The organism is Pseudomonas sp. FP453, from assembly GCF_030687495.1.
Classification (GTDB): Bacteria; Pseudomonadota; Gammaproteobacteria; order Pseudomonadales; family Pseudomonadaceae; genus Aquipseudomonas.
In genome coordinates this window covers 3,088,487-3,316,404 of the sequence record NZ_CP117435.1, presented here as the reverse complement: position 1 = coordinate 3,316,404, position 227,918 = coordinate 3,088,487, and the positions used below count along the sequence as shown (strand labels likewise).

The window sequence follows — 227,918 nt, the reverse complement described above, 5'->3', positions numbered from 1 at the left end:
CAGTTGCTTGAGGTCCAGGTGCAGCATGGCCTGGGTCAGTTGATCGACCGCTTGGGCCACGTCCTTTTCCGCGGGAGCGGCAGCCACATAGCCGCTGAACAGGCACAGAAAACCGATCAACACTTTGACGTTGGGCATGGGTGTTTCCTTGTTGTTGTGGGGTGAATACGACAGCTTTAGTCGTCGTACAACCATGCCGTATTTGTCAGGCTTAAAGAAAGTGAAATTTTGAAATATCTTGAAATTATTAGGCGTGATAGCGGCGACTGGTCATATATGACGTCCTAACACAGTAAATAATCCTGGGAGATTCTTCCTGGCTAGATGGCACATCGCTATGTTATCGCCCAAACAACGCGCCCGAGCGACAAAATGGATTTTGACTGGCACAGCGACACCCTCACCCGCGCCACACCCGTCACCCCTGGCTACAAAAACACCCAGAATGTGCGCCGCTTCATGCTGGAACACTGCGGCCCGGGGTTTAAATTCGATCGTCCTTTCATGGCTTGGATTCGCAACGATATCGCCAAGAACCTGGGCGATGTCGTGGATGAATGGCAGCGCCGCAACCCTGATCCTCAGGAGTTGCGCGTGTGATCACCGAAGGCATGTGGGTGCTGGTCGACTACGCCAGCCACCTGACCCCCGGCCTGCTGCTGTTCGGCCTGTGGTTTGCGCTGACGCCCAAGACGCTGCCGGCCATGCGCATCCTGATCCTGCTGGCCGCGTTCGTGCTGATGCGCGACGTGATGACACCGTTGGGCATGTGGGCATTGGGCAGCGAGGTGCAGATCGCCTTCAGCGCCAATGCCTTTGTGCTGGCGATGCTGGGCTGGCTGTCGGTGCTGCTGATCATGCTGCTGGCCCGCACCGCGCCGGACCTGTGGCGGTTGATCCGCTGGACCCTCGGCCGCCCTGGCATTGGCTTGGCGTGCGGGCTGCTGGTGGGGTGCTTGATCGGCGTGCCGCTGCGGATTTATCAAGGCATCGACGCGTCGGCTATCCATGGTTATTGGGTGTGGTTGCCGGGCATGGTGGTGTTGGCGTTTGGCGCCAACGCACTGGAGGAAGTGTTGTTCCGTGGGTTTTTGCAGGGCTATCTGGAACAACACGTCACGCTGCTGCGCGCGGCGTTGATCAGTGGCGTGGCGTTTGCGGCGTGCCATGCGTTCCTGGCGTTGAGCGTGACGCAACTGGGTTGGCCGGTGTTGCTGTTTACCTTGATCGAAGGCTTGGCGTGCGCGTTGGTGCGCATGCGCTATGGCGTGTTGCCAGCGGCGGTGGCCCATGGCACGGCGATCTTGCTGATTGCGGTGCCCTACATCCCCTGATTTGAAATACGGTCAAATAATGTGGGAGCTGGCTTGCCTGCGATAGCGGTCTTTCAGCAAAAGATCTGCCAACTGACCCACCGCCATCGCGGGCAAGCCCGCTCCCACATTTTTTACCGCGTCTGGCCTGTTACAACGGCGGCGTACGCGGCGGTACCTGGCGTTTGCTGCCCGTCGCCTCAAACGCCGCCGCAAAGCGCAGCAACGCCGAATCGTCATAGGCGCGCCCGGCAAACGTCAGCCCGACCGGCATGCCAATGTCCGCCATCACGCCCATCGGCACGGTGACCGTCGGCACGCCCAGGTGGCGGATCGCCAGGTTGCCGTTGGCCACCCAGATGCCATTGCTCCAGGCAATGTCCGCCGACGCTTCGTTCACATCCGCATCCGCCGGGCCCACGTCGGCCACGGTGGGGAACAGCACGGCGTCGAGGCCAAGCGTGTCCATCCAGTCTTCCAGGTCCAGCCGGCGGGTTTGCTCCAGGCCGCGCAGGCCATCGGGCACGGTACTGATTTCGTTCCACGGGGTGATGCCGCGCTCGGCCATGCGCACGTATTCGTCCATGCCGGCGGCGAGGTCGTCTTCACGGTTAGGCAAGGTGCCGGGGTCGTGGGGGAAGATGTTCGGCCCGTCCACATCCGCCAGGCGGTTGAGGCTCGGGTCGCCGTTGGCACGCAGGAAATCGTCGAAGGCCCACGCGGACAATTCCCACAACTCGTCGTGGAGGAATTCCTTGGACACCAGGCCACGGGTAAACACCGTCGGTGCGCCGGGGCGGTCGCCTTCGCAGTTGGACACCAGCGGGAAATCCACCTCGATGACTTCGGCACCGGCCGCTTCCAACGCTTGGCGCGCGGCCTGCCACAGGTCGATCACCGTGGCGCGGGTGTTGATCTTTTGCCCGGTGGGGCCGCCGATGCCGGGTTTCTCGCTGGTGCCAGCGTCGGCATCGGCGTTGATGTACATGCGCGGCACGCCGAAGCGCTTGCCGGTCAGGGCGGCGGCATCCACCGCCAGTTCCGCGTAGGACGACGGGCGTACCGACGCGACGCTGGGGATCGGCACCCAGGGTTGCAGGCGCCACAGGTCGCCTCGGGTGTCGGGGTCTTCGGCGACCACCACGTCGAGCACTTCCAACAGGTCAGCCATGGTGCGCGCGTAGGGCACGACCACGTCCATGGTTGGCGTCAGCGGCCAGTTGCCACGTACCGAAATCACCCCACGGGACGGGGTGTAGGCACACAGGCCATTGTTGGACGCCGGGCCGCGCCCGCTGGACCAGGTTTCTTCCGCCAAACCGAACGCCGCAAAGCTTGCGGCGGTGGCGGTGCCGGCACCGTTGGACGAGCCAGAGGCAAACGGTGCGGTCAGGTAGTTGGCGTTGTAGGGGCTTTCGGCGCGGCCATACACGCCCGCGCTGCATGCCGCCGTTGGCCATCGGCGGCATATTGGTCTTGCCCAGGCAGATCGCCCCACCGGCACGCAGGCGCTCGATGGTGAAGGCATCGCGGTGCGCGACCAGCTTGGCAAAGGCCGGGCTGCCGGATGCTGCCGTCAGGCCCTTGACCAGGTAGCTGTCTTTGGCGGTGTACGGAATGCCATCCAATGGCCCCAAGGTTGCGCCCCTGGCCCGGCGCGCATCGGACGCCTGGGCTTCTTCAAGGGCTTGCGGGTTGCGCACGACCACGGTGTTCAACGCGGTGGCGGTCTGCGGGCCGTCATAGGCTTCGATCCGCGCGAGGTACGCCTGGACCAGTTCAACGGCCGTGGTCTGGCCGGATTCCAGCGCAGCGCGCAATTGGGCAATGGAGACTTCGGTTACTTGCATCACGTTTTTTTCGCCGCCTTCAAGTGGGGGTATGGCGGCAGTCTACGTACAGATATTTCACAAAACCAGCGCCGAATAGTCCGCATAGGCGGTGCGCATTATCTGCCAGGTGTGTGGGTCGGCTGGAATCAGATGTTCGATACGCAAGGAGGTGAGGGTGATGTCCTGGGGCATGCCAAAGGTGGTGAAGGTGGACAGGAAGTTCAGCTCGCCCTGGCTTGAGCGGATGCGGGTCAGCACCAGGGGCGGCATTTCCCGTGGCAGCTCGCTGCCCGTTGGCGCGGGTAAATCTGCGAGTAAGGCCGCCAGCCCGGGATTGCTCAATGCTTCGCGGGTAGCCCGTTGCCAGGCGAGGGTGCGGATCTCTTCGCTATTGATCAGGTGATCGCCGAGGCCGCCGGGTTGCAGCAGGGTGCCCAGCAGGTTCAAGCCAGCGGCCGCATCAGGCGGGATGCCCACCAAGCCAAACAACACGCTGGTACTCGCGTTGGCGGCCAACACCTCCCACTGGCTGCCCAGCAGGATCGCCGGCGCGGGATTGTTGGCGTGCAGCACATGGCTGACGGCTTCGCGAATCGCCGTCATGGACGGCGCGTCAAGCGGCGTGGCGCCGTAGCGCGGGGCGAAACCGGCGGCGAGGAAGACGCGGTTGCACTGCTCCAGCGGCGTTTCCAACGCTGTCAGCAGATTGTGCAACGTGGCCGGGCTGGGTTTGGCGCGGCCGGTTTCAAGGCAACTGAGATGGCGCTGGGAAACCCCGGTGATCAGGGCCAGGTCGAGTTGGCTGAGCTTGGCCTGGCGGCGCAATTGGCGCAGCTGTTCGCCGGCGGTAGCAGGGTTGTCCATGAGCGGTTCATGACCTCCGAGGTCATTGCGAGGGGCGCAACCTTATCACTAACGTGGGCCTTGATCATTCCAAGGACGAGACCATGAAAAGACCCTACATAGCCCTGGCCGGTTTGCTGGGATTTACCCTGTATACCCTGTTCACGATGCTGACGGCCGAGCAGTCGCTGCTGGCGTTTGGGCGGGAATTGATGGCACGGCCGGACACGGCGCAGGTGGTGATTGACCTGTATTTGATGGCGGCGCTGGCGTGTGTGTGGATGTATCGGGATGCGCGTGGGCGAGGGCGCTCGGCGCTACCTTATATCTTGCTGACGGCGGTGTTTGTGTCGGTGGGGCCGATGCTTTACATCGTGGTGAAGGGGTTCAGGGATGAATGATCTTTTACCGGCCTATGCGGTATGCGTGTTGGTGCTGTGTCTGAAGATGTTCGCGATTTCCTGTTATCAGGGATATTTCCGTCTACGGGGGCGGGCGTTTACCAATCGTGAGGATGCGGCGTTTTTCAAGCGCAGCGCGCAGCGCGAGGAGCTGCCGCAAGTCGGCAGGGCGACGAAGGCGTGGGCGAATGACCTGGAAAATATCCCGCTGTTTTTTGTACTGGGCGGGTTGTGTGTCGCGCAGCAGATTGACAGCGCTGCGACCCTGTGGCTGTTCGGTGTGTTCACCTTGGCGCGGGTGGTGCATACCTTGGCGTATCTGATGGGATGGCAACCCTGGCGCACCCTGGCCTATGGCGTGGGTGTGGCATGCCTGTTCGGCCTCGGAGCCAGGATTGTGGAGAACACCACCGATCAAGTGTGGGAGTTGTCGAGCCTTGGCGAGGCTACGATGGCGGCGGAGCTGCTGGTAGAGATGTTGCCAGTGCTGCCGTCATCGCAGGCAAGCCAGCTCCCACATTTGAGCGGGTTCACAAGTCAAGATGTGGGAGCGTTCGAGCTTAGGGGTTGAGGAACGCCTGGTAGTTGTCCTTGGTGATCTGCTGATACGGAATCGTCAGTTCAGCCGTGTACGGTTCCTTCTTCACCATCTTCACCGCCAGATCAATCGAGCCCACCGCCTGGCCCTTGTTGTCCTGGTACACCGTCACCAGCAGTTGGCCCTTTTTCACCGCGTCCAACCCGGCTGGGCCGCCGTCGCTGCCGGCCACGAGGATGTCCTTGCCCGGTTGCATGCCGGCCTGGCTGATGGCCATGGCGGCGCCAATCGCCATTTCATCGGCGTTCGCCGCCACTGCGTCGATCTTGCGCCCGGAGACGATCCAGTTGTTCATCAGGTCGATTGCCTTGTTGCGCTGCCATTCCGCAGTTTGTTCTTCGACGATCTTGATATCCGGGTACTCCTTGAGCACGGTCTTCACCCCCAGTGTGCGGTTGTGGGTGGCGTTGTTGGACAGCAGCCCGAGCATGATCGCCAGGTTGCCCTTGCCACCCATTTTCTCGGCCAGGTAGCGCATCTGGATCTCCCCGGCCTTGACCTCATCCGAGCCCACATAACCGACACCCGGCGGCAGTTGCTGGGCATCCGGGCGGCGGTTGACGTAGACCAGCGGGGTCTTGGCCTGCTGGGCGTTGCTGCTCATCTTCGCCGTGGCGGCAGTGTCCACCGGGTTGACGATGATCGCATCCATGCCCTGGGCGGTGAAGTTCTGCACCTGGTTGAGCTGGCGCACCACATCGCCCTGGGCATCTTCGAATTGCAGGGTCACGCCGGGCAACTCCTTGGCGTGGGCGGCCATGTAGTCGCGCATCTGCGCGAGGAATACATCATCGACTTGGGCGATGCTCACGCCGATACGGATATCGGCCAGCGCCCACGGTGTGACGGCGAGGGTAAACAGTGCCGCAAGGAGGTGCTTCTTCATGGTTTTGCTCCGCTGTTATTGTTGTTGTTAAAGCAGGGGTGATTCAGGCCTGGCGCTTGGCGCGCATCTGCGCCACCGCCGCGGCAAAGTCCGAGGGCGGCCAGCCTTCGCTGAGTGCCTGTTGCATCAGTTGTTGCCCGGTTTGCGGGGCCAGGCCTTTGAGCGGTGGGTCGGTGTCGAGGTTGGTGGGGAAGGCATAACCGTCCGCCGTACAAGCGATCACGGCCTCGACATCCAGGGACGGATTGGCCAGCAACGCTGGGTACACCGCGAGCATCATGCGGTCGCGGTCGAGGGCTTCCATGGGTTTGCCGAACGCCGAGGAAATTTGCAGCAGGTTGGCCATGCGCTGGCGGTCGGCGGTGCGGTTGGTGCCGGCGGCATGGAACAGCGCCGGGTTGAAGAACAGCAGGTCGCCCTTGTTCAGCGGCAACTGCACGGCGTGTTGCTGGAAGTAGTCGATAAACTCTTCGCGGCGCCACGCCAGGTAACCCAGGGCGTATTGCTGGGAGAACGGCAGCAGTTGGGTCGGCCCGGTTTCCAGTGGCATATCCGTGTGGGCTACCGCGCCTTGCAGCGTCAGATACTGGGACAGCACGTGCAACGGCAGGGGAAAGCGTTCCACCACGTCATTGGTCTGGAAACCCAGGTGGTAATCCCGGTGCGGCTGCTGCGCCTGGCCGCCGGGATGCACCACGTTGACCTGCGCCGTGACCTGAAAACTCGGCCCCAGCCACGCTTCGGCAATCAGCCCCAGCAGCGGGTTGGCGTAGTACTCGACAAACGACTCGGGCGACTGCAACGCGGCCTTCTGCAACGAGTTCCAGATGCGCCCGTTGCTGCCCGCCTTGGCAAAGTGGTCGGCGGCCACGCCTTGAGCGGCCTCATTGGCAAAGATCGCCTCGAACACCTGGCTGTGCCGGTCCACCACTTCCAAATCTTCATAGGCCCGGCGCACCACCATCACCCCCGGCCCGTCACGGAACAGCCGGTGCAGTTCGTTCATCACGCTGCGGCGGTCGCTGTTGCGCAGGGTTTGGGCCTGATAGATCGGCACATTGCTCAGCACCTCCTGGCACAGCGGGTAATCCTCGGCCCGCGCCTGTTGCGCACAAAGCTGGCTGAAGTCCGCCAGGCACACGGCCTCAGCGCTGACAAACGCCGACATCACACACCCCCTGGCAGGCTCAAGGCCTGGTGCGGTTGTGGGCTGCCGCCGTCGGTGCAGCCGACCACGCCTTGTTCCAGGTCGATCACCGAGCCGGTCATCATCCCCGATTCGCTGGACAGCAAAAACGCCACGCTGCGCGCCACTTCCTCGGGCTTGAGCAGGCGTCCGAACGGCTGTGCGCTTTCGGCCTCTGCCAGCCAGCCGTCCTGGGCGCCGTGGTACTGGCGCTGGATGTCGTCTTCGTGGGGCGTGTCCATCCATCCGATGTTCAAACCGTTGACGCGGATACGGTTGCGCAGCGCACTGAACGCGACGTTCTTGGTGAGGATCGCCAGCGCGCCCTTCGACGCCGCATACGCGCTCAAGAAGGATTGCCCGCCATGCCCGGTGACGCTCTGGATATTCACCACAGCGCCTTCCACACCTTTACTGATCATCAACTTCAGCGCTTCCTGCATAAGGAAAAATGGCGCCCGCACATTCACCGCAAACAGCTTGTCGAACAGCTCCGGCGAGGTGTCGAGGATGGTGCCGCGATCCGACATGCCGGCGCAGTTCACCAAGCCGTGCAAGGTGCCGAAGTGGGTGCGCGCCGCGTCGATGATCGCCCGGCAATCCTCGACCTTCTCCAGGTCCGCCTCGACGAAAAACGCCTGGCAATCCAGCTGGGCCAACTGCCGCACCTGCTCCTCGCCCTGGGCGCGGCGCCGCCCGCAGATGATCAGGCCGGCGGCGCCGCGCTGCGCCAGGGTATGCGCGACAGCGGCGCCGAGGCCTTGGGTGCTGCCGGTGACGACAAAGTATTGGCCGCTGAACGTGGTGGCGAGATCGGTGTTAGGCATGCAGTTCTCCTGATTTTTGTTGTTGTGCATCGCCCGGCTCGACGCCGGGCAAAACTGAGACTAGCATTGCGAAACCTCAGTAACGCCCAAATAAGACCTCAAAAACACCTCAGGCCAACCGCATGCTCGAACGCGCAAAACACTTCTCCATCAAGCAACTCGCGACCCAGGCGGGCGTCAGCAAAGCCACGGTCGATCGTGTGCTGCATCAGCGCGGCAGCGTGCATGCGCAGACCCGGCGGCGCATCGAGCAGGCGTTGGAGATGAGCTGGAGTCCCAGGAAAAAAACGGCCTGGCGGTTGGCCGTACCTTTCATGTTGACGTGATCATGCACACGCCCAAGCGCTTCAGTGCAGCGGTGCAGGCGGCCATCGTCGCGCAACTGGCCAGTCTGGCGCCGTTTCGGATTGCTCCGCGTTTTCACCTGTTCGAAGAGATCGAACCTCAGGCCATGCACGACCAACTGCTGCGCTGTCTCGACACCGGCAGCCAGGGCGTGGTGCTCAAGGCCGCCGATGAACCGGCGGTGAACCAGGCGGTCAAGCAGCTGATTGCGGCGGGCATTCCGGTGGTGACGCTGGTGACAGACCTGCCGCAAAGCGAGCGCATCGGCTACGTCGGCATGGACAACCGCACGGCTGGGCAGACCGCTGCGTACCTGATGTCGCGTTGGTTGCCGGCAGTTGCCCAGGACGTCGCTGTGGTGATTGGCAGCGAGCTGTTCCGTGGCGAAGAAGAGCGTGAAATGGGTTTTCGCGCCTGGTTGCGTGGGCGTGCGGCGCACTTGCGGGTACTGGACATCTGCGGCGGATATGGCGTTTACGACCGCACCTTCGCACGCGTGACCCAGGCGCTGAAACAGCATCCCGAGTTGAAGGCGGTGTACAGCGTCGGCGGCGGCAACCGTGCGATTGTCGATGCCTTCGCCGCCCTCGGACGCCCACTGGACGTGTTTATCGGCCACGACCTCGACGAAGAAAACCGCCAGCTGCTGCGTGAAGAAAAAGTCGCCGCAATCATCGACCACAACCTGCAGATCGACGCGCGCAGCGTGTTCCTGCACATCCTGCAATTTCATCGGCTGTGGAAGGCCGGGCCGATTGCGCCGTCACAGGTGCAGATCGTCACGCCGTTCAACCTGCCGGACTGAATCTCTGCCCAACAACAAAACCAGGAGTGTTCATCATGCTACGAATCGCCGTTCTAGGTGCCGGGCGCATCGCCAAGATCCACGCCGCCAATGTCGCCGCTCACCCGAACGCCACGTTGGTGCTGGTGGCCGATCCCTGGCGCGAGGGGGTCGATGCGCTGAGCACGCAACTGGGCTGCGAGGCGGCTTACGATTGCGCCGCCGTGCTCAGCCGTGACGATATCGACGCCGTGGTCATCGGCACACCCACCGACACCCATATCGACCTGCTGCTGGCGGCGGTGGCTTCGGGCAAGGCGGTGCTTTGTGAAAAGCCCATCGACCTCGATATCGCCAAGGCGCGCAGCGCGGCCAAGGCCGTGGAGCGCCAGGGAGGCCAGGTGATGCTCGGCTTCAACCGGCGTTTCGACCCCGACATGCTGCGCCTGCGCCAAGCCCTGGATGCCGGGCAGATCGGCGCCGTGCGCCAGGTGATCATCACCAGCCGCGACCCCGGCCTGGCCCCGCGTGACTACCTGGCGCACTCCGGCGGCATCCTGCGCGACATGACCATCCACGACTTCGACACCGCGCGCCATCTGCTCGGCGAAGAACCGGTGGAAGTCAGCGCCATCGCCAGCCGCCTGGTGGACCCCAGCCTGGCCGAGATCGACGATTACGACAGCGTGATGGTGCTGCTGCGCACCGCCTCGGGCAAGCAATGCCATATCAACTGCTGCCGCCAGGCGGTGTATGGCTACGACCAGCGCGTCGAAGTTTCGGGCGCCAGCGGCGTGCTGCTCACCGATAACCATCGGCCCAGTACCTTGCGCCACTGGAGCGCAGAGCACACCGAAGCGCTGGAACCGTTGCAGCATTTTTTCCTGGAGCGGTATGCGGATGCTTATCGCAATGAGCTGACGCAGTTCATTGATGCGCTGAACAGCGGCCAGCCGCTGCCCACCAACATGCGCGACGGTTTGTATGCGTTGCACCTGGCGGATTGCGCGCTGGAGTCGGTGAAGAGTGGGCGCAGTGTGGCGGTGAGTTACGATCTTTAGTGGTAGGTGGCAGTGGGGAAATGGGGAAGGGCCCCATTTCCCTTGATGCTACGAGTCGCGGTTAAAGCAATCCGAGCTTAATGGCTATGCCAAAGGTCATCATGACCGCTATCAGCCCGAACGCGCTCCATTGCAGCCGCATGAATTTAAGTTTGAGCGCGACTGGAAAACCTGCGAGATCTGCGGTACTCAGCGTTCCTCTTTTGATGTGGATCCTTGGAAAGGTGACGACTCCAGAGATGCCGCCGATCAACAGCAATTTCCCCAAGGGCCCCCCATGCCGCAACGGCGCCCTGACTGTGATTGCCGAACTGTTTTTCAGGTGTTCCAGAATGAAGTCCATTTTTGTATAGGCAAGGTGCAGACAAATACCAATCCATAGAAAAATACCGGCAAAGTCTGCCAAGGCAATAACCAAAAACACCTTGTCGCCTACGCCCAGGCTCATTTAACGGCCTCATAAATCTTTTCCCCTATCCGCTCACCCGTTGCCCCGCCTACAACTCCAGCGGTGACGGAGGCAGCTCCAACGACGACGACAGCACATGCCAAGCTCGCAACACCAGCAGTGGGCACGCCGAGGGCAATACATATTGCGGTGACGGTCGAACCCGATAAAAGCGCCCCCGTGATCGCGCCCCCACCAACGCTGCCAACAAAACTACCCGTTTCCGTAAACTTGATCTTCTCGCAGGCTTCTTGGTTACCCGCAGAACACACGTTTTTCACCTTCATATAAGAAGCCCCACCGCCAATGGCTGTACCGACCCAGCCTCCATGTTTGATCACCGTCGAAGCTTTCGCCAACTGTTGGATGTGGCTCGCATAGCCAGGTATCTGGCCCGGTGCCCCGGCCTGTGTCCACCGATGAACAAGGCTACGGCTTGATATCCCCAGCGCGGTTTTCAGGTTGGGATGGTCGGGGATGCCGGCGCTTCTGCGGGTTAGGGAAGTGAGGTGGGTATCAAGCCGGGCCAGCAGGTTTTTGCGTTCGGCGAAGAATTCGGGTGATCGTAAGTGGCCGTCCTTGAGGAATGCTTTTTGGTGCAGGGCTTCGATCTCTTGCAAGATTGTTTTCAAGCTATCCAGATTCCTCGCGAGCATGGTTTCACCCGCTCCGATAGCGGTTGAACTGTGGGCCAGGAAACTTTGGATCTGCTCGCGATGGCGCATCATGAAGTCCGCATCGGCTGCACTCAGAGGGTCTATGGCGTCATGGGTGAGTGCCGCTGCTTCCTGTAACTGGTTTTCTTCTTTGTTGCATTGAAAATTGTTTGGATCGCTAAGCACGATCATTGAGCCGGCTTTAACGTTGTCTGTTCGCGGGTTGAGTGTTCGGAACCTGGCCATTACCGCTGGGTCTGGCGTTGGAAATAACGTGGCTTCCAGCGCTTCTCGGGTCGTGCTTTGGGGCACGATATAGAAGCCGGGTTCTACACCTTGTGGGCTGTTAAGCGCAGAGGGCGTCCAATGACTCGAAGGACGGTACGTCGACTGATTCTGTGCCGCCGAGCTGCGGGCCTGAGCCACTGGCGCCGGTTCAGCGGCGCGTCTCATGGCCGGCCGTTCGTAGCTTTCGTTGCGGTAGATCGCCGTGTAGACCGAGGGAACGAATCGGGCTCGACAGGGGCAGCTGCTGAAGCTGTCCAGCGTGCCGGCCATCAGCCTGCCATGGCTGTTCATGTGTGAAATACCGCCGAGTATTTTATATATGCCCGGGTGCTTTCCACAGGTCACGCGGTCGCCCTCACAGGCGTGGAGGAGGCCATAGATGTTTATGCTGGGGTCGCCATCCAGGACTTTCCCGCCGCAGGTGGTTTTGTCACCCAAGCCAATGAAGTGTCCGTCACTCATTCAAAATGTCCTTTTTATGCAGTCAGTAAACGTGCGTTTATTGCGCAGTTACCCTGATAATTTGGATATTCGAAGTACAGTCGGACGCTTCCGGCCATCACTTAGGAAAAGTCAGTTGGATAGGTAGGGATGGTGCAGAGGTGGTCGCTGTAGGGTGAAAATCACCCTCAGCGACGATTAGCCAAACGAACTCGCTCCGGTGCGATCCACCAACCGAATGCTGTCACGCCCACCGCGCTTGGTTTCATACAGCGCGGTGTCCCCGTGTTCGATCAATTCCGTCAGGCTCGCCGGCGGCTGGTCGAACAGGTTGGCACCGATGCTCAGGGTCACCGCTGTCGGGGTCGCAAAGGTTTGCGAGGTGAATTGAAAAAATTGCCCGCGCAGGCGGCTGCCGAGGTCGACGATCTGTTCCGTGGAGGCCGGGTGCAGCAGGATCACAAATTCATCGCCACCCAAGCGCGCTACCAGTGCGCCACGGGGCACGACCGCGCGGATCATCTCGCTCAAGGCGATCAGCAGACGGTCGCCGGCGATGTGGCCGTAAAGGTCATTCACCGGCTTGAAGTTGTCGATGTCGATCAGCAGCAGCGCGCCCGGACGGGCCGGGGACACCTGGGCCAGCAAGCGCGGCGCGCGCAGATCCAGGGCGCGGCGGTTGTAGAGGGCGGTCAGCGGGTCGCGGGCGGCGAGGCGGGCGATCTGTTGTTCGCGGCGATAGCGCTCCGAGCCGGTCATCGACAACGCGATCAGCATGATCGCCATCGCGCCTTCCACCAGGGACACCTGGATGATCTCGCCCTTGAACGCCGCCAGGTCGATCAAGGTGCCGGGGATCAACACCGACAGCGCCTTGGCCACATAGAACGAGCCGTGGATCAGCAGCACATAGCGCAGTTGCACCGCGCCGATGCTCAATGACTTGCCGTGGGGCCGCAGCAGGCTGCTGGCACACAAGGTCGGCGCCGCCACCAGCAGGGACTGCACCGCCAGCATGGCTTTGGACCACGGCAAGTCAGCCGGCAACAGCAACATGCCCAGCCACACGACGGGCATCAGCAGCCACCAGCGTGACAGCCGCGCCTGGGTGAACCGTGCCACGCCGAGCAAGAACAGGAAGTGGGCGATCACCAGCAAGCCATTGGCGAACCAGATGCCGATCATCAGAAAGCCGCTGCTGCGCAGCAAGGCGAGGGTGGAGCCGATGCTGATGGTCGCGAAACCGGCGCTCCAGCACAGCAGCGACGGTTCGCGCACGCTGCGCCATTCAACGGCCAGGTACAGGGCAGCAGCGGCGGCCAGGGCCACGGTGAGGGCCAAAATCGTAGGAGGGTCGAGCGTCATGTCTAGCCGGGTCTGCCTGGTGTGCGTTTAAACCGGGATTGTAAGCGCACACGCAGGTTTTCAGAACACTCATCGTCATGGCATTCAGCCATGCCGATGATCGGTGGTTCACACGCCTTTGGTCGAGGGCAGCAATATCGTCAGGATGCCCACCAGCGGTAGGAACGAACACAGCGTGTAGACATACTCGATGCCGTGGTTATCCGCGAGCAGACCGAGCAGCGCCGCGCCAATCCCGCTGAAGCCGAACATCAGGCCGAAGAAGATCCCGGCGATCATGCCGACGTTGCCGGGCACCAGTTCCTGGGCGAACACCACGATGGCGGAGAAGGCCGAGGCGAGGATAAAGCCGATCACCACGCTGAGCACGGCGGTCCAGAACAGGTCGACGTAGGGGAGGGCGAGGGTGAACGGCGCGGCGCCGAGGATCGAGAACCAGATGACTTTCTTGCGGCCGATCTTGTCGCCAATCGGCCCACCGGCAAAGGTGCCCACGGCCACTGCACCGAGGAACAGGAACAGATACATCTGCGAACTGGCCACCGACAGGTGGAACTTCTCGATCAGGTAGAAGGTGAAGTAGCTGGTGAGGCTGGACATGTAGAAGTACTTGGAGAACACCAGCACGGCCAGTATCACCAAGGCAAAGGTCACGCGGCCCTTGGACAAGCCATGGGTGGCTTTGCCGCCTTGCTTGAGCTTGAACAGGCTGAGGTGGTTGCGATACCAGCGGCTCAAACCGTAAAGCACCAGGATGGCAAACACCGCAAACAGGCCGAACCAGGCCACATGGCCCTGGCCGTAGGGAATGATGATCGCCGCCGCGAGCAGCGGACCGAGGGCGCTGCCGGTGTTGCCGCCGACCTGGAAGGTCGATTGCGCCAGGCCAAAGCGACCGCCCGACGCCAGGCGCGCAACGCGCGAGGTTTCCGGGTGGAAGGTCGAGGAACCCACGCCCACCAGGCCGGCGGCGAGCAGGATCGCCGGGAAGCTGCCGACAAACGCCAGCATCAGGATGCCGATCAAGGTACAGACCATGCCGGCCGGCAGCAGCCACGGTTTGGGATGGCGGTCGGTGTGGTAGCCGATCCACGGTTGCAGCAGGGAAGCGGTCAGCTGGAAGGTCAGTGTGATCAGGCCGACCTGGGCAAAGCTCAGGCCGTAGTTGGCCTTGAGCATCGGGTAGATCGACGGCAGCACGGCCTGGATCAGGTCATTGATCAGGTGCGCCAGGGCGCAGGCGCCGAGAATGCGCATGACCAAGGGGCTGGCTTGGGGCGTAGTGGTGGCAGTAGCGGGTGACGCGGTCAGGGTCGACATGCAGGCATTCCATACAGGGTGGCGAGTACTTGAGCTCGCCATCTATTTCAAAATGATTCGGTGTTCATGCTAGATTTGCCGAAAATGCCTGTCTCGCGAAATTCGGGCAGCAATCATCGCAAAAAGGGCGAAATGATCAAATCACTGGATAAATTTCTACAGGAAATCGACGAAGGTGACTGGGCCGTGATCAGTTCGGCCACCGACTACCCCGAGAACTGGGTGATCCCCGAGCACAGTCATGAGAAGCACCAATTACTCTACGCCATCGAAGGCGTGATGGTCGTGCACTCGGCACAAAGCCAGTGGACGGTGCCGTCCAACCGGGGGTTCTGGATGCCGTGCGGGCAGGTTCACTCGCTGCGGTGCGTAGGGGCATTGAAAATGCGCAGCGTGTTTGTGCGCCCCGACGCGTTCCCCAACTTGCCGAGTGAAACCAAGGCGGTGAGTATCTCGCCGTTGCTGAGTGAGTTGATCAAGGCGTCGGTGAGCCTGAAACCGCCGTATGCCGAAGACTCGCGGGATGCGCGGATCATGCACCTGATCCTTGATGAACTCGCGCTGCTGCCGGCGTTGCCGCTCTCGTTGCCGCAGCCGGCTGACTTGCGCATTCAGCAGATCTGCCAGGCATTACAGGACGACCCGGGCGACGCCTCCACCGTGGCCGATTGGAGTGAACGTCTGGGCCTGGACCAGAAAACCATCCAACGGCTGTTCCGCAAGGAAACCGCCATGACCTTCGGCCAATGGCGCCAGCAGGCGCGCTTGTTGTTGGCGCTGGAGCGCATTGCGGTGGGGGAGAAGATTATCGACGTGGCCCTGGAGCTGGGCTATGAAAGCCCCAGCGCCTTTACCAGCATGTTCAAGAAACAGTTTGGCAAGACGCCGAGTCAGTTTTTCAGGTAGGGCGAACCCAGTTCAGAAGGACCAGTGTACCTGTGGCGAGGGAGCAAGCTCCCTCGCCACAGGTGGGTGTCTGTCCTGGTGGCTTTTGACAGTATCGATCCGCTTAGTTAATCCGCGGATGCTGCTGCACCAGGTTCTCGCGCTTGGCTTCCAGTTCGGCAATCTCGGCATCGATGTCTTCGATCTTCTGCTCGATATTGTCGTGATGCTCCTGCAACAGCTCCTTGGCTTCGGCCATGTCCGACGCCGCCGGTGCTGCGCCGCGCAGGGGTTTGTTGGCGGTTTCCTTCATGGTCAGGCCGGTGATCAGGCCGACCACGGCAAACACCATCAGGTAGTAGGCCGGCATGTACAGGTCGTTGGTGCTTTCCACCAGCCAGGCCACTGCCGTCGGGGTCAGGCCGGCGATCAATACCGAGACGTTGAACGCACTGGCCAGCGCGCTGTAGCGCAGGTGGGTAGGGAACATCGCGGGCAGGGTCGAGGCCATCACGCCGATAAAGAAGTTCAGCACGATGGCGAGGATCAGCAGCCCGGCGAAGATCAGGCCGATCTTGCCGCTGGTGATCAGCATGAAGGCCGGGATCGACAGCACCAACAGGCCAATGCTGCCGGCGATGATGAAGGGCTTGCGGCCGATCTTGTCACTGACAAAACCAATGAACGGTTGCACGAACAGCATGCCGACCATGATGGCGATGATGATCAGCACGCCGCTGTTTTCTTTGTAATGCAGGTTATGGGACAGGTAGCTCGGCATGTAGGTGAGCAGCATGTAGTACGTCACGTTGGTCGCGGCGACGATGCCGATGCAGGTCAACAGGCTGCGCCAGTGCTTGGTCGCGACTTCCTTGAAGGACACTTTGGGGCCGTGGCTGAGGCCTTCGCGGTCGCCTTGTTCGAGCTTGTCCATGTGCTGCTGGAACGCCGGGGTTTCTTCCAGGGCGTGACGCAGGTACAGGCCGATGATGCCCAGGGGCAGGGCGAGGAAGAACGGCATGCGCCAGCCCCACGATTCAAATTGCTCTTCGCCCAGCACGCTGGAGATCAGCACCACCACGCCCGCGCCAAGGACAAAACCGGCGATGGAGCCGAAGTCGAGCCAGCTGCCAAGGAAGCCGCGCTTGCGGTCGGGTGCGTACTCGGCCACGAAGATCGACGCACCGGTGTACTCACCGCCCACCGAGAAACCCTGGGCCATTTTGCACAGCAACAGCAGGATCGGTGCCCAGATGCCAATCGTGGCGTATCCGGGGATCAGGCCGATGGCAAAGGTGCTCAGGGACATGATGACGATGGTGGCGGCGAGGACTTTTTGCCGCCCGTATTTATCGCCGAGCGCACCAAAGAACAGGCCACCCAGCGGGCGGATCAGGAACGGTACGGAGAAGGTGCCCAGCGCGGCAATCATCTGCACGCTAGGGGAGGCGTCGGGAAAGAACACCTTGCCGAGCACATAGGCGACGAACCCGTAGACGCCAAAGTCGAACCATTCCATGGCATTGCCCAATGCGGCAGCGGTGATCGCCTTGCGCATCTTGGTGTCATCGACAATGGTGATGTCTTTTCAATCCGATGGGGTTGACGCGTTTCTTGCGAGCTTTCATGGGGACCACTCTAAATCTGAACAGGGGAGGTGCCATCGCCGCGATGGCACCGCTCTGAAAGGTCAGATACAAGCGGACACGAAATAATTCACCCGATTGCGTGTTTTTTATTGAAAAGGCGCAATAACAACGCCGATCGAATGTGGGAGCTGGCTTGCCTGCGATGGCATCGCTGCGGTTTAGCTGACAGACCGAGGCGCCTGCATCGCAGGCAAGCCAGCTCCCACAGTCAAAGCGGTGTCGAGTGAATTGGGATTGTCATCCTACAACTGCTTTTGCCCAGGGCATCACATACCTCAACAAACCGCAATCTTTCAGATTGACAGCCCATAAGCGGCCCGCTATAAAAGTCGTAGTTGTACGACGACATATGACGTTACGTATGTCCTATCTAACAAAAATAAAAAAGTGATGCCATGAACTTGAACGAGCCCATCAACGCCCAGCGCGTTGGCCAGGCGGTAGGCAACTATCGCTGGACCATCTGCGCGATGCTGTTCTTTGCCACCACCGTCAACTACCTCGACCGCCAGGTGCTCAGCCTCCTGGCGCCACAGCTGTCCACGCAATTTGGCTGGAGCAACACCGACTACGCGAACATCGCGGCGGTGTTCCAGTTTGTCTACGCCATCTCCATGCTGTTTGCCGGGCGCCTGGTCGACAAGATCGGCACCAAGACCGCCTATGTGGTGGCGATTGGCATCTGGTCCACGGGCGCCATCATGCATGCGTTCTCGGTGCCGATGGGCGAGGGCATCGCCGCTGTCAGCGGGGCGATTGGCTTGGCGGTGATTCCGGTGTCCATTGCCGGTTTCATGCTGTCCCGTGCGGTATTGGCGATTGGCGAGGCGGGTAACTTTCCGATTGCGATCAAGGCCACGGCCGAATACTTCCCGAAGAAAGAACGCTCATTCGCCACCGGCATCTTCAACTCCGGCGCCAACGTTGGCGCGATCCTGGCACCGATTTGTGTACCGTTGATCGCCGGTCTTTGGGGCTGGGAAGCGGCGTTTATCGTGATTGGTGCGCTGGGTTTTGTGTGGGTGGCGGTGTGGATCGCGCTCTACGAGAAACCCGAGCGGCAAAAGCGCCTGTCGGCGGCGGAACTGGCCTACATCCGCAGTGACGAGACCGTACAGGCATTCAGCCCGGCGCCTACTGGTGCGGTGGGGAAAAAAGTTTCGTGGTTCAAGCTGCTGACCTACCGCCAGACGTGGGCGTTCGCCTTCGGCAAGTTCATGACAGACGGCGTGTGGTGGTTCTTCCTGTTCTGGCTGCCCACGTACCTGTCGGCGCAATACGGCATGAAAGGCGCCGATATCGTGATGCCGCTGGCGGTGCTGTACAGCATGACCATGGTCGGCAGCATCGGTGGCGGCTGGTTCCCCAGCTACTTCATGGCCCGGGGCGACGCGCCATATGACGGGCGCATGAAAGCGATGTTGATCATCGCCCTGTTCCCGCTGGTGGTGCTGCTGGCGCAGCCGTTCGGCTATATCAGCTTCTGGGTGCCGGTGTTGCTGATCGGTGTGGGTGCTTCGGCGCACCAGGCGTGGTCGTGCAATATCTTCACCACCGTGTCCGACATGTTCCCGCAGAAAACCGTGGCCTCGGTGGTCGGCATTGGCGGCATGGCCGGCGGCCTGGGCGGCGTGGTGATGACCAAGATCGGCGGTTGGGTGTTCGACTACTACAAGTCGATCAACGATATCCATACGGGCTACATGATCATGTTCGCGATCTGTGCGCTGGCGTACCTGGTGGCCTGGAGCGTGATGAAGACGCTGGTGCCGCGCCACAAGGAAATCACTGACCTTTAATGCGTCACCTCCCGCGCTGCCTGCAGCGCGGGAGTGCTTCAGAGGTCCCGCGCCCACGTTTGGCTGATCAGTTCCTTGCCAAAGCTTTGGGTGGGCTCCTCTTCAACCAATTCAAACCCCGCCTTCTGGTACAGCTTGCGTGCATCCACCAGCGCGCTCATCGTCCACAACACCATGCGTTTATAGCCGGCATGCCGGGCGAACCGCAGGCACTCATCCACCAGGCGCTGGCCGATGCCCATGCCCCGTGCGCTGGCGTCGACGTAGAGCATACGCAGCTTGGCGGTGCTGTCGTCATGGCGCACCACGAACACCGAACCCACCACCTCGCCGTCCTTTTCCGCGATCCAGCAGCGCTCGCCGCTGGGATCAAATTCGCGCAAGTACTTGGCAACAATCTCCGCCACCAACGCTTCGAACTCCCAATTCCAGTGGTACTCACGCGCATACAGGGCGGACTGGCGCTGCACGACCAGGCCCATGTCGCCGGGCTGCGGATCGCGCAGCAGGAAGCTCGGCGGCGTGCCTTGCAACAGGGTCTGGATGCGCTGCATGGCGGCGGTCAGTTGCTGCTGTTGCGGTTCGGGCAGGGCCTGCAGCAAGGCGATCACTTCGTCCTGGGTCTTTTGCTCCAGGGGCGCCAACACCGAGCGGCCGAGGTCGCTGAGGTGCAATTGCACGGCGCGGGCGTCGGTGACCGAGCGGACTTTCTGGATCAGGCCTTGCTTTTCCAGGCCGCTGATCAGTCGGCTCAGGTAGCCCGCATCCAGGCCGAGCATCTGGCACAGGTCGGCACTGGTCAGGTCGCCACGGGAAGACAGCTCGTACATGACGCGGATTTCGGTGAGCGAGAAGGCACTTTGCAGCAGGTGCTCCTGCAACACACCGATCTGGTGCGTGTAGAAACGGTTGAAACCACGGATGATGCCGGCGCGTTCGACAAGGAGGGTGGAAGACATGATGGAGTCCAGATGGTTGCCTTGGGCAATTATATTGTTGCCTTGGGCAATCATGTCAATGTGCAAAATGCACTGAACCTCCTGGGTCGACTAACACCTAACCCCGTATCATCCCGCCCTTATCTCCGCCAGGCACTCCCATGACTCATCCACGCATCGGCTTTGCATGCCAATACAAGCATCCCGAACGCCTGCTCTCGGCCAGTGCCCTGAAGTTGATCGAAGGCCCGTACAACCCGCGCACCACCACCCTGCGCTGGATGGACGGGGTCACGCCCCAAGTGGCCCGCGCCAAGCTGGTGGAAGTTGTCACCCATAACCTTGCCGCGCAACTGCACCTGCTGCGCTACGTTGCCGGGTTGCCGCCGACCTTGCGCATGCTGCGCCTGAGCAGCGATTTGTTGCCGTTCTACAGCCACCCGAAGGTCGCCGCGGTGTACCAGGACCCGGCCATCGCGCAGCAGTTGATCGAGGGGTTTGCCGCCATCGGCGAACTGGCGCGGGCGTCGGATATCCGCCTGTCCTTTCACCCCGGCCAATATTGCGTGCTCGGCTCGGAAAACCCCGGCGTGGTGGAAAACAGCCTGGCCGAATTCGAATACCACGCCGACATGATCCGCATGATGGGTTACGGCCAGCGGTTCCAGGACCTCAAGTGCAACGTGCACATCGCCGGCCGCCTGGGCGTCGAGGGCACGCGTGCGGTGTGGGCGCGCCTGTCGCACGTGGCGCGCAACTGCATCACCTTCGAGAACGACGAGAAGACCTACGGCCTCGACCACTGCCTGCAAGTCGCCGACCTGGCGCCGGTGGTGCTGGATATCCACCACTGCTGGATCAACGAAAACGACTACATCGACCCCCACTCGGAACGGGTCGCGCGGGTCATCGACAGCTGGCGTGGTGTGCGCCCGACCATGCATTACTCCCAGCCGCAGGAGAGCCTGCAAGAATTGGGCTTTGACGCGGACCACAAACTGGAAATGGACGCGCTGATGCAGGTGGTGTCCAAGCGCGACCTGTACGGCCACAGCGCGCAGATGTGGAACCGCTGGACCAATGACTACGCGCTGCAGTTTCTCGACCGGTTCGACATCATGCTGGAGGCCAAGGACAAGAACGTCGCGTCGCTGGCGTTCTATGAGCATTGGCAGCGGCGCACGGCGTGAGGACGGTCATTTCTTGCCATTCAGGGGAATGACCAGCGACACCCACATGTTCCAGCCATCGGGGCGGTTCTTGGCGTCGAACTCGTAATAACCCTTGATATTGGCGTACCACAACTCATCGCTCACCTTGAAGAAATGCCCGGCCTGCGGGCCGATCCCGGCGACCCGTGACTTGAAATCCCCCAGGGTCGCGCCGCTGCCACTGTCGCCGGTGACTTGTTCGAAGTAGTAGCCGACCAGGCCGACCAGGGTTTGCGAGGTGAAGAAGTGCGAGGCGCTGAGGTCGAGGTGGGCGTCGATGCCGTTCTGATAGCGGGTGTCGCGGTTTTCCCAGTTGTAGGTCATGCCGGCCACGGCGGAGAATTCGTTGGTCTTGTCGAAGTAGGTGTAGCCACCGCCGGCGTCCAGGGCGGCGTGGCCCAGGCCGATATTCACCAGGCGGTTGGGGTCATAGGCGCCGATGGGAATATTGCCCATGGTGTAGGCCATGAAGTTGTGCACGCCATGGTTCCACTTCAAGGTGCCGAGCAGGTAGAGATCGCTGCCGCCCTTGAGGCTGTCGTGGGTCCCGCCGGAAAACGAACGGCCGCGCGGGCCGGTCACCGTCGCATCGATACTGGCTTCGGACCGCGCCACCGCACCCACCGCCGAAATCGCCGCCTGGGCACCGCCCAGCACCGGGGTTTCAAAGGTGTAGGTGGGGCTGGCGAAGAGCAGGTCGGCCTCCGCATCCAGCCCGACCACGGTACGCCCGCCGCGTGGGAAGGCCTTGTTTTTGTCATCGCTGGCTTTGACGTGGTAGTAGATCAGCGGCAGGCTCCAGCCAGGCGTGACCGGGGCAGCGGCGAGTGCGCCGAACTGGCCGGGCAGCCAGAAGCTGATGCCACCATCGTCGGCGTGGGCCAGGGCCAGGGGGAGCAGGGCGAGCAGGCCCAATACGCTTGTCTGTCTGGTCATAGGACTTCCTATCCAAAAGGCCATGGATGGCGGGCATCAACCGCCGCGCCCAGTGCCTTCGGACGCGCTGGGCTCCCAATGGCTGCTAGAGCATAGTTCAGGGATTGAAGAGCGTTGCCCTGCCATGCAGCGGCGGGCATTCTCTTTGACCCGACACAAGGAAACGTCCCCATGCCAATCCTGCATCTGCTGTGCGGCAAGATCGCCTCCGGCAAATCCACGCTCGCCAACCGCCTCGCTGCCGAACACGCCGCCATTGTGCTCAGCGAAGACCACTGGTTGGCACAGCTCTATCCGGGGGAGATCCTCACCATCGCAGACTACCTGCGCAGCGCCCAACGTATCCGCGGCGTGCTCGAGCCGCTGGTGATCCGTTTGCTGCAATCGGGGGTCAATGTGATGCTGGATTTTCCGGCCAACACCCTGGCCAACCGCGAGTGGCTGCGTGGCCTGGCGCAGACGGCCCAGGTGCCGCACTGCCTGCATTACCTGGAACTGGACGACGCCACGTGCCGCGCCCGGCTGCACGCCAGGAATGCCCGGGGCGAGCATGATTTTGCGGCGACGGATGCGGAGTTTGATCTGATTACCCGTCACTTCTGTGTGCCGAGTGAGGAGGAGGGGTTGGTGATTGAGGTGCATCGTCTGACGATGTGATTGCGCTGTGCTAGGTGACGACTCCCGGATGTTGAAGTGTGAACCCAATCAAGTGTGGGAGCTGGCTTGCCTGCGATAGCGGCGGCACAGGTGAAACCTGTATTGGCTGACCCACCGCCATCGCAGCCTCGCTAAAGCTCGACAGCTCCACAGGGGATTGGGTGTGCAGGTTGGCGCAGGTGTATACAGCTCCCACAAGGGATTGGGTTTGCAGATTGGTTCAGATGTACACCGTTCAAACTGTGGGAGCTGGCTTGCCTGCGAAAGCGGCGGCACAGGCGACATCCCAGCTGCCTGACCCACCGCCATCGCAGCCTCGCTAAAGCTCGACAGCTTGTGTCTTTCGCCGGGATTAGACTGTGGATGAGAGCGGTGGATGGCAAGCTGACTGACAGCGGTGCTTGAAGCACGTGTGGGAGCCTAAGCTGCCATCCACCTCTCCACTCTGGTTATTGAGCCCGAACAGTTGAACGAGCCGACCTCGAACAGTTACAAGCGTGGGCCCCGCCAGAGCGCTCTCACTTTTGAGTGTAAGAGGGTTTGGCCATGTTTGCAGGCATCGATGTTTCAAAAGACGATCTTGAAGCGCAGCTCGATTCCCAAGCTGAGATGAGCTGCTCCAACACAGCGGCCGGTTTTTCACGGCTGATTCGTTGGCTGAAGAGTCACCCGTTAGTCGTGTGGTGCTGGAGGCGACGGGCGGTTACGAGCGCCAGGTCATGAAAGCACTTCAGGCGGCAGATTTGGAAGTTGTGAGGATTAACCCCAGCCGGGCCAGGAGCTTTGCCCGAGCGTTGGGGTTGCAAGCTAAAACCGACCCAATAGACGCAAAGCTTCTTGCCCATTTCGCGGCCACTATCAAGCCCCCAAAAAGCCAGCCTACTAGCCCTGAACAACGACTTACGAGCCTTGGTGCACCAGCGCGAGAACTTTGTTCAGCAGCGAAGCGACGATGAGCGTCGTGTCAAAACGGCCTCTTCTGATGCTGTTAAAAACCTGCTGAAAAGCCATATCGATTACCTGGCCAAAGTCATAGCGTCAGTTGATATACAGATTCGCCAAAGCGTTGAAAACCTTAATAAAAAAGGGTTTCACAATTGTGCTCGGTCAAAGGAATAGGGCTTATTACCGCTGCTAGCTTGATGGCCTACCTGCCTGAGTTGGGCAGCGTTGGGCGTCGTGAGATCGCCGCACTCTCGGGCCTTGCTCCGTATAACAACGACAGTGGCAAGCACAAAGGTAAGCGCTATATCTGCGGTGGGAGGTTCTCGGTCCGACGCTCGCTCTACATGGCGTGCTGGTCCGTCATTCGCTTTCAGCCTGAATTCAACGCGCGATATAAAGCTCTGCGTGATAAAGGAAAATGCGCAAAAGTAGCGCTTATCGCCTGCATGCGAGTGTTGTTGATACGCCTGAATGCAATGATCCGAGACGGCTCGGAGTGGAGCGATTGCGTAGCGTAATCAACTACGCGATCACTAGTGGAGTAGTACACGGCATAGGCTGTGGGCGGCTGTGTGGCTGCCGTAATGATGTTTTTTAATAAACTGCCAAGACAGTTGCTCCCACAGCGGATTGGGTGTGCAGGTTGGCGCACGTGTACACCGTTCAAACTGTGGGAGCTGGCTTGCCTGCGATAGCGGCGGCACAGGCGAAACCTCTGTCACCTGACCCACCGCCATCGCAGCCTCGCTAAAGCTCGACAGCTCCCACAAGTGACCGGTGTGCAAGGCTTAGGACTTGAACCGCCCCACCAACCCATTCAATTCATCCGACAGGTTCGACAACCGCCCCGAGTCGTCCTGTGCCGAGTTGGCCAGGCTTTCCACCAGTCGCGCTTCGTCGTAGATCTGCTGGATATGCCGGTTGATCTCTTCCGCCACGCTGTGTTGTTCCTCGGCGGCGGCCGAGATCTGCAGGTTCTGGTCGCGAATTTCGTTGACCGACAATTGGATGCCCTCGAAGCTGTCCCGCGCGCTTTCGATGGACGACACGCTGGCCCGCGACAGGTCCAGGCAACTGCCCATTTTCTGGGTGACTTCCTGGGTCTTGGTTTCCAGGGTGCCGAGCAGGTTTTCGATCTCGCCGGTGGAGTCCGAGGTGCGTTTGGCCAAGGCCCGTACTTCGTCGGCCACCACCGCAAAACCGCGACCTTGATCGCCGGCCCGGGCGGCTTCGATGGCGGCGTTGAGGGCCAGCAGGTTGGTCTGCTCGGCAATGGCGCGGATGGTGCCGAGGATCTGGTTGATGCTGCGGCTGCCCGCTTCCAGTTCGACCATGGCCTGGGACGACTCAGTCAGGCGGCGGCCCAGGCGGTTGACGTTGTCGGTGGTCACTTCGATCTGCTGTTTGCCTTCAGCGACGCGGCGGTGGCCGTTCTCCGCCGACTCGGCGGCACCGCTGCACGAGCGGGCGACTTCGTTGGCCGTGGCGACCATCTCGTTGAACGCCGTAGAGACCAATTCCACCGCCTCGCGCTGGCGCCCCGCAGCGTCGTTCATATTGTTCGCCACTTCACGGTTGACCCGTGAAGCATCCTGCAAATTGGCCGAAGCCGCGCCGATGTGCTGGATCAACTGGCGGATCGCCGCGAGAAACTTGTTGAACCAGCCGGCCAGCTCGGCGGTTTCGTCCTTGCCCTGCACGTGCAGTTCGTGGCGCAAATCGCCTTCGCCCTGGGCGATGGACTGCAGGCCGGTGCTGACCTGGCCGATGGGTTTGACGATGACTTTGGAGAACGCCGCCGCCACCAGCCCGAAGATCAGCACCAGCACCGCAACGATCGCGCTGGTGAGGTAGGTCATGCGCGTGGCCTCGGCCATCACTTCGCTGTATTCGATCAGGCCGACATATCGCCAGCCCAGGCCGGGCGAGGTCCAGATATTGGCCATGTATCGCACGCCATTGATCACCACCTCGGTGGAACCCTGGGCGGTGTTGGCCAACTGTGCGTAGGGTTCGCCAAGGTCTTTGAGGGGCTTGAAGTTGTGTCCGTTGTCGCGCGGGTCCACCAGCACCACGCCGTCTTCGATCAGCATCACGTAGCCGCTTTCGCCGAGCTTGATGCTCTTGACCAGCTCGGTGAGGTTCTTCAGCGAGACGCTGACCACAAACACGCCCTTGGCCTTGCCGGTGTTATCCAGCAATGCGCGCGCGGTGCCCACCAGTGCCACGTCGTCTTTGTCGTAGTAATACGCCGGGGTGCGCACGGTCTTGCCGGGGCTGGCCATTGCCGCCTTGTACCAGGGGCGCGTGCGCGGATCGTATTTGGCCAGTTGTGGGTCATCGGGCCATTTGGCGTAAGTGCCGTCTTCGAGGCCGATGGACAGAATCGCAGCGGCGGGGTGGGTCGCACCGTAGCGCGCAAAGTGATCGATCACCTGCTGCGCCTCGGCCGGCATCGGTTGGCTGGCGGCGTTGGCGGGTTGGTAATCCTTGAGAGTGTTCACTGAAGTGTATACAGGATCGGCGGACAATTGATCGACGTTCTGCGTCGTGCCGTCGAAAAACTGGCGGATATTGCCATCGATCTGGCGTATTTCCCGGGTGCTGCCATCGATGAATTGATCGACCGCCTGGGTCCGCGTGTTCATGACAGAGATCACCGCGACCAGGCTGGCCGGGATAAAAGCGACGGAAACGAAAGCAAGGACCAGCTTATTTTTTATTTTCATCGAGACGACCATCAACGGGGAGGGCGGCCAAATCGTCGCTTCTGGGTGGAATGCGGCGATTTGCTATCACTGCTATGTCGGCGCGGGTGTCGAGAATCTTTAGGGTTTTTTTGTGTACAACAGAAAAGCTGGATTGTCTGGTATGCATTGTTTGTCCTCGATGTGAGCGTGGGGGTGTTGAGCTGGTAGAGGTGTTGCCTGTGCCGCCGCCTTCGCAGGCAAGCCAGCTCCCACCTTTGACCGGGTTCACAAATCAAAAATGTGGGAGTTGTCGAGCTTTGGCGAGGCTACGAAGGCGGCGGCACTGCTGGTAGAGATGTCGCCTGTGCCGCCGCTATCGCAGGCAAGCCGAGCCCCACATTGATCAAGGCGGCATCTCGGTTAATATGCCGCCTGCTCTTCCCCCCTGCTCAAGGAGATCCCATGGCGCTTATCACCGAACGCGTAGAACTGGCCCGCAAGGGGGTCAATGACAAGGTTATCTGCCGGATGGCTTCCGGCTGGGCGGTGATGGGCGATGTGCAGTTTCTGCCGGGATACTGCCTGTTGTTGTCCGACCCGGTGGTTGCCAGCCTCAATGACCTGGATGCTGAAGCCCGTGCCACTTACCTGCTGGACATGGCCCGCATCGGCGACGCCGTGTTGCAAGCCACCGATGCCTTGCGCATGAACTACGAGATCCTCGGCAACTCCGAGCCGGAGTTGCATTGCCATATCTTCCCGCGCTATGCCGTGGAGCCGGATGACAAACGGCGGATGCCAGCCTGGTTCTACGACTGGAAAAATGCGCCGCCGTACGCCGAAGCAGTACACGGCCCGCTGCGCAAGGCGCTGGCGCAGTGGTTGGAGGCACCGACCAATGCGTGAACGCAAAGCCTCGCGCCTGCTGGTGATCAGCCCCGCCCACGAGGTGCTGCTGTTTCGCTTTGTGCACAAGGACGGCGCATTGGCCGGGCAAAACTATTGGGCCACACCCGGTGGCGGTGTTGAAGAGGGCGAGACCTTCGAAGCCGCCGCAATACGCGAATTGCGCGAAGAGACGGGCCTTTTATGCGACAGCGTTGGCGCCTGCGTGGCCGACCGGCGCGTTGCCTTGATGCTGCCCAGTGGCGAAACGGTGCTGGCCATCGAGCACTATTTTGTCGTGCATGCGCCCAGCACGGCGCTGTCAAAAGCCGAGTGGACGCTGTCAGAAACCCAGGTCATGGCCGATCACCATTGGTGGTCCGTCAGCGAGCTCAGAACCACTCGCGACACGGTCTGGCCTGAAGCGCTGCTCCAGATGCTGCAAGACGCAGGCATCTGACCCCACTCAGCGCGTGTAGCCCGGCACTAGTCGAAACGCTTCGGCGACACGCGTTGGATTCGGCAACGCGAGCACTCGGCGGTACAGCTCTTGATGGGCTTTGCACACCTCAGCGGGGGCGTGTTGGGTCGGGTTTCGATAGGCGTCGTAGGTGCCGGGCGCGGCGTGGGTGAACACACGGTTCAGATCGGCCCGGGCCTGGGCGGTTGGGGTAACCTCACCCGTGACCTCGGCGGCCGCCTTGACCAGTTCACGTTGGCTGTTCCGCCTGTCCGTGAACAGCGCCAGCAAGGTTGCTGGCAGCGCGCTGTAGCCCCCAGGGTAAACGCCACTGAGGTAGAACGCGCAGATCTTCTCGTCGCCTTGCCCCACCGCGTTCACGAACGCCGCCTGGGCTTGCCAGAACCGCAACAGTTGTGGGGCAGGAGCCTTGCGCAGTGCGTCCTGGATCAGCCAGGTGTCGTGATCCCGCGTGAGCTTATCGAATGCGGTAAAGGTTGAGGCCTTGTCCAGGGCGTTTTGTGCCTTGGCCTTTTCCACCTCGTACTGCGCAGGCGCGTCTTCGGCCAGGGTCTTGAGCTGGAAATACTTGCGCAGGTGGGCGTCCAGTTGCCCCGGTTCCCGCAGCTTTGCCAGGCGCGCATCGGTGAAGTCACGGGCATCTGCGGTGGCGGTAATGATGTGTTCGCGCTTGAGTTCAGTGATGTCGGGGAACCACATGTCTTCACGGCCGGTCGCCAGCACTTTGTCGACGAACTGCCGGGACGCACCGTGTTTGAGTAGCGCGTCACGATACTGCTCGACGACGGCCGCCGATGCCTCGCCCGATTCGAACAGCGTCGCGGCATGAAAGCCCAGCTTGCCCTCAGCGCCGAGCAAACGCTGCTTGCCGGACATGAACACCAACGCGCAGGCACTCACGCACTCACGGTTGGTATAGGTGCTCAGGCCCTTGTCTTCGATGAGCCGCGCGATGGCCCGGGCTTCGCCGAACAGGCCGCCCACGCTGTCCAGTTGCACCGTGGTGACGTCGGGGTGATCCGCCACTGCCTGCTCGAAGGCTGAAAAGCTGCCGGGCGCGATGCCGCCGCTGAATTCCAGCTCGCTATCGCCGAGCGCAGTGATGCGGTAGGCGGGCAGCGCATTGGGGTCCATCGCCAGGCGCAACGCCGCCTTGAACGCGGGCACCACATCGAACAACGAATAAGCCGTCTGCACCGCGCCGACGATCACCAGGATGCGCACCACGGTGACCCAGCGGGACTTGCCGCCGCGCTGGCGGTGGTACCGCGCCGAACGCCACACGCCCACCCCTTGCCAGAGCGTGACGGCCAGCGCGCCGGCCATGAACGGCACGCCCATCATCAGCAAGCCGGTGGGGCTTGGCGGGTTGCGCACCAGTATGAAGTACAGCGGCGATGTCGCCAGCAGGCACACCAGGCTGAGCAACACTTCGTTGATCCAGAATGCGTGGGCCAGCGAGAACTCGCCGCGCCAGTGGCGGACCAAGTAGTTGCGCGGTGATGGGGTGACGGCTTCACTCATGACCGGTGCCGAGGGTCACGGTCAGGCCCGCCTGCCGGGCCAATTCGAGGGTGTGCTCAACGCGGTCGGCATCGACGATAAACCCGACGTAATCGTCATCGCCTGAGTCCACGTGCAGGTAGCGCTTGTCGAAAGCGGTCAGCCACTGATCGAAGCTCGCCAGCACTTCCAGCATTGGCCGGGTGCCAGTGTGTTCATAGTGGTAGGGCGTTTGCACGCCGCTGGCGGCCACCAGATAGGGCGCCTGGTATTCAAAGCCATCGAAGCCACGAAAGTCGACGCCGAGCAGGGCAAGGTCGGCGAGCTTCTGGCCTCTGGAGGTGTCGAGCAAACCTTCGGTCAATGCGCTGGCGGGGTCTTGGTCCACGGCATATTTACGCAGGACGCGGCGCACGAGTCGCGCGCTTTCTGCCTCGGGCACACGCGACAGAAGGGTTTCGGTGAACACCTTGAGTGCCTGTTTTTGCGCGACAGATTCGGGCGAGCGCATCTCGCGCATGATCGCCGCATGGCTGGCGTTTGTTTCATCGGGCGGCGGCATAGTGAAGCGGCCACCGAACAACCGATCTAAAAAGCCCATCGCACTCCCTCGCTGTAGACCTGTTGCGAAAGGCGCGACCATAGCGTTTTTTTCGCCGGCTGGCCAACCGGGACCATCGTTTGTCGCTACACTGCGCGCCCAAAATTCAGCAAGGAAGCGTTGGATGTGCCTGCGCGTTCAACGCAGTGACGGTCAATCATGAAGATCAAGCAGTGGTTCGAATCGTGGGAATGGGTTGTTCTTTTTGGCGTGATTGCGGCGATTGTTTTGTACGCGAAAAACGTGTCCATCAGCCAGTGGCCGCTGGCTACGGGCGGCTTTCTGTGTGTGGTCGCCGTCCTGCTGTTCGGCCTGCTCTTGAATATGAAGACCCTGCGCATTCGCAAAGGGATCTTGATGATCGGGCTAGGTGTAATTACGTCGATGGTCTACAAGTTTGGCGTCGCGGAGTACATGAAGTGTGCGCTTGAACTGACTCACGCGCCGGGTACGTGCACGGCCTATGTGCCGGTCCATGTATTTACCGCCGCCAATACCATCGATACCGTGATCCTGCTGATAACCATCGCGTGCGGTGGTGTCGGCGGCAGCATCCTGGCCGCTCACGGCGATGTCACCGCTACGGATGCGAAAGGTGCGCCACCAGCAAATCCCGGCGATATTCAAACCTTGCTTGAATCGATCGAAAGCAAGCTGGACCGCCAGAACCTCAAGCTGAACCTGGTCTGCGGTGGTGCCTTTCTGGTGCTACTGCTGGTGATCGTGCGCGTGTTCTCCTGAGCTCAACGCACTAGCGCCGGCTCAACGCCAACTTCGCCGCAAACAGCACAAAGATCATCCCGGTGGTACGGTCCATCCACTGGATGACCTTTTCCCGGCGCAAGAACCCGGACAGCGGCTGCGTGGCGCCGATCAACACCAGTGACCACGCCAGCCCCAGCACCACATGGATGCTCACCAGGCCAAAGGTCCAGGCGATCAGCGATTGCCCTTGGGGAATGAACTGCGGCAGGAACGACACGTAGAAGATCCCCACCTTGGGGTTCAGCACATTGCCCAGCATGCCTTTGACAAACCAGTTGCCGCCGGCTTTGCCCTCCACATCGGCTGACGCCAGCGAGCGCCGTGGACGCAGCAGCATGTTCAGCCCCAGCCAGGCCAGGTAAGCCGCGCCGCAGTATTTGAGCAGGTTGAAGGCCACTTCCGAGACCGCAATCAGCGCGCCCAACCCGAACGCAACAGCCGCGCCCCACAGCAGGCAGCCCGCATTGATCCCGAGTGTGGCCTGCAACGCCTGGCGCTTGCCCTCCACCGTGGCGGTCCTGAGCACCAATGCAGTGTCGAGGCCGGGTGTAAGCGTCAGCAGCGTGGCGGCGAAGGTAAAGGCGAGGAGGTTATCGGCGATGGACATGGCACTGGCATCCACAAGAGGCGAGGGTGGACGTTAGCGCATGCAAAGGCGCCCTGTAAAAGGGCGCGTGAAGGGAAGGGATCAGCGATTGAAGCGGGCGACCAGCGCGTATTGGGTGGCGGCGGTATTGGTCAGTTCTTTGCTCAAGTCGGTGGATTGATGAGCCTGGATCGAGGTCTGGTCGGCCAGCCCGGCAATGGTGGTGATGTTGCGGCTGATTTCCTCGGCCACCGCGCTCTGTTCCTCAGTGGCGGCGGCGATTTGCGTGGTCATGTCGGTGATATGCGACACCGCTTCGCTGATGCCGACGAGTGCCTGGTCCGCCTCCAGCACCCACGCCACGCCTTCCTGGGCTTGGCGCTGGCCGTTTTCCATGCTGTGTACGGCGTTGTTGGAGGACGCTTGCAATTGGGTAATCAACGCATGGATCTGCGTGGTGGATTGGGAGGTGCGTTGCGCCAGTTGGCGCACTTCGTCGGCCACCACCGCAAACCCACGGCCCATGTCGCCGGCGCGGGCGGCCTCGATGGCAGCGTTGAGCGCCAGCAAATTGGTTTGATCGGCAATGCCTTTGATCACGTCCACCACGCTGCCGATTTCGTCGCTGTCGCGGGCCAGTTGGGCGACGGTCACCCCGGTTTCGCCGACCACGGCGGAGAGGCGCTCGATGGCTTCGCGGGTATCGCGTGCCACCTCGCGGCCGCGTCCGGTCAGGGCGTTGGCTTGCTGGGTGGCATCGGCGGTGCGCTGTACGTGGCTGGCGACTTCCTGGGTAGTGGCAGCCATCTGGTTGACGGCGGCCGAGACTTGTTCGGTTTCCACGCGCTGGCGGTCCAGGCCTCTGGCGCTGGCGCTGGCCAACTGGTCGGATTGGCCGGCGAGGGCGCTGAGTTGTTCGGCGCTGTCCTGCAGGCGGGTGAGGCAGGTTTTCAGACGTGCGGCCTGGCTGAGGAACGCGGTTTCCAGGCGCCCTTGGGGCCCACGGGCGTCGCTGTACATCTGCGCGATTAACGCGTCTGAGGTTGAAGGTTCCACGCCGCGCAGCAAGTGCAAGATGCTGCCCTGACGTATGCGCGCGCAAAGCACGCCGACCGGTATCGCCACAGCAACGGCCACGGCCAGGGCGATAGGCGCACTGAGAAACAGGCCCGCCACGCTCCCGGCCACGCCGGTTGCCATGTAGGGCACGCAGTTCAGCGCCGCTGGCAGCCACGCGTCCTGGCGTGGCACGCCGGGTTTGCCGGCGCTGATGCGCCGGTACAGCGCCTGGGCACGCCGGATCTCATCGGCGCTGGGCTTGACCCGTACCGACTCGAAACCGACCACCGTGCTGCCGTCGAAGATCGGCGTGACGTAGGCGTTGACCCAATAGTGGTCGCCGGTCTTGGAGCGGTTCTTGACGATACCCATCCACGGCAGGCCCTGCTTGAGGGCACTCCACATGTGCGCGAAAACCGCAGGTGGTACATCGGGGTGACGCACGATATTTTGCGGTGCGCCGATCAGATCGGCCCTGTCAAAACCGCTGATTTCAACGAAGGCGTCGTTGCAGTAGGTGATCACACCTCTAACGTCGGTGGCGGAAATAAGTTTTTTGCTGAGGCGCGAGTGAAATCTCGCGCTGTGTGACTGGCTGGTTGTTGCGCATTCCGACTACTCCCTGGTTGCACTCAGCCAATCGGCCTCAGCTGGGAAAAGATTAATCCACATTGGCTATTTCGCCAGCCATTGGTCAAAAGCCTGAAACTTCCCGAGGAAAAACCTCATAATGGCGGCCATTTTTGTTTAGCCGTTATTCTGGTGTGCCCGCATGGAAATCAAGGTCAACTTTCTCGACAACCTTCGACTTGAAGCCAAGTTCGACGACTTCACGGTTATTGCCGACCAACCCATTCGCTATAAAGGCGATGGTTCGGCACCGGGGCCGTTCGATTACTTCCTGGCGTCGTCGGCGTTGTGTGCGGCGTACTTCGTGAAGTTGTATTGCTCCACCCGCGATATCCCCACGGACAATATTCGCCTGTCGCAGAACAACATCGTTGACCCGGAAAACCGCTATAACCAAATCTTCAAGATCCAGGTCGAATTGCCGGCGGATATCTCCGAGAAAGATCGCCAAGGCATCCTGCGTTCTATCGATCGTTGCACCGTAAAGAAAGTGGTCCAGGCCGGTCCTGAGTTCATCATCGAAGAAGTGGAAAACCTCGACGCCGATGCCCAGGCCTTGCTGATGCCCAATTCCACCTCGGAAGCGGGCACTTATATAGCCGGCAAGGACCTGCCGCTGGAGCAGACCATCGCCAACATGTCGGCGATTCTCGCCGGCCTGGGCATGAAGATTGAAATCGCCTCGTGGCGCAATATCGTGCCCAACGTGTGGTCGCTGCATATCCGCGATGCCCATTCGCCGATGTGCTTTACCAACGGCAAGGGCGCGACCAAGGAGGGCGCATTGGCGTCGGCGTTGGGCGAGTTTATCGAGCGGCTCAACTGCAACTTCTTCTATAACGATCAATTCTGGGGTGAAGAACTGGCCAACGCGCCGTTCGTGCATTACCCGGATGAGCGCTGGTTCCAGCCCGGCCCGCAGGATGAACTGCCGACGGAAATCCTCGATGCCTACTGCCTCAAGGTCTACAACCGCGACGGCGAATTGCGCGGCTCGCACCTGTACGACACCAACTCGGGCAACGAAGCGCGCGGTATCGTGTCGCTACCGTTCGTGCGCCAGTCTGACGGTGAAGTGGTGTACTTCCCGTCCAACCTGATCGAAAACCTCTACCTCAGCAACGGCATGAGCGCTGGCAACACCCTGGCCGAAGCCCAGGTGCAATGCCTGTCGGAGATCTTCGAGCGGGCGGTGAAGCGCGAAATCATCGAAGGCGAATTCGCCTTGCCGGATGTACCGGCCGACGTGCTGGCCAAGTACCCGGGGATCCTCGCCGGCATCCAGGGCCTGGAAGCCCAGGGTTTCCCGGTGCTGGTCAAGGATGCGTCCCTGGGCGGTGAATTCCCGGTGATGTGCGTGACCCTGATGAACCCGCGTACTGGCGGCGTGTTTGCCTCGTTTGGTGCCCACCCGAGCCTGGAAGTGGCGCTGGAACGCAGCCTCACCGAGCTGCTGCAAGGCCGCAGCTTCGAAGGCTTGAACGACCTGCCAGCGCCGACCTTCGAAGGCCAGGCGGTGACCGAGCCGAACAACTTCGTCGAGCACTTCATCGACTCCAGCGGTGTGGTGTCGTGGCGCTTCTTCAGCGCGCAGTCGGACTACGAATTTGTCGAATGGGACTTCTCCGGCGAAGGCGCCGACTCCAATGTGCAGGAAGCCGCGACCCTGTTCGGCATTCTTGAAGGCATGGGTAAAGAATCCTATATGGCGGTGTACGAACACCTCGGCGCAACCGCCTGCCGCATCCTGGTGCCCGACTACTCGGAAATCTATCCGGTGGACGACCTGATCTGGGACAACACCAACAAGGCACTGTTTTTCCGCGCCGATATCCTCAACCTGCACAGCCTCGACGATACCGAGCTCAACGCCTTGGCCGAGCGCCTGATCGAAAGCGAGTTGGACGATTACACCGACATCACCACCTTGATCGGCATCGAGTTCGACGACAACACGGCCTGGGGTCAGTTGACCATCCTCGAATTGAAGCTGCTGATCTTCCTCGCCTTGCAGCAACATGAGGAAGCCAAGGAGTGCGTGGAAATGTTCCTGCAATACAACGACAACACCGCTGATCGTGGCCTGTTCTACCAGGCGATGAATGCGGTGCTGGAGATGGAACTGGACGACGACCTGGAGCTGGCGGATTACGAAGCCAACTTCCGCCGGATGTTTGGGGATGAGCGGATGGATGCGGTGATTGGTTCGGTCAATGGCAGTGTGCGCTTCTATGGCCTCACGCCGACCAGCATGAAGCTGGAAGGGCTGGATCGCCATCAGCGCCTGATTGAGAGCTACAAGAAGCTGCATGCGGCGCGGGCCAACGTCACCACTGCCTGACGCAATTCTCCCTGTGGATGCGGGCTAGTGTGGGAGCGGCGGTGCGACGATTCGACTTGCTCGCGAATGCGGTGGATCAGTGAACTTGTCTTTGACTGACACACCGCATTCGCGAGCAAGCCCGCTCCCACACGTTAGATGTGTGTTAGGGCCCGCGCCAGGTCCGCCCGCAAATCCTCCACATCCTCAACCCCCACCGACAACCGCACCAACCCATCGCCAATCCCCAACTGCGCCCGCGTGTCGGCGGGGATGCTGGCATGGGTCATGATCGCCGGGTGCTCGATCAGGCTTTCCACGCCGCCCAGGCTTTCGGCCAGGGCGAACAGCTTCACGTTTTCCAGGAAGCGTGTGGCACCCGCCAGGTCTGTGCGCAAATCCACTGAAATCATCCCGCCAAACCCGCGCATTTGCCGGCGGGCCAGTGCGTGCTGTGGGTGGGAAACCAAGCCGGGGTAGTAAACCCGCGCGACTTGCGGTTGTTGCTCCAGCCAGGTGGCCAGGTCGAGTGCGTTGCTGCAATGGCGTTCTATACGCAGGGCCAGGGTCTTTACGCCGCGCAGGGTGAGGAACGCGTCGAACGGCCCGGCGATGGCGCCCACGGAGTTCTGCAGGAAACCCACACGTTCCGCCAGCTCAGGGTTGTCGCCGACCACGGCGATGCCGCCAATCACATCCGAGTGGCCGTTGAGGTACTTGGTGGTGGAATGCACCACCAGGTCAAACCCCAACTCCAGCGGCCGCTGAATCCAGGGGCTGGCGAAGGTGTTGTCGGCCACGCAGATAATTCCCCGCGCCCGGCAGATATGCGCGATGGCGCTGAGGTCGGTGAGGCTGAGCAATGGGTTGCTGGGCGTCTCGACCCAGACCATGCGCGTATCGTCCTGCAAGGCGGCTTCGAACGCCGACACGTCGCTCAGATCCACAAAGCTGAAGCGGTGCCCGGCGCTGCGTTGGCGCACCTTGTCGAACAGGCGGAAGGTGCCGCCATACAAATCATTGCCGGAGACGATGTGGGCGCCGGCGTCCAGCAACTCCAGCACCGTGGAAATCGCGGCCAGCCCGGATGCGAAGGCAAACGCCTGGGTGCCACCTTCCAGATCCGCCACGCAACGCTCCAGGGCAAACCGCGTGGGGTTGTGGGAGCGCCCGTAATCGAAGCCCTTGTGCACGCCGGGGCTGTCTTGCAGGTAGGTGGAGTTGGCGTAGATCGGTGGCATCAGCGCGCCGGTGGTCGGGTCGGGGCTTTGCCCGGCGTGGATCACACGGGTAGCAAACGCGCTTTTATCGGGCTGGCTCATGCAAGGGATCTCCGTAAGTGGTTGAGTAGATCGACGCGGGTGATCAGGCCATGGAAGCCGGAGGCGTCGGCAATGATTGCGACCAGGCCGCGATCCAGTTCAGCCTGGAGTTCGGCGAGGCTGGCACTGGGGGCGAGAGTTTCAAGGTGATCGGTCATGGCGCTGGCAACCGCCATGGTGAAATCCGCAGCGTCATGGTGCAGGCCCAACAGGATGTCGGATTCGTCGATCACGCCCACCAGTTGCTTGCCGTCCACCAGCACCGGCAGTTGCGAGACATCGGCCAGGCGCATGCGCTGGAAGGCGGTCAGCAGGGTGTCGTCGGGGCTGACGCTGATCACGCGACCGTCTTCGAAGCGACGGGCGATCAGGTCGCGCAGATCGTCGTAATGCTTGTATTGCAGCAGGCCCGCATCGTTCATCCACTGGTCGTTGTAGACCTTCGACAGGTAGCGCGTGCCGGTGTCGCAGACAAAGGTGACCACGCGCTTGGGCGAAGTCTGCTCGCGGCAGTAGCGCAAGGCGGCGGCAAACAGGGTGCCGGTGGACGAGCCACCGAGAATGCCTTCGGCCTTGAGCAGTTGGCGGGCGTGGTCGAAGCTTTCTTCATCGCTGATGGAGTAGGCGTGGCGCACGCTGGACAGGTCGGCAATCGAGGGGATGAAATCTTCGCCAATGCCTTCCACGGCCCACGATCCGGGTGTTGGCAGGGTGCCGCTGCGGCTGTATTCGGCCATCACCGAGCCCGCCGGATCGGCCAGTACCATCGCCAGTTCCGGTTGCACGCGTTTGAAGAAGCGGGTCAGGCCGGTGAGGGTGCCAGCCGAGCCGACGCCCACCACGATCGCGTCGAGGTCGTGCTCCGTTTGCGCCCAGATTTCCGGGGCGGTGCCGGTCTCGTGGGCCAGGGGGTTGGCGGGGTTGTTGAACTGGTCGGCAAAGAAGGAACCGGCAATGCCCTTGGCCAGGCGCGCGGCGACGTCCTGGTAATACTCGGGGTGGCCCTTGCCCACGTCTGAGCGGGTGATATGCACCTCGGCGCCCATGGCCTTGAGGTGCAGCACCTTTTCCGTGGACATCTTGTCGGGCACCACCAGTACCACGCGGTAGCCCTTGGCCCGGCCCACCAGCGCCAGGCCCAGGCCGGTGTTGCCGGCGGTGGCTTCAATGATGGTACCGCCGGGGCGCAGGCGGCCGTCGCGTTCGGCGGCGTCGATCATGGCCAGGCCGATGCGGTCCTTGATCGAGCCGCCGGGGTTCTGGGATTCAAGCTTGAGAAACAGCGTGCAGGGGCCGGTGTCGAAGCGACTGACCCGAACCAGCGGCGTGTTGCCGATCAGTTCGAGCACGGCGGGGCGGGGGAGGCTGGGCATGGTGTCACCTGTTACGGGGCGCGTAGGTGGGACGACAAAGTGCAAGGCATGTCTTGGACCATAGGCCCGGATCGAAGCGCTCGCCAGCGGCAGGGCGGTCGCCTGTCTGTTATTGGCGCATCACCTGCTCCATGACCTCGGCCTGCCACTCGAAGTAGGGGTTGAATGTCAGCCGTGCATGCACCTTGTCCGGCTCGCGATAGCCCCAGGCCGAATACCACACGGGCTTGCCGGCGAGACAGTGTTGCAGGCCTTCATCCGTCTGGCCGTTCCAGCATTCCGGCTGCTGGCCCTGGCGCCCGTATTGCGGGTTACCCGGGGCAAACAACACACCCATATGGGAAAACTGGCTGATGCGCTCGGCCGGCAAGTGGTCACTGCGCACCAGGATGCGCGGTGATCGCTGCGGAACTGGCAGTTCGCCGTACCAGATCAGCCGCGAGGCAGGGTGGGGGAAGCGCTCGGTAAAGGCCTCCCTCACGAACTGCACGTCCACCACGGAGTCGTGGGCGGCACTGACGATCAGCACCGGGCGGTCAAACGTCGCGTCGGCCAACTTGTCGCGCACCGCTGCACTGGTGCGATAGAACTGGGCAAAACCGTTGGTGGGGATGTTCTGGTAGCGCAGTGGCGACTGCAATTGCCGCGGGCCCTCGGGGTCGCGTAGCCAGGGCTTGACGTAGGTCAGCCACGGCAACATCCAGATAAAACGGTTACGCGCCTTGAACGCTGGGGAGAACATCAGCAGGCCGGCGATGCCAGGATCGTCCATGGCGTATTCCAGCACCAGGTTGGCGCCGGTGGAAAAGCCGCCCAAATAGACCTGGTCCACGTCCTGGCGCAACAGTGCCACTTGCTGCGCCACCGTCCTGCGCCAGTCGGCGATATCGACCTCCAGCATGTCGTAGGGCTGCGTGCCATGCCCGGGCAACAGCAGCGTGCGCACCCGATAACCCCGTGACGCCAACTGAGCGCCAATATCGCTGAACGAACCCGGCGAATCCCCCAGGCCATGTACCAGCAACACGCCGTGGCCATTGGGTGTTTGCGCGACCCATTCGCGCGGCGCATTCCAGTCCAGTTCCAGCCCGTGGTCGGGGTTTTGGAAGCGCCGGTCACGCTCAAGGCTCACCAGCGTTTGCTGGCGGTAGTGTTCGAAACTGGTGGGGCCGGGCACCGACAGCGCCGTGGAGCGGTCGGCGCAACCGACCAGGCTGAGCAGCACCAGCAAACGCAGAAAGTTCATCGCATACCCCCAAACGGCGCAGAATGCAGCCGACCTTACGCGGCCGCCCGCCTGCTATCCAACCGGCAAACGCCCCAACGGCAAGGGAAAATATAACGATTGGTAACTGGCGCGGCGGATGCTGAATCGCACTGTAGGTGGCTTCCTACAATTGTTTGAGCTGGGCGATAACCCTGTCACTGGCACGCTGCATCGGCGCCCGCAGCTCACTGCCGATCAAGCCTTCCAAGGCCAGTGCTGCTTTTACCGGCGCAGGATTGGGCTCGATAAACATCGTGTTGATCAGTGGCAGCAGCTGGAAAAACGTCGCCCGAGCCTCGGCCAACTGGTTATCCCGCACCTGATGCCACAGCGCTACGAAGCGTTCTGTCTGCACATGGGCCGACGCCGCAATCGCCCCGCTGGCGCCCAGGCACAGCGCGTTGAAGATCTGCTGGTCTTCGCCGCACAACACGTCCACCTCTCCGCTGGCCAACAGCGCCAGGGTATTGCCCAGGTTGCCGCCGCAATCCTTGATGGCCTGGATGCGCGGATGGCTGACGATATTCAACAAGGTCGCCTGCTCGAAGGTCACGCCGGTGCGGTAGGGAATGTCGTAGAGGATGACAGGCGCGCTGGACGCATCGGCCACCGTGCGGAAAAACGCTTCCAGCCCGGCCTGGGATGGGCGGATATAACTCGGTGCTGGCACCAGCAATCCGGCGACCGGGCGCTTGAGGACTTCCTCCTGGAACTGCAGCAGTTCAATCTGGTTATTGCCCGACAGGCCCATCACCACACGCTGCGCAGGAACCTGCTGCAACACCGCATCCAGCACCGCCAGTTGTTCTGGCCGGCTCAGTGATGCCGCTTCGCCCGTGGTGGTGCACACCATGATCCCGGCCACGTGTCTTTCCAGCAGGTGACCCACCAGCCGTTGCAGGCCGCCAAAATCGATGGCGCCGTCCTGGAATGGCGTGACCACGGGAACCCAGATACCTTGAAACACTGACATGCACTTTCTCCTGATGATTGACCGATCAAGTCACCGTCAGAAGGGCAGAGGGAATTGTGCAAGGGGGGAGACCGTCGCGCTCAATGTCCTGTCAGCTCATCTGACGGGACAGCGCGCCCCGGTCACATGAGCGACTGTTTCTTCGATTTGAGGGCGTGCGCCACGCAACCTTGCGCCTTGGCAATCGAGCCAATGACGGAAAGGTTGACCAGCGACTTAGTAGACATGAATTGTCACACCCTGAATGAGGCGACCATCTTCAGGGGATGTGAGGGAATGTGTCAAGCACCGGCGACGGCGGCCTCTATGGCAGCAATGTCGATCCTGGTCATGGTCATCATCGCATCGAACGCGCGCTTGGCGGTGGCGGGGTCGGGATGGGTCACCGCAGCGGTCAAGGACCGTGGCGTGATCTGCCACGACAGCCCCCACTGGTCCTTGCACCAGCCGCAGGCGCTGGCCTGGCCGCCGTTGTCGATGATGGCGTGCCAATAGCGGTCGGTTTCGGCCTGGTCGTCGGTGGCCACCTGGAACGAAAACGCCTCAGTGTGGGGAAACGCCGGGCCGCCGTTCAAGCCAAGGCAGGGGATGCCCATGACAATGAACTCGACGGTCAACACATCGCCTTGCCGGCCCGATGGGAAGTCACCGGGGGCGAGGTGCGTGGCAACGACGCGGCTGTCCGGGAAGGTCTTGGCGTAAAAGGTGGCGGCGTCCAGGGCGGTGCCGTTGTACCAGAGGCAGAGCGTGGTTTTGCTGGGCATGATGGGTCTCCACGGGAAATGGCTGTGTGAAGTCTAGACAATGCCCAGGGTTCGCCGGCTTAAAAACGTTCGTCCAGGATCGCCGGCAAGGTGATGTCCTTGACGAAGCTGGCGGAGGACAGGCTCAACGCCATGCGCACCACCTGCACCACATCGTGCACGGGAATCGCGTGGCCCTCAGCCCGTTGCGCGGCAAGCTCGCGCGGCGTGCTCAGTGGGTCTTCGGTATTCAGGTAGCCCAGGTTCAGGCACGTCACGCCCAGGCGCTGCTGGCGATAGCCTTCACGCAAGGCGTCGGCGATACCGCGCAAGGCGAACTTGGAAGCACCAAAGGTCACTTCCGGGCGGCCACTTTGCGGCAGGCCGGAGGTCGAGCCGGTAAGGATGATCCTGGGGGTTGCGCTGTTGAGCAGCACCGGCAACAGCCGCTTGATCAGCAGCAGGGTCGAGGTGATGTTGCAGGCCACAATGGCTTCGATCTGGCTGTCGTCGTCTGTCAGGAAGTTATACGCCGGGTCGAAGGCGAATTCTTCCCAGATGCCCAGGTTATAGATCAGCGTATCCAGCCCGTCTTCGGCGACCGCCGCCGCGATGACCTGCGCGGCTGCGGCGGGTTCGGCCAGGTTGGCCTCGACCCAGTGCACGCTGACGCCAGCCTGGTGGTCCAGGTGCTCGGGCTGGCTGCGGGACACGCCGATCAGCGTATCGCCGGGCTCGCCGAGGCCTTCGATGAGGGCTTTGCCCAGGCCTTTGCTGGCGCCGATCACTAGGGTTTTCATGGGGTGTCTCCTTGACTGGGGGGCTGCTCGTCGTGTTCAGCGGCTGATTCTGGCGCAAGGCTGCGGTGTCAGCCAAGCTCCGCGTTGACCTCGTTCGCCCACATCGTCCCAGGCTCTGCCGCAGCAGGATCGATGTGTCGAACGCTTGCATCCCGTCAGAAACTGTACTTAGCCGTGACCGTAAAGTTACGCGGGTCGCCGTACACATCATACGGGCTCCACGTGGAGTTGCTGGCAATCCCCTGATAGTACTTTTTGTCGAACACGTTGTTGATGTTCAGCTGGGTGTCCAGGTGTTTATTGACCTGATACCCGGCCATCAGTCCCACCAAGGCATAGGCCTCTTGCTCGATCTGGAAGTTGCCGAACACATTGCGGCCCTTGTTGTAGGTGCTGCTCTGGCTGTAGAGGTTGGCGCCGATCCGCCAGCGGTTCAGCTCGCCTTGCAGGCGATAGGTGGTGCTGGCCTTGAACATGTGGCGCGGTACGTCAGTGTCGAACAGGGTGCCTTCCTTGGCGGCGTCGGCATCTTTTTCGTACTTGGCCTGGGCGAAGGTGTAGCCGGCGCCCACCTGCCAGTTCGGGGTCAGTGCGCCGTTGATCTCCAGCTCCACGCCCTGGCTGCGCACTTTGCCCGCGGCCTCGTAGCAACCGTAGGCGCCGACCGGGATGAATGTGCAGGTTCTGGCGTCCGCCACTTCTGCCGCCCGGTTGAGCTGGTCGATCTGGAACACCGAGGCACTGGCATTCAGTGCGCCGCCAAAGTATTCGCCCTTGATGCCCACTTCGTAGTTTTCCCCGGTGATGGGCTTGATCCCGCCACCGTCGCCGTTCTTTTCGGTCTGGGGCTGGAAGATGTCGGTGTAGCTGGCGTACACAGAGTGGTTGTCGTCCAGGTCGTAGATGACACCGGCGTAACGGGTGAGGTGACGTACCTCGCGGGTTTTGCCCGAGGTGTAGTACTGGTCGTTGATCTGGTCATAGATCGAGGTCGCGTCGTACCAGTCCAGGCGGGCGCCAAGGATGACTTTGAGCGGGTCGGCGAGGTTCCAGCGGGTGGTGACGTAGAGCCCTTCCTGATCGACCTTCTCGCTGAGGGTGTAGACGTCCGGCACGCTCGGCCGCGCCAGGCCGCTGGGGTTGAAGCGGTTGATGTCGATGTTGTCGACGAACACCGTGCCGCCGACGGCCTCGGTCTTGAGTTGGCGCTTGCTGGCGCCCACCACCAGTTCATGCTGACGGCCTAGGAGGGCGAAGGGTCCGCTGGCGAAGAAGTCGTAGGTGGACTGGTCGAAGTCACGGCCCTGGTTGAACACGCGTTGGCGGTAGGTGGCGTCGTTGTTGCGCTCCAGTACGGCGCCCATCATCTTGAACTCGGACCAGTTTTTCGACGCGCCCAGGTGCAGGCGCCAGTCGTTGTCGAAGCGCTGGTCGAGCTCGGCGAACAGGGTCTTGTTGTCGATGTCCTGGTGCGACCAGCTGTAGCCGAAGGTCTTTGAACGTGAAAAGCCCATGTGGCTGCCATTGGGGTTCACCGGCAAGCCGCCCCAGTTGATGTTGTTATTGTCGTTCTGCTCGGAGGCACCGAGGGTCAGGGTGGTGCTGTCGCTCAGGTCGTACTCGCTGACGCCGTAGAACACGCCGCGTTCGCGGCCGGCGTAATCCTGATAGCTGTCCTTGTCGTGGTAGGCGCCGACAAAACGGCCGCGCAGGGTGCCGCTGTCGTTGACCGGGCCGCTGACGTCCAGTTCGCTGCGGTAGTTGTCCCAGCTGCCGGCGCTGGCGGTGATGCTCGCCTGGAAAACCTGGGTGGGACGCTTGCGCACCATGTTGATGGCGGCCGAGGGGTTGCCGGCGCCTTGCATCATGCCGGTGGCGCCGCGCACCACTTCGACACGGTCGTAGGGGGCGAGGTCGGCGGTGGCGACCCAGTCAGCGTTGTAGGTGGTGGGCAGGCCGTCGAACATCAGGTTGGTGATGGGGAAACCACGGGCAAAGAACTCGCTATTGGCCGGGCGTGCGGCGGCCAGGCGCAGCCCGGGGGTGGCCTGGACCACATCGTCGAGGCTGCGCATGCCTTGGTCGTCCATGCGTTGACGGGTAATCACGGTGACCGACTGCGGCGTTTCCCGCAGGGACAATGGCAGCTTGGTTGCGGTCTGCATGGCGCCGGTGGTGTAGGAGCTGCTGTTTTCGGTCGTAGCCCCGAGGTTCAGGCCGCTGATGTTGGTGGGGCCCAACTCAAGCGCCCCGGAATCGCCGCCGCGCGGCACCAGCAGGTAGTTGCCGCTGGCGCTGCGCATAACGCTCAGGCCGCTGTCGTCCAGCAGGCGGCTGAGACCTTCGTGTACGTCGTAGTCCCCACGCAGTGCCGGCGCGCGCTTGCCTTGCACCAACGCCGGGTCGAAGGGCAGGGTGATCCCTGCCGCCTGGGCAAAGCTGTTGAGCGATTCCTCCAGTGGACCGGCGGCCAATTCGTAATGACGACTCTCAGCCTGCGCGGCCTGCACCGCAACACTGGCCAGTAAAATGCCCTGGAGGGCAAGTGCAAGGGCACTGCGCGACAGCGACCGAGGGGAAATCAAAGCAGAGGACATGAACGACGAGCTCCTTTCGAATAACAGGGGGTATGTCCTGTTTGTCGAAGGACGGGGCAAAACCCGTAAATCTTTTTGCGATTATTTCTCGTCTGGCTCAACGGGCGATCACACGGGTCCAGAGCGGCGTAAAGCGCTCGACACGTACCGGTAGCGAGTCGCTCAGGGCGCTCAACGCGCGGTCAATGTCATCCAGCTGGAAGACCCCCGACACTTCTAGCTGTGCGATGGCGGGATCGCAGCGCAACCAGCCGTGACGGTAACGCGCCAATTCGGCGGTCAGGTCGCCCAGGCGCATGCGTTTGGCTACCAGTTGCCCGCGGGTCCAGGCGCTGGCGTTGAGGGTGCTGGCCTCGACGCGTTGGCTGCCGTCGAGATTGATCAGGTATTCCTCACCGGCGGCAATCAGGATCGGATCGCCCTTGCTGTGAATGGCCACCACGCCGTCCTCGACCCGAACCCGGGTGCCGCGTTCTTCATCACGCACGCCGAAGGCGGTGCCGATGGCCTGCAGCCGCGCGTGCCGGGTGCTGACCCAGAAACTGCGACGCCCATCAGGTGCGGCGCCGTCCTTGCCGGTATCGACAAATATTTCACCGCGCCGCAGGTTGATCAGCCGGCGCTGGGCAGTGAATTCGACGTCGACTGAACTGGCGGTGTTCAGTTGCAGGCGCGTGCCATCCTGCAGCAGGAACTGACGCCGTTCGCCCACCCCGGTGGCATAGTCCGCGCCCCAGGGCAGCTGCGTGCTGTCACGCAGCTGCCAGCCGGTAACCCCGGTGATGAGCAACCCCATCCCCAGCAATTTGAGCGCGTGGCGCCGGCTGTGATGGCCGCTGTGCAAGCGCTCCAACGTATCCAGCGCCACTGTGCCCGGCAGCGCGGCCAGCCCTTGGAAGGCCGCGTCGCTTTTTTGCAGCGCTTGCCAGGCGGTTTCATGCAGCGCATCGGCTTGGCGCCAATCCAGGCAGGCTGCCAGCACTTGAGGGTTTGAACCGGAGGATTCGATCCGCACCAGCCAACCGATGGCTTGGTCCAGTACGTTATCGGGCAGGGGATGTGCGCTCATCACTGAGCCAGATAGCAATGGCGAATGGCACAGGCCATGTACTTCTCCACCGACCCGAGGCTCACGGCCAGGCGCACGGCGATCTCCTTGTAGCTGAGGCCCTCAAGGCGCGACAGCAGAAAGGCCATGCGCACCTTGGGGCGCAGGCCATCGAGCAACGCGTCCACGCGTGCCAGGGTTTCCAGCAGGATCAACTGTGATTCCGGCGACGGCACCTCAGCCTCCGGTAAGTGAGCAATGGCCTCCAGATAAGCCCGCTCGACCCGCTGCCGGCGCACCCGATCAACCAACAAGCCATGGGCCACCGTACTCAACCAGGCCCGTGGCTGGCGCAACTCCTGCAACCGCTCCGGCTTGCCGAGGATGTGTACAAACGTATCCTGGGCCAGGTCGGCGGCGCTGTCACCGTGGTGCAGCCGCCTGCGCAACCAGCCCAGCAACCAGGCGTGATGATCGATGTACAGCGCGCGAATATCGGCGTGCGGGGCTGGGGGCGTGGATGACGACGACACAGAAAGCCTCTGCAAGAACACAGTGCATTTGAGAATTCATCGCATCCTAGTGTTTGTCAGCCGTCGTCAGCAAGTAAAGACTGCGTTTATTCCTGGCTTATGCCCGTCGCGCCATCAACAACACCGTCGCCGCCGCCGACAACAACCCCGCGCAACACCGATTGAATATCCGCTTGCCCCGCGGCTCGGCGAACCAGCGGCGCATGTGCAGGCCCATATAGGCGTAGGCGCTGATGGCGATCCATTCCAGCATCAGGAACATCGCGCCCAGCACGGCGAATTGCGGGGTGATGGGCTGGCCGGGGACGACGAACTGCGGGAGGAAGGCGGTGAAGATGAGGATGGCTTTTGGATTGCCTGCCGCCACCAAAAATTCCTGCCGTGCCAACGCCCACAAGCCTGCCTTGCCTGTCGTCGCTTCCGATTCCCCCTGCGGATTCGCCCGCCACAACTGGAACGCCAGGTAAAACAGGTACGCCGCTCCCAGGATCTTGATCCCGTAGAACAACAACTCCGAAGTTTGCAGCACCACCGCGAGGCCGGCAGAAGCGAGGGCGATCATGCCGGCGAAGGCCAGCAGGCGGCCGATGCCGGCCAGGCAGGAGATGCGGTAGCCGTAGCGGGTCGAGTTGCTCACGGACAATAGGTTGTTGGGGCCGGGCGCCATGTTCAGGGCGAAGCAGGCGGGGAGGAAAAGGGCGAGGGTGGCGAGGTCCATGGCGGCTCCGGGTTCGCGTGGGCGGGGAGGCTGAAGAGTAAAGGGCGCAAGGTGCCTGGGCAATCCGAAATGCCAGTCAGTCAACGGGGAACACTGTAGTTGTGGCGAGGGAGCTTGCTCCCGTTGGACTGCGCAGCAGGCCCAGCCTTTTTACACGAAGTGTAAAAAATACAAGTACGTTTGGATTGGCTCTGTGAGTAAAAAGTACGCAATCGACAAGCTGCGAATATTATTTTTAATAACAGGCAGCAAAACCAAAATGCCTGAGCTATATATATTTTATCTCGCTAACGCATAGCCGTTTTGACGTAGCTAACGTCTGGATTGCTGGCGCAGATCATGATGATCTTTGTGTGTCCAGACGGCGTAGGAGATAGGCATGATGCTTAAAACTAAAGGAATTTTAGTTGTTGTCAGTTGCGCACTCGCGTCATGCGGAATAATGGCGCCAAAAAACTCACTCGAGCGTGTGGCGAAAGATTGGAGCATGACCGTGCGTGCAAGTCAGGTGATGCCGGTCTATCCATTGGATGAAGATCTGCGACCTGGCGATGTATTTATATCGAAAAACGATATAGCCAGCGAAATCGAGACCTGGGAGTCAAAGGGTTTTTTGCCGCTGATCAATCGCTACGACAGGATTGCTATAGCGCAAGCCGAGTACGACAACTTGTATGCCAATGGATTTGCAATAACAGACGCAGCCTCTTTTCATCGGGCGCCGAATACGGCGTTCCCGAGTTATACGTTCTCCGTGGATAAACGCGGGGCACTTGGGTTGGCTATTCCACTTAATTCAGTCCCCGTTGCACTTTCAGTGGCCGGCGCGCAAAGCGCAACGGGGTCTGTTGTGTTCAAGGGCGCCTCCAATCAAGGGCTTACCGATAAAGCGATGAATCGGCTCATAGGGAAATGGGCAACGGATAATAAAAGTGATCTTGGTACGCTCGCGAAAGGCAACCCGGGCCCGACGATTCTTAGGGTAATCAGTCGCGTGTACAGCATTAAAGGCGCCACCGTGTCGTTGACGTTCGCTGATACCTCAGGCACTGACGTGCGGGCTGGGGCAGAGGTCAATGCGCCGGAACTGTTGAGCGCGTCTGAAGAGTCCTACAAGGCATTGATCACCCAGCTCAACAAGCAGATCGAATTGAAGAAAGGCGCGGTAGTGCCTGATACCCCGGCGGTGCCGGCTGCAGGAGAGGCGGAAAGTAGCGATCCTGATATTGCAGCGTTGCAGGCAGATATAGCGACGCTTAATAAGTTAAGAACTCAGCAGCAATTGGGCAATATCAGACGACAGATGGCCAACCTGGAGTCTGAGCAGAAATATGGCGGATATGTGCTGCCCGGTGCTTCGTTCAAGTTGGCATCACGCACTGCGCGTGGTGTGACAATGGATGAGACCTTTCCCAAACCCTTGGCCATCGGCTATCTGGCCCGGGAGTACTTGATACTTCCAAGTGGGGCGATCCAGGAAGTGGGTAGTGTTGAAGAGTTGATTGAAAATCCTGCGTTGTATAAGAGCATGCGTCAGAGAGCCACCGAACTGTCGAGAAGAGTGCCAGTCACGCCTCCATCAGACTCCGGTGCCCAAGCCAGCCCGTTCCCCAAAAAATAAGGAGACAAATCATGATTTTTGGACAAGACAAAGATGTTGTATGCGATCTCATCTCTTTAACAGCAGCGAGTGAGGATTATGCTTTTTTTGAATCGTTGATCGCGGCAGGAGAAGCCCGTCACTGGGAATCGAAAGTGTTCTGGGGTGATCCGGATCAAACGCATAAAGTGCTGGTGCTTTGCAGGACGGTGGGCACGGCTCGAAAGATTAAAGTATTGACTGATATTTCTATGGATTTATTGGACTTGAGAAAAGAGCAGGCGAATAACGCAGGTTATACATTTTTTACGACGGAGGTGGGAGAGCGGAATGTAATGGTTTACTACTGATATGCCGTTTGATCTCTGGGAATACTCGTGAGCCCACAGAGGTTGTGTGTATGTAGAGGGTATGTTTGCGCGGGTGCATAAAGCTTGTCACCACCGCTTGTGAAGAAGGTTTAAGCACCTGCTCGGAGGAAGTTTTTCATTGATGTGCTCAAGGTGCTTGATCAAGGTAGCTAAGGAAGCTAGCTATGTGCTAATTTCGCGCTTCCCCAAACGACCAGAGCCCCACCCATGAAGTCCCCCCAATCCTCAGCCGAGGACCCACGCACCCTGCAGATCGCCAGCGATCCCGTCGGCCAGCAGTTGCAACAGATCGCCATCCTGACGCGCAAATCCGCCGGCCACCTGGGCGCGGCGCTGGGTATCAACCAGACCGACATGGCCGCGCTGGAGCACCTGATCACCGACGGCCCGCTGCCGCCGACCGAGCTGGCCGCGCGCCTCTCGGTGACCACCGCAGGCATCACCCAGGTCATCGACCGGCTGGAGCGTGCGGGGCATGTGGTGCGCGAGCGGCAGCTGGAGGACAAGCGTCGGGTGCTGGTGTGTCCACAGCCCGCATCGGTGGTGCAGGCGTATCGGCATATTGCGCCGATGCTCAGTGGGCTGAGCCGCGTACTTGGCGCGCTGGAAGGCCAGGACCGCGCGGTGGTCGAGGCGTTTCTCGGGCAGGTGATCGAGGTCTACCGCAACACGTTGCCGGGGAGCGGTCATGACCGCTAAAACGATATTGATCAGCGGCGCGAGCATCGCCGGCCCCGCGTTGGCGTATTGGCTGGCCCGGCAGGGCATGGACGTTACGGTGGTCGAGAAGGCGCCGGCGTTTCGCGATGGCGGACAAACCATCGACGTGCGCGGGGCCGGGCGGGTGGTGGTGCAACGTATGGGGTTGGAGGCCCTGATTCGGGCCAATAGCACCCAGGAGCAAGGCATCGCCTTTGTTGACCAGGGCAACCGGACCAAGGCGTTCATTGGTGTAAATGCCTTCGACGGTGACGGCCCGATCGCCGAACTGGAGATCCTGCGCGGTGAACTTGCCAAGCTGTTGATCCAGCAGAGCGAGGATCGGGTCACGTACCGCTTCGGTGACAGCATCAACGCCCTGGAAGACGATGGCGACCATGTCCACGTGCGCTTCGAGCAGGGCGTCGAGCAGGTTTACGACCTGGTCATCATTGCCGAAGGGATTGGTTCCGCGACGCGCAATCAAGTGTTCGGCAACGACGTCGAGCGCCGCTCCCTGGATCTCTACACCGCGTATTTCACCGTGCCGCGCGAGGCCAGCGATGGCCAGGTGATGCGCTGGCACAACCTGCCCGGTGGCCGTTGTATCTGCTTGCGCCCGGACAACCTGGGCACGACACGCGCCTTCTTGTCGTTCCAGCAAGCGCCCAGCGGCTATGAAAAGCTCCCAAGGGACGCCCAAGTCGCGTTGCTCAAGCGCCTGTTCGCCGACGCCGGCTGGGAGGCGCCCCGCGTACTCGCCGCGCTGGAACACGCCAGCGATCTTTATCTGGACGCGGTGGGTCAGGTCAAAATGCCGCGCTGGTCCAAGGGCCGCATTGCGTTGGTCGGGGACGCCGCCTACTGCGCATCGCCCATCAGCGGCATGGGGACCAGCCTGGGGCTGTGCGGCGCCTACGTACTCGCCGGTGAACTCGGGCGTCACGCCGATCACCGCCAAGCGTTTGCGGCCTATGAAAAACTCATGCGCCCTTACGTCAAGCAGGCGCAAAGCGTCCCCAGGTTCGCCCCTCGGCTGGCATCGCCGCACTCGCGCGCGGGCATTGCCCTCGGCCACGCGGTGTTGAGGCTGGCCACCGCGCCGGGGTTCAAAACCCTGTTCGGCAAGCTCCTGTCGCCGAAAGCCGACGCCATTGAGTTGCCGTGTTATGACGAGGCTCGTATTACTAAAATCCCCTAGACCTTAACAAAGGATTACATCGCTAAAGGCGTTCGCCCCGTATGGTCTGTGCCTCCTGGCACAACCTGGCGAACAGCCCATGCAACCCAGCAGCACGCGTGTAAATCCTGACCTCATCAACATCCGCCGGCTCTTCGCCACGCCCTTGGCGAGCCTCCAGCACCCCGACGCAGAATGGCTCAACGCTGAGCTGAAGACGCTCATCACCACGCGCATGGCGCAGGACCTCTGCGGCACCCACCGCAGCAACGATGGCGGTTGGCAATCCGCCCACGATTTCGCGCAGTGGGGCGGGGAAGCCTGCGATGTGTTGGTGGCCTTTGCCAGAGACTTCGCCAACCAACTGACCGCCGTTCACCACGAACCCTACGGTTTCACCGAGCCTGCGTTCGAATGGACGCTCAACGCCTGGGCCAACGTGAATGAGGCCGGCCACAGCAATGCCTTGCATGGCCATCCTGGCGCATTCTGGTCCGGCGTTTACTGGGTCGATGCAGGCGGGCGGGAAGAGGACGCCAGCGTCGGCGGCGACCTGGAGTTCATCGACCCACGGGGGATGGTGGCCTCGACCTACAACCCCGCGCTGCGCATGCGCGTCGAAGATTGCCTGACGGCGGGGTTCAGCAGCACCTGCTCGGCCACCAGCGGCACCTTCGTGATGTTCCCCTCCTGGCTGATGCATGCCGTACGGCGGTTTGAAGGGACGCGGCCACGGATGTCCATCGCGTTCAACTTTGGCGTATGAATGGGTTTATGTGATTTTGGTATCAGTGCTATGTGATTTAGCCGGTTTATCCATCAATGCGTGAACGGTAGTTTGCTCTTCAAGCCAATACGGAGCACTGACCTGATGCGCACCCCACTGAAAAGCACCTTCATGGCCGCGATGATCGGCATGTCCGGCGCCGAACTGCAGGCAGCGGACTACAAGCAAAACCCCTTCACCCTGACGTACGCCGGTGCGCTGACAAAAAACCAGCCCGGCAAGGTCAACATCCACCCGGTGAGCTACAAGCTCAATGGCCTCGACATCGCCGCCAACGTCTACACCCCGGCAAACTATGACGCGACGCACAAATACCCGGTGGTGGTCGTCGCCCACCCCAATGGCGGCGTAAAAGAGCAAGTCGCCGGCCTGTATGCCCAGCGCATGGCCGACCAGGGCTACATCACGATCACCGCCGATGCGGCATATCAAGGTGCCAGTGGGGGCGAACCGCGTAACGTCGACAAGCCGGCCCATCGCATTGAAGACATCCACGGCATGGCCGACTTTATCGCCCACTATCCCGGCGCCGACGCCACGCGCCTGGGCTTGCTGGGGATCTGCGGCGGCGGCGGGTATTCCCTGGCGGCGGCGCGCACCGACAAGCGCTTCGCCGCGATTGCCACGGTGAGCATGTTCAACTCTGGCCTGGTGCGCCGCAATGGCTACCAGGACTCGCAAGTCGCGACGATCCAGGAGCGCCTGCAACAAGCGTCCGCCGCCCGCGCGCAAGAAGCGGCTGGCGGCGCGGTGGTGTACACCGGCGACGTCAAGCTGACCGATGAACAAATCGCCAAGCTGCCGTTCGACCTGTATCGCCAGGGCTTTGAGTATTACGGCAAGACGCACGCGCACCCCAATTCCACCTTCAAATACACCCTGAGCAGTCTGCCGGACCTGATGAGTTTCGATGCCACCGACCAGATCGAACTGATCGACAAGCCGCTGCTGATGATCGCCGGCAGCAAGGCCGACAGCCTCTACATGACCGAGCAGGCGTTTGCCAAGGCCACGGGCACCCAGGACAAGCAGCTGTTCAAGATCGACGGTGCCACGCACATCGAAACCTACTGGGTGCCCGCGTATGTGGACAGCGCCATCGCCCAATTGACGGCGTTCTACGCCCGCACACTTTGAGGGGGTCAGCATGAAAAGCACGCTTTTAGGCATTGCACTGTGCGCCACGGCGCCGTTTGCCGCAGGCGCCGAGAGTGGCGGCGAATCACAGCAGATCCGCCGCGCCCATAGCCAGGCGCCGATGGTGGGGCCTGAGGATTATTTTTCCGGGCAGGTGCGGGTGGATCCGCTGTTTCCCGCGTCTGACGAGGTCAATGCGTCCGGTGCCTACGTCAGCTTTGAAGCGGGTGCGCGGTCGGCCTGGCATACGCATCCAGCGGGCCAGCGCCTGGTGGTGATGTCGGGCGTTGGCTTGACCCAGGAGTGGGGCAAGCCGGTGCAGCGCATCCTGCCGGGGGATGTGATCGTCTGCCCGCCGGGCGTCAAGCACTGGCATGGTGCTGCGCCGAATAGCGCGATGATGCACCTGGCGGTGACAGGATCGGTTGACGGTAAAAACGTCGAGTGGCTGGAAAAAGTCAGCGATGCGGAGTACCTCAAACCGTTGCCCAAACCGGCCATCGGCAGTGCGCTCTCAGCCAGGCAACAGGCCATCCCGCTGATTGCCGCCGCGATGGCAGCCAGCAATCTGCCTGGCTTGAACGTGGCGTTGAACCAGGGCCTGAACGCCGGCCTGACGATCAGCGAAGCCAAGGAGATCCTTGTGCAGCTGTACGCCTACACCGGCTTCCCCCGCAGCCTCAACGCCCTCGGCGAGCTGATGCGCGTGGTGGAAGCGCGCAGGCAAGGCGGTATCAAAGATGAGCAAGGACGAGAGCCCATCGCGCTGATTCCCGTCGGCGAACCGTTGCTGATCCTCGGCAAAGCCAACCAGACCAAAATCGCCGGCGCCCCGGTCCAAGGGCCGCTGTTCGAGTTCGCCCCGGTGATCAATCACTACCTGCAAGCGCACTTGTTCGGCGACATCTTCGCGCGGGACAACCTCGACTGGCAGAGCCGCGAGCTGGCGACCGTCGCCGCGTTGGCCGTCACCCCTGGCGTCGAGCCGCAGCTGCGCTCACATATCGCGGCGAGTTTGCGGGTGGGCCTGAGTGACGCGCAATTGCGTGAAGTGGCGCAGTTATTGGCCGAGCAAGGTGATGTCGCCGCTGCCCAGCGCACCACCGAGGCGCTCGATCAGCACTAACCGTGATAGCGCAGGGTGTCACGCACCAGGGTAAACGCCGGCGAGCTTTGGCGCCGGCTCGGGTAATACAGGTGGTAGCCCGAAAACGGTTCACACCAGTCCTCCAACACCCGCACCAAGCGGCCCTGCGCCACATGCTCCAGCACCAGGTTCTCCGGCATGTACGCCAACCCCAAGCCCTGGAGAACCGCCTCCAGGCGCATGGCGATGGTGTTGAACACCAACTGGCCTTCGACCCGCACGTTCAACGTCTGGCCGGCCTTCTCGAATTCCCACGCATACAGTCCACCGTGAGTCGGCATGCGCAAGGTGATGCAGTTGTGCGCCATCAGCTCGTTAGGGATCAGCGGCACCGGATACCGCGCAAAATACGCCGGCGACCCCACCACCGCCATGCGCATATCCGGGCCGATGCGCATGGCGATCATGTCCTTGGCCACCTGCTCACCCAGCCGTACCCCCGCATCGAACCCTTGCGCGACGATATCGGTGAAACCGTAATCCACGATGATCTCGATTTTCAGGTCAGGATGATCCGGCAGCAGCTTGCCGAGCATCGGATGCAACACCGAAATCGCCGCATGTTCCCCGGCTGTGATCCGCAGCTTTCCGGCGGGTTTGTCACGGTATTTGCTGAGAGAGGCCAGCTCGCTGTCGATCTCCTCGAAGCGCGGCGCGATCACCTGCAACAGATGCTCGCCGGCCTGGGTCGCCGACACACTGCGGGTGGTGCGCGCCAGCAGGCGTACGCCCAGGCGTTCTTCCAACTGGCGCATCGCGCGACTCAACGCGGGTTGCGACATGCCGAGGCGGGCGGCCGCGCGGGTAAAGCTGCGCTCCTGGGCGACGATGGAGAAGATGGCCAGTTGGTCGTAACGATCGGCGGTCATTGATACGGATCTGGTATGAATGGAGCCTGATTATGCCACCGGAGCGTATGTCTGTAGTGAACGGGTTTTGTCACGTAAGGGCGGCAGACTGGCTCCACCTGCATTTCATACCCGAAGAAGGACGACTTCGATGATCCGTACCGCATTGCCCTCCGACGCAAACGCCATTGCCCACGTGCATATCCGCAGCTGGCAAGCCGCCTATCGCGACCTGATGCCGGCCGACTACCTGCACTCGCTGGGCGCGACCCTGGCGCGGCGAGAAGCGTTCTGGAGCCGCTCGATTGAGTCGGGTGAGTCCAACGTAGTGGTCGCGGAGGCGGGCGGGCAGGTGGTTGGCTGGATATGCATCGGCGCCGGTCGTGATGAAGATGCCGTCGTCGGGGAGAGTGGTGAGGTCATGGCTCTCTACGTGCTGGCCGAGCACTGGCACACGGGTGTGGGGCTGGTCTTGTGGCAAGCCGGCGTGCAGCAGTTGAGCGCGCAGGGTTTTCAGCGGTTGACGCTGTGGGTGTTGGCGGGGAATGAACGGGCTATCCGGTTTTATCGCAGGGCGGGGTGTGTTGAGGAGGCGGGGAGTGAGCGCACGCTGGAGAGAGGCGGAGTTACCTTGTTGGAGGTGAGGTACCAGTTGCCGCTATCCCGCTAAATGTCGCTGATACAACACACTCCACCTGTGGGAGCGGGCTGTCAGTTTATACAGATGCAGCTGACCCACCGCCATCGCAGGCAAGCCAGCTCCCACATTTTTGAGCGGTGCAAACCTGATCTGGCCTGCAAACCCCAATCCCCTGTGGGAGCGGGCTTGCCCGCGATAGCGGTGGACCAGTGAAAGAAAAACCAAGGCATGAATTATTTTCGGCCATCGCCAAGCATTCCCACCAACTCAGCCGCCAGGCCAGCCGCTTCTTGTCGATAGTCTTTGTCCCAGGCACCTGACCAATCATCTGGCCTTCCCTCATCGTCCCATTGCGCCAACGCCAGCCCGTTGATGATCTCCAGCTCGAACCAGACACGCTGCCAAGCGACGGCGTCCTGTACCAAAGTAGTGTCCTGCCACAGGAACTCTGTTTGTGCGACAAAAGCCGACCATGCAAACAGATCTTCTGATGCTCGTAAGCCGAGCGTTAGCCAGTAATTCCTGTCACCCACTGCACAACTCCTTATAAAACGTCCACGCCCGGATAAAGCTCCGCAGGTGGATGGTAATCGGGATCCTCGAAGCGGCTATTGCCGTAATGGGTTTTCGCCGTGGGCCCTTCGCCCTTGTACGTCACCTGCGGGTTTGGCGTGAGATGCCAGCCGTCTCCGTCCTTGTCGCGCTCGATCAGCGACGGGTACAGCGTACAGCTGCCTGCCGAACCGGAAGTCAGCCGGAACTGGTAAAAGCGCCCAGCCTGGGGCGTGAACTTCGCCGTGACAGAGCAGGATTGCGTGCGCGCGCCCTCCCAGAACATGCCCACGTGCGTTTCAATGCCGGGTCTTACCCGCGTTTCGTAATAGTCCGACGTGAGCTTCTGCCCGGCCTTGGGCATCCCCTCATCCTGCGTAACGGTGAACGGCAGCGGCCCACTGCGAATGACGCCACCCGAACGTCTGCCGTTTTCGTACTGGTACAGATCGGCATGCTGCGTGAAGTTGACGATGCGTATCCAGGCCGGGTTGGGCTCGTTTGCAGGTGCCGTGAAGTAATCGGTGTGGGGGAAATACTGGCAGCCGGCGAAAAACGGCAGGGCCAGCAGGCAAAGGGCAGGGCGGATCGACATGGAGCGTGTCCTTTTGCGGAGTCGGGGTAGAGACCACAAGAAAGGACGCGCATTGCAAGACCGGTAAAATTTCGCCAGGCCGATCTTGGTCGATTGTATTGAAAAAGTCGGTGTTGATACTCTCACCGGTTCTAATGGATTGGTACCGGGTAAATGCTCATGTTGATTGGCTTGAATCATCTTACGTTGGCGGTTGTGGACCTCTCCCGCAGTATCGAGTTTTACCTGGCTCTTCCCGGCTTTAAATTGGCCGCTCGTTGGGAGGCCGGCGCTTATCTTTCGTTAGGTGATCTCTGGCTTTGTCTGTCCCTCGATGAGAACCGAGTGTCGGAGCAACAGCCTGATTACACCCATTACGCGTTTTCAGTGGCGCAGGACGATTTTGAAGCAGTCACCGCTTGCTTGCGGCGTCTTGACGTTACCGAGTGGAAATCCAATTCGAGCGAAGGCAGCTCGTTTTATTTTGCAGATCCCGACGGGCATCGCCTGGAAGTGCATGTCGGCAACCTGGCTTCCCGACTTGAACAATGCCGACGCCAGCCGTATGCCGGTATGGAGTTCTTCGATTGATCTTGTTGACAGAGTAGGCTGATACACCGCACCCCAACTGTGGGAGCGGGCTTGCCCGCGATGGCGGTGGATCAGTCAAGCCTGTATCAAGACGCGTGTTGTAGGCTTGGCATCATCATGCCCGCTGCCCGAAAGACCTTTGTGAAATGGAAGTCATCTGATGTTCGAACGCAACAAACTGGTTCCAGAGTTAATGGTAACCAACCTGGAGAGCAGCCTGAATTTCTGGGTTTCTTGCCTGGGATTCAAAGTAGTTTATCAACGCCCGGAAGACGGATTTGCCTACCTTGATTCAAGCGGCGCTCAAGTCATGCTTGAGCAGATTGAGCCCAGCGCGGGCCAATGGCTTTCCGCGCCACTCGCCAAGCCGTTTGGCAGAGGTATCAACCTACAGATCGATGTTGAGGCTGTCGCACCGATCATGCAGAAACTAGAAGAGGCTGGATTTGCGCTGTACCTAGAATGCAAAGACACCTGGTATCGGGCGGAACATATTGAAGTCGGCCAGCGCGAATTCATCGTTCAGGATCCTGATGGTTATCTCGTCAGGCTGGTAGAGCGGTTGGGCGAGCGACCGGTTTGCGCAATCTGATTAACACGCACGTCATTCAACAGGAGGGCGGCAATGGATCTGAAGTTCAGTCACGTAGATGTACTGGTGAACAATCTCGAAGAAGCCTGTGCCTACTACGCGCAGATCCTGAATGCCAGGATCTCCAAAACCCTCGTCTGGGAACGAGGTGGCCTGCACGTGCGCTACGCGATTGCGCTGATCGGTCAAGAGCGTTTCATGTTGGTCCAGCCATTGGCGGGAAACCTGAAGGAGCTGTTGGACTCCGCAGGAGAAGGGATGATTTATCGTCACTGTTATTCGACGCCGGATATCGAAAAGGCCTACGACGAACTGATGGCCGCCGGTGTTCAGCCAGAAGACGAAAACGGAAAGCCATTGGCTCGGGCCAACCTGCAATCGCCGTCGGGGGGACGCATTATTTGGTTGCCTAAGCGCTTCGGGCACTTCTCTATCGAAATCCTCGAAGACAAAGCGCTAGAGGCATTTATAGAGACAGCGTTTTCTTGAGTATCTGATACACCGCGATCCAACTGTGGGAGCGGGCTTGCCCGCGATGGCGGTGGATCAGCAACGCATATATCAAGACGCGCGTTACAAGTGCAGCGACCCGAATGCGCGTTGACTGGCTAAGGCTAGATCGCAGTGGGTACAGGCGCTGCTTCCGCACCCGCAACCCCGGCACACAAGCGTTGACCGATACCATCCAGCAGATCACAACCATCGCGTAGCGGAATGGCCAGCAATTGTGCGAAGACGGCATCAGTTTCCAACTCGCTACGAAAGGCGATGTTGAACAGGGTAGTGATGACTGCTTTCGGCCAAAGCAGACATTCAAACCGCTAGCCAAATACACTGTCGAGAAGATCGCATTCAAAAATTTTGGTGCAAGTGTGCAGCCAAGGAAAAGGGAGGATTCATGAGTCTTGATCTGTGCTTGGAAGCTGATAGTACGCTCACAATTTCGACGCTGAGCAAAGCACTTGCGAATGCTGGTGCTTGGGAAATAGAGGTCGCAGGAAATGGGCTATCCGCTGAATTTAACTCGGGACTTAAATTGAGTACCAATGACGTACTCGATGACCCTACGATTTATGCTGAGAATACAATGGGTATCGCCTTCCCTGTCGCGGTGCGTTGCACCATCAGAATTAAAGGGCCCGAACCAGAGGGGGAGTCGGCTATGGAAGATTTGGATAAAATCGCTCAGTCCATATTTCACTCGTGTTCGGCCTTCTTTCTTATTAGCTTTCAGTTCGAACAAACCTTGTACTGGCGGGATGCGACAGGGCTGCATCGTCCTTGAGGTAGGTGCCTGCGCGTCCTCTTTCAGACATTTCTGAATGGTGTTTTTTCGGACGAAAACGCCCCTGAATTGAGGAACTGCTTTTGGCCGGTAGCGGCCCTTTTAAACGCAGCCCCTAGGTCGATGGTACCCGCCGCAATCATCACAGTCAGCTCCTGCCAAGGCATTAATTGATGTAACAACTCTTCGCCATGTAACACGCGTAACACTGGTAGCACGGTTTTATTGGGGTAGCCCCTTAGCCCTTGTGGTATTGCTCCTTCAACGAAGCGGGTGGGTCATGCTCTTGGCTTGGGTTCGATGGTGGGGACCCTGGAGGATGCTGACTTTAGCGTTACACGCAGGGGCAGCGTTACATCGGGGGTACGCTATGTCGTCCAACTGTGTAACAGGCATAAAAGCCAATGAAACCCGGCGTTTGGTGAAGGGCGTTACACGCGTAACACCGGTTGCACCAGTTTTGGACGGGGGCTGGATATGTGCTCTGATGCTGCATTTCCAAATTGGCCCTACACCACATTGTTGGCCTCTAGGGTGGGTAATTGCACTCCATCTGACCGCCCATTTGCATTGCACTTGCCCAATCGTTCGCATCGGATTGGGGCAAAGAACGCATGGCGGTGGCCTTTTCTCTCTCCCGATGTGTCGCGCATACAGTCTGCCCTGTTATGCTGATTCAGCAATCCGGCGTGTAGATAAGATGCTATACGGCATTAAGTGACAGGAATGTCGGCTAATTGATAGTTAGGGAAAATTGAGTATGCGTCGCTTAATAGCCAACGGATTTGTGTTTGTCAGCATTGCGATACTCTGTTCCGGCTGCACATCTTATTCGTCCCAGCCGACAATCAACGAACCCGCTGAACCCGAAACACGAGAAATCATCTCCAGCTTCAGTTACGCAATAAACTCCCCATGGAAAGACAGTCGCTTCGGCAAGGACGCATACGCAGCGACACTCAAAGTCATTTCCGATGCACAGGATACGGGCTCCAGCCTCGCCGCTCCGACCCTGCCGGCATTAGAAATAAAGATCTCGGAGTTCTCATCTGGTGGCGCTTGCGGACAAGATTACTTGACGGGCCTGAGTCTGGGTTTGATCCCCAGTTGGTGTACGCGGACAAACCTTTTCAAGTTCGATTTTATATTGAATAAGGATCAGCGCTTTTGCAGGCAGAAAACCTACTCGATAAACTCCACGTCGTTTTCACATCTCACGATGATTCCGTTTGCACTATTCAATACGGACAATCAGCCATTGACGCTTTATCAGGCGGCGCTTAAAGATTTTCTTCGGATAGGTCAATGTGCGACGCGTTGAGAGGCATGTTGACAGGCTTTGTTTTGCGGTTACGGGGGGGCTCATTTCGGGCGTTGGAACGCTCAGGTAGCGGCAGCTTTTGGCCGATTGCCGCCTTTCGCGAAGAGCATCCTAGGGTCGATTTTAGCCGGTCACAGCATGCAGAAATGGGCTATCAGCGACATCACCGTGTCAATCTTTTAGCTTGCTGAAACGGTTCATCGCGTTTATAAAAATGGCACAACTCCAAGAAAGGCTGCCGCCATGACCCCGCTCAAACTTTTTGTTGCCATCAGCGCACTGTCCGCCGCCTCCCACGCCATGGCCTGGGATTACGTTCTGCTCGACACTGACAAAGCGGCCCAGAGCTGGCAGATCACCAGTCAACAACTCGGAATAAAAACCGACAAACCCTTCAGCGTTACCTTGCGCACCTTGCACGGCGGTCGGCAGGAGGGCGTCAGTATCGTCGACATCGATAACGGCACGATGAAACTCTCGGTAGTGCCGACTCGCGGAATGAACGTCCTGCAGGCCTCGGTTGGCAATGTACGCATGGGCTGGGATTCGCCGGTCAAGGAAGTGGTCAATCCGTCCTTTATCGAACTCAGTGGCCGCGGTGGCCTGGGCTGGTTGGAAGGTTTCAATGAGCTGGTCACCCGCTGCGGATACGAATGGGTCGGCCACCCCGGCGTCGACAACGGCGAACTGCTGACCCTGCACGGTCGTGCCGCCAACATTCCTGCGAATAAAGTCACGCTGCATATCGATGAAAAACCACCGTACGCCATTACCCTGCGCGGCGAGCTGAAAGAGCAGGCGTTCAAGAAGGTCGACTTCTCGGTCGCGACCGAACTGGTGACCGAACCCGGCAGTGTCGTGTTCGCCCTCAACGACACCCTGACCAACAACGGCGACTATCCGAAGGAATACCAGGCGCTGTATCACAGCAACTTCAGCACCCCGTTCCTGGAGCAGGGCGCTCGTTTCGCCGCGCCGGTGAAACAGGTGTCGCCGTTCAACGACAAGGCCAAGGACGATCTGCCCGACTGGCAAACCTACCGCGCACCGACCAGGGACTACGACGAAACGGTGTACAACGTGGTGCCGTATGCCGATGCCAAAGGCGATACGTTGACCGTGTTGCATAACAAGGCCGGTAGCCTGGGCGTTGCGGTCGGCTTCAATACCCAAACACTGCCCGTGTTTTCCCTGTGGAAAAACACCGACACCGAAGGCCAGGGCTATGTCACAGGGCTGGAGCCCGGGACAAGCTTTTCCTACAACCGCCGTTATCAGCGGCCACTGAATCTAGTACCGACAATTGGGCCCAAGGAACACAAGCAGTTCCGCATCATCTATAGCTTGTTGCCGGATAAGGCGGCTGTGGATAGAGCCTTGAAGCAGGTTAGCGAGATTCAGGATGGGCGGGAGACTGAGGTGCGGCAGACGCCGTTGGTTGATCTTACCAAGGGGTGACACAGGCTGGAGCATCGTCTATGCGTTTATGAGGGACAGATTTATTTTTCAGAAATAAATCTGTCCTTTTTTTGATTCAATTTCCTCCATCCACCGCTTCAGCTTTGAACTGGTGAAATTGCGGTCGCGGTTGTTGACTGCCTTGAACCTATCAGGCTCTCTATACTGGCCTTCCAGGATGGTAAATAGAGCACAAAATATGCCCACCGCACCCAATCAAAATTCTCCAGTCATTTTGGTCCTGGCTCAACAAGGCGACTTGGACAATCTTGTAGCTATTCGAATTGAGGCCATGCGCGAAAGTCTGGAGCGTGTTGGGCGATTTGATCCGGTGCGCGCGCTCGAGCGGTTTCTTAGCGGTTTTGAAGCCCGCAACACACACTACATCGAGGTATCTGGAGAGAGGGTTGGTTTTGTCGTGGTCAAGCATCACCCCAATGAACTCTTGCTCGACCACTTGTATGTGAGACCGAACGCGCAAGGATCAGGTGTAGGGTCTGCTGTTCTCACTCAGATTTTCAAAATGGCGGATGCAGCTGCGCTCTCTATTAAAGTGGGTGCTCTCAAAGAAAGCGCTTCGAATCGCTTTTATATCCGCCATGGCTTCCAGTTCGTCGAAAGCAGTGAGTTCGACAATTATTATGTTCGTCAGAGCGTTTCGGCGGTTGGCCCAGATTGCTAGCTGGATGTGATGCATCTCGACGTACTTTTTTTCACACTCTGGGTCGAAAACCGCCGGTCGCGAACGGCAACAGACAGCCAATCGGTCACTCCGCATGCCTACGAAGTCAGGGATGGTTCACGTGACGGCGAAAAATAAAAATTGTACGCCCGAAAGCCACATCCCCCCATGGAACTTTCTCAAAAAATGATGCCAATTTGATGGCTCATTGCAGCAACAAGATCATCTTGGATCAGTCAGCGTCAGGCTATTTCCTGACACCCTAGGGAGAGAGTGATGAGAGCCATCATTGCGATGTTATTGATGTTGAGTACCTACGCCCATGCTGGTTGCGGCAACATCAGTGACAGCGATCAACGCGCTTATTACGAAGCCAAAACCCATGGTCAAAGCTGCGGCAATATCCAGGTCAACGACCTTCGGGCCAGTTGCTCGGCGCAAATGAACGGTCAAAGCTGCGGCAACATCCAAGACAGCAACTTGCATAACGAATGTGAAGCCCTAAAGCGTTGATCTCCGAATCACGCGGAATCAGCCACTCTTTATCGACGCTGACCCCATAGAAAAAGTAAAAATGGACAGATTTATTTCCGAAAAAATAAATCTTTCCCCTCTTCGGTCTATCATCAGGATTTCCACGCGCCAAAGAACCTCTTACAGTTTTATTCGGCGATGAGAAATCTGGCTGATACTGTAGAGCAGTTGTGGCAGAATGCCGTGAGTAGAAGCTTATATGTATCTATTTATCAAGGACGTATACTAATAAAAGGATCACCTAAATGCGGCATATCAATCTTGTCTCTCTCATCCAGTCTAGCGAGACCTTAGGCGCAAAAACCTTCGATGAATTCATGCGGTTTCATGGTATAGCTCTAAGGAAAGGAGAACTTGAAGACCTTTCTAAATTAGTTTATGAACTTGATTGCTCCCCAGGCGAAATGAAGGTTTTTGATAACTTTTACGTGGGTTATAAAATACCGCAAATAGGCAAAGAGTTCGATCTGCTAAGATTTTCTGACAAGGCCATAATAAATATTGAGCTTAAAAGCTCATGTACGAAAGAAAAAGCTAAAAATCAGCTTGTGCGAAACAGATACTACCTTAAGTTTACAGGAAAAAACGTACGCACTTACACCTATATAGCCGACAAGAATGAACTTTATGAGTTAGATGAAAGCTCTGATTTGATTCCCGCAAGGATCAGTACGCTTAAATCTTTATTGGTGCGACAGCCCCTTAATAAAATCGATGCGGTCGACGCACTGTTTGATCCCTCAAACTACTTGGTATCCCCCTTCAATTCCACCGAAAAATTTTTAAATGACGAGTACTTCTTGACTCACCAGCAAGAGGAGCACAAAAGACAGATTGTTAAGTCGATTGAAGGGTTCGCTAAGGCTCATTTTGTGTCGGTCACAGGTAGCGCTGGCACTGGGAAAACGCTTTTGGTCTATGATATCGCCAAGGAACTTCAAAATGCCGAATATAAAATCGCAATCATCCATTGCGGCTATTTCAATGAGGGCCATTTGAAGTTAAAGGCGAAGGGCTGGGACCTTGTTGAGATAAGAAACTATCGTAGCGGTAAGCTAGGCGCTTACGACATAATCATTATCGACGAGGCGCAGCGGATCAAAAAGGAACAGTTTGAATTAATTGTCACCAAGATAAAGAGCGCTGGCAATGTTTGTATTTTTTCATATGACAATGCTCAAACACTTTCCAGGAGAGAAGAAAGAACCGATATTGGCGCCGAGATCAAAAAAATTTCTCACGCCAATTACAGTCTTTCGGAAAAAATAAGAACAAACAGAGAAATTGCGGATTTCATTAAGGCTTTGTTCAATAATACTAGAAATCATTCTTTATCTAATAAGGGAAATGTTGAGCTTTCTTATTTTGACAATGTTGATGATGCTAAATCATATCTTTCCTCGCTAGAGTGTCAAGGGTGGGAGGTTATCAGATTCACGCCATCGATATACAATGCAGAGCATCATAAAAAATACTTCAATCAAACAGGCAGTACTTCTCATCAAGTTATTGGTCAGGAGTTTGAAGGGGTCGCAATACCAATTGACCAATATTTTTCTTATGATGAGAATGGCGAACTTTATTACAAGGGTCGGACGTACTATCATGCCACTAAGATGCTTTTCCAAAACATCACTCGCGCTAGAAAAAAACTTAAACTGGTTTTCATAAAGAATAGCGAGATACTAAGTCGATGCGCCGCCATTCTTCAATGAGGCTTGTGTAGATTGGAGAGAGGGGGTCTCAGAAATCGAACATGCTCATACTCATTAAACGCCGCGAGCCGGGATTTCGACGTGAGAGCCTGATTTTAATTCCTACTGATCGTTAACTATGTCGCAATTGGCACTCCTGTATTTTTGGATGGCGTGATGGCAATTTAATACCCTTCATGGAGCCGTCCACGCCAACCAAAAAAGGGACAGATTTATTTTTGAAAAACAATCTGCCCCTCATAAATGCCGGTATTGGCCGAACACGGCCGTCCACGAATGCGATCACACCACTGGCCTTGTTAAAGTCCCTCCCTGAACACACCCAACGGACGGCTCCATGGACCGACTCCACCCAACTGGCATCGACGCCGACGGTTACATCCTCACCTTACCCAACATCGAAACGCAGCCACAGTTTCAGGCTTTGCTGGTGGACGTCTGCATGACACTCACTCAGTCGAACCCTCCGCTGGACAGCATTTACCTGTATGGCAGCGTAGCAAGAGGCGACGCCGTGCCTGCCGTTTCCGATCTGGACCTGACCCTCGTCCTGCAAAGCCCTCCCGAACCGCAAGATCTGGAAATACTGGAGTCGAAACGGCGCACGCTGGAAAGTCTGCATCCCGAAGTCACCAAGATAGATTTCGATATCGGAAGTCGTGCTGAAGTATTGGCCGCTGACAATCGATTGAGCTGGGGATATTGGCTCAAGCATCACTGTCGTTGCCTATGGGGCAATGATCTGAGCAAACGCTTCGACCGGTTCAAGCCATCGCGTAATATCGCCATTGCGGTAAATGGTGACTTTGAATCCGTACTGACCCGGTATGCCGACCAAATCGATCAGTCGGCGACACCGACGCAATCGTTGCGTTTGCAACGCGAAGCGTCGCGCAAACTCATCCGGTCAACGCAAGTACTTCGTTCCGAACAGGACTTGATGTGGCCGCAAACACTGGATGAACATGTCGAACTGTTTATCCAGCATTTCCCGTGTATGCGTATGCAGATCTGCTTTTTCTTGTCCCAGGCAAAGCGCCCGGACGCCAAGCCGAAAGAATTTACGACTCAGCTGCGTAGTTTTTTGCACTGGATGTCTTCAGAAACCGCTTAAGTCCACATTGAGACAGCCTGCCCAAAGCAGGCCTTGCCAACGCTCAGGCAACCCCTTCCACCATCACCAACGCCCCCACCACCAACGCCTCCATCCCCCGCGCCAACTCCACCTCCATCTCCGCTTCCTCCGTAGCCCGCGCCGTTTCCACCACCGGTTCACGCTGCGTCACCGTATACACCGTATCCGCCACCGCCATGCAGTGAAACGCCACCGTCGCCAGCAACCACCGCGCCTGTTCCTTGCTCACCCCAAACCCCTGCGCAATCAACGTCTGGTGCCCGTCAATCTTGGCCAGCATCGGCGCGGTCGCGGCCGCGCGGCGGATCACGTAGGGGGTCAGCCCCGGGTGGGTTTTGACGAATTCGCGGACCGAGGTGGCAAACACGATCAGGTAGTCCTTCAACCCGCCATCGGCATCGCCGCAGTCCTGGGGGATCTGCCAGCGGGTGAAGATTTCTTCGGCAACCATGGCCTTGAGCGCTTCGAGGTTGGCCACGTGTTTGTACAGCGCCATATGGCTGACGCCCAGCGCCGCCGCGAGGCCGACGAAGGTGATGTTGGGCAGGCCCATCTCGATGCCGGCGTCGACGATGCGTTCGCGGGTGATGCTCGGCGGGCGGCCGCGGGTGGCGGGTTTTTTTGCGGGTTCCATGGGTATTCCTTAATTGCTGAACACAAGGTTGTAGCTGTCTTGTCGGCTTTGCGCAAATTAGTTTATAGTCATGCAACTAAATATGATTCTGATTCTCAAACGGACTTTTTCTGTCAATGGACTCTCCTGAAGCGGCTCCGGCCACCCCTCAAGTCGCAGGCACGCTTAGTCGGATTCTGACGCCCATCCGTGGGCGTCTGTGTATAGCCGCAGGGCTTGCCGCTGTCGGCGCGATGCTGACGCTGGTGCCGCTGGCGGCCATCGCCCATATCGCCGCACGTGTACTCGGCGCTGGTGGTCAGCTGTCGAGCGAAGTGTGGTGGGTTGTTGGCCTTAGCGCTGTCAGCCTTTTCGCGGGGATGGCGTTGATTTTTACCGCGGAGTTGCTCGCCCACCTGGCCGACAATCGCCTGACCCATCATTTGCGCCGCGCGATCACCCAGCGCTTGAGCCGTGTGCCGCTGGGTTGGTTCAGCAGCCGGGCCTCGGGTGAAGTGAAACGGGCGATGCAGGACGATATCAATACGCTGCACAGCCTCACCGCGCACTTCTACACCACCGCTGGCCGCGCGGGCGGGGCGGTGTTGGTGTCGGCGGTCTACCTGTTTGTCATGGACTGGCGCCTGGCGCTGGTGGCACTGCTGCCGTTTGCCGGGTATTTCCTGTTTTTCTCGCGGGCCATGCGCGCCAGCGGCGCGAGTATGCAGGAATTTGTCAGCGGGATGGCGCGCATCGACAACGCGGTGGTGGAGTTCGTCAACGGCATCCCGGTGGTCAAGGCGTTCGGCGCCAGCGGCAAGGCGCACGGGGCTTATCGCAGCGCCATCGACACCTTTGCCACGACCTTTATCGACTTCACCCGCCCGCTGGTGGCATCGATGGCGAATGCCAATGCGATGATCGCGCCGGTCACCGTGCTTGGTGTGATGTTGGCGGCCGGTACGCTGTTTGTTGGCCTGGGCTGGATCGCGCCCGTGGACGTGCTGCCCTTCGTCTTGGTGGCGCCGGGCCTGAGCGCACCGTTGCTGCTGTTGCACTACATTACCCACGATTTGCACAACGCCACTGGCGCCGCGCAGCGCGTGCAGGGGTTGCTGGACACACCGACGCTGACGCAATCGGCCGTGCAGTTGCCCAGCGGCAACACGATCTGTTTTGAGCAGGTCGGCTATGCCTATGAACGCGACCACGCGGTGCTCAGCGATATCAATTTCACCCTGCAACCGGGCACCACCACGGCCATCGTCGGCTTGTCCGGCGCCGGCAAGTCAACGCTGGCGCGCTTGCTGCTGCGGTTTTTCGACCCCAGTAGTGGGCGCATCACTTTGGGCGGCGCGGACCTGCGCCATATCGACACGCCGCTGTTGTACCAGCGCATCGGTTTTGTGCTGCAAGAGGTGCGCCTGATCAACGCCAGTGTGCGCGACAACATCGCCCTCGGCCGACCGTCCGCGACTCAACTGGACATTGAACACGCCGCGCGCACGGCGAACATCCACGACCGCATCCTGCTGCTACCACGTGGTTATGACTCGGTGATCGGCGAAGACGCCCAGCTCTCCGGCGGCGAACAACAGCGCCTCAGCATTGCCCGCGCGGTGCTGCTGGACCCGCCGGTGCTGGTGCTCGACGAGGCCACCGCCGCCGCCGATGCCGACAACGAAGTGGCGATCCAGCAAGCCCTGTCGCGCTTCGCCCAGGGCCGCACGCTGCTGGTCATTGCTCATCGGCTCGACACGGTGATGCACGCCGACCAGATCCTCGTGATCCACGACGGCACCCTGCACGAGCAGGGCCGCCACGCCGACCTGCTGGCCCACGGCGGGCTCTACGCGCGGTTATGGCAACTGGGCGATTACGCCCGCAGCGAATCACAGGCGGTGCAACCATGCTGAAGACTTTTGTGCGCCTGCTCGGTGAAGACGCGCCCACGCTGCGCCGTTATGCCGCGATGGCGGTGTTCTACGGCCTGCTCAGCGGGCTGACCCTGATCACGCTGGTGCCGCTGATCAGCCACCTGTTGGCCGGTGATGCACTGGCGGCCGGGCGTTGGCTGATTGCGCTGTTGGTCGGCGTAACGGCCTGTGCGCTGTGGCGCCGCGCACTCGACAAGGCCGGTGTAGCTGTCGGCGTGGCGGTGCTGCAAGGCGCGCGGCAACGCCTCGGCGATCACGTGGCGCGCCTGCCGGTGGGTTGGTTCAGCGCGCAAAACAGTGCGCGGCTCGGTCATTTGATCACCCAAGGCATGATGGCGGTGGCGCAGTTGCCGGCGCATGTGTTCACCCCGGTGATCAGCGGCGCGGTGACGCCTTTGGTGCTGATTGCCACGCTGTTTGTGTTGCATTGGCCCTTGGGTGTGTTGGCGTTGCTGGCGCTGCCGTTGTTGGTGGGCGTGATGGTGTTCACCGCGCGTTTGGGCCGCAGTGCCGATAGCACTTATCAGCACCACTTCGCCCAGACCAGCCAGCGCATGGTCGAGTTCGCCCAGGCCCAGTCGGTGTTGCGCGCATTCAATGGCAGCGGCGGCGCCACGCGTTTGCTGGACCAGGCCATCGACAGGCAACGCCAGTCCGGCCAGCGTTTGATCTATCGCTCGTCGTTGTCGGCGGTACTCAATGCCTGGGCCGTGCAAGGGATCTTCTGCGCCTTGCTGGTGGCCGTCGCGCTGTGGTGCGACGCGCTGGACGCCCACGAAGCCGGCGCCGCCTGCGTGGCGCTGGTGCTGGTGTGTCGTTACATCGACCCGCTGCTGGAAGTGGCCAGTTATGGCGAGATCCTGCGCAGCGCCAACGCCCAGCTCGATGCGGTGCACAGCATCCTAGCCGAGCAGCCATTGCCGGTCGCCGCACAACCGAAAATGCCAACGGACAGTTCGGTGGAATTGCGCAGCGTCAGCTTTCGTTATGCCTCTGGCGAACCCCAGGTGCTGCGCGGCGTGAGCCTGCGCATCGAATCGGGCAGCATGACCGCGCTGATCGGCGCGTCGGGCTCGGGCAAGACCACGCTGGTGCGGCTGCTGGCGCGCTTCTTCGATGCAAGCCGGGGCCAGGTGTTGATCGGTGGTGTGGATGTGCGCGAGATGTCCGATGCGGCGCTGGCCGCGCAGATCAGCCAGATTTTCCAGGACACCTACCTGTTCCAGGGCAGCATTGCCGACAACATCCGCCTCGGTAAACCGGACGCCAGCCTGGCCGAGATTGCCGCTGTGGCGCAGCAAGCCGGCGTGGCCGAGATCATTGCGCGTTTGCCCCAGGGCCTGCACACGCCGGTGGGCGAGGGCGGGGCGCGGTTGTCGGGGGGCGAGCGCCAACGTATCGCCATTGCCCGTGCGTTGCTCAAGGACGCGCCGATCCTGCTGGTGGACGAAGCCACCGCCGCCCTCGATACCTACAACCAGGCCGCCATCGCCGAGGCGCTGGCCAGGTTGCGCGGGCGCTGCACCTTGATTGTGATCGCGCATCAGCTATCGACGGTGGCCATGGCCGACCAGATTGTGGTGCTGGATGACGGCGAGATCGTCGAGCAGGGTACGCCTGCGACCTTGGCGGCCAGCGGTGGCCGTTACGCGCAGTTCCTCGCCCAGCGCCAGGCGGCCCGTGGTTGGCGGATTGCATGATGCGTCTAGTGGGCTGTGGCGTGTTGCTGGTGCTGTGCGGCGTGTCGCTGCTGGTCGGTGCCCGCGAAATCGACCTGTTGGCACTCGACAGCGATGGCTGGCTGACGCTGACGGCCAGCCGCCTGCCGCGCCTGGCCGCGCTGGTGTTGACCGGCGTCGGCTTGGCGGTGTGCGGGGTGATCTTGCAGCACATCCTGCGCAACAAGTTCGTCGAGCCGGGCACCACCGGCGGCCTGGACGCGGCCAAGCTCGGCATCCTCGTGTCGCTGGGCGTGGCGCCGGCCGCCAGCGCCGGCGTGCGCATGCTGTTTGCGCTGCTGTGTTGCTTCGCCGCGAGCCTGGTGTTCCTGGCGATCATCCGGCGCCTGCGTTTTCACCACACCTTGCTGGTGCCGGTGATCGGCTTGATGTACGGCGGCGTGCTCAGCGCCATCGCCGAGTTCTATGCCTACCGCCACAACATCCTGCAAAGCATGCAGGGCTGGTTGCTGGGGGATTTTTCCAAGGTGGTGCAGGGCAACTACGAGATCATTTACCTGATCCTGCCCAGCGTCGCGCTGGCTTACCTGTATGCGCAGCGCTTCACCGTGATGGGCATGGGCGAGGGCATGGCCAGCAGCCTGGGCCTGAACTACGCGGCCACGGCGGCGCTGGGCCTGTTGCTGGTGGCCGTGACCGTGGCGGCGACGGTGATTACCATCGGTTCGATCCCCTTTGTCGGCCTGGTGATTCCCAACCTGGTGGCCTTGTACTACGGCGAAAACCTCAGCCGCACGCTGCCCATCGTCGCCCTCGGCGGTGCCGCATTGCTGCTGGCCTGCGACATTCTCGGGCGCCTGCTGATCTTCCCGTTCGAAGTGCCGATTGGCCTGACGGCGGGCATCGTCGGCGGCGGCTTGTTCCTGGCATTGATCGTCTGGAGGCAGCGATGAAGCGGCTGTGGGCCTTGGTGCTCGCCCTGGCGTTGGGCTTTGTGCTGTTCCGTTCGGGGCTGGATTTCGATTACGTGATCCCCAAGCGCCTCGTGCGGTTGGCGGCGATGTGTATTGGCGGCGTGTGCGTGGCGTGGTCGTCCATCATCTTCCAGACCCTCACCGGCAACCGCATCCTCACGCCGGCGATCATGGGCTACGAAGCGGTGTACCTGTTGTTCCAGGCGTTGTTGGTGCTGGTACTGGGCACCGCCAGCCTGGTGGTGCTGGGCAGCCAGGGCAACTTTGTGCTGTCGGTGCTGCTGATGCTCGGCTATTCCTGGGCGCTGCAACGCTGGTTGCTGCGCGAGGGCCACAGCAACGTGTATTTCCTGTTGCTGCTGGGGCTGGTGTTGAGCCTGGTGATCGGCACCGTCACGCAGTTCGTGCAGTTGAAGATCAGCCCCGGCGAGTTTTCGATTCTGCAAGGCTTCAGCCAGGCGTCGTTCAACCGCGTGCAGCCGCAGCAATTACTGCTCTCGGGGCTGTTGGTGGCCATGCTGTGCCTGGGTTTTGCCCGCACCTTGCCGACCCTCGACGTGCTCGCCCTCGGCCGCGACCAAGCCGTGTCGCTGGGGGTGGATTACCCAAGCGTGGTGCGCCGGCAACTGGCATTGGTGGCGGCGTTGGTCGCGATTTCCACCGGCCTGCTGGGGCCCACGGCGTTCATGGGCGTGTTCGTGGCCAACACCACCTATGCGCTGGCGCGCACGTTCCGCCACCGCGTCACCTTGCCCATGGGCAGCGCGATTGCCATCGCGATGTTCATTGCGGCGCAACTGCTGGTCGAGCACGTCTTCAACTACAAGACCACCGTCAGCATTCTTGTGAACCTGCTGTGCGGCACGTATTTCCTGGCGCTGATGCTGCGCACCCGAGGCACCCGATGATTACTGTGCACAACCTCCACAAAACCTACGGCAGCAAGACCGTGCTGGCCGGTGTCAACGCGCGCTTTGCCGCTGGGCGCCTGACCTCGCTGATCGGCCCCAATGGCGCCGGCAAGACCACGTTGCTGATGATGATCGCGCGGCTGATGGCGCCGAACGGCGGCGACATCCGCCTGGATGGCCGCGCGGTCAACGACATCCCGCTGCGCGACTACGCCAAGCGCGTGGCCACCTTGCGCCAGGCGCCGGATTTCAACCTGCGCCTGACCGTCGAGGAACTGGTGGCCTTCGGGCGCTTCCCTTACAGCCGTGGCGCGCTGACCGGCGAAGACCACCGCGTGATCGATGACGCCCTGAGCTTTCTCGCGCTGCAACCCCTGCGCCAGGCCTACCTCGACGAGCTCAGCGGCGGCCAGCGGCAAATGGCGTTCCTCGCCATGACCATCGCCCAGCAAACCGACTGCCTGCTGCTCGACGAGCCGCTGAACAACCTCGATATCAAGCACGCCGTGCATATCATGCGTGCGCTGCGCCGCCTGTGTGACGAGCAGGGCCGCACGGTGATCCTGGTGGTGCACGACATCAACTTCGCCGCCCATTACTCCGACCACATCCTCGCCATGAAAGCCGGCGCCGTGCATTGCGCCGGCAGTGTGGCCGAGGTGGTCAACGAAACCCGCCTGGGCGAACTGTACGACCTCGACTTCGAGATCACCCACGGCGCCCGTGGCCGCCTGTGCAACTACTTCAACCCCGCATGAGAACTCCCATGAAGCGCAAACACACCGCTTGGGCATCAGCCCTGTTACTGGTCGCCCTCGGCGCCGGCCCGGCTTCGGCCGCCGCACCGATCAGCGTGACGCACGCGTTGGGCACCACACGGGTTCAGCCGCCCGTACAACGCGTAGTCGCCCTGGACATGAACGAAGTGGACTTCCTCGACCAACTGGGCGTACCGGTGGCCGGCATGCCCAAGGATTTCGTGCCGCCGTTCCTGCAACGCTACAAGGACGACGCGGCGGTGGTGGACACCGGCGCCATCGTCCAGCCGAACCTGGAGCGGGTGCACGCAGCCAAGCCGGACCTGATCCTGATCACTTCGTTGCAGGCCCCGCACTACGGCGAACTCAGCGAGATCGCGCCCACCGTGCATTTCGACGTGGATTACCGCGACAGCCAGAAGCGCCATATCGAGGTGATCAAGCAGCACCTGCTGACCCTCGGGCAACTTTTCGACAAGTCCACCCTGGCGCAACAACAGGTCGCCGCCCTCGACGCCAAGGTCGTAGAAGCGAAACGCATCACCGCCGAGCGCCCCGAGCGCGCCTTGGTGGTGCTGCATAACAACGGCGCGTTCAGCTCGTTTGGCGTGCAGTCGCGCTACGGCTTTGTGTTCACCGAGCTGGGGGTGAAACCGGCGAGCCCGACCGCCGAGGCCGGCTTGCATGGCCAGCCGATTTCCAGTGAATTCATCCAGCAGGCCAACCCGGACATTCTCTACGTGGTCGACCGCACGGCCGTGATGGAGCACCGCCCGTTGCTCAACGCGCACACCCTGGGCAACCCGTTGTTGCGCCAGACCAAGGCCTGGAAAACCGGGCGCGTGGTGTTTGTCGATGCCGATGCCTGGTACGTCATGGCGGCCAGCCCGAGCTCGATCAAGCAAGTGATCGCCGACGTGATCCAGGGCTATCAACCCTGATTCCAGGCGTTAACCCCGCTTCACACTGCCAACACTAAAAAAACATCCCACCTTACGGAGCCTTCCATGACTCACCGTACACGTACCCCTGTGCCCGCTCGTCCGGGTTTTGCCTCCATGGCCTTGCTCGGGCTGGCGATCAGCAGCGCCCCCGCATTCGCCGAAGAACTGGCGCAAGCCGAAGAAAACCGCGTGTCCACCTTGCCCGCCATTCGCGTCGAGGGTGAAGCGCCGGCCACAGAGCTGCCGCTGACCTACGCCGGTGACCAGGTGGCATACGGCAGCCGCCTCGGCCTGCTGGGCAACAAGGACTTTATGGAAACGCCGTTCAGCACCATCAGCTACACGGAAAAATACATCGCCGATCGCCAGGCCCAGACCGTCACCGATGTGATCGCCGCCACCGACCCTGCGGTATTCAGCAATGGCCTGAAGGGCACCTACAGCGAGAACTATTCGATCCGTGGTTTTGCCACCAGCATCAGCGACGTGACCATCGACGGCCTGTTTGGCGTGGCGCCGTACTACCGCATCTCGCCGGAAATGTACGAGCGCATCGAAGTGTTGAAGGGCCCGTCGGCGCTGCTCAACGGCATGCCGCCGGGCGGTTCGGTGGGTGGCATGGTCAACCTGGTGCCCAAGCGTGCCGGTGCGCAGCCGCTGACGCGCTTCACCACCACCTACCTGTCCGACGCGCAGTTCGGCGGCCACCTCGACGCAGGCCGGCGCTTTGGCGATGAGCAGCAATTTGGCGTGCGCTTCAACGGCATGTACCGCGATGGCGACACTGCGACCGAACATCAACAGCAGAAAGCCCAGTTGAATTCGTTGGGCCTGGATTGGCGCGGCGAGCGTGCGCGGCTGTCGGCCGACCTGTACAACAGCGAAGACCGTGTGCGCGGGCAAAACCGTGGGATCAGCCTGGCGGCGAATGTGGCCGTGCCCAAGCCGCCGAAGTCCGACACCTTGCTCAACCCGGACTGGGCGTTTGTCGATACCAAGGACCAGGGCGCGATCGTGCGCGGCGAGTTTGACCTGACCGAGCACCTGCTGGCCTACGCGGCGTTCGGTGCCAGCGAAACCCACTACCGCTACAGCGGCGCGATGTCGGCCCAGGTGATCAACAACGCCGGGGATTTGAAGACCAGCATGGGCCAGCTGAAGATGGACATCGAGAAAACCTCGGGCGAGGCGGGGCTCAAGGGTAAGTGGCAGACCGGGCCGGTCGGGCACCAGTGGGTGGTCAACGCCACGCGGTATGCCGACAAGCAAAAGGACTACGGCCGGCGTTGGGTCCCCGGTGCGGATTGGCTGACCAATATCTATCACCCGACCTGGGGCCCCGAGGCGCCGCGCAGCTTTGCGCCGGTGGCACACACCGAATCGACGCTGACCAGCTACGGCGTGGCGGATACCTTGTCGGTCCTGGACGACAAGGTGCAGTTGACGCTTGGCGTACGCCGCCAGAACGTGGTCACGGACACTTTCAATACCACCACCGGCGCCCGTAACAAGCCCGGCTATGACGAAAGCGCGACAACGCCCGCCGCAGCCGTGGTGGTCAAGCTCACGGAGCAGGTTTCGGTGTACGCCAACTACATCGAGGGCCTGAGCAAAGGCGCGATGGCGCCGATGACAGCGGCCAACTACGGCGATGTGTTTGCCCCGTATAAATCCAAGCAGAAGGAGATCGGCCTCAAGCTCGACCTGGGCACGTTCACCCACACCCTCAGCCTGTATCAGATCGAACGCCCGGGCAGCTCGACCGATCCGGTGACCAATGTGTTTTCCTTTGGTGGTGAGCAGCGCAACCGTGGTATCGAGTGGGGCTTCTTCGGCTCGCCCATCGACGATGTGCGCCTGATGGGCGGCGTGGCCCATGTGGATCCGAAGATCACCAAGTCGCCGGGGGGCGATGATGAAGGCAAGACGGCCACCGGTTTGCCCAAGCTGCAAGGCAAGCTCGGGGTGGAATGGGACACGCCGGTGGTGTCCGGCCTGACCTTGACGGCCAACGCGACGGCGGTTTCCCAGCAATACATCAGCGATGACAACGCGCAGTCGATCCCCGGCTACACGATTTTCGACCTGGGCTCGCGGTATGCGATGCAGGTCGCCGGGCGGCCGGTGACCTTGCGTGGCACGGTGACCAACGTCACCGACAAGGCGTACTGGGGCATGCCGTTGACGTCGAGCCTTGGGTTGGGCGCGCCGCGTACGTTCGAGTTGTCGGCAACGGTGGATTTCTAAGGGTAAAACAGCAACCTGTGGCGAGGGCGTCAAAATGACATTCTTAGGCCCAGCGTGCCTTGGCGGCCATTGAAGGCATTGCTGTCCAGGTTCCGATTGAAACCCACTTCGCTGTAAAGGCTGACACCCGGCGCCACCCTGAGGTTGGCGCCGAGGCTGACGCCCAGGGTGGTGGATTTCTGTTCGGTATCGATGTCGGTGACGTCGGCAAAGGTGACGGTGTTTTTTCCGCCTGCGGTGTGCCAGACGTTGGCGCGCGCATAGGGTTGCAACGGCATGCCGCTGACGTGGTAATCACCGCGCAGGCGTACGCCCAGGCGGGTGGTGACGGTGGTGTCGGCTTTGTACGCAACGTCGGAGATACCGTCGTTCTGGCTGTCCAGTCGGGTCTTGCCAACGATCAACTGGGCCTGGGGCTCTACAACCCAGTGGGGCGTTACCTGGAACGGCCGGCCGACTTCCGCCGAGGCCGAGACGTTGTGCCCACGGGTCTTCATCTTCACGCCACGGTCAGACGCGTTGTGGCCGTCCAGTCGCGTGCCCACCAACACCACATCCAGATAAGCCTGGTGGGTGCCAATCAGCGTCAGATAAGCGCCCAGGCTGTCACCGCGCAGGGTGGTGCTGCCTGCGTCGTTGTCCTGCCAGCCGCCATTGAAACCTTTGATATCGCCCCGCAAGCGGCTGTGGCCGACGAAAAACCCGGCCTGCAGCACCTGGCCGTCGTCCGTGCTGTGGGTAAAGAGGTCGCTGCCCACTTGAAAGCCGCTGATCGAGCTGTTGAGCGTGGGGCTGACCGTGCCGGCGAAGCGTTGCCGGCTGCTGCTGCCGTAGACGCGGCCCCAACCTGCGCGAAGAGGGTCGCTCTGTGGTTGGCTCTGCTCGCCCATGCGTTCGTGGTAGGTGCCCAGCATGCCCTGGACGATTTGCTGGGCGGCTGGAAACAGCGCAGCGTAGATCGGCACTTCGGGGCGGTAGATCGGAATCGGCGTGATCCCCGGGTTGGGCGGCAGGGGCGGCTCGTCGGGCCCGGGACTGGGAAGCGGCACGACAATTACCGGATCAGGCGGGGTGACCGGCACGGTGGAGCGCAGGTAGTAGTTCTCTGCGGTGCCGGGCGTGACGCCCCCCTTGAACAAGCGATACTGAAACGCCCCGGCAGACACCGGACCGGCCAAGGTAAACGCGCTGGCGCCGCCGCTGGCACCGTTGCTGGCCAGCACCACTTGAATGCCGTCCTGCAAGGTGGCGGCACCCGCGCCGCCAACGTTGGTGATGCTGATGGCGGTGCTGCCCTAGATCGTGCCTTGGCTGACCACCAGTTTGTCGCTGGCGGAACCGTCGCCGCCCAACACGCTTTGCAGCGCGATCCCGCCACCCATGCCGATGTAATTGCCGTTGACCGTCAGGGTGTCAGTGGTGGAGGCGTTGGTGCTGTTCATCTCGATCATGCCGCGGTTGTTCAGGGTCACCAACTGCCCGGCAGTGAAGGCGCTGATGGCACCGGTGTTGACCAACAGCTTGCTGCTGCCATTGATCGTCATCGTGCCGGTACCGGTACCGGTGTCGCCCAGCACAAAATGTACCGCCGAGGTTGAAGCTGGCGTTGTTGTCCAGCGGTCACCTGCTCCCAGCTGGAGTAGCGCCCGGGCGTCGCAGCCTGGGTGTTGTCGAAGGTAAGCGTGTCGGTGCCGGTGCCACCGTCGATCACTGATGTGGCAGACAGCAGGGTTTCATTGAGGTTCTGCAACAGCGCCGTGTCGTTGTCGGGGCCCAGCAGGATGAACCCGTTGACTCGGCCACCGCCGATCCAGCTGAAGTGGTCCTCGCCGGTGCTGGCGAGGACTTGCCCGTTGAGGGTGCCGCCCGTGACGGTGATGGTGTCCGAGCCGCCGCTGGTGCTGACTTTGCCGCCGATATAGGCGGTGCCCGAGATCAAGATGGTGTCGCTGTCAAAGCCGGTCACCAGGTTGTTGATGATGGTCCCGCCACTCATGTCGAAGAGGTTTTTGTCGAGTTTCATATCCACCCGGCCAATCGTGCCGCCGGTCATCTTGGCATCATCGCCGTCTTCGAACGCACCGGTGATCGTGCCGCCACTCATGAAGAATTTGTCGTGCCCATCGCCCTGGGCCAGCGAGGCGATGGTGCCGCCACTCAGGGAGAAATTGTCAACGCCGGCCCCCTGGCTGATCGCTCCCGCCTGGCCACCGCTGATTTGTGCGATATCGGCGCCCGAACCCTGGCTGACCGCGCCGCTGATCGTGCCCTTGTTCAGGCGAAAGATGTTCGCGCCATCGCCCATGCTCACCGCACCGTTGATCCGCGTGTCCGGTGCGTCCAACTGGACCAGATCGTTGCCCGGGCCCAGTGTCACATTGCCGTTGATCGTGCTGTTGCCGCTGGGGAACAGCACCTGGTTGTCACCCGTCAGGGCGCTGATACCGGGGTCGGTGCCGCTGACACAGGTAAACACCTGACCGCTCGCAGGGCTGCCGCTGACGGTGCAGGCGGCCTGTGCCGGCAGCGGCCAGGTGAACAGCGCAGAGGCGGCGAGACTCAGGTAGAGCAGGGGAGGTGTGCATACGCGCATGATCCGTCCTCGAGCAGAGGGGCGTTATTCCGGCACCCGCGTCGGCAGGTGGAGTTCTGACCATGACAACGTTGTGCGCGATACGAACCAGGGACGACGGGTTACCTGCTCAAAAACACCGGCCAATGCAAAGGGTTGGCATGGGTTTCTCGACTGCACCTCAACCTGTGCAGCGCTTTTTTACCTTAGTCGGGGATGGCCTGGGTCGCTACTGTAAAAAATAACAGGTCCAGACGAGTGGGGACCTAGGCAAAAATGATTTCAAACGGCTCGCGCATACGCTCCAGCAGCACCTGGGCAAGCATGGGCGCCAGACCGATCTCGGGGTCGCCGGCCAGTTGGCTGGCGTAGGCATGGGTGGCGTGCAGTTTGCGCGCCACGTTCCAGCTATCCAGGCGCACCTTGCGGGCTCGTTGCCAGGGGATGACCGAGGCTTCGCGCGCGGGCCAGTGCCAGGCCCAGATCGGCAGTTCGATATGCCGTGCCCCCGTCAAGCTGCACGCCTTCGCGCTGGCGCGGCCCACGGCATCATGGTCGTCATTGCCGTCGTTGCGCCAGGTGCTGAAGACCACATCGCCCGGTTGCAGGTAGCGCGCGATAAATTGGCTCAAGGGTTGCTCGCGCGCGGCCAGGGCGTTGTCGCAAAAACCGCCGCGAATCCACTTCAAACTGTGCAATGGCATGCCCAGGCGGCGTAGCGCCTCGACGCTTTCCTGGGGGCGCACCACGCTCAAGCGACTCGCCGGCCAGACGTTGGAACCCGGGTGGCTGGCGCTACCGTCGGTGAGCGAAATCAGTTGCAGCGGGTGATCGAGGGTGCTGAGCAGTTGCAGCAAGCCACCGCAGGCCAGCACTTCATCGCCAGGGTGCGGGGCAATCACCACCACGCGGGCGCCCGGCGGTACCAGCGTGCTCGGGTTGATCACGGGGATTTGCGCCAGCTGTGGCGCACTGTTCCAGATTTGCGCCGGGCCACGGCGGCCTTCGCTTAACGAGGCAAGCTTCATGGGTGTCACGTCCTTGTCGGTGAATGCGGGTCGTACCCCGTTGACGGGACGACGCTCTTTTATTCACCACAGGCTCCGCTGTGGTGATTGCGCGGCACTCCAACCCTGGATTGCCAGCAAGGCGTCCTCAGCATAGTCAAGGACTGGTCGCTTTTACATCTTGCAATGTCGTTTTTTTCACGGGGCGTGCATCAGGCTCTTCAAGTAATCGCCGAAGCCGCCCTCGGCGCGGCAATCGAGGCGGGCACTGGTGATCACCTGCGGGGTGTGGCTCCAGGCAATGGAGGCCCCGCAGCGCTCCAGATTGCGCACCAACTGCACATCTTCATGGCACGCCAGGGGCTCGAAACCGCCGGCTCGCACGTAAGCGCCGGCACTCATGCCCAGGTTGGCGCCGTGCACGTGCCGGTGCCCGTCCCGGGCTTGATAGGCCTGGTGATAGCGGATCTGCGCGGCCGGATCGAAGCCTTCACTCCAGGCGTCCACGGTGACCGTTCCACACACGGCCTCGACCCCCAGCGCCAATTGCGCCACCAACCAGTCTGGCGCCACGCGGCTGTCGGCATCCGTGCAGGCAATCCACCGCGCGCCCTGGTTCAACAAGTGCCGGGCGCCTATGCCGCGCACCCGTCCCACGTTGCGCGCCTGCACCGACAGGCTGTGCACCGGGTAGGCCTGGGCGATCTGCGCACTGCTGTCACTGCAACTGTCGAGCAGCACCAGGACCTGGACCCGTTCGCCCAACAGCCCAGGGTGGTTGGCGGCGATCACAGCGGCCTTCAAGCATTCCGCCAGCAAGGCTTCTTCGTTATGCACGGGAATCAGCACGCCGATCATTGCAGGCCCTCGAGTGTCGCCACCGAGCGGCCGTCGCGGCTCCAGAGATCGAGCAGGAAATCGGGTTCGTGATGGCTCACCACCTGTGCCATTCCCAAACGTTGCGCCAGCACGGCATGCACCTGGTCCGCCGTTTGCGGGCAACCCTCGATGGGCGGGCGCCAGTGGCAGGCGAGCAGTTGCCCGTCGTCGCTCAGCGAGCCAAGGGCGTGTTCGATTACCCGGTGCAGGTCCGCCACATCGAGGTAGTAACACCACTCGCTCAACACGATCAGGTCGAACCGTTCGCTCGGCCATTGCTCGGGCAGGCGCGCTTGCTCCACCCGCGCGTGGGCGAACCCGAGCAAGCGGCTGCGCGCCAGTGCGACGGCGGCACTTGCCGTGTCGCAGCACAGCAGGCGATCACAGCGGGGTGCCAGCTCGGCGCTCAGCTCGCCGTTGGCGCAGCCGGGTTCGAACACCGAGGCGTACCGTGGGCGCGTGAGCACTGCCAGGGTCAGTGCGCGTTTGCGGCGCTCATACCAGCGTTGGCGAAAGGCCCAGGGGTCATCGTTGCCGGCAAACAACTGGTCAAAATACGGCGTGGCCACACTCATACAAACACCACTTCGAACGGTTGCAGCAGACGTTCCACCACATGCGGCGGCAAGACCGCCGGCAAGCCGATCTGCGGGTCACCCTCCAGCTGGCTGGCAAACGCATGGATCGCATGGCGTTTGCGCGCCACGGCGGCGCGGGTCAACGGGATTTTGCGCGCGCGGTGCCAGGGCAACTGGCTGTCTTCGGCGGACGCCCAATGCCAGGCCCACACCGGCAGCTCATACAACCGCGCGCCAACGGCCTGCGCCGCCACGGCGCTGGCGCGGCCCACGGCTTCATGGTCGCAATGGCCGTCCTCGCGCCATGTGGCGAACACCACGTCCGTGGGCGTGAGATGGCGGCCGATAAACGCGGCGAGTTCCCCCTCGCGGGCGGCCACCTGGCTGTCGGCAAACCCGGCGCGCAACCATGTCAGGCCTTGCAGTGGCAGGCCTAGGCGCTGCAGGGCCTGGGCCGATTCTTGCGGGCGCACCACATTCAGCCGCGCCACCGGCCAACGGCGTGAACCTGGGTGGCTGGCGCTGCCATCCGTGACGGAGATCAACTGCACGGGCCGCCCCAACGCCGCCAACCCTTGCAACAGCCCGCCACAACTGAGTACTTCATCATCCGGGTGCGGCGCGATAATCACCGCGCGACACCCCTCGGGCACCAATTGCGCGACGCTGATGTGGGCCACTTGCGCCAATTGCGTGGATGCCTGCCAACGGTGCAACGGCGTGCCCTGGCCGACGATCGGATTGGGTTTCATAACTGCCACCTTCCTGTGGGTGCACCGACGACATTTTCACCCAGCGCAGCCAGGTCGCGTTCGGCATGACTCTGGCGGACATACACCGGCAGGTCCGCCATCAACTGCGCAAAGTGCGCATCCTTGCAGTACGGGCCCGCCCCGACGGCGCGACCGACGTGGCGGATCACCTGCTCCACGCTGTCCTCGACACAGGCGCGGGCCTGTTGCGCCCATGGCTGGGCATTGGCCAACGGTTGCTGATCCACTTGCCGGGCACACGCGCGCAAAACGCAGGCCGCGCTGTTCAATGCACTGTCCACCGCGCCCAGGTGGGCGAGGGCATGGGGCTCCGGGCGTTGCGTGCAGAGCGCACGCAGCGTTTCAGCCAGGCGCTGCGCGGCGCCGTACCAGCAGGCGGCGATGCCGATCCCTCCCTGCCAGAAACCGGGGCGCGCGAGGTAATCCCCCGGCCCGCCGACTGCCACGCCTGTGGCGCCACTGAACACAACTTCCACACTGCCTGTGGCCGCCATGCCCACAGCGTGCCAGCCGGCGTCCGTCACTGTGACCCCCGGTTGATCCATGGGGACGGCGACCAACTGCTGCTCATCCGCCTCATTCCCGGCGGTCAACAACCCATGGCTGACCACGGCCGCGCCGGAGCACCAGGCCTTGCGCCCGTCGACGACCCAGTGCTGGCCGTCCCGACGCACGCGGACTTTTGCCGTCGGCGGCTCGGCGGCCCACATGCCCCAGGTGCTGCCCGACGGCGGCAGCGGGCCGTGCAGTTCGGCGATGATCGCCAAGGCGTCGGTGTGCCCCTCAAACAGCTTGCACAGGCCCAGATCATGGCCTGCGACCTGCGCCAAGCGGCGGAAGCGCTCCAGGGTTTCGCCGCTGCCCGGCAGCGGCAGGCAGTCCAGCTCTGCGCGTTGAAGCGCCTTCAGTGCCTCGCCCAGTGCCTGCGTGTTGCCATAATTCCGGCTGTCCTGAAGGAACCCGTGGAGCGTCATCTCACACCTCTTCCGAATGTTGCAGTTCAAACAGCAGCAGTGAGCGGCCGGTCACGGCGTACTCGTGATCGAACTCGAAGCGTTCCTGGCCACGTACCGAGGGTTGATTGGTATCGACCATGCAGGTCCAGAACTCGCCTTCCGGCACTGGCGGCAGGCGGAAATTGACCATGTCGTGGTGGGCGTTCACCACCAGCAACAGGGTGGCGTCGGCACCGGGGCGACGGATCCCGGTCTCTTGCGCCCGGCCATCCATCAGCATGCCGAGGCAACGGCCTTGGCTGTCATGCCATTGCTCGGTGGTCATTTCGTTGCCGTCCGGGGCGAGCCAGGTGACATCCTTGACGCCGATGTCTTCGTTGTAGTCGCCCACCAGGAAGCGCCCACGCCGCAGGATCGGGTAGGCCAGGCGCAGCTTGATCAAGCGCTTGACGAACTTGAGCAGCGCCTTGCCGTCCTCATCCAGGTCCCAGTTGACCCAGCCGATTTCGCTGTCCTGGCAATAGGCGTTGTTGTTGCCGTGCTGGGTGCGCGCGAACTCGTCACCCGCCACCAGCATCGGCGTGCCCTGGGCCAGCAGCAGGGTGGCGAAGAAGTTGCGCATCTGGCGCAAGCGCAGCGCATTGATTTCCGGGTCGTCGGTGGGGCCTTCGACGCCGTGGTTCCAGGACAGGTTGTTGTTGCTGCCGTCCTGGTTGTTCTCGTCGTTGGCCTCGTTGTGCTTGTCGTTGTACGACACCAGGTCGTGCAGGGTGAAGCCGTCGTGGGCGGTGATGAAATTCACCGAGCTGTAGGGGCGACGCCCGCGATGGTTGAACATCTCGCCGGAGGCAGTCATGCGCGCGGCAAAATCGGCCAGCTGGCCGTCATCGCCTTTCCAGAAGGCGCGCACGGTGTCGCGGAAGCGGTCGTTCCACTCCACCCAGCCCGGCGGGAAGTTGCCTACTTGATAACCGCCGGGGCCGCAGTCCCAGGGTTCGGCGATGAGTTTGAGCTGGCGCAGTACCGGGTCCTGGCGGCAGGCGACGAGGAAGCTGTGGCGCTCGTCGAAACCATCACGGTAACGGCCGAGGATGGTCGCCAGGTCGAAGCGGAACCCATCCACGTGCATCTCGTTGGCCCAGTAGCGCAGGGAGTCCGTGACCATTTGCAGCACGCACGGGTGGCTCAGGTCCAGGGTGTTGCCGGTGCCGGAATCGTTGATGTAGAAGCGCTTGTCATCCGGCATCAAGCGGTAGTACGAGGCGTTGTCGATCCCGCGCATGGACAGGGTCGGGCCGCGCTCGTTGCCTTCGGCGGTGTGGTTGTAGACCACGTCGAGGATCACTTCGAGTTTCTGCTCGTGCAGGTGCGCGACCATCTCCTTGAACTCGGCGATCTTGCCACTGGCCAGGTAGCGCGGGTCGGGGGCAAAAAACGCGATGCTGTTGTAGCCCCAATAGTTGGTCATGCCTTTTTGCAGCAGGTGCTGGTCATTGACGAAGGCATGCACGGGGAGCAATTCCACCGATGACACACCGAGCTGGCGGATGTGCTTGAGCACATCGTCCTCCATCAAGCCTGCGCAGGTACCGCGTACGGCTTCGCCCACCGAAGGGTGGCGCATGCTGATACCGCGCAAGTGGGTTTCATAGATGATCGTGCGGTCCCACGGCACGCGCACCGGTTGGTCGTTGCCCCAGGTGTGCGCGGGGTCGATGACCTTGCACTTGGGCACGAACGGCGCGCTGTCGCGTTCGTCGAAACTGAGGTCGTCGTCCGGGTGGCCGATGGTGTAGCCGAACAGGGCCTCGGACCATTTCAGTTCGCCCACCAGCTGCTTGGCATAGGGGTCGATGAGCAATTTGTGATGGTTGAAGCGGTGACCGTTGGCCGGGTCGTACGCACCGTACACGCGGTAGCCGTAGATCAGCCCGGGGTGGGCGTCGGGCAGGTAGCCGTGGAAGGTTTCGTCGGTGTATTCGGGCAGCTCGATACGTTCCAGCTCGACCTCGCCGGTATCGTCGAACAGGCACAGTTCGACCTTGGTGGCGTTGGCCGAGAACAGCGCAAAGTTGACGCCCAGGCCATCCCAGGTGGCGCCGAGGGGGGAAGGGCAAACCTTCACGAATGCGCGACGGCTCGTCTTTGGGCGTCGGCGGGGTTTTCTCGGGTTTGCTCATGGGGGTGCTCCTGCAAAGGTTTTTTCGGGGCGAACGAAGCCGTGCCGACAATGGGTCAGGTAAACATCAGATTCAGAGTGAAATGCGTGCCTCCTGTGGGAGCGGGCTTGCCCGCGATAGCGATGTTGAATGTGCCACCGCTATCGCGGGCAAGCCCGCTCCCACAGGGGAATGCGGTCAACCGGCGGGCTTGCGCGGTGCCTTGGGTTTTTTCTCGGCGGGCGGCTTGGCCGCTGCTGGCTTGGGCTTGGGCGGCGCTTTCGGCTTGGCCTTGGGCTTGCTCGGCGTCAACGCCTCCGCTTCCGCCAGCTTGCGCGCCATCTCCCAGTGCCGCGTGTCCTGGCCATGGGGTTTGCCTTCCGACTCCCAGATCTGATGGGCCAGTTCCCGTATGCGTTTGTCTTCAGTACTCATCGCAATGCTCCTCACAGAAAATGTTCAGCTTTCCTTGATCATCAGGATTGATAAAGACATTGACCGGGAAATCCCCCAGGGCAGTGCTCAGTGGCAGCTCCTTGTTTGGTGTGACTGCGCCTGTGTGGAAAAGTCCCTTCCATTTTTGTGCCGTGGCGGCGAACGGTAATTTGACCCGTGTATCGCCCCAAACCTGCGCATCGAACTGGGGCTGCACACCGTTTTCAAGCAAGTGGTGGGGCCAGCGCGGCACCACCACCAGCAGGCGTTTGCCCTGGTGCTCGCGACTGAACGCGAGTACCCGTTCGGCATGCGTGCCAACCACTTCCAGTGGCGTGTAATCGCCGCTGCGAAACAGCTCGGGATGGGCCTTGCGCAAGGCCAATGCCTGGGCGATCACGGCTTGTTTGATACGCCCGTCGCGCCAGTGCAACAACAGTTCGCCGATGTCCGGTGGGGTTTGCAGCGCCTGTTGCCGTGCACTGAAATCCACCGGGCGACGGTTGTCCGGGTCCACCAGGCTGAAGTCCCAGAACTCGGCGCCCTGGTACAGGTCCGGCACACCCGGCACCGTGATGCGAAGCAAGGATTGCGCCAGCCCATTGATCGCGCCGGCGCGGGCGATGGCCTCGGCGGCGTCGCCGATGGCCGTACGCAGCGCATGGCCGGCATCGCTGTGCAGCAAGCGCGCGAGGAAGGCTTCGACGCCTTGCTCATAGGCCTCGTTGGGTGCGCTCCAGCTGCTGTGCAACTTGGCTTCGCGCAGGGCTTTTTGTTGCCATTGCCAGAGACGTTGCTGATAGCCGTCGAAGTCAGCGTCCAGCGGCCAACTGCTCAGCAGCACTTGATAAAGAATCAGCTCATCGCCTGCCGAGGGGCTGCCTTCACCACGTAACGGTGCGGCCAGGCGGCGCCAATGCTCCACCTGTTCGACGTACCACGGCGCACATTCACTGAGCACCGCCAGCCGCGCACGGCTGTCTTCGCCGCGCTTGTGGTCATGAGTGGCGGTGGCCAGCAGGTTGTCGGGGAACGTGCGCAAACGTTGCTGGTTGGCCTCGTGGAAGTCGGCCAGCGGCGCGCTGAACTGCTCGGTGCTGAAGCCCACATCGTTGCGCGACAGCAGCACCGCCGAGCGATAGAACGCGGTGTCTTCCACGGCCTTGGCGGCGGCGGGCGAGGTCAGTTGCTGGAAGCGTACGCAGGCATGCTTGAGGATCTTGCGCTCACGGCCCACCGGGCGATTGCGCCACGGCTGGCCGCCGAGCCAGTTGGCCAGGTGATCGAGCACCGGCCAGTCGCCTTCGCCCAAGGTGCTGCGGGCACCGTCCATGGCCTGCTGGAACAGTTTGTCGTCGGCGGCGCTGCGGCCCCGGGCACTGATGTAGGTGCGGTACACCGGGAAATGCACGATCAATTCCTGCAAGGCGCGACGGATCGCGCCAAGGGTCAGGTCGCGGGTCATCACATCGTCGCGGGCCACTTGTAACAGCGCCTGGGCGACGCTTTCAAAGTCGCCGCCGAGGGAGCCATTGAGGATTTGCTGACGAGCCAGCCGCGCTTCTTCGATAAACGCCGAGGGGCGCTCGCTGTGGCGGGTCCACAACTCGGCCAGCGGGGCGAAGCCGTCGGGATGATGTTGCAGTAACGACAGCTGGTTCATGAATTCGTAGCCGGTGGTGCCGTCCACTTGCCAGTCTTCACGCAGGGTTTCCCCTTCACCGAGGATCTTCTCGACAAAGATCGGCAAGTGCCGCCCCGGCGCCAAGGCGTCCACGCGACGGCGCAGCTTGCGGCAGTAGCCCCGTGGGTCGGCGAGCCCGTCGATATGGTCGATGCGCAGGCCATCCACCAAGCCTTCGCCGATCAGTTCGAAGATCTTGCCGTGGGTGGCTTCGAACACGGCGCTGCGTTCGACCCGCAGGCCGCCCAGTTCATTGACGTCGAAGAAGCGCCGCCAGTTGATGTCGTCCGCCGCCGTGCGCCAGCTGGCCAGGCGGTAGGCTTGTTGCTCCAGCAGATGATGCAGGCGCTCGAAGTCGAACGCCGCCAGTTGTTGCTCGATGGCGTGCAGCACCGGCGCGTCGGTGGCGCGCTCGGCTAACGCCTGCTTGAGCCACGCAGCCTCGTGGTAGGCATCGTCCTGCTCGGCGAGGGCGCTGAAACGTTCGGCCATGGGCTTGAGCAAGACCCCGGTACCGAGGATCTCGGCGTAATCCCTTGGGCAGATCGGGAAGCGGTGCTCGTAGTGCGCAACATAAAACGCACCATGGGCCGCGTCGAATTGCAGGGTTACGCTGCCGGTCTGCAAGGCTTCGCCGTAATCGCTGCCGAGAAAGGGCATGAGCAATTGGCCCTTGAGCAGTGGGTCCGGCGAGTGCCACTGGATATCGAAGAATTCGCTGTAGGGGCTCAAGCGACCCCATTCCAGCAGGTCCAGCCACCAGGGGTTATCCGCGCCGCCGACGGCCATGTGGTTGGACACGATATCGAGGATCAGCCCCATGTCGTGGGCCCGCAGCGCCGTCACCAGCCGGCGCAACGCCGCTTCACCGCCCAGCTCTGGATTGACCTGGGTCGGGTCGACCACGTCGTAGCCATGCATGGACCCGGCGCGTGCACTGAGCAGTGGCGAGGCGTACAGGTGGCTGATGCCCAGCGCGGCGAAGTAGGGCACCAGCGGCACCGCGTCATCCAGGGTAAACCCGGCGTGGAATTGCAGGCGTTGGGTGGCCCGTAGCGGCAGGTCTTTCATCGGTCACGCTCGTGGGCCTGGTTGCGCGCCACGGCCAACAGTTCCAGGCGGCGGGCGGCGCCGGCATTGTCGAGCAGGCTGGACGCTTCGCCCGCCAGGCGTCGGCGCCAGTTGGGGTGGGTGTCAAGGGTGCCGGGCAGGTTGGCTTGTTCCTCCACGCCCAGCGCATCCTCCAGTGGCAGCAACACCAGTGGCGCGCGGGTGTGGCCGAGGTAGCGCACGCTGGCGTCGATCATGTGGTCGGTGTCGTTGCGGATTTCGTCGACGAAGTTCTGCGGGTCCTGGCTCAAGGCCTGGCGCAGCGCCTGGCGTTCGCGCAGGCGGTGTTCGCTCCATTGCTCCACGGTGGGGGCGTCGATCAGGCCCAGCTCGATATTCCACTCGATGTCGCGGCTGTGCCACCAGCCGTTGAGCGTTGGCAAATCGTGGGTGCTGGTGGTGGCGAGGGCGTTGTCGGGCCAGTCGAGGATGGGCTTGAATTGGCCATCGTGGCCTTGTTCGAACAGCAGCACGCGCATGCCGAGAATCGAGCGGCTGATGAGTTTTTCGCGCAGGCCGTCGGGCACGGTGCCGAGGTCTTCACCGAGGACGATGGCCTGGTGGCGGTGGGATTCCAGGGCCAGCAGGCGCAACAGATCGTCCACCGGGTAATACAAGTACGCGCCTTCGCGCGGCGAGGCGCCCATGGGGATCACCCACAGGCGTTGCAGGCCCATCACATGGTCGATGCGCAAGCCGCCGGCGTGGGCGAAGTTGGCGCGCAGCATCTCGATAAAGGCACGGAAACCGTTGCGCTTGAGGCCTTCGGGGGAAAACGCGGAAATGCCCCAGCCCTGGCCGGCGCGGTTGAGGATGTCAGGTGGCGCGCCCACGGTGAGGTTGGCGAGCAGTTCATCCTGGCGGCTCCAGGCCTGGCTGCCGCCGCCGTCGGCGCCCACGGCGAGGTCGGCGATCAAGCCAACGCCCATGCCGCTGCCGCGGGCGGCCTGCTGTGCGCGTTCCAGGCTGCGGGCGATCAGCCATTGGCTGAAGGCGAAGTAGCCGATTTCATCGCGGTGTTCCTCGGCGAACTGCGCGAGTGCCGGGCTTTGCGGGCTGCGCCAGTCCTCGGGCCAGTGGCGCCAGTCGAGGTCTTCACCGGCAGCGGCACGCTGGGTTTGCACGGCTTCGAAGCGGCAGTGGTTTTCCAGGGCTTCGCCGCCGGCCTGGCGGAAGCTGAGGAAGTCCGCCTGTTGCGGATGCTCGCCGTGGCGGAAGTCTGCATACAGCGCGCGCAGCAGTCTTTGCTTGGCCTGGGCGGCGGCGGGCCAGTCGATCAGCTCGAGTTGTTCCAGGCGGTGCAGCTCGTCGGTGAGGCCGATGGCTTCAAGCGCATTGCGCACTTCGCGCTCGCCGAGGATGCAGGCGGGCGAGGCGTACAGGCTGTTGAGGAACAAGCGGCTGGACGGCGAATACGGGCTGTAGCGCCCGGTATCGGCGCTGAACATCGCATGCATCGGGCTGATCGCCAAGGCATCGGCACCGCGTTCGGCGGCGGCGCGGGCCAGGTGTTCGAGGGCCAGGGTGTCGCCGAAGCCGCCATCACCCAGGCGGCGCAGGGCATAGAGCTGGGCGCTGAGGCCCCAGGCACGGGCAGGGTCGCTGTCGACGGCTTCGGCCACGCTGTAGCAATGGGTGGGCGCGACGGCGAGGGTGAAGGTCTGCTCGGCGATATGCACCTGGTGGTAGCCGAGGGCGATGACGCCGGGCAGCACCGCGTCGCCATCCAGGCGCAGCTCCAGGGTTTCGCCGTCTTCCAGGCTGACCCGGCACAGGGTGTCGGGTTCGAAATAACGCGCCAGGTCCAGGCCGCTGCCGCTGTCGACAGTCATCAGCGGCGGCAGGTGTTTGCCTTGTTGCACCTGCTCCAGTTGCAGCAGGCTGGCGTCGATTTCGGCGTCGCTGTCGGCCGGGTGGCCCAGGCCTTTGAGAACTGCGCGCAATTCGTCGGGTTGTACACGTTGCGGGCGGCCATTCGCGTCGATCCAATCGACGGCCAGGCCCGCTCGGCTGGCGAGGATTTCCAGGTTCGCTTCGCTCAAGGGTGCTCTCCAACAGGGGATAGGGTGACGCGTGCGCTGTAGGGCGGCAGGTGCGCGCCTTGCTGCGCAGGCGTTTCGAATAGCAGGTGGGTGCTGGCGGGATGATCGAGGGCGGTGGCGCTCAGGTTCAGGTCGATCTGCAACAGGCTGCCATTGCCCAGGCGCCAGCGTGCGCTGACGGCGCCGTCGGCCAACACCTGCGCGCCCAGTGCCACGCTGCCGGGCAAGTGCGGCACCAGGTGCTGATGGCGCAGGCTGAGCAGGTGGCGATAGAACTCAGCGTGTTCGCTGGCGGCAAACACCGGGGCCGACTGTTCAAAGGTCGCCAGGGCGTTGGGATCGGGAATGCGTTCGCGCAGCGCCGGGTCGCGGAACGCGGCGAAGTCGGCAAACTCATTGCGCCGGCCTTCGCGCACGGCGTCGGCCAGTTCGCCGTGGTGGTCGGTGAAAAACAGGAACGGCTCGCGGGCGTTGACCTCATCGCCCATGAACAGCAGCGGGATCATCGGTGACAGCAGCAACAAGGCGGTCGCGGCGCGCAGTGCCTGGGGCGCGCACAGTTGGTGCAGGCGCTCGCCGAAGGCGCGGTTGCCGATCTGGTCGTGGTTCTGCAAGAACAACACAAAGGCGCTCGGCGGCAGGTGGGCGCTGGGTTCGCCACGCGTGTGGCCGTGGCGGGTGGTCTCGCCCTGGTAGATAAAGCCTTCGCCCAGGCAACGGGCCAGTTTGGCGGTGGTGTCGCGGGCGAAGTCGCTGTAGTAGGCGTCGGTTTCGCCGGTGAGCAACACGTGCAGGGCGTTGTGGCCGTCGTCGTTCCATTGCGCGTCGAAATCGTGTTCAAGCAGGCTGGCCTGGTTGAATTCGTTTTCCAGCACCAGCCAGACGTGTCGGCCGACATCCACTTGCTGGCGCACGCGCCGGGCGAGGGTTGTCAGGAAGTCCGGGTTGTCGATGGCATGCACGGCGTCCAGGCGCAGGCCGTCGAAGCGGTATTCCAGCAGCCACATCAACGCGTTGTCGAGGAAGAAGTCGCGCACTTCGCGGCGCTCGAAATCGATGCCGGCGCCCCAGGGCGTGTGCACGTCTTCGCGAAAGAAGCCCTGGGCGTATTGGCCGAGGTAGTTGCCGTCGGGGCCGAAGTGGTTGTAGACCACGTCGAGGATCACCGCCAGGCCGTGCTCGTGGGCGCTGTCGATCAGGTGCTTGAGCTGCTCGGGTGTGCCATAGGCGGCGTGGGGTGCGTAGGGCAGCACGCCGTCGTAGCCCCAGTTGCGCTCGCCGGGGCACTGCGCGAGCGGCATCAGTTCAATCGCCGTCACGCCCAGCTCGGCCAGGCGCGGCAGGTGTTTCTCCGCGCCGGCATAGCCGCCCAGTGCGCCGACATGCAGCTCGTAGATCACCGCTTCATGCCATGGCCGGCCTTGCCACTGGCTGTGGCGCCAGGGGTAGGCGAGCGGGTCCACCACCAGGCTCCAGCCATGCACGTCCGAGGCCTGGGCGCGGGACGCGGGGTCGGGGACATCTCGTTCCCCGTCGATATTGAAGCGGTAGCGGGTGCCTGCCGGGCAGGCGATTTCACTTTCAAACCAGCCTTCTGCCTGGGGCAGCATGGCGATGGACTTGCCGTTTTCCAGTTCAACGCTGACGTAATACGCATCTGGCGCCCACAAGGCAAAACGCGTGTGTTGCGCGTCCAGCATGATTGCGCCGTGGGGCCAGGTTTCCAGAGTCCGTGCCGGCATCTATAGAGACCTCCCAGGTTTATTTAGCGGATTTCCCCAGGGCCTTGGCCACCAGTTGCTCATACAGGTCGGCGTAGGGTTCCACCGCCTGGCACCAGTTGAAGGGTTGGGTCATGGCGCGGCAGCGCATGGCGTTGAGCAGGCGCGGGAAGGCGAAGACCTTGAACGCGCGGCTCAGGGCTTCCTGATAGCTGCCCACGGTGGATTCATTGAACAGGAAACCGGTGACGCCATCCTCGATGGTGTCCGCCAGCCCGCCGGTATTGCGCGCCACCGGCAGCGAACCGAAGCGCTGCGCGTACATCTGGCTCAGGCCGCACGGCTCGTAGCGCGACGGCATCAGCAGGAAGTCACTGCCGGCGAACATGCGCCGGGCGTCGGTTTCGTTGAAGCCGATGCGCACACCGACCTGGCCGGGGAAGCGCAGGGCCAGTTCACGCATGGCTTGTTCTTCTTCCGGTTCGCCACGGCCGATAATCGCGATCTGGCCGCCATTTTCGACGATAAAGCTGGCAACGGCTTCGGTGAGGTCGAGGCCTTTCTGATAGACCAGGCGCGACACCACGGCAAACAGCGGGCCGCTGGAGTCGTCCAGGCCGAACAGGTTGCGCACATGAGCCGCGTTGATCGCCTTGCCGTCCCAGTCACCGATATTGAAGTTGTGGGTCAGGTGGCTGTCGGTGGAGGTTTCCCAGCTTTCATCGATGCCGTTGGGAATACCACTGAGCAGGCCTTGCTGGGTCTTGCTGGCGAGGAAGCCATCGAGACCGCAGCCGAATTCGGGGGTGGTGATTTCCTGGGCGTAGGTCGCGCTCACCGTGGTGATGTGGCTGGAATACGCCATGCCGGCCTTGAGGAACGACATCTTGCCGTAGAACTCCATGCCTTCCTGCTGCAAGGCGTGGGGTGGAATGCCCAGCTCTGGCGTCGAGGCCAGGCTGACCACGCCTTGATACGCCAGGTTATGGATGGTGAACAGGGTCGGCGTGCGTGACCCACGCCAGTGCATATACGCCGGGGCCAGGCCAGCGGGCCAGTCGTGGGCGTGCACCAGGTCCGGGCACCAGTGGATCTGCGCGAGGTTGGCGGCCATGTCGGCGGCGGCGAGGCCGAGGCGGGCGAAGCGGATATGGTTGTCCGGCCAGTCGCGGCCGTTATTGGCGCCGTAGGGCGTGCCTTCGCGCTCGTACAGCTCGGGGCAGATCAGCACATAGATGACCAGGCCATCCTTGAGGTCCATGCGCCCGATCTTGCACGGCGGCAGCGCGGCGTGGCCGCCCAGCTCGCCGACGATATGAATCGGGTTGTCGCTTTCCATCACCTGCGGGTAACCGGGGATCAACACGCGCACATCATGCAGATGGGCCATGGCGCGGGGCAGGGCGGCGGAGACGTCGCCCAGGCCACCGGTTTTCACCAGGTCGGCGAATTCGGAGGTGACGAACAGGACTTTCTTGCGATTGGGATTCTGACTCACGACCGGCCGCGAAGTGGCTGGCAGATCGATCAATGAAGATCCCTCTACCGGCTGACTGACACGCTCTCCCTGAAGATCTACAGCGGCACTGATCATAGTTCTCTCCCACATGTTGGTTGGCTAATGGCCCGCTGCCATCAGCTCCGATGACCGCTTCCTGCGGTCAGGCGCACAAGCACTGTACAAACTGGCAAGGCGTATGCCAGTTGCACATTTGGCTCGAAAAGAATGGATGGACGGGCGTTGGGTGTGAACCGCAAGCGCTCGCCTTACCTTAAAACTGGACCTACGGCAGAGTTGGAAAGTTTCGATTTTTTGCGGGGTTTTTGTTTTCGAACGGACCCATCGGTCATCAGTCTAGGACAGATCCTAGAGCCTGTAGGGTTTGTGAGGAAATTTTGTAGGACAAAAAACTTGTAACCTTATGCGCCCTTGAAAAAGCCTTCCTGTGGCGAGGGAGCTTGCTCCCGCTGGGGCGCGAAGCGGCCCCAAAAATCTTGGGAGCGCTGCGCACTCCAGCGGGAGCAAGCTCCCTCGCCACATAGGTGCATACGCCTCAAAATGGTGCGTCAGCCAAGCACGCGAATGGGCGCGTCGTTGGCCCAGGCCTGGATGTCTTCGATCATCTGCCCATAGAACTGCTGGTAGTTCTGTTCGCTGACATAGCCCACATGGGGCGTGGCCAGCACGTTGGGCAAGCGGCGGAACGGGTGATCCAGCGGCAGCGGTTCGTCGGCGAATACATCCAGTGCGGCGCCGGCCAGCCGGCCACTTTCCAGGGCGTGGATCAGCGCCTGTTCATCGACGATCGGCCCGCGTGCGGTGTTCACCAGGCGCGCGCCCGGTTGCATCCAGCCCAGCGCTTGCGCATCCACCAGGCCACGGCTGCGGTCGCTGAGTACCAGGTGCACGGTGAGAATGTCCGCCTGTTCGAACAGCTGTTGTTTGCTGACCCAGGTGACGCCGGCTTGGGCAGCGCGCTCGGGCGTGAGGTTTTCGCTCCAGGCAATCACCCGCATGCCGAACACCTGGGCAAATTGCGCGACTTTCTGGCCGATGCTGCCCAGGCCGAGAATCCCCAAGGTCTTGCCATGCAGGTCGCCGCCCAGGCCGACTTGCCAGCCACCGGCGCGCAGGGAGTTGGCTTCGGCCAGCAGGTTGCGGGTCGAGGCCATGATCAGCGCCCAGGTCAGTTCCGGCGCCGCGTGTTTGTAGCTATCGGTGCCGCACACCTGGATGCCCAGGGCCTTGGCGGCAGGAATGTCGATGGCGGCGTTGCGCATGCCGCCGGTCACCAGCAGCTTGAGCCGGGGCAGGCCCTGCAGCAGGGCCTGGTCGAAGGTGGAGCGTTCGCGCATCACGCAAATCACGTCGAAGCCCTGCAACCGCTCGATCATCGTGGCGGTATCCGCCGGGTAGTCATGCAGAAAATGCACCTGGCCCACGCCTTCAAGTGACGACCAATCCACCACGTCACGGGCGACCTGCTGCCAATCATCAATAACTGCGATCTGTACCGACATTCACGTGTGCCTCGCAAAAGGTGGGTTAAAGGCTGTTCAAACCCTGCAACAGCGCTTTGTGAAACCGGGCGGGTTCTTCCATTTGCGGAGCATGGCCCAGGCCCTGGAATTCCACCAGGGTTGCATGGGGAATCAGCGTCGCCGCCTGCTTGCCCAGGACATCATAGTGACCCAGGCGGGCCTTCACTGCTGGCGGCGCGATATCGCTGCCGATGGCGGTGGTGTCAGACGTACCGATCAGCAGCAGGGTAGGCATCTGCAAGTGCTTGAACTCGTAGACCACCGGCTGGGTGAAGATCATGTCGTATATCAGCGCCGAATTCCATGCGACCTGGGCGTGGCCGGGACCGCCGTTGAGGCCAGCGAGCATGTCCACCCAGCGTTCGTATTCAGGTTTCCAGCGACCGACGTAGTAGGTATTCAATTCGTACTGGCGAATGCTGTCGGCGCTGAGTTTCAGTTCGCGTTGGTACCACTGGTCAACGCTGCGATAGGGCACGCCCAGGGCTTTCCAGTCCTCCAGGCCGATGGGGTTGACGAGGCCAAGTTGTTCGGTCTGTGCCGGATAGAGCAGCGCGTAACGGGTAGCGAGCATGCCGCCGGTGGAGTGGCCGATGATCGTGGCCTTTTGAATGCCGAGCTTTTCCAGCAGTTGGTGGGTGTTGAGCGCCAGCTGCTGAAAGCTGTACTGGTAATGCTCGGGTTTGCTGGAGGTGCAGAAGCCGATCTGGTCAGGGGCAATGACGCGGTAACCGGCCTCGCTGAGGGCTTTGATCGAGTCTTCCCAGGTGGCGCCGCAGAAGTTCTTGCCGTGCATCAGCACCACGCTGCGACCGTTGGCGCGGCCTTTGGCGGGGACGTCCATGTAGCCCATCTGCAGATGTCTGCCTTGGGATTGGAAGGCGAAATGCTCCACGGGGTAAGGGTATTGAAAGCCTTCTAGCTCGGGGCCGTAGGACGCGGCGAACACTGGGGCAGTGCCCGCCGTCAGTAGGGTAGCGATGCAAAAAGCGCGCAAACAAGGCATTGGCAGGGCTCCGGAAAGGATGCCCGGATGCTGTTTGGAGACGATTAAGTGGGGATTAACACCCAGTGCAGCGTTACGGCGGCGAGCACGGCATAGCGCAGGCTCTTGGCCACGGTCACCAGCAAGAGAAAGCGCCACAACGGTTCGCGCATCACCCCGGCCACCAGGGTCAGCGGGTCGCCAATGATCGGCAGCCAACTGAGCAGCAAGGTCCAATGCCCCCAGCGCTGGTAATGGCGGCGCGCCTTGTCCAACTGCCGGTCATTCACCGGAAACCAGCGCCGCCCCTTGAAGTGTTCGACCCAGCGCCCCAGCCACCAGTTGACCAGCGAACCGAGGACATTGCCCAGGGTGGCAATCCCCAGCAACAGCCACAGGCTGTAATGCCCGCTGAGCAGCAGGCCCACCAGCACGGCTTCCGATTGCAACGGCAACAGGGTCGCGGCGCCAAACGCCGCGAGGAACAGCCCCAGGTAGCCGGCGATCATTGCGCCGGGTAGTCAGCCACCACCACATCTTTACCTTCACGGGTCAGGCCGATGACTTGATAGGCCTCGCTGCGGCCGTCCACCTCCATGCCCGGCGAACCCATCGGCATGCCTGGCGCGGCAAGGCCCAGCAAATCGTCGCGCTTGCGCAGGGCCAGCACTTGCTCGGCGGGCACGTGGCCTTCGACAAACTTGCCGTCGATCACGGCGGTATGGCACGAACCCAGGCGCGGGGCGACGCCGAGGCGTTGCTTGACGGCGCTCATGTCGGCTTCGACATGGTCATTGACCTTGAAGCCGTTGCTTTCCAGGTGGCTGATCCATTTTTTGCAGCAACCGCAATTGGCGTCGCGGTGCACGTCGATGGGAATCAGGTCGGCGGCCTGGGCCAGGGTGGAGGTGAACAGGGCGTATAGCAGGGCCAGGCGCAATGGGGTTTTCATGAGGGGCTCGCTCAGTGATGGTCGGTGGCGATCATGACGACGTCATCGCAGGCAAGCCAGCTCCCACGGTGGGGAGCTGTGGCGGTAATGTTTCTAAATTATACAAAGGGTGGGTTTTCCAGCCGGTGCTTGAGCTGGTCCAGGGCAATCGCCGACAGTTCGAGCATGCGCTCATGCAAGGTGGCCAATTGCAATTCGGTTTCATAGATCAGCACGCGCTTGAACAGGGTGCCGTCGCGGTGGGGCTGCAAGAAGTAGTGAATCGAGCCGTCAACGGCCAGGGAGGTGAACACGGTCTTGAACTCGCTGGGGCGCCGGGCGATTTGCACGCGGTAGCTCATGGGCACGCGTACGCCCAGCAGGTCGATGTACTCGGTAAAGCGTGCGCCGACGGGGAGGGAGCCGAGGGTGCCGGTGTCGGCACTGAGGGAGGTGGGGTGCCATTCGTGCCAGCGATCGGGCTGGGTGACGTAGTCGTAGATGGCTTCGATAGGGGCCTGGATAAAGCGTTCTTGACTGATCCGCTCCAAGCGGACCGACTGCTCGACAGCGCGCATTGCACACCTCCTGTGTGGCGTTCTTAGCACTGGGAACTGTCAGAATAGTCCGACTCCCGCGCTTTGCACGGGAGTACGCGAGCAATTGATCAACGGACTTTGAAGCGACTCATTAGGGCAATCACCCGGCCATTGGCGTCCAGCAGGCTTTGGGTATTGGTTTCGGTGGCGTGCCCGCTTTGCACCAGTTCTTCGACCATATGGCGGATGTGCGCCATGCTGCGGTTGATCTCTTCGGTGACCGCGCTTTGTTGCTCGGCGGCGGTGGCGATCTGCGTGCTGAGGTTGTTGATATGGCTGACGGAGCCGGCCATCTCATCCAGGCCGGTGTTGACCCGGGCCGTGGCATCGGCCGCCGACTGGCAACTGGCCTGGGTATTTTCCATGGCCGCCACCGACGTGCTCACGCCAGTGGTCAAGCGCGCGAGCATCTCGTTGATCTGCGAGGTGCTGGCCTGGGTGCGCGCTGCCAGTGCGCGCACTTCGTCTGCGACCACGGCAAAGCCCCGGCCTTGTTCGCCGGCCCGCGCCGCTTCGATGGCGGCGTTGAGCGCCAGCAGGTTGGTCTGGCCGGCAATCGCACCGATCACGCCGAGGGTTTCGGTGATGCGGGCGGCGTCCTGGCGCATGTTTTCCACGCTGTGGGTGGCGCTGGACACTTCGCCGATCAAGGCGCTGACGCTGTTGGACGCTTCGCCCACCACCACGCGGGAACGGTCGGCGTGTTCGTTGGCGCGTTGGGTAAACGCCGCAGTTTCGGCGGCGTTCTGCGCGACGGTGTCGGCGGTGGAGCTCATTTCGGTGATGGCGGTGACGGTCTGGTCGGTCTCCGAGGCGTGGCGTACCAGGATCTGGTTGGTTTGCGCCGAGGTTTGCTGCAACTGCGCAAGGCCCGACGACATGGCGGCGGTGGCCTGGGTCACTTCGCCGATCATGTTTTGCAGATAGACGATAAAACGGTTCACCGAATGGCCGATGGCCCCCAGTTCGTCCTCGGCGCGGATGGTGATGCGGCGTGTCAGGTCGGCATCGCCAGCAGACAGCGCGTCGATATTGCTCTTCAGCGATTTCATGCGCTGCACCAGTTGGCGGATCGCGTAGACCTGCAACAGCACCAGCAACAACACCATGGGAATTTGCAGCAGGGCCAGGCTGCCCAGCACGTCATTGCGCTGGGCGGTGATCAGCGAGGTGGGCAGGGCGGTGGCGAGGAACCACGGCGTGCCTTCGATCGGGCGCATATAGAAGGTGCTGGCGACGCCGCCGTTGTCGAACTCGGCGCGCTGCAACCCTTGGTTGCGCTGGGCCAGGGCTTTGCTGACCTGGGTGGCAAAGGCCGAGGTGCCGGTCAGTTCGCTGATGTTCTTCAACACCACCGGGCCGCTGATGCGCGAGCTGTTGCTGATGATCTTGCCGTCAGCTTCGACGATGAGCATTTGCCCGCCGATGTCTTTTTCCTTGCTGGCCACCAGGTCATTGAAGAACCCCAGGGTCACGTCGATGGTCGCCACGCCATAAGCGGCGCCGTCGCGCTGGATGGCCATGGCGCAGTTGGTGCGCGGCTCCTGGCTAGCGTCGTCTTTATACGCGGCAGCCCAGGCGCATTGGCCGCGCGGCGAGGCGAGGCCGCCTTTGTACCAGCTCTGGTCGTAGTAGTTTGGCGCGGGGTCGCTGTTCCAGAAAGTGTTGACCGCCAGCTTGCCCGAGGCATCGCGGTGCCAGAACGTGCTGTGCTTGTTGCGCCCCGGGGTGCGCTGGTTGGGGGCAACGGCCAGATGCCGCCACCAAAGACTTTCAGCTCGCCATACTGATCCACCAGGCCCGGCAGGACCTTGTCGATGGCATCGCTGTCGAGCAGGGGAATGGTTTGGGTGATCGTGCGTTGCTGGGCCTGAACCTTGTTCAGTTCGCCCTGGATCTGTTCGGCCACTTCGCTGACGCGGTTGAGCACCACCTGTTCTTCGGTGTGCTGCAACTTGGGCGCGACCAACTGGCCGATGCCGACGACGGTCAAGACAAATAACACCAGGACGAACAGCACCAGAAACAGGGTGTAGCGGGCTTGGATGGAGCGCAGTGCAGGCATGGAGGTCGTCCTTACGAAGCGTTTATTATTCACGCGGCTTTGTGGGAGCTTCGTAGGGCTATCGGCTTGGGTGTCAGGAGCTTTAGGTACGGTCGTGCAAGAAAGTCTAGGCGCCGTTTGCCGGCGCCTTCTGCTTATGATGGTGTCGTCGTGTGAGGGTAGCGGCGCTGACTTTTCGCGTTACTGGCCGTTACCCTGCCGGCTGGGGGTAAGCCCGGTGGGCTTTGCGTAGTGGCTTGCCCATTTCTTCATTCAGCGCGTTTTCTGTTAAGTGTTTCGGGTTGACCGTCGTGGGCGGGGTAGAGGGGTCATCATCGAGGTCAAAAGGCGTTGCGCTGTTGGGTATGCCGATAACCTGGTACTCAAAGTTGTACGTCGAGTCTTCGCTGCCTGAGTCGTCCTTGACGGACGGATCGTCGGCTTTGCTGCTTCCGCCCAGGAAGGTGCCCTTTGCGCCATTCCAGGCGTGGGCCATTTCATGGTAGAGCCCCGTCACGGGGACTATCGTATTTCCGTTCTCTTCCTCGATGATCGACGGCGCATCGTAGCGAATGCGGCCGCGGTCAGCGCGAGACCCGGCCACGCCATCGGTGATTCGGCCATAGGTCGACCCATCAATCTTTCCTTCACCCCCGGCTCTCAGAGCATCCAAGGCCTTACTGCCAAACACGTAATCGGTGCCGCCAAACCCGATGGGCTCAATGACGACCTTGCCGCCATTGGTGTCAGCGAGCGCATCCATCTCAGCGAGGACCTCCTGACCATTGGGCGAACTGCGCATGAACTCAAAATCATCGGCCACGCGTTGCTTGAAGTCTTCATCACCGGTTACCGTAAACCCCCGCTCGCCCGCGTTGCTGGTTGAAACGGGGGTAAATGACGAACCCACGTTACGGTTAAATTGATCGTTGATCTTGGCGTAAATGCGGTCATGAGCCTGATTTTTTCGTATCCGGTCCTGGCCTTTACCGGTATAGAATGTCGTGCGGTCATGCCCGACCAGATCATCATCACCGTTGCCACCGTGCAGGACACTATGCCCGTTGCCTGCGTAGAGTTGATCGTTGCCATTGCCCCCATCCAGGTAACTTTGCTTATGTTTGCCACCCGCGCCTGCATAAAGACGGTCGTTGCCATTGTTGCCATACATGACGCCGTTGCCGCTGCCGCCGATGAGGGTGTCATCACCTTCGTTGCCTTCTGCATACCCCAAGCCGCTGCCCAGGCGTAGCGTGTCGTTGCCAGCTTGACCGTACAGGCGGGATCGTCCGCCTCCCGCTTGAATATCATCGTCGCCGTCACCACCGTCCACATCGACACGAAGCATCACATCCTGGTCGATCGTTACTTTGTCGCTGCCCCCCTTCGCATCGATCCATAGCCCCGGTTGCGGGCCTTTTTTTGACTCGGTGTCAACCTTGAATACGTTGCCGTTTACGGTGATCTGAATCTGCTTCCCTGGCCCGTTACTGACATGAATGACGTCGTCGTCATTACCGGTTTTCACCACGATTCGGTTCTTCAAAATCCACGGCTTTTGCCCAGGAACCCAGGAGAGTTCTTGGCTAATCTCGATATCGCCTTTGGTTTGCAGCACATGGTATTTAAAATTCACGACGCCAGGCGTCAGGTCTTTTGGTGTGTCGTAAGGTGAGGGCGGGGGAGGGTTCTCTGAACCAGGGGTGTGTCGGTGTTGTGATGCCGCTAAATATCCAAGGGCTGCGAGTATCATCATTAAACCTTTCTGTCGAACTTGGGAAAAGGTCTGGCAGCGCTATCGAATTCGCGCGTCAGGCTCGCGGATTCTGTGGGCGTCACGCGCAGAAGGTTCCCGCATGCCGCAAGATGCTTAACGCTGGATGTTGCGACGGGGTCTGTTGCACTTGACCTGTCCTACGTGCAGAACATAGGGGCCATCAGCGAGAAAACCTTTCCGTACATCGGGATTTCTGTCGACTTGATCGTGGTGGTGATCAACGGCAGATCGCGGTGCCAGAACCTGCTGTGCTGGCTGCGCCCCAGGGTGCGCCGGTTGGGTGTCAGGAGCTTTAGGTACGTTCGTGCAAGAAAGTCGAGGCGCCGTTTGCCGGCGCCTGATGTTTATAGGTCCAGCATCGCCATGACCGCTTCGGGGTAACGCAGGCCGGCGGTTGCCTGCGCCGGGAAGATCGCTTCCAGCGCGGCCAATTCGCCAGGAGCGAGGGTGATCGACAGTGCCTTCACGTTTTCTTCCAGGTATTTGCGCTGCTTGGTCCCGGGGATCGGGATGATGAAATCGCCCTGGGCCAACACCCACGCCAGCGCCAGTTGCCCGGCGGATACGCCTTTGTCGGCCGCCAGCGCCTGCACCTGGTTCACCAGCAGCAAGTTTTTCGCAAAGTTTTCGCCCTGGAAGCGCGGGCTGAAACGGCGGTAGTCGTCCGCCGCGAAATCCTCCGGGCTGTTCAATGCGCCGGTGAGGAAACCCCGGCCCAGCGGGCTGTACGGCACAAAGGCAACGCCGAGGCGCTGGCACGCCGCGAGGCAGCCGTTGTCTTCCTGGTCGCGGCTCCATAGGGAATATTCGCTTTGCAGGGCGGCGATGGGATGGACCTTGTGTGCCCGCTCCAGGGTGGCCGCAGAAGCTTCACTCAGGCCCAGGTAACGCACCTTGCCCTGGGTGACCAGTTCGGCCATGGCGCCGACGGTTTCTTCGATGGCCACCTCGGGGTCGATGCGGTGTTGGTAGTAGAGGTCGAGAGTGTCCACGCCGAGGCGGCGCAAGGTGCCGTCGATGGCCGCGCGGATGTACTCGGGGCGCCCGTTGACGCCGCGCAGCGCCGGGTTGGCCGGGTCGCGCACAATGCCGAACTTGCTCGCCAGGAACACCTGGTCACGCTTGCCGGCGATGGCCTGGCCGATCAGGCTTTCGTTGGTGTGTGGGCCGTAGATGTCGGCGGTATCGAGAAAGTTGACCCCCAGCTCCAGGGCGCGGTGCAGGGTCGCGATGGCCTCCTGGGTGTTGGTGCCGGTGGTGTAGAAATCGGTCATGCCCATGCAGCCGAGGCCGATGGCGCAGACTTGGGGGCCGTTTTTGCCGAGTTGACGGGTGTGCATGGGTGCAGCTCCTGGGTGGGGTAGGACGCTATTGTTATCCTCGACAAAACCTGGATAAACCGGCTAAAACCACTATCACTATTCGCATTTTCTAAATAATCGACAGGGAAGGCTGCCTTTGGACCGTTTTAATGCGATGCGCGTGTTTACCCGGATCGTCGAATTGGGCGGCTTCGCCAAGGCCGCCGACAGCCTGCAACTGCCGCGCGCGTCGGTGACGGTGCTGATCAAGCAGTTGGAAGCGCACCTGGGGGTGCAGCTGTTGCAGCGCACCACGCGCCAGGTCAGCCCGACATTGGATGGCGCCGCGTACTACCAGCGCTGCGTGCGTTTGCTGTCAGACCTTGAGGAAGCCGAGGCGGTATTTTCCACCAGCCGTCAGAACCCACGTGGCACCTTGAGCGTGGATATGCCCTCGGGCATCGGGCGCTGCATCGTGATACCGGCGTTGCCGCACTTTACTGCGCGTTACCCGCAGATCGAGCTGGAAATCGGCCTCAATGACCGCCCGGTGGATTTGATCCGCGAGGGCGTGGACTGCGTGTTGCGCGGTGGCCTGGCGCTGGATGAGTCGCTGGTGGCGCGGCCCCTGGCAATGATGGAGCAGGTGACTCTGGCCAGCCCCGGTTACGTTGAGCGCATGGGCATGCCCGCGTCCCTTGACGAATTGCTGGCGCGGCACCAGATGGTCGAGTACATCTCCAGTGCCAGCGGCAAACGTTTTGGCCTGGAGTTCCAGCTAGGCGCTGAACTGCGTGTGATCAACCTGCCCAAGCGGGTCGCGGTCAACAGTGCCGATGGCTATTTCGCGGCGTGTGCGGCGGGGTACGGTTTGATCCAGGCGCCGTATTACCACGCCATGCGGCCATTGGCCGAGGGCACGCTGGTGCAGGTGCTGCCGCAATTGGCGGTGCCATCCATGGCGCTGACGGCGTTGTATCCACCGCATCGCCAGTTGTCCCTGCGGGTGCGGTTGTTTGTGGACTGGCTGGTGGAGTTATGCGCGTCTCCAGGCCTGGGGTTGAAGCGGTAACGCAAGATTGCGACGTTTGGCTTGAGCGCCTGTGTGAAGCGAGGGCTACGGGTCTTCGCGGGTAAATATCTGCAGGTCTCCGGTCAGATCATTGTGGCCGGTCACGGTATCCATTGGCCCCGGTTTGGGGTCCATGGATTTTGTGCCATAGGGCACGCGCAATCCTGCCCGTTCGAAGATGCCAATACCGATCCCTCCGGTTGATTCGGCCAGCCCGGTGACACCTTGCGTCGTATTGGTGTGTTGGCTACCGACCAAGGCGATCACCTTGCCCTTGTGTTTATGCTGCTCGAGCTCGCGCGTAGCGTAGTAGTTGAACTCCTTGAGCCGTTCGAGGTTGCGCTGCGCCTGGCTTTGCCCGGTATAAGCGGCGCGATCGTGCCGGTGGCGGGTCAAATACCAATGGTCCAGTGGCACGGCCTCAATGCCGTTGTCCTTGAGTTTCTGGAGCAGTTTGTTCAAGTCGATATCAGCAGCTGCCGGTCGATTGCCGTTGCCCGTCCAGCCCATTCCATCGTCCTTGAGCCGTTTATGGTTGTCATAGACCATGCCTTCAATGCCGATGACCTTGACGTTTTTGCGCTTGAGCACATCGACGTTATCGTACAGCGTGCGAAACGAGGCCAGGCTGCGATGGTTCTCGCCAAAAATCACCACATCTGCACGGTCCAAGGCCTTTTCGATCACCGCGGGCACGGCATCGAAGGGCCCAACTTCCGGTAGCTCCGGGCGATTCGTCGGGTTCATCGGGTCCATCTTTTCATAGAACGCGTTCATGTCTTTCTCGAACCGCTCTTTTGTCGCCTGTTTCCGGCTGGGGGTGAAGTGGGCTTCGGTGGGGGCACCTTTGATGTGCTTGACGTATTCGCCGTTGACAGTGTCCAGGTGATCCGTTTTGACGATGTTTGACGCCGTGTTTGTGTTTACGTGGGTTTGTCGCAACGGTTGACCGGGCCGCGCGTAGGGATGCGCGCGGGCATTGTGCTGAACCTTGACCGGCCCCTGTGGGGGGTACGGCGGCATCAGCGTATGTTCCGGGTTGAAGTCCGCGAGGGGCGTGCCGTAGGGCGCTTGGGTATGGGCGTCGTAGGCATACCAATGGCCATCGCGCATGACCGCACTGCCTTCGACACTGTGGCTGCCCACTTTGAAAGTCCCTGTCGCCGCCGAGTCAAACCGTTTGCTTGCTTCAGCCAAGTCACTGGCCGTGGCGATTCCCCGTAGTTTTTGCACGGACGCGCCCAGTGCGCTGGAGCCTTTGACGGCGAGTTTGCCTGCGCCCACCAGCAGGTCACCGGTACCGTCCAGTGGGTTGAATGCGCCGATTGCCGCCGCGCCGATGATCCGGCTGCCGTGTAGCATTTTGGTGAGGGCGGAACCGGCCTTGCCGACGGTTTTTACGATTTTTGCCGCAGCACCCACGCCTGCGCTCACCAGACCAAAGATGTCCAGCGCCAGGTCCGTTGCGGCGTCTTTATACTTGCCATCACGCCAGTTGACGATGGCCGAACGCAGGGGGATCAGGTCGAGCAAAAACTCGCCCACTGACGCAAGCGTGTCAGCCCGCTGCTCCGCCGTCGTCCTGCCCGCGGCCAGGCGTTTGACGGCGGCGCCGTCGATCTCCAGCCCTTTGACCACGGTCGTCGCCACTTGCTGGATGCGTGGGTTGTCGAACACGTTGGGCCGACGATAAAACGTTCTGTTCTCCTTGAGCGCGTGGCTGTTGTCGTCGGGGAAAAACTCGTCGAACTTGATGATCTCGTTCGGGGCATCCTGGGGCTGACGGTCCGTCGGACGAGTGGACACCTCACGGGCAGTGCCTCGCACGGTGTCGAAGGCATAAGCGTATTTCTTTCCTTCGTACTCGGCTTGCACCAGGATCGTCTTGCTCGAATGGAACAGGCTGTCCGGGACGAACGGAAAGGCGGACCGCCTGTAAGTATTTTCCTTGAAGAACTTGAGCTCACCGTAGTTGAGTCGGTGTCTGTCTTCGGCAGGCAAATGGGTGATGGCGTTCATCACCAGATTTTGCTTGATGTCCTTGTAGTGTCGCGTGACCTGGGTGAATGCCTCGTCGAATGCGCGAGGCACATTGAACTCAGCGCTGCGGGTCAGCGCAGCAAAGGCTTTGAGGTCGATTTTACTGCCTGGCATGACGTGCCAGTCTTCGTCGAGTTTCAGCCCTTGCATGGTGATGTCCAGCATCGAGTAAGGGTCGCTGAAGCGGTTGCCTTTGGTCTCAGGCCCATAGTTGATGCGTAAGCCTTTGTGCTCGAAATCAACGCCCTCACCGAAGTGCTTTTTCAACAAGGCCAAGGCCATTGCCTTTCGATCCGGCATGGGTTTTTCGAGCAGCTCCGACGCCGCCTTCAACGCACTTTGCTGCTTGTTGAACGCGTTACGGGCGGTCTCGATCTGCTGGTCGGGGTAAAACCCATCGGCGCGTTTGTCCAGAACCTGATTGGCAATGGCCCAGTCGATCAGGACACCTTTTTGTGCCGACCCGCTGGCCGGCGGTTTGCCGTCTGCCAGTTGCATGACCTGTGCAAAACTCATCATGGCGGCCTTGCCAGGCTCCTCGGCCTCGATCCTGGCGACTGCCAGGCACAGATTCGCCCACGCGGTGGTCCCGACATCGACTCCGGCGGGTATATCTTTGAGCAGAAACTGTGGCGCAACCCGCGCCAGCAGCAGGTGGGCGGCCAGTTCGGCGGTATCCTTGGATGTCCTGCCACGGGCAATCAGATGGCTCGCCAGGGCGCTGACGACTGCGGAGGGTGGCTTGCCCCAGTAGGCATCGCTGGCCAGATCAAAACCGGCGACATGGTTGCGGATAGGTTGCTCAATGGCGTCGGGGTCGAGCCCCAGGTGGATCGCCGTCAACACGTAGTCGTTGACGCTGCTGCTGGTGGCGATGCCCTTGACCTTGCGCTGGATCGCCGCCCCCAGCGCCTGCGCCTGGGGCGAGTCGAGGAGTTTTTCCAGGGCGTTGATCGGGTCCTGCAAGTCGGAGGCCGACAGCTTGAGCGCGCCGACCAGGTAGTCCAGCGCACCCCACTGGGGCTTTTCCAGGGGCAAGCCTTCCAGGCCGGTGCTGTTGCACGCCACGACATTGAATACCTCGCGTTGGTCGTCAACGCTCAGGGGGACGGGCCATGACAAGGCCCCGGCGAAATTCCCCAGCGGGTGGCTGATTGCGTCCTCCGCCACAGTCTCGGCCAGCTCTTTCAGGTCGGCGACGGTAAGTGGCACTGTGAAATCCCGGTCCTTGATGAACGCTTCAAGACTGGCGGTCTGTTGCAGAAACCTCTGGTCACGCTGGAATGACGAGGTGGGGTCGACAGGCATTCGATTTTCTTGCAGCGCCGTGCTCACGGCGGATGGTTCTGCGTTCTCGGGCAGTGCCGCAACGGTGGTCGCGAGCACCTTTGCCAAGGTCTGCAGGTCGCGATGGTCGGCCAAGGCGGTGTTCAGCGCCTGGCGGGTATCGGGTTCCGACGTTTCTGCGGTGGACGCAGGCTCCGTGTTTTTTTGCAGCGCTTCGGTCAGGAGCGGCGGTGGAGGTAGGTGGGGAAGGGGCGGTTGGTGGCTGAGAGGCGTTGTCATTATTCATCTCACTGAAGTGCACCTGGCGCGTAGGAAGAACAACGCTGGAGCGTTGTGCGCTCAGTTTGGGTGCAGGAATCAGTGTCAGTGGTTCCTTCTCGAAGCGTGAGAAAACAAGTCAGTATCCCGATGTGGGATGACCGGAGCCATGATGACAAGTCGTCAACCACCAGAGGCATTCAGGCTTCAGACAAGCCAAAGCGTGTCATCGCCTGTAACATGAGACGCTGCCGAACCCGGCTCATCCCCCTCAATGGGCATGCGCGCGGCCTGTTTGGCGATACACAGCGGCTACATTCTCAAGATTCAGGAACCGTCATGACTCAAAAGCAACGTTTGAAATATTCGATTCTGATCGCCCTCACGGTACTGGCGACGATGTTTGGCCTGTCGTACCTGCAGAACATCGGGGCCATCAGCGAGAAAACCTTCCAGTACATCGCGATTTCCGTCGCCGTGATCGTGGTGGTGATCAACGGCATCATGCGTCGCAAGGTCAAGCCCAACCTCTGAGTCAGGCGCGGCCTTCGAGTACTTTGGCAGCCTCCGCATGGAGGCTGTAGCTTTTATCGGCATTGAGGGTGATCACGCCCTCGCTGCACAGGCGCTTGAGCACTTCACGCACGCTGAGAAACGACAACGGAATGCCCAGTTCCAGCAAATGGCTGTGCACGCCGCGAACCCCGAGGGTGCGCTGGTTGTCGGCAGCGGTGAGCAGGGCGTCGATGACCTTCAGCCGGATCAGGCTGGTGCGCAGGCCAAAATACTTGAGCAAATGGCGAATCCGTTGGTTGCCTTGCTGTTCCGGCGCCTTGCCAAAGGCGTGGCCGCCGTTGCCAAACGCGGCCTCGGCGGCGGGTGAATGTCCATCCGTGGGCAGTTGCGAGTTGTACATGCAATAAAACTCCTTATCAGAGCCTGATCAGGAAAATGAGCGCTCTTAGTTAATAAGACGAACGAGCAGCCGAAATCATGAAGTTTTAGATGTGTAAATTTCGTCAGTATCGGTTTTGTCACGGCGATAACGCCTTTGCCTGCCTAAATTGTTCCCGGTCAATTGCGTCCTTACGGTGGGGTAGCTACCCCTTGCGAGGGTGTTCAATTTGACTGTGGAGTCGGCGTGATTATTTCCAACGGGTTGTCCAGGGTGTGTGTGGCGGGTGTGTTGCTGGGGTTGAGCCTGGGCGCATCGGCACGGGAGCCGGTAACGCTGGCGTCGGCGCAGATCCAGCGCACCGGATTTGGCGTGCCCCATATCCGCGCCAACGATGAGCGTGGCCTGGGCTACGGCATCGGCTATGCGTATGCCCAGGACAATATGTGCCTGCTGGCCAACGAAGTGGTGACGGTGAGTGGTGAGCGTTCACGCTTCTTTGGCCCCGAGCAGGCCACGCTGGAAGAGCGCAACAACCTGGCCAGTGACGTGTTTTTCACCTGGTTGAATACGCCGCAGGCGGTCGCGACCTTCTGGAACGCGCAAACGCCGCAGATCCAGCAGCGCGTGGAAGGCTACGTGGCGGGTTTCAACCGTTATCTGAAAGACCACGGCACGCCGGCACAGTGCCAAGGGGCGTGGGTGCGGTCGATCACGCCCGGGGACGTGGTCAAGCTGACCCGCCGCTTGCTCGTCGAAGGCGGTGTAGGTCAATTCGCCGAAGCGCTGGCGGGTGCAACGCCGCCTGGCGTTACTGCTGGTGTACAGGCCAGCGCCCGGCGCTTCGAGGTGGCAGCGGCCAATCAACAGCGCTTTGCCCTGGACCGTGGCAGCAACGCGGTGGCGGTAGGGCGTGACCGCTCGTTCAACGGCCGTGGCATGTTGTTGGCCAACCCGCATTTCCCGTGGGTCGGTGGCATGCGCTTTTATGAGATGCACCTGACCATTCCCGGCCAGTTGGATGTGATGGGTGCGGCACTGCCGGGCTTGCCGGTGATCAACATCGGCTTCAACCAACATGTGGCCTGGACCCATACGGTCGATACGTCCAAGCATTTCACCCTGTATCGCCTGACCCTGGACCCCAAGGATTCCACGCGCTACCTGCTGGACGGCAAATCCCTCCCGCTGGACAAAACCACGGTAACCGTCCAGGCCAAACAGCCCGACGGCAGCCTCAAGGCCTTGTCCCAGACGCTCTACAGCTCCCAATTCGGCCCAGTGGTGCAATGGCCCGGCAAACTGGACTGGGACAATCACTACGCCTTCAGCCTGCGCGACGCCAACCTCGGCAACGACCGCGTGTTACAGCAGTGGTACGCGATGAACCGCGCCGCCAGCCTCAAGGAGCTGCAAACCTCGGTGCATACCCTGCAAGGCATCCCGTGGGTCAATACCCTGGCCGCCGACGACCAGGGCCAGAGCCTGTACATGAACCTGTCGGTGGTGCCGAACGTCAGCCAGGCCAAGCTCGCGCAATGCAGCGACCCGCGCGCCGGGCTGCAACTGATCGTACTCGACGGCGCCCACAGCGCCTGCGCCTGGGACATCGACCCGCGCGCGGCCCAGGCCGGCATCTTCGCCGCCGATCAACTGCCGCAACTGGAGCGCAGCGACTACGTGCAGCATTCCAACGACTCGGCGTGGCTGGCCAACCCCAAGGCGCCGCTGACCGGTTTCTCGCCGGTCATCAGCCAGGACCACATCGGCCTGGGCCCCCGTGCACGCTTCGCCGTGCAACGCCTGCAATCCCTGGAAAGCAAGCCGATCAGCGTCACCGACCTGCAACATATGGTGATGGACAACGAGGTGTACCTCGCAGGGCTGGTCATGCCGGACCTGCTGGCGTTCTGCGCCAAACACCTGGGCGCCGACGCGGCTGCGCTGCAACCGCTGTGCACCAGCCTGAAAACCTGGGACCAGCGCGCCAACCTCGACAGCGGCCTGGGCCTGGTGCACTTCATCAACCTGATGGAGCACCTGCAGCAGATCCCCGACGCCTGGCGCGTAGCCTTCGACCCGGCACAGCCGCTGACCACGCCACGCGGCCTGGCCATCGACCGTGAACCAGTCGCCACGGCCCTGCGCGAGGCGATGCTTGCTTCGGTGGCGGATGTCAATAAGTTGGGCCTGACCGCCAACAGCCGTTGGGGCGATATCCAGGTCAGCGGCCAAACCCCGATCCACGGCGGCCCGCAGGCCCTGGGCATCTACAACGCCATGCAAACCGTCCCGCGCGCCGACGGCAAACGCGAAGTGGTCAGCGGCAGCAGCTACCTGCAAATCGTCACCTTCGACGACAACGGCCCCCAGGCCCAAGGCTTGCTGGCGTTCTCCCTGTCCAGCGACCCAGCGTCCAAACATGCCAAGGACCAGACCCAGGCCTTCTCCGAGAAAAAACTCAGCCCGCTGCCGTTCACCGACGCCCAGATCAAGGCCGACCCGCAATACCAGCAGCTACGGATCAAGGAGTAGGGCAGGTGCGCAACCCCTTGAAAGCGCTGCGAAATATTTTTGAAATCACGGGGTTGCACGCTTTGGCAAATACGTACATAATGGCGCCCATCGAACGCAACGAAGCATTAAAAACCTCATTGTATTCAATGAGTTAGAGTAGAGGCAGGCTTCATTAGCCCACTCAAGTTTGCATGCGGTGAGTGCCAGTGACTGGGGCATTGATCGTTTGAGGCCGAGTAGCAAAATGGTTATGCAGTGGATTGCAAATCCACCTACGCCGGTTCGATTCCGACCTCGGCCTCCACTCTTAAAGCCCCGTAGATCAATGGTCTACGGGGTTTTTTATTGCCTGCGATTTAAGAAGTGTTCCGCATTTTTTGTAATGTGTTCCGCATGTGACTCACGAATCGACTGATTTATGGTATCAAGATCTGTCAAAACGCTCTGCGGAGCGAGATCGGATTTCAAAAAAATGTATCAGGTCAGCACCGCTGTAAAATCGTGCAGCCCAATCTGTAGCCTTTTGGGTTTCGTGAAAACTCAAGGAGTGAATCGTGCTCGTTAAAATTTTGGCTTTTTTAGTTTTGATCGTATCCAGCGTTTGGTTGTACGTTGAACCCGGCTACGAGCCGGGACTTGCAGTACTCACGTCTCTTTCCGCCCTAATAGGTATCTGGATCAGTAAGCGGAATTCAGCCAATAAACCTAGTCAGTCGCAATCCGTTGGAGCGGGTGGGGTTGCTGTTCAGGCAGGTGGTGATATTAAAGTTGGAGATATTACGACTGGAGCATGCAAGGATGCTTAATAAGGACCAGAACCAGGATGCTGCGCAAGGTGCTTTGGCGCTTCAGGCGGGGGGGAATATTACAATTGGGCTTTCCGCTATTGAGGCCATAGCGATCGCCCGAGAGGTTGCTGTGGCGACATTCCGTGAACTAAGCGGAGATGCCAGGGACACGATGAGCGCCCGTGTTGAGCAAATTACAGTTGAGGTGATTTCAAGGCTTGAAAAAGAGAATCCGGAAGGATTGAAAAAAGCGAAAGATCCAGATTTTCAACATGCGTTGCTCACTGTTCAAAAGGAGTACGGTAGAACCGGTGATCGACAGTTGGGTGATTTGCTAGTTGATCTGTTAGTTGATCGAAGTAAGCAGGATGAGCGAAATATTCTTCAAATTGTCCTGAATGAGTCATTGAATGTCGTACCTAAGTTGACCGATTCGCATCTTGCGAATCTCGCAATTGTTTTTTTATTTCGGTATGTGCAAAGTTACGATGTCGTAAGTGATGCACTTTTGGGTAACTACCTCGACACACACGTCATGCCGTTTGTAAGTAAGATTTCTAAAAAGCCTTCTAGCTTTCAACATCTCCAGTTTACTGGGTGTGGTAGTGAGCAAATGATGGCGGCTACTCTTGAGACATTATTGCTCGGGAGTTACCAAGGCCTCTTTTCAAAGGGGGTTGATAGTTCTGAAGTTGATGCTGAGGAATTGTCGTGGAAGTTGCGGGAGGTATTTTTGATAAGATGTTTAAATGATTCTGAAAAGTTTCAAGTTAAATTTATTTCTCGTACGGCTCTTTTTGATATTTTTGATCGGTACTATATAGGCCAAGAGGATAGGGACAAGATTTTACGTTTATTTAATGCTGGGCTAATGAGTGAAGATGAGGTGCGTGAAAAGTGTGTTGGGTTACGTCCGTACTTGGGTCCCGTTTTTTCATGCTGGAATGAGTCGAGAATGACAAATTTCACCTTGACTAGTGTCGGTCTGGCTATCGGTCACGCTAGCGTTAAGCGGGAAGTGGGATCTGAGTTTGGGGATTTGTCTATCTGGGTGAATTGACGTTTTGTTTAGCCCGAACTTATCTCGGGCTAAGCGGTAAATTTCTTTCACTTAGTCGGCTTAACAATCTCGCCCACGCGTCGGTAGACTTTCTTGGTCATCTCCTCGGTGGAGTGGCCAAGTAACCGGCTGGCATGCCCCAGTTCGATCTCACTGGCGGCTTTCGGCCGGATGTCCTTGAACTGGAATTGGCGGATCAGTGCGGCCAGGGCAGAGTCGCCGTCGGCGCCCGCCTTGATTGCCGCGTTCTCGCGAGCTTCATCCCATCGGTTGCGCAGCATTTGCTGGCTCATCCGCAGGCCGGAAGTGTTGGTAATGAGCCTCGATGTTTTAATACCCTTGATCGCACGCCGCTCTTGGAGGTCATCAATGAAGGTACTGAGCCCGGATTGCACACCTTCATCCTCCAGCCGTAGACGTAGTTTCTTCGAAGTTTTCCCCTGTTTAACCATCAGGAAACCGGCGTTTAAATCAGTGGTGGCCACCTTGAGTACGTCGGCGGGACGCTGGCCGGTCAGATAGGCCAGATCCATGGCGTCTTTGAGTTCCTGGGGCGCCTGATCATAGACTGCATTCCAAACGATCTCGCCTGCGTAGTAGTCCCTTGGGGTTTCCTTGTTGCGGCGCAGGCCGAAGCAAGGGTTTGCCCTGTCCGTGAGGCCCCATTCCCGGGCGAACGTGAACATCGTTGATAGAAGCGCGATCTCTCGGTTGGCACGTACTTTGGCCTTCCTGGCGTCCCGGTATTGGGCAATAACCTGTGGCGTCATTGCGTCGAGTGGGGCGCCGGTGAACGCCTTTTTCAGCTGCCGGAGACCTTTCTGATAGTCGTCCTGCGTCCCCTTGGTGAGCTTGGGCATCACCTTTTTTTCATATTCTTCGAACAGTCGGTCCATGAGGTGCGCGGGAGACGGTACGGCCTTGCGCTCCAAATGGGCCCATTCAACTTTCGCATCGTCTAGGTCGCTGCCCAAGGGGATCTCTTTACGGTTACCTTCGGCGTCCCTGCCGTCGTAGTAGTACCCGATCCAGATCTTTCCGCTCTTGCGTTTACGGCATCGTTGAATCATGCGCGGCGGCAGATCCCGGCCGGCTGTGGTTTTCTGGCTCATTGATCAGCTCACGTTTGCCAGGTCGAGCGACCAGGATTCGGCGACCGGGTTAACGGCTGATGGTTTTACACCTGCCAGTTTCATTCGGGCGTACACGCGCCCCACGATTGGGCGGCGTGCGCCAGTCAGAACAAATTCCCAGCGATTGTTGGTCAGCCACTGGATTTGCTTGGAGGGGATTTGATAGCCGGTGATGGTGGCCAGCTCTTCGTCGGCCAGGGTTTCGCTTTGGAATTCCATCATCGTGCCTCCGCGCCCAGTGCTGCCTGCTCGGCTAGATGCCAGGGCGTCCAGTAGCCATCGTCCATCTGAACGGCGAGCGGGAGACCTGGCCCATTCCAGCGCAGGCCGTATCGAGGAAGTCCAAACCCATCAGGCGGGCGCGGCGGTAACGCCGGCTTGAGTCCTCGGAGGCGCTCGTTTTCGGCGACTAGGGCCAGGATAGCGGCGGGTGTGGCTGCCTCTATGAAGTCGCGATAGGGCTTGTCGATAGCAAGAAGGGGAGTGCCATCTATGCTTTTGATAGCGCTCAGTACGTCACCGTCTCGTAAGCCTCGGTTATGGTTGCTGGTCAGGCGAAGCACCGAGTTGCTGCTCCACCAGCGCCATTCAATACCGCCGGCAGCCATCGCCGCAGATTTGAGTAGGTCGCTCATGCTGCATCCTCACCATAAAGCTCCCGTTGCCGGCGCAGGTCTTCTTGTGCAGAGGCTTCGCGCAGAGCTTCGCGGAGGTGTGTGTATCCATTGGGGTTGGCGTCATGAGGGAACGTAATGGTGCTGCTCTCAAATTCGCCCCAGAGATCGCCCTTAGTGTTCAAAAAATCGATCAGTCGCGTATCTAGCGCGCCGCCGCCTGCGAGTTCGTGGTCTAGCGAAACTCGAAATCCCGCTGCATTGCGGTGCCCGCCACCGCCGTACTGTTTCGCGATCTCAGAAACGTCCATACCGTCATCCGTGCTGCGAAGGCTGAACACCCGGCCGGTAGGTGTATCCCAGTAGCAGGCTGAAGGTGGCGATCAACCAGGGCCAGTGGGACGCATTGATGAGCTTCACCTACAACCTGGGAGCGGCCAACCTGGGGACTTCGACGCTGCTTAAGCTGCTCAATGCCGGTGACTATCCTGGCGCGGCCGAGCAGTTCCCCCGTTGGAACAAGGCGGGAGGCCAGGTTCTGGCAGGCCTGACCAAGCGTCGGGCGGCTGAGCGGGTGATGTTCCTGGGTGCCGCATGACGCCCTGGCGGATTCTGCTGGCCATTGCCGTAACCGCCGCTGGTACCTGGCAAGTGCAGGACTATCGATACGGCGAGCAACTGGCAAAAATCGGAGAGGCTCAGGCGTTAGCCATCACGAAGGCTGGCGACGAGGCTCGACAAGAAGAACAGCGCCGCCAGTCGGCAGTGAACAAGGAAGCAAGCGATGCGCGAGAACAGACTAAGGCTGCCGCTGTGGATGCTGGCACCGCTGATGCTGCTGGCGACCGGCTGCACGTCGAAGCCGGTAAGTTTGCCGCCGCTGCCTGCGGCGATACCGGAGCTGCCCAGCGAGGCGCGTCAGCCACACGCGCCGCAATGGTGCTCTCCGAATTGTTCCAGCGGGCTGACAAAAGAGCGGGGGAGTTGGCAGTTGCGTATGACAGAGCCCGAATAGCTGGGTTAGCCTGCGAGCGTTCATATCAGTCGCTAAGTGAAAGCAGTAAGCGTTAGCGAGGTGTGTGAGTTGAATTTTAATTGCTAGTCATACTTACTCAATTATGATTCGGGTGGTTTGTAATATTTCGAAAAGTCGGGCGTTAACCACTGCATAGTCTCTATTGAATTTTTTTAGTTTTCCTTCTAAATCAATGTCTTGGCCTGGTTTTCTAGGGTCTAAGTTTATCGGAGAAGAGCCATCTATTGGGTGGAAAACTAAACCGCCAGAGTGTGCAAAAACATTTCTTATGTAAAATACGCTCCTGATAGCCTCGTCAATGCCCTTGGCTTCTGGGTAGCACTTCATTAGGACGCTTCTTTTGTAGTTGGTGGTAGCCGATTCGTCGTTCATCATTATTTCGAGGAAGTCTATTTTAGCACCGTGGAGGGGGAAAAATTTAAGTGTGATAAGTATCGACATTAAGCTTTCGATGGCTATTGCTTTATCAAGAACGTCATTCCTATCTATCATTATAGCTTTCCTTGGTTGATTGTAGTTTCTTGTATTTGATTGCATTATTATGGCGTGCTAGTTGTACCTATGACTCAGCTAGCGAATACGATGACACTGATGGCGACCGTGTTCAAGTGTCGCGCTGCTGCACGAAGATATCAGCGTTCGATAGATCCCTGGGGGAGATGCGAAAAGCAGTTCCGCAACTGATTTCTTACCCCTTGAAATCATTGGGCCTGGAGGACGCTAAAAAATCGGAGGTGCGGAATCTATTTTTATGCAACTTGCTGATAAATAATAGAAAACCGATGGATTGCAAATCCACCTACGCCGGTTCGATTCCGACCTCGGCCTCCACTCTTGAAAACCCCGTAGATTAACGTCTACGGGGTTTTTTATTGTCCGCGATTTGATGGGTATGTTTACACCGCAACTTCAGCCTCTGTGGGCGCTCGCATAATGCGTTTTGTGTAAGCGGTTTTTATAATTTTTGAAACTGTCTTTTCAATCAGGAAGTACGAGGCGATAGACAGCAACACCAGCATCACGACGAAGATGGAAAAGTTAACAGTGCTGGACTCAAAAATATACTGGGAAGGGGTTCTCTGAAAAGCAAGATGGGCCGGTGCTTGCAGGATGTAAAGCGAGTAGCTGGACTCCCCGAGTATTACGAGTGCCGGCATACATGCTATTTTTTTAAGCAGGTTATTTGCGATTGCACATAAATAGATCGCAGGCGTGAATAGAATCGCGGTGAAGCTGCTCGCATACGCTAAATGCTCGCCTATTGCAGCGTCTATGTTGGGGCCGTAGTCAATGACTTTGCCAATGATGGCGAATAGCAAAAGGCTGAGAAGAAGTGCTGTCTTTTCACCGATTACCTGGCGCCATACGCCGGCCTTGAAAAAGAGCCCAGCGGTAAAGCCCAGGACGAAACTGCACAGGTGTGAAGGCGGGAAATAGTTAATCAAGGCGTGCGAGAGGGTGCCGGCGCCTTGATGGTGGCTGGTACGACTGTAGTAGCTGAGTATGACCTGGCTGGCAATCCAGAGAAGTACGGCGCAGGCAAGCCATAAGCCGAGACTCGATTTTTTCTTGGCGCTGCTTAGAAAAAGCAGCAGTGGGCAAATGGCGTAAAAAAACATTTCTACTGAAACGGACCATCCCGGGTAATTCAAGGTGGTGGCTTTAGTCGGGAACCACGATTGGATAAGGGTGGCAGACAACAAGAATGTCCCGTTGAAAGAGCTTCTTGTCATTACCATGAAAGCCAACAGAGCGATTAAATAGATTGGCAGGATTCTTGCCACTCTGTTCACATAAAACTGTGAGGCGGAGATAGTCTTTTTTGTATTGGATATGGCCAGCACAAAGCCGGACAGGACAAAAAAGAAAGTGACCATGATCGGCCCGCAATTCAGTATGGTTGGCAAGTTCGTATAGAAGAAAGTGTCTGATCCGTAATGGAATATAACCACCACGAGCGCTGCAATAAAGCGCAAGAATGTAAGTGACTCAAGTCTTTCTACGGTGGTTGCATTTTTTCCTGACGCGTCAATGGTGTTGCCGACCTGTTTTCTTTGTTCCGGCACGGTTCCTTTGCCTCTCGAATGTATCGTAAATGTACGACTTTATTCGCGCGAGGATACCACGACAATTATGTGCCAGGGCTTACTCGTGCCGTCAGTGGGACTGCCGGGGGGGCTGATTCGGGTGTGGTGTTCAGTCTGTTAGGGTTGCAAGTCCCCATGAGCCGGTTCGAATCCGACCTCGGCCAGTTCCTCAGCGCGCCGTATACCCCACCCCAAGCTCCCACCGCGACTGCCAATGATCCACATACCGCCGAGCTATCTCCGGCGCCCCCTTGATCACCAACACATTCTCCGAATTCGCCGTCTCCGCAGACGTCGCATAATTGAATGACCCCGTTTGCACGGTGCTGCCATCAACGATAATCACCTTGTCGTGCTGCAGGTGAAAGTGGTCACTGGTGCGCAGCTCCACGCCGTTGCGGCTGACAAAATCCATAGCGGTGGTGCTTGCCTTACCAAGGTTGCGTTTCTTGTCGATGACCACACGCACCTTCACCCCACGCTTTTGCGCCTCGACCAACGCCCGTGTGATGTCGGGCGCTTGAAAGGCGTAGGCAAGCATCTGGATGCTGTGCCGCGCACTGCCGATGGTCTCCAGGACCAAGGTCCGCGCCGAGCCTTCCGGGGAGAAGCCCACTGCAATAGCGGGCTCAGCCATCGTCAGGGGCGATAGGCCGAGCAGGGCAACCAAGGTGACACATCGAACGATCATCATGTTTCAAACCCCGATAGCGCTGTGTGCAAACGCTTGGTTCGCAGCGCGTTGTAAGTTTAAAAATACAAAGCCTACCAACACGTTACATGATAGCCGTGACGCCGTCGGCTTTCGCTTGTCCTATCTCTCGCGAAACAAATATTGCCAAGCAGAGAGTGTTTTCATGAAGTTGAGTGACTTGACCAAGGCGGCCGTCGTGGTCGCGCTGTTGTCCACCCTTTCGGGTTGCTGGATGTTCATGCCACCACCAGGTGGTGGTGGTGGTGGTGGTGGTGGTGGTGGTGGTGGGCACGGACAAGGCGGCGGCCACGGTGGTGGTCCAGGCGGTGGCGGTGGCCAGCGCTAAGTCGTGCATCCGGGGAGCAAGCCGTTGCGGTTTGCTCCCTTTTTTGTGCGGCGAAAGTGTATTCCCCGATCCACCCCTAGCTGTACGGGGCGGTCGGCCCGCTAAACCTCTACTGTCACAGGCCTGTCACCACCGTCTGGATGCTGCGCCATGTTCATGTCTACCAGCCTGCTCTCAGCCTTTGTGCTGTTCGCTTTCGTGTCTTCGATCACCCCGGGGCCCAATAACACCATGCTGCTGGCGTCGGGGGTGAACTTTGGGTTTCGTCGCTCGATGCCCCATGCACTGGGGATCAGCATCGGTTTCATGCTGTTGGTGATTGCGGTCGGCCTGGGGTTGGGCGAGGTGTTCAAGGTGTTCCCTTGGGCCTACACGGTGTTGCGTTATGTGGGCGCGGCGTATCTGCTGTACCTGGCGTGGAAGATTGCGACGTCCGCCGGCATGTCCGAGAGCAGTGATGCCCACGGCAAGCCAATGACCTTCCTCGGCGCGGCGGCGTTTCAGTGGGTCAACCCCAAGGCGTGGATCATGGCGCTGGGGGCAATCACTACCTATACGCCGGCCGAGGGTTATGTCACCAACGTGTTGGTGATCGCCTTGGTGTTTGCCGTGGTCAACTTGCCCAGCGTGTGTGTCTGGGTGGGCTGTGGCAGCGGCCTGCGCAATGTGTTGCGCGAGCCGCGCTGGTTGCGGGTGTTCAACGGGTCAATGGCGGGCTTGCTGGTGCTGTCGTTGTACCCGATGTTGTTTGCCAGCTGACCGCGTTACACCGGCGAAATGGTCGCCAGCAGGCCGATGCCGATGGTCAGCACTAAAAAGCCGAACAGGAAAATTGCCATCTTGGTCATAAGGCCTCCGAAGGGAAGGGGGCGCCAGGAAGTGTCCTGGTGCACTCGACAAGGGTGTCGGGAGTGGGCGTATTGTCCGCCCGGGGCAGTTTTCGATACAGAGGCAGATGCAAAAGAAAAAACCGTATCAGATGCACGTTCAGGCGCCTGGCTCCAGCCTGTGCAGGGTGGCGGATTTTTCAAGCTCAGCCCACATCCCGGTGTTTATGCGCCCGCCAACCTGTAATCTTTACGCTCGATAGTGACCGTTACCGTGCCCGTGCGAGGATGTATGCGACGTCTGTTGAGCAAATACCGTTACGCCATTATTTTCTGGCTGTGCTTCGGCATCTTCCGCACCTCCCTGGCCGATTGGAACCCCATCCCCTCCGGCTCCATGCGCCCGACGCTGGTGGAGGGCGATGTGGTGCTGGTCAATCGCGTCGCCTACGACCTCAAGCTGCCGCTGACCGACATCTCGGTAGTCGCGCTGGAAAACCCGCAACGGGGCGACGTGGTTACTTTCACCTCACCCAAGGACGGCGTGCGCCTGATCAAGCGCATCGTCGGCATCCCCGGCGACACCCTGCAAATGAAAAACGAGGTGCTGTGGATCAACGGCGAGCCGGCCACCTACCTCGATGCGCAGGCCATCAGCGAGCGCATCTCGCCTGATCAGTCCATCGCCGGGATCCAGCTGACCGAGCTGGCGAGCAACAGTCGGCGCAGCATCCAGTTCATGCCCCAGGTACGCGCGCGCCGCGACTTCGGCCCGCTGGTCGTGCCTGCCGACAGCTACTTCATGCTCGGCGACAACCGTGACAACAGCGCCGATTCGCGCTACATCGGCTTCGTGCCGCGCCGATTGCTGATCGGTCGCGCGCACCATATCCTGGCGTCCGCGCAGATCCTCGATCATTGGATGCCGCGATTTCGCCGATTTGGTGCGCCAATCCTCTAAGATGGCGCCCACTGCACCAACAACAATAAAGTGGGCAACCCCTCGATGGAAAGACGCCAGTTCAGCGGTGGCATGAAAGGCAAGAACCTGCGCTACCTGAATGACAACCCGCAACAGCCGTCGCCGGTCACCCGCGTCGGCTTTGTGTTGCTTGAACACTTCTCCCTGCCCGCATTCACCCAGACCCTCGACACCCTGGTCACCGCCAACCTGCTGCGCCCGGATCTGTTTGCCACGCGCACCTTTGGTTGGGACGATGGCGAAGTGATCAGCGACCTCGGCCTGGTGATCCGCCCGGATGCGCGCCTCGACGTCGCGGCGTTGCACGAGCTGGAACTGCTGGTGATTTGCGGGGGCTTTCGCACCGAACTCAAGGCGGGCGACGACTTTGTGCAACTCCTGCGGGTTGCTGCCGAACAAGGCGTGGGCCTGGCGGGGTTGTGGAATGGCTCGTGGTTCCTCGGCCGTGCCGGCTTGCTCCAGGGCTACCACTGCGCGATCCACCCCGAACACCGCCCGGCCTTGGCGGAGGTGTCCAAGGCGGCCCACGTCACCAGCGAGCCCTTTGTGATCGATCGCGACCGGCTCACGGCGTCCAGCCCCTCCGGGGCGTTTCATATGGCCCTGGACTGGATCAAGAGCCTGCACGGCAAAGCCCTGGTCGAAGGCATCGAAGACATCCTCGCGTTTGAAGAATCGCGTTACCGGCGTATCAAACCGACGGAAAACGTCAGCGTCAGCGCGCCGTTGCGCGAAGTGGTCAAGCTGATGGATGCCAACCTTGAAGAACCCCTGGAACTGGACCAGTTGGCCGTCTACGCCGGCCGCTCGCGCCGTCAGCTTGAGCGACTGTTCAAGGAACAACTGGGCACCACGCCGCAACGCTACTACATGGAACTGCGCGTGACCGAAGCGCGGCGGTTGTTGCAGCACACCGAACTGTCCCAGGTGGAAGTGCTGGTGGCGTGCGGGTTTGTGTCGCCGAGTCATTTCAGCAAGTGCTATAGCTCGTACTTTGGGTATCGGCCTTCCAAGGAGAAGCGGTTGGTCAAGTAGCTGGGTGGTTGGCAGTACCACCGCTATCGCAGGCAAGCCAGCTCCCACAGGGGGCTGCGAACAGGTTCAAAATGTGGGAGCTGGCTTGCCTGCGATAGCGCCAGCCCAGACAACATCCCAACCCCAGACCCACCCCCAATGCAACGATTCGCCCCCACACCCCTCATATGTCTACACCCAACGTTTCTCCACGACAGGTAGCGGGCTTATGACGGCGGCGGACAACGATCATGTGAACTGGCTGGTGCAACAGTCGATGCTGCACGCGGCACGCCAGCGCGCGAGGCTCTATTCCGGGCAAGGGCGCCTGTGGCAGCAGCCTTATGCGCAGACCCGGCCACGGGACGCGACGGCGCTGTCTTCGGTGTGGTTTACCGCCTACCCGGCGTCGATTGTCACCCGTGACGGCGGTACGGTACTGGAAGCCCTTGGCGATGAAAGCCTGTGGCAGGCCTTGTCGAAGATCGGCATCCAGGGCATCCACAACGGCCCGCTGAAAAAGTCCGGCGGCCTGAGCGGCACCCAGCACACGCCGACCATCGACGGCAACTTCGACCGCATCAGCTTCGACATCGACCCGCAACTGGGCACCGAGGCGCAGTTGCAGGCATTGACGCGCATGGCCGCCGCGCACAATGCGGTGATCATCGACGATGTGATCCCGTCCCACACCGGCAAGGGCGCGGACTTTCGCCTGGCCGAGATGGCCTACGAGGACTACCCCGGCCTCTACCACATGGTGGAGATCCGCGAAGAAGACTGGCCGCTGCTGCCCGACGTCGCCGAGGGCGATGACGCGCACAACCTCAGCCCGCCCCAGGTCGATGCCCTGCGTGACAAGCACTACATCGTCGGCCAGTTGCAGCGGGTGATTTTCTTCGAGCCCGGCGTCAAGGAAACCGACTGGAGCGCCACGCCGGTCGTCCTCGGCGTGGACGGCAAGCCGCGCCGCTGGGTGTACCTGCATTACTTCAAGGCCGGCCAGCCCTCACTGAACTGGCTGGACCCGAGCTTCGCCGCGCAGCAGATGATCATCGGCGACGCCTTGCACGCCATCGATGTGATGGGTGCGAAGATCCTGCGCCTGGATGCCAACGGCTTCCTCGGCGTGGAACGCAAGCTGGACGGCACGGCCTGGTCGGAAAGCCACCCCCTGTCGATCACCGGCAACCAACTGCTGGGCGGGGCGATTCGCAAGGCGGGCGGCTTCAGCTTCCAGGAATTGAACCTGACCGTGGACGACATCGCCGCCATGTCCCATGGCGGCGCAGACCTGTCCTACGACTTCATCACACGCCCGGCCTACCAGCATGCCTTGCTGATGGGCGACACCGAATTCCTGCGCCTGATGCTGCGCCAGATGCACAGCCTGGGCATCGACCCCGGTTCGTTGATCCATGCCCTGCAAAACCACGACGAACTGACCCTGGAACTGGTGCACTTCTGGACCCTGCACGCCCATGACAGCTATCAGTATCAGGGCCAGACCTTTCCCGGCAACAGCTTGCGCGAGCACATCCGCGAACAGATGTACGAGCGCCTGGCGGGCGAGCAGGCGCCGTATAACCTCAAGTTCGTCACCAACGGCGTGGCCTGCACCACGGCCAGCATCATCACGGCGGCATTGGGCATTCGCGACCTGGCAGCGATCACCTCGGCGGATATCCAGCAGATCCGCCAGATCCACCTGCTGCTGGTGATGTACAACGCCATGCAGCCGGGGGTATTTGCCTTGTCCGGCTGGGACCTGGTGGGCGCGTTGCCTTTGGCGGCGGATAGCGTGGCGCATTTGATGGGCGATGGTGACACACGCTGGATTCATCGCGGGGCCTACGACCTGGTGGACCTCAACCCCGGCGCCGAACTGTCCGCCGGGCAGATGCCGCGCGCGCAAAGCCTGTATGGCAGCCTCAACAGCCAATTGCAGGACCCCGAATCCTTTGCCTCACAGCTGCAAAAAATCCTCGCGGTCCGCCGAGCCTACGACATCGCGGCGAGCCGCCAGATCCTCGTGCCGGATGTGCAAAACCCTGGGCTGCTGATCATGGTTCATGAGCTGCCGGCGGGGAAGGGCACGCAAATCACCGCGCTGAACTTTGGCGCGACGCCGATCACTGAAACCCTGCACTTGCCCGACATTGCGCCGGGGCCGGTGGTGGACATTATCAATGAGCGGGTCGAAGGTGACCTGACGGCGGAGGGTGAATTCACCATCACCCTGGATGCGTACGAAGGCTTGGCACTGCGCGTTGTCAGCACCACCCCAATGCTGTGATTGAACACGGTCAACTGTGGGAGCTGGCTTGCCTGCGATGCAGACACCTCGGTACATCAGGCAGACCCAGGCGATGCTATCGCAGGCAAGCCAGCTCCCACAAAAGCCAGCTCCCACAAAAGCCAGCTCCCACAGAGGCCTGGTCCCACAGTTGAACTGGGGTGGCCTCAGAGTTGGAAGCGATACCCCACGCCATACAACGACTCAATCGGCGTCTCCCCCGGGCACACCTGCTCCAGCTTGCGCCGCAGGTTGCGGATATGGCTGTCCACCGTGCGGTCGGTCACCACGCGGTGGTCGGAGTAGATGTTGTCCAGCAACTGATCGCGGGAGAACACCCGCCCCGGTGCACGGGCGAAGGTGTTGAGCAGGCGCAGTTCCAGCGGCGTCAGGTCCAGGGCCACGCCATCGAGGGTTGCCTGGTATTGCGCTTCGTCGATCACCAAGCGGGCTGCGGCATTGGTCAGCAGTTGCGGGCCACGGCGCAGGATCGCCTTGACCCTGGCCACCACTTCCCGTGGGCTGAAGGGCTTGCAGATGTAATCGTCGGCCCCCAGTTCCAGGCCGAGCAGGCGATCGACTTCCTCCACGCGGGCGGTGATCATGATGATCGGCACCGCGCTGAACCCCCGCAGGTCCTGGCACAGCTGGATGCCGTCGCGGCCGGGCAGCATCAGGTCGAGCAGGATCAGTTTCGGCGCGTGGGCGCGCACGGCGGGCACCACTTGCAGGCCGTTGTCCAGGCACTGCGTGGTGTAGCCGGCGGCGCTCAGGTAGTCCTGCATCAGGGCGGCGAGTTTGGGTTCGTCTTCGACGATCAGAATGTCCATGGCTTATGCGCTCCGGGGCAGGCGCAGGGTCAGCCATAGGCCGCCGAGGGGCGAGTGGTCGGCGCTGAGGCTGCCGCCGTGGGCGAGGGCGATGCTGCGACAGATCGCCAACCCCAACCCGGCGCCGCCGCTTTCGCGGTTGCGCGAGGATTCACCCCGGTAGAAGCGCTCGAACAGACGCGGCAGCTGACTGGCCGAGACGCCGGGGCCGGAGTCCATGAATTCGATGCGCACCTCATCGCGCTCAACGGCGGCACTGATCCGCACCACGCCGCCTGGGTCGGTATAGCGCACGGCGTTCTCCAGCAGGTTGGAAAACAACTGCTGCAAACGATCAGCGTCCGCCACCAACTCCAGCGGCTGGCTCGGCAGCGCCAACTCCACGCGCAACCGTCGGGCATTGAGGCGTTCCTGGAACATGGCCACGCTGTGTTCCAGCAACCCGTTGAGCCCGCACGGCGCCTTGCGATAGGTCAGGGCGCCGACGTCCGCCAGCGACAACTCATACAGGTCATCCACCAACTTGCTCAGCATGCTGACTTCGCCTTGCAGCGATTTCATCGCGTTCTGGTCCAGGCTGCGCACACCGTCCTCAATCGCTTCCAACTCGCCCCGCAGCACCGACAGCGGCGTGCGCAGTTCGTGGGAGACATCGGCCATGAACTCGCGGCGCATCTGTTCGTTGCGCTCCAGGGTGTAGGCCAATTGGTTGAAGTCGCGGGCCAACTGGCCGACTTCATCGTCAGACGCCACCGCGACGCGGCTGCTGTAGTCACCGCTGGCCAGGCGGTGGGTGGCGGCAGCCACGCGCTTGACCGGCTCCAGCAACGTGCGGGCGATCCACCAGGCAATCAGCATCGCCATCAGCAGCGAGAACAGGCCCATCACCAGGCTGGTACGAAACTGGTATTGCTGGAAACGCTCGCCGCCGGCTTCGGTGACGCTCTGGAACGGCGTCACGGCGAGCCAGCCGACGGTTTCACCGGCCACCACAATCGGCAGGGCCAGGGCGTCGTCGCCAATGGCGGGGTAGCCGGTCACGCGTTTTTTGTCTTGATCCAGCAGGGCGATGCGGAACAGGGCGCCGGTCAGGTCGGAGATCTGCGGCGTCTTCAAGTCGCGCACCGCCTGCTTTTCACCCGGCTCGGGGCGCATCACTTCAAACCAGCGGTCTGGCTGGTTGCGAAAGAACTCCCAACCACCCTCACGCTCGTAGGCGGCCGCCAGGCGCGGTACCACCGGGGCCATGCGCTCCAGCGCCTGCTCATTGATATAGCCAAGGAAGCCGCGACCAAAACTCCAACTGGTGGCCACGCCCATGCTGAGGATGACCAGCAGCACACCGGCCAGCACCGCAATAAACAACTTGGTGGAGATACTCAGCTTCATGCACACAGGGCCGTGGTTAAAAAGACACCCGCCCATTTAGGCCCCCAGGCGCGAAAGATTCAACCCGGGCGGGCAATCTTCAATTTTCCTGCACATTTGCCTCGCAGCATAAGGGTAAGGCTTGCGCCACCCCGTCTTGCAGAGGCAGATATGTCGACCAAATTCTTCGCCAAATACCTGGTAACCGCCGCCGTTGTCCTTTCCCTGATTATTCTTGCGGTGCTCGGCGGCTGTTCGGCCGGCGACCCGGCGCCGCAGGCTGTCACGCCAGAGGTCACGGTGCTTACCGTACAACCGAAAGCCCAGGTGCTGACCACGGAACTGGCCGGGCGCACCCAGGCCTTTATGGTCGCCGAGATCCGCCCGCAGGTCGGCGGCATCGTGCAGCAGCGCCTGTTTGTCGAAGGCGCCGAGGTCAAGGCCGGGCAAGCGCTGTACCAGCTGGATGCCGCGCCCTATAAGGCAGCGCTGACCCAGGCCGAGGCCACGTTGAGCAAGGCGCGCGCCAGCCTCAAGTCGGCGCAGACCACCGCCACGCGCAACGCGCAACTGGTGAAGATCGACGCCATCAGCCAGCAAACCCACGAAGACTCCCAAGCCACGCTGCTGACCGCGACCGCCGACGTGCAAGTGGCCGAAGCCGACGTGGCCACCGCGCGCATCAACCTTGGCTACACGCGCATCAGCTCGCCGGTGGGTGGGCGCATCGAAACCTCCACCGTCACCCCCGGCGCACTGGTCGTGGCCAACCAGGACACGGCCCTGACCACCGTGCAGCAACTCGACCCGCTGTACGTCGATGTCGTGCAATCCACCACCGAGTTGCTCGGCCTGAAGCGCGACCTGGCCAGCGGCGTGTTGCAAGCCAACGCCAATGGCGAAGCGCGCATCAGCCTCAAGCTGGATGACGGCAGCACCTACAACCACGAAGGCCGCCTGACGTTCAGCGGCGTCAGCGTCAACCAGAGCACCGGCACCGTGACCTTGCGTGCGGTGTTCGCCAACCCCGAGCACCTGCTGTTGCCGGGCATGTACGTGCGCGGCGTGCTGGAACAGGCCCGCGACAAACAGGCGATCCTGATCCCGCAACAGGCCGTAAGCCGCAGCGCCAGCGGCGTGACCTCGGTGTTGCTGGTGGTGGAGGGCAAGGTCGAGCAACGGGTGCTCACGGTCGACCGTGCGGTGGGCAATCAATGGTGGGTGACGGCCGGGTTGCAGGCCGGTGACCAGGTGATCGTCGAAGGTGGGCAAAAAGTCCGCGTCGGCGCCGTGGTGCAGACCAAAGCCGCCGCTGCCGCCGCACTGGCGCAGGAGGGTTGAGCATGGCGCGTTTTTTTATTGATCGACCGATTTTTGCCTGGGTCATTGCCATCGTGATCATGCTCGGCGGTGCGCTGTCCATCAGCCAGTTGCCGCTGGAGCAATACCCCGACATCGCGCCGCCGACGGTGCGCATCTCCGCGACCTACACCGGCGCGTCGGCCAAGACCGTCGAAGACTCGGTGACCCAGGTCATCGAGCAGGCCCTCACCGGCCTCGACAACCTGACCTATATGTCGTCCTCCAGCAGCTCGGCGGGCAGCGCCAGCATCAACCTGACCTTTGGCGCCGGCACCGACCCGGACGTGGCGCAAATGCAGGTGCAGAACAAGCTGCAACAGGCCGAATCGCGCTTGCCGCAGTCGGTGCAAAGCGAAGGCTTGACGGTGACCAAGGGCGGCTCGGACTTCCTGATGATCGCCGCGCTGGCCTCGGACAACCCCAGTGTCACCGGCACGCAGATCGGTGATTACATTTCCAGCACCTTGCTCGATTCCATCAGCCGCCTCGACGGCGTGGGCGAGGTGCAAACCCTCGGCTCGGGCTACGCCATGCGCATCTGGCTGGACCCGGCACTGCTGGAAAAATACGCGCTGATGCCGTCCGACGTGAGCAGCGCCCTCGAAGCGCAGAACACCGAAGTCTCTGCAGGGCAGCTTGGTGCGTTACCGGCGGTGAAAGGCCAGCAACTCAACGCCACCATCACCGCGCGCAGCAAGCTGCAAACCGCCGAGGAATTTCGCAATGTGGTAGTCAAGTCCAGCAGCGACGGCGCGCTGGTGCTGCTGGGCGATGTGGCCACGGTGGAACTGGGCAGTGAGAGCTATGACATCACCTCGGCGCTCAACGGCAAGCCCGCATCCGCCATGGGCGTGCAACTGGCGGCCGGTGCGAATGCGCTGAGCGTGGGTGAGGCGGTCAAGGCCAGGCTGGCGGAAATGGAGCCGTTCTACCCCACTGAAATGCAGCTGAAAAACGTGATCGCCTACGACACCACGCCGTTCGTGAGCCTGTCCATCGAGGAAGTGGTCAAGTCCCTCGGCGAGGCCATCGTGCTGGTGGTGCTGATCATGTTCCTGTTTCTGCAGAACTTTCGCGCCACGCTGATTCCGGCGATTACCGTGCCGGTGGTGCTGCTCGGCACCTTTGGCGTGCTCGCCCTGTTTGGCTACTCGATCAACACCCTGACCATGTTCGCCATGGTCTTGGCCATCGGCCTGTTGGTGGACGATGCGATCGTGGTGGTGGAAAACGTCGAGCGGGTGATGAGCGAAGAAGGATTGTCGCCCCTGGAGGCCACGCGCAAGTCGATGGCGGAAATCACCAGCGCCCTGGTGGGCATCGCGCTGGTGCTGAGCGCGGTGTTTATCCCCATGGCGTTTTTTGGCGGCTCGACGGGGATTATCTACCGGCAGTTTTCCGTGACCATTGTCTCGGCCATGGTGCTGTCGGTGCTGGTGGCAATGACCCTGACCCCGGCGTTGTGCGCCACGCTGCTCAAACCCAGCCATACCCAGGGCGGTTTCTTCGGCTGGTTCAACCGCAGTTTCGAGCGCAGCTCCCTCGCCTATGAACGCCTGGTAGGCGGCGTGTTGCAACGCGGGCGCCGCAGTTTGTTGATCTACGCGGTGGTGGTGGCGGCGATGGCGGCGGGGTATGCGAGCCTGCCTACCTCGTTTTTGCCGGACGAGGACCAGGGCACCCTGATGGCGCAGATCCAATTGCCGGTGGGCGCCACCGACAGCCGTACCCAGGCGGTGATGACGCAGTTCGAGGACTATCTCCTCAAGCAGCCAGAGGTCGAGGCGATGATCAGCATCACCGGCCTGGGCATGGGCGGCAACAGCCAGAACACCGCGCGCGCGTTTATCCGCCTCAAGGACTGGAGTGAACGCTCGGCGAGCGGCCAGGACGCGGCCTCGATTGCCCAGCGGGCGACACTGGCGTTGCAAAGCATCGGCGATGCCGACGTGTTCGTCATGCAACCACCGGCGGTGCGCGGCCTGGGCCAGAGTTCGGGGTTCGATTTGCAGCTCAAGGACCTTGGTGGCCTCGGCCACGAGGCCTTGGTGGCGGCCCGCGAGCAATTTATCCAACTGGCCAAGCAAGACCCGCGCTTGCTCGGGGTGCGCGCCAACGGCCTGGACGATACACCGCAGCTCAAGGTGACGATCGACGACCGCAAGGCCGGGGCCTTGAGCCTGAGCACCAGCGATATCAACACGACCTTGTCCACGGCGTTGGGTGGCAGCTACGTGAATGACTTCCTCAACCAGGGCCGCGTGAAAAAGGTGTATGTGCAGGGCGCCGCCGAATCGCGCATGCAGGCGGCGGACCTGAGCCACTGGTTCGTGCGCAACAGCCTGGGCGAGATGGTGCCGTTTTCGTCCTTCGCCAGCAGCGCGTGGAGCTACGGTTCGCCGCTGTTGGAACGCTACAACGGCAACACGTCCCTGGAAGTGGTGGGGGACCCGGCGCCTGGCGTGAGCTCCGGCGCGGCGATGGATGCAGTGGAAGCCATCGTCAGGCAACTGCCGGCGGGCATCGGTTATGAGTGGACGGGGCAGTCGTACCAGTTGCGGTTGTCCGGTTCGCAGGCGCCGTTGCTGTACGCGGTCTCGGTGCTGTTTGTATTCCTCTGCCTGGCGGCGTTGTACGAGAGTTGGTCGGTGCCGTTTTCGGTGATCCTGGTGGTGCCGCTGGGGGTGGTTGGCGCCGTGTTGGCGACCAAGGTCAGCGGCCTGAGCAATGACGTGTACTTCCAGGTCGGGCTGTTGACCACCGTGGGCCTGGCGGCGAAGAACGCGATCCTCATCGTCGAGTTTGCCAAGCACCTGCATGAGCAGGGCAGGAGCCTGCGCGAGGCGACGTTGATCGCCGTGCGCCAACGCCTGCGGCCGATCCTGATGACCTCCCTGGCGTTTATGTTTGGCGTGGTGCCCCTGGCCCTGAGCACCGGCGCAGGTTCCGCTGGGCGGCAGGCCATTGGCACGGGCGTGTTGGGCGGCATGTTCAGCGCCACATTGTTGGGGATCTTTTTTGTCCCGCTGTTCTTCGTGATGATCCGCCGCCGTTTCGGTCGCGTGTCGACCCCATCTGCCAATACAGGTGACGCATGATCAAGTTTCACTGGCCCTTGCTGGCCGTCCTCGCGCTGAATGGTTGCGTCAATCTGGCGCCGACGTATGAGCGGCCCGAAGCCCCGATCCCCGCGCAATGGCAAGCCGGCGTCAACGGTGATGTCGCGGCGGATATCCAGTGGCAGCCGTTCTTTACCGACAGCCGCCTGGCCCGATTGCAGACCCTGGCCCTGGCCAACAACCGCGACCTGCGCCTGGCCAGCCTGAATATCGAAAAGGCCCAGGCGCAATACCGCATTCAGCGTGCGGCGGCGTTGCCGAGCATCGATGCGGGCGTCAGCGGCACTCACAGCCGCACGCCGGGCTCGCTGTCGAGCAGCGGCGTGGCGTCCACCAGCCATGACTACAGCGCGCAATTGGGGTTGAGCAGTTATGAAGTGGATGTGTTTGGCCGTGTGCAGAATCTTCAGGATGAAGCCCTGCAAGCCTATCTGGCGCTGACCGAAACCCGGCGCAGTACGCAGATCAGCCTGGTCGCCGAAGTGGCAACCGCGTGGTTGACGTTGGCCGCCGACAACGAGCGCTTGCAGCTCGCCCAGGACACCTTGACCAGCCAGCAGGCCACTTATGAACTGACCCAACGCAGCCACGCCCTCGGCGGTTCTGCCGCACTGGCGGTGGCCCAGGCGCAAACCACGGTGGAGTCGGCGCGCGGCGATGTGGCGGAGTATCAGAGCCAGATCCTGCAAGACCGCAACGCGTTGCGCCTGCTGGTCGGCAGCGACATCCCCGACACGCTGCTGCCGGGTACGCGCCTGGAGTCTGCGGCAGCGCTGGTGCAAGTGCCAGCTGAATTGCCGTCAAGCCTGTTGCAGCGTCGGCCGGATGTGCTGGCGGCGGAGCACAGCCTGCAATCGGCGAATATCGACATTGGCGCGGCGCGGGCGGCGTTTTTTCCCACCATCAGCCTGACGGCCAATGCGGGCTCTGCCAGCGCGGCCTTGTCCGGGTTGTTCAAGGCCGGCAGTGGCGCCTGGACGTTTGCGCCGAGTATCAGCCTGCCGATTTTCGATGCCGGCAGTAACCGCGCCACACTGGATGCGGCCAAGGTCGAGAAGGAGATCCAGGTGCAGACCTATCAACAAACCCTGCAAACTGCGTTCAAGGAAGTCGCCGACGCGCTGGCGGTGCGCAGCACCCTGGACCAGCGCCTGGCCGCGCAGCAGGCGTTTACCGAGGCCAGCCAGAAAAGTTTCGACTTGTCCGATGCACTCTATCGCGCCGGTTCGCAAAGCTACCTCGAGGCCCTGGATTCACAGCGCTCGCTGTACAGCGCCGAACAGGACCTGATCACCTTGCGCCTGGCCGAACAGAGCAATCGGGTGACGTTGTACAAGGTCATGGGGGGAGGGTGGCAGTAAGCCTGCGTTGATCCCTTGTAGGAATGCCACTAGGATCATGGCCTTTTTCAAGGGAATGAGACGATGCTGGCAAACTTGCAAAAGAGTGGCGCGCTGTTCGCGGCGAGCCTGGCCCTGACCGGTTGTATCCATTACGAACACGACAGCGCGAAAGGCAAGCCTGCCGAGCAAGTCGTGACGATCCAGCAGTTCGATAAGTCGCTGACGATCGTCAAGATCGACGGGGAACAGACCCTGTACTGGCTGAGCCGCCAGAGCGAATACCGCGTGGGGGCTGGCGTCCATACCCTGCAGGTGCGCAAGTTCATCACCGCGCAGACGCACACGGCACTGGTTCCGCTGACCGTGGAGTTGGCCCCGGGGCGCACGTATGGGCTGTATGGTTTTTCGTCGTTGAACCAATGGAGTTACGACATTCGTGACATCGAGACGGGGAAAAGTGCCTCGGTCGTCAAGCCGTGAGGGATCACACTATGCTGCGCAGGTTGTTCACCCATGCCTTGGCGCTGAGCGCCGTGTTCGCGAGTTCCGGCGCCTGGGCGTGGCACAGCGAGGGCGACAAGATCATCATGACCCAGCAGGAGCGCGAGTACTGCCGTACTTGGGAGGCTGATGGCATTGCGGCCATGATGGCCCGGCAGGAAAACACCGAACCGCCTTGGCAGGGGAGCGGCACCTCTGATATGGAAAAAAGCATACGCACTGTGTTTATGCGTCAGGTCCAGGACTACCCGATTGAAAGCACCAAGGAAGCCCGCATGGCGGTCATTGAGAAATACGGCAAGCAGATGGAGATGCGCTGCTTCGGGATGATTACCTCAAAACCATCAAGCAAAGCACCCTGATCACGGCCACGGCGTGGGCGCAGGTTTGGGCTGCTTCTTGAAGTAGCCCGTGCGCAGGTAGCGCGCCATGCGCCAGATGCCATAGGCCACCGCCGCCACCAGCACGCCGCCGATGATGTAACCGATCGCCAGGCCTTGCTCGTAAGAGGTCAAGTAGCCCCGGCGCCACAGGCGTACGGCGTCGGCAATCGTCCTTGGGGTTTGAATCCACATCATGATGGACAGGAGATATACCGGGAGCGAGGCCACGAGGCGCAGCCAGTAAGCGGTCGTGCTCATCTGGTGTTTCTTCCTTGGGGTATGTAACCGAGCGCGGCATATTATAGCTTTTTTGATACCAAGTTTACCCCGGCGAAGCTGGCGTAATGATGGCTACGCGGCGTATAAAGTTCGCCAATCGCCATCGAGAACAGCCCATGAACGTCACTATCGCCAGTACACCCAGCGCAATAACGACACCCGCTGCGAGCAGTGCCAGTACTGCTGACACCACGGCGACTGACACCACGACCACCGAAGCCTCCAGCACCACCAGCGCCGGCACCGACAGCAAAAAAGCCGGCGGCGCAGGCGCGGCAACCACCTCGACCTCGGAAGAGTCCGATACCGTCAAGGCCCTGAAAAAACAGATCGAAGAACTGCAAAAACAACTGCAAGAACAGCAGCAAGCGGTGCAGAAAGCCCAGTCCAGCAAGCAGAGCGAAGAGGCCAAGTTGGCAGCGGTTGCAGCGGCGCAATCCCAGGTGAGTGCCACCTCAGCGGCCTTGCAGACCGCCACCGCAGCGTTGTTGCAGGCAGTCACTGCCGAGGGCGGCGACACCTCGGGCACGCTGGTCAGCACCACGGCCTGATATCACGCTTCACTTCGCCACGGCAGCCATCAGCAGCTTGCGAATCTCCCCGGTAATCGCACTTTTCGTGCCTTGCTCCAGAATCCCCACCCGCCGTACCGCCAGGTCGCCCGGCAGCGGCAGTACGCGCAGGCTGGGGTCTTTGTGCCAGTCAAAGTTCTTCAGCAACGGCACGATGGCCACGCCGACTTGCTGGCGCACCAGATCGGCAATGCCGATGATCGAGTTCAGCTCCAGGATCTCCAGCGGCTCCACCGACTCACTCTTGATGATCGACTGCACCTTGCGGCCCACGGCGGTGGAGCGGTCGTAACGAATGAACGGCTGGGTGCGCAGCAACTCCACCGCGTCGTTGATCCCGGCAGTCTGCGTGGCATTGGCGAGCATCACGATGGGTTCGTTGTAGAGCAGGGTCCAACTCAGGCCGTCGAAGTTCTGCCGCGCCGTCTCGATCAGCAAGGCGGCGTCGAGCTTGGCGGCGTGGACCAGGTTGACCACTTCGTCGGAACGCGCCGTCATCAGGTTCACCGAGATGCGCGGGTGCAGCTTTTTCAGTTGCACTAGGCAATTGGCGAGCAGGCCCATGCCCGAGGTAATCCCGCCAATCGACACTTCACCTTCCATGGCCTCGCCGTCGGGCGCTTCGGCGATCATTTGCTCGTAGTCCGCCAGCAGGCGCTTGGCCTTGGGCAGCAACAGCACGCCATCGCGGCTGAGCTTGATCTGCCGCTGGCTGCGGTCGAACAGCGGGCGGCGCATTTCCTCTTCGAGGGCGCGCATTTGCTGGCCAACGGCGGCATTGGTGAGGGCCACGCGGTCGGCGGCAGCGGCAAAGCTGCCGTACTCGGCGACGGCGATAAAGGTCTTGAAGAAGCGAATGCTGCTCATGGGCGGGCCCGTGGTCGTGGGTGTGGCTGCATCGTAAAGGTTTTGTTTACTCAGGCTAAAGTTTAATTAGTTTTTCTTTTTATAGCGCCCGGCCAATACTCAAATCCGAACTGACTCGGCGAATGAACCCCATGAGCAATGCAGATACCAGCCCTGAAGACGCAGCCGTGCGCGCTGCCAAGAACGTCTACCACCTCGGCGCGACCACGGTGTATTCCCACGCCCAGGACAGCCGTTTTGCCTACACCCTCTACGTGCCTGAAACCATCGAAGACGCCAGCCGGCCCATCGACCTGGTGGTGTCGCTGCACGGCTCGACCCGCGCCATGGAGGTCTACCGCAACGGTTTCGCGGAGTTTGGCCGCTGGAACGATTGTGTGATCCTGTCGCCCCTGTTCCCGGTCGGTGTGCTGGGGGATGGCAATGGCGATGGCTACAAGCAGATGGTCGAGGGCGATATCCGCTACGACCAGATCCTGCTCGACATGATCGCCAACGTCGGCGAGCGTTACGGCCGGCGCTTCGATACGTTCGCGCTGTTCGGTTATTCCGGTGGCGGGCAATTCACCCATCGCTTTTGCTACCTGCACCCGGAAAAACTCTGGGCTGCTTCCATCGGCGCGCCGGGCTCGGTGACCTTGCTCGATGCCGACCAGGACTGGTGGGTCGGCGTGCGCGATTTCGCGACGCGCTTTGGCAAGCCGCTGAACCTTCCGGCCTTGCAGCGGTTGCCGGTGCATATGGTGGTCGGTGATGCCGACCTGGAAACCTGGGAAATCACCCACCGCGAAGGCAGCAAACACTACATGGCCGGGGCCAACGGAGCGGGGCGTACGCGCCCGGAACGCCTGGCCAGCTTGCAGGCCAGTTTTGAAGCCGCGGGCGTACAGGTGCAGTTCGACCTGTTGCCCAACGTCGCGCACCAGGGCGTCAAGGCCATGCCGGCGGCCCAGGACTTTTTCGCCAAGGTCTTGCGCCACAAGCGCAGCCTGGGCTGATTCACCGCTTCACGCTGCACTCAGAACAGACCGTATAACAATAACCAAGGATTCACTCATTCTGATGCCGGTCCTGCCTTGGCCCACGCCAACGACCGGAACATTTCTTCAAGGAGTCTTTCTCCCGTGAACAACTACGTAAAGACGGCACTGGCCGTCGCGCTATCGGCGTGCACATTGTCCATGGCCGTCGCCCAGGACAAGGTCATCAGCGTCGGCCTCAACGGTGATATCCGCAGCACCGACCCGGGCGTCAACCGCGATGACAATACCGACGCGGTGATGATGCACATCGTCGAAGGCCTGGTGGCCTACCGCGAAGACACCAGCATCGCGCCGATGCTCGCCAGTACGGTCGACGTGTCGCCGGATGGCTTGCGCTACACCTTCACCCTGCGCGACGGCGTGCACTTCCAGAACGGCCAGGTGCTGACCGCCAAGGACGTGCAATGGACCTGGCAGCGTTACCTCGACCCCAAGACCCAGTGGCGTTGCCTGGCGGAGTTCGATGGGCGCGGCGCGGCCAAGATCGTCGATGTCGCCGCCCCCGACGCCAACACCGTGGTGTTCACCCTGGACCAGGCCAACGGCTTGTTCCTCGCCGCCATGGCCCGCCCGGACTGTGCCGGCAGCGGCATCCTGCACCCGGACTCCCTGGCTGCCGATGGCAGCTGGCGCGCGCCGATTGGCACCGGGCCGTTCACCCTGGGCAAATGGCAGAAGGGCCAGTACGTCGAACTTGACCGCTTCAAGGACTACAGCCCACGGGCCGAGGCCACGGCAGACGGCTACACCGGCAACAAACAGGCGTTTGTCGACAAGGTGCGCTTTGAAGTAATCCCCGATTCCGCCTCGGCCAAGGCCGCATTGCTGTCGGGTGGCGTTGACCTGCTGCCGGACGTCACGGCGATGGACGCCGCGCAACTCAAGCAGGTGAAGAACCTGCAGGTGCAAGTCAGCCCGATCATGACCATCAGCGGCCTGCTGTTCCAGACCCGCGACCCGTTGCTCAAGGATGTGCGCATCCGCCGTGCGGTGGCGTTGTCCCTGGATTACGCGCAGATGGTCGCGGCGTTGTCCGATGGTTTGTCGGTGGTCAACAACTCGGTGATCCCCACCGCCAGCCCTTATTACGACGCCACGGCGCACCAGGGCTACACCTACAACCTCGACGAGGCCCGGCGCCTGCTGAAAGAGGCCGGCTACCGCGGTGAAAAAATCCGCATGCTGGTCAACAAGCGCTACCCGCAGATGTTTGACCTCGGCCTGCTCAGCCAAGCCATGGTCCAGGCAGCCGGCGTGAACATCGAAATGGAAACCCTGGAGTGGGGCACGCAGCTGGAGCGCTACCAGACCGGCAGCTACCAGATGATGGCGTTCTCTTACTCGGGGCGTTTCGATGCTGCGCAAAGCTACGAATCGGTGATCGGCGACAAGGACAAGGAACCACGCAAAGTCTGGGACAACCCCCAGGCCCTGGCGATCCTGCGTGAGGCCCAGCGCGAAGTCGACCCCGCCAAGCGCCGGCCGCTGTTCGACCAACTGCACACGCTGATGCTCAAGGATGTACCGATGGTGGTCATCTACAACGGCACCGCCATCGGCGCCATGGGCAAGCGTGTTGAAGGTTACCGTTCCTGGCCTGTTGCCAAGCCGCGCCTGTGGGGCGTGAAGCTGGCCGACACTTCCAAGTAAGGCGTAGCGCTATGTTTCGATTCATCTCACACAGGCTCGGCATGGCGGTGCCGACCCTGTTGCTGATCTCGGTGATTGTGTTTGCCTTGATCCGCCTGATCCCCGGCGACCCGGCCTTGCTGATGCTCGGCGACATGGCCGATCCGCAAAGCCTGGCCGACATGCGCAGCAGCCTGGGGCTGGACCACTCGGTGGTGACCCAGTACCTGATCTGGATCAAGTCGGTGCTCAGTGGCGACCTCGGGGTGTCCATCAGCAGCCGCCAGCCGGTCCTGGATCTGCTGGTGGAGCGCTTCAGCGTCAGCGCCACGGTGGTGCTGGTGGCGGTATTGCTGGCGACGTTGCTGGCGGTGCCGGTGGGCTTGCTCGCGGCCTGGAAGCAAAACAGCGCGATGGACCTCGGCCTGGTGGCGACGGCGACGCTGTTGCTGTCGGTGCCGAGCTTCTGGTTGGGCCTGTTGCTGCTGTATGTGTTCGGCATTCAACTGGGCTGGTTGCCGGTGATTGGTTATGTCGGCTTTGGCACTGATCCGATGAAGGCGCTGACCTACGTGGTACTGCCGATTGTCACCCTGACCCTGGTGGAGTTCGGCGCGATTGCCCGCATGGCCCGGGCCAGCACCATTGAAGTGCTGCGCCTGGAATACATCGCCCATGCGCGGGCCAAGGGTTTGTCCGAAGGCGCGGTGCTGTGGAAACACGCCTTGCGCAACGCCTTCGCGCCGACCTGGACCCTGATCGGCCTGATCCTCGGCAACCTGCTCGGCGGCATTGCGGTGCTGGAAACCGTGTTCACCTTGCCCGGCATCGGCCGGCTGATGGTCGACGCGATCTTCTCCCGCGACTACCCGGTGTTGCAGGGGTGCCTGTTGCTGATCACCTGCATCTATGTGTTGGTCAACCTGTTGGTGGACCTGCTGTATCCGCTGTTCGATCCAAGGGTGAAGCTATGAACCTGAAGACGCCTGCCTTGCCCGGCGTAACGGCAATCGCGCCGCGCCGCCGTCGGCGCTACCCACCGCTGAACGCCCTGATTGGCGGCGGCTTGCTCGCAGCTCTGGTGTTGCTGGCCCTGCTCGGCGTGGTGTGGACACCGTACGACCCGCTCAAGCTCGACCTGCTCTCACGCCTGCACGCACCAGATGCCGCGCACTGGCTGGGCACCGATGAATTTGGCCGGGATGTGTTCAGCCGCTTGATCATCGGTGCGCGCACCAGCCTGTGGATCAGCCTGCTGTCGGTCAGCGTGGCAGTGGTCTGCGGCACGCTGATCGGCATGCTCGCCGGCTACCTGCGCGGCTGGACCGATCGCATCCTGATGATGCTCAACGACGCATTGCTCGCATTCCCCGGCATCCTTATGGCCCTGGGCATCATGGCGATTGTCGGGGCCAGCCAGTACGGCATCGTGCTCGCCCTCGGTATTGCCTACACGCCGTCGGTGGTGCGGGTGGTGCGCGGCAGCGTGCTGTCGTTGCGTGAGCTGGAGTTTATCGAGGCGTCGCGGGTGATCGGCAACTCCGAGCTGTACACCATGTTCCGCCACATCACGCCCAACTGCCTGGCACCGTTGTGTGTGCTGGCCACCAGCATGTTCGGCTGGGCGCTGCTGTCGGAGAGCGCGCTGAGCTTCCTCGGCCTCGGCGTACCACCACCGGCCGCGACCTGGGGCAGCATGCTTTCGGCGAGCCGCACCTATATCTCCAACGCGCCGTGGCTGGGGATCTTCCCGGGCATCTTTATCAGCCTGACGTTGCTGGCGATCAATCTGTTCGGCGATGCCTTGCGCGATCGTCTCGACCCGCGCATGAGGAAATGAGCATGAGCGTACCCGTGCCTTTGTTGGCCGTTGAAAATCTACAGATTCGCGTCGGCGTGGACGGCCCGCTGGCCGTCGATGATTTCAGTTTTACCCTGGCTCCCGGTGAAATCGTCGCCTTGGTGGGTGAGTCCGGCAGCGGCAAGACCATGGCCGCCCGCGCCGCCATTGGCTTGCTGCCCGCGCCGATGCAAGTGTGCGGCGGGCGCATCACCTTCCAGGGCGAACCGCTGGACAGCAACAACGCCAAAGCCATGCGGGAGGTGCGTGGCGCGCGGATCGGCATGGTGTTCCAGGAGCCGATGGTCTCCCTCAACCCGGCGCTGACCATTGGCCGGCAGATGAGCGAGGCGCTCAAGCTGCACACCGCGCTGGACGCCCCGACGATCCGCGAGCGCTGCATCGCCATGCTGCAACGCATCGGCATCAAGGACGCGGAAAAGTGCCTGGCGTCTTACCCGCACCAGTTTTCCGGCGGCATGCGCCAACGCATCATGCTCGCCTCGGTGATGCTGCTGCGCCCGGCGCTGCTGATCGCCGACGAGCCGACCACCGCGCTGGACTGCCTGGCCCAACTGGACGTGATCGAGCTGATGCTGGAGCTGACCCGCGAGCAAGGCACGGCGATTCTGTTTATCAGCCACGACCTGTCGCTGGTGGCGCGTTATGCCCACAAAGTGGTGGTGATGCGCGCGGGCAAGGCGGTGGAGCAGGGGCGCATCGAAGATATCCTCTTTGCGCCCAAGGCCGAATACACCCGCCAGTTGCTCGAAGCGTTGCCCCGGCGCGGCGAGTTGGTGCCCTTGCCGGCGGCGGAAGCGGCGTTGTTGCAGGTGCGCGATGTATGTATCGAACATCCGGGCCCGCGCAGTTTCTGGGGGCGCAGCGTGCCTAAACGCGTGGTGCATTCGGTGAACCTGAGCATCGCCCCCGGTGAAACCCTGGCGTTGGTCGGTGGCAGCGGCTCGGGCAAGACCACCCTCGGGCGCGCTGTGGTCGGCTTGGTCAACCCGTGCGCCGGGGCGATCCTGTTCCAGGGCGTGGATATCCTCAAGGCCGCCAACCGCGTGCATCGCCTGCAATGCCAGATGATTTTCCAGGACCCGTATTCGTCCCTCGACCCGCGCATGACCGTCGGCCAGATCCTCGCCGAACCGCTGCGCCATGAGCCGGCCCTGAGCGCCGCGCAAAAGCGTCAGCGCGTCACCGACACCCTGGTGGACGTGGGCTTGCCCGAGCAGTTCCGCGAGCGCTTCGCCCACCAACTCTCGGGCGGTCAACGCCAGCGCGTGGCGATTGGCCGGGCGTTGGTGCGGCGGCCCAAGCTGGTGATCGCCGACGAGCCGATTTCGGCGTTGGACATGACCATCCAGAAGCAGATCCTCGAACTGTTCGAGCGCCTGCAACGCCAATACGGCTTTGCTTGCCTGTTTATCTCCCACGACCTCTCGGCGGTGGAGCGTATTGCCCATCGGGTGGCAGTGATGAACCAGGGCGAGGTCGTGGAAATGGGCCCCCGCGATGAGATCTTCGACAGCCCGCAACACCCGTACACCCGCCGCTTGCTGGCGGCGGCTAGCCCCTTGGAGAAACGTGCGGATGGCAGTTATCGCCTGCGCGCCAGTGTGATTTAGGTACTGCTGCACCCCAGGCCATACGTTGCACCCCATCCCTCGTCGGTCGCTGATTGGCGAGGCGGGCGAAGCCATGGCCGAAGAAAACAAAAACAACCCCACTCAACCTGTCTGCCAGGAACCTGCACATGAACAACCGCATCACTAAAGTCGTCACCGGAGCCAGCGTCATGGGCGCCGGTTTCATGCCCTTGCTGGCCCACGCTGACTTCATCGCCGACAGCAAGGCCGCGCTGGAATTGAAGAACTATTACTTCAACCGTGATTACCGCGAAGACAGCGGGCAGAACAAGCGTGCCGAATGGGCGCAGGGTTTTATCCTCAACGTCGAATCGGGGTTTACCGAAGGCACGGTGGGGTTTGGCCTGGACGCGGTCGGCATGCTTGGCGTGAAGCTCGATTCCAGCCCGGACAACTCCGGCACCGGCCTGCTCGCACGTTCCAGCGTGGCCGAACCGGGCTCACCGAGCTATGCCCGCCGCGCCCACGACAACTACTCGAAATTGGGGATCACCGGCAAGGCGCGCCTGGCCAAAAGCGAGCTGCGCGTGGGCTACATGGTGCCCGACCTGCCGACCCTGCAACCCAACCTCAGCCGCCTGTTCCCGCAGAGCTTCAGCGGCACGGCCATCACGTCCAAGGACATCGACAACCTGACCCTGAGCGCCGGCCAACTGGACCAGGTCAAGCAGCGTGACTCCACGCACTACGAAGACATGGGCCTCACCAGCCAGTACGGCGCCTACAAAAGCAGCGCGAAAAGCGACGAATTCCGCTACGCCGGCGGCGAGTACAAGCTCACGCCGAACACCGCGCTGACCTATCAATACGCACAACTGGAAAGCCTCTACCAGCAGCACTACCTGGGGGTGAAAAACAGCTTCAAGTGGGGCCCCGGCACCTTCAAGACCGACATCCGCTACTTCAACGCCAGCGAAGACGCCGCCGCCCTGGCCGGCAAGGTGGATAACCGTGCGTTGAGTACGCGCATCGGCTACAGCCTGTACGGCCACAACCTCAGCGGCGGTTACCAGGCGCAGTACGGTTCGACACCGTTCACCTACGTGGACGGCACCAACACCTACCTGTTCACCGAGTACCAACTGGCCAACTTCTCCCAGACCGGCGAGCGCGTGTGGCATGCCCGCTACGACTATGACTTTGCCTCGCTGGGCCTGCCGGGCTTGTTGTTCTCGACGCGTTACGCCAAGGGCGACAACGCCAAGGTCATCGGCTTCAACGGCGAAGGGCGTGAGTGGGAGCGTGACTTGAGCCTGGGCTACGTGGTGCAGAGCGGCACGTTCAAGGATGTGTCACTGCGTTGGCAGAACGCCAGCGCCACCAGCAACTTCGCCCGTGACACCAACGAAAACCGACTGATCCTGGGTTACACCGTGGCGCTCTGGTAGCCGTCATGGCGTGCAACAGGGTCAGCCTGTTGCACGCCCAAGCAGTGCACATTAAGGGATAGATCAAATGACAAGTTTGCCGTTGCGCCGGGCACTGCCCAGCCAACAACGTGTATCGGCGCGGGGCGTCAGTGATTTCATCGAAGCGGTGAACGCTGCGGGCCTGGAATTGCACAGTTTCATGCTCTACCGCGACGGCGCGGTGGTGGCCGAGGCGTTTTGGGCGCCGTATCGCGCCGAGCGCCTGCACGTCCAGCATTCGGCGACCAAAAGCTGGGTGGCCATGGCCGTCGGGCTGTTGGTGGATGACGGTGTACTGTCGCTGGACGCCAAGGTGGTGGAGTTTTTCCCCGCCGATTGCCCGGCCGCCATCAGCGCCAATCTGGCGGCCATGACCGTGCGTGATCTGCTGACCATGCGCACCGGGCACCGCCAAGGCATCTCCGGCGGCGCCTGGCGTGGGCGCAGTGACAGCTGGGTCCAGTTGTTCCTCAATGAACCGGTGGAAGACGCGCCTGGGCATCGGTTTATCTACAGCAGCGCGTCGAGTTTCATGCTCTCGGCCATCGTCAGTGTGGTCAGCGGCGAGACCGCATTTGCGCTGTGCAACACGCGGATTTTCCAACCCATGGGCATGGGCCCGATTGAGTGGGACCTCGCCCCTGGCGGCTTCAACACCGGTGGCAATGGTTTGAGTTGCAGCACCGAAGATTTGCTCAAGTTTGGCGTGCTGCATTTGCAGCAAGGTCAATGGCAAGGGCAGCAGTTGTTGTCCGCAGAGTGGGTGGCCGAAGCCACCCGTGGGCACGTCGATGATGTGTGGATGGGCGCCTTCGATGGCAAGCGCTACCTGGGCCGCGATGAATCCAGCGACGCCGCGATCACGCGCCGCGAGGGCTACGGCTACCAGTGGTGGATGACCTTGCACGGCGGTTATTACGCCTCCGGTGTGTTCGGCCAGCAGTGCATCGTCTTGCCCCGGCACAACGCGGTGATCGCCTTTACTGCGGGCTTGCCCCTGGGCGAGCGGCGCTTGCACAGCCTGCTTTGGGAACACTTGTTGCCCGCGCTGGGCGTGCCCAGCGATGGCGCGGCGGACGCCGAATTGGCGCGACTGCTGGCCAACCAGCGGCGGCCGTCCCTGCCGGGAGCGTCGCGCTCGCCACGTCAGGCCGAGTTCAACGGCACGTTCGTGATGCAGGCCAATGAAGACCAGGTCAGCCAAGTGCGCCTGGCGTTCGGCCCTGACTATTGCGACTTCTTCCTCACCGACCCCCGTGGCACCCATTGCATCCGTGCCGGGCTGGTCGATGCCATCGAAAGCCAGACAGGCATGACCGGCCACTATCTGCATCACCAATATCAGCCGGAACTCACCCCCGTCGTGGCGCAGGCGCGCTGGCGTGAAGACGGCGTGCTGAACATGACCTGGCAGTTTGTCGAGACGGCGTTTTGTGACCAGGTCACGTGCCGGATCGAAGGCGGCACCTTGTTGGTGGACCGCCGCGTCAATGTTAACGCCGGCCCGTTGCAGCGCCCGACGCTGATCGGCCATCAGACCACCGTTTTGCAGGAGTCGTTATGAGCACTATTTCCAACCCGGCCTTCTGGGCGCCGTTCACCCCGATGCGTCAGTTCCAGCAGCAACCGATGATGTTCGCCAGTGCCGACGGCATGCACTACACCACCACCGATGGGCGCCGCGTGCTGGATGCGATGGCCGGGCTGTGGTGCGTGAATGCCGGGCATGGCCAGCCGAAGATCGTCGAAGCCATTCGCGAAGCGGCGGGGCGCCTGGACTTTGTCTCGTCCTTCAAGATGAGCCACCCGCAAGCGCTGGAGATGGCCGAGCGGTTGATCGAGATCAGCCCGGCCGGGATGGCGCAGGTGTTCTTCACCAACTCGGGTTCCGAGGCGGTGGACACCGCATTGAAGATCGCCCGGGCGTATCACCAGGCGCGCGGCGATTGCCGCCGGACCAAGCTGATCGGCCGGGCCAAGGGTTATCACGGCATGGGCTTCGGTGGGCTGTCGGTGTCCGGCATCGGCCGGCAGAAACGTGACTTTGGCCCGTTGCTGGGGGAGGTGTCGCACCTGCCGCTGCCATACGACGCGAGCATGCGTTTCAGCGCCGGCCAGCCTGAACACGGCGCGAGTTATGCCGATGCGCTGACGCAGTTGCTCGACATCCAGGACCCCAGCACTGTAGCCGCCGTGATCGTCGAGCCGGTGACCGGTTCCGGTGGCGTGTACCCGCCGCCCCAGGGTTACTTGCAGCGCTTGCGGGAGATCTGCACGCGCCACGGTGTGCTGCTGATTTTCGACGAAGTGATCACCGGCTTTGGCCGCGTCGGCGACAGCTTTGCCGCGCAAGCCTTTGGCGTCACCCCGGACTTGATCACCACCGCCAAAGGCCTGACCAACGGCGCCGTGCCCATGGGCGGCGTGCTGGTCAGCGCGGCGGTGTATGAAGCCTTCATGGCGGGCCCCGTCAATGTGATCGAACTGATGCATGGCTACACCTATTCGGCGCATCCGCTGGCGTGTGCGGCCGGGTTGGCGACCATCGAGGTGCATCGCGAGCTGGGTATCAATCAACACGTCAACGCCGTCAGCGGGATTTGGCAGGCCGCGGCGCTGGCGTTGCGCGGGGTGGGCCCGGTGCTGGACGTGCGCACCCTCGGCCTGCTCTGCGCCGTCGAACTGGAACCGCGCCCCGGTGCGGCTGGCGCACGTGGCAGCGAGGTCGCGCAATGGTGCTTCGATAACGGCGTGCTGGTGCGCGGCTCGGGCGACACCATCGTGATTTCGCCGCCGCTGGTGATCAGCCCGCAGGAGATCGCCCAGGTGTTCGACACCTTGGCGGGCGCCTTGAATCACGTGGCATGAAGGGAGTGCGTGGCATGTCGGATCTGTTTGAGTGCTACATCGACGGCGCCTGGGTCAAACCCCACGGCAGCAGCGTCGAAGCAGTGGTGAACCCGTCCACCGAGCAGGTGATCGGCCGCGTGATGCTCGGCGACGGCGAGGATGTGGACCGTGCCGTCAGTGCCGCCAGGCGGGCCTTTGCGGGGTTCGCCGCGACGTCGTTGCAGACGCGCATCGACCTGCTGCAAGGCATCATCGACGCGTACAAGCGCCACAGCGAGGCCTTGATCGAAGCGGTGCACCTGGAGATGGGCGCACCGCTGTCCCTGGCCCGCAGCGCCCATGTGCCGGCGGGCCTCGGCCATCTGGTGCAGGCGCTGGACGTGTTGCGCGACTACCGTTTCGAACGGCGCCTGGGCAACACGCTGGTGGTGCGCGAGCCGATTGGCGTGTGCGCGCTGATCACGCCGTGGAACTGGCCGCTCAACCAACTGACCTGCAAGCTGGCGCCTGCGCTGGCGGTGGGTTGCACGGTGGTGCTCAAGCCCAGTGAGCGGGCGCCGCTGTCTGCGCAGATCATCGCGCAAGTGCTGCACGAGGCCGGGGTGCCGAAGGGGGTGTTCAACCTGGTCCATGGCGACGGCCCCGGCGTGGGCGCGGCGCTGGCCAGTCATGCTGACGTGGACATGGTGTCCTTCACCGGCTCGACCCGCGCAGGCGTCGCGGTGGCCAAGGCGGCGGCGGACACGGTGAAGCGCGTGTCCCAGGAATTGGGCGGCAAGTCGGCGAATATCCTCCTTGACGATGCGTACCTGCCGAGTGCGGTACGCCACGCGGTGTTGGGGTGTATGCGCAACAGCGGCCAGTCGTGCAATGCACCGACGCGCCTGCTGGTGCCGCGTCAGCAGCAAGCGGCGGTGATCGAGATTGCCCAGGAAGTGCTGGCCCAGGTGTGTCATGACGACAGCAACCCGCTCACGGCCATTGGCCCGGTGGCAAACGTCATGCAGTTTGAACGGGTCCAGGCGATGATCGCCGCAGCCATCGCCGAGGGGGCACTGTTGGTCGCAGGAGGGGTGGGACGGCCCGAGGGTGTTGCACGCGGTTACTACGTAAAACCGACGGTATTTGCCGAGGTCACGCCGGACATGCCCGTGGCGCGAGAAGAAGTGTTCGGCCCGGTGCTGGCGATCATGCCGTACGACAGCGAAGCCGAAGCGATTGCCATCGCCAATGACAGCCCCTATGGCTTGTCGGGCTACGTCACCTCCTTGAGTCTCGAACGCGCTCGCCAGGTGGCGCGGCAATTGCGCACGGGCATGGTCCATCTCAATGGTGCACGGGCCGATCAGGCGGCACCGTTTGGCGGTTACAAACAGTCTGGCAATGGCCGTGAATGGGGGGAGTTCGGGTTTGACGAGTACCTGGAGAGCAAGTCGCTGTTTGGGTATTAGCGGCAACCAGGGGGCGTATTCAACCGGCTAACTCCGCTCGTCGCGTTCCATCCAATCAGGCAGGCGACCGGATTGGATGGACTCATGTGCAGGCCGTGCAGATGACCTCTCCTCTCGATTCAAATTCAAGGGTAAGGATTGTTCAGCAGGGACGTTCTGTCGTACTGATCGTAGAGATCTGCATACATCTTTCCGAATACTTCGTTTTTGTAGTCCTGACGATCAAAGCCCAACTGACGAATTTCCTTCGCCCGATCCTTCAGTTGAGGGACTGGCGGTGTTTGATGCAAAGGCCCCATTAAATGCGCTTGAAACCAGTCCTCCAGGCCATCGCTATAGGTTTTCCTGCCGACGAACTTTGCACCGTCAGGGGAGAGCAGCGCATATCGTTCGCGCAATTGAAACAACGTCAGTGTGTTTGTTGATTTCTGGCAAGCGCCATTGAAGTCTATCCGTACGGACAGTTGATCTTTCACGTTCTCGAAATTCGTAATGATGTCGACGATGCTACTGCCTGGTTTCTCGCACCGGAAATGCAGCGATTCGCTGTCCAGGAACGGATGAAGGTGGGGGTTGATGTGCATGTCTGCTGACCCTTTAAGGCGCGAGTTGCAGATTAAGCAACTAGGAACAAGATTGTTAAGTGCCAGGGCCAGGTACGGATAAAGATGCTGTGGGTACCAATGATCCAGGTCCGGCCTTATCCCGCCTTTCTTCTCCTCCGTGACGAGCATGAGAGAGTAGTGGCAGTAGGGGCAGACCCTGTAGTTGCTGCTACGGCACAGCTTATAGGCTGACCAGTCGCGAAGCTTTCTCCTGCTAAATGCCTTGTAGTCGAAAAGTTCTACAAGAAAGTCATTGACTTTGATTCGCTCGTGTCGTGATATTTTTCGTTGCAGTTTCTGGTGATAGCTTATCGCGCTGTTTAAGCCATAAATGTTTTTGGCGGTCAGGTGGATTTTCAGGAATTCCAGAAAAAGTTTGATTCGTTGGTCGAGCGCAGACGGGCCAAGTGACGCCAGGCCGTCATCAATCAGGCCCTCGAGGTAAAGATTATGGCTCGCTCTTGCTGAGGCCCAGACATCTGAAATGTTAATCAGCATGTTGGCCTGCCTTATTCAACAGATAGTCAATCTCACGCGTGATAACAGGGTCTTCAATGATGCCTTTTATGTAGCGGTCGCGCTCCGTGACGAGTCCCTGTGAGGCATGATCAAGTGTTTTGTTGATTTCCCTTATTGCAAACTCGCCCATGGAGCGAGCACCGAAGGAACGGTTAAGAATCAACTGCATGGGCGCGCCGAAAGAGGGCGGTGGTATGTCACTGTCAAACGTCTCTACGAACTCGCGTGGTATGTCTGTTGCCAGAAAAGGCGAGTGCGTCGCCAGGATGAGTTGCAGGCATTCGATGCCAAGCTCCCTTTTGCACTGACTCAAGAACGTGTTGATCTGGAAAACGTACTGGCGCTGCCATTCCAAATGAAGAAACGCATCGCCCTCATCTAGCAGTACCAGCAATTTGCGCTTGCCACGTTCAGCGAGTGTTTTTAAAGATTCGTAGATGGCAATGGTCTGCTGCATGATCGCCCACTGACCAGAGCTGATACTTGGGTAGTCCAGTCGGCAGATCTTAGCGAGTGGAAGCAGTTCGAGGTTTTCACGATCCTGAGGGGACGACAATATTCGGCTGTAGAGTTGAACGTGGTTGCTGCCGCCTGGTGTTTTTTCAAACCCCAGTTGGTAGATGTGATGGTAGGTGAACTCTGCGAGTTGCCGCATTTCTGCTTCTTTGGCATCCATGTGCAGCGAGGGCAGAAATCTAAGTTCTAAAAACCTTGCGATCATCCCGATGACCAGGCTGATGTTGATTTTACGCTTTTCCACATATTGAGTGACAACGGCTATGCAGGCAAACACCCTGACGTCTTCTGCGCTTTCGAGGATCTTATGTTGTATCAGTTCAGTCAGTGCTTGAAGCGCATCGGTGTAATGACCTTCGGCTTTGTCGTATTCAGACTGGCTGGCCTCAAATTCGGAGAGGCCCTCAAACGCTCGTTTGCGCGTATCCAGATTGTCGAAGTCGAATGCATTGACGGCATCTGCGGTTCTAAATTTCCGATTTTTGGCTAATGCTTCTGCGAGCAACCGAGCCGTCTTTTTATATTCGGCCCTCAACGTTGCGGTCAACTCTATACTCAGGCCGAACGCTTCCAGGATATTTGAGTAGCGATCCAGGTTGTTGTAATTTTCCACTGGCCGCTTTGAGGCATTGATGCAATTCGGCGTGCTACGCAGGTCGGGTCTGAGCTGAGCAGGCGTATAATACACAACACCCCATTCAGACAGTTGCTCCGGGGTTGCAAGGCGATCGCTATCCAGAATCAACTTGCAAGGCTCATCGAGGGAAAGCTGACGACGACCGGGACTAAAGACGCGCGCAATCTCTTGCAGTGTTTTTGTCTTGCCGGTGCCGTTTCGGCCAATGAGCAAAGAGATTGAATCAATATCGAATAGGTTTGTTGAGTTGTTACGCAGTGTCAATGTTTTGCGTGAGGATATAATGGTGTTGATCATGTGTTTGCCAAGTCCATTTGTCGCACTTAAAGACGAGAGTTGGTTTTTTCAACGTTTGATGTTGATCGTTTCGATTGCAAACAGGTACAGGGTGAACATCCGAATAAATTCGACATTGCCGAGCATTTTCAGGTTGAACGGGTCGGGAAACGTCGACACATACCAGAACGCCACGCACAGGCAGAACGCCAATACCACGCCCCCAAGGTAAGGTCCCCAACTGAAGTGATCGTGGTCGGCAAGACGGCTGTTCAGGTAGTTTACACAGAGCACCCAGGAGAGCACCAACACACTGGCAATCATCAAAAAGACCGGCAACAGCAGGCTGGCAACGGAAAACGGATCTTTCAGTGGCCCGCCGCCTTCCATGAATGTCGAAAAGGCCAACGCCAGAAATACGTTCAGCAATGGGCGGGATTTGACCTTGCCGAGGGCATCCATAAGCTCCTTGAACACTGTGCTCTATCCTTTATCGTGCGAATTGCGGCCGGGCATGCTCACCGATCCGCGGTCAATCATCAACGCTTTCGAGAATGATTCTTGTGCTTTCGACGAAGCGCCGCAGCATGCTGCGATTTGCGTGTTGCCATCTGCTTGTTGAACGGTTCCAGGACGTTGTCCAGGTCGCGATACAGGTTCGATTGTGATCTGACGACCTCAGTGAAGAAGTAACGTATGAACGCAGAACTCTCGAAACGCCCCTGTTTCCACGCCTCCAGCATGAAGTTGCTGGTTAAAAAGAAGCTGAAGCCGGCGAACAAAATGGTCAACTGCAGGAACAACGCTTGATCCGTAGCCAATTCACCCGAAGCGTTTTTCACCAGCAACCCATACGCGGTCGCAGTCCCTCCCAGCACCACACAGAACATGAGCAATGGCGCTCGCTTGCGGATAGGCTTCCCGGCGAAACGGACTTGCGTGCTCTGGATCAGGGTGTACAGAGCGTTGATCAGGAAGGGAAAACCAACGAACGCAATGTCGATTGCCGAAAAAACATAGCTCGCTGAGTCCTGCCAGTAAATGCTGGCCAGCGCCACGGCGGTCAGCCCTGCGACGATCAGATCCTTTTGCAACGACTTGGAGAAATCAAGGTGCTGCCGGCCATTTTTTCCAGCGCGTGAATGCATATAGTCAACCAGTTGTATATATGCCAATGGCCAGAAAGATGCTGTAAACCCGACGATGTACAGCGCCTTGAGTAATGCAAAAAACTCAAAGTTGTAGATCAGTGGGAGTGGGTTGACCCGCAATGCGAAGAAACCCCACAAGAAAGCCAGCAATAAAAGCGGGTAAAAGATGAGGCGATGCAAATAGAGCATGAGTGTACCCAGTGGTTGGATTGACCTTGAGCCTAATCAGCGGGCTGCCTTACCTTACGACTCAATCCCGGTGTCTTGCCCGTAATGCGCTTGAACGCACGACTGAAGGCGGCCTGCGACGTGTAGCCCAAACGCTGCGCTACCTCTTCGATCGGCAGCCTTTCGAGGGTCAGCCACTGGCTCGCCAGCCGCATGCGCAGTTCGGTGACATAGCGCAGCGGGGCCACGCCAATCGTCGCCTGGAAGCGGTCGGCAAAGACCGAGCGTGAGGTATTGCAGTGCGCTGCCAGCTGCGCGACGGTCCAGTCGCGGCCCGGTTGCTGATGGAGCGCAAGCAGTGCACCGGCCAGGCGTGGGTCGCGCAAGGCGGCGACCAGGCCTGAGGCATTGCCGCAGGCGCACTCCACCCAGCCGCGAACCACCATGGCCGCCACCACGTCGGCCAAACGCGCGAGGATACCGGCGAAGCCGATACGTGCGGCGCCGACCTCGCGTTCCATGGTGGTCAGGATCGGTACCAGGCCGGGGTAACGCTGGCCGCCGGCATCAATCAGCATCAGGCCCGGCATCAGCCTGCCAAGGCCATGGATGCTGCCCAGTTCAAACTCCATGCAACCACTGAACACAATAGTGCTCGGCGAGGGGCTGGCATCGGCGCCGGTTGCCACGGCGCTGACGGTGTCGCCGAGTGGGGCGCCGTCCAGGCGGTTGATGTCCATCACAGGCGCGTCTGGATGTGAAAGCAGCTGGTGCGCCGCGCCATGGGAGATGAACACGGCGTTGCCGGCAGACAGTGCGTAGGGGGTGCCATCGTCCATGCGCAGCACCGCATTGCCCACGGCGATGAAGTGGAACCAGGCGTGCCCGGGTTTCTCCGTGAAGCCCAGACCGAAGGTAGGGCCGGCCTGGATACGCCGGTATTCGACACCCCGCAGGCGCATGCCGCGCAATAGCTCGTTGATGAGGTCCGAGGAGAGAGCAAACTGATCAGCAGGCATCGTTCAGGTGTTTTGGTCAAAAAGTAGAGATTTTCGATCATAGATCATCCGGATCCCGGCGCCTAGACTTCGGTTCGTCATGAAGAGTGGGAGATCCGTACGATGACCGATTGTGTCTGTAATGCCATACCCGACCGCCATCCTGGCGTCGGCTTGGATGTAGAGCCTGCGGCCCCTGCTTGGATGGCCGTCTTTTCGTTGGCAATGGGGGTGTTCGGCTTACTGACCGCCGAGTACCTGCCGGCCAGTTTGTTGACGCTGATGGCGACTGACCTGGGCGTGTCCGAAGCGCTGGCTGGCCAGGCGGTCACGGTGACCGCAGTCGTCGCACTGTTCGCCGGCTTGTTGGTGCCAGGCCTGACCCGTGGCATCGACCGGCGCCTGGTGTTGCTGGGGTTTTCCACGTTGATGGTCGCTTCCAATCTGTTGGTCGCCGTTTCTTCCAGCTTCGCAGTGCTGTTGTTGATGCGCATCTTGCTGGGGATTGCCCTTGGCGGGTTCTGGAGCATGGCGGCGGCGGTCGCGATGCGGTTGGTGCCGAGTGCGTTATTGCCCCGGGCGCTGTCGATCATTTTCAGCGGCATTGCCATCGGGCACCGTCGTTGCCGTGCCGCTGGGCAGCTATCTGGGCGGGCTGTATGGCTGGCGCAGCGCGTTTTTTGCCGCGGCGGCGGTCGGCATGGTGACCCTGGCTTTCCAGTCGTTCACGTTGCCGCGCCTTGCGCCGCGTCGGCCGGCGAGGCTGCGCACTGTTTTAGAGGTGTTGCAGCGGCCAGGCATCGCCATGGGCATGTTCGGGTGTGTGCTGGTGCACAGCGGGCACTTCGCGATGTTCACCTATGTCCGGCCATTCCTTGAAGGCACTACCGGTATTGGCTCGCAAGGGCTGTCACTGATGTTGCTGGGGTTCGGTGTAGCCAACTTCGTCGGCACGCTGTTGGCCGGGCGGTTGCTGGAGCGTCACCCACTGGCCATCCTGGTGGTGATGCCTGCTCTGGTCGGCGTTGCCGCCCTGGCGTTGGTGCTGTTGCCGGCGTCGTTGCCTGGGCAGGCGATACCCCTGGCGATCTGGGGCCTGGCCTTTGGCGGGGTGCCGGTGGCGTGGTCGAACTGGGTGGCCAGCGCGGTACCCGATCAGGCGGAAAGCGCCGGCGGCATGGTGGTGGCCTCTGTGCAGTCTGCCATCGCGACAGGCGCCGCCGCTGGCGGTGCCGTGTTCAGCTTCGGTGGCAGCGCGGGCGTATTCGTCGCGGCGGCCGTATTGATGTTGCTGGCCGCGCTGCTGATTGCGCTGCGAGTTCGCGTCCCTTCTGCCCCTGGCGTTCGCCAGACCAAGCCCGCGCTGCACCTTTGATCCGATTGAGCAAATCGCTTCGATCCCATCCGTCACCAGGAACTGACCCATGAACAATACGACGTCTCATCAAGGACGCCTCAAATCGCAGCGATTCAACATGACGGCTTTGTAAGGGGCCCGCGACAAGATCTTATAAGGCAGAATAAAGCCATGTATCCACGAACATTCAAGAGGCCTGATTGATGCCGTCGAACGCCTTTGCAGAAATAATTGCTCGGCTGAGCAGCGTAATTTCAAGCCAGCCCGCTGATATGGTGAAAATAGTGGACGAGGGCGTTTACGAATTAAGCCAAGTTGGCGAGCCCTCGGCGGCAAAATTCCTTCTTCCGCTTTTAGATGATGGCTGTTCTCATCAAGAATGCATGTTTTCCATTATCCACGCGGCGGAAGCTGCGCCGTTGGATGCGTACGTTGCGGATTTGCTTGCTGTCTATCCCGCGATCGCGGCAAGTAGTCCTGAGTGGGCATCCATTGTTTTGCTGCGAGTGCTGAATAGCGATCCCGCGCGCGAAATCATTGTCAGGGCGTTGCGCGAGTCAGACACGCCAGCCAAGGACGCCGTGGCCTATATCGCAACTAAGATAAATGAAAGAAGTCCGGAATTTACGGGCAAGACGCTGGGCGTCCTGCTGGCTGCCCGCGCGTAGTTTCTATATCGCTGCCGCCTCAGCACCGCGCAGGCGTAGATAGCCGGCGAACTCGGGTACATTTCCAGGGGCGAGGGGAGGCCAAGCCACTCACAAGTGTCTTCGTCGAGGTTCATTGTGGGCAAATCCGAATACTGTGTGCGCATACAGCAGTCGAGGTTTGAGCGTGGCGCGATTTGAAGCGACGAGCTGTAGCAGATTTGGGTCTGGTATTCGTTCGGCAGGACGCCGTGGGGAGGATGATTGCGGTGCAAGGTCTGAAATGGCGGAGCAGAAACATTAAGGGCCTGCATGAAGTCAATCACGCAAGCCCTTGATATATATGGTGCCCGAACCCGGAATCGAACCGGGACGCCCTTACGAGCGGGGGATTTTAAGTCCCATGCGTCTACCAGTTTCGCCATTCGGGCGGTAGCGCGGTGCAGCAGGGATGGGAATATATAGGCCCAGGCGCTTCGGTGCAAGTTCGAATAGCACCTTTATGGTGCTCATGCGTGCAGGAAAAAGCTCGATAGATCAGTGATCTACACGGGATTCCTGGTGAAGTTCAGAAGCGCTGCCTGGCAAATGGAAGCGGCGCCCGCGCGGGCAGGCGCCGTGCTGGCTTTACACGAATGGCTGCCCACTGAAGCCCCGTGGCAAGCGCTGCAAGCCGGGCAGATCGGTGAGGCGTTGGGTCCACGCGCTGCGCCAGTCGCCGGCGGTGTGGGTTTTAGCGCGGCGGGCGCTACGGCGGGCCGCGTTGCGTTGGGTGCGGCGCGCTTCTTTGTACGCGTCGGTGTTGCGGCAGGTACGGCACTTGACCCGGTTCAGCTCGGTGCTGGAGGGGAGGTTGGTGCCGTGGTGGCCGCAGGCAAGATGGCCGGCGACCTTGAAGTGAATGACCATGTAAGCGTCTCCTTCTTATAAGGGGCCGCGCCTCGAGACCACTCGGTGGGCGCGGGCAGGGCGGGGTTGTTACCCCGACGCCTTATGGTTAGGACCCCTGTGGCGCGACGGCGTTCGCTTTTGTTTGCAAGCCTGTTCAACCCCGGGCCCTGACGTTACGCTGGCACGCACCCAATCATGAAAAGGAAGGAATGATGAGCGTTGTAACCCCGCCACACGAGGGCGGTTGCCGCTGCAATCGCGTGCGTTTCAGTGTCAGCGTGGCCCCGGTGATCACCATGGCGTGTCACTGCACCGGCTGCCAGAAAATGTCCTCCAGCGCGTTTTCCCTCAGCGCCCTGGTCCCGGCCAATGGTTTCACCGTGACCGCTGGCTGCCCGGTGATCGGCGGCTTGCACGGGGTGGACCGCCACTATTTTTGCCCCCATTGCATGAGCTGGCTGTTTACCCGCCCCCATGGCATCGATGAGTTCGTCAATGTGCGCGCAACCTTGCTGGATAACGCCAGCGATTACGTGCCTTTCATGGAAACCTGGACCCGGGAAAAACTGGCCTGGGTCTCCACCCCAGCCGTAGAAAGCTTTGCGCAATTGCCGCAGCCGGAGGAGTTCCCGCGGTTGTTGCAGGCTTATGCCGAGTTCAATGCGCGCTGAGTTCAGTCAATCAAGGCCAGCAGGTCGGTGTCGCCCACGTCCACACCGGCCTGGCTCAGCAGTGTGGTCACTTGGCCACGATGGTGGGTCTGGTGGTTGAAGAAGTGCAGCAACAGGCTGCCGAAGTCCTTGTCGGCCGCGACGCCACGCATGTTGTAGTACTGCAAGCGCTGGTCTAGTTCGGGCGCTTGGAGGGTGTTGGCCCAGTCGATGATCAGTTGATCCAACCAGGCGCGGTAGGCGGCGAGTGCGCGCAGGTCGGCGAAGGCGAGTTGCTTCAGATCGGCCGGCATGGCGACAGCGTCCAGCGGTGCCAGCGCCAAATAACCTGCCGGGTGCCGGGCGAAGCGCTTGAGCCACACCGTGTCGCCGAGGGCCAGGTGGTTCAACGTGCCGAGGATCGAGCCGAAAAAGGCGCGGCGATCTTCCAGCAATTGCGCGTCCGTGAGGTGGCTGGCGGCGTCATATACCTTTTGGTTCATCCACTGGTTGTAGCCGGCCATCAGCGTGATGTGTTCAATCCGGTTCACGGGGGGGCTCTCTTGAAAGCGGGGTGGCGCCATCATAAGCCGCGCCCGCCCGGCGGTCATGGTGTTCCGGCAGGCACGGGCTATGGTTGTTAGACGCCAACAGTGCGCCCTCGGAGGGCTACACCATGAACACCAGCGATCTCCTGGAACAACTCCTGCGCGGCGGGCAACAGGGCGGCGGCGCCTCGGGCAGTGGCCTCGGCGGGCTGCTCGGCGGCTTGCTGAAAGGCACCAGCACCGGCAATGCCTCAGCGGGTGGTGGTTTAGGCGGATTGTTGGGCGGGCTCGGCGGCCTGTTGGGCGGTGGGGCGGCTGCACGTCCTGCGCAAGGGCGCTCTGGCGGGATGAATTACGCGGCACTGGCGTCGTTGGGCATGATGGCCTTCCAGGCGTATCAGGCCTGGCAGAGCCAGCAGGCCAGCCAGCCGCAAGCCGCCTTCCAGACGGCGGACCAGCTTGACGGCCCCGAGGCCGAAGCCCATAGCCATGCGGTATTGCGCGCCTTGATCGCGGCCGCCAAGGCCGATGGGCGTATTGATGAAAAAGAGCAGCAGATGATTTCCAATGAGCTGCGCCAGCACACCGACGACCCGCAGTTGCAACAGTGGCTCGACGCCGAAGTCGCCAAGCCCCTGGATGCCACGGATTTCGCCGAGTTTGCCGGCGACCCGGCCGTGGCTGCCGAGGTGTACCTGGCCAGTGTGCTGCTGGTGGACGACCAGCAGGACGCCGAACGCAATTACCTCGACGACCTGGCGGCGCAGCTGCAACTCGATCCGCAGTTACAGCTGCACCTGGAGCAACAGGCCAAAGCCTAGAAGCGCACGGTGGCGCCGGTGGTCAGCCATTGATCGTGGTCACCGCTCAGGCTGCGCCCGACGATCAGGTCCACATAGACAAATTCGCCAAGGTGCAGGCGCGGCCCGGCCTGCCAGGCCTGGTCGCCGCCGCGCTGGCCATAGCGCTCACCGATCAGCGTGAGGGCGGGCGCCAGTTGATACTCGACGCCGCTGCCCCAGGTCAGGCGGTGGTTTTGTTCACCGTCGTCATAGGCATGGGCCCAACCGGCATTCAGGTTCAGGCGCAGCGCCTGCAAGGGCTGCCAGGTCAATGGCAGGTTCAGGTCCGCGCCGTCGAAGGCGTGCCGACGATCCAGCGCAACGTGCGCGCCGGCAGCCACGGCCATCTCCAACCCCAAGTCTTCCCGCGACAGCACCTGAGCCTTGAGTTGCGGGCTGATCTGGCTTTCGCCGCCCGCCCGCGACAGCGCCGCGCCCCATTGCACCGAGGGCAAGGCACTGAAGGTGCACGCGGGTGACAGCGTTTCGCTGTGGTTGCGGCCTTCGTGGCGGTTGGCGCTGAACCAGGCGTCCACGTTGCAGGTGCCCGGCGCATTGATTGCGCCATCGTCGACTACGTAGGCCCCGCCGGCGGCATGGGCCTTGGACAGCAGCGCAATGAGCAGCAGCACGGCCAGGGTCAAACCGATAAAAACCAGGTTGCGCCGCAGTGCGCGGCGTTTGGCCGGCGGCAACAGCAACAAGGTGTGACGTGCGCCGCGATAGTGACGCGCACGGTATTTGGCAAACCCATCCGGGCGTTGCGGCGTGTGTTGGTTGTGCATGATGCACCTCGCGTGAATTCAGCTTTCTACGGTCAGCACCGAAATGCCGCTGGCTTTGGCCTGGCAGACCAGCTCCGACGTGTCGTCACCACCCGGCAGGGCGATGACCACGTCGGGACGGCTGTCGATCAGCATGAAATGGTTGCGCTGGCGTTCCGCCTGCTTGCCGTGGCGTTGCCAGTTGGGCGGGTAGCGCACCACGTCGATACCCAGTTCCCGCGCCCACTCCTCGACGTCGCTGCCGAGGAACTGGTTGCCGCCGTGGATCAATACCTGCACCGGGCGCAGGCGGTGGTAAGCGTCCAGCACTTGGCGGGACTTCTTGGTGTCGGCGTAATGACGACCTGCACAGATCAAGACGCGCATATTCGAATCCTTGTGATGCACGGTGACAGCCGGGCGACCGCCACCGTTTGAACGGCGGGGGGATCAGTACCACTGCTTGAAGCGGCGGATGTAGATCGTTTTCATCAGTTGCGCGACGCAGCAGTAGCTGAGCAGGGTGCCCACCAGCCAGGGGAAGTACGCCAGCGGCAGCGGTTGCAAGCCGACCAGGGTGCCCAGGGGCGAGAACGGCACGTAGATCCCCAGCGCGATTACCACGCAAGTCATCATCAATACCGGCCACGCGGCGGTGCTTTGGAAGAACGGGATCTTGCGGGTGCGCAACATGTGCACCACCAGGGTTTGCGAGAGCAGGCCCTCGATAAACCAGCCGGACTGGAACAGCGTCTGCATCTCTACGCTGTTGGCGCTGAACACGTACCACATCAGGGCAAAGGTGGTGATGTCGAAGATCGACGAGGTCGGCCCGATCCAGATCATGAAGCGCCCGATGTTTTTCGCGTCCCACTTGCGTGGCTTGGCCAGGTATTCCTTGTCCATCTTGTCCCACGGCAGGGCCAGCTGGGAGATGTCGTACATGAGGTTTTGCAGCAGCAGGTGAATCGCCAGCATCGGCATGAACGGGATAAACGCACTGGCCACCAGCACCGAGAACACGTTGCCGAAGTTGGAGCTGGCGGTCATGTTCAGGTACTTCATGATATTGCCGAAGGTTTCGCGGCCCTTGAGCACGCCTTCTTCCAGCACCATCAGGCTCTTTTCCAGGAGGATGATGTCGGCCGATTCCTTGGCGATGTCGGTGCCGCTGTCCACCGAGATACCCACGTCAGCGTCGCGCAGTGCCGGTGCATCGTTGATGCCGTCACCGAGGAAGCCCACGGTGTGGCCGTTGGCTTGCAGGGCCTTGAGCACCCGGGATTTTTGCAGCGGCGTCAGCTTGGCAAACACCGTGCGTTCTTCCACGCGGCGCAGCAGGGTGGCGTCGTCCATCGCTTCGATTTCCGCGCCGAGCAGCGGCTGGCCGGGCTCCAGGCCAACCTGGCGGCAGATCTTGCTGGTGACCACGGCGTTGTCGCCGGTCAGCACTTTGACCGCTACACCGATTTGTTGCAGCGCAGCAATCGCCGGGCCGGCGGTTTCCTTCGGTGGGTCGAGGAAGGTCAGGAAGCCCTGGATCACCAGGTTGCGTTCATCGGCGGTGGTGTATTGCTGGCGGGCCAGGGCCTTGGGAATGTTGCGCGTGGCCACCACCAGCACGCGGAAACCGTCTTCGTTGTAGTCGTTGGCCAATGCCAGCAGCTCGTTGCGACGGCGCTCGTCCAGTGGCACAGCGTCGCCGCCTTCCATGACGTGGGTGGAAATGCTCAGCATCTCTTCCACGGCGCCCTTGCACACCAGCAACTGATCATCGGCGGCATCCTTGACCACGATGGACAGGCGACGGCGCACAAAGTCGAAGGGCAATTCATCCACCTTGCTGTAGGCAAACGGCACCTGGAACTTCGGATTCTGCTCGGAGAACTGCACCACGGCCTGGTCCATCAGGTTTTTCATGCCGCTTTGGTGATGGCTGTTGAGCCACGCCAGGGACAGCACCGTGTCATCGCGTTGGCCAAAGGCGTTGACGTGATGTTCGAGGATGATCTTGTCCTGGGTCAGGGTGCCGGTCTTGTCGGTGCACAGCACGTCCATCGAACCGAAGTTCTGGATCGCATTGAGGCGCTTGACCACAACTTTGCGCTTGGCCATCGCCGTGGCGCCCTTGGCCAGGTTGGCGCTGACGATCATCGGCAGCATTTCCGGGGTGAGGCCGACCGCAACCGCCAGGGCGAAGAGGAACGCGTCGCCCCAGTCACCCTTGGAGAACCCGTTGAGCAGGAACACGATCGGCACCATCACCAGCATGAAGCGGATCAGCAGCCAGCTGACGCTATTGACCCCACGGTCGAACGCGGTTTGCACCCGCGAGCCGACAATCGCCTTAGCCAGCGAGCCGAAGTAGGTGCGTGGCCCGGTGGCGACCACCACGGCCTTGGCCCGGCCGCTGACGACGTTGGTGCCCATGAAGCAGATGTTCGGCAGGTCCAGCAGATTGCCCTGGTCGGTGGCCGGGGGCGCGGCGGATTTTTGCGTGACGTCGCCGAGGGTGTCGTACTTTTCCACCGGCAAGGCTTCACCGGTGAGCACCGCTTGGCTGATAAACAGGTCGCGGGATTCGATCAGGCGGATGTCCGCCGGGATCATGTCGCCGGCCGATAGCTGCACGATGTCGCCGGCCACCAGGTCGCGCATCGGCACTTCGCGCAGGGTTGGCTGGGCGCCGACTTGTTCGCGGCGCAGCACGGTGGCGGTGGTGCGCACCATGGCTTTCAGGGCTTCGGCGGATTTCGCCGAGCGGTGTTCCTGCCAGAAGCGCAGCAGGCTGCTGAGCAGGACCATGGTCATGATGATGATGACCTTGGTCAGGTCGACTTCTTCACCGGCTTGCAGCGGCAGCCAATAGTCGGTGACAAAGCTGATGCCGGCCAAGGTCAGCAGCACGTAGATGAACGGGTTGTTCAGCGCTTGCAGGAACTGCACGATGGCGTGGGGCGGCTTGTCATGGGCAACTTCGTTGTAGCCTTCGCGGTGCAGGCGTGCAGCGGCGTCCAGTTCGGTCAGGCCGTCCTGGGTGGCCCGCACGTTGGCGAGGGTGGCCGACAGGCCGTTGTGGGCTTCACGGGCGGCGCGCATCGACAGTTTGGTGTCGGCGTCGGCGGTGGTTTTCTTGTGCAGTGGCGTGTTTTTTACGGCGCTCATGGTGTGTACTCCTGTCGCCAATTCTCGACAAAACATACCCGGTACTTACCTGCTGACAGGCGAGCGAAAGCATGCCGAGCCGCGGACTTCGCGATCGGTTCAAATAAAGTGTCTGGACAACTTTTGCGGCAGCGTTAGTTAAATAGCGCGCAGCGAATTACAACTGGGATAGTTCATAAAGAACTCCAGGGTGTTGATCAGATAGTTGCTGTTTCCAGCAGGATTAAGCGGCGCGCGCGCTCAGGTAGAAACCGAGCAGCAGACCGGCTTGTGCCAGGCTGGAAACGGTCGGTCTCTGTGGGTCCTGCGGGTCGGCGTGATCCCAGTGCTGCAGCAGTTGGCCGCTGTCTGGGCAGATACGCCAGTGCGCCAGCGGGTGAGCCGGGCGCACTTGGGGGGAGGGTGTGGCAAAGGGCGAGCGGATTGGGGAAAACCCTGCAGGCTCACGGCACAGCTTGGCGCGCAGGGCTGCGGCCAGCGTGCGAATATCATGTAAAACAAAGGCTTGGAAGGTCATAACACACCTCGGGACCGGACGGGCGACCGGTGAGGCAGTTACGGTGGAGCATCGAGCTCTAGCGCAGCTTACCGGACCGGGAAGCGAGTCCTGTCATATTCTGGGTTGGGCGCCCGATGCCCGCAAAGGCGGTGCTCGGACAGCGACTAGATACTGTGTCCATTGGCTTCTTTTGTGAGGTTTAAAAAAGGCCCCAGTTGCGGGCACGGGCAATCTACTCAGGCAGTTACAAAATGTCAACGGATGATTAATTAAATTATCCGTTGTTCAGAGTTCATTCAGACAAGAGGCACTTGGAAGTTGCTCGATATATAACTTCAAATGCCCTGTGCCGCGAGAACGGCCAAATAGATCAATACCACGCCACAGGCGCCGTAACTGATGCGCTGCCAAGTGGGCGATGCGTTCTGGCGCAACAGGTTCACCAACCCGGCAATCAGAAAGCACGACAGCACCGATGCCAGCATGAACCCGGCAAAAAACATCAGCGTCTGCCCATGGCTGGGCGTGGCGCCGACGATGCCGGAAAGCGCGCTGCCCAGGGCGCCCCAGTAGACAATGTTTTTCGGGTTGGCCAGGGAAATCGTCGCGCCCACCGCCAATGCATTCTTCGCCGAGCTGGCCGGCGCGCTGTCGGCTTGCGGCAGATGCCACGCATCCATCAGGCTGCGTGCGCCGAGCCAGGCCAGGTACAGCGCGCAGGCAATGGTCAGCGGCACGCGCACGGCGTCATGCTGGATCAGCAACGCAATGCCGGTGAGGCCGATCACCGCCCAGACCGCGTCGCCCACCAGTGAGCCGATTTGCACCAGCAACGCCGGGGTGAAACCCTGGAGCAAGCCACGCCGCAGGGTCTCCGCCAGCACGGCGCCGGGGGACAGGCAAAACACAAAGCCAAATACCAGTGCGTAAAAGAAGATCGTCAGCATGCCCGCGTCCTTTCGAGAAAGGGCACGAGCATAGCCAGATTGGGCAGGGCAGTTCTAGTTTTTGCAGTTACAACAGCGCGATACGTTCAAGTTCAGCCTTCAACTCGGCCGCGCCAAGGCGCGCAAACGGCAGTGCGAAAAACGCCCGGCAGCGGCTTTCGATGGTTTCCAGTGTGGCGTGAAAGGCGGCGTCGAGCATTGCTTCATCGCCGTCAACCTCCGAAGGGTCTTCCAGGCCCCAATGCGCCTTCAGCGCCGGCCCGAAATACACCGGGCAGGCTTCACCGGCGGCCTTGTCGCACACGGTGATCACCAGATCCGGCGGGCTGCCTGCAAGCGCATCATTGCCTTTGCTGTACAGGCCTTCCGTGCTGATACCTGCGGTCCCCAGCGTCGACAGGCTGCGCGGCAAGACCTGGCCCTTGGGGAAGCTGCCAGAACTGATGGCGACGAAACCCGCCGGCGCCAAGTGGTTGAACAGCGCTTCAGACAAAATGCTGCGACAACTGTTGGCGGTGCACATGAACAGGACTTTCATTTCAGATACTCAAACGCAAGGCGAGGGCGGCGAGGGTGATCAACAGCACCGGCAAGGTCAGCACAATCCCGACCTTGAAGTAGTAGCCCCAAGTGATGGTGATGCCCTTGCGCGCCAGAATATGCAGCCACAGCAAGGTGGCCAGGCTGCCAATCGGGGTGATTTTCGGGCCGAGGTCGCTGCCGATCACGTTGGCGTAGATCATCGCGTCCTTGATCACACCCACCGCATGGCTGGACTCGATGGACAACGCGCCGATCAGCACCGTCGGCAGGTTGTTCATCGCCGAGGACAGCAAGGCCGTCAGCACGCCGGTGCCCATGGCCGCACCCCACACGCCGTAGGTGGCGAAGGTGTCGAGCCAGGTTGCGAGGTACGTGGTGAGGCCGGCGTTGCGCAAGCCGTACACCACCAGGTACATGCCCAGGGAGAAAATCACGATCTGCCACGGTGCTTCCTTCAGCACCTTGCGCGTGGAAATCTTGTGGCCCTTGGCGGCGATCACCAGCAGGAGCACGGCACACACGGCGGAAATCGCACTGATGGGAATGCCCAGTGGCTCCAGGGCGAAACAACCGACCAACAGGATACCCAGCACCCACCAGCCGGCGCGGAAGGTGGCGCGGTCGTGGATCGCACTGGCTGGATCGGCCAGGTCAGCGGGGTCGTAGACCTGCGGGATATCGCGGCGGAAAAACCACAGCAGTACCGCCAGCGTGGCCGCGACGCTGACGAGGTTCACCGGCACCATCACGGCCGCATATTCGTTGAAGCCAATCTTGAAGTAGTCCGCCGAAACGATGTTCACCAGGTTCGACACCACCAGCGGCAGGCTCGCGGTATCGGCGATAAACCCTGCGCCCATGACAAACGCCAGGGTTGCCGCCGGGGAAAAACGCAACGCCAGGAGCATCGACATCACGATGGGCGTGAGGATCAGCGCTGCGCCGTCGTTGGCAAACAGCGCCGAAACCAGCGCGCCCAGCAGCACCATATAGGCAAACAAGCGCCGCCCGCGCCCACGGCCCCAACGTGCGACATGCAGCGCCGCCCAGGCAAAGAAGCCGGCTTCGTCGAGCAACAGGCTGATGATGATCAGCGCGACAAAGGTGCCGGTGGCATTCCAGATGATGTGCCACACCACCGGAATATCCGCCAGGCTGATCACGCCGCTGGCCAGGGCGAGGATGGCGCCCATCGTTGCACTCCAGCCGACGCCGAGGCCCTTGGGCTGCCAGATGACCAGAATGATGGTGAACAGAAAAATGCCAATGGCGACAAGCATCGATAAAGCTCCGAGGGCTCAGCAGCAGACGCTGGCCCGTTGTGGTCGGTTGCCCATTGCATCCAGACGTTGGGTGTCGGCATGCAACCAGGGCAGGTTGGCTTGCAAGGTGATGTCCAGCACTTGGGTGACCCATGCGGGCAGCGCTGGATTGATGCGGTAGTAGATCCATTGACCCTGGCGACGATCCAGCATCAGCCCGCAATTGCGCAGTTGCGCCAGGTGACGGGAGATTTTCGGCTGGCTGTCCTCCAAGGCATGGATCAGTTCGCACACGCAAAGTTCGCCTTCGCGTGCCACCAATAATGTCAGGCGTGTGCGGGTGGCATCGGCCAGGCATTTGAACAGTTCGGGAGGGGAGATGAACTCGGACATGGGCAACGCCCTATACATATGGGAAGTCGAATATACGTATTTCCATATGTGTCGGTCAAACCGGTTTTCGCTTGATCTGGATCAAGCGCCTGGGAATCTATCGCAAGTGTTTGAAATTAAAATGAAACACGAATGTCCTAAAGTGCCTGCCATTGCAAACGAAGGAAGAACCCGCGTGACCCGTGCCACTCGCAACCTGCGCAAGACCCTCGATTCCGTCGCGGAAAATAACGAAACTGCGGCGTTCGACCTGATGCGCGCCGTGGAAAAACTCGGCGATGAAGTGCTACGCCAGCGCTTGCTCAACACCATTCACCGGTTGAACCAGGATGCTTATGAGCTGCGCGAAGCGCGCGATTCGGTGGAGCAGGTGTCCGTCAGGCTCGCCTGAGCAAGATCGTTCAAGACAAGCACTCTATTGCGCTGGCATGCTTGGCGACTGTCCGTCGTTGAGCCGTGTCCATGCCTACCGCCTTACCTCATTACGCCTTCGCACGCGGCGCCATTGCCGTTATCCCGCTGTCCCTGGCCTGTGCGCCGTGGGGGCTGCTGGCCGGCTCCATGGCCATTGATGCGCAATTCACCCCGCTGCAAGCCCAGGGTTTATCCGCCATTGTGTTCGCCGGCGCCGCGCAGTTGGTGGCGATCGGCATGGTCAAGAGCGGCGCGAGCCTGATCTCCATTGTGTTGACCACCTTGTTGCTGACTTCCCAGCATCTGCTCTACGGCATGCACATGCGTCCTACATTGTCAGCGCTCAACACGCGCTGGCGCATGAGCCTGGGTTTTCTGCTCACCGACGAATTCTTCGCCCTGGTCAGCCACTACGACCGTCAGACGTTCAATCGCTGGTACGCCCTCGGCGTCGGCTTGACGTTCTATATCGCCTGGAACCTGTTCACCCTTGCCGGCATCGTGCTGGGCAAGAGCATTCCCGGCCTGGACCAGTTGGGCCTGGAGTTTTCCATCGCCGCGACCTTTATTGCGCTGATCACCCCGGTGGTGCGTGATGTGCCGACCGTGGTCTGTGTGGCCGTGTCGTTGCTGTTCTCGGTGTGGCTGAGTTTCCTGCATTGGGAATCGGCGGTGGTGGTGTCGGGTGTGTTGGGGATGAGCGCCGGGTATGCGTGCAAACGGCTGGGAGTAGGGCTGCGATGATCTACCTGATGATTGTGACGATGGGCCTGGTGGTGTTTCTCAACCGCTACCTGTTTATCGAGCCGCGCTTGCCGGTACGCCTCAACCGGGGGGCGCGGGAGTTTCTCGGGTTTGCGGTGCCGGGGATGCTCACCGCGATTTGCGGGCCGATCATCTTCCTGGCCGATCACCAGCACCTCAACCTGAGCCCGACCAACCCCTATCTGCTCGCCGGTATCAGCGCGGTGGCGCTGATGTACTGGACGCGCAACGTGCTGCTGACGGTGCTGTTGAGCATGGCGTTGTTCTATCTGTTTCGCTGGCTGCTCTGACGCCCAGGCGAAAAAAAGCCCGCGGGAGGGCGGGCTGAAGGGAGACTTCTAAAAATGAGCGTGGCCACTATAGGTGGCGCATTCTCCCTTCACAGTGAAACTAAATTCATCCTGCCGTATTGCATCAGCTCTTGGCGTTGAGCTTGCGCAGTTCTTCATACGTGGCCGACTGGACGAACCAGAAGCCGGAAATGATGCACCACGTCAACGTGCCGCCGATCAGGACCGCCAGGCCCGTCAGGAAACTTGCACCGAACATCGTGACCAAACCCATCAGCCAAACGAAGGCCAGGGCGATGTAGAGCACAGTGTTGTTGACGCTGATGACGAAATCTTTCATGACGCTTCCTTGTAGAGAATATCCCGTTGACCTCCTCAGTGAGATCAACGTTGGCATCATAATGCCATGTATCAGCAGGCGCCACCTTTGGCCCCTCGGTCGCCGGCAAGTGGTAGAGTCGCGTTTTTTTTGCGACGGAGCGATGGCATGCACAAGGTGGTAATGGGCGCATTGATACTGGCGGCACTGGCCGGTTGCGCAGGTTCGAAGATGAAAGACGCGCGCGCGGGCACGCCCTACAAGACCCTGGCTTCGGATAAGGCCACCCTGGTGGTCGCCGAATGCATCCAGTTCGGCTGGCAGGACGAAAGCGTATTCGGCGTGGATGCGGGCGGCTTCAAGGAACCCAACGGGCCAGGCGGTTTCACCGTGTACACCACCGGCGGCGATTACTTTGTCGATGTACAAAGTGCGGGCGCTGGCGCCACCGTGAAGTACTACGCCGTGGAAGACAACATGCCCGCCAAGCGCCGCCTGGCGGCACTCGCGACTTGCCTGTAATCCGTTGCCTTAGTGGTTTTAGGAAATGCCCGGCGGGACAGCCGCCGGACATTCGCTTATCATTCGTCCCGCTCGTTCGGCGTGATGGCTCTTTACCAGTACACGGACGTCGAGGCCGACACGTCGGACGAGCATCTTTTTTCCTCTAGCGCGGCATGTAGCCCAACTGCCAGCGCCGTGGAATCTTCAGCGACACCAGGCCCAGCAACGCCGCCAATCCACCGCTGACCATCAGCGCCTTCAGGCCCATCCGCTGCTCCAGCCATGCGCCGAGCACCGCCCCGACAAACATTCCGCCCCAAGGAATCAGTTGCACACGCCAGCCATTGCGGCGCTCCCCCAGCATCCAACGCCCCAGGCCACGGCCAAAACGCGAGAGCGCGCCCGTCACGTACGTCAGGCCCACCGGCAAACCGTTGACCTCTTCCACTGCCGCATTGAGCATGCCCATCGCAATGATCGCCGCGAGCAAGGCGGGCAAGGCATCGTCCATGGGCAACATCGCGCCAGTGCAGAGCAGGGCGGCGATGCACAGCAGCAAGGGCAGGGCATGCCGGCGACTGAAACGGCTGACCATCACACCCAACGCATTGCCGACGACAAAGGTGGCCACCAGCAACAGCAGCCGCCCGGTCAGGCCAAGATCACCGGCACTGATCGCCACTGCCAACCGCGTGGTGTTGCCACTCATGAACGAGACAAAATCGCCACTGGCCATAAAGCCAATGGCATCGGTCATGCCGGCCAGCACCGACAGGCACGCGACCAGCATCAAACCGACCCGGCCACGCCAGCGTTGGCGGTGAGCGTGTAGGGCATTGGCGTAAGGCTTGGGGGACGACGGCAGCATGGGGCCGGGCTCCTCGGCAAGATTATTCGGCCACTACCGTAGGACGCTTTGCGGGTGTGCGCAATGACCTGGATCTGGGCGGATGTCATCGCAGGCAAGCCAGCTCCCACCTTTGAACGATGTGACTGGGCAGTAAGTGCTCGGCTGGAGATCCTCCAGGCACAACCAATTCCCTGTGGAAGCTGTCGAGCTTTAGCGAGGCTGCGAAGGCGGCGGCATGGGTGGCAGAGGGGTTGACTGATCCACCGCCATCGCAGGCAAGCCAGCTCCCACAGTTGATCGGTGTTGTTGGGCTGTCATTGTTCGGCTGGAGATCCTCCAGGCACAGCCAATTCCCTGTGGGAGCTGTCGAGCTTTAGCGAGGCTGCGAAGGCGGCGGCATTGCTGGCAGAGGGGTTGACTGACCCACCGCCATCGCAGGCAAGCCACCTCCCACAGTTGATCGGTGTTGTTGGGCTGTCATTGTTCGGCTGAGGATCCTCCAGGCACAGCCAATTCCCTGTGGGAGCTGTCGAGCTTTAGCGAGGCTGCGAAGGCGGCGGCATGGCTGGTAGAGGTGTTGCCTGGCTCCCTCACAAGCCAGCTACAACGGTTAACGGTGTTGGTCAGGAAGGCTGCGCTTTTTCCGGTGGGCTCGCCGTGAGCTGCTCCAGGAATATCGCCAGCGCCACCTCTTCCGCCTTGAGCCCCTTGCGCACCCGCGGCTTTGGCAGTTTGGACAGTTCCCCCAGGCTGAAATGCTCCAATACAGCGGGGTGGATGTAACACTTGCGGCACACCGCCGGGGTATTGCCCAGTTGCTTGGCAACGTCCTTGACCGTTGCCACCACGTGCCGTTTGGCATCGGATTCGGGTTGCCACTCCAGTTCACGCAAGACGGCCAGCGCCAGGGCCGTACCGGCCCAGGTGCGATAGTCCTTGGCGGTGAAGTCGGCGCCGGTGAGGCTGTGCAAGTAGGCGTTGACGTCATGGGAACTGACCGTGTGCCGCGCGCCATCCGCGTCGAGGTATTGGAAAAGATCTTGCCCCGGCAGCTCCAGGCAGCGCTTGACCACCGTCGCCAGCCGGCGGTCCCGTACGCTGACCTGGTGCTCCACGCCACTCTTGCCGCGAAACTGGAACTGGATCTCGCTGCCCTTGATGTCGACATGCCGGTTGCGCAGGGTGGTCAGCCCATAGGACTTGTTCTCACGCGCGTACTGGCTATTGCCGACGCGGATCAGCGTCGCGTCAAGCAGCATCACCACCGTGGCCAATACCTTTTCCCGGCTAAAACCTGGCTCGGCGATCTGTGCTTCGAGCTTCTTGCGCAGTTTTGGCAAGGCTTCGCCAAACGCCTGGAGACGCGAGTACTTGTCACTGTCGCGGACTTCACGCCAGCGCGGGTGATAGCGGTACTGCTTGCGCCCACGGGCATCGCGGCCGGTGGCTTGCAGATGGCCGCGCGGGTCGGCGCAGATCCACACGTCGGTGTAGGCCGGCGGCACGGCCAGGGCGTTCAAGCGCTGGATTTCAGCTGCGTCCTTGATCCGCACACCCTTGGCGTCGAAGTACTGGAATTTGCCGCGCAGGGTCTTGCGGCGAATGCCCGGCTGGGTGTCGTCAACGTAGTGCAGGTCGCGGGGCAGCGGGGCGTCGGGCATGGCGAAGGTTCCTTGGCAACAATCAGGCCGGTATGCCTGATTGACCGCAGCCCTGCGCCGTCGTGCCAAAAGTTTGCCTACGCCAGTACCGCCACCGCCTTGATCTGTGCCCACAGCGTCTGGCCGGGGCGCAGTTGCAGCTGATCACGGGAGAACCGGGTGATGCGTGCCAGCAGCGGTGTGCCGGCCGCATCCAGGCGCACGAGGACGTGGGCATTGTTGTCGGCCCCCAGCTCCTGGATGACTGTCACCGGCAAGCGATTGAGGATGCTGCTGTGCTCCTCCGCCTGCAGGCTGAGGCTCACGTCCCGCGCCTGCACCTTGATCCGCAACGCCTTGCCCAACGCCAGCGGCGCATGGGCCACACGCATGTGCAAGGCACTGGCGGGCAGTTGCAGGGTCAGCAATTGATAGTGTTCGTCATAGGCGCTGACGGTGCCATTGATCACCACGCCGGCGTCGTCACCGGAGGCCATCGGCAGGTCCAGCCGCGCCAGGGTTTCGCCGATGGGCCCGCTGGCCAGGACCTTGCCGTCATTGAGCAGGACGATGTGATCGGCCAGGCGCGCCACTTCGTCCTGGGCATGGCTGACGTACAGCACGGGGATGTCCAGTTCATCGTGCAGGCGTTCGAGGTACGGCAGGATCTCGCCCTTGCGCTTGCTGTCGAGGGCCGCCAGCGGTTCATCCATCAACAATAATTGCGGGCTGGTGAGCAGTGCGCGGGCGATGCCGACGCGTTGGCGCTCACCGCCGGACAAGTGTTGCGGGTGGCGATCGAGCAAGTGGCCGATCCCCAGCAGTTCGGTGGCTTGGGCCATGTCCACGCGGCGCTGTTGCCGCGCAATACGCTTGAGGCCGAACTCCAGGTTGGCCCGCACCGACAGATGGGGGAACAGGCTCGCCTCTTGAAACACATAACCCAGGGCGCGCTTGTGCGGGGGCACGAACAGTCCTTTGGCGCTGTCTTGCCACACTTCATCGTTGATCTGCACAACGCCGTGTTCGGCGCGCTCCAGCCCGGCGATGCAACGCAAGCAGGTGGTTTTGCCGGAGCCGGAGTGGCCGTATAACGCGGTCACGCCGCGACCCGGTAATTGCAGGTCCACATCGAGGGCAAATCCCGAGTAGCTCAGTTGCAGGCGCACATCGATCATCACGGTCAGCTCCAGCCCATTTTTGTTTTACGGCTGGAGTAGAGCGCCAGCAACACGAGGAACGCGAACACCACCATGGAACCCGCCAGCCAATGGGCCTGGGCATACTCCATGGCTTCGACGTGGTCGTAGATCTGCACCGAGACCACGCGGGTCTTGTCCGGGATATTGCCGCCGATCATCAACACCACGCCGAACTCACCGACGGTGTGGGCGAAACCGAGAATCGACGCGGTGATAAACCCCGGGCGGGCGAGGGGCAGGATCACCGTGAAAAACGTGTCCCAGGGATTGGCGCGCAAGGTCGCCGCCACTTCCAGGGGGCGCGTGCCGATGGCGGAGAAGGCGTTTTGCAACGGCTGCACCACAAACGGCATGGAATAGATCACCGAGCCAATCACCAGCCCGGCGAAGCTGAAGGTGAGGGTGCCCAGGCCCAGCCATTGGGTGAACTGGCCGAAGTAGCCATTGGGGCCCATGGTCAACAGCAAGTAGAAACCGATCACCGTCGGTGGCAACACCAACGGCAAGGCAACGACCGCGCCAATGGGGCCGCGCCACCACGATCGGGTGCGCGACAGCCACAGGGCAATCGGAGTGCCGATGACCAGCAGGATCACGGTGGTCAGTGACGCCAGCTTGATGGTCAACCAGATAGCGGAAAAATCGGCACTCGATAGCGGCATTTAGAGCTCGTAACCGTAGGACTTGATAACGGCCGCGGCCTTTGGCCCTTTCAGGTATTCAACCAGGGCCTTGGCAGCGGCGCTGTCCTTGCCTTTGTTGAGGATCACCGCGTCCTGTTTGATCGGATCATGCATGGACGACGGAACAATCCACGCCGAACCGCTGGTGACTTTGCCGTCTTTATAGATCTGCGACAAGGCCACGAAGCCCAGCTCGGCATTGCCGGTGGACACGAACTGATAGGCCTGGGTGATGTTCTGGCCTTCAACCAGCTTGTCCTTGACCTTGTCGGTCAAGCCTTCCCTTGCCAGCACTTGGGTGGCGGCCAGGCCGTAGGGCGCGGCTTTCGGGTTGGCGATGGACAGGTGTTTGAAGTCGTTCTTCTTCAACACTTCGCCCTTGGCGTCAACATAACCTTCTTTCGCCGACCACAGCGCCAGGGTGCCCACCGCGTAGGTGAAGCGCGAGCCTTTGACGGTATCGCCTTCGCTTTCCAGTTTTTGCGGGGTGGTGTCATCGGCGGCAAGGAACACTTCGAACGGCGCGCCGTTCTTGATCTGCGTATAGAACTGGCCGGTGGCGCCGTAGGCGGCGACCAGTTTGTGACCGGTGTCTTTTTCGAAGTCGGCGGCAATCGCCTGGATCGGGGCGGTGAAGTTGGCCGCGACGGCGACTTGCACTTCATCGGCGTGGGCCGAACCGAAGGCAAGGGCGGCAACCAGCGCGGCCAGGCGTGAAACACGAATCTTCATAGAGCAGCTCCTGAGGGTGTACGGCTTGTTATAGGTAGAAGGCGTTACCGCTATTTACGGGAATATATAGCGGTTAGCCATTGCCGGTACAGTGCCAAGTTGCCCCAGGTGTCAGTTTTTCGTGAGTTTGGCCAACGCCTGTTCGGCCAATTCCCGTGTCAGGTCATAGGTGGAGATGTCTTTGCCAAGGCGCAGTGCCTGGCCCGACCACAGGTTGCTGAAACCGGCTTCGTCCTTCGCCTTGAGCGGTATCAGCGCGCCGCCGGAAGTAGGAAATGCCGGCGCCGCCGGGTTGATCGCACCCAACTCACGCATGACCCGGTTGACAATGCCCCGTGCCGGGCGGCCGGTGAACAGGTTGGTCAACGCGGTTTCACTGGCCTGGGCATGACGCAAGGCGTGGTGATGGGACGGTGTGACATTGGCTTCGGGAGTGAACAGGTAGGCGGTGCCGATCTGCACCGCCGAGGCGCCCAGGGCGAAGGCCGCGACAATCCCCCGTGCGTCGCCAATGCCACCGGCGGCGATCACCGGCACGCTGACGGCATCGACGATTTGCGGCAGCAGGGCGAACAAGCCGATCTGGGTGTTGAGGTCACTGCTCAGAAACAAGCCACGGTGCCCACCGGCCTCAATGCCCATGGCGATGATTGCGTCGCAGCCGTGTTGTTCCAGCCAGATCGCTTCTTCCACGGTGGTTGCCGACGAAAGCACTTTGGCCCCGGTGGCTTTCACTCGATCCAGCAGGGCTTTTTCCGGCAGGCCAAAGTGAAAACTCACCACTTCGGGACGGAATTCTTCAACCACCTGGCAGGCGGCGTCGTTAAACGGTTCGCGGTTGGAGACGGGCGTCGGCGCGTCAAAGTCGGCGCCCAATTCGAGGTAGTAGGGCTTCAACAATTCTTTCCAGTGTTGATCGCGTGCTGCGTCGGGCTCAGGTGGCTGGTGGCAGAAGAAATTCACGTTGATGGGCCGTGTGCTGGCCTGGCGAATCGTGCTGAGCGCTTCACGCAGCTGTGGGAGGCTGAGCGCCGCCGCTGGCAGCGAACCCAGCGCGCCGGCGTTGTTGGCGGCGATGACCATGGCCGTGGTGGTACCGACCGCCATGGGGGCCTGGATGATGGGCGTATCGATGCCCAACAGGTCAATCAGGCGGGTGTCTGGCCAGGTGCTCATGGGATGCGTCTCCAGCGTTAGTAAGATTTTTCGCTGTTTTAGCAGGGCCCTTGGCTGCCGGCCACTCTGTTTTATTCACTGGACGCCGGCGCTTTTTCGTGCGCGTCAGCTGTCACTTTCGCGTGCCAGCAAGCGCCGCTTGCGCTCCACACCCCAGCGGTAGCCCGACAGTTCGCCATTGCTGCGCACCACGCGGTGGCACGGGATGGCCACTGCCAGGCAGTTGGCCCCACACGCCTGGGCCACTGCGCGGAATGACTTGGGTGCGCCGATACGCTCGGCGATCTGCGCATAACTGGCGGTGCTGCCCAATGGGATATCGCGCAGGGCTTGCCACACCCGTTGTTGAAAGGCGGTGCCACGCAGGTCCAGTGGCAGGTCCAGGCCGAGGGCGGGCGCCTCGATAAAACCCACGACTTGCGCAACCGTTTGTTCGAAGTGAAGGTCTGCGCCCACCAGGTCAGCCTTGGGAAACTGATCCTGTAGGTCGCGCACCAAGGCGTCCGGGTCGTCCCCCAGCAGAATGGCGCACACGCCACGGCGGCTTTGCGCTACCAGAATTGCCCCCAGCGAGCATTGGCCAACCGCAAACAGGATCTCGCTGTTGGTGCCGCCCGCCTTGTAGTCACTGGGTTTCATGCCAAGCAACTGATCGGCTGCCTCATAAAAGCGGCTGTTGGAGTTGAAACCTGCGTCATACAGCGCGTCGGTGACCGAATGCTGGCCCTTGAGCCCTTCACGCACTTTGCGCGTGCGCTCGGCGCTGGCGTAGCCCTTGGGCGTCAGCCCGGTGACGGCTTTGAACACCCGATGAAAGTGGAAAGGGCTGAGCCCTGCACGCAGGGCGAGTGCGTTGAGGCTGGGCGGGGTGTCGGCCTGTTCGATGTGGCGGCACGCCTCGGCGACCAGTTGCGCATGCTGGGCTGCCAGTTCGGTCTGGTCCCCGCGCGCACGTTTGCTTGCGCGGTAACCGGCGGCCTCGGCGTGTGCCGGCGTGTCGAAGAACTGGATATTTTCCGGGCGCGGCAATCGCGAGGCGCTGCTGGGACGGCAATACACGCCGGTGGTTTTTACGCCGTAGACAAACAGCCCATCGGCCTTGGGGTCGCGGGCGACAATGGCGGCCCAGCGCGGATCTTCTTCGGTGTTCATGGGCGGCACTCTTGACGGGTCTTGCGCAGAGTAACCCTGTGGCATCGGCCTGGCACTCCGAAGCTTGCGGTCAAAATCAGCCGGCAGTGCGAAACGTCAGGTTGATGCGTTGCGGGCCCATCACCGGGTGCCGGCCTTCCTTGACGGGCATCACGCCGTGAAAGCGCAGGCGATCGACGCCGCCCCAGACCACGACGTCGCCATGGAACAGCGAAACTTTCTGTGTCCGGTCACTACGCGCGTGGCCACCAAACAGAAAAATCGCCGGCAAGCCGAGGGACACCGACACCACCGGTGCGCTGTAGCGGCGTTCGTTCTTGTCCTGATGCAGGGACATTTTGGCGCCGGGCACGTAGCGGTTGATCAGGCAGGCGTCGGGGGCGAACCCGATGAAGCCCGCGTCTGCCGCAGCCTGCACGGCCAACTCGCGCAATGCGTCGGGCATGGTCGGCCAGGGCAGTTGGCTGCGCGGGTCCAGCGGGGAGTAGCGGTAGCCGTGGGCGTCGGTGGTCCAGCCTAGCTCACCGCAACTGCTCAACGCCGCCGACATCGTAAAACCGCCTGGGGTGACCATCTGCCGAAACGGTGATTGCGCCAGCACCTGGCGCAGCGATGGTAGAAGACGTTCGATCCAGGGCAGGGCATAACCCCTTAGCACGTAGGACTCATCACCGATTTGTTCACGCCCAGCAGGTTGTTGCAAGGCGTCATCGGCGAACAGGTCGGCGGTGGGCATCGGTTTACAGGGCCTTGCTCACAGTGATGTCGGTGATTTCATCACTGGCATCATGGATTTTGGCCAGGGCTTGCTTGGCTTCTTCCACGCTGTTGCTGTGCAATTGGGCGAACTCGAAGCGGCGTTCGCCGTTGAGTTTGTACTTGATCACGTATTTGGTGGTAGTCACTGCTTATTTCCTGTGGCGAGTCCGAATCAGCTCAGCTTGGTGCTGGTGCGACGAACGATACGAATCTTGTGGGACAGGGCGGGTTTGCGCGTCACGCTGATCGCGCGGCGGGTGACCACATCCAGGGTAATGTTCCAGAAGCCGGTGCTTGGCGCGGTGATCTTGGCGGGAAACTTGTCGAATGCGCCACCGTGGTAGGTGTGGCGGCCGCCATTTTTGAAGCTGCGAAAGTTCGCATCGCTCATCAGACGAATATTACAAGTCTGCGAGCATTCGATGACGACAATGTCCCCCTCGTTGAGGTGCTCGCGCTGGTGGATGAATTTCATGGGGTGTCTCCAGAAGGGCTTTTTCTGAAAAATCAGAACGATACGTAGGTTAAGATGGAGTTTATCAGCCCCAGCGCTTTTATTATCGTGCCGTTGTCGATGACATCGACAATTTAAAACAGTTATTTACCGAGTTATCAGGGATAAATCCTACGTTGACGGGAGAAATTTGCCATCCCGGCTGTCGTAGGATCTTTATCGGAGGTTTTGTATGAAGTGGAGTGTGTTGGTTCTGGCCGTGGCGCTAGGTGGGTGTGCCTCGGTTGCCGATATCAAGCAGACCCCTCCCACGCTGGCCGTCATCTCTGGCAAGAAGCCGCAGGAATATGCTGCCTGTGTGGTACACAAGCTGTCGGCTACGCGTCGCCCGTCGCAAATCGAGCCACATAAAGACGGTGTGCAGGTTATTGTCCCGCAGAAATTTTCCGCGGACCCCTCGGCCATTTTCGAGATCGAAGACCGCTCCAGCGGCAGCAGCATCAAGCTCTATGAGAGCATGTCCAATGTGCCGATCCGCCCGGGTGATGTGAAAAAGGCTGGGGAAGATTGCATTTCCGGCTGATGCCGTTGCGGAATATCAGATATGAAACGTGAACACGTCAAAGCGCGCCACGCCGAGGGCCAGATTTCGGCTACCCATGTGATCCAGAATCCCGCCGACCTCGGCGAATGGATCGTCTTTTTCAAGAAAAGCGGCGGTCGCAGCTTTTTCCTGGTGGACGACCAGGATGAGGTCGAATCCTTTGCCAGCCTTGATACGCTGACCGAGACCCTGCGCGGGCTGGGTATCAAGTTCGCTGAAGTGCACCTGTAACCCCAAGGGTTACTTGCAGACCACCACAACGCTGCGGCTTTTGTAATTGCCGACGTCCTTGCCCAGGGTCTTGTCGCCCTCGCTCAGGGCCGGCGTGCCCTCGGTGCCGACGATGCGATAGCCGGTGCCTGCACAGGACGCATCGGCTTTTTCGTAGCAACTGGCCCACGAGTTGGCCTCGCCAGAGCAGTCGACGGTCAGGCCTTGCTCGCCGTTTTTCAGATAGACATCAGAGGTGGTGGTGCACCCGGCAAGCGCCAGTACCGCAGTCAGTGCCAGAATTTTGTTCATGGGTAGGTCGTCGTAGAGGGTGTTGGAGGGCGCGCCGATACACTCGTTGAGCGTCTGCGCAAGACTATAGCGAACTGCCACCAAGGTACAGGCAAACACAAAAAAGCCCCGTTGACCGGGGCTTTTGCGCAAGGCGCCGAGGCTTACTTGCCTTTGGGGCGCTTGCTCGACGCGTGGCCGGCTTCATCCACAAACACTTCAGCGACCGCCGCCGCCTGGCTTTCGGTCGCAAAAGCCCCGGCAACGCTGTCGCCGTGGAAGTTGATCAGGTGCCAGCCGTCTGCACGCTTGGTGATCAGGTAGCCGTTTACGCCTTTTGGTTCTGACATCTATTGAGCATCTCGTGGTCAAGTTCAAGGGGGTAATGATAGCGCCAAATGTCGCGGCCCCGCGCAAGTTATTCCAATCCAATGTGCAACCGCGAAAAGCGTGCTAAAAAGGTTGCAGCCCTTTAAAACAGTGAGGGCTAGACTTTTTTGGCCCTGTCAGTGGCGACGCCCTCTGTAAGATAAGCGGAACTTACACCGACATTTTTTCTCTATGTTGACATCGCAACGCCAGCAGGACCCATTGTAAGGTGACTGCGGCCTGATTAGACTGCGCCGAATTCCGTACGCACAGCCCTTTGTAAGGACTTATATGATCAAGAAATGCTTGTTCCCAGCAGCCGGTTACGGCACTCGCTTCCTGCCAGCGACCAAAGCCATGCCTAAAGAGATGCTGCCGGTGGTGAACAAGCCACTGATTCAGTACGGCGTCGAAGAGGCTCTGGATGCCGGCCTGAACGAAATCTCCATCGTGACCGGCCGCGGCAAACGCGCCCTGGAAGACCACTTCGACATCAGCTACGAGCTGGAAAACCAGATCAAGGGCACCGACAAGGAAAAATATCTGGTTGGTATCCGCAAGCTGCTGGACGAGTGCTCGTTCTCCTACACCCGTCAGACCCAGATGAAAGGCCTTGGCCACGCGATCCTGACCGGTCGCCCGCTGATCGGTGACGAACCGTTCGCCGTGGTACTGGCGGACGACCTGTGCGTCAACCTGGAAGGCGACGGCGTACTGACCCAGATGGTCAAGCTGTACCAGAAATACCGTTGCACCATCGTTGCCGTGCAAGAGGTCGATCCTCAAGAAACCAACAAATACGGCGTCATCGCCGGCGACGACATTGGTGATGGCCTGATCCGCGTGCGCGACATGGTTGAAAAACCAGCGCCGGAAGATGCCCCGTCGAACCTGGCGATCATCGGCCGTTACATCCTGACCCCGGATATCTTCAAGTTGATCGAAGAAACCGAGCCAGGCAAGGGCGGCGAAATCCAGATCACCGACGCCTTGCTCAAGCAAGCCAAAGACGGTTGTGTGATTGCCTACAAGTTCAAAGGCCGTCGTTTCGACTGCGGTGGCGCTGAAGGCTACATCGAAGCAACCAACTTCTGCTACGAGCACTTCTACAAGACTGGCAAGGCTTACTGATTCACGGTAGCCAGACCGGTTTTAAGTGAAAGCCACCTTCGGGTGGCTTTTTCGTTTTTCAGTACCCTGTAAGTCGGTATGCTGATGTCCTGCCGAGGAGAGTGAAATGGCCTACGATTTTGACTTGTATGTAATTGGCGCCGGTTCCGGCGGTGTTCGCGCAGCGCGTTTTGCTGCAGGGTTTGGTGCCAAGGTGGCTGTGGCCGAAAGCCGCTACCTGGGCGGCACCTGCGTCAACGTTGGCTGCGTGCCGAAAAAACTGCTGGTGTATGGCGCGCACTTTGCCGAGGACTTCGAGCAGGCCAGCGGTTTTGGCTGGTCGCTGGGGGAAGCGAACTTTGATTGGGCGACCCTGATCGCCAACAAGGACCGTGAGATCAATCGCCTCAACGGTATTTATCGCAACCTCTTGGTCAACAGTGGTGTGACCCTGCACGAGGGGCACGCACGCTTGGTTGATGCCCATCAGGTGGAAATCAATGGCGAGCGCTTCACCGCCAAACACATCCTCATCGCAACGGGCGGCTGGCCGCAGATCCCGGAGATTCCGGGGCGCGAACATGCTATTGGCTCCAACGAGGCGTTTTTCCTTGAAGAACTGCCCAAGCGCGTGCTGGTGGTGGGCGGTGGTTATATTGCCGTTGAGTTCGCAGGGATTTTCCATGGCCTGGGGGCGAAAACATCGTTGCTGTATCGCGGCGACCTGTTCCTGCGCGGCTTCGATGGCGCCGTGCGCACCCATCTCAAGGAAGAGCTGACCAAGCGTGGCCTGGATTTGCAGTTCAATGCCGATCTCGAACGCATCGACAAACAAGCCGATGGCAGCCTGAAAGCGACCTTGAAAGACGGCCGCGTGCTGGAGGCGGACTGTGTGTTCTACGCCACTGGCCGGCGTCCGATGCTGGATAACCTGGGCCTGGAAAACACGGGGGTCAAACTCGACAAGCGCGGTTTTGTCGAAGTGGACGACCTGTACCAGACCGCCGAATCGTCGATCCTCGCCATTGGTGATGTGATCGGTCGCGTACAGCTGACGCCGGTGGCCCTGGCCGAAGGCATGGCGGTGGCGCGCCGCCTGTTCAAACCTGAGCAATACCGCCCTGTGGATTACGCGATGATTCCGACAGCGGTGTTCAGCCTGCCGAATATCGGCACCGTGGGGCTGACAGAAGAAGAGGCGAAAGAGAAGGGGCACACGGTGCAGATCTTCGAAAGCCGCTTCCGGCCAATGAAGCTGACCCTGACCGAGTGCCAGGAAAAAACCCTGATGAAGCTGGTGGTGGATGCCGACACCGACAAGGTGTTGGGTTGCCACATGGTTGGCCCGGATGCCGGTGAAATCGTCCAGGGCCTGGCGATCGCGCTCAAGGCAGGCGCGACCAAGCGGCATTTCGATGAAACGATCGGCGTGCATCCTACGGCGGCGGAAGAGTTCGTCACCATGCGCACGCCTGTGGCGGGCTGATCAGGCGTCTGGCGTTGCCTCTGCTGCCGTTGCAACGACGGCGGCCAGGCGCAATGCCTCGATGCTGGCCTGGGCCTTGATCAGGTCCAGTTCCAGCGTCTTGTTCACCTGCTGGTGTTCGGCCAGTGCCTCCTGGCGTGACTGGCATTCCAGCACGGCCACGCGCAAGCGCTCCTGAAGCAGGCTGCGTTCGCCGTCTATCTGATTCATCTGTTCGTACAACTTGAGCTGCTGGGCCTGGTCCTTGCGAGCCTGCTCCTGCGCGGTCGCCAGCTCTTTTGTGGTGACCCGGTGCTCGATCAGCAGCCGCTCGTTATCACGATGCAGCTGGGTGATTTCATCCTGGCGCACCATGGCGCTCTGCTGGGCCTGGCGTAGCTCCGCCTGCACCTGTTGCAGTTGGCCTTCATGGCGGCGCTGTTCCTGCTCACGCTGCTCCTTGATGGCATTGCGGTAATGCTCAAGGGCATCGCGGGCGTGCAGGTGCTTGTCTTCCAGCGAACGGATCTGTTCGTCCTTGTCATTGATACGCAGCTCGTAATCGCTGCAGGCCTGGCTGAGGCCGGCGTTACGGGTTTGCTCGGTCTGCAGGCTGGTGCTGGCGGTTTGCAAGGCAGCGCTTTCTTCGGTCAGGGCCGCGGCCTGGATATCAAATTGCTGCTTGAGCTGGCCGTGGGCGGCTTCCAGGGTTTCTACCTGGGCGAGCAGGGCGCTTTTCTGTTGCTCGAATTGCGCCAGGGCTTGGTCGATGGGCTCCTGGGCTTTCTCTTTCAGGCGTTGCGCCAGTCGTGCGACCAGTTCGCCCAGCTCATCGTCGAGCGGTGCCTGGGTGATGGTGAGGCGCGACTCACTGTCGTCCAACTCCTTCAAATAGCGGTGAATCGTAGTCTTTGAGCCGGTATTGCCCATTTCGATGCGTACAGCATCAATGCTCGGGTTCTCGCCGCGAGCAAGGATCGCCAGGCGTGCCGTTTGAACGACTGCTTTGTTTATGCCGCCACGTGCCATGGGGTCTCCGTTGATTTAGTACTGTGGTACGTAGTATGTAGATACATACTCTAACACGAATATAAATTCGTTTAAAATCATGATTTAACAGATGGGATATTGGCGTATTATCCCGTGTGATTGGCGTTTTAACCGCGTGAACACCCGCAAGCAGTACGAATAGGCCTCCCATGAGCGATCTGGACCGTTATCTCAATGCCGCCACCCGCGACAACACGCGGCGCAGCTATCGCGCGGCCATCGAACACTTCGAAGTGAGTTGGGGTGGGTTTCTGCCGGCCACCAGCGACAGCGTGGCGCGCTACCTGGTGGCCCATGCCGGCGTGCTGGCGGTCAACACCTTGAAGCTGCGGCTCTCGGCGTTGGCGCAGTGGCACACCAGCCAAGGCTTTCCCGACCCGACGAAAGCGCCGGTGGTGCGCAAGGTGCTCAAAGGGATACGTGCCGTGCACCCGGCACAGGAAAAACAAGCCGAGCCATTGCAACTCAAGCACCTGGAGCGGGTGGTGGCTTCACTGGCGACTGAGGTGCAAGAAGCCACCCACGCCCATGACCAGGCGCGCTTGCTGCGGGCGAAGCGCGACACCGCGTTGATCTTGCTGGGCTTCTGGCGCGGCTTTCGCAGCGACGAGTTGTGCCGGCTGCAGATCGAGCATGTGCAAGCCACGCCCGGCGCCGGCATCAGCCTGTACCTGCCGCGCAGCAAAAGCGACCGCGACAACCTCGGCAAGACCTACCAGACCCCCGCGCTGCTGCGCCTGTGTCCGGTGCAGGCCTACAGCGAATGGCTCAGCGCCTCGGCGCTGGTGCGCGGCCCGGTGTTCCGTGGGGTTGATCGCTGGGGCAACCTGGGGGAGGAGGGGTTGCACCCCAACAGCGTGATCCCGCTGTTGCGCCAGGCGCTGGAGCGCGCCGGTATCGCCGCCGACCTCTACACCAGCCACTCGCTGCGTCGGGGCTTTGCGACCTGGGCCCACCGCAGCGGCTGGGATCTCAAGTCGCTGATGAGTTACGTCGGCTGGAGCGACATGAAATCCGCCATGCGCTATGTTGAAGCGACGCCTTTTCTCGGCATGACGTTGGCGACGCAACCGCTGCTTTAAGATTTCTTCTATTAATAGTGCTTGCTGATAGAGAAAACCAATCGCGAGCATCAGGTTTGCCAATGAGCCATCGGCACAGAGAGTGCGTAGGATTCACTTCATCAACTTCTTAACCCTGACGGAGAGTCAACGATGCCTATCATCAACAGCCAAGTAAAACCGTTCAAAGCTACCGCATACAAAAACGGCAACTTCGTAGATGTGTCTGACGCCGACCTGAAAGGCAAGTGGTCCGTGGTGTTCTTCTACCCAGCCGACTTCACCTTCGTTTGCCCAACCGAGCTGGAAGACCTGGCCGACAACTACGCCGAATTCCAGAAACTGGGCGTCGAGATCTACAGCGTTTCCACCGACACCCATTTTGCCCACGCAGCCTGGCACAACACTTCGCCAGCCATCGGCAAAATCCAGTACACCATGATCGGCGACCCAACCCTGACCATCTCCCGCAACTTCGACGTGCTGATCGAAGAAGCTGGCCTGGCAGACCGTGGCACCTTCGTGATCAACCCAGAAGGTCAGATCAAGATCGTTGAACTGAACGACGGCGGTGTTGGCCGTGACGCATCCGAGCTGCTGCGTAAAATCAAGGCCGCTCAATACGTTGCCGCCCACCCAGGCGAAGTGTGCCCAGCCAAGTGGAAAGAAGGCGAGGCTACCCTGGCTCCGTCCCTGGACCTGGTTGGCAAGATCTAAGTCTGTGAAGCACCTCAGGGCGGACTACACCGCACCTTAAGTAAGCTGCATCCGCCCTCAAAAACGCCCGGGCGATATTCGCTCGGGCGTTTTTTTTACCGAATTAAAAGGAATCGCCCGTATGTTGGACGCCAATCTTAAAGCTCAGTTGAAGTCATACCTGGAACGGGTCACCCAGCCGATCGAGATCGTCGCCTCCCTCGACGACGGTGCGAAATCCCAGGAAATGCTTGCCCTGTTGCAGGACGTTGTCAGCCTCACCACGCTGATTACCCTGAAAACCGATGGCCATGATGCGCGCAAGCCATCGTTCTCCATCAACCGCCCGGGTGCCGAGATCAGCCTGCGTTTTGCCGGCATCCCGATGGGCCATGAATTCACTTCGCTGGTGCTGGCCCTGCTGCAAGTCGGTGGCCACCCGTCGAAGGCCAGTGTCGACGTGATTGAACAGATCCGCGCCCTGAAAGGCGAGTTCAGCTTCGAGACGTACTTCTCGCTGTCCTGCCAGAACTGCCCGGACGTGGTCCAGGCATTGAACCTGATGGCCGTGCTCAACCCGAACATCCGCCACGTCGCCATCGACGGCGCGTTGTTCCAGGCGGAAGTGGATGAACGCCAGATCATGGCGGTGCCCAGTGTCTACCTCAACGGTGTGAACTTCGGCCAGGGCCGCATGGGCCTGGAAGAAATCCTCGCCAAGCTCGACACCAGCGGCATCGAAAAAGCCGCCGAGAAAATCAGCGCCAAAGACGCGTTCGATGTGCTTGTCGTCGGTGGTGGCCCGGCCGGCTCGGCAGCCGCTATCTACGCCGCACGTAAAGGTATCCGTACCGGCGTCGCCGCAGAGCGTTTTGGTGGGCAAGTGCTGGACACCATGTCCATCGAGAACTTCATCTCGGTGCAGGAAACCGAAGGGCCGAAACTGGCCAGCGCCCTTGAGGCCCACGTGCGCCAATACGACGTGGACATCATGAACCTGCAGCGTGCCAGTGCGTTGATTCCGGCCAAGAACCCAGGCGAGCTGCATGAAATTCGCTTCGAAAGCGGTGCGACCCTCAAGTCCAAGACCGTGATCCTGGCCACCGGTGCGCGCTGGCGTGAAATGGGCGTGCCGGGCGAGCAGGAATACAAGGCCAAGGGCGTGTGCTTCTGCCCGCACTGCGACGGTCCGTTGTTCAAGGGCAAGCGTGTAGCGGTGATCGGCGGCGGTAACTCCGGCGTTGAAGCGGCCATCGACCTGGCCGGCATTGTCAGCCATGTCACCTTGCTGGAGTTTGACAGCAAGCTGCGTGCCGATGCGGTGTTGCAGCGCAAGCTGTTCAGCCTGCCGAACGTTGACGTGATCACCAGCGCGCTGACCAGCGAAGTCAAAGGTGATGGCCAGAAAGTCACCGGCCTGGCGTACAAGGATCGCGACAGCGGTGAGTTCAAGACTGTCGATCTGGAAGGCATCTTCGTGCAGATCGGCCTGTTGCCAAACACTGACTGGCTCAAAGGTACCGTCGAGCTGTCGCCTCGCGGCGAGATCATCGTCGATGCCCGTGGCGAGACTTCACTGCCCGGCGTATTCGCCGCCGGTGACGTCACCACGGTGCCGTACAAGCAGATCGTGATTGCAGTGGGCGAGGGCGCCAAGGCTTCCCTGAGTGCCTTTGATCACTTGATCCGCACCTCGTAAGTTGCCCCGCTGAAATGAAAAACCCCATGAGTGATCATGGGGTTTTTTTATTCCTGCTCGTTCCTACGCTCTGCGTGGGAATGCATCCAGTGACGCTCAGCGTCACGCCACCTACTTACATGGGCGCTGGCTGGATGATCTCGACCCAGTACGCATCCGGGTCCTTGATAAACGCCAGGCTCTTCATGCGGCCATCGCTCAGGCGTTTCTGGAAATCACAGCCCAGGGCTTCGAAACGCTCGCAAGCGGCAACGATGTCCGGCACGGAAATGCAGATATGGCCAAAACCACGCGGGTCGGTGTTGCCGTTGTGGTAGGCAAAGCTGGCGTCGTTTTCGGTGCCGTGGTTGTGGGTCAGTTCCAGGATGCCGGGGATCGACTTCATCCACGTGCGCTCGGCCGCATCGGCCGGGATCTGGGACTTGTCCACCAGTGCCAGGAAGTACAGGCTGAATTCCGCTTCCGGGAAATCGCGCTTTTCAACCAGGGAGAAACCCAGCACGCGGGTGTAGAAGTCCAGCGACTTGGTGATGTCCTTGACCCGCAACATGGTGTGGTTGAACACGAAGTTCGAGGTGGCGGTGTCCGGTTGGGCGGTAACGCCCGGGAAAGTGTTCAGTTCGTGCAGGCTCATGGGCCCTCCAGAAAAAATGGGGGCAAAGCGGTCCCTTGGCTTGCGGCAAGCATCCGTGCAGCCGGGTCATGATACGCAAGGCCTGGCCAGTGCGCCAAATGAAAAAGGTCACGCCGGCCTTGCGGCGCATGGGGGGCGGGGCTCAAACTTTGGCGCTGGAACCTTGGGTGTTTGTCGCAATGATCGAATTTCGTAAACCGTTGTTGAGCGCTTTGTGTGCGCTGCTGGCAAGTCCGTGGGTGCTGGCGGCCGACCCGCAAGTTCATTGGCCCAGTGGCTGGCAGGTCGAGGAAGTGGTGCCTGACGGCGAGTCACCGGCAAAGCCCGCTGTGGTATCACGCCAGCGCGCGATCAAGAACGATGAAAATGGCACGACCTTGATGGTCATGGAGTTGACCGCTACTCCGATTGAACCCGGGCACAAAGTTAATCTTCAAGGCGTATTGCTGGAGATGCGCAAATCCATCCAGAAAGAGTTTGCCCAGGGCGGCTATCAAAGTGCGTGTAGCAAAATGCACCCAACCACATTGAGCGGTCTTGATGCGCTGGAAACTACTTGCGTGATTACCGAGAACGGGCGGCATGTGCTTTCGCAAACATTGGTGGGCGCAGTTGATATCGAAAAGGCCTATGTTTTTTCTTATGCCGGGCAGGCGCAAGCCTATGAGACCAGCAAGGAAGAAGTCACTTCGGTGCGCGACAGCCTGAAACTTTGAGGGCGTTGCCGGGGGCGATTTTGAACAAACTGAACTGTTAGTTAAGTTCGTTATCGAACCTGCAAAAAAAAGCCCCGCATGTGCGGGGCTCTTTGTGGGTGCGGTCTGATCAGCCGCGCAGCCAAGAATCTACAGTGGCTGCGCCATACTGTTCTTTCCAGGCTTTAAGGCCGCGGTGGTTGCCGCCCTTGGTCTCGATCAGCTCACCGGTGTGCGGGTTGTGGTAAACCTTGACCACACGGGCGCGGCGCTGTTTGGGGGCAGCGGCAACAGCTGCACCGGCCTTGCCTGGGTTCGGATCAAGGATGGAGATGATGTCACGCAGGCTTTTGCCGTAGCTTTTCATCAGCCCTTGAAGCTTTTCTTCAAATTCGATTTCTTTCTTCAGGCCGGCATCATTCTTCAAGGTTTCCAGCTGAGCCAGCTGCTCTTGAAGGGCTTTTTCTGCTGCGCGAAATTCGGCGAGTCTGGACAAGTTCTGTACTCCAATTATGTAGTTGGCTGATATCAACTGCAGGCAAAGCTATAAGCCAAAGCTTTAAGGCGGCTCAAAAAAAGAGGCCTTTCTGCGTGTTTTGCACCGGCAGAAAAAATTGTAGTAGTTAATCCGCCGAGAGTAAATAACGTCTTTGTCTGAACAAGATTATTTCATGATGTTAGTCCGTGGCTATTCAATGGCTCGCCAGGGACGCAGTGAACTCATTGCAAGGTAACGGCCGGCCGAACAGATAGCCCTGTAGGAAATCCACGCCTTGTGCTGCCAGGTACTCGCACTGCTCCACTGTTTCCACGCCTTCTGCGACTATGCCCAGGTCGAGCTTGCCGGATAATTCGATGATGCTGTCCAGAATATGCCGCGAGAGTGCATCGACACCGATCATGGCGACAAAGCTTTGATCGATTTTCAAGTAATCGACATTGAAGTTGCGCAAGTAACCCAAGCTTGAATGGCCGGTGCCGAAGTCATCAATGGCGATCAACACCCCTAATTGGTGCAGGGCATCGAACAGCTGGCGGGTGATATCGGTCGGCGTGATCAATTCGCGTTCGGTCAACTCCAGCACCAACGTGACCTGGCCAGGCGCGAAGGCGGCGAGAAACTCACGGCAATCCTGCACCAGGTCCAAGTCCTGGCAATGGCGTGCGGTGATGTTCACGCCGATGTGGAACCCCGGGCAGAAGCGCGCGGCGTGGGGCGCCAGTTGCGCAGCGGTCTGGCGCAGCAACGAGCGGGTCATGGGGACGATCAGGCCGGAATGCTCGGCCAAAGGAATAAACAAGTCCGGGCGTACGAGGCCTTCCTTTGGATGTTGCCAGCGCATCAAGACTTCACAGCCGGCCCATTCGCGGGTGTCGCCCCGCACGACCGGCTGGAAATAGGGAATGAATTCGTTCGCGGCCAAGGCCCGTTGCAGTTCATGGGTCGGCGCCGAAGAGCGCTTTTGCAGCCAGTGCGCGAGCAGGCCGGCGAGTACGCCGAAGAACACCAGCAGGCTGAAGAAACCCGGGTATCGGGCCTCCATGTAACGCCATACTTCGCCTGCCGGCATACCGGCTTCCACGCTGTAATCGTAGCGCGTCGAGGCCAAGTGCTGATGGGCCACGGCAAACTTCGGCACGGTGGTGTCCTGTACCTTGCCATCAGCCCCCAGCCAGTGCGGGCCTACTTGCAAGACCAACTGCGCGTAGCGGCTGATCAGGCGCAGGGCGTTGGTCAGGTGGTAGCCGTCAATCGAGGCAAATGCCGCTTTATCACCCTCGACCAGCCGATAAACCAGCAATGCGGTATCGGGCGTGACCGGGTTGCCATTCATCAGCCACAGGCGGCCATCCACGTAGTCCTCCGGGTTGACCTTCGATTCGTAGGCATCACCAAACAGTGAGCTGCAATAGATGTTCTTCTGCCAGGACAAGGTGGTTGCGCGCACAAATGGCCGGCGCGTGACCTGTTCGCGCAGTGCCAGTTGCGCAGCACTGTCACACGGCTGGCCCGCCAGTGGCAGCAGGGCCTGGGCGGCGAGGGCCGTGTTGTCGAGCATCAGGTCGAATTGGCGTACGGCTTCCTGGGCGGTTTGTGCGGTGCTTTGTGTGAGGCTGCGTTCGGCTTGCCAGTACAAGATCACCACGCCCAGGGCGATTGGCAACACGGCACTGAGGGATGTGATCAGGTAGCGGCTGGCGCGGTTTCGCGGGCCGTTGAGAGTCAGGGGCATGGGGGGCACGGCCTGTTGCAGTATGAAAAAACGCCGGAGGGCAAATCAGCTTGATTCGATGATAGTTGGCCGGGCTGGAATTAGCTTGCCCTACCTAGCCGTTCGGTCAGTAGGCGCCGTCAGAATAGTTACCTGACGCCTAACCCTACCTTTCACGACAAGCAGCGGCTGTGAACACGCTGCGCCACTTCGATAAACGCCAGGGTCGCCGGTGATGACTGACGCCGGTCCAGTACCGCCAGCCCGATGGGGCGGACGATTGCCGGGGCCAGAGGGCGGGACACGTAGCGTGGGTCCGCCAGTTCAGGCAACGACCCCTCGGCCACCAGACTCACACCGTCGCCCCGGCTCACCGCTTCAAGGGTACTCAACAACTGAGCACAGCGAAAACGCACTTTCGGCACCAGCCGTGCGTTGTTGAACACCCGAACCACCAGTTCGGCCGAGCCGGCTTCGGTCAGGATAAAAGGGTCGTCGCACAACGCGTCCAGGGCAATGGCCGGGCGAGATGCCAGCGGATGATCGGCAGGCAACAGCGCCACCAACTGATCCTCGAACAGCGCAAACGTGTCGAAACGCTCCTGCTCCAGCACCACAAACCCGACGTCGATGCGCCGCTCGTCCAGCCATTGCATCACCTGGCGATCCGGGCCCTCATCGATATGCACCTCGATCCCCGGATACGCCAGGCGAAAACGTGCCAGGACCGGTGGCAGCAACCGATTGGACGACGTGGGCCCGAAGGAGCCGATGCGCAACGTGCCGCGTTTCATCCCGCGGGCATCGGCGGCCTCCTGTTGCAGGGCGTTGGCCAGGCCTAGTATGGCCCGGGCGCGCAGCAGCAGTTGCTGGCCGATGTCACTGAGTTCTACCTGGGACTGGTGACGGCGGAACACTTCCACCCCCCATTCCTGTTCCAGCGCCTTGATGGCGTGGGAGACCGCCGATTGGCCGATCCCCAGGCGATGGGCCGCACTGGTAAAACCTTGCAACTCGGCCACCAGGGAAAAGATTTCAAGTTGGGTCAGGGTCATGAGCAATTACTCATTTTACGATGATTTGGTATTAGTCGAAGAATACGCCAGTCCCCCATCACCCGAGCATTTATTGATGAAATTGTCCGCAGACCGCCGCACCTATTGGAAGCTCGCGGCCGTGACGATGATCTGGGGCGGCACTTTTGTCGCCGGTCGTTAGCTGGCGGCGAGTGTCGATCCGCTGCTGGCGGCCAGCCTGCGCTTTGTCGCGGCCAGCCTGGCGTTGGTGTTGTTCATGGGTTTTGCGCGCATCCCCCTGGTGTGCCCGACCCCGGCGCAACTGTTGCGGCTGGCGTTGTTGGGCTTCTGTGGGATCTATGGCTACAACCTGTGTTTTTTCTATGGCTTGCAGTCCATCAATGCGTCGCGGGCGTCGCTGATTGTCGCGTTGAATCCCGCCGTGATCGGGCTGGCATCCTGGCTGCTGTTCAAGGAGCGTTTCAGCCGGGCCAAGTGGCTGGGCATTGCTCTGTGCCTGGGCGGCGCTGCGACTGTGATCGTCAGTCGCAACCCGCAATTGCTGCAAGGCAGCGCGCAGGCCTGGCGGGGTGATCTGTTGATTTTCGGCTGCGTGGTGGGGTGGGGCGTGTACTCGCTGTTTTCACGAGGGCTGAACCACAGCCTGGGGCCTCTGCAGACAGTGACGTGGTCGATTCTGCTGGGCACGGCCATGCTGGTGTTCACCACGCTGGCCACGGGGCGCTTGACCGTGGAAGGGCTCAGTGCGATTCATTCGCCCCAGGTGTTCAGCCTGCTGTACCTCGGTGTGCTGGGCTCGGCCCTGGCGTATATCGGTTACTACGATGGGCTGCGTCGTATCGGTGCCACCCGCGCCGGCGTGTTCATCGCACTGAACCCGCTGACCGCAGTGGTCTGCGGTGCGTTGTTGCTGGGTGAGCCGCTGACCTGGCCGATGCTCGGCGGCGGTGCGGTGATCCTGCTCGGTATCTACCTGTGCAATAAACCCCTTGCGCAGGCCAGGCCGATGGGGATTTGATAAGAGTACGGACAAATACGGTTACGCTGTGTAGAATCGATTTACGCATACAAGAATATGGACTTGCGCTCACGCAAGCCTCGGCCGTCAGAGACTGATGCAATCATGAAGCTACTGGGCTCCCCCCTCATCTTTGGTGACTTCCTCGCCCGCACTGTGCGAGGCCTTTCCTGTGCGCCGCCATCCGACCTCATCCTTGCTCGCAATTAACCCTGTGTTTATTACAAGAATGATGAGGTGCCACCGTGGCAGATCTATACGAAAACCCAATGGGCCTGATGGGCTTTGAATTCATCGAGTTCGCCTCGCCGACGCCAGGTACCCTGGAGCCGATCTTCGAGATCATGGGCTTCACCAAAGTCGCGACCCACCGTTCCAAGAACGTCCACCTGTTCCGCCAGGGCGAGATCAACCTGATCCTCAACAACGAACCCAACAGCATCGCCTCCTACTTTGCGGCCGAGCATGGCCCATCGGTGTGCGGCATGGCGTTCCGCGTCAAGGACTCGCAACAGGCCTACAACCGCGCGCTCGAGCTGGGCGCCCAGCCGATCCATATCGAAACCGGGCCGATGGAACTGAACCTGCCCGCCATCAAGGGCATCGGCGGCGCGCCGCTGTACCTGATCGACCGTTTCGGCGAAGGCAGCTCGATCTATGACATCGACTTCGTGTTCATCGAAGGCGTGGACCGCAACCCGCAAGGCGCCGGCCTCAAGGTCATCGACCACCTGACCCACAACGTGTACCGCGGGCGCATGGCCTACTGGGCCAACTTCTACGAAAAACTGTTCAACTTCCGTGAAGCGCGCTACTTCGACATCAAGGGCGAATACACCGGCCTGACCTCCAAGGCCATGAGCGCGCCGGACGGCATGATCCGCATCCCGCTCAACGAAGAATCGTCCAAGGGCGCGGGCCAGATCGAAGAGTTCCTGATGCAGTTCAACGGGGAGGGCATCCAGCACGTGGCGTTCCTCACCGAAGACCTGGTCAAGACCTGGGACGCGCTGAAGAAGATCGGCATGCGCTTCATGACCGCGCCGCCAGACACTTACTACGAAATGCTCGAAGGCCGCCTGCCAGACCACGGCGAGCCGGTTGACCAGCTGCAGGCACGCGGCATCTTGCTGGACGGTTCGTCCATCGAAGGTGACAAGCGCCTGCTGTTGCAGATCTTCTCGGAAACCCTCATGGGCCCGGTGTTCTTCGAATTCATCCAGCGCAAGGGCGACGATGGGTTTGGCGAGGGCAACTTCAAGGCGTTGTTCGAGTCCATCGAGCGTGACCAGGTGCGTCGTGGTGTGTTGACGGCTGACTGACGGTTTTCAACGATGAAAAAGCCCGGTAGAGGACACCCTCTGCCGGGCTTTCTGCTTTCCGGGATGGAACGGTGGCGAGATTGCTGATCACAAAGATGGCAGGGCAGCAGGAATCAACCTGCCCCGCTGACAAGAGATCTTCGTTATGAACACAATCACCTCCGCACCAACCTCTTCGTTTGGCCCACAAGTGCACAGTGAGCCCATCCGCCCAAAAGGCACTATCGTGTTTACCAAGGGTTGGCAGTCCGCCAACAACGCGCGCAATACATTCATGGACACGATTCAATCGGAATTTCGGGATGGCACTTTGAGTGCCAAAGGGCGAGAACTGGCCGATGGGTCATTGACGCGCAACGCTCAAGGCACGCCTGGCATGCAGGTTTCGACTTTTGCGGTGGACGGTTTGCAGGCCAAAGACATCGCGGTGATCAAGCGCGTACCACCCAGCGCCGAAGGTACGAACTTCTTATTGTATGTACCCGAGGAACCAGGGCCATCCTTTCACGAATTCAACACGCGTGAAGAGATGACCGCCTGGGTCAAGGAACAAGCCGATGATCCCGAGAAGCAGGAAAAGTTTGCAGCCCATTTCGCGCAGCAGAGCAGACCCAGGGTCAAGGAGACCCTGGCTCAGTTTGCAGCTAACGATATCAACGCCGTGGTCGGAAGCTACGGATATGAAAAAGGCGACATTTTCACCCGCTTGAATAAAGACATCACCGTGCCGCCTGTGCCCGTCAGGGGGGTGCGCAATACATCTCTCAAGGCGTTCGACGAGCGGGGGCAGCCAACCTACAAAGGGTATTTGAAGGATGGGACAGAAGTGGTCTACAAGTACGACCCGTGCGGAAACCTGCTTGGAAGCAGCGGCAAAAACAGGTTTTATTTTGTACGAAACGGGCTGAACAACAGTGATGCTCCACTCGTGCCGATGACGCTGAAACAGTGGGTCCGCCGGATCCAAGGTCAATCTATGGACAATGTCGGGGCCAATAATCTGGCGGGGATGTTTCACGAGTTCATCAGGCAGCTACGAAACCCCGGGGAAGGGCTGGCAACCGCATTGATCGTGTTCGGCGTGCCTTCGGACATTGCCCACTCCATTGAAGAAATCGTCAAGAATCCGGCCAAAGGCACGTTACTGCAATTGAACCATGACAACCGACTGGGCAAGCTTTTTGGCGTAGGCAAGGAAGCGATGGACAAGTGGCTTGAAAAGGTCGGCGGTGAAATCCAAAGCCGGATCCCCCGGTACGGTACTGTCAGGGACAATCTGGACACATTCGCAGACATCCTGGAAAAACATGGCCCACCTGCCCCTGACACCGATACCAAAGTGACTGAGTAAACCTGTAAAAGGGGTACGGACGCCCCGTTTCAACGCCCATCAAGTCCTGCGCTGACGCACCAGATGCTTGAAACCCTCATACACCAACACCATCACCGCCAGCCAGATCGGGATATAGGTCAGCCATTCGCCAGCTTTGATCCCTTCACCCAACAACAGTGCCACCCCCAGCAACAGCACCGGTTCGACATAACTGAGCAAGCCGAACAAGCTGAACGCCAGCAAACGACTGGCAATGATGTAGCTCACCAGCGCCGACGCACTGATAACCCCCAGCGTTGGAATCAAGGCATACAGCTTGGGATGGGTATCCAGCACGGCAAACCCCTGCTCGCCGCTTTGCACAAACCACCACGCCACCGGCAACATCAGCGCCATGTCCAGCCAGAGCCCGCCCAAGTGGTCCGTCTTGAGGTATTTGCGCACCACGAAATACACCGGGTAACCGATGATCACCACCAGCGTTGCCCAGGAAAAACCACCGGCCTGGTACAACTCGTTCAGCACCCCAAGGCCGGCAAAAAACACCGCCACCTGTTGCAGGCGTGACAGTCGCTCACCCCATACCAGGCGCCCGGTCAGCACCATCGTCAGCGGCAACAGGAAGTACCCCACCGACACATCCAGGCTGCGACCGTTTAGCGGTGCCCACATGAACAACCACAACTGCACCCCCAGCAAGGCTGAAGACACCAGCACGCCCGCAATCAGCTTCGGCGTGGCCGCCAGCACCTGCAGCAGTTCCCACACCCGTCGCCATTCGCCGCTGACAACCATGAACACCGTCATGCACGGCACGGTCAGCAGCATGCGCCAGCCGAAAATTTCCAGGCCGCTCAAGGGCGTGAGCAGTGATGTGAAGTAATACATCACGGCAAACAACACCGAGGCCAAAACCGATAACACCACACCTTTAGACACGCAGTCCTCGCGAAAACCGATTGATACAAGAGAGGAGGGGATTATGGAGCTTTTGGCGTGAGAGGGTTGCGCTGTTTTGGGGCGCTTTTCAGGAAAATTTCTCACGCCGCCCTGTTGCTGTGGCAAGGAGGTGGTCGTGGCGAGGGAGCTTGCTCCCGCTGGAGTGCGCAGCGCTCCCAAGATTCAGGGGCCGCTACGCAGCCCGGCGGGAGCAAGCTCCCTCGCCACGGTGGGTCGGGTTATGGGCGGGCGGTGCGGCCCGAAACGAAATGGCTGACATCATTGAACCCCGGTGTAGACGAATGCCCCGGTGTGACCAACGTATCAATGAAGGCTTCATCCTCAGCCGTGATCTGCACATCCAGCGCACCGGTGTAGGCATCCCACTGCGCCTCGGTGCGCGGCCCGACAATCGCCGAACTCACCGCCGCGTTGTTCAGCACCCAGGCAATCGCAAATTCGACAATCCCCACGCCGCGCGCCTGGGTGTACGCCTGGATTTGCTGGGCAATGCGCAGTGACTCCACGCGCCACTCGGTTTCGAGGATGCGTTTGTCCTGGCGCGCGGCTCGGCTGCCGGCCTCGGGCGTGACATCCGGCGCATATTTGCCACTGAGCACACCCCTGGCCAACGGGCTGTAAGGCACCACGCCCAAACCGTAGGCCGCCGCCGCCGTGATCTGCTCGACCTCGGCCTGACGGTTGACGATGTTGTACAGCGGCTGGCTGATCACCGGTTTGTCGACCCCCAGGCGCTCGGCCACGCGAATCACTTCGGCGATGCGCCAGCCACGGTAGTTGGACAGCCCCCAATAGCGGATCTTGCCCTGGCGGATCAGATCGCCAATCGCCGACACCGTGACGTCCAGCGGCGTGTCGTGGTCTTCGCGGTGCAGGTAGTAGATGTCCAGGTAGTCCGTGTCGAGACGGGTGAGGCTGGCCTCCAGCGCATTGAAAATACGCTTGCGGCTCAAACCGCTGCGGTTGGGCAGGCCATCCGCCGGGCCAAAGCCGACTTTGGACGCCACCACCCAATCCTGGCGATGGCGGGCAATGGCTTCGCCCACCAGTTCCTCGGAGCGCCCAGCGGTGTAGACGTCCGCGGTGTCGATAAAATTGATGCCCTGGTCCCAGGCCTTGCCGATGATGCGCAGCGAGTCCTCGGTGCTGGTCTGTTCGCCAAACATCATGGTGCCCAGGGTCAAGGCACTGACCTTCAACCCGGACTGGCCCAACGTGCGATAAATCATGGATAACTCCTCCTGGTCGTCAAACGTGAGTCATGCAATACCAGACTCAAGCGCTCTGGAACAAGCCCTGCACGCGTTTCTTCATGCGCTCAGCAAGGCCTGGCAGCGTTCCTGTAAAAACCGCTGCAACACTTTCACACGCTCCGACACCTGTAGCCGATGGGGGCACATCAGGTTGAAGGGCGCCGGTTCTCCCTGCCAGTCCGCGAACAACGGCACCAGCCGGCCAGCGGCGATATCGCCGACCACATCCAGCTGGGCCTTGTAGGCAATGCCGTGCCCGGCCAGGGCCCAGCGGCGCACGACCTCACCGTCGTCGCTGAGAAAATCCCCGCTCACCTCGACCTCCTGCACCTGCGTGCCCCGCTGAAAGCGCCAGGACTTGCTCACCTGGCCCTGGCGCATGTAGCGCAGCGCGCTGTACCGGGCCAGGTCCATGGGCTCAAGCGGCGTGCCGTGTCGTGCAAGGTAAGCCGGGCTGGCGCAGGCGACGCGACAGTGCTCGGTGGCGATGGGCAGCGCCACCAGGCTGGAGTCCTGGGGCACGCCAAAACGCAGGGCGATGTCCACGGTTTCGCGGAACAGGTCGGCGTTGCTGTCGTTGAGCAGCAATTGCAGGCGGATATGCGGGTGCTCGGCCTTGAACGCATCCAGCCAGCCCAGCAGCACATTGCGTCCGAAATCCGACGGCGCCGCCAGTTGCAGCAAGCCGCTCAAGCCCTGGCTTTGTTGCTTGAGCGCCAGCTCACCTTCGGCCAAGGCCGCCAACGCCACGCGCACGCTGTCGAGGTAGCGCCGGCCTTCTTCGGTCAGGCGCATGCTGCGCGTGGAGCGGGCCAACAGGCGCATGCCCAAGCGGGTTTCCAGGCGTTTCAAGGCAATGCTGGCCGCCGCCGGGGTGAGGCCAAGGCCGCGGGCGGCGGCAGACAGGCTGCCCGAATCCGCGGTGCGCACGAAGACTTCAAGGTCGAGAATCGAGCTCACTTGTAAAATTCCTTTAAAGATCTTGTCGTTTTACCGGGATTTTTCGCCGATTGCCAAGTTGGGAAGATGAACGCTCACTTTTCAACCAGGATATTTCTCCATGACTTCTTCCCTCAACGGCAAAACCGTCATCGTCATCGGCGGCAGCAGCGGCATTGGTGCCGCCGTGGCCAAGGCGGCTGCGGCTCGGGGTGCACAGGTGGTATTGGCCGGGCGGCGCCTGACGTCCGGTGGCGAAAACGGCCTGCGCAGCGAGCCGGTAGACGTCACCGACGCCGCTTCGCTGCAACGCCTGTTCGCCAGCGTCGGGCGCTTTGATCATCTGGTCTACACCTCGGGCCCGAGTGTGCGCGCAAAAAACCTGGCCGAGACCGACCTGGACGAAGCCCAGGACAACTTCAACGTGAAACTCTGGGGCGCGTTGCGGGCGATCCAACTGGCGCTGCCTCACCTCGACGCACACGGCAGTATCAGCCTGACCTCGGGGCAACTGGGCCGCAAGCTCGTACCGGGACAGTTCATCAAGGTCGGTATCAACGCCGCCACCGAAGCACTGGGCAAGCAATTGGCCAAGGAGCTGGCACCGCGTCGGGTTAATGTGATCAGCCCGGGGGTGATCGATACGCCGGCGTATGCGGGGTTGGCTGAGGAGCAGCGGCTGGCGATGTTCGCCAAGGCGGGCGGCGCGTTGCCGGTTGGGCGGGTCGGGCGGGCAGAGGAAGTGGCGGCAGGTTATGTGCTGGCCATGGAGAATGGCTTCATGACCGGCGCCGTCATCGACATCGACGGCGGCGGCCTGCTGTAACTGTGGGAGCTGGCTTGTGTGGGAGCTGGCTTGCCTGCGATAGCGGTGTTGAATTCACCAGAGCTATCGCAGGCAAGCCAGCTCCCACATTGACCGCATCAGGCCTTGAGGGTGCGGGTCATTCGGAGCGCCAGCACACTGCCGGCAACGATCACCGCTGCCAGCAAGTACAACGCCAAATCCGTAGACCCCGTCGCATCCTTCACAAACCCGACGATATACGGGCTGAGGAACCCCGCCATCTGCCCCATCGAATTGATCAACGCCAAGCCACCGGCCGCCGCGCCTGCGCTAAGCATCGCGGTGGGCACCGGCCAGAACATCGGCAGGCCGGTCAGGGCGCCCATCGTCGCGATGGTCAGGCCCAGAATGGCAATGGCCGGTGTAGTGGCGAAATTCACCGCGATCAACAGGCCCACGGCGCCCATCAGCATCGGCACCACCAAGTGCCAGCGCCGCTCCTTGCGCAAGTCCGCCGAGCGGCCCACCAGCAACATGAACACCGCCGCCAGCAGGTACGGGATTGCACTCAGCCAGCCGATCACCAGGTTATCGCTGAAACCCATGTTCTTGATGATCGACGGCAGCCAGAAGTTGATCGCGTATACACCGCTCTGGATACAGAAGTAGATCAGGCCGAACGCCCAGATCGCCGGGTTCTTGAACACTTCGGCGAGGGAGTCGGTGGTGGTTTTCGGTTTGTTGGCCAGGTCGGTCGCCTGGTCGGCTTCCAGCACGGCACGCTCGTGGGGCTTGAGCCATTTGGCGTTGGCGAAGCTGTCGCTGAGCAGGAAGTACGCGAGGGCGCCGAGAATGACGGTGGGCACACCTTGCAACAGGAACATCCACTGCCAGCCCGCGAGGCCACCTTGGCCGGCGGCGAAGTGGTTGAGGATCCAGCCGGAGAACGGGCTGCCCAGCAAGCCGGACACCGGGATCGCCGACATGAACAGCGCCATGATCCGCCCACGGCGGAAGGTGGGGAACCACTGCGAGAGGTACAGCACCACACCGGGGAAGAAGCCCGCTTCGGCGGCCCCGGTAAACAGGCGCAAGGTATAGAAATGCGTCGGCGTGGTGACGAACAGCAGGCACGTGGACAACGTCCCCCACACGATCATCATCAGCGCAATCCAGCGCCGTGGGCCGAATTTGGTCAGCGCCAGGTTGCTCGGCACGCCGCACAGCACGTAGCCGATAAAGAAGATCCCGGCCCCCAGGCCGTACACGGTTTCGCTGAACTTCAACGCATCGAGCATCTGCAACTTGGCAAAGCCAACGTTTACCCGGTCGAGGTAATTGAACAGATAGCAGATAAAGATGAAGGGGATCAGGCGCAGGGTGATGCGCTTGTAGATGGCGTTTTTATCGTCATCGGTGGCCAGTACGGCAGTGGCGCTCTGTGACATGGCAGTCTCTCTTTATTATGATTTTTCGCGATGCGAGGGTAACGTTGATCGCCCAAACAGTCTCGGCGACGTGACGGGGTACTGTCTTTGTGCCCACGCACAGTGAAGCACCCTTTGCGCTGTGCCAGTGAACAACCATCTTTCAGGAAGTTAGCCCCATGTTCGAGCTCGATCATGACTTGGCGCAGGATATTGTCGATCGCACCATGGCCATCCTGCCCTATAACGTCAATGTCATGGACAGTCAGGGGCTGATTCTCGGCAGCGGCGAGCCGGAGCGCATCAATACCCGCCACGAAGGCGCGCAACTGGTGCTGGCCAATGGACGCGTGGTGGAGATCGACGGCCAGACCGCCAAGCACCTCAAGGGCGTGCAGCCGGGCATCAACCTGCCGCTGCTGCACGACCAACGCCTGATCGGCGTGCTGGGCATCACCGGTGAGCCGGAAGGGCTGCGCACCTACGCCGAACTGGTGCGCATGACCGCTGAAATGCTTGTCAGCCACCGCCACCAGCAAGTCGAACAACAATGGCGACGCCAGCGTTGTGATGACCTGCTGGCGTTGCTCCTGGCCGAAACCGGTGACTCCCCGCGCCTGGTGGACGAAGCCCGGCAACTGGGGCTCAAGCCACAGCTGGCGCGCACGCCGTACCTGTTTGAACTGGGCCCGGGGCACTCGGCAGAAGCCCTGAATGCCTGGCTCACATCGCGCTACCCAGACAGCTGGTGTGTCAGCTCGGCGCAGTTTTCCCTGCTCTGGTGCCGGCCCGCGGCGGCGCAGGTGGACAACCTGCGGTTGCTGGAAAAGCTCGAAGGCGCAGGCTGGAACATCCTGCGCGTCGCCGTCGGCGGGCAGGCCGATGGCCTGGCCGGCCTGCGCCGTTGCTACCGTCGGGTCGGCGACTTGCTGGCCTACGGTCGCGATGTACTGCCGCACTCACGCCTGCTCACCCTCAACCGCTTTCGCCTGCCGGTGATGCTCTGGCGTCATCGCAACGATGACGCCCTGGACGAGTTGCTCAACCCTCTGCGCAAAGTGCTGGCCAAGGACAGCAACGGCCAATTGCAAGCGACCCTGCGCAGCTGGTGTGAACACGACGGGCAAAGCCAGGCCTGCGCCGACGCCTTGGGCATCCACCGCAACAGCCTGCGCTATCGCATGGAGCGTATCGCCGAACTCAGTGGCGTCGACCCGCTGACCCTGGATGGCATGCTCGCCCTCTATCTCGGCGTGCAACTCTTGCCCCAGGCTTTGTAGGAATGAACAACAAAGCCAAAGCGTACTTGTGCATCTGACCGGCGTCATTGCTGCTGCCAACTGGCAGCATGGGCGTTATAAAAACCGGAGAAAGCCCATGAAAATCATCATCGCCCCCGACTCGTTCAAGGACAGCCTGAGTGCAGAAGGCGTGGCCCAAGCCATTGCGGCAGGCTTGGCCGAGGTTTGGCCGGATGCGCAGTTGGTGCAGTGCCCCATGGCGGACGGTGGTGAAGGCACGGTTGAGTCGGTGCTCGCGGCGTGCAACGGCGAATTGCGCGGCCAAACCGTGCAAGGCCCGCTGGGCGGCACGGTCGAAGCCCATTGGGGTTGGCTGGCCGACAGCCACACGGCAATTATCGAGATGGCCGAAGCCAGCGGCCTGCAACTGGTTGCGCCTGGGCAGCGCGACGCCTGTTCCAGCACCACGTTTGGCACCGGGCAACTGATCCGCGCCGCCCTCGACCTCGGCGCCCAGCGCATCATCCTGGCGATTGGCGGCAGTGCCACCAACGATGGCGGTGCCGGTGCGATGCGAGCGCTCGGCGTGCAGTTGTTCGACGCCGAGGAACACGCCTTGCCACCGGGCGGCCTGGCCTTGTCGCGCCTGGCCCGGATTGATCTTGAACACTTGGACCCGCGCCTGGCCGACGTGCGTTTTGAGATCGCCGCCGACGTCAACAACCCACTCTGCGGCCCGCACGGTGCCTCGGCGATCTTCGGCCCGCAAAAAGGCGCCAACCCCGCGCAAGTGCAACTGCTGGACGCCGCCCTCGGCCACTTCGCCGATCACTGCGCGCGCGCCCTGGGCAAAGACGTGCGCGACGAACCCGGCAGCGGCGCGGCCGGTGGCCTTGGGTTTGCAGCCAAAGCCTTTCTTGGCGCGCAGTTTCGCGCCGGTGTGGAAGTCGTCGCCGACCTGGTTGGCCTGGATGCCGCCGTGCAAGGCGCCGACCTGGTGATTACCGGCGAAGGCCGTTTCGATGCTCAGACCCTGCGCGGCAAAACCCCCTTTGGCGTGGCACGCATCGCGAAGCAGCACGGCGTGCCCGTGATCGTCATCGCTGGGACCCTGGGCGACGGCTATGAGCAGATGTACGCCCACGGCGTGGACGCGGCGTTCGCCTTGCCCTCCGGGCCGATGAGCCTGGAGCAGGCGTGCAGCGAGGCACCGAGGTTGCTGCGCGAGCGGGCGGCGGATATTGCGCGGGTGTGGCGGGTGGCCGCGAGGGGCTGATAGAGGTAACCGTCAGTGCCGTGACAGATCTGTCGATAATTACTATGATCCGTGCTTACTTTGAAGACTGGCCGACCTGGCCAGGCACGTTGGAAGCCGATCATGCAGATCAAGCGTTTTACCCTCGTCAATTTCCGCGGCATCGAGAAGATGGAGCTCGATTTCGAGGGTAAGCAGACTGTCGCTTTGGTGGGCGTCAATGGGGTGGGCAAGTCTTCGATTCTGGATGCGTTGGCGATTACGTTGTCGAATTTGACTTCACGGGTCGTGGGCAAGGCTTCAAAGTCCAGAGCGTTATCAAAAGATGACATTCGTGCGACCTCTGATTACACAAGGTTAGAAATCACTACGAGCTTGCTAAATCAGCCAGGCACTGAGGATTTGCGCTGGGCAATTGCCTTGAACAAAAAGGCAGGGAAGCACCCAGCAGAGCGTAGCAGCGATCTTTTGGCGTTGAACTTCAAGGCTGACGAACTTGAGTATGGAATCCGGCATTACGAATCAGGATTTGATATCGGCATAGCACTGCCTCTAGCGGTTTACTACGATGTACACCGTGCTGTGTTGGATGTCCCTCTACGCGTTCGCGAAAATCTGGTGAATGCCATTGCAGAGGGCTATGACGAAGCACTTGGCCATGGCGGTGCAGACTTCAAGCGATTCTTCATATGGTTCCGAAATCAAGAAGACCTCGAAAACGAAAACCGCCGGGATACTCCGGGCTATCGAGACCCTGAACTGTCCGCTGTGCGCAAAGCAATTGAGACTTTTACCGGATTCAGAGATGTTCGGGTGCGTCGTAAACCCGCATTGAGAATGACCATTCTAAAGGGCGAGCTTGAATTCAACGTCTTGCAGCTTTCGGACGGTGAAAAGTGCCTGCTGGCAATGGTCGGTGATCTGGCGCGCAGGCTCACATTACTTAATCGTGGAGTACCTGACCCGCTGAAAGGAAAGGGCGTTGTCCTCATCGACGAACTCGACCTCCACCTCCACCCAGGCTGGCAACGCACCGTTGTCGCCAACCTGGAAAAAACCTTCCCCAACTGCCAATTCATCATCACCACCCATTCCCCACAGATCCTGGGTGAACTGCCAGCCGAGTCCATCATTCTTTTGAAAGATGGTCAGTATCTAGGCCATCCAGAACGCTCGCTGGGCCTGCGCAGCGGCGAAGTGATCGAAGAGCTGATGGGCGGGTATGCCCAAAACCAAGACGTCAGCCTGCAACTCAGAAAAATCTATCGCGACCTGGACGACGATGATCTTGAATCCGCCCAAGCCAACCTCGTGCAATTGCGGGAGCGGGTCGGGAAAATCCCTGATGTCTTGGAGGCCCAAGCCAGCATCGACTCTTTGAGGTTACTGGAAGAGGGCGAGGCGTGAGGTCGATCAAAAAGGGAGCCGAGCCACGCGCCTTGATTGAATGGCGCAGGGAAAACCGCGATACGCCGCAAAACCTGTATTACGGTAAGGGCAGCAGCTTTCCAAGTGAAGAGGTGCGTCAGGCGCTCTTGAAGGAGCAGTTTCATTTATGTGCCTATACCCTGCGCCGATTACCGACAACGGCTGAATGTCGGGCAAAGGATCGGGGCACGCAACTCAGTTGCCACATTGAGCATGTCCTTCCACAAAAACACCACAAGCCCGAAAGCATTGCCTACACCAACCTTGTCGCGTGCTACCCCTCCAGCCAAGCCAAGGTCGCATGCGGTTATGGCGCCGTGGAAAAAGATGACTACGATTCAGCCAAGCAGCCGTTCGTTTCTCCGCTGACCGCCAATGTCGAACGCTTTTTTCGATACTTCAGCGACGGCCGTGTGGAAGGGTTGACCCCCGAAGCCATTGCGACTGTCGAAGTGCTCAAACTCAATCACCCAACACTGGTCAACGATCGTGCGGCCGTCATCAAAGGCCGACTGAAACCCCGCGGCACGCCCATCTCTGCCGCTACCGCCCGACGTCTGGCTAATGAAGTCGACACGCCAGACGCCCAGCACTGCCTCCCCGAATACTGCCAGGCACTCAAGCAAGGGGCAGAACGTCATGCGCAGCAACTGGAAAAGCGTGCTGCGCGCGTACGCGGCCAAGCCCGACCGTAACGGCTACCCTCAAAAACCACAGACATGGGACAATCCGCGCCATTTTTCGACACGGAGAGTCCCCATGCTGCGCCCCGCATACCTGGCCCTATTGCTTTCCAGCGCCACCTCCCAAGCCTTCGCTCAACCCCCCGCTGAAACCGTGCCATTGCTGCGTGAAATCAAGCAGTGGGTTGTCGGTTGCGACAACCTGCGCAATTGCCATGCCCTCAGCGCCCCCAGTGGCGTGGATGAAGAGGACTACAGCTCGCTGACCCTGCATATCTGGCACCAAGCGGGTCCCGAGGGTTTTCTGCGCTTGCGCTTCGATCACCGTGGCGAAGGCGTAGACCTTTCTACTTTGCAGCTGGACGGTCAGCCTCTAGGGCTGGAGCTGACGCGCGATTTGCAGCTTGAGTTGGACGATCAAGGCAATGACCCCGAAGCGCAGTCCTTCGCGGTGATCGACGAGGCGGCGGCACGGCGCTGGTTACAGCGGCTGCGTAATGGCCAGCGCTTACAGTTGCCAGGCGATGAACAGGCGCACGTTTCACTGAGCGGGCTAAGTGCGTCGTTGCTGTTGATGGATGCCGTGCAGGGGCGGGTCGATAACGTCACCGCGCTCGCCCGACCGGGCAAGGGCGCCGCTAGTGAAGTGCCGCCGCGTTTGCCGACACCGCTATTGCGTAAGTTCACCCAGGCACCGCCGCTGACCGCACAAGAACTGGCCGGGCTGGTAGCCGCCGCCTTGAGGGCAGTCACTCCGGAAGAGGGTGAGCCCGAGGCCAACGCTGGCGCCCTGACGGCGGAGCAGGCGATGACAGTGGTGCGTCATGACTGTGCGGCCTACAACTGCGAGTACGCCGTCAGCAGCCGGCAGCGGCAAGCGCCCTACACCGAAACCCTGCTTGACCTCGAACCGTTGCCCATGGACGGCGCAGCGCTACAAGGCTCGGCCGGGTATGACGAAGCCACCGGCACCCTGAGTTATTTCTATAAGCAGCGTGGGATTGGTGATTGTGGCGCTGGCGGCGTCTGGGTATTCGACGGCAGGTCGTTCCGGCTCAGTGAGTTCCACATGATGCCGCGCTGCACGGGCGTTTTCTACGGGGATTGGCCGTCGTTGTGGTCCACGGTTCCGGCCCCCTAGCCATCGGGCAGGCGCGGCCTCTACACTGGTCGGCCACGTGTCTTTCAAAGGATGAAACACCATGCACACGCCTGAAGCCCATATCGTCATCCAGCGCTTTACCGAGGCCCATCTTGAGGGCGTCGCCGCGCTCTATAACGAACCGGCGGTGTGCCGACAGGTGCTGCAGATGCCTTTCCAGTCGGTGCAGGCGTGGCGCAACAAGCTGGAGCTGGACAACGAGCGGCGCCTGCAACTGGTGGCGGTGCATGGCGGCGAGGTGATCGGCCAACTGGGCCTGGAACAGCTGCTGCGCGTGCGTCGCAGCCATGTCGGCTCGTTCGGCATGGGCGTGGCGCCGGCCTGGCAGGGCAAGGGTGTGGGCTCGCGCCTGCTGGCGGCCGCGCTGGACGTGGCCGACAACTGGATGAACCTGCGCCGCGTGGAACTGACGGTGTACGCCGACAACGAAGCCGCGCAGCAGCTGTATCGCAAATTCGGCTTCGAGGTTGAAGGCCGCATGCGCGATTTCGCCCTGCGCGACGGCGTGTTCGTCGATACCGTGAGCATGGCGCGCCTGCGCCAATCGGCTTAGTCCTGCAACGCAAACGCCACCGCAGCCTGCGCATGCAGCTCGGTGGTGTCCAACAGCGGCAGGTCGCTGTGCTCTGGTTTGATCAGCAGGCCGATTTCCGTACAACCCAGAATGATCGCCTGGGCGCCACGTGCGGCCAGGGACTCGATCACCCGCTGGTAGACCTGGCGCGACGCGTCGCTGATCACGCCGACACACAACTCCTCGTAAATGATCCGGTGCACGGCCTGGCGCTCGTCCGCTTCAGGCACCAACACGGTCATACCATGCCCAGCCAGGCGCGATTTGAGAAAGTCCTGCTCCATGGTGAACGCCGTGCCCAGCAGGCCGACCGTCAACGTACCGGCTGCCACCGCCGCCAACCCGGCGGCATCGGCAATATGCAGGAACGGAATCGACACCGCCGCTTCGATACGCGGCGCCACCAGGTGCATGGTGTTGGTACACAGCACCACACAGTCGGCGCCGCCGGCTTGCAGGCGACGCGCGGCATCTTCGAGGATCAGCGCGGTGTCGTCCCAGCGCCCGGCGTGCTGGGCTTGTTCCACCGGGCCGAAGTCCACGCTGTACATCAACAGTTGCGCCGAGCGCAGCGGGCCCAACTGGTCGCGTACGCGCTGGTTGATGATGCGGTAATACTCGGCGCTGGATTCCCAGCTCATGCCGCCGATCAGGCCGATGGTGCGCATGCGATGCTCCTTACACGGAAAGTCGCATCACCTTACCCATCGGCCGCCGAATAGTCATACGCAGTTGCCGGCCAAATCACCGGAGCAGTTTACATATCCAGGTTGATCCAACCCGGCTTGGCCTGCTCCGGCGAGACGGCATTGACCTGTTTGCCGGTGGCCTGTTCCACCCGCCGCGCCACGTCCGGGTCGTCGGCGAAGGGGATCAGGCTGGCGTCATCCAGGCTCTTTTCGGATTGCCCGCGCAAGCAGTACTCCACGGCGCCATACAGGCACAGCAGCATCAGCCAGCCCCACATCAGGCGATCCGCGCGTCGAGTTGCGCCATGCGCACATCCGCCACACGCACTGTTCGCCAGGTGTTGTAGGCCATCAGCAGCATGCCCGTGAGGAAAAATACGCCGCCGGCGAAACGCACCACAAACCCCGGATGACTGGCCTGCAACGCCTCGACAAACGAGTAGGTGAGGGTGCCGTCATCGTTCACCGCCCGCCACATCAGGCCCTGGGTAATACCGTTGACCCACATCGACGCGATGTACAGCACCGTGCCAATGGTGGCCAGCCAGAAGTGCAGGTTGATCAGCGGCACGCTGTGCATCTGCTCGCGGCCGAACACCTTGGGGATCATGTGGTACAGCGCGCCGAACGTGATCATCGCCACCCAGCCCAGCGCGCCGGCATGGACGTGGCCGATGGTCCAGTCGGTGTAGTGGGAGAGGGCGTTGACGGTCTTGATCGCCATCATCGGGCCTTCAAAGGTGGACATGCCATAGAACGCCAATGACAGCACCAGAAAGCGCAGGATCGGGTCGGTGCGCAACTGATGCCAGCCACCGGACAAGGTCATCATGCCGTTGATCATCCCGCCCCAGCTGGGGGCCAGCAGGATCAGCGACATCGCCATGCCCAGTGACTGCGCCCAATCCGGCAGTGCGGTGTAGTGCAGATGGTGCGGGCCGGCCCAGATATACAAGGTAATCAGCGCCCAAAAATGCACGATGGACAGGCGATAGGAATACACCGGCCGCCCGACTTGTTTCGGCACGAAGTAGTACATCATCCCCAAAAAGCCCGTCGTCAGGAAAAACCCCACGGCGTTGTGCCCATACCACCACTGCACCATCGCATCGGTCGCCCCGGCATACACCGGGTAGGACTTGAACCAATCCACCGGAATCGCCAAGTGATTGACCACGTGCAACATGGCGATCACCAGGATGAACGCGCCAAAAAACCAGTTGCCCACGTAGATGTGCCTGGCCTTGCGCCGCACTACGGTAGTGAAGAACACCACCGCGTACGCCACCCAGACCACCGCCATCCACACCGCGCCGGAGAACTCGATCTCGGCGTATTCCTTGGTGGTGGTGTAGCCCAGCGGCAGGCTGACCAGCATGATCACGATCACCGACTGCCAACCCCAGAACGTAAACGCAGCCAGGCGATCGGAAAACAGGCGCACCTGGCAGGTGCGCTGTACCGCGTAGTAGCTGGCGGCAAACTGGGCGCTGCCGGCAAAACCAAAGATCACCAGGCTGGTATGCAAAGGGCGCAGGCGGCCAAAGGTGGTCCAGGGCAGGTCCAGGTTCATCTCGGGCCACACCAGTTGCGAGGCGATCCACACGCCCATGGCCATGCCGACCACGCCCCAAACGATGGTTGCAATTACAAATTGACGGACGACTTTATAGTTATAGGCCTGCCCGATTGTTGCTGTGCTCATGCTCAGTCCTCCCACGGTTCCAAGTGGCGGGCACTGTAGGAAGGGCGGGCAAAACAAAACAGGCTCAGAAAATGCTCATTCCTGCGGATCAGTTGTTTATGCCTGAAATCGCGGCTTTCAGGCGATCTGATCTGCTTTTTAACACTGCACCTGCATCTTCAATGCGCTGCGCCGTAGGTGCATAGTCGCCCCCATCATTTGATGAGGCCGTGATATGTACCAATACGACGCATACGACCGGGCGCTGGTGTTCGAGCGCGTGGCGCAGTTTCGTGACCAGGTCCGGCGCTATATCGCGGGGGACTTGAGCGACGCGGAGTTTTTGCCACTGCGCCTGCAAAACGGCCTGTACCTGCAAAAGCATGCCTACATGCTGCGGGTGGCGATTCCCTACGGCACCCTGAGCGCCGAACAACTGCGCACCCTGGCCAGCATCGCGCGGGATTACGACCGGGGTTACGGCCACTTCACCACGCGGCAGAACCTGCAATTCAACTGGATCGAATTGCACCAGGTGCCCGACATCCTCGAACGCCTGGCCCACGTCAACATGCATGCCATCCAGACCTCCGGCAACTGCGTGCGCAACATCACCACCGAAGCCTTTGCCGGGGTGGCCGCCGACGAACTGCTGGACCCACGCCCACTGGCGGAGATCCTGCGCCAATGGTCGACCATCAACCCGGAATTCCTGTTCCTGCCGCGCAAGTTCAAGATCGCCATCTGTTCGGCCCGTGACGACCGCGCCGCGATCATGATGCATGACATCGGCCTGTACCTTTACCACGACCGCCAGGGCAACAAGCTGCTGCGCATGATGGTGGGTGGCGGCCTGGGGCGCACGCCGATCCTCGGGGTGCAGATCCGCGAAGGCTTGCCGTGGCAGCACCTGTTGTCCTATGTCGAGGCGGTGCTGCGGGTGTACAACCGCCATGGCCGACGGGACAACAAATACAAGGCGCGCATCAAGATCCTGGTCAAGGCCCTGGGCATCGAGGCGTTTGCCCGCGAGGTGGAGGAGGAGTGGCAGTACCTGCGCGACGGCCCGGCACAATTGACCGACGCCGAGTACGCGCGTGTGGCCGCGGCTTTCGTCCCGCCCACCTATGCAAACCTGCCGGGTACCAGCCTGGCCTACGGCACTGCGCTGACGGAAAGTCCCGCGTTTGCCCGCTGGGTCAGCCGCAATGTGATGCCGCACAAAGTCGCGGGCTACACCAGCGTGGTGCTGTCCACCAAACCGGGAGATCAGCGCACCGCCCGGTGACGTCACGGCCGAGCAAATGGACGCGGTGGCGCAATGGTCGGAACGCTTCGGCTTTGGCGAAATCCGCATCGCCCATGAACAGAACATCGTGCTGCCGGATGTGCCCAAGGAGCACCTGCATGCACTGTGGACACTGGCCTGCGCCCACGGCCTGGGGGCGGCAAACGTCGGCCTGCTGACCGATATCATCGCCTGCCCGGGCGGCGACTTCTGCGCCCTGGCCAACGCCAGATCCATCCCCATTGCCCAGGCGATCCAGCAGCGTTTCGACCACCTGGACTACCTGCATGACCTGGGCGAGATCAGCCTGAACATCTCCGGCTGTATCAATGCCTGCGGCCATCACCACATCGGCAATATCGGCATCCTCGGCGTGGATAAAAATGGCAGCGAGTGGTTCCAGGTCACCCTGGGCGGCGCCCAGGGCAATCACAGCGCCCTGGGCAAGGTGATCGGCCCGTCGTTCAGCGCCGCCGAGATTCCCGATGTGATCGCACGGGTGATCCACACCTTTGTGCGCTACCGCGAGAGTGAAGAGCGCTTTGTCGACACCGTGCAGCGCATCGGCCTGGAACCGTTCAAGGAGCGGGTCTACGCGGGGCGGTTGGTGGACGCGTGAGGCGTTAGTCATACGCGGCAGTGTTGCATCTGCCATGATCGGCCTTCGCAACCTGGCTCACCGGAGGAAATCCGCAATGGACGACGTACAACAACTGGGCGAGATGCTTCGTCATTACGCCGACAGCGAAGCGCACAAAAAGCAGCAATTCGACGTGCAATCCGCCCGTTGGGCGCAAAAGCTCGGCGAGTTGTTCGGCCAGATCGAGCTGTGGCTGGAGCCGGTCAAGCAGGTGGGTTTGCTGGAGGTGCACCGTGAAGCCTACGTCGCCAGCGGCCCCAGCGTGCCGCTGGAGACCTCGACCTTCAAGACCGAGAAGCTCAACGTGCACATCACCGGCAAGACCGTCGAGTTTGTGCCCGAAGTGATGGGCGCAGGCGGGCTGATCTCGGTGTCGGTAATGGGCCTGACCGCCGCCCGCCACGGCAGCGTGTCGCTCGTGCTGCCGGCGGACAAGAACGACTGGCTGTGGAAGAAGACCAATGGCCTCAAGGACCCGGACACCTTTGGTTTTGACGCGAACTTCCTGGCGTCGCAGTTGCAGAGCCTGATCCCACGCGAACGCGGCTGATCACTTCAGCGCAGGGTCGCCGGGGTTGAGCTTTTTCCAACTCTGCATGACCACCTGCGCTTTCGGCTCCTGGCCGTTTTCCAGGTAGTACTGGATCAGCGACAGCCGTGCATTGCGGTTGTACGGCTGGCGCTGGAGCAAGTTTTCGAGTTGTTCGCAGGCTTGCTCGACCTTGCCACTGTCATGCAACGCCACCGCGAGGACAAAGGCGTATTGGGCGCTGGCCGGATCGAGGCGCACGGCGTTGCGCAAATACGTCATGGCGCTCGCCGGCTCACCTGCGCGAATCGCCATCAAGCCTCGGGTGTGTTGCAACAGCGCCGCGTCCGGGTGCTGCGCCAGCTGGTCCGCGATCAGGCCTTGCGCTTGCGACCCACGACCATTGGCCTCCAGCCACTGCGCGAGGGTCACCAGCGCCGGGAAGAAATCCGGGTCGCGCAGCAGGGCACTGCGCAACTGCGCTTCGACTTTGTCGCCACGGCCACTGGCCTGGTAGAGCATCGCCAGGTTGAGGTTGGCTTCAGCGCGTTCCAGCAGGCTCAGTTGTACCTGTTCGTATTCGACGATGGCGTTGTTCCACGCCAGGCCCTGGCCTGGAACACCGAGCAGGTCCCGCGCGGCGAGGATGCGCACAGCGCGCACCGGATCACGCAGCAACGGCCCATAGAGGGCGACACGCTCCTGGGGCGGGAGCAGGGCGCTGACGGCACGCACGGCGCTTTCACGCACCTGCGGCGCCGGGTGGCCAAGGTCCAGGGTGGCGAGTTTCAATGCCTGTTCACTGGGGTAATTGGGCAGTTCGACCAGCAACGTTGCGCGCTGGATTGCCGGCAGGTTGCCACGGGCCAGTTGCTCATACAGCGCCTGGGCGGCGCCCGGTTGGCCGCCTCGTATCAACGCCATGCTCTCGGCATAGCCCGGCGCCCTGAGTACATCACGGGCGCCGGGCGGGATGCTGAAACTGTGGTCATGGCGCAGATCATTGCCCATGTAGACCTTGCCGGGCATATGGCAGTCCACACAGAACGCGCCGGCCTTGCCCATGTGCTGGGCGGAGTCGTAGTCCTTGGCCTGCAAGCCGCGCCCATCCACCGTGGCGATGGGGGTCTTGCCGGCGGTGTTGTGGCATTGCAGGCACACCCCATTGCCCGGCGCCTTGAGTTCAGCGCTGTGGGGGTTGTGGCAGTTGCTGCAGCGCACACCTTTGTCGGCCATCTTGCTTTGGGCGAAGGAGCCGTGTTCGAACACTTCGTCCTTGATCTTGCCGTCCAGGGCATACAGCTCGCGGGTCAGTACGCTGGGCAGGTAGTCGTCCATCAGCCGTTTGCCAACGGTAAACCCATCCCCCAATGGCGCGCGGCGCGCGTGGCAGCGGGCGCAGGTTTCGAGTTCGACGGTGGCGTCCTTGTCCTTCAGGTCCACGGCGAAGCCCATGTGCAGCAGGTCGCCTTTTTTCGCCGCCCATTGCAGGTGGTTGGACGCCGGGCCGTGGCATGCCTGGCAACCCACGCCCAGGCTGTTCCACTGGCTGTCGAGGGTGTTTTTCACCGCGTCGAAATTACGTTTGTAGCCGGTGGTATGGCATTCCACACACATGAAGTTGGCGTTCTGGCTGGGCTTGCTCCAGTGCAGCGGGTTCTTGAAGTTCACGCCCTGGCCCGGGTACAGGTGAAACCAGCGGTTCTGCTGCATATCCCACGCCACGCCAAGGGCTTGCAGGCGACCATCGCCGACCTCGATCAAGTATTGCTGCAACGGCGCGATGCCAAAGGTGTACGCCACCTTGAAATCGCCCGCCTGGCCATCGCGACCCGGCGTATTGACCCAGAACTCGGCGCCCCGTTGATAAAACCGTGTGGTCTCGCCTTCGGCGCTGAACGTGACGTCATTGAAATCGGCCGGCACCGTTTGCGCCGTCGCCACCTGCATCGCCAATTGGTGGTGGGAACCTTGCCAGTCCTTGGCCTGGGCCTGGTGGCAGCCTTGGCATTGTTGCTCATCGACCATCTGCGCCGGGGCAATCACCGCGGGTTTGGCGGCGACGATAGGCGCTGGCAACCGAGGCGTACCCGCTTGCAGGAAAAACCAGATCGCGGCCATGGCCAACAACAGCAACACAATCAATATGGGGTAGAGGAAACGACGGGATGGATCACGGTGGGGTACGGCTTTTTTGGGCTCTGGCATTCCGACTTCCGCTGTCTTGATGCGTGGACGCTCTACGGCGCGCTTAAGCTGTGTGCAGCTTTGACGCAGGTCACAGGTCTGTCAAACCCGGGGCATGAAATAACCGCTATTTCCCCAGAGTTGGCTATACCTACAGCTCAATGTTTCAGTGATGACCGCCAGGGAGTTCAATGATGAAACTAAGGCTAGTGATCAGCACGCTGTGTGTCGCCTCGCTCGGAATGGCAGGCTGTGCCAGCAAAGTCACCCAACCGGACGAGTATTCCGGCTTTCTCTCGGACTACAGCCACCTCAAGCAAGCCAAGTCTCCGTCCGGTGCCGAGGTGATGCGCTGGGTCGATCCCAAACTTGACCTGAGCCGCTACACCGCCGTCTACGTCGAGCCGACCCAGTTCTATCCCAAGCCCCAGGCCACCGCGAAGATCCCGGAAAGCACCCTCAACGGTATCAACACCTACTACAACCAGGCGCTCAAGCGTGAGCTGGAGAAATCCCTGCCACTGGCCAACGCGCCTGGCCCCGGGGTGATTGTGGTGCGTGCGGCGATCACCGCCGTGAGCAGCAAGACCGAAGCCCTCGCACCCTACGAATACATCCCCGTCGCGCTGGTCGTGGCCGCCGCCAGTACCGCGTCCGGCCACCGTGACCAGGAAACCACCCTGGGCACCGAGGCGCAATTCCTCGACGGTGCCAGTGGCAAGGTGATCGCCCAGGTGGTGCGCAAAGGCACCGGCAAGCCGCTGGCCAATGAAGCCCAAGTGATGAAGGCCGACGATGTGAAAAGCGTTATCGACGGCTGGGCGTCGGACTTGCACCAGTCCTATGTAAAGCTGAAAAAACACTAAACCCGCAACACCACAAAACCAATGTGGGAGCGGGCTTGCCCGCGATAGCGGCCTGCCAGCTAACACCGATGCAGCAGACCCACCGCCATCGCAGGCAAGCCAGCTCCCACATATTTGAGCGGTGCCAACCTGATCTGGCGTGTAAATCCAATCCCCTGTGGGAGCGGGCTTGCCCGCGATAGCGCCCGTTCAGTCACCTGAAGTATTGGCTGACACTCCGCCTTCGCGGGCAAGCCCGCTCCCACAAGGGGCTGCGCAAAACCAGCGGTAGTACGGGTTGGCACTGTCCTGCTGCAACACCTCCCGGATGTCCCGTCCCCAGGCATCGCGATCACCGTCATAGGCATGCAAACTGGCCCGGTAGAACTGCATCAGGCGCTGCTGTTCGGCGGCGAGGGTGCGGGTGAAGGCGGCGTCGGCATTGAGCAGCGGCGCGGGCACGCGCAGGTCAAGCAGGGCCGGCAAGACACGGGTGATCTCTTTGCTGCGCACCCACGGCGCATATTCGATGCGCGGCTGGTCATCGGTGACCGGCAATGCAGCCGCGGCGAAGCGTTCCAGGCCCTGGCGATCGGTGACCCAGGTCGCCAGCAAGGTAGCGGCCGAATCGATGCCCACCTCGGCCAACGCGCTGCTGACGCCCGGCTGGGCGAAACGCTGGCGGATGCGCGCCGCGTCCAACTCGATGGGCTCACGGGAACCCACCAGCAGCATCTCGTGGAATTCGCTCGTCCACAGCGAGGCATACGGGAACACATTCAGGAAACTGCGCACCAGCGCACGGGAGTCGTCGATGTTTTGCGTGGGCAGCGGCAGCCACTGGGCCAGCAGGCCGTTTTTCTCCAGGCGCGACGCGGCCAATTGGTAGAAGTCCTGGGAATACAGGTTCACCACGCCCGCAGCGGAGGGCGGCGGCGGTTCCAGGGTGATCAGGTCATAGGCCTGCGTATTGCGCAGCAACTCCTGGCGACCATCGCGCAGGCGCAGGTCGATGCCGGGGTCAGTGGCCGCATTGAAATTACCCTTGAACAACGGCGCCGCGTCGATCACTGCGGGCAGCAGTTCGGCGACCACACGCTGTTCCAGGCCGGGATAACGCAGCAGCGCGCCTGCGGTAATCCCGGTGCCGAAGCCGATCACCAGCGCCGCCGTGGGTTCGCGGTTGTGGATCAACAGCGGCAGCAACGCCTGCACCCGCATGTAACGCAGGGACGGCATGGCGTCACCGGTATTGGACACACCCTGGATATACAGGCGCTGAAACGCCCGCGCACCCTGGCCTTGGCTGACCACCGCGACCGTCGCGCCACGGCCTTCCTGATAAAACGCCAGGCTGGCATTACGCGCCCCGGGCAGCAATTTCGCCAGGCGATCCACTGGCGTCAACAGCGCCACGGCCAGTGACACCAGGCCCAGCGCAACCACCGCCTGGCGCCGGCCCTTTTTCACGCCATGGCCCCGGCGCACGGCCAGGTAACCCACACCGGCAGCGATCACCGCCAGCCCCCCCAGGGTGCGCACCAAGCCCAGCCAGGGGATCAGCACAAAGCCGCAGAGCATCACCCCGACGATCCCGCCCAGGGTGTTGAAGGCCACGACGGCACCCACATCACGGCCCACGTGGCGGTGGCCGACACTCAGGCGCAGCGCCAGGGGAAACGCCGCGCCCAACAGCAGCGTCGGTACAAACACCATGCACAGCGCCGCCACTGCAAAGCGCGCGCTCATCCCCGGCAACTCGCTGCCGCCCAGGTTCAACACCAGCGCCTCGGCCTGGGTTTGCAGCAGCACCAGCCAGCGCCCGAGCAGGGCGATTTCCAGCAACGCGACCAGCCCCGCACCGGCGATCAACAGGCCGAATACACCCCAGGGATCACGAATCCGTTCCACCCGCCGCGACATCAGTTGGCTGCCGATAAACAACCCACTCAAATAAGTGGCGAGCACCACCGCAAACGCGTAGGTGCGCGTGCTCATAAATTGCACGATGGATTGCGACCACACCACCTCATACCCCAACGCCACGCCACCGGCGATGGCGTACAGCACCAGGGCCAGGCGCGCAGGCGGTTCACTGCGTGTGGGCGCGACCACCACCGGCGCGTGATGGCGCACAGCGGCCAATGCGCCCGCCGCCGCGACGAGGTTGAACAACGCCGCGACCAGCGCACTGCCACGCACACCAAACTGCGCGATCAGCACAAATGCCGCGAGCAAGGTGCCGACAATCGCGCCCGCCGTGTTCGCCGCATACAAACGCCCGCCGGCCTGACTCAAGCCTTTGGCCTCGATGTTAAGCGCGCGCACCAGCACCGGCAGCGTACCGCCCATCAACAACGCCGGCAGGCCGACCAGGGTAAACGGCAGCGCCCAGGCCAACAGGCCGATGCGTGCTTCCAGCCAGGCAAACGGCTCGGCCGCCGTGCCCAGCGCCCAGGTGGCGCCAACGCCGAACAGGGCGACCAATAATTCCAGACCTGCATACAACAAAAGGGGCCGCGCAAAGCGATCCGCCAGACGCCCGAACAACAACCCGCCGAGGGCCAGTCCGGCAAAAAACGCGCTGATGCCGGTGGTGATCGCGTACACCTCCACGCCGACCACCAGCGACAGTTGCTTGATCCACAGCACCTGGTACACCAACGCCGCGCCGCCGGAGATGAACAGGAGGAGGGCGGGCATCAGGATTGAGGGGGTGTTGACGGTTTCTATCGGTTTGCTGGCGGTGCGTGCAGTCATGACCAAATCCCAGAATGCGCAGAGAACCCTGTGGGAGCTGCTTTGTGTGGGAGCTGGCTTGCCTGCGATGCAGGCACCTCGGTCTATCAGCAATACCGAGGTGATGCTATCGCAGGCAAGCCAGCTCCCACACAAGCCAGTCTCCAGATGGGTTGTCGTGTCAGTTATTGAGCCGGTGCGGCCTTCCTCTTCGCTTCGATTTGCTGATCAACCTGCGCGCGAATCTGGTCAATGCTGAAACTCGCCGGCTTCTGGCTCGGCGGGTACTCAACAAAGGTTTGCAGGAACTGCGCCGACTTGGTCACCGCCACCGCTACCAGGTAGACGTTTTTGGTGCTCCAGTCGTAGTACTGATCAGAGACCACGTCCGCCCGTTCATACGGGTCCATGCGCAGGTTGAAGATCTTCGGCACCCGCAGGCACACGAAGGGCTCGCTCCACACCTTGAACCCACCGGGCGCGCGCTGTTCGCAGTACACCGCCTTCCAGTTGCCAAAGCGCGCCGAGACCAGTACCCCGTCATCGTTGAAGTAGTAGAACTCGTCGCGGGCGCCTTTGGGTTGCTGGCCGGTCAGGTACGGCAGCTGGTTGAAACCGTCGAGGTGCACCTTGAAGCTCGCCCCCCCGGAAGTCGGAGCCCAGCCCTTGAGCAACTTGTCCTTGACCTCGGTATCACCCGCAGCCGCCAGCAGCGTGGGGAACCAGTCCATGCCCGAGAACATTTCGTTGGAGACCTCGGCCGGCTTGATCTTGCCCGGCCAGCGGATCATCGCCGGCACGCGATAGGCGCCTTCCCAGTTGGAGTTTTTCTCATTGCGAAACGGCGTGGTCGCCGCGTCCGGCCAGGAGAACTGGTTCGGCCCGTTGTCGGTGGTGTAGACCACGATGGTGTTGTCGGCGATTTTCAGGTCGTCGAGGGTTTGCAGGAGTTTGCCCACATCGCCGTCGTGCTCCACCATGCCGTCGGCGTATTCGTTGCCGGGCATGCCACTCTGGCCCTTCATCGAGTCGCGCACGTGGGTGAACAAGTGCATGCGCGTGGTGTTCATCCACACGAAGAAGGGCTTGTCGGCTTCGGCCTGTTTCTTGATAAACGCCTGGGCGGCGGCGGTGGTTTCATCGTCGATGGTTTCCATGCGCTTGGTGGTCAAGGCGCCGGTGTCTTCGATCTTGCCGTCAGCAAAGCTGTGGATCACCCCACGGGGCGAGTTGGCCTTGACGAAGGCAGCGTCGTCCTTGGGCCAATAGGGCCGCTCCGGCTCCTCTTCGGCGTTGAGGTGATAGAGGTTGCCGAAGAACTCATCGAAGCCGTGGTTGGTGGGCAGGTATTCGTCCTTGTCGCCCAAGTGGTTCTTGCCGAACTGCCCGGTGGCGTAGCCGAGGGACTTGAGGGCCTGGGCAATGGTGATGTCGCGCTTTTGCAGGCCCACCGACGCCCCCGGCGCGCCGACCTTGGACAGGCCGGTGCGCAACGGCGTCTGCCCGGTGATAAACGACGAGCGTCCGGCCGTGCAGCTGTTCTCCGCGTAGTAGTCGGTGAACATCATGCCTTCCTTGGCGATGCGGTCGATATTCGGGGTCTTGTAGCCCACCACGCCCATGGAGTAGGCACTGATGTTGGTTTGCCCGATGTCATCGCCGAATATCACCAGGATATTCGGCTTTTCAGCGGCCCAGGCGGATGCCGAGGCCCCTATCACCGAAACCGCCACCAGCGCGAGTTTCGGCAGCCACTTACGTATGCGAGTCATAAGACTTGCTCCTTGGTAGGGCTTGAGTCGCAGTGCATGCGACCTGCGGATTTGCTTATTGCACCTCTGCTTGCACAGCTGGATCGAACGGGTAGATACGGCGCCAGTCGCTCGCCATGTCCACCACGGTCCAGTGCTGTGTCCTGGCCAGGTCCAACGCCTTGTCCAGGCGCCCCACCTGAGAATTGCGGTCATAGGCCCATTCGCGCTGGGCGTCGGTGTGGTGCACCAGGCCCATCAGGCGCTTGCCTTTGCCGGCGGCGGTCCACTGCAGCATCTGCAGGTCGCCGTCGGAGTTGCCGAAGGCCAGGATCGGCCGGCGCCCGATGATCGAATCGATGCTTTCCGGCTTGCCCGGGCCGTCGTCGTTATGGGCCAGCTTGGTGGTGCGCAGCACCTGTGGTTGGCCGTCCTTGAGTTGGTATTGAGTGGCGAAATTCGAGCCGATCACCTGCTCCGGTGGCACGCCGTACACCTCTTCGGCAAACGCGCGCATGAATGCGGTGTCGCCGCCGGAGACGATGTAGGTCTTGAATTGCTGGCTGCGCAGGTAGTCGAGCATTTCCAGCATAGGCTGGTAGATCATCTGGTCGAAGGGCTTGCCGGTCTTGGGGTGACGGGCCTGTTTCAGCCAGTTCCTGGCATTGTCGATAAACGCCTCGGTGCTGACCCCGGTGTGGGTGGCGCCGATGATTTTCAGCAGACCGTCCATGCCGCTGGCGGCAAGCGCGTGATGGTCGCCCTCAAGCACCGCCTTGAAGGGTTGGGTGGTTTGCCATTCGGGGTGCTGGGGCGCCAGGCGCTTGACTTCGTCAAAGGCGAACAGCACTTCGAAATACGCCGGTTGTTCGGTCCACAGGGTGCCGTCGTTGTCGAACACCGCGATGCGTTCGGCGGGTTTGACGTAATCCTTGGAACCTTCGGTGGTGACCGCCTGGACAAACTCGATGATCTGTTTTTTGTTCGCGCCTTCGTGCCACGAGGGCAGCGGGTCGGCGGCGAAGGCGGGCAGGCTCAGCAGGCACAACAGGGGCAGGGCAGAACGCAGCGACGTCATGGGAAGTCCTTTTCGTGACGGGGGTTCAGTGGAAGCAAGCGTAGTTGACGACACCGCCAACGCAATGCAGCCCACGTTTTTCGTGAGCTCCGCGCCATTCGCGGCCACAACGTATGCAACAGATAACCGGTGAGAATCAGCACCGCGATGGACGCTATCCACAGCAGCCACTGCCGGGGGAATTGCCAGTGCCGCTGTTCGATGGCAAACGTCGGCGTATAGGCGCTGATCGCCTCGGCCTCGACGGTGAGCGCTGGCCATTGCGCCACTTGCAGGCGATGGTTGCGGCTGTCCCACCACTTCACGCTGATGGCCGGCAGGGTGAAATGGCCGCCTTGTTCGACACGGTACACCAGTGGGTCGATGCGCTGGCCGCCGGTGACGCCACCGCGTCCATCGTCGAGGTTGCGGATGCGCGGCACTTGCGGGTACAGGCGCAGGCCATTGATCGACGCGGTGTTCGGCGGGGGCAAAGACAGTCCGGGGGTGTTGTCGGCTTGCAGGGTGAGGGTGCGGGTCAGGCTGTCACCGACCTTGAGGTCACGGGCCTCAAGGGTCTGGCTCAAACGCACGGCACTGGCCACCAGCACCGGCTCGCCGGGCGCGAATCCTGGGGGCTGGGTCGCATCGAAGGCCAGTGGCTGGCTCTGCGCGTTCAACGGCGCGCTGGCCTGACCGGGTTGGGCGCTGACCGTCAGCGCCGGTACGCTGAAGTGCTGCGCCACGTTGGCTGTGATGCCGTAGCTGTAGCGCATGCCATAGAACGTCTGCCCGTCGATCACCTGGGTGGTGTGCTCTGCTTCGCCATTGGGCGGCTGTACCCGCGCGCCGGGCAGCTTGAGCTCTGGCAGGGTCGCGGCGGCGGTAAACCAGGTGTCGGTCAATACATCCACTTGCAGGTGCAGTTGTTCGCCGACCACCACTGAACTGCCCGGCAACAACTGCGCCTGCACCCGCAGTTGCGGTTCGGCTGCCCACAACGGCCCAGCGAGGAGCAACAACACGCCACAGCAGCGGTTCATGGCTGCACCGCCTGGTCCTGAAGGGCGAATTTACGCCGCAGGAAGTTGGCCGGCGAGGTGGTCAGGTTCTGCAACCACAGCGCGTCGTTGTTCGCTTGCTCGGTCAGGACCGTCTTGCTCTGGCCCTTGCCGGGGGCCTTGTCAAACTTGACCTCATCGGGCTTGACCTCGGGGGTGTTGTTCGCCGCGCTTTCGGTGTCCTTTTTCAAGGCGAGCGCCAGGGCCAGATTGGCGCTCGCTTCGGGGAAGTCTGCTTGCAGTTGCAACGCGTGTTGATAGGCGCTGATGGCGTCATCGAACTTGAAGCGGCGTACGTGGATATTGCCCAGGTAGAACGCCGCTTGCGGGGTGTTCATTGCGGCGAAGGTGGTTTGCGCCAGGTCATAGTCGGCGGCGTTGTAGGCGGCGATGCCTTTCCAGTACGGGTCGACAAACCGCGCGGCAGCCTCGGGGTAGTGGTGGTGTTCGAAGGCCCAGCGGCCTTGCTGGTCGGGCGTGAGGAAGGGGTTGGCCTGTGCTTGCGTCGGCGGCAGCAGAAAGCACAGCAGCAGTACGGCGGTCCAGTTCAGGCTCCAGCCACGGCGCACGCTGAACAGCGCCAGCAACAACACCGGCCAGCACAGCCAATAGCCGGCGTCTTTCCAGTGCAACAGGCGCTGTTGCTCGTCGACGGCCTGGAAATGTTGCTGGGCGTGGCGTTCGATCCAGTCCAGGTCGTCGTCATTCATGGTCAGGCTGGCCAGCGGCGCGTGGGTGGCAGAGGCCAGTTGCTTGAGCGTGGGGCTGCTGCCCAGGCCGAGGACCAGCACTTGCAGCGAACCTGCCTTGAGCGTGGGCAATGGTGCGGCGCCGTCGGTCACCAGCAGCAACGTGCCGGGCGTCTGTCCGAGCAAGCGTTGGGCCTGAGCGATCACTGCGTCGACGTCCTTGCCCGGCTTGTCGATCAGGTCGGTACTCAGCGCCTGGATAAAGGTGTCGAGCAGGGCGGGATCATCGGTGGGCGGCAACACCAGATGCGCGCTGCCGGCATACACCAGCAGGGCCGTGCGTGCGCCTTTGCGGCGCTGGACCAGGTCATGCAGTTTGTGTTTGGCGGCGGTCAGTCGGGTGGGCGGCACATCAGGGGTGTCCATCGACGGCGACAGGTCCACGGCGATAATCAGCGGCGCGCGGTTTTCGAGAAAGCCCGGGCGATCCTGCTGCCAGGTCGGCCCGGCAGCGGCGACGGCGCCGAGCACCAGCACGGCGCTGAGCAGATGCACCGGACGTAGCCGATGCGGGTCGCTGGGCGTGAGCAGCAGATACGGCAACAGGTGCGGGGCAATGTTGCCGCGCAGGCGCCGTTGCAGGTCACGGCTGCGGCGCCAGAGCAGCGGCAACGCGGCACCCAGCAACGCCAGCAACAACCAGGCGGGGCGCAGGAAGTGGAACTCACTCAAGTCCATGCGCTACCTCCCGTTTGAACCGTTGCGACCACAGCGCTGCGCCCAGGTGATACACCGCCAGCAACACCAGCGCAGCCCCCAACGGCCACCAGAACAGGTCGCGCTTGGGCTGGTGGCTGAGGGTGTTGACTTGATGCGGGGTGATTTGGTCGAGGGTGGCGTAGACCTGCTTGAGGCTGTCGCGGTCCTCGGCACGGAAGTAGCGGCCGCCGGTCGCGTTGGCGATCCCTTGCAAGGCGCTCAGGTTGACCTTGGCTTCCCCACTGGCCTGGGGATCGCCGATGCCGATGGTGTGGATGACCACGCCCTTGGCGGCGGCCATGTCGGCGGCGTGGTCCGGGGTGATCGCGCTGCTGGTGTCGTTGCCATCGGTGAGCAGGATCAGCACTTTTTGCGGCTCGTGGGCCTGGTCCAGCAGCTTGAGGCCCAGGCCGATGGCATCGCCGATCGCGGTATTGGGCCCGGCCATGCCAATGCCGCTATCGTCCAGCAGCAGTGACAGGCTGGTGTGGTCGAGGGTCAACGGCGCTTGGGGAAACGCGCCGCTGCCAAACAGGATCAGGCCGATACGGTCGTCCTTGCGCTGCTGGATAAAACCCTGCACCACCTGTTTGACGGCGGCGAGGCGGTCGATCTTGTGGCCGTCGGCGTCGGTAAAGTCCTGGGTTTGCATGGACTGGGAAATATCGATGGCCAGCAGCAAGTCGCGCACCGGTTGCTGGCGCTCGATGGGCTTTTCCACCCACACCGGGCGGGCAATGGCCAGGACCACCAGGCCCCAGACCAGCAGGTTGAGGCACAACTGCGGGCGATTAGTGCGCGCGCCATGGGTGGCGGGGACCTCACCAACCGCTTGGCTCATGCCGCGAAAGAACGGCACGCGCACCGCGCTGCGCGCTTCCTGGTACGCCGGCAAATAGCGGTAGGCCAACCACGGCAACGGCAGCAGGAGCAGCAGCCATGGGTAGTCAAGCTGCCACACGGTGTTGCTCCACCCAGGCTTTGCACTGGGCCAGTAAATGCGGGTGCTGCAACGGCGCGCCGTAGGCGAGTTGCGCCAGTTGTTCGCTAAAGTCCTCAGGCACCGGCGCACCGGCATGGCGTTGCAGGAAGGCTTGCCACTCGGCCCCGCGCAAGGTCGGCACGCGCTGGTGCTCTTGCGGTGCCAGCGGCATCGACAGGGCGACACGCTTGAGCAAGGCCGGTAGCTCGCGCAGGTCGCTGATGCGCTCCAGCTGCGCCAAGGCTTCGCGTCGATAGGCATCGCGCCGCCAGTGCAGCCACTTGCGCACACCCAGCACCAGTAACCCCAGAACCAGCAGCCCCAGCAACACGCCCCAGCCCCAGGTCTGCGGCCAATAACTGACGGGCGCGGGCAACCCCAACTCCTGGAGCTGCTCGATGCTCGGCACGTGGGCGTTCACCGGCGCTTCCCCAGTTCATTGCGCAACTGCACGGCGGCAGGCGAGGCCGTGCTGATCATCAACAGCGGCACCTGGCTGCGGCGCAACAGGCTGGCGACGTCTTTGAGGCGCCCGCCGAGAAAATCCCCCAGGGGCTGGCGCACCTTGCGTTGGTTCACCGCGAGTTCGACTTGCAGTTGACCCTGGGTGATCAGCAATTGCCCGCTGCTGGGCAGGTTGAGCGCTAACGGGTCGTACACCTGCAACGCCACCACGTCGTTGTGCGCCGACAGCTGTTGCAGCAGTTGCAGGGTGCGCGGGCCTGCGCCGGCAAAGTCGCTGACCAGGCAGATCAAATGGTCGTGGCCGGCCACGGCCAGGCATTGCTGCAGGACCCGGTCCAGTTGGTTGTCGCCTTCATGGTCGGCGTTGCTGGCCTTGAGTTCGGCGTTTTGTTGCGCAATGCGGCTGCACAGCGCTTCCACGCGTTTGCGGCTGCGCAGCGGCGCCTCGCTGTCGATGCGTGCATCGTTGAACACCAGCCCGCCAACCCGGTCGCCGGCGTTGAACACCATCCACGCGGCCAGCGCGCCCAGTTCGGCGGCGATGGCGGATTTGAAGCTGCGCACCGAGCCGAAAAACATCGACATGCGCTGGTCCACCACGATCAACGCCGGGCGGTCACGCTCCTCGGTAAAGGTACGCACCACCGGTTTGCCGGTGCGCAACGATGCGCGCCAATCCAGGTGGCGCAGGTCATCGCCCGGCTGGTAGCGCCGCAGTTCATCGAAATTCAGGCCACGCCCGCGCAGGCGTGAGGCGTGGTTGCCGGCCAGCAGGCTGCCTTGGGGCTGGCGTGCGACAAAGCTCAAGCCCCGCGCCTGAAACTGCAAGGCCATCAACTGCGCCAGGCTGACGTAGACCAGGCCGTCGGCGTTCATGCGGGCAACGCCACTGTGCTCAGCAGGCGGTCCAGCACCTGATCGGCGCTGACGCCATCGGCCACCGCGTCATAGCTCAGTTGCAGGCGATGGCGCAGCACCGGGTGGAGCACGGCCTGCACATTGTCCGGGGTAACAAATGCCTGGCCCTGCAACCACGCATCGGCACGGGCGCAGCGGTCCAGGCCGATGCCGCCACGGGGGCTGGCGCCGAGGCTGATCCAGCGCGCGAGGTCGGGGTCATAGTCGGCAGGATGGCGGGTGGCGTTGATCAGATCGATCAGGTAGCGGTCGATGGCCGGTGACACCTGGATCGTGCTGACTTCCTGGCGCGCGGCGAAGATCACCGCCTGCGCCAGGGTGAAGCCCTGGATGGCCTGGGTCGCGGCGGCCTGTTCCTCTTCGCGCAGCAGGCGCAACACCTGGCTTTCATTGGCGGCGCTGGGGTAATCCAGTAGCAGTTTCATCACGAAGCGGTCCATCTGTGCTTCCGGCAACGGGTAGGTGCCTTCCTGTTCGATGGGGTTTTGCGTGGCGATCACGATAAACAACGGCGGCAACGGGTGGCTGGCGCCGGCCACGGTGATCTGGCGTTCTTCCATGGCCTCCAGCAGCGCGGCCTGGACCTTGGCCGGGGCGCGGTTGATCTCATCGGCGAGGATCAGGTTGCCGAACAACGGCCCGGGCTGGAAACGGATCTGGTTCTGGCCATCGACCTGATGCAGCACTTCGGCGCCGGTGATGTCGGACGGCAGCAGATCGGGGGTGAACTGGATGCGGCTCATCTGCGCGTCCAGGTGCCGGGCCAGGGCCTTGACCGTGCGGGTCTTGGCCAGCCCCGGCAGGCTTTCCAGCAGCAGGTGACCGTTGGCCAGCAGCCCGAGCAGGATCTGGCGGATCACCTGGTCCTGGCCCAGGACACTTTCGGCCATGCTGGCTTGCAGGGCTTTCACATCATCGAGCGCGGTCATGCCATGGCTCCTTGAAACTCTGGGTCACCAGGGGCGGCGACCACGATGTACTGCACTGAACGGCCCGCGTTCACAGCATGAAGGTTGGAATCACCGGGATGAATGACAGGCGCAAATTCCAGCGCGGGCTGATCTGATCATCGGCGTGGATCACCGAATACTGCACTTCACCGGAGATACGCACCGGCAACTTGCCGAAATTGACGATGCGCCCCGCGCCGAGACCAATGGGGAAGTTGACCCGGTTACCGCCGTCGGCTTTCCAGTCCACCGTGATATTGGGCGTCATGCCGACGCGCCATTGGCTGGGGCCGGGGATGGCGCGCTGGATGAAGTACTGGATATTGGTCAGGCTCACGTCCTTGCGCCGCGAGTCACCGCCGACCGACCACCAGTGCTGCGGGAAGAACCCCAGGGTCCAGTCTTCACCCAGGTAAGCGGCAACGAATGCCGGGCCGAGGGCGTACTTGCCCGTGCCGAGCACGTCCTTCTCGGCGGTGGGAAACATCGCCGTCGGGCCAACGCCCCAGACCAGCTTGCCGCCGTTGGCAAAGCGGATCGGTTGCTTGGGCGAAAACACGCCCACATAGGCCATGTCGCCGAAACCCGAGGTGCGGTCGAATGGATCGTTGACCACCGCGGGGAAATCGCGGTCAGTCAGCACGCCATAGGGGCTCATGCCGATCAGGTTGCCCGCCTTGGCATTGACCGGTGCGCTGACGTAGCTCAGGGGAATGCGGTTGATCAGGTTCCAGTCCGCGCCGACGGAAATCGGGAAGGTCGGCATGAAGCTGTATTTGCCCAGGTAGCGCGTGCCGTTGCTGTGGGGACCCTTGAGCGCGCTGTAGTCGAACTGGTTGAACAGCAGCACCAGGTTGCCCACCGGGTTGTCCATCAGCTTGGCGATCTGTTCGGTGGAAGGGTCGCAACCGGCCTTGACCACTTGCTTGAGGTCGATATCGAAGTCTTGCTGCAGGCGATGGCAGGTTTCGGGGTCGGACCTGCCGGCGGTGGCGGGTGTACTGCCAAGGTCGGGCAGGTCGGCCGCGGATACACCGCAACTGGCGAGCATGCCGATGAGCAATGGCGAAGCACACAAGCGGGCATGTGAAATCATGGCGTTACATATCCTTGTAAACGGCCTGAAATCGGGGGTACGCGCCCGGCCTGGTCGGGCCGGGCGCGTGGTGTTACTTGAGCGGTGTCAACGGCGGCAGCTTCCATTGACCGTTACCCACCTCAGGCTTGGGCAGGTAAATACGCAGCACGGCATAAAACGGGCCCGGCGGGGCCGGCAACCAGTTGCTCTGTTCGGCTTTCGGCGGCTCGTGGTGTTGCAAGGCCAGGGTCAGGCCGCCATCGGCGTCCAGCTTGAGGTCGGGCAGCATCCGCGAATTGATCAGGTAGCGTTTCTTGTGGTTGGGCACCAGCAGCTTGGTCTTGGCGTCGTACATCGTCAGCGACCAGAACGCTTCGGCGGGCGGCAGTTGGTCCTTGGCGAAGTGCACGGTGTAGCTGTGGCGCGCGCCGTTGGCCGGCTTGCCTTCGCTGTCGACGAAGTAGCTCAGGTAGATCGCTTCGTCGGTGGAATTGCCAAAAATCCCCAGGTCGGCGCCGGCGTAGCGGTACAGGTAGTTGTTTTTCAGGCGGTCACGGCTGCCGAACAGGTCGCCGCTGCTCACCTGATGGGTGTCGATCTTGTCTTTCTTGAACGCGGCAAATTCGGCGCGACCATCGGCGATGCCGTCTTCCAGGGCCTTGCGTTGGTCAGCCGTCAACTGCTGGGTCTTGAACGGCGCGCCGGGGGCGATGCCGATCTTGGCAAAACGCGCCAGAGCAGGTCTTTTTCGCTGTCCTGGGGCTGGGCAAAGGCGAGCATGAAGTTCAGGTAGCGGAATAGCTGCGGGCCTTCGGTCATGGTGGCCGTGGGCTTGGGCCACTCGATCTTCGGCACGGCGGCCGGCGCCGGTTGCTTCACGTAGCTGCTCAGGGGCTGCACCTTGTAGCCGGCCTGGATCTGCTTGACCTTGCCCAGGTCTTTTTCATCGAACAGCTGGGTGCGATAGAGGGCGTAGGCGATGTTGCTTTCGCTGTACACCACGCGGTCGATGTCGACCGGCTGCTGGCCTTTCCAGTCCGGGCCGGCAACCATGTAGTGGCCGCCGTTGTTGCCGGTGCTGCGGGTGCCCAGGTAGGCGAAGTTCTGCGTGTACAGGTCGATCAACTGCACCGAGTAGTAACGGTTGTCGTCGATTTTCGGCAGGGTCAGCACCTGGGGTTCGCGGCGCAGGTCCATCCACACGAACGAGTAGGGCGTGTCCGAGTTCGGCGAGACGAACGCGGTGTCCTTGGGGGTGAACACCTGGGCGGTGTTGCCAATCCGGTTGAACGGTGCCTTGAAGTTGGCGCCGCCTTTGTCCACGGCCTGGGTGTACAGGGTCTTGTACATCGCCACCACCGGGTAGCCGTACAGGTAGGCTTCCTTGGCAATCGCCCGCGCCTCGGCCGGGGAGGCGGTGAAGTCGGCCAGGGCGCCGGTGCTCATGAGTATCGAGAGGCTCGCCAACAGCAGGCGCGTCGGTTTTCCAATCATGTTGTTGCGTCCTTCCAGAGATCTTTTTAAGGGCGTGGGATGAAGGCGCCGAGTTAACCGGTTTATTTGCCGAACGTCACGTTAATCCCTGCGAACAACGTGAACTGCGGCAAGCCATCGCCTTTGCGGGCCACCGTCCATTGCGGCTCGACGTAGGCGTTGACGATATTGCTCCCGGCTTTCCAGGCTTTGCCCGCCCCCAAGCCAATCGGGATGTAGTGGCTGTCGTTCTTCAAATCGAAGGTCCAGGTGCCGGTGGAGCGCAGGTACCAGCCCTTGGGCAGGTTATGAATGATAAACGGCTGGAAAGTTGCACTCTCGACATGGGCGCGGTCGCGATCCCCGGCAAAGGAGCTTTGGTACTGCACCAGCGCGCCCAGCAGGCCGCGCGGCGAGGCGTCGATGGCGATGGCGGCCAGGCCGGCCTGCCATTTGCCGGTGCCCAGTTCATCATGCTCGGCGGTGGGCGCGGTGAGTTGCGGGCCGATGCCCAGTTGCACGCCTTCGGTCTTGAGCAAGAAGATGTCGAACAGGTTCAGGTCGCCGATGCCGGTGCTGTAGCCGCTGTGGGGATCGGGGCGGGTACTGAGGGGCAGGGTGGCGCGTAGCAACTGCGGTACGCCGATGAAATCCGATGGGGCGATGGGCAGGGTCCCACGCAGCAACAGGTCATTGGTGTGGGCGTTGCTGTCGTACAAACGGGGGGTGTAGTAGTCCTGCAGGTTGGCGCCCGGCGCGAGGTTGAGCGGGTTGTTGCTCTTGTTGGCGGTCTCGGCATTGTCGGCCCGGGCAGAAAACCCGGGCAATACCAATGCCCCCAGCAACACTGCCAGTGCAGACGATGACCTGAACATGCGAGTTCCCCAATTCCCTGGAAACGGGCCCGAACGTGCAGGAATCGATGCGGTCGGGCGGCCCTGTTCACTAAGTCGTGTAGGGCATGTCGTTTGAAGCTAGCAGTTAAATCCAGACACGCTAGCTATCCGAACGAATTAGTTGCTTGGTGTGGGGGATATCACGGTTTTCAGGCGGGCAGCATCGATTTGACTTTGTCGCGCAGTTGGTCGATGGAGAACGGCTTGCCAATCACCTGCATGCCCGCTGGCACGTCGATGTTTTCCGCGTAGCCGCTGGCAAACAGGATAGGCAGTGCCGGGCGCAGCCCGCGTACGCGAGTAGCCAGTTGCTTGCCGTCCATGTCCGGCAGGCCGACGTCGGTCATCATCAAGTCGATCACCTGGTCAAGGTCGTTGACCACCGCCAAGGCTTCTTCGGCATCTGCTGCTTCAAGCACACTGAACGCCAGTTCTTCGAGTACATCGACGATCAGCATGCGCACGATGGCGTCGTCTTCGACTACTAGGATGATGGAGGCGCCGGGCATAGTGAGAATTCCTGAAAAATGAAGGTGCTGGTCTAGGGGTTTGGAGCGGCAACTCTGTAAGGAGTGGTGAGAATGCCAGCAAGTTCCGAAACGATTGCTGGCATTGTGACTGTAACGCTAGGGATTGTCCTGATTCTTCCCGGTTTACAACCCTACCTTCCTGCGTAGTTACAACTCGATATCTGAAAGATCCGCCACGGCGTTGGCGTCGATACCTGGGCGGTTCACATCCGCGGGATCAAACAGGCTTACGCTGTATTGCCGCCCCGCGCCAGGCGACCGGAGGGTGTTGTTGGTTGCGGCGAGCTTGCCGCTGTTGAGGAGTTTTTCCATCCCTTCTTGCATCGCCAGCGAGTTGTTGAATTTGACCAGTCCTGCGTTGGGGTCATAGAAAAACCATTCCTTCTTGCCGCTTTCCACTCTTACCCCCGCCAGCATGGCGTGGTCGTGAGTGCCGATTCTCACGGTGGTGGAAGTCTGGGACCTGGCCAGTTTCGAAATGATCTCCTGATAGCCGACCGTGCGGGGTTGCACTCCGTAGTGGAACATTGCCGGGTTTTGCACCTTGGCTTGAAGGTTGCGCAGGTCACTGATGAATTTGTCTGCGCCAGGGGTTTTCGGCACATCCGCGACCTTGAGCATATTCTTTATGAACTGATCTTCTTTGCCGGCATGGATAGCCAGCGCCATGGCATATGACATGCCGGCGCACTCACCTATCGAGGGCAGGTCAACCTTGGCGTTGTAGTGTATTTGCGACATGGGCGTGATTTTCACCCCCGGTCCCGCCACGTCCTGGGTGAGCAGTGCCGAGACGTATTGGGCGTCTTCGATGTAGGCGTTCTTGAGTTCCCTGGCCAGAATGCCCATCTCTTCCGGGCGTCGATTATCCGCGACTGCCAGCGCCCTCAGTTGTTTGCTGCCCATACCTGGGCGGTAGCCTGGCAAAGACCCCAGTTGCCCTTTCAAGTACCCGCTGTTGAAGGCCGAGCGGTTCGCCCCGGTGCGGGCCTGCGTAAGGTTGTTGAAGAGTTTCACACTCTCAAGTTCCGCCGAACCGGCGAGCAGGTTCTGAATCTGCGGCGCCCCCCTGGGCGAAAAGTCGGCGATGGGCGCGCCATAGGGTTTGTTCAGCACGTGGTCGTATTTGAACCATTGGTCGTTGCGCAGCACCGCAAGCCCCTGCGCCTCCACGTCGGCGACTTTGTAGGTCCCGATCAGCGTGGGCCCATGCTCCTTGCTGATGGCTTTCAGCAGGTCATAGCTGCCCGTCGCACCGCGCATCGTATTGACATACTCGACACCCTTTGACGCCAGAAACGTTAACCCCTTGGCCGCGAACCGGGACCCACCCACCAGCACATCGCCCACACCGCCCAGCGGGTTGAGTGCGCTGACCGTGGCCGAACCGATGACTTTGGCGGCCTGTAGCGCCTTGTTCGCCGTAGACAGCCCGCTACCCGCAATCTTGAGCACCTTGCCGGCGGCGCCCGCGCCAGCCGTCAGGAAACCGAAGACGTCGATCGCCAGATCCAGTGCGCCCGCGGCGTAGTTTCCCTTTTGGAAGTTGACGATCGCTGATCGAAAAGGCACCAGGTTCAGCGCAAACTCGGTGATCGCCTCGACCTTTTTCTCATGCTTATCCAGCGTCGTGAGACCGCGCGCCTGTGCCTTGATGGCGGGGTTGTCCAATTCCAGATGCTTGACGAAAGCGTCAGCCAGCGCTTGCGTGCGGGTGGACGAAAAGCTGTCAGGCGGCGTCGAGCTCGACGACGGGTTCGCCTGGCGCAGTGATTCGCTGCCAGCGGGGTTGAACGCTTTAGTCACCGTCACATCATGGGCGACCTTGGTTTTTTTCTCGCCAACACTCCACGCGTGAGTCTGTTTGATACGGCCCCGGTTGAAGTCGATTTCGTAAGCGCGGGTCGCGCCGTTGTGTACGGCTTTGATCAGCAGCTTTTCGTTCTTGGGGTGGTCCTGCCTTTTGGAGACACCGGTACCTTCGGTATAGGAGGACGACTGGAACAGCTGCAATTTGCCCTGCTCCAGGTGTTGCCGGTCCTCCACGGGCAATTGAGCGACCAGCTGTTTGATGTAGGTGGCGATTGCCGACTTTTTCTCGGCGAGCGCCTGGTCGAATTGACGATTGAAGGGGGCGACGACGTCAAATGTCCGATTGGCATTCAGGGCGTCGATCGGAATACGGCTATGCGTGGAAAAATACTCCACGTCCGGGTCCGCCAGTTCCATCATCGCCACATCCAGCATCGAGTGGGGGTTGGAGGCGTCGGAGTTGTAGCCCTTGCCGTCGTCCAGCCCGCGCACTCTGCGCTTTATATCAATCAGCTTTTCTTCGAACAGTGAGCCCAAGTCGCCGAAGCGCTCTTTGAGCTTGGCCAGTGCCAGCGCTTTCCGTGACGGTAGCTCGCTGTCC

At 61.1% G+C, this 227,918-nt stretch carries 208 protein-coding genes, 2 tRNA genes and 12 pseudogenes (2 of these 222 running past the window's edge); 99 read left to right on the top strand and 123 right to left on the bottom strand.

Annotated elements, in window-relative coordinates; translation table 11 throughout:
- Nucleotides 1-138, bottom strand: partial view of a nuclear transport factor 2 family protein gene (locus PSH87_RS14865; RefSeq protein ID WP_305429994.1) — the 5' end (the start) only. 288 nt of this gene lie to the left of the window's left edge; the window shows 138 of its 426 coding nt (coding positions 1-138); its start codon is at nt 136-138; the stop codon falls past the left edge of the window.
- A gap of 234 nt (nt 139-372) precedes the next feature.
- On the opposite strand from PSH87_RS14865, the gene PSH87_RS14860 reads away from it, so the two are divergent.
- Together PSH87_RS14860 and PSH87_RS14855 are read left to right on the top strand one after the other, a co-directional pair.
- Nucleotides 373-600 carry a DUF6434 domain-containing protein gene (locus PSH87_RS14860; RefSeq protein WP_017736082.1) on the top strand — a complete coding sequence of 76 codons (228 nt, stop codon included), beginning with the start codon at nt 373-375 and terminating at the stop codon, nt 598-600.
- A complete protein-coding gene (locus tag PSH87_RS14855) occupies nt 597-1,334 on the top strand; it encodes a CPBP family intramembrane glutamic endopeptidase (protein WP_305429993.1) in 738 nt (245 codons plus the stop codon). The genes PSH87_RS14860 and PSH87_RS14855 overlap by 4 nt, the downstream gene beginning before the upstream one ends.
- Nucleotides 1,335-1,464: 130 nt before the next feature.
- Here PSH87_RS14855 and PSH87_RS14850 read toward each other — a convergent pair.
- Both PSH87_RS14850 and PSH87_RS14845 read right to left on the bottom strand, forming a co-directional pair.
- Nucleotides 1,465-3,166 (bottom strand): annotated as a pseudogene (locus PSH87_RS14850) (amidase).
- A gap of 54 nt (nt 3,167-3,220) precedes the next feature.
- Nucleotides 3,221-4,009 carry a helix-turn-helix domain-containing protein gene (locus tag PSH87_RS14845; protein WP_017736079.1) on the bottom strand — a complete coding sequence of 263 codons (789 nt, stop codon included), beginning with the start codon at nt 4,007-4,009 and terminating at the stop codon, nt 3,221-3,223.
- Between the two features lie 83 nt (nt 4,010-4,092).
- On the opposite strand from PSH87_RS14845, the gene PSH87_RS14840 reads away from it, so the two are divergent.
- Both PSH87_RS14840 and PSH87_RS14835 read left to right on the top strand, forming a co-directional pair.
- Nucleotides 4,093-4,389 carry a DUF2834 domain-containing protein gene (locus PSH87_RS14840; RefSeq protein WP_305429990.1) on the top strand — a complete coding sequence of 99 codons (297 nt, stop codon included), beginning with the start codon at nt 4,093-4,095 and terminating at the stop codon, nt 4,387-4,389.
- Nucleotides 4,382-4,771, top strand: a pseudogene (locus tag PSH87_RS14835) (MAPEG family protein); the annotation flags it as partial. The gene PSH87_RS14840 and the pseudogene PSH87_RS14835, both read left to right, overlap by 8 nt.
- Before the next feature lie 178 nt (nt 4,772-4,949).
- On the opposite strand, the gene PSH87_RS14830 reads toward PSH87_RS14835, so the two are convergent.
- Genes PSH87_RS14830 through PSH87_RS14820 form a run of 3 tightly spaced genes read right to left on the bottom strand, consistent with a single transcriptional unit; the run spans nt 4,950 to nt 7,886 of the window.
- Entirely contained in the window at nt 4,950-5,873 is a 924-nt protein-coding gene (locus PSH87_RS14830; protein ID WP_305429989.1) for a sugar ABC transporter substrate-binding protein, read from the bottom strand.
- Nucleotides 5,874-5,916: 43 nt separating this feature from the next.
- The gene (locus PSH87_RS14825; protein WP_305429987.1) at nt 5,917-7,041 is read right to left on the bottom strand and encodes a phytanoyl-CoA dioxygenase family protein; all 1,125 of its coding nucleotides are present in this window, start codon (nt 7,039-7,041) and stop codon (nt 5,917-5,919) included.
- Nucleotides 7,041-7,886, bottom strand: coding sequence for an SDR family oxidoreductase (locus PSH87_RS14820; protein WP_017736074.1), 846 nt, complete (start codon nt 7,884-7,886; stop codon nt 7,041-7,043). The genes PSH87_RS14825 and PSH87_RS14820 overlap by 1 nt, the downstream gene beginning before the upstream one ends.
- 122 nt (nt 7,887-8,008) lie before the next feature.
- Here PSH87_RS14820 and PSH87_RS14815 point away from each other — a divergent pair.
- Nucleotides 8,009-9,036, top strand: a pseudogene (locus tag PSH87_RS14815) (LacI family DNA-binding transcriptional regulator).
- A gap of 35 nt (nt 9,037-9,071) precedes the next feature.
- Nucleotides 9,072-10,076 carry an inositol 2-dehydrogenase gene (gene iolG, locus PSH87_RS14810; protein WP_305429986.1) on the top strand — a complete coding sequence of 335 codons (1,005 nt, stop codon included), beginning with the start codon at nt 9,072-9,074 and terminating at the stop codon, nt 10,074-10,076.
- A gap of 61 nt (nt 10,077-10,137) precedes the next feature.
- Here the strand turns inward: iolG and PSH87_RS14805 are convergent, their stop codons facing one another.
- From PSH87_RS14805 to PSH87_RS14790, 4 genes are all read right to left on the bottom strand, one after another.
- A complete protein-coding gene (locus tag PSH87_RS14805) occupies nt 10,138-10,524 on the bottom strand; it encodes a hypothetical protein (RefSeq protein ID WP_305429984.1) in 387 nt (128 codons plus the stop codon).
- Nucleotides 10,521-11,930, bottom strand: coding sequence for a PAAR domain-containing protein (locus PSH87_RS14800; protein WP_305429983.1), 1,410 nt, complete (start codon nt 11,928-11,930; stop codon nt 10,521-10,523). The genes PSH87_RS14805 and PSH87_RS14800 overlap by 4 nt, the downstream gene beginning before the upstream one ends.
- A 177-nt stretch (nt 11,931-12,107) precedes the next feature.
- Nucleotides 12,108-13,274 carry a GGDEF domain-containing protein gene (locus PSH87_RS14795; protein WP_305429982.1) on the bottom strand — a complete coding sequence of 389 codons (1,167 nt, stop codon included), beginning with the start codon at nt 13,272-13,274 and terminating at the stop codon, nt 12,108-12,110.
- A gap of 108 nt (nt 13,275-13,382) precedes the next feature.
- Complete coding sequence (locus PSH87_RS14790; protein ID WP_305429981.1) at nt 13,383-14,594, bottom strand: MFS transporter; 1,212 nt, start codon at nt 14,592-14,594, stop codon at nt 13,383-13,385.
- 84 nt (nt 14,595-14,678) lie between these two features.
- On the opposite strand from PSH87_RS14790, the gene PSH87_RS14785 reads away from it, so the two are divergent.
- Nucleotides 14,679-15,500, top strand: coding sequence for a helix-turn-helix domain-containing protein (locus PSH87_RS14785; RefSeq protein WP_026136708.1), 822 nt, complete (start codon nt 14,679-14,681; stop codon nt 15,498-15,500).
- Between the two features lie 103 nt (nt 15,501-15,603).
- Here PSH87_RS14785 and proP read toward each other — a convergent pair.
- Nucleotides 15,604-17,107 (bottom strand): annotated as a pseudogene (gene proP / locus PSH87_RS14780) (glycine betaine/L-proline transporter ProP).
- A gap of 416 nt (nt 17,108-17,523) precedes the next feature.
- Here proP and PSH87_RS14775 point away from each other — a divergent pair.
- Entirely contained in the window at nt 17,524-18,927 is a 1,404-nt protein-coding gene (locus PSH87_RS14775; protein ID WP_305429979.1) for an MFS transporter, read from the top strand.
- Nucleotides 18,928-18,965: 38 nt separating this feature from the next.
- Here the strand turns inward: PSH87_RS14775 and PSH87_RS14770 are convergent, their stop codons facing one another.
- Entirely contained in the window at nt 18,966-19,886 is a 921-nt protein-coding gene (locus PSH87_RS14770; RefSeq protein WP_305429978.1) for a helix-turn-helix domain-containing GNAT family N-acetyltransferase, read from the bottom strand.
- 140 nt (nt 19,887-20,026) lie between these two features.
- Here PSH87_RS14770 and PSH87_RS14765 point away from each other — a divergent pair, with 140 nt between their 5' ends.
- Nucleotides 20,027-21,055 (top strand): UV damage repair endonuclease, encoded by a 1,029-nt coding sequence (locus PSH87_RS14765; protein WP_017736063.1) that lies wholly within the window; start codon nt 20,027-20,029, stop codon nt 21,053-21,055.
- A gap of 6 nt (nt 21,056-21,061) precedes the next feature.
- On the opposite strand, the gene PSH87_RS14760 is transcribed toward PSH87_RS14765, so the two are convergent.
- Nucleotides 21,062-22,012, bottom strand: a complete 951-nt coding sequence (locus tag PSH87_RS14760) for a transporter (protein WP_017736062.1) — start codon at nt 22,010-22,012, stop codon at nt 21,062-21,064.
- A 171-nt stretch (nt 22,013-22,183) separates the two neighbouring features.
- Here PSH87_RS14760 and PSH87_RS14755 point away from each other — a divergent pair, with 171 nt between their 5' ends.
- The 3 genes from PSH87_RS14755 to PSH87_RS14745 all read left to right on the top strand — a co-directional run bounded on the left by PSH87_RS14755 (nt 22,184) and on the right by PSH87_RS14745 (nt 24,132).
- On the top strand, nt 22,184-22,669 hold the full coding sequence (locus PSH87_RS14755; RefSeq protein WP_305429977.1) for an ATP-binding protein: 486 nt from the start codon (nt 22,184-22,186) through the stop codon (nt 22,667-22,669).
- Nucleotides 22,670-23,349: 680 nt separating this feature from the next.
- A complete protein-coding gene (locus PSH87_RS14750) occupies nt 23,350-23,625 on the top strand; it encodes a transposase (RefSeq protein WP_370695324.1) in 276 nt (91 codons plus the stop codon).
- A 186-nt stretch (nt 23,626-23,811) separates the two neighbouring features.
- Nucleotides 23,812-24,132 carry a transposase gene (locus PSH87_RS14745; RefSeq protein ID WP_305430859.1) on the top strand — a complete coding sequence of 107 codons (321 nt, stop codon included), beginning with the start codon at nt 23,812-23,814 and terminating at the stop codon, nt 24,130-24,132.
- Nucleotides 24,133-24,402: 270 nt separating this feature from the next.
- On the opposite strand, the gene PSH87_RS14740 is transcribed toward PSH87_RS14745, so the two are convergent.
- Entirely contained in the window at nt 24,403-26,343 is a 1,941-nt protein-coding gene (locus PSH87_RS14740) for a methyl-accepting chemotaxis protein (protein ID WP_305429976.1), read from the bottom strand.
- On the opposite strand from PSH87_RS14740, the gene PSH87_RS14735 reads away from it, so the two are divergent.
- From PSH87_RS14735 to PSH87_RS14725, 3 genes are all read left to right on the top strand, one after another.
- Entirely contained in the window at nt 26,261-26,446 is a 186-nt protein-coding gene (locus tag PSH87_RS14735) for a hypothetical protein (RefSeq protein WP_305434382.1), read from the top strand. The genes PSH87_RS14740 and PSH87_RS14735 overlap by 83 nt on opposite strands.
- A 320-nt stretch (nt 26,447-26,766) precedes the next feature.
- The gene (locus PSH87_RS14730; RefSeq protein WP_305429975.1) at nt 26,767-27,210 is read left to right on the top strand and encodes an HIT family protein; all 444 of its coding nucleotides are present in this window, start codon (nt 26,767-26,769) and stop codon (nt 27,208-27,210) included.
- Nucleotides 27,203-27,649, top strand: a complete 447-nt coding sequence (locus tag PSH87_RS14725; RefSeq protein WP_305429974.1) for an NUDIX hydrolase — start codon at nt 27,203-27,205, stop codon at nt 27,647-27,649. The genes PSH87_RS14730 and PSH87_RS14725 overlap by 8 nt, the downstream gene beginning before the upstream one ends.
- A gap of 6 nt (nt 27,650-27,655) precedes the next feature.
- Here the strand turns inward: PSH87_RS14725 and PSH87_RS14720 are convergent, their stop codons facing one another.
- Nucleotides 27,656-29,194 carry a hypothetical protein gene (locus PSH87_RS14720; RefSeq protein WP_305429973.1) on the bottom strand — a complete coding sequence of 513 codons (1,539 nt, stop codon included), beginning with the start codon at nt 29,192-29,194 and terminating at the stop codon, nt 27,656-27,658.
- Complete coding sequence (locus PSH87_RS14715) at nt 29,187-29,774, bottom strand: hypothetical protein (protein WP_305429972.1); 588 nt, start codon at nt 29,772-29,774, stop codon at nt 29,187-29,189. Before PSH87_RS14715 ends, PSH87_RS14720 begins: the two co-directional genes overlap by 8 nt.
- Nucleotides 29,775-29,933: 159 nt before the next feature.
- Here PSH87_RS14715 and PSH87_RS14710 point away from each other — a divergent pair, with 159 nt between their 5' ends.
- Complete coding sequence (locus PSH87_RS14710; RefSeq protein WP_305429970.1) at nt 29,934-30,515, top strand: hypothetical protein; 582 nt, start codon at nt 29,934-29,936, stop codon at nt 30,513-30,515.
- 10 nt (nt 30,516-30,525) lie between these two features.
- Here the strand turns inward: PSH87_RS14710 and PSH87_RS14705 are convergent, their stop codons facing one another.
- Together PSH87_RS14705 and PSH87_RS14700 are read right to left on the bottom strand one after the other, a co-directional pair.
- Entirely contained in the window at nt 30,526-31,146 is a 621-nt protein-coding gene (locus tag PSH87_RS14705; protein ID WP_305429968.1) for a LysE family translocator, read from the bottom strand.
- An 81-nt stretch (nt 31,147-31,227) separates the two neighbouring features.
- A complete protein-coding gene (locus tag PSH87_RS14700) occupies nt 31,228-32,709 on the bottom strand; it encodes a methyl-accepting chemotaxis protein (RefSeq protein WP_370695274.1) in 1,482 nt (493 codons plus the stop codon).
- Between the two features lie 247 nt (nt 32,710-32,956).
- Here PSH87_RS14700 and PSH87_RS14695 point away from each other — a divergent pair, with 247 nt between their 5' ends.
- The gene (locus PSH87_RS14695; protein ID WP_305429967.1) at nt 32,957-35,155 is read left to right on the top strand and encodes an OsmC domain/YcaO domain-containing protein; all 2,199 of its coding nucleotides are present in this window, start codon (nt 32,957-32,959) and stop codon (nt 35,153-35,155) included.
- 134 nt (nt 35,156-35,289) lie between these two features.
- Here the strand turns inward: PSH87_RS14695 and PSH87_RS14690 are convergent, their stop codons facing one another.
- The 10 genes from PSH87_RS14690 to PSH87_RS14645 form a co-directional block, all read right to left on the bottom strand.
- Nucleotides 35,290-36,456 (bottom strand): cystathionine gamma-synthase, encoded by a 1,167-nt coding sequence (locus tag PSH87_RS14690; protein WP_305429965.1) that lies wholly within the window; start codon nt 36,454-36,456, stop codon nt 35,290-35,292.
- The gene (locus PSH87_RS14685; RefSeq protein WP_305429963.1) at nt 36,453-37,829 is read right to left on the bottom strand and encodes a pyridoxal-phosphate dependent enzyme; all 1,377 of its coding nucleotides are present in this window, start codon (nt 37,827-37,829) and stop codon (nt 36,453-36,455) included. The genes PSH87_RS14690 and PSH87_RS14685 overlap by 4 nt, the downstream gene beginning before the upstream one ends.
- Nucleotides 37,830-37,938: 109 nt before the next feature.
- Nucleotides 37,939-39,075, bottom strand: a complete 1,137-nt coding sequence (locus PSH87_RS14680; protein ID WP_305429961.1) for a carboxylesterase — start codon at nt 39,073-39,075, stop codon at nt 37,939-37,941.
- A gap of 145 nt (nt 39,076-39,220) precedes the next feature.
- Nucleotides 39,221-40,069 carry a 4-hydroxy-tetrahydrodipicolinate synthase gene (gene dapA, locus PSH87_RS14675; RefSeq protein ID WP_305429960.1) on the bottom strand — a complete coding sequence of 283 codons (849 nt, stop codon included), beginning with the start codon at nt 40,067-40,069 and terminating at the stop codon, nt 39,221-39,223.
- Between the two features lie 281 nt (nt 40,070-40,350).
- Nucleotides 40,351-40,833, bottom strand: coding sequence for a VOC family protein (locus PSH87_RS14670; RefSeq protein WP_305429959.1), 483 nt, complete (start codon nt 40,831-40,833; stop codon nt 40,351-40,353).
- Between the two features lie 59 nt (nt 40,834-40,892).
- Complete coding sequence (locus tag PSH87_RS14665; protein ID WP_017737688.1) at nt 40,893-41,612, bottom strand: SDR family oxidoreductase; 720 nt, start codon at nt 41,610-41,612, stop codon at nt 40,893-40,895.
- Nucleotides 41,613-41,767: 155 nt separating this feature from the next.
- Nucleotides 41,768-44,209 (bottom strand): TonB-dependent siderophore receptor, encoded by a 2,442-nt coding sequence (locus tag PSH87_RS14660; RefSeq protein ID WP_305429957.1) that lies wholly within the window; start codon nt 44,207-44,209, stop codon nt 41,768-41,770.
- 97 nt (nt 44,210-44,306) lie between these two features.
- Nucleotides 44,307-45,278, bottom strand: coding sequence for a FecR domain-containing protein (locus PSH87_RS14655; protein ID WP_305429955.1), 972 nt, complete (start codon nt 45,276-45,278; stop codon nt 44,307-44,309).
- Entirely contained in the window at nt 45,278-45,790 is a 513-nt protein-coding gene (locus PSH87_RS14650) for a sigma-70 family RNA polymerase sigma factor (protein WP_305429953.1), read from the bottom strand. Before PSH87_RS14650 ends, PSH87_RS14655 begins: the two co-directional genes overlap by 1 nt.
- 97 nt (nt 45,791-45,887) lie before the next feature.
- Nucleotides 45,888-46,508: a LysE family translocator gene (locus PSH87_RS14645; protein ID WP_305429951.1), complete on the bottom strand. Its 621-nt coding sequence runs from the start codon at nt 46,506-46,508 to the stop codon at nt 45,888-45,890.
- A 379-nt stretch (nt 46,509-46,887) separates the two neighbouring features.
- Between PSH87_RS14645 and PSH87_RS14640 the strand changes: the two genes are divergently transcribed.
- The 7 genes from PSH87_RS14640 (at nt 46,888) to PSH87_RS14610 (ending at nt 53,408) form a co-directional block, all read left to right on the top strand.
- The gene (locus PSH87_RS14640; RefSeq protein ID WP_305429949.1) at nt 46,888-48,129 is read left to right on the top strand and encodes a hypothetical protein; all 1,242 of its coding nucleotides are present in this window, start codon (nt 46,888-46,890) and stop codon (nt 48,127-48,129) included.
- Nucleotides 48,130-48,140: 11 nt separating this feature from the next.
- Nucleotides 48,141-48,458 carry a hypothetical protein gene (locus tag PSH87_RS14635; RefSeq protein ID WP_017737682.1) on the top strand — a complete coding sequence of 106 codons (318 nt, stop codon included), beginning with the start codon at nt 48,141-48,143 and terminating at the stop codon, nt 48,456-48,458.
- 228 nt (nt 48,459-48,686) lie between these two features.
- Nucleotides 48,687-49,178, top strand: coding sequence for a MarR family winged helix-turn-helix transcriptional regulator (locus PSH87_RS14630; RefSeq protein ID WP_305429947.1), 492 nt, complete (start codon nt 48,687-48,689; stop codon nt 49,176-49,178).
- Complete coding sequence (locus tag PSH87_RS14625) at nt 49,168-50,379, top strand: FAD-dependent monooxygenase (protein ID WP_305429945.1); 1,212 nt, start codon at nt 49,168-49,170, stop codon at nt 50,377-50,379. Before PSH87_RS14630 ends, PSH87_RS14625 begins: the two co-directional genes overlap by 11 nt.
- Nucleotides 50,380-50,458: 79 nt before the next feature.
- Entirely contained in the window at nt 50,459-51,124 is a 666-nt protein-coding gene (locus tag PSH87_RS14620) for a TIGR02466 family protein (protein ID WP_305429944.1), read from the top strand.
- 102 nt (nt 51,125-51,226) lie between these two features.
- Entirely contained in the window at nt 51,227-52,282 is a 1,056-nt protein-coding gene (locus tag PSH87_RS14615) for an alpha/beta hydrolase (protein ID WP_305434319.1), read from the top strand.
- A 10-nt stretch (nt 52,283-52,292) separates the two neighbouring features.
- Complete coding sequence (locus PSH87_RS14610; RefSeq protein ID WP_305429943.1) at nt 52,293-53,408, top strand: carboxymuconolactone decarboxylase family protein; 1,116 nt, start codon at nt 52,293-52,295, stop codon at nt 53,406-53,408.
- Here the strand turns inward: PSH87_RS14610 and PSH87_RS14605 are convergent.
- Nucleotides 53,405-54,298, bottom strand: coding sequence for a LysR family transcriptional regulator (locus tag PSH87_RS14605; RefSeq protein ID WP_305429942.1), 894 nt, complete (start codon nt 54,296-54,298; stop codon nt 53,405-53,407). The two genes, PSH87_RS14610 and PSH87_RS14605, sit on opposite strands and share 4 nt — an antisense overlap.
- Before the next feature lie 130 nt (nt 54,299-54,428).
- Between PSH87_RS14605 and PSH87_RS14600 the strand changes: the two genes are divergently transcribed.
- Entirely contained in the window at nt 54,429-54,947 is a 519-nt protein-coding gene (locus PSH87_RS14600; protein WP_017737675.1) for a GNAT family N-acetyltransferase, read from the top strand.
- A 203-nt stretch (nt 54,948-55,150) separates the two neighbouring features.
- Here the strand turns inward: PSH87_RS14600 and PSH87_RS14595 are convergent, their stop codons facing one another.
- Nucleotides 55,151-55,450 carry a hypothetical protein gene (locus PSH87_RS14595; RefSeq protein ID WP_305429941.1) on the bottom strand — a complete coding sequence of 100 codons (300 nt, stop codon included), beginning with the start codon at nt 55,448-55,450 and terminating at the stop codon, nt 55,151-55,153.
- A gap of 11 nt (nt 55,451-55,461) precedes the next feature.
- The gene (locus tag PSH87_RS14590; RefSeq protein ID WP_017737673.1) at nt 55,462-56,064 is read right to left on the bottom strand and encodes a hypothetical protein; all 603 of its coding nucleotides are present in this window, start codon (nt 56,062-56,064) and stop codon (nt 55,462-55,464) included.
- Nucleotides 56,065-56,223: 159 nt separating this feature from the next.
- On the opposite strand from PSH87_RS14590, the gene fos reads away from it, so the two are divergent.
- The 3 genes from fos to PSH87_RS14575 all read left to right on the top strand — a co-directional run bounded on the left by fos (nt 56,224) and on the right by PSH87_RS14575 (nt 57,715).
- Nucleotides 56,224-56,634, top strand: coding sequence for a fosfomycin resistance glutathione transferase (fos, locus tag PSH87_RS14585; protein WP_305434317.1), 411 nt, complete (start codon nt 56,224-56,226; stop codon nt 56,632-56,634).
- Between the two features lie 160 nt (nt 56,635-56,794).
- Nucleotides 56,795-57,226 carry a VOC family protein gene (locus PSH87_RS14580; RefSeq protein WP_305429939.1) on the top strand — a complete coding sequence of 144 codons (432 nt, stop codon included), beginning with the start codon at nt 56,795-56,797 and terminating at the stop codon, nt 57,224-57,226.
- 33 nt (nt 57,227-57,259) lie between these two features.
- Nucleotides 57,260-57,715: a VOC family protein gene (locus tag PSH87_RS14575; protein ID WP_305429937.1), complete on the top strand. Its 456-nt coding sequence runs from the start codon at nt 57,260-57,262 to the stop codon at nt 57,713-57,715.
- A 125-nt stretch (nt 57,716-57,840) separates the two neighbouring features.
- Here the strand turns inward: PSH87_RS14575 and PSH87_RS28855 are convergent.
- A pseudogene (locus PSH87_RS28855) lies at nt 57,841-58,023 on the bottom strand (hypothetical protein); the annotation flags it as partial.
- Nucleotides 58,024-58,124: 101 nt separating this feature from the next.
- Between PSH87_RS28855 and PSH87_RS14570 the strand changes: the two are divergent.
- From PSH87_RS14570 to PSH87_RS14560, 3 genes are all read left to right on the top strand, one after another.
- Complete coding sequence (locus PSH87_RS14570) at nt 58,125-58,511, top strand: hypothetical protein (protein WP_017737668.1); 387 nt, start codon at nt 58,125-58,127, stop codon at nt 58,509-58,511.
- A 760-nt stretch (nt 58,512-59,271) separates the two neighbouring features.
- Nucleotides 59,272-59,832: a hypothetical protein gene (locus tag PSH87_RS14565; protein ID WP_305429936.1), complete on the top strand. Its 561-nt coding sequence runs from the start codon at nt 59,272-59,274 to the stop codon at nt 59,830-59,832.
- A 243-nt stretch (nt 59,833-60,075) separates the two neighbouring features.
- The gene (locus PSH87_RS14560) at nt 60,076-61,290 is read left to right on the top strand and encodes an aldose 1-epimerase family protein (protein ID WP_305429935.1); all 1,215 of its coding nucleotides are present in this window, start codon (nt 60,076-60,078) and stop codon (nt 61,288-61,290) included.
- Nucleotides 61,291-61,362: 72 nt separating this feature from the next.
- On the opposite strand, the pseudogene PSH87_RS14555 reads toward PSH87_RS14560, so the two are convergent.
- Nucleotides 61,363-61,440: pseudogene (locus PSH87_RS14555) on the bottom strand (hypothetical protein); the annotation flags it as partial.
- Between the two features lie 49 nt (nt 61,441-61,489).
- On the opposite strand from PSH87_RS14555, the gene PSH87_RS14550 reads away from it, so the two are divergent.
- The 4 genes from PSH87_RS14550 to PSH87_RS14535 all read left to right on the top strand — a co-directional run bounded on the left by PSH87_RS14550 (nt 61,490) and on the right by PSH87_RS14535 (nt 65,335).
- The gene (locus PSH87_RS14550; protein ID WP_305429934.1) at nt 61,490-61,972 is read left to right on the top strand and encodes a GNAT family N-acetyltransferase; all 483 of its coding nucleotides are present in this window, start codon (nt 61,490-61,492) and stop codon (nt 61,970-61,972) included.
- 276 nt (nt 61,973-62,248) lie between these two features.
- The gene (locus PSH87_RS14545) at nt 62,249-62,485 is read left to right on the top strand and encodes a hypothetical protein (RefSeq protein WP_305429933.1); all 237 of its coding nucleotides are present in this window, start codon (nt 62,249-62,251) and stop codon (nt 62,483-62,485) included.
- Nucleotides 62,486-62,751: 266 nt separating this feature from the next.
- Nucleotides 62,752-64,221, top strand: a complete 1,470-nt coding sequence (locus PSH87_RS14540) for a DNA/RNA helicase domain-containing protein (RefSeq protein ID WP_305429932.1) — start codon at nt 62,752-62,754, stop codon at nt 64,219-64,221.
- A 337-nt stretch (nt 64,222-64,558) separates the two neighbouring features.
- Complete coding sequence (locus PSH87_RS14535) at nt 64,559-65,335, top strand: nucleotidyltransferase domain-containing protein (RefSeq protein WP_305429931.1); 777 nt, start codon at nt 64,559-64,561, stop codon at nt 65,333-65,335.
- A 43-nt stretch (nt 65,336-65,378) separates the two neighbouring features.
- On the opposite strand, the gene PSH87_RS14530 is transcribed toward PSH87_RS14535, so the two are convergent.
- Nucleotides 65,379-65,990, bottom strand: coding sequence for a TetR/AcrR family transcriptional regulator (locus tag PSH87_RS14530; RefSeq protein WP_305429930.1), 612 nt, complete (start codon nt 65,988-65,990; stop codon nt 65,379-65,381).
- Nucleotides 65,991-66,106: 116 nt separating this feature from the next.
- On the opposite strand from PSH87_RS14530, the gene PSH87_RS14525 reads away from it, so the two are divergent.
- The 7 genes from PSH87_RS14525 to PSH87_RS14495 all read left to right on the top strand — a co-directional run bounded on the left by PSH87_RS14525 (nt 66,107) and on the right by PSH87_RS14495 (nt 75,419).
- Complete coding sequence (locus PSH87_RS14525; protein ID WP_305429929.1) at nt 66,107-67,885, top strand: ABC transporter ATP-binding protein; 1,779 nt, start codon at nt 66,107-66,109, stop codon at nt 67,883-67,885.
- Nucleotides 67,879-69,606, top strand: a complete 1,728-nt coding sequence (locus tag PSH87_RS14520; protein WP_305429928.1) for an ABC transporter ATP-binding protein — start codon at nt 67,879-67,881, stop codon at nt 69,604-69,606. The genes PSH87_RS14525 and PSH87_RS14520 overlap by 7 nt, the downstream gene beginning before the upstream one ends.
- Nucleotides 69,606-70,538 (top strand): ABC transporter permease, encoded by a 933-nt coding sequence (locus tag PSH87_RS14515; RefSeq protein ID WP_305434315.1) that lies wholly within the window; start codon nt 69,606-69,608, stop codon nt 70,536-70,538. Before PSH87_RS14520 ends, PSH87_RS14515 begins: the two co-directional genes overlap by 1 nt.
- On the top strand, nt 70,535-71,467 hold the full coding sequence (locus tag PSH87_RS14510; RefSeq protein ID WP_305429927.1) for an iron chelate uptake ABC transporter family permease subunit: 933 nt from the start codon (nt 70,535-70,537) through the stop codon (nt 71,465-71,467). The genes PSH87_RS14515 and PSH87_RS14510 overlap by 4 nt, the downstream gene beginning before the upstream one ends.
- Entirely contained in the window at nt 71,464-72,228 is a 765-nt protein-coding gene (locus PSH87_RS14505; RefSeq protein WP_257782101.1) for an ABC transporter ATP-binding protein, read from the top strand. The genes PSH87_RS14510 and PSH87_RS14505 overlap by 4 nt, the downstream gene beginning before the upstream one ends.
- Nucleotides 72,229-72,236: 8 nt before the next feature.
- The gene (locus PSH87_RS14500; RefSeq protein ID WP_017737657.1) at nt 72,237-73,169 is read left to right on the top strand and encodes a siderophore ABC transporter substrate-binding protein; all 933 of its coding nucleotides are present in this window, start codon (nt 72,237-72,239) and stop codon (nt 73,167-73,169) included.
- Nucleotides 73,170-73,235: 66 nt separating this feature from the next.
- Nucleotides 73,236-75,419 (top strand): TonB-dependent siderophore receptor, encoded by a 2,184-nt coding sequence (locus PSH87_RS14495; RefSeq protein ID WP_305429924.1) that lies wholly within the window; start codon nt 73,236-73,238, stop codon nt 75,417-75,419.
- A 29-nt stretch (nt 75,420-75,448) separates the two neighbouring features.
- Here PSH87_RS14495 and PSH87_RS14490 read toward each other — a convergent pair.
- From PSH87_RS14490 to PSH87_RS14395, 20 genes and pseudogenes are all read right to left on the bottom strand, one after another.
- Nucleotides 75,449-78,012 (bottom strand): annotated as a pseudogene (locus tag PSH87_RS14490) (autotransporter outer membrane beta-barrel domain-containing protein).
- 245 nt (nt 78,013-78,257) lie between these two features.
- Complete coding sequence (locus PSH87_RS14485; protein ID WP_017737654.1) at nt 78,258-79,019, bottom strand: PIG-L deacetylase family protein; 762 nt, start codon at nt 79,017-79,019, stop codon at nt 78,258-78,260.
- A gap of 177 nt (nt 79,020-79,196) precedes the next feature.
- Nucleotides 79,197-79,856, bottom strand: a complete 660-nt coding sequence (locus PSH87_RS14480; protein WP_017737653.1) for a glycosyltransferase family 2 protein — start codon at nt 79,854-79,856, stop codon at nt 79,197-79,199.
- The gene (locus PSH87_RS14475) at nt 79,853-80,452 is read right to left on the bottom strand and encodes an SAM-dependent methyltransferase (protein ID WP_017737652.1); all 600 of its coding nucleotides are present in this window, start codon (nt 80,450-80,452) and stop codon (nt 79,853-79,855) included. Before PSH87_RS14475 ends, PSH87_RS14480 begins: the two co-directional genes overlap by 4 nt.
- Nucleotides 80,449-81,207 carry a PIG-L deacetylase family protein gene (locus PSH87_RS14470; RefSeq protein ID WP_305429922.1) on the bottom strand — a complete coding sequence of 253 codons (759 nt, stop codon included), beginning with the start codon at nt 81,205-81,207 and terminating at the stop codon, nt 80,449-80,451. Before PSH87_RS14470 ends, PSH87_RS14475 begins: the two co-directional genes overlap by 4 nt.
- Nucleotides 81,204-82,202, bottom strand: coding sequence for an acyl-CoA dehydrogenase family protein (locus PSH87_RS14465; RefSeq protein ID WP_305429921.1), 999 nt, complete (start codon nt 82,200-82,202; stop codon nt 81,204-81,206). Before PSH87_RS14465 ends, PSH87_RS14470 begins: the two co-directional genes overlap by 4 nt.
- A gap of 1 nt (nt 82,203) precedes the next feature.
- A pseudogene (gene glgX, locus PSH87_RS14460) lies at nt 82,204-84,364 on the bottom strand (glycogen debranching protein GlgX).
- 177 nt (nt 84,365-84,541) lie between these two features.
- Nucleotides 84,542-84,778: a DUF2934 domain-containing protein gene (locus PSH87_RS14455; protein ID WP_017736708.1), complete on the bottom strand. Its 237-nt coding sequence runs from the start codon at nt 84,776-84,778 to the stop codon at nt 84,542-84,544.
- The gene (locus PSH87_RS14450) at nt 84,768-87,533 is read right to left on the bottom strand and encodes a malto-oligosyltrehalose synthase (protein WP_305429920.1); all 2,766 of its coding nucleotides are present in this window, start codon (nt 87,531-87,533) and stop codon (nt 84,768-84,770) included. The genes PSH87_RS14455 and PSH87_RS14450 overlap by 11 nt, the downstream gene beginning before the upstream one ends.
- Nucleotides 87,530-89,614 carry a 4-alpha-glucanotransferase gene (malQ, locus tag PSH87_RS14445; protein ID WP_305429919.1) on the bottom strand — a complete coding sequence of 695 codons (2,085 nt, stop codon included), beginning with the start codon at nt 89,612-89,614 and terminating at the stop codon, nt 87,530-87,532. Before malQ ends, PSH87_RS14450 begins: the two co-directional genes overlap by 4 nt.
- Nucleotides 89,611-91,356, bottom strand: a complete 1,746-nt coding sequence (treZ, locus tag PSH87_RS14440; RefSeq protein ID WP_305429917.1) for a malto-oligosyltrehalose trehalohydrolase — start codon at nt 91,354-91,356, stop codon at nt 89,611-89,613. Before treZ ends, malQ begins: the two co-directional genes overlap by 4 nt.
- A 19-nt stretch (nt 91,357-91,375) precedes the next feature.
- Nucleotides 91,376-92,929, bottom strand: coding sequence for a glycogen synthase GlgA (gene glgA, locus PSH87_RS14435; protein WP_305429916.1), 1,554 nt, complete (start codon nt 92,927-92,929; stop codon nt 91,376-91,378).
- Nucleotides 92,930-93,402: 473 nt separating this feature from the next.
- Nucleotides 93,403-94,356: a D-2-hydroxyacid dehydrogenase family protein gene (locus PSH87_RS14430; protein ID WP_305429914.1), complete on the bottom strand. Its 954-nt coding sequence runs from the start codon at nt 94,354-94,356 to the stop codon at nt 93,403-93,405.
- Nucleotides 94,357-94,381: 25 nt separating this feature from the next.
- Nucleotides 94,382-95,383 carry an alpha/beta fold hydrolase gene (locus tag PSH87_RS14425; RefSeq protein ID WP_305429912.1) on the bottom strand — a complete coding sequence of 334 codons (1,002 nt, stop codon included), beginning with the start codon at nt 95,381-95,383 and terminating at the stop codon, nt 94,382-94,384.
- 44 nt (nt 95,384-95,427) lie between these two features.
- On the bottom strand, nt 95,428-95,871 hold the full coding sequence (locus PSH87_RS14420; RefSeq protein WP_305429910.1) for a YqaA family protein: 444 nt from the start codon (nt 95,869-95,871) through the stop codon (nt 95,428-95,430).
- Entirely contained in the window at nt 95,868-96,314 is a 447-nt protein-coding gene (locus PSH87_RS14415) for a DUF411 domain-containing protein (RefSeq protein ID WP_305429909.1), read from the bottom strand. Before PSH87_RS14415 ends, PSH87_RS14420 begins: the two co-directional genes overlap by 4 nt.
- Before the next feature lie 98 nt (nt 96,315-96,412).
- Nucleotides 96,413-96,871 carry an SRPBCC family protein gene (locus PSH87_RS14410; RefSeq protein WP_305429908.1) on the bottom strand — a complete coding sequence of 153 codons (459 nt, stop codon included), beginning with the start codon at nt 96,869-96,871 and terminating at the stop codon, nt 96,413-96,415.
- An 89-nt stretch (nt 96,872-96,960) separates the two neighbouring features.
- On the bottom strand, nt 96,961-98,568 hold the full coding sequence (locus tag PSH87_RS14405) for a methyl-accepting chemotaxis protein (RefSeq protein ID WP_370695323.1): 1,608 nt from the start codon (nt 98,566-98,568) through the stop codon (nt 96,961-96,963).
- Nucleotides 98,569-99,147: 579 nt separating this feature from the next.
- Nucleotides 99,148-100,572 (bottom strand): M91 family zinc metallopeptidase, encoded by a 1,425-nt coding sequence (locus PSH87_RS14400; RefSeq protein WP_305429907.1) that lies wholly within the window; start codon nt 100,570-100,572, stop codon nt 99,148-99,150.
- A 485-nt stretch (nt 100,573-101,057) separates the two neighbouring features.
- Nucleotides 101,058-102,053, bottom strand: a complete 996-nt coding sequence (locus tag PSH87_RS14395; RefSeq protein WP_305429906.1) for an aldo/keto reductase — start codon at nt 102,051-102,053, stop codon at nt 101,058-101,060.
- A gap of 118 nt (nt 102,054-102,171) precedes the next feature.
- Between PSH87_RS14395 and PSH87_RS14390 the strand changes: the two genes are divergently transcribed.
- Nucleotides 102,172-103,086 (top strand): LysR family transcriptional regulator, encoded by a 915-nt coding sequence (locus PSH87_RS14390; RefSeq protein ID WP_026136663.1) that lies wholly within the window; start codon nt 102,172-102,174, stop codon nt 103,084-103,086.
- Between the two features lie 45 nt (nt 103,087-103,131).
- On the opposite strand, the gene PSH87_RS14385 is transcribed toward PSH87_RS14390, so the two are convergent.
- Nucleotides 103,132-106,692 (bottom strand): membrane-targeted effector domain-containing toxin, encoded by a 3,561-nt coding sequence (locus PSH87_RS14385; protein WP_305429905.1) that lies wholly within the window; start codon nt 106,690-106,692, stop codon nt 103,132-103,134.
- Between the two features lie 318 nt (nt 106,693-107,010).
- Here PSH87_RS14385 and PSH87_RS14380 point away from each other — a divergent pair, with 318 nt between their 5' ends.
- Nucleotides 107,011-107,205: a hypothetical protein gene (locus tag PSH87_RS14380; protein WP_017735715.1), complete on the top strand. Its 195-nt coding sequence runs from the start codon at nt 107,011-107,013 to the stop codon at nt 107,203-107,205.
- 1 nt (nt 107,206) lies between these two features.
- Here PSH87_RS14380 and PSH87_RS14375 read toward each other — a convergent pair whose 3' ends face one another.
- On the bottom strand, nt 107,207-107,587 hold the full coding sequence (locus PSH87_RS14375) for a fe2+ zn2+ uptake regulation protein (RefSeq protein ID WP_017735714.1): 381 nt from the start codon (nt 107,585-107,587) through the stop codon (nt 107,207-107,209).
- A 225-nt stretch (nt 107,588-107,812) separates the two neighbouring features.
- Here PSH87_RS14375 and PSH87_RS14370 point away from each other — a divergent pair, with 225 nt between their 5' ends.
- The 4 genes from PSH87_RS14370 (at nt 107,813) to PSH87_RS14355 (ending at nt 111,931) form a co-directional block, all read left to right on the top strand.
- Nucleotides 107,813-110,101, top strand: a complete 2,289-nt coding sequence (locus PSH87_RS14370; protein ID WP_305429904.1) for an acylase — start codon at nt 107,813-107,815, stop codon at nt 110,099-110,101.
- Between the two features lie 212 nt (nt 110,102-110,313).
- Nucleotides 110,314-110,387 (top strand) — tRNA-Cys (locus PSH87_RS14365).
- Nucleotides 110,388-110,637: 250 nt separating this feature from the next.
- On the top strand, nt 110,638-110,889 hold the full coding sequence (locus PSH87_RS14360) for a hypothetical protein (RefSeq protein ID WP_305429903.1): 252 nt from the start codon (nt 110,638-110,640) through the stop codon (nt 110,887-110,889).
- The gene (locus PSH87_RS14355) at nt 110,882-111,931 is read left to right on the top strand and encodes an LPO_1073/Vpar_1526 family protein (RefSeq protein ID WP_305429901.1); all 1,050 of its coding nucleotides are present in this window, start codon (nt 110,882-110,884) and stop codon (nt 111,929-111,931) included. Before PSH87_RS14360 ends, PSH87_RS14355 begins: the two co-directional genes overlap by 8 nt.
- A 47-nt stretch (nt 111,932-111,978) precedes the next feature.
- Here PSH87_RS14355 and PSH87_RS14350 read toward each other — a convergent pair whose 3' ends face one another.
- The 4 genes from PSH87_RS14350 to PSH87_RS14335 are packed head-to-tail and all read right to left on the bottom strand — an operon-like array spanning nt 111,979 to nt 113,989.
- Entirely contained in the window at nt 111,979-113,043 is a 1,065-nt protein-coding gene (locus PSH87_RS14350) for a tyrosine-type recombinase/integrase (protein ID WP_305429899.1), read from the bottom strand.
- A gap of 3 nt (nt 113,044-113,046) precedes the next feature.
- Nucleotides 113,047-113,283, bottom strand: coding sequence for a DUF4224 domain-containing protein (locus PSH87_RS14345; RefSeq protein WP_305434314.1), 237 nt, complete (start codon nt 113,281-113,283; stop codon nt 113,047-113,049).
- Nucleotides 113,283-113,699, bottom strand: a complete 417-nt coding sequence (locus PSH87_RS14340; protein ID WP_305429897.1) for a hypothetical protein — start codon at nt 113,697-113,699, stop codon at nt 113,283-113,285. The genes PSH87_RS14345 and PSH87_RS14340 overlap by 1 nt, the downstream gene beginning before the upstream one ends.
- Nucleotides 113,696-113,989: a hypothetical protein gene (locus PSH87_RS14335; RefSeq protein ID WP_305429896.1), complete on the bottom strand. Its 294-nt coding sequence runs from the start codon at nt 113,987-113,989 to the stop codon at nt 113,696-113,698. The genes PSH87_RS14340 and PSH87_RS14335 overlap by 4 nt, the downstream gene beginning before the upstream one ends.
- A 65-nt stretch (nt 113,990-114,054) precedes the next feature.
- On the opposite strand from PSH87_RS14335, the gene PSH87_RS14330 reads away from it, so the two are divergent.
- Both PSH87_RS14330 and PSH87_RS14325 read left to right on the top strand, forming a co-directional pair.
- On the top strand, nt 114,055-114,276 hold the full coding sequence (locus PSH87_RS14330) for a lysozyme (RefSeq protein WP_305429894.1): 222 nt from the start codon (nt 114,055-114,057) through the stop codon (nt 114,274-114,276).
- Nucleotides 114,273-114,749 carry a DUF2514 family protein gene (locus PSH87_RS14325; protein WP_305429893.1) on the top strand — a complete coding sequence of 159 codons (477 nt, stop codon included), beginning with the start codon at nt 114,273-114,275 and terminating at the stop codon, nt 114,747-114,749. The genes PSH87_RS14330 and PSH87_RS14325 overlap by 4 nt, the downstream gene beginning before the upstream one ends.
- Nucleotides 114,750-114,786: 37 nt before the next feature.
- On the opposite strand, the gene PSH87_RS14320 is transcribed toward PSH87_RS14325, so the two are convergent.
- From PSH87_RS14320 to PSH87_RS14310, 3 genes are all read right to left on the bottom strand, one after another.
- Nucleotides 114,787-115,206, bottom strand: coding sequence for a hypothetical protein (locus PSH87_RS14320; RefSeq protein WP_305429892.1), 420 nt, complete (start codon nt 115,204-115,206; stop codon nt 114,787-114,789).
- 404 nt (nt 115,207-115,610) lie between these two features.
- Nucleotides 115,611-116,780, bottom strand: a complete 1,170-nt coding sequence (locus PSH87_RS14315; RefSeq protein ID WP_305429890.1) for an acyltransferase — start codon at nt 116,778-116,780, stop codon at nt 115,611-115,613.
- Between the two features lie 190 nt (nt 116,781-116,970).
- A complete protein-coding gene (locus PSH87_RS14310; protein ID WP_026136454.1) occupies nt 116,971-117,495 on the bottom strand; it encodes a phospholipase D family protein in 525 nt (174 codons plus the stop codon).
- A 163-nt stretch (nt 117,496-117,658) separates the two neighbouring features.
- On the opposite strand from PSH87_RS14310, the gene PSH87_RS14305 reads away from it, so the two are divergent.
- The 5 genes from PSH87_RS14305 to treS all read left to right on the top strand — a co-directional run bounded on the left by PSH87_RS14305 (nt 117,659) and on the right by treS (nt 122,960).
- On the top strand, nt 117,659-117,841 hold the full coding sequence (locus PSH87_RS14305) for a hypothetical protein (RefSeq protein WP_305429889.1): 183 nt from the start codon (nt 117,659-117,661) through the stop codon (nt 117,839-117,841).
- Between the two features lie 150 nt (nt 117,842-117,991).
- Nucleotides 117,992-118,600, top strand: a complete 609-nt coding sequence (locus PSH87_RS14300) for a LysE family translocator (RefSeq protein ID WP_305429887.1) — start codon at nt 117,992-117,994, stop codon at nt 118,598-118,600.
- 360 nt (nt 118,601-118,960) lie between these two features.
- On the top strand, nt 118,961-119,629 hold the full coding sequence (gene lepB / locus PSH87_RS14295; protein WP_305429886.1) for a signal peptidase I: 669 nt from the start codon (nt 118,961-118,963) through the stop codon (nt 119,627-119,629).
- 72 nt (nt 119,630-119,701) lie between these two features.
- Nucleotides 119,702-120,685, top strand: coding sequence for a GlxA family transcriptional regulator (locus tag PSH87_RS14290; RefSeq protein WP_017734272.1), 984 nt, complete (start codon nt 119,702-119,704; stop codon nt 120,683-120,685).
- 208 nt (nt 120,686-120,893) lie between these two features.
- On the top strand, nt 120,894-122,960 hold the full coding sequence (gene treS, locus PSH87_RS14285; protein ID WP_305429885.1) for a maltose alpha-D-glucosyltransferase: 2,067 nt from the start codon (nt 120,894-120,896) through the stop codon (nt 122,958-122,960).
- A 167-nt stretch (nt 122,961-123,127) separates the two neighbouring features.
- Here treS and PSH87_RS14280 read toward each other — a convergent pair whose 3' ends face one another.
- Nucleotides 123,128-123,790 carry a response regulator gene (locus tag PSH87_RS14280; RefSeq protein ID WP_305429883.1) on the bottom strand — a complete coding sequence of 221 codons (663 nt, stop codon included), beginning with the start codon at nt 123,788-123,790 and terminating at the stop codon, nt 123,128-123,130.
- Nucleotides 123,791-123,793: 3 nt separating this feature from the next.
- On the bottom strand, nt 123,794-125,215 hold the full coding sequence (gene baeS / locus PSH87_RS14275; protein WP_370695273.1) for a sensor histidine kinase efflux regulator BaeS: 1,422 nt from the start codon (nt 125,213-125,215) through the stop codon (nt 123,794-123,796).
- Nucleotides 125,216-125,329: 114 nt separating this feature from the next.
- Between baeS and PSH87_RS14270 the strand changes: the two genes are divergently transcribed.
- From PSH87_RS14270 to PSH87_RS14250, 5 genes are all read left to right on the top strand, one after another.
- Nucleotides 125,330-126,499: an efflux RND transporter periplasmic adaptor subunit gene (locus PSH87_RS14270; RefSeq protein ID WP_017734268.1), complete on the top strand. Its 1,170-nt coding sequence runs from the start codon at nt 125,330-125,332 to the stop codon at nt 126,497-126,499.
- 2 nt (nt 126,500-126,501) lie between these two features.
- Nucleotides 126,502-129,618 carry an efflux RND transporter permease subunit gene (locus PSH87_RS14265; protein WP_305429880.1) on the top strand — a complete coding sequence of 1,039 codons (3,117 nt, stop codon included), beginning with the start codon at nt 126,502-126,504 and terminating at the stop codon, nt 129,616-129,618.
- On the top strand, nt 129,615-131,000 hold the full coding sequence (locus PSH87_RS14260) for an efflux transporter outer membrane subunit (protein WP_305429878.1): 1,386 nt from the start codon (nt 129,615-129,617) through the stop codon (nt 130,998-131,000). The genes PSH87_RS14265 and PSH87_RS14260 overlap by 4 nt, the downstream gene beginning before the upstream one ends.
- A 63-nt stretch (nt 131,001-131,063) precedes the next feature.
- Nucleotides 131,064-131,462, top strand: a complete 399-nt coding sequence (locus tag PSH87_RS14255; RefSeq protein WP_017734265.1) for a hypothetical protein — start codon at nt 131,064-131,066, stop codon at nt 131,460-131,462.
- Nucleotides 131,463-131,473: 11 nt separating this feature from the next.
- Complete coding sequence (locus tag PSH87_RS14250) at nt 131,474-131,845, top strand: hypothetical protein (protein WP_305429876.1); 372 nt, start codon at nt 131,474-131,476, stop codon at nt 131,843-131,845.
- Here the strand turns inward: PSH87_RS14250 and PSH87_RS14245 are convergent, their stop codons facing one another.
- Nucleotides 131,846-132,124, bottom strand: coding sequence for a hypothetical protein (locus tag PSH87_RS14245; protein ID WP_305429874.1), 279 nt, complete (start codon nt 132,122-132,124; stop codon nt 131,846-131,848).
- 137 nt (nt 132,125-132,261) lie between these two features.
- Between PSH87_RS14245 and PSH87_RS14240 the strand changes: the two genes are divergently transcribed.
- The gene (locus tag PSH87_RS14240; RefSeq protein WP_305429872.1) at nt 132,262-132,696 is read left to right on the top strand and encodes a hypothetical protein; all 435 of its coding nucleotides are present in this window, start codon (nt 132,262-132,264) and stop codon (nt 132,694-132,696) included.
- 9 nt (nt 132,697-132,705) lie between these two features.
- Here PSH87_RS14240 and PSH87_RS14235 read toward each other — a convergent pair whose 3' ends face one another.
- A complete protein-coding gene (locus PSH87_RS14235) occupies nt 132,706-133,584 on the bottom strand; it encodes a LysR family transcriptional regulator (protein WP_017734261.1) in 879 nt (292 codons plus the stop codon).
- Between the two features lie 131 nt (nt 133,585-133,715).
- Between PSH87_RS14235 and PSH87_RS14230 the strand changes: the two genes are divergently transcribed.
- The 9 genes from PSH87_RS14230 to PSH87_RS14190 all read left to right on the top strand — a co-directional run bounded on the left by PSH87_RS14230 (nt 133,716) and on the right by PSH87_RS14190 (nt 145,461).
- Nucleotides 133,716-134,582: a hydrolase gene (locus PSH87_RS14230; RefSeq protein ID WP_017734260.1), complete on the top strand. Its 867-nt coding sequence runs from the start codon at nt 133,716-133,718 to the stop codon at nt 134,580-134,582.
- A gap of 126 nt (nt 134,583-134,708) precedes the next feature.
- The gene (locus tag PSH87_RS14225) at nt 134,709-136,277 is read left to right on the top strand and encodes an ABC transporter substrate-binding protein (RefSeq protein ID WP_305429871.1); all 1,569 of its coding nucleotides are present in this window, start codon (nt 134,709-134,711) and stop codon (nt 136,275-136,277) included.
- Between the two features lie 11 nt (nt 136,278-136,288).
- Nucleotides 136,289-137,230 (top strand): ABC transporter permease, encoded by a 942-nt coding sequence (locus tag PSH87_RS14220; RefSeq protein ID WP_207042973.1) that lies wholly within the window; start codon nt 136,289-136,291, stop codon nt 137,228-137,230.
- A complete protein-coding gene (locus tag PSH87_RS14215) occupies nt 137,227-138,096 on the top strand; it encodes an ABC transporter permease (protein ID WP_207042974.1) in 870 nt (289 codons plus the stop codon). Before PSH87_RS14220 ends, PSH87_RS14215 begins: the two co-directional genes overlap by 4 nt.
- Nucleotides 138,097-138,098: 2 nt before the next feature.
- The gene (locus PSH87_RS14210; protein WP_305429868.1) at nt 138,099-139,730 is read left to right on the top strand and encodes an ABC transporter ATP-binding protein; all 1,632 of its coding nucleotides are present in this window, start codon (nt 138,099-138,101) and stop codon (nt 139,728-139,730) included.
- Nucleotides 139,731-139,858: 128 nt separating this feature from the next.
- Nucleotides 139,859-141,139 (top strand): OprD family porin, encoded by a 1,281-nt coding sequence (locus PSH87_RS14205; protein WP_305429867.1) that lies wholly within the window; start codon nt 139,859-139,861, stop codon nt 141,137-141,139.
- Between the two features lie 67 nt (nt 141,140-141,206).
- Nucleotides 141,207-142,724, top strand: coding sequence for a serine hydrolase (locus PSH87_RS14200; protein ID WP_305429866.1), 1,518 nt, complete (start codon nt 141,207-141,209; stop codon nt 142,722-142,724).
- Nucleotides 142,721-144,028, top strand: coding sequence for an aminotransferase class III-fold pyridoxal phosphate-dependent enzyme (locus tag PSH87_RS14195; RefSeq protein ID WP_305429865.1), 1,308 nt, complete (start codon nt 142,721-142,723; stop codon nt 144,026-144,028). Before PSH87_RS14200 ends, PSH87_RS14195 begins: the two co-directional genes overlap by 4 nt.
- Nucleotides 144,029-144,042: 14 nt before the next feature.
- A complete protein-coding gene (locus tag PSH87_RS14190; protein ID WP_305429863.1) occupies nt 144,043-145,461 on the top strand; it encodes an aldehyde dehydrogenase family protein in 1,419 nt (472 codons plus the stop codon).
- 125 nt (nt 145,462-145,586) lie between these two features.
- On the opposite strand, the gene PSH87_RS14185 is transcribed toward PSH87_RS14190, so the two are convergent.
- The 5 genes from PSH87_RS14185 to PSH87_RS14165 form a co-directional block, all read right to left on the bottom strand.
- Nucleotides 145,587-146,564, bottom strand: coding sequence for a hypothetical protein (locus PSH87_RS14185; RefSeq protein WP_305429862.1), 978 nt, complete (start codon nt 146,562-146,564; stop codon nt 145,587-145,589).
- Nucleotides 146,554-148,035, bottom strand: coding sequence for an AAA family ATPase (locus PSH87_RS14180; RefSeq protein ID WP_305429861.1), 1,482 nt, complete (start codon nt 148,033-148,035; stop codon nt 146,554-146,556). Before PSH87_RS14180 ends, PSH87_RS14185 begins: the two co-directional genes overlap by 11 nt.
- Nucleotides 148,036-148,083: 48 nt before the next feature.
- Nucleotides 148,084-148,476 carry a hypothetical protein gene (locus tag PSH87_RS14175; protein ID WP_305429860.1) on the bottom strand — a complete coding sequence of 131 codons (393 nt, stop codon included), beginning with the start codon at nt 148,474-148,476 and terminating at the stop codon, nt 148,084-148,086.
- Nucleotides 148,477-148,553: 77 nt separating this feature from the next.
- A complete protein-coding gene (locus tag PSH87_RS14170; protein ID WP_305429859.1) occupies nt 148,554-149,354 on the bottom strand; it encodes a hypothetical protein in 801 nt (266 codons plus the stop codon).
- A 32-nt stretch (nt 149,355-149,386) separates the two neighbouring features.
- Nucleotides 149,387-150,352, bottom strand: a complete 966-nt coding sequence (locus tag PSH87_RS14165) for an AraC family transcriptional regulator (RefSeq protein ID WP_305429858.1) — start codon at nt 150,350-150,352, stop codon at nt 149,387-149,389.
- Nucleotides 150,353-150,454: 102 nt separating this feature from the next.
- On the opposite strand from PSH87_RS14165, the pseudogene PSH87_RS14160 reads away from it, so the two are divergent.
- A pseudogene (locus PSH87_RS14160) lies at nt 150,455-151,706 on the top strand (MFS transporter).
- Nucleotides 151,707-151,891: 185 nt separating this feature from the next.
- On the top strand, nt 151,892-152,356 hold the full coding sequence (locus tag PSH87_RS14155) for an Imm30 family immunity protein (protein WP_305429857.1): 465 nt from the start codon (nt 151,892-151,894) through the stop codon (nt 152,354-152,356).
- A 323-nt stretch (nt 152,357-152,679) separates the two neighbouring features.
- Here PSH87_RS14155 and PSH87_RS14150 read toward each other — a convergent pair.
- Together PSH87_RS14150 and PSH87_RS14145 are read right to left on the bottom strand one after the other, a co-directional pair.
- Nucleotides 152,680-152,766, bottom strand: a tRNA-Leu gene (locus PSH87_RS14150).
- Between the two features lie 196 nt (nt 152,767-152,962).
- Entirely contained in the window at nt 152,963-153,244 is a 282-nt protein-coding gene (locus tag PSH87_RS14145) for a hypothetical protein (protein ID WP_257779978.1), read from the bottom strand.
- 194 nt (nt 153,245-153,438) lie between these two features.
- On the opposite strand from PSH87_RS14145, the gene PSH87_RS14140 reads away from it, so the two are divergent.
- Nucleotides 153,439-153,897 carry a GFA family protein gene (locus PSH87_RS14140; RefSeq protein ID WP_017734242.1) on the top strand — a complete coding sequence of 153 codons (459 nt, stop codon included), beginning with the start codon at nt 153,439-153,441 and terminating at the stop codon, nt 153,895-153,897.
- A gap of 2 nt (nt 153,898-153,899) precedes the next feature.
- Here the strand turns inward: PSH87_RS14140 and PSH87_RS14135 are convergent, their stop codons facing one another.
- Nucleotides 153,900-154,427: a DinB family protein gene (locus tag PSH87_RS14135; RefSeq protein ID WP_305429854.1), complete on the bottom strand. Its 528-nt coding sequence runs from the start codon at nt 154,425-154,427 to the stop codon at nt 153,900-153,902.
- A gap of 125 nt (nt 154,428-154,552) precedes the next feature.
- Here PSH87_RS14135 and PSH87_RS14130 point away from each other — a divergent pair, with 125 nt between their 5' ends.
- The gene (locus PSH87_RS14130; protein ID WP_305429853.1) at nt 154,553-155,245 is read left to right on the top strand and encodes a tellurite resistance TerB family protein; all 693 of its coding nucleotides are present in this window, start codon (nt 154,553-154,555) and stop codon (nt 155,243-155,245) included.
- Here PSH87_RS14130 and PSH87_RS14125 read toward each other — a convergent pair.
- The 8 genes from PSH87_RS14125 to PSH87_RS14090 all read right to left on the bottom strand — a co-directional run bounded on the left by PSH87_RS14125 (nt 155,242) and on the right by PSH87_RS14090 (nt 162,839).
- Nucleotides 155,242-156,051, bottom strand: coding sequence for a hypothetical protein (locus PSH87_RS14125; protein WP_305429852.1), 810 nt, complete (start codon nt 156,049-156,051; stop codon nt 155,242-155,244). The genes PSH87_RS14130 and PSH87_RS14125 overlap by 4 nt on opposite strands.
- An 18-nt stretch (nt 156,052-156,069) precedes the next feature.
- The gene (locus PSH87_RS14120) at nt 156,070-156,417 is read right to left on the bottom strand and encodes an SLOG family protein (RefSeq protein ID WP_305429850.1); all 348 of its coding nucleotides are present in this window, start codon (nt 156,415-156,417) and stop codon (nt 156,070-156,072) included.
- Between the two features lie 63 nt (nt 156,418-156,480).
- A complete protein-coding gene (gene mgtA / locus PSH87_RS14115) occupies nt 156,481-159,195 on the bottom strand; it encodes a magnesium-translocating P-type ATPase (protein ID WP_305429848.1) in 2,715 nt (904 codons plus the stop codon).
- Between the two features lie 223 nt (nt 159,196-159,418).
- Nucleotides 159,419-159,712 (bottom strand): hypothetical protein, encoded by a 294-nt coding sequence (locus PSH87_RS14110; RefSeq protein ID WP_305429847.1) that lies wholly within the window; start codon nt 159,710-159,712, stop codon nt 159,419-159,421.
- A 317-nt stretch (nt 159,713-160,029) separates the two neighbouring features.
- Nucleotides 160,030-160,641, bottom strand: a complete 612-nt coding sequence (locus tag PSH87_RS14105) for a LysE family transporter (protein ID WP_017734236.1) — start codon at nt 160,639-160,641, stop codon at nt 160,030-160,032.
- Nucleotides 160,642-160,708: 67 nt separating this feature from the next.
- Entirely contained in the window at nt 160,709-161,179 is a 471-nt protein-coding gene (locus PSH87_RS14100; protein WP_305429845.1) for an arsenate reductase ArsC, read from the bottom strand.
- Between the two features lies 1 nt (nt 161,180).
- On the bottom strand, nt 161,181-162,464 hold the full coding sequence (locus PSH87_RS14095) for an arsenic transporter (protein WP_017734234.1): 1,284 nt from the start codon (nt 162,462-162,464) through the stop codon (nt 161,181-161,183).
- An 18-nt stretch (nt 162,465-162,482) separates the two neighbouring features.
- Nucleotides 162,483-162,839: a metalloregulator ArsR/SmtB family transcription factor gene (locus PSH87_RS14090; protein ID WP_305429844.1), complete on the bottom strand. Its 357-nt coding sequence runs from the start codon at nt 162,837-162,839 to the stop codon at nt 162,483-162,485.
- 175 nt (nt 162,840-163,014) lie between these two features.
- On the opposite strand from PSH87_RS14090, the gene PSH87_RS14085 reads away from it, so the two are divergent.
- The 3 genes from PSH87_RS14085 to PSH87_RS14075 all read left to right on the top strand — a co-directional run bounded on the left by PSH87_RS14085 (nt 163,015) and on the right by PSH87_RS14075 (nt 164,308).
- Nucleotides 163,015-163,230 (top strand): hypothetical protein, encoded by a 216-nt coding sequence (locus PSH87_RS14085; RefSeq protein WP_005788169.1) that lies wholly within the window; start codon nt 163,015-163,017, stop codon nt 163,228-163,230.
- Between the two features lie 71 nt (nt 163,231-163,301).
- Nucleotides 163,302-163,997, top strand: coding sequence for an AzlC family ABC transporter permease (locus PSH87_RS14080; protein ID WP_305429843.1), 696 nt, complete (start codon nt 163,302-163,304; stop codon nt 163,995-163,997).
- A complete protein-coding gene (locus PSH87_RS14075) occupies nt 163,994-164,308 on the top strand; it encodes an AzlD domain-containing protein (protein ID WP_017734231.1) in 315 nt (104 codons plus the stop codon). The genes PSH87_RS14080 and PSH87_RS14075 overlap by 4 nt, the downstream gene beginning before the upstream one ends.
- Nucleotides 164,309-164,432: 124 nt before the next feature.
- Here PSH87_RS14075 and PSH87_RS14070 read toward each other — a convergent pair whose 3' ends face one another.
- A complete protein-coding gene (locus tag PSH87_RS14070; RefSeq protein ID WP_017734230.1) occupies nt 164,433-164,648 on the bottom strand; it encodes a hypothetical protein in 216 nt (71 codons plus the stop codon).
- Between the two features lie 147 nt (nt 164,649-164,795).
- On the opposite strand from PSH87_RS14070, the gene PSH87_RS14065 reads away from it, so the two are divergent.
- Nucleotides 164,796-165,149 (top strand): hypothetical protein, encoded by a 354-nt coding sequence (locus PSH87_RS14065; protein WP_017734229.1) that lies wholly within the window; start codon nt 164,796-164,798, stop codon nt 165,147-165,149.
- Between the two features lie 145 nt (nt 165,150-165,294).
- On the opposite strand, the gene PSH87_RS14060 is transcribed toward PSH87_RS14065, so the two are convergent.
- The 10 genes from PSH87_RS14060 to PSH87_RS14015 form a co-directional block, all read right to left on the bottom strand.
- Nucleotides 165,295-165,999 carry a YoaK family protein gene (locus PSH87_RS14060; RefSeq protein WP_305429842.1) on the bottom strand — a complete coding sequence of 235 codons (705 nt, stop codon included), beginning with the start codon at nt 165,997-165,999 and terminating at the stop codon, nt 165,295-165,297.
- 605 nt (nt 166,000-166,604) lie between these two features.
- Nucleotides 166,605-167,642, bottom strand: a complete 1,038-nt coding sequence (locus PSH87_RS14055) for a DNA topoisomerase IB (protein WP_305429840.1) — start codon at nt 167,640-167,642, stop codon at nt 166,605-166,607.
- 77 nt (nt 167,643-167,719) lie between these two features.
- On the bottom strand, nt 167,720-168,799 hold the full coding sequence (gene modC / locus PSH87_RS14050; RefSeq protein WP_305434312.1) for a molybdenum ABC transporter ATP-binding protein: 1,080 nt from the start codon (nt 168,797-168,799) through the stop codon (nt 167,720-167,722).
- Nucleotides 168,800-168,804: 5 nt separating this feature from the next.
- Nucleotides 168,805-169,485, bottom strand: coding sequence for a molybdate ABC transporter permease subunit (gene modB, locus PSH87_RS14045; protein ID WP_017734225.1), 681 nt, complete (start codon nt 169,483-169,485; stop codon nt 168,805-168,807).
- Nucleotides 169,486-170,238 carry a molybdate ABC transporter substrate-binding protein gene (gene modA, locus PSH87_RS14040; RefSeq protein WP_017734224.1) on the bottom strand — a complete coding sequence of 251 codons (753 nt, stop codon included), beginning with the start codon at nt 170,236-170,238 and terminating at the stop codon, nt 169,486-169,488.
- A 111-nt stretch (nt 170,239-170,349) separates the two neighbouring features.
- The gene (locus PSH87_RS14035) at nt 170,350-171,414 is read right to left on the bottom strand and encodes a nitronate monooxygenase family protein (protein ID WP_257780723.1); all 1,065 of its coding nucleotides are present in this window, start codon (nt 171,412-171,414) and stop codon (nt 170,350-170,352) included.
- A 105-nt stretch (nt 171,415-171,519) separates the two neighbouring features.
- Nucleotides 171,520-172,566 carry a bifunctional DNA-binding transcriptional regulator/O6-methylguanine-DNA methyltransferase Ada gene (gene ada, locus PSH87_RS14030; protein ID WP_305429836.1) on the bottom strand — a complete coding sequence of 349 codons (1,047 nt, stop codon included), beginning with the start codon at nt 172,564-172,566 and terminating at the stop codon, nt 171,520-171,522.
- 76 nt (nt 172,567-172,642) lie between these two features.
- Complete coding sequence (alkB, locus tag PSH87_RS14025) at nt 172,643-173,302, bottom strand: DNA oxidative demethylase AlkB (protein WP_017734221.1); 660 nt, start codon at nt 173,300-173,302, stop codon at nt 172,643-172,645.
- Nucleotides 173,303-173,306: 4 nt separating this feature from the next.
- Nucleotides 173,307-173,471, bottom strand: a complete 165-nt coding sequence (locus PSH87_RS14020) for a hypothetical protein (RefSeq protein WP_017734220.1) — start codon at nt 173,469-173,471, stop codon at nt 173,307-173,309.
- Between the two features lie 26 nt (nt 173,472-173,497).
- Nucleotides 173,498-173,800, bottom strand: a complete 303-nt coding sequence (locus PSH87_RS14015) for a DUF1883 domain-containing protein (RefSeq protein WP_003173824.1) — start codon at nt 173,798-173,800, stop codon at nt 173,498-173,500.
- 211 nt (nt 173,801-174,011) lie between these two features.
- Between PSH87_RS14015 and PSH87_RS14010 the strand changes: the two genes are divergently transcribed.
- Both PSH87_RS14010 and PSH87_RS14005 read left to right on the top strand, forming a co-directional pair.
- On the top strand, nt 174,012-174,362 hold the full coding sequence (locus tag PSH87_RS14010; protein ID WP_017734219.1) for a hypothetical protein: 351 nt from the start codon (nt 174,012-174,014) through the stop codon (nt 174,360-174,362).
- A gap of 21 nt (nt 174,363-174,383) precedes the next feature.
- On the top strand, nt 174,384-174,614 hold the full coding sequence (locus tag PSH87_RS14005; RefSeq protein WP_017734218.1) for a hypothetical protein: 231 nt from the start codon (nt 174,384-174,386) through the stop codon (nt 174,612-174,614).
- Nucleotides 174,615-174,623: 9 nt separating this feature from the next.
- Here the strand turns inward: PSH87_RS14005 and PSH87_RS14000 are convergent, their stop codons facing one another.
- Together PSH87_RS14000 and PSH87_RS13995 are read right to left on the bottom strand one after the other, a co-directional pair.
- Nucleotides 174,624-174,905, bottom strand: a complete 282-nt coding sequence (locus PSH87_RS14000) for a hypothetical protein (RefSeq protein ID WP_026136449.1) — start codon at nt 174,903-174,905, stop codon at nt 174,624-174,626.
- A 143-nt stretch (nt 174,906-175,048) separates the two neighbouring features.
- Nucleotides 175,049-175,234 carry a hypothetical protein gene (locus PSH87_RS13995; protein ID WP_017734216.1) on the bottom strand — a complete coding sequence of 62 codons (186 nt, stop codon included), beginning with the start codon at nt 175,232-175,234 and terminating at the stop codon, nt 175,049-175,051.
- A gap of 310 nt (nt 175,235-175,544) precedes the next feature.
- Here PSH87_RS13995 and galU point away from each other — a divergent pair, with 310 nt between their 5' ends.
- Together galU and gorA are read left to right on the top strand one after the other, a co-directional pair.
- Nucleotides 175,545-176,384, top strand: a complete 840-nt coding sequence (gene galU / locus PSH87_RS13990) for a UTP--glucose-1-phosphate uridylyltransferase GalU (protein ID WP_003212579.1) — start codon at nt 175,545-175,547, stop codon at nt 176,382-176,384.
- 106 nt (nt 176,385-176,490) lie between these two features.
- A complete protein-coding gene (gene gorA, locus PSH87_RS13985; RefSeq protein WP_305434228.1) occupies nt 176,491-177,849 on the top strand; it encodes a glutathione-disulfide reductase in 1,359 nt (452 codons plus the stop codon).
- Here the strand turns inward: gorA and PSH87_RS13980 are convergent, their stop codons facing one another.
- The gene (locus PSH87_RS13980) at nt 177,850-178,857 is read right to left on the bottom strand and encodes a DNA-binding protein (RefSeq protein WP_305434226.1); all 1,008 of its coding nucleotides are present in this window, start codon (nt 178,855-178,857) and stop codon (nt 177,850-177,852) included.
- 170 nt (nt 178,858-179,027) lie between these two features.
- Here PSH87_RS13980 and PSH87_RS13975 point away from each other — a divergent pair, with 170 nt between their 5' ends.
- The 3 genes from PSH87_RS13975 to ahpF all read left to right on the top strand — a co-directional run bounded on the left by PSH87_RS13975 (nt 179,028) and on the right by ahpF (nt 182,334).
- A complete protein-coding gene (locus PSH87_RS13975) occupies nt 179,028-179,960 on the top strand; it encodes a site-specific integrase (protein WP_305434224.1) in 933 nt (310 codons plus the stop codon).
- 132 nt (nt 179,961-180,092) lie between these two features.
- Entirely contained in the window at nt 180,093-180,656 is a 564-nt protein-coding gene (gene ahpC, locus PSH87_RS13970) for an alkyl hydroperoxide reductase subunit C (RefSeq protein ID WP_010210361.1), read from the top strand.
- Nucleotides 180,657-180,777: 121 nt separating this feature from the next.
- Nucleotides 180,778-182,334, top strand: coding sequence for an alkyl hydroperoxide reductase subunit F (ahpF, locus tag PSH87_RS13965; RefSeq protein WP_017734212.1), 1,557 nt, complete (start codon nt 180,778-180,780; stop codon nt 182,332-182,334).
- A gap of 115 nt (nt 182,335-182,449) precedes the next feature.
- On the opposite strand, the gene gloA is transcribed toward ahpF, so the two are convergent.
- Nucleotides 182,450-182,968 carry a lactoylglutathione lyase gene (gene gloA, locus PSH87_RS13960; protein ID WP_305434221.1) on the bottom strand — a complete coding sequence of 173 codons (519 nt, stop codon included), beginning with the start codon at nt 182,966-182,968 and terminating at the stop codon, nt 182,450-182,452.
- A 179-nt stretch (nt 182,969-183,147) separates the two neighbouring features.
- Here gloA and PSH87_RS13955 point away from each other — a divergent pair, with 179 nt between their 5' ends.
- Nucleotides 183,148-183,684: a DUF4946 domain-containing protein gene (locus PSH87_RS13955; RefSeq protein WP_305434310.1), complete on the top strand. Its 537-nt coding sequence runs from the start codon at nt 183,148-183,150 to the stop codon at nt 183,682-183,684.
- A gap of 109 nt (nt 183,685-183,793) precedes the next feature.
- On the opposite strand, the gene PSH87_RS13950 is transcribed toward PSH87_RS13955, so the two are convergent.
- The 3 genes from PSH87_RS13950 to PSH87_RS13940 form a co-directional block, all read right to left on the bottom strand.
- A complete protein-coding gene (locus tag PSH87_RS13950) occupies nt 183,794-184,159 on the bottom strand; it encodes a histone-like nucleoid-structuring protein, MvaT/MvaU family (protein WP_017734209.1) in 366 nt (121 codons plus the stop codon).
- Between the two features lie 196 nt (nt 184,160-184,355).
- Nucleotides 184,356-185,897: an EAL domain-containing protein gene (locus tag PSH87_RS13945; RefSeq protein WP_305434218.1), complete on the bottom strand. Its 1,542-nt coding sequence runs from the start codon at nt 185,895-185,897 to the stop codon at nt 184,356-184,358.
- Between the two features lie 152 nt (nt 185,898-186,049).
- Complete coding sequence (locus PSH87_RS13940; RefSeq protein ID WP_305434216.1) at nt 186,050-186,931, bottom strand: LysR family transcriptional regulator; 882 nt, start codon at nt 186,929-186,931, stop codon at nt 186,050-186,052.
- A 76-nt stretch (nt 186,932-187,007) separates the two neighbouring features.
- Between PSH87_RS13940 and PSH87_RS13935 the strand changes: the two are divergent.
- From PSH87_RS13935 to PSH87_RS13925, 3 genes and pseudogenes are all read left to right on the top strand, one after another.
- Nucleotides 187,008-187,931, top strand: a pseudogene (locus tag PSH87_RS13935) (DMT family transporter).
- 245 nt (nt 187,932-188,176) lie between these two features.
- On the top strand, nt 188,177-189,253 hold the full coding sequence (hppD, locus tag PSH87_RS13930; protein ID WP_305434214.1) for a 4-hydroxyphenylpyruvate dioxygenase: 1,077 nt from the start codon (nt 188,177-188,179) through the stop codon (nt 189,251-189,253).
- A gap of 145 nt (nt 189,254-189,398) precedes the next feature.
- Nucleotides 189,399-190,604: a dermonecrotic toxin domain-containing protein gene (locus PSH87_RS13925; RefSeq protein WP_305434212.1), complete on the top strand. Its 1,206-nt coding sequence runs from the start codon at nt 189,399-189,401 to the stop codon at nt 190,602-190,604.
- 39 nt (nt 190,605-190,643) lie between these two features.
- On the opposite strand, the gene rarD is transcribed toward PSH87_RS13925, so the two are convergent.
- The 3 genes from rarD to PSH87_RS13910 form a co-directional block, all read right to left on the bottom strand.
- The gene (gene rarD, locus PSH87_RS13920; protein WP_305434210.1) at nt 190,644-191,525 is read right to left on the bottom strand and encodes an EamA family transporter RarD; all 882 of its coding nucleotides are present in this window, start codon (nt 191,523-191,525) and stop codon (nt 190,644-190,646) included.
- 239 nt (nt 191,526-191,764) lie between these two features.
- Entirely contained in the window at nt 191,765-192,775 is a 1,011-nt protein-coding gene (locus PSH87_RS13915; RefSeq protein WP_305434208.1) for an aldo/keto reductase, read from the bottom strand.
- Nucleotides 192,776-192,856: 81 nt separating this feature from the next.
- Nucleotides 192,857-193,759, bottom strand: a complete 903-nt coding sequence (locus tag PSH87_RS13910; RefSeq protein ID WP_305434206.1) for a LysR family transcriptional regulator — start codon at nt 193,757-193,759, stop codon at nt 192,857-192,859.
- A 100-nt stretch (nt 193,760-193,859) separates the two neighbouring features.
- Here PSH87_RS13910 and PSH87_RS13905 point away from each other — a divergent pair, with 100 nt between their 5' ends.
- Nucleotides 193,860-194,564: an SDR family oxidoreductase gene (locus PSH87_RS13905; RefSeq protein WP_305434204.1), complete on the top strand. Its 705-nt coding sequence runs from the start codon at nt 193,860-193,862 to the stop codon at nt 194,562-194,564.
- Between the two features lie 98 nt (nt 194,565-194,662).
- On the opposite strand, the gene PSH87_RS13900 is transcribed toward PSH87_RS13905, so the two are convergent.
- Nucleotides 194,663-195,973, bottom strand: coding sequence for an MFS transporter (locus tag PSH87_RS13900; protein ID WP_305434202.1), 1,311 nt, complete (start codon nt 195,971-195,973; stop codon nt 194,663-194,665).
- A 158-nt stretch (nt 195,974-196,131) separates the two neighbouring features.
- On the opposite strand from PSH87_RS13900, the gene PSH87_RS13895 reads away from it, so the two are divergent.
- The 6 genes from PSH87_RS13895 to PSH87_RS13870 all read left to right on the top strand — a co-directional run bounded on the left by PSH87_RS13895 (nt 196,132) and on the right by PSH87_RS13870 (nt 202,274).
- The gene (locus PSH87_RS13895) at nt 196,132-197,232 is read left to right on the top strand and encodes a sugar diacid recognition domain-containing protein (protein WP_305434200.1); all 1,101 of its coding nucleotides are present in this window, start codon (nt 196,132-196,134) and stop codon (nt 197,230-197,232) included.
- 97 nt (nt 197,233-197,329) lie between these two features.
- Nucleotides 197,330-198,469, top strand: a complete 1,140-nt coding sequence (locus PSH87_RS13890; protein WP_305434198.1) for a glycerate kinase — start codon at nt 197,330-197,332, stop codon at nt 198,467-198,469.
- Between the two features lie 102 nt (nt 198,470-198,571).
- Nucleotides 198,572-199,855 (top strand): AAA family ATPase, encoded by a 1,284-nt coding sequence (locus PSH87_RS13885; protein ID WP_305434196.1) that lies wholly within the window; start codon nt 198,572-198,574, stop codon nt 199,853-199,855.
- On the top strand, nt 199,852-200,571 hold the full coding sequence (locus PSH87_RS13880) for a hypothetical protein (protein ID WP_305434194.1): 720 nt from the start codon (nt 199,852-199,854) through the stop codon (nt 200,569-200,571). The genes PSH87_RS13885 and PSH87_RS13880 overlap by 4 nt, the downstream gene beginning before the upstream one ends.
- A gap of 64 nt (nt 200,572-200,635) precedes the next feature.
- The gene (locus PSH87_RS13875) at nt 200,636-201,700 is read left to right on the top strand and encodes a DUF1176 domain-containing protein (protein WP_305434192.1); all 1,065 of its coding nucleotides are present in this window, start codon (nt 200,636-200,638) and stop codon (nt 201,698-201,700) included.
- Between the two features lie 61 nt (nt 201,701-201,761).
- Nucleotides 201,762-202,274 carry a GNAT family N-acetyltransferase gene (locus PSH87_RS13870; protein WP_305434190.1) on the top strand — a complete coding sequence of 171 codons (513 nt, stop codon included), beginning with the start codon at nt 201,762-201,764 and terminating at the stop codon, nt 202,272-202,274.
- Here the strand turns inward: PSH87_RS13870 and PSH87_RS13865 are convergent.
- From PSH87_RS13865 to ccoN, 3 genes are all read right to left on the bottom strand, one after another.
- The gene (locus PSH87_RS13865; protein ID WP_305434189.1) at nt 202,271-202,963 is read right to left on the bottom strand and encodes an aspartate/glutamate racemase family protein; all 693 of its coding nucleotides are present in this window, start codon (nt 202,961-202,963) and stop codon (nt 202,271-202,273) included. The two genes, PSH87_RS13870 and PSH87_RS13865, sit on opposite strands and share 4 nt — an antisense overlap.
- An 89-nt stretch (nt 202,964-203,052) precedes the next feature.
- Nucleotides 203,053-203,262, bottom strand: coding sequence for a cbb3-type cytochrome c oxidase subunit 3 (locus PSH87_RS13860; protein ID WP_305434188.1), 210 nt, complete (start codon nt 203,260-203,262; stop codon nt 203,053-203,055).
- Nucleotides 203,262-204,689: a cytochrome-c oxidase, cbb3-type subunit I gene (gene ccoN, locus PSH87_RS13855; RefSeq protein ID WP_017735568.1), complete on the bottom strand. Its 1,428-nt coding sequence runs from the start codon at nt 204,687-204,689 to the stop codon at nt 203,262-203,264. The genes PSH87_RS13860 and ccoN overlap by 1 nt, the downstream gene beginning before the upstream one ends.
- 214 nt (nt 204,690-204,903) lie before the next feature.
- Between ccoN and PSH87_RS13850 the strand changes: the two are divergent.
- A pseudogene (locus PSH87_RS13850) lies at nt 204,904-206,575 on the top strand (nitrite/sulfite reductase).
- A 76-nt stretch (nt 206,576-206,651) separates the two neighbouring features.
- Complete coding sequence (locus PSH87_RS13845) at nt 206,652-207,146, top strand: hypothetical protein (RefSeq protein WP_305434185.1); 495 nt, start codon at nt 206,652-206,654, stop codon at nt 207,144-207,146.
- On the opposite strand, the gene PSH87_RS13840 is transcribed toward PSH87_RS13845, so the two are convergent.
- The gene (locus PSH87_RS13840; protein ID WP_305434183.1) at nt 207,147-209,333 is read right to left on the bottom strand and encodes a tetratricopeptide repeat protein; all 2,187 of its coding nucleotides are present in this window, start codon (nt 209,331-209,333) and stop codon (nt 207,147-207,149) included.
- 173 nt (nt 209,334-209,506) lie between these two features.
- On the opposite strand from PSH87_RS13840, the gene PSH87_RS13835 reads away from it, so the two are divergent.
- Nucleotides 209,507-210,178: a DUF3313 domain-containing protein gene (locus tag PSH87_RS13835; protein ID WP_026136644.1), complete on the top strand. Its 672-nt coding sequence runs from the start codon at nt 209,507-209,509 to the stop codon at nt 210,176-210,178.
- A 189-nt stretch (nt 210,179-210,367) separates the two neighbouring features.
- On the opposite strand, the gene PSH87_RS13830 is transcribed toward PSH87_RS13835, so the two are convergent.
- From PSH87_RS13830 to PSH87_RS13765, 14 genes and pseudogenes are all read right to left on the bottom strand, one after another.
- Nucleotides 210,368-212,917 carry a fused MFS/spermidine synthase gene (locus PSH87_RS13830; RefSeq protein WP_305434181.1) on the bottom strand — a complete coding sequence of 850 codons (2,550 nt, stop codon included), beginning with the start codon at nt 212,915-212,917 and terminating at the stop codon, nt 210,368-210,370.
- A gap of 164 nt (nt 212,918-213,081) precedes the next feature.
- A complete protein-coding gene (locus PSH87_RS13825) occupies nt 213,082-214,668 on the bottom strand; it encodes an arylsulfatase (protein ID WP_017738107.1) in 1,587 nt (528 codons plus the stop codon).
- A gap of 55 nt (nt 214,669-214,723) precedes the next feature.
- Nucleotides 214,724-215,725: an HAD family phosphatase gene (locus PSH87_RS13820; RefSeq protein ID WP_305434179.1), complete on the bottom strand. Its 1,002-nt coding sequence runs from the start codon at nt 215,723-215,725 to the stop codon at nt 214,724-214,726.
- Complete coding sequence (locus PSH87_RS13815) at nt 215,722-216,747, bottom strand: hypothetical protein (RefSeq protein ID WP_305434178.1); 1,026 nt, start codon at nt 216,745-216,747, stop codon at nt 215,722-215,724. The genes PSH87_RS13820 and PSH87_RS13815 overlap by 4 nt, the downstream gene beginning before the upstream one ends.
- Nucleotides 216,744-218,192, bottom strand: a complete 1,449-nt coding sequence (locus PSH87_RS13810) for a VWA domain-containing protein (protein WP_305434176.1) — start codon at nt 218,190-218,192, stop codon at nt 216,744-216,746. Before PSH87_RS13810 ends, PSH87_RS13815 begins: the two co-directional genes overlap by 4 nt.
- A complete protein-coding gene (locus tag PSH87_RS13805) occupies nt 218,179-219,174 on the bottom strand; it encodes a VWA domain-containing protein (RefSeq protein WP_017738111.1) in 996 nt (331 codons plus the stop codon). The genes PSH87_RS13810 and PSH87_RS13805 overlap by 14 nt, the downstream gene beginning before the upstream one ends.
- Complete coding sequence (locus tag PSH87_RS13800) at nt 219,161-219,616, bottom strand: DUF4381 domain-containing protein (protein ID WP_017738112.1); 456 nt, start codon at nt 219,614-219,616, stop codon at nt 219,161-219,163. Before PSH87_RS13800 ends, PSH87_RS13805 begins: the two co-directional genes overlap by 14 nt.
- The gene (locus tag PSH87_RS13795; RefSeq protein WP_305434173.1) at nt 219,613-220,536 is read right to left on the bottom strand and encodes a DUF58 domain-containing protein; all 924 of its coding nucleotides are present in this window, start codon (nt 220,534-220,536) and stop codon (nt 219,613-219,615) included. Before PSH87_RS13795 ends, PSH87_RS13800 begins: the two co-directional genes overlap by 4 nt.
- A complete protein-coding gene (locus PSH87_RS13790) occupies nt 220,533-221,507 on the bottom strand; it encodes a MoxR family ATPase (RefSeq protein ID WP_017738114.1) in 975 nt (324 codons plus the stop codon). The genes PSH87_RS13795 and PSH87_RS13790 overlap by 4 nt, the downstream gene beginning before the upstream one ends.
- A 70-nt stretch (nt 221,508-221,577) precedes the next feature.
- Complete coding sequence (locus tag PSH87_RS13785; protein WP_050558330.1) at nt 221,578-222,579, bottom strand: hypothetical protein; 1,002 nt, start codon at nt 222,577-222,579, stop codon at nt 221,578-221,580.
- A 118-nt stretch (nt 222,580-222,697) separates the two neighbouring features.
- Nucleotides 222,698-224,100, bottom strand: a pseudogene (locus tag PSH87_RS13780) (DUF1254 domain-containing protein).
- A gap of 62 nt (nt 224,101-224,162) precedes the next feature.
- Nucleotides 224,163-224,954, bottom strand: a complete 792-nt coding sequence (locus tag PSH87_RS13775) for a hypothetical protein (RefSeq protein ID WP_305434170.1) — start codon at nt 224,952-224,954, stop codon at nt 224,163-224,165.
- 170 nt (nt 224,955-225,124) lie between these two features.
- Nucleotides 225,125-225,484: a response regulator gene (locus PSH87_RS13770; protein WP_017738118.1), complete on the bottom strand. Its 360-nt coding sequence runs from the start codon at nt 225,482-225,484 to the stop codon at nt 225,125-225,127.
- Between the two features lie 168 nt (nt 225,485-225,652).
- Nucleotides 225,653-227,918, bottom strand: partial view of a hypothetical protein gene (locus PSH87_RS13765; RefSeq protein ID WP_305434168.1) — the 3' portion only. The gene runs 1,226 nt beyond the window's last position; 2,266 of the gene's 3,492 nt are visible here — the last part of the coding sequence; its start codon lies beyond the right edge, outside the window; its stop codon occupies nt 225,653-225,655.

Coding starts and splice junctions, on each gene's coding strand:
- PSH87_RS14525 (WP_305429929.1), top strand. CDS start 66,107: ATGGACTCTCCTGAAGCGGCTCCGGCCACCCCTCAAGTCGCAGGCACG.
- PSH87_RS13940 (WP_305434216.1), bottom strand. CDS start 186,931: ATGACCCTGACCCAACTTGAAATCTTTTCCCTGGTGGCCGAGTTGCAA.
- PSH87_RS14250 (WP_305429876.1), top strand. CDS start 131,474: ATGCTGCGCAGGTTGTTCACCCATGCCTTGGCGCTGAGCGCCGTGTTC.
- PSH87_RS13905 (WP_305434204.1), top strand. CDS start 193,860: ATGACTTCTTCCCTCAACGGCAAAACCGTCATCGTCATCGGCGGCAGC.
- PSH87_RS14740 (WP_305429976.1), bottom strand. CDS start 26,343: ATGAAAATAAAAAATAAGCTGGTCCTTGCTTTCGTTTCCGTCGCTTTT.
- PSH87_RS14005 (WP_017734218.1), top strand. CDS start 174,384: ATGAAACGTGAACACGTCAAAGCGCGCCACGCCGAGGGCCAGATTTCG.
- PSH87_RS14580 (WP_305429939.1), top strand. CDS start 56,795: ATGTTCGAACGCAACAAACTGGTTCCAGAGTTAATGGTAACCAACCTG.
- PSH87_RS13875 (WP_305434192.1), top strand. CDS start 200,636: ATGCTGCGCCCCGCATACCTGGCCCTATTGCTTTCCAGCGCCACCTCC.
- PSH87_RS13845 (WP_305434185.1), top strand. CDS start 206,652: ATGGACGACGTACAACAACTGGGCGAGATGCTTCGTCATTACGCCGAC.
- PSH87_RS14635 (WP_017737682.1), top strand. CDS start 48,141: ATGATTTTTGGACAAGACAAAGATGTTGTATGCGATCTCATCTCTTTA.
- PSH87_RS13980 (WP_305434226.1), bottom strand. CDS start 178,857: ATGGCACGTGGCGGCATAAACAAAGCAGTCGTTCAAACGGCACGCCTG.
- PSH87_RS14095 (WP_017734234.1), bottom strand. CDS start 162,464: ATGCTTGTCGCCATTGGCATTTTTCTGTTCACCATCATTCTGGTCATC.
- PSH87_RS14075 (WP_017734231.1), top strand. CDS start 163,994: ATGATCTACCTGATGATTGTGACGATGGGCCTGGTGGTGTTTCTCAAC.
- PSH87_RS13885 (WP_305434196.1), top strand. CDS start 198,572: ATGCAGATCAAGCGTTTTACCCTCGTCAATTTCCGCGGCATCGAGAAG.
- PSH87_RS14805 (WP_305429984.1), bottom strand. CDS start 10,524: ATGAGCCTGGGCGTAGGCGACAAGGTGTTTTTGGTTATTGCCTTGGCA.
- PSH87_RS14765 (WP_017736063.1), top strand. CDS start 20,027: ATGACTCATCCACGCATCGGCTTTGCATGCCAATACAAGCATCCCGAA.
- PSH87_RS14230 (WP_017734260.1), top strand. CDS start 133,716: ATGAGCAATGCAGATACCAGCCCTGAAGACGCAGCCGTGCGCGCTGCC.
- PSH87_RS14105 (WP_017734236.1), bottom strand. CDS start 160,641: ATGCTGACGATCTTCTTTTACGCACTGGTATTTGGCTTTGTGTTTTGC.
- PSH87_RS14645 (WP_305429951.1), bottom strand. CDS start 46,508: ATGGACCTCGCCACCCTCGCCCTTTTCCTCCCCGCCTGCTTCGCCCTG.
- PSH87_RS14795 (WP_305429982.1), bottom strand. CDS start 13,274: ATGACGCTCGACCCTCCTACGATTTTGGCCCTCACCGTGGCCCTGGCC.
- PSH87_RS13795 (WP_305434173.1), bottom strand. CDS start 220,536: ATGAACGCCGACGGCCTGGTCTACGTCAGCCTGGCGCAGTTGATGGCC.
- modB (WP_017734225.1), bottom strand. CDS start 169,485: ATGCCGCTATCGAGTGCCGATTTTTCCGCTATCTGGTTGACCATCAAG.
- PSH87_RS13775 (WP_305434170.1), bottom strand. CDS start 224,954: ATGTTCAGGTCATCGTCTGCACTGGCAGTGTTGCTGGGGGCATTGGTA.
- PSH87_RS14350 (WP_305429899.1), bottom strand. CDS start 113,043: ATGAGCCAGAAAACCACAGCCGGCCGGGATCTGCCGCCGCGCATGATT.
- PSH87_RS13890 (WP_305434198.1), top strand. CDS start 197,330: ATGAAAATCATCATCGCCCCCGACTCGTTCAAGGACAGCCTGAGTGCA.
- PSH87_RS14270 (WP_017734268.1), top strand. CDS start 125,330: ATGTCGACCAAATTCTTCGCCAAATACCTGGTAACCGCCGCCGTTGTC.
- PSH87_RS14735 (WP_305434382.1), top strand. CDS start 26,261: ATGACAGAGATCACCGCGACCAGGCTGGCCGGGATAAAAGCGACGGAA.
- PSH87_RS13895 (WP_305434200.1), top strand. CDS start 196,132: ATGTTCGAGCTCGATCATGACTTGGCGCAGGATATTGTCGATCGCACC.
- PSH87_RS13840 (WP_305434183.1), bottom strand. CDS start 209,333: ATGCCAGAGCCCAAAAAAGCCGTACCCCACCGTGATCCATCCCGTCGT.
- PSH87_RS14190 (WP_305429863.1), top strand. CDS start 144,043: ATGTCGGATCTGTTTGAGTGCTACATCGACGGCGCCTGGGTCAAACCC.
- PSH87_RS14060 (WP_305429842.1), bottom strand. CDS start 165,999: ATGCTGCCGTCGTCCCCCAAGCCTTACGCCAATGCCCTACACGCTCAC.
- PSH87_RS14245 (WP_305429874.1), bottom strand. CDS start 132,124: ATGAGCACGACCGCTTACTGGCTGCGCCTCGTGGCCTCGCTCCCGGTA.
- PSH87_RS13815 (WP_305434178.1), bottom strand. CDS start 216,747: ATGAACCGCTGCTGTGGCGTGTTGTTGCTCCTCGCTGGGCCGTTGTGG.
- PSH87_RS14305 (WP_305429889.1), top strand. CDS start 117,659: ATGAAGTTGAGTGACTTGACCAAGGCGGCCGTCGTGGTCGCGCTGTTG.
- iolG (WP_305429986.1), top strand. CDS start 9,072: ATGCTACGAATCGCCGTTCTAGGTGCCGGGCGCATCGCCAAGATCCAC.
- PSH87_RS14545 (WP_305429933.1), top strand. CDS start 62,249: ATGAGAGCCATCATTGCGATGTTATTGATGTTGAGTACCTACGCCCAT.
- PSH87_RS14170 (WP_305429859.1), bottom strand. CDS start 149,354: ATGCTCTATTTGCATCGCCTCATCTTTTACCCGCTTTTATTGCTGGCT.
- PSH87_RS14680 (WP_305429961.1), bottom strand. CDS start 39,075: ATGAACTTTCTGCGTTTGCTGGTGCTGCTCAGCCTGGTCGGTTGCGCC.
- PSH87_RS14140 (WP_017734242.1), top strand. CDS start 153,439: ATGAGCGTTGTAACCCCGCCACACGAGGGCGGTTGCCGCTGCAATCGC.
- lepB (WP_305429886.1), top strand. CDS start 118,961: ATGCGACGTCTGTTGAGCAAATACCGTTACGCCATTATTTTCTGGCTG.
- PSH87_RS14860 (WP_017736082.1), top strand. CDS start 373: ATGGATTTTGACTGGCACAGCGACACCCTCACCCGCGCCACACCCGTC.
- PSH87_RS14670 (WP_305429959.1), bottom strand. CDS start 40,833: ATGCCCAGCAAAACCACGCTCTGCCTCTGGTACAACGGCACCGCCCTG.
- PSH87_RS14185 (WP_305429862.1), bottom strand. CDS start 146,564: ATGCTGATTAACATTTCAGATGTCTGGGCCTCAGCAAGAGCGAGCCAT.
- PSH87_RS13835 (WP_026136644.1), top strand. CDS start 209,507: ATGAAACTAAGGCTAGTGATCAGCACGCTGTGTGTCGCCTCGCTCGGA.
- PSH87_RS14345 (WP_305434314.1), bottom strand. CDS start 113,283: ATGGAATTCCAAAGCGAAACCCTGGCCGACGAAGAGCTGGCCACCATC.
- PSH87_RS14570 (WP_017737668.1), top strand. CDS start 58,125: ATGAGTCTTGATCTGTGCTTGGAAGCTGATAGTACGCTCACAATTTCG.
- PSH87_RS14695 (WP_305429967.1), top strand. CDS start 32,957: ATGGAAATCAAGGTCAACTTTCTCGACAACCTTCGACTTGAAGCCAAG.
- PSH87_RS14530 (WP_305429930.1), bottom strand. CDS start 65,990: ATGGAACCCGCAAAAAAACCCGCCACCCGCGGCCGCCCGCCGAGCATC.
- PSH87_RS14845 (WP_017736079.1), bottom strand. CDS start 4,009: ATGGACAACCCTGCTACCGCCGGCGAACAGCTGCGCCAATTGCGCCGC.
- dapA (WP_305429960.1), bottom strand. CDS start 40,069: ATGTCAGTGTTTCAAGGTATCTGGGTTCCCGTGGTCACGCCATTCCAG.
- PSH87_RS14100 (WP_305429845.1), bottom strand. CDS start 161,179: ATGAAAGTCCTGTTCATGTGCACCGCCAACAGTTGTCGCAGCATTTTG.
- PSH87_RS14395 (WP_305429906.1), bottom strand. CDS start 102,053: ATGCACACCCGTCAACTCGGCAAAAACGGCCCCCAAGTCTGCGCCATC.
- PSH87_RS14015 (WP_003173824.1), bottom strand. CDS start 173,800: ATGAAATTCATCCACCAGCGCGAGCACCTCAACGAGGGGGACATTGTC.
- PSH87_RS13825 (WP_017738107.1), bottom strand. CDS start 214,668: ATGACTCGCATACGTAAGTGGCTGCCGAAACTCGCGCTGGTGGCGGTT.
- PSH87_RS14610 (WP_305429943.1), top strand. CDS start 52,293: ATGAAAAGCACGCTTTTAGGCATTGCACTGTGCGCCACGGCGCCGTTT.
- PSH87_RS14120 (WP_305429850.1), bottom strand. CDS start 156,417: ATGCGCGTCTTGATCTGTGCAGGTCGTCATTACGCCGACACCAAGAAG.
- modC (WP_305434312.1), bottom strand. CDS start 168,799: ATGATCGATGTGCGCCTGCAACTGAGCTACTCGGGATTTGCCCTCGAT.
- PSH87_RS14465 (WP_305429921.1), bottom strand. CDS start 82,202: ATGACGCTCCACGGGTTCCTTCAGGACAGCCGGAATTATGGCAACACG.
- PSH87_RS14515 (WP_305434315.1), top strand. CDS start 69,606: ATGCGTCTAGTGGGCTGTGGCGTGTTGCTGGTGCTGTGCGGCGTGTCG.
- PSH87_RS13790 (WP_017738114.1), bottom strand. CDS start 221,507: ATGACCGCGCTCGATGATGTGAAAGCCCTGCAAGCCAGCATGGCCGAA.
- PSH87_RS14260 (WP_305429878.1), top strand. CDS start 129,615: ATGATCAAGTTTCACTGGCCCTTGCTGGCCGTCCTCGCGCTGAATGGT.
- PSH87_RS14375 (WP_017735714.1), bottom strand. CDS start 107,587: ATGTACAACTCGCAACTGCCCACGGATGGACATTCACCCGCCGCCGAG.
- PSH87_RS14450 (WP_305429920.1), bottom strand. CDS start 87,533: ATGAAAGACCTGCCGCTACGGGCCACCCAACGCCTGCAATTCCACGCC.
- PSH87_RS14220 (WP_207042973.1), top strand. CDS start 136,289: ATGTTTCGATTCATCTCACACAGGCTCGGCATGGCGGTGCCGACCCTG.
- PSH87_RS13915 (WP_305434208.1), bottom strand. CDS start 192,775: ATGATTTATCGCACGTTGGGCCAGTCCGGGTTGAAGGTCAGTGCCTTG.
- PSH87_RS14775 (WP_305429979.1), top strand. CDS start 17,524: ATGAACTTGAACGAGCCCATCAACGCCCAGCGCGTTGGCCAGGCGGTA.
- PSH87_RS14200 (WP_305429866.1), top strand. CDS start 141,207: ATGACAAGTTTGCCGTTGCGCCGGGCACTGCCCAGCCAACAACGTGTA.
- ahpC (WP_010210361.1), top strand. CDS start 180,093: ATGCCTATCATCAACAGCCAAGTAAAACCGTTCAAAGCTACCGCATAC.
- PSH87_RS14575 (WP_305429937.1), top strand. CDS start 57,260: ATGGATCTGAAGTTCAGTCACGTAGATGTACTGGTGAACAATCTCGAA.
- PSH87_RS14210 (WP_305429868.1), top strand. CDS start 138,099: ATGAGCGTACCCGTGCCTTTGTTGGCCGTTGAAAATCTACAGATTCGC.
- PSH87_RS14235 (WP_017734261.1), bottom strand. CDS start 133,584: ATGAGCAGCATTCGCTTCTTCAAGACCTTTATCGCCGTCGCCGAGTAC.
- PSH87_RS14640 (WP_305429949.1), top strand. CDS start 46,888: ATGATGCTTAAAACTAAAGGAATTTTAGTTGTTGTCAGTTGCGCACTC.
- PSH87_RS14325 (WP_305429893.1), top strand. CDS start 114,273: ATGACGCCCTGGCGGATTCTGCTGGCCATTGCCGTAACCGCCGCTGGT.
- PSH87_RS14320 (WP_305429892.1), bottom strand. CDS start 115,206: ATGATAGATAGGAATGACGTTCTTGATAAAGCAATAGCCATCGAAAGC.
- PSH87_RS13955 (WP_305434310.1), top strand. CDS start 183,148: ATGATCGAATTTCGTAAACCGTTGTTGAGCGCTTTGTGTGCGCTGCTG.
- PSH87_RS14415 (WP_305429909.1), bottom strand. CDS start 96,314: ATGAAAACCCCATTGCGCCTGGCCCTGCTATACGCCCTGTTCACCTCC.
- PSH87_RS14660 (WP_305429957.1), bottom strand. CDS start 44,209: ATGTCCTCTGCTTTGATTTCCCCTCGGTCGCTGTCGCGCAGTGCCCTT.
- PSH87_RS14130 (WP_305429853.1), top strand. CDS start 154,553: ATGAACACCAGCGATCTCCTGGAACAACTCCTGCGCGGCGGGCAACAG.
- PSH87_RS14625 (WP_305429945.1), top strand. CDS start 49,168: ATGACCGCTAAAACGATATTGATCAGCGGCGCGAGCATCGCCGGCCCC.
- PSH87_RS13860 (WP_305434188.1), bottom strand. CDS start 203,262: ATGTGGGGCTGGCTGATGCTGCTGTGCCTGTATGGCGCCGTGGAGTAC.
- gorA (WP_305434228.1), top strand. CDS start 176,491: ATGGCCTACGATTTTGACTTGTATGTAATTGGCGCCGGTTCCGGCGGT.
- ahpF (WP_017734212.1), top strand. CDS start 180,778: ATGTTGGACGCCAATCTTAAAGCTCAGTTGAAGTCATACCTGGAACGG.
- PSH87_RS14255 (WP_017734265.1), top strand. CDS start 131,064: ATGCTGGCAAACTTGCAAAAGAGTGGCGCGCTGTTCGCGGCGAGCCTG.
- treS (WP_305429885.1), top strand. CDS start 120,894: ATGACGGCGGCGGACAACGATCATGTGAACTGGCTGGTGCAACAGTCG.
- PSH87_RS14340 (WP_305429897.1), bottom strand. CDS start 113,699: ATGAGCGACCTACTCAAATCTGCGGCGATGGCTGCCGGCGGTATTGAA.
- PSH87_RS14495 (WP_305429924.1), top strand. CDS start 73,236: ATGACTCACCGTACACGTACCCCTGTGCCCGCTCGTCCGGGTTTTGCC.
- PSH87_RS14420 (WP_305429910.1), bottom strand. CDS start 95,871: ATGATCGCCGGCTACCTGGGGCTGTTCCTCGCGGCGTTTGGCGCCGCG.
- PSH87_RS13830 (WP_305434181.1), bottom strand. CDS start 212,917: ATGACTGCACGCACCGCCAGCAAACCGATAGAAACCGTCAACACCCCC.
- PSH87_RS14300 (WP_305429887.1), top strand. CDS start 117,992: ATGTTCATGTCTACCAGCCTGCTCTCAGCCTTTGTGCTGTTCGCTTTC.
- PSH87_RS14480 (WP_017737653.1), bottom strand. CDS start 79,856: ATGATCGGCGTGCTGATTCCCGTGCATAACGAAGAAGCCTTGCTGGCG.
- PSH87_RS14110 (WP_305429847.1), bottom strand. CDS start 159,712: ATGACCTTCCAAGCCTTTGTTTTACATGATATTCGCACGCTGGCCGCA.
- glgA (WP_305429916.1), bottom strand. CDS start 92,929: ATGATCAGTGCCGCTGTAGATCTTCAGGGAGAGCGTGTCAGTCAGCCG.
- PSH87_RS14035 (WP_257780723.1), bottom strand. CDS start 171,414: ATGAGCACCTGGCCAGACACCCGCCTGATTGACCTGTTGGGCATCGAT.
- ccoN (WP_017735568.1), bottom strand. CDS start 204,689: ATGAGCACAGCAACAATCGGGCAGGCCTATAACTATAAAGTCGTCCGT.
- PSH87_RS14840 (WP_305429990.1), top strand. CDS start 4,093: ATGAAAAGACCCTACATAGCCCTGGCCGGTTTGCTGGGATTTACCCTG.
- PSH87_RS13925 (WP_305434212.1), top strand. CDS start 189,399: ATGAACACAATCACCTCCGCACCAACCTCTTCGTTTGGCCCACAAGTG.
- PSH87_RS14425 (WP_305429912.1), bottom strand. CDS start 95,383: ATGCCTTGTTTGCGCGCTTTTTGCATCGCTACCCTACTGACGGCGGGC.
- PSH87_RS14745 (WP_305430859.1), top strand. CDS start 23,812: ATGGCCTACCTGCCTGAGTTGGGCAGCGTTGGGCGTCGTGAGATCGCC.
- PSH87_RS14010 (WP_017734219.1), top strand. CDS start 174,012: ATGAAGTGGAGTGTGTTGGTTCTGGCCGTGGCGCTAGGTGGGTGTGCC.
- PSH87_RS14280 (WP_305429883.1), bottom strand. CDS start 123,790: ATGGACATTCTGATCGTCGAAGACGAACCCAAACTCGCCGCCCTGATG.
- PSH87_RS14690 (WP_305429965.1), bottom strand. CDS start 36,456: ATGAGCCAGCCCGATAAAAGCGCGTTTGCTACCCGTGTGATCCACGCC.
- PSH87_RS14590 (WP_017737673.1), bottom strand. CDS start 56,064: ATGTCGATCCGCCCTGCCCTTTGCCTGCTGGCCCTGCCGTTTTTCGCC.
- PSH87_RS13975 (WP_305434224.1), top strand. CDS start 179,028: ATGAGCGATCTGGACCGTTATCTCAATGCCGCCACCCGCGACAACACG.
- PSH87_RS14620 (WP_305429944.1), top strand. CDS start 50,459: ATGCAACCCAGCAGCACGCGTGTAAATCCTGACCTCATCAACATCCGC.
- PSH87_RS14090 (WP_305429844.1), bottom strand. CDS start 162,839: ATGTCCGAGTTCATCTCCCCTCCCGAACTGTTCAAATGCCTGGCCGAT.
- alkB (WP_017734221.1), bottom strand. CDS start 173,302: ATGCCCACCGCCGACCTGTTCGCCGATGACGCCTTGCAACAACCTGCT.
- PSH87_RS14790 (WP_305429981.1), bottom strand. CDS start 14,594: ATGTCGACCCTGACCGCGTCACCCGCTACTGCCACCACTACGCCCCAA.
- PSH87_RS14065 (WP_017734229.1), top strand. CDS start 164,796: ATGCACAAGGTGGTAATGGGCGCATTGATACTGGCGGCACTGGCCGGT.
- PSH87_RS14385 (WP_305429905.1), bottom strand. CDS start 106,692: ATGACAACGCCTCTCAGCCACCAACCGCCCCTTCCCCACCTACCTCCA.
- PSH87_RS14165 (WP_305429858.1), bottom strand. CDS start 150,352: ATGCCTGCTGATCAGTTTGCTCTCTCCTCGGACCTCATCAACGAGCTA.
- PSH87_RS14755 (WP_305429977.1), top strand. CDS start 22,184: ATGCCAATCCTGCATCTGCTGTGCGGCAAGATCGCCTCCGGCAAATCC.
- PSH87_RS14565 (WP_305429936.1), top strand. CDS start 59,272: ATGCGTCGCTTAATAGCCAACGGATTTGTGTTTGTCAGCATTGCGATA.
- PSH87_RS14510 (WP_305429927.1), top strand. CDS start 70,535: ATGAAGCGGCTGTGGGCCTTGGTGCTCGCCCTGGCGTTGGGCTTTGTG.
- PSH87_RS14560 (WP_305429935.1), top strand. CDS start 60,076: ATGACCCCGCTCAAACTTTTTGTTGCCATCAGCGCACTGTCCGCCGCC.
- PSH87_RS13810 (WP_305434176.1), bottom strand. CDS start 218,192: ATGGACTTGAGTGAGTTCCACTTCCTGCGCCCCGCCTGGTTGTTGCTG.
- fos (WP_305434317.1), top strand. CDS start 56,224: ATGTTGATTGGCTTGAATCATCTTACGTTGGCGGTTGTGGACCTCTCC.
- PSH87_RS14175 (WP_305429860.1), bottom strand. CDS start 148,476: ATGGATGCCCTCGGCAAGGTCAAATCCCGCCCATTGCTGAACGTATTT.
- PSH87_RS13870 (WP_305434190.1), top strand. CDS start 201,762: ATGCACACGCCTGAAGCCCATATCGTCATCCAGCGCTTTACCGAGGCC.
- PSH87_RS13770 (WP_017738118.1), bottom strand. CDS start 225,484: ATGCCCGGCGCCTCCATCATCCTAGTAGTCGAAGACGACGCCATCGTG.
- PSH87_RS14830 (WP_305429989.1), bottom strand. CDS start 5,873: ATGAAGAAGCACCTCCTTGCGGCACTGTTTACCCTCGCCGTCACACCG.
- PSH87_RS14665 (WP_017737688.1), bottom strand. CDS start 41,612: ATGAAAACCCTAGTGATCGGCGCCAGCAAAGGCCTGGGCAAAGCCCTC.
- PSH87_RS14475 (WP_017737652.1), bottom strand. CDS start 80,452: ATGAGTGTGGCCACGCCGTATTTTGACCAGTTGTTTGCCGGCAACGAT.
- PSH87_RS14785 (WP_026136708.1), top strand. CDS start 14,679: ATGCCTGTCTCGCGAAATTCGGGCAGCAATCATCGCAAAAAGGGCGAA.
- PSH87_RS14380 (WP_017735715.1), top strand. CDS start 107,011: ATGACTCAAAAGCAACGTTTGAAATATTCGATTCTGATCGCCCTCACG.
- mgtA (WP_305429848.1), bottom strand. CDS start 159,195: ATGAGCGCCGTAAAAAACACGCCACTGCACAAGAAAACCACCGCCGAC.
- PSH87_RS14760 (WP_017736062.1), bottom strand. CDS start 22,012: ATGACCAGACAGACAAGCGTATTGGGCCTGCTCGCCCTGCTCCCCCTG.
- PSH87_RS14195 (WP_305429865.1), top strand. CDS start 142,721: ATGAGCACTATTTCCAACCCGGCCTTCTGGGCGCCGTTCACCCCGATG.
- PSH87_RS14145 (WP_257779978.1), bottom strand. CDS start 153,244: ATGGTCATTCACTTCAAGGTCGCCGGCCATCTTGCCTGCGGCCACCAC.
- PSH87_RS14630 (WP_305429947.1), top strand. CDS start 48,687: ATGAAGTCCCCCCAATCCTCAGCCGAGGACCCACGCACCCTGCAGATC.
- PSH87_RS14070 (WP_017734230.1), bottom strand. CDS start 164,648: ATGAAAGATTTCGTCATCAGCGTCAACAACACTGTGCTCTACATCGCC.
- PSH87_RS14290 (WP_017734272.1), top strand. CDS start 119,702: ATGAAAGGCAAGAACCTGCGCTACCTGAATGACAACCCGCAACAGCCG.
- PSH87_RS14655 (WP_305429955.1), bottom strand. CDS start 45,278: ATGAGCGCACATCCCCTGCCCGATAACGTACTGGACCAAGCCATCGGT.
- PSH87_RS13785 (WP_050558330.1), bottom strand. CDS start 222,579: ATGCTCGCCAGTTGCGGTGTATCCGCGGCCGACCTGCCCGACCTTGGC.
- modA (WP_017734224.1), bottom strand. CDS start 170,238: ATGAAGATTCGTGTTTCACGCCTGGCCGCGCTGGTTGCCGCCCTTGCC.
- PSH87_RS14470 (WP_305429922.1), bottom strand. CDS start 81,207: ATGAAACCCAATCCGATCGTCGGCCAGGGCACGCCGTTGCACCGTTGG.
- PSH87_RS13865 (WP_305434189.1), bottom strand. CDS start 202,963: ATGCGCACCATCGGCCTGATCGGCGGCATGAGCTGGGAATCCAGCGCC.
- PSH87_RS14520 (WP_305429928.1), top strand. CDS start 67,879: ATGCTGAAGACTTTTGTGCGCCTGCTCGGTGAAGACGCGCCCACGCTG.
- PSH87_RS14725 (WP_305429974.1), top strand. CDS start 27,203: ATGCGTGAACGCAAAGCCTCGCGCCTGCTGGTGATCAGCCCCGCCCAC.
- PSH87_RS13820 (WP_305434179.1), bottom strand. CDS start 215,725: ATGACGTCGCTGCGTTCTGCCCTGCCCCTGTTGTGCCTGCTGAGCCTG.
- PSH87_RS14550 (WP_305429934.1), top strand. CDS start 61,490: ATGCCCACCGCACCCAATCAAAATTCTCCAGTCATTTTGGTCCTGGCT.
- PSH87_RS14705 (WP_305429968.1), bottom strand. CDS start 31,146: ATGTCCATCGCCGATAACCTCCTCGCCTTTACCTTCGCCGCCACGCTG.
- PSH87_RS13945 (WP_305434218.1), bottom strand. CDS start 185,897: ATGCCCCTGACTCTCAACGGCCCGCGAAACCGCGCCAGCCGCTACCTG.
- PSH87_RS14240 (WP_305429872.1), top strand. CDS start 132,262: ATGAACGTCACTATCGCCAGTACACCCAGCGCAATAACGACACCCGCT.
- treZ (WP_305429917.1), bottom strand. CDS start 91,356: ATGCCGGCACGGACTCTGGAAACCTGGCCCCACGGCGCAATCATGCTG.
- PSH87_RS14710 (WP_305429970.1), top strand. CDS start 29,934: ATGAAGATCAAGCAGTGGTTCGAATCGTGGGAATGGGTTGTTCTTTTT.
- PSH87_RS14080 (WP_305429843.1), top strand. CDS start 163,302: ATGCCTACCGCCTTACCTCATTACGCCTTCGCACGCGGCGCCATTGCC.
- PSH87_RS14215 (WP_207042974.1), top strand. CDS start 137,227: ATGAACCTGAAGACGCCTGCCTTGCCCGGCGTAACGGCAATCGCGCCG.
- PSH87_RS14500 (WP_017737657.1), top strand. CDS start 72,237: ATGAAGCGCAAACACACCGCTTGGGCATCAGCCCTGTTACTGGTCGCC.
- gloA (WP_305434221.1), bottom strand. CDS start 182,968: ATGAGCCTGCACGAACTGAACACTTTCCCGGGCGTTACCGCCCAACCG.
- PSH87_RS14825 (WP_305429987.1), bottom strand. CDS start 7,041: ATGTCGGCGTTTGTCAGCGCTGAGGCCGTGTGCCTGGCGGACTTCAGC.
- PSH87_RS14800 (WP_305429983.1), bottom strand. CDS start 11,930: ATGAGTGACGGACACTTCATTGGCTTGGGTGACAAAACCACCTGCGGC.
- PSH87_RS13900 (WP_305434202.1), bottom strand. CDS start 195,973: ATGTCACAGAGCGCCACTGCCGTACTGGCCACCGATGACGATAAAAAC.
- PSH87_RS14180 (WP_305429861.1), bottom strand. CDS start 148,035: ATGATCAACACCATTATATCCTCACGCAAAACATTGACACTGCGTAAC.
- PSH87_RS14265 (WP_305429880.1), top strand. CDS start 126,502: ATGGCGCGTTTTTTTATTGATCGACCGATTTTTGCCTGGGTCATTGCC.
- PSH87_RS14600 (WP_017737675.1), top strand. CDS start 54,429: ATGATCCGTACCGCATTGCCCTCCGACGCAAACGCCATTGCCCACGTG.
- baeS (WP_370695273.1), bottom strand. CDS start 125,215: ATGGGCGGGTGTCTTTTTAACCACGGCCCTGTGTGCATGAAGCTGAGT.
- PSH87_RS14055 (WP_305429840.1), bottom strand. CDS start 167,642: ATGCCCGACGCCCCGCTGCCCCGCGACCTGCACTACGTTGACGACACC.
- PSH87_RS14720 (WP_305429973.1), bottom strand. CDS start 29,194: ATGAGTGAAGCCGTCACCCCATCACCGCGCAACTACTTGGTCCGCCAC.
- PSH87_RS14155 (WP_305429857.1), top strand. CDS start 151,892: ATGCCGTCGAACGCCTTTGCAGAAATAATTGCTCGGCTGAGCAGCGTA.
- ada (WP_305429836.1), bottom strand. CDS start 172,566: ATGAACACCGAAGAAGATCCGCGCTGGGCCGCCATTGTCGCCCGCGAC.
- PSH87_RS13995 (WP_017734216.1), bottom strand. CDS start 175,234: ATGTCAGAACCAAAAGGCGTAAACGGCTACCTGATCACCAAGCGTGCA.
- PSH87_RS14310 (WP_026136454.1), bottom strand. CDS start 117,495: ATGATGATCGTTCGATGTGTCACCTTGGTTGCCCTGCTCGGCCTATCG.
- PSH87_RS14540 (WP_305429932.1), top strand. CDS start 62,752: ATGCGGCATATCAATCTTGTCTCTCTCATCCAGTCTAGCGAGACCTTA.
- PSH87_RS14125 (WP_305429852.1), bottom strand. CDS start 156,051: ATGCACAACCAACACACGCCGCAACGCCCGGATGGGTTTGCCAAATAC.
- PSH87_RS14730 (WP_305429975.1), top strand. CDS start 26,767: ATGGCGCTTATCACCGAACGCGTAGAACTGGCCCGCAAGGGGGTCAAT.
- PSH87_RS14505 (WP_257782101.1), top strand. CDS start 71,464: ATGATTACTGTGCACAACCTCCACAAAACCTACGGCAGCAAGACCGTG.
- PSH87_RS14715 (WP_305429972.1), bottom strand. CDS start 29,774: ATGGGCTTTTTAGATCGGTTGTTCGGTGGCCGCTTCACTATGCCGCCG.
- PSH87_RS14335 (WP_305429896.1), bottom strand. CDS start 113,989: ATGGACGTTTCTGAGATCGCGAAACAGTACGGCGGTGGCGGGCACCGC.
- PSH87_RS14820 (WP_017736074.1), bottom strand. CDS start 7,886: ATGCCTAACACCGATCTCGCCACCACGTTCAGCGGCCAATACTTTGTC.
- PSH87_RS14355 (WP_305429901.1), top strand. CDS start 110,882: ATGCTTAATAAGGACCAGAACCAGGATGCTGCGCAAGGTGCTTTGGCG.
- PSH87_RS14485 (WP_017737654.1), bottom strand. CDS start 79,019: ATGAAGCTTGCCTCGTTAAGCGAAGGCCGCCGTGGCCCGGCGCAAATC.
- PSH87_RS14205 (WP_305429867.1), top strand. CDS start 139,859: ATGAACAACCGCATCACTAAAGTCGTCACCGGAGCCAGCGTCATGGGC.
- PSH87_RS14430 (WP_305429914.1), bottom strand. CDS start 94,356: ATGTCGGTACAGATCGCAGTTATTGATGATTGGCAGCAGGTCGCCCGT.
- PSH87_RS14770 (WP_305429978.1), bottom strand. CDS start 19,886: ATGTCTTCCACCCTCCTTGTCGAACGCGCCGGCATCATCCGTGGTTTC.
- PSH87_RS14685 (WP_305429963.1), bottom strand. CDS start 37,829: ATGCCCAGCCTCCCCCGCCCCGCCGTGCTCGAACTGATCGGCAACACG.
- PSH87_RS14455 (WP_017736708.1), bottom strand. CDS start 84,778: ATGAGTACTGAAGACAAACGCATACGGGAACTGGCCCATCAGATCTGG.
- PSH87_RS14410 (WP_305429908.1), bottom strand. CDS start 96,871: ATGCGCGCTGTCGAGCAGTCGGTCCGCTTGGAGCGGATCAGTCAAGAA.
- PSH87_RS14000 (WP_026136449.1), bottom strand. CDS start 174,905: ATGAACAAAATTCTGGCACTGACTGCGGTACTGGCGCTTGCCGGGTGC.
- PSH87_RS14535 (WP_305429931.1), top strand. CDS start 64,559: ATGGACCGACTCCACCCAACTGGCATCGACGCCGACGGTTACATCCTC.
- galU (WP_003212579.1), top strand. CDS start 175,545: ATGATCAAGAAATGCTTGTTCCCAGCAGCCGGTTACGGCACTCGCTTC.
- PSH87_RS14605 (WP_305429942.1), bottom strand. CDS start 54,298: ATGACCGCCGATCGTTACGACCAACTGGCCATCTTCTCCATCGTCGCC.